The organism is Bradyrhizobium sp. LA6.8, assembly GCF_040547935.1.
Taxonomy (GTDB): domain Bacteria; phylum Pseudomonadota; class Alphaproteobacteria; order Rhizobiales; family Xanthobacteraceae; genus Bradyrhizobium; species Bradyrhizobium barranii.
Genome location: NZ_JBEPQQ010000002.1, coordinates 961,804 through 1,185,737 on the forward strand (window position 1 = coordinate 961,804; position 223,934 = coordinate 1,185,737).

Consider the following 223,934-nt stretch of genomic DNA (forward strand, 5'->3'; position numbering starts at 1 on the left):
ATTCGGGAATGATCTTTTGCGCGGAGGCCGAGATGCCGAAGTCCATCATGCTGCCGAGCAGCAGCACCCAGGTCCAGACATAGACATAGATGCCGTAGTCGGACGTCCCCATCCAGCGCGCGAGCAGAACCTGCGAGAAATAGGCAAGGCCCGCGCTGATCACCCGGATGATGAAGATGGTGCCGGCCAAGCGCCGCGTCAGCGACGCTTCGTTCGACCCGCCCGTCAGCCTCGCGCGCAGCCGCGCGATGAGGCCGGCAGGTCCGGTCGTTGCGGGTTCTGCATCCATCACGGCCAATTCGAGATCCCCAGGGCGTCCCGCATGCAGCGGCGGTTAAGGGAATTAGCAACCATTCGTTAAGATTCGGTTGGGTGGGTGTGTGGCTGCATCATCCCGGCTGTCGTCTCCGCGAATGCGAGGAATCATAAAGTAGCTGCGCTAGCATCACCGTTCTTTGTGTTGGTTTACGGTGTGCTGTCTCCGGCTTCCCTGCCAGCACTTAAAATTGCACTATTATAATAAAGCAATCGGTGCATGAGCGATCTATAAGGCCTGTTCGGAACACTGTCTCCATCGTCTATCGAGCCGGAAATCTGGAATGCCATGGCCGTCTTCGCCAACCTCGAACCGCTACCTCGTGCTTCTGGCCGATGCGCTGGCATCCGCCGTCATCAGCGTCGTCCTGTCGGCACTCGCTTGGGGCTTCGTCGGATCGATGGGGCAGGGCGGTCTTTTCCTGGTGATGTTTGTTCCAGCGCTGCTGGCACTGTTCTTTGGACTTATTCTCATCCCGTTCGTGGTCGGCCCGATCTACGGCCTGGCGAAGGGCCGGTTTGGATTTTTGCTCGGTCCCGTCCTTTTGGTCGCGGTTGTTTACCCGCTTTCGTCGGTGGCGCTGCGGCATAAGGAAGAGGCCATAGCGGCATTGGCCGTCACGACTGCCGAACCCGTTCGCATTGATCACACCCTTCTTGCCATCGACGACGTAAACTTCTGCAAAGAGGGCTGTGTGAAAGTGCTTGCCAACTCGGCTTACACGATCGCCTTGAGAGGCGAGTATTGGCACAGCAACCACCCTGACCGCCGTTGGACTCTCTACAGGCAGGCCACGGGAGCAGCCTGCCTTGCAAAGGAGAATGTCGAGCTAGCGCTCGATTTTCTCCGCCTTGGTTATCCGGGCAAATGTGCGGTTCGTGAATTGATCGATAATTTCGACGAAGGCTTGTGGCTACGCAAAAGAAGTCCGGACCCGCGGTTTCGGCTGCCTCCCGATCTGCCTCCTGATCTCCCAAAGGGCTTCAACGGCACCGTGTACGAGTATTTTGAGCGAATTGCTGGCGAGGACCGCCTCCTGGCGCGTCACATCAAGGGCGGATTTGCGCCCGAAAAATCTGACCCTTTAATCTTGATCGAGAAGCGGCCCAAAGCCATCGATGCGGGGCCAAAGATGGACGAGAAGATATTTTTGGCGAACGCCATCAAGGTCGACGCAGACCAATTATGGAAGCCGGCTGATCCCTTTCCGTTCGACGAAGTCTGGACCGGCGTCGAAAGTTACTTGGGCCGAAAGGAGCGATACGGCCCTGGCACAATCGAAGATGCCGCAGCCCTTCGATGGATGGGAGTTGCTCTACTGGCAAGGCAGCAAGCGCCCCAGCTTCTGAAACAGCGCGTGCTTAGCCTCTTTGCAAGCCGCAACCCGTCTCGGGTCAAGATTGGGCTCGGTTCGATATATGACATTCCATCGAGTGACCGAATATTCGCAGGTGAAGACGATATCATCTTCGATCTCACGTTCATTGCAGTAGGGGAGAGAAGCTCGCTGCTGCAGACCTTGCTGGAATGGCAATTTCCTCCGGGAGGCCCACCCGTTTCGTCCGAGATACGCGAACGAGCGAAAGCGCATCTGAACGACCCCGATCTCAAGCCATGGCAGCGCCAGTTCCTGACGAGGATCGGAAAACCCTAGCGAACCACTCTAGAACTCGGCCAGACCACTCGCTGGCCAAACGTGTTGAGGCTCCAGCTGGTAACTCCGAATCCTCGTATACCACCTCTTTTGGTTATGCACTCGGATCGGCGTTCCGCTTGTCCGGGACCGGAGAGACTCACTCCAAATTCGTATTGAACTCGTACGACTTCTCGGGCGCGACGAGCGTGAACTTCAGCGCCGCCCCGTCGGGCTTGGCGCCCGGCGGCAGTCCGTCGAGCTCGAAGGAAAATCGCTGCACGCCGGGTGGGCTGCGCTCGACCGGCGCCGGAATCGGCAACGCCCAATCGAGCGTTGGCCCTTCCACGAACAAATTGACGCCGCGGCTGTCAGGCACGACCACGTCGACCACCACATTCTTGGGCCCGTCACGTTTGACGTCGCGGATGGTCAGCGGATTGGGATCACCGATCGTGGCAGGCTTCGGCACGGTGTCGAGCGCGGCACGCAGATTGGCGTCCTCGGTCGAGGCGACGTTGTTGAAGCCGAGCTCGACATTGGCCTCGACGGGAACGCAGAGCTTCTCGCACACGGCGTAGTTGATCTCGGCACGCAGCGTCACCGGCTTGTCGGGCGCCTTGGGCACGATGCGCAGAGGCAGCACGATCTGGCCGTGATAGCCGATCGAATGCCCGCCCGCGCCGTCATCGAATTTCAGCGGCGCCGGCCACATCACCGTCACCGCTTCGACATTGTCCGATTTGGAGAAATCGAACCGCGGCGGAACGCCGGAATCGCCGGGAATGCGCCAGTAGGTCTTCCATCCCTGCTGGAGCTGGAAGGCGATACCGCCGAGCAAGACGGCGCCGCTGCGCGATCCCGCCAGCAATCGCACTGCGGAATGGCCGTCGCGCTGCCAGGGCGAAGCGTCGTCGGCGCGGGCTGCGAGCGTCACCGACGACGCAAGCAGGGTTGTTGCGACGCCAAACGCCGCATGCAGGGGAACTCTTGTCAGCATGGCACGTCTTTACAGGGTCGCCCCTGGGCAAACCATTGAATTGCTTGTGATGGATGCACCTGAATCAAGTCTATGCAAGCCTTGATTTGACAGCAGCCCGGCCCGACATCAGGATAGGAATCGAAACCGGAGTGCTTCACCGATGGCTCCCACAGGCAAAAGGACGGGCGAAAGCACCCGCAGCGCGGCCCCCGCGCTTCCCAGTTCGGCCGGCTATCTCGACGGCCAGCTCCTGATCGCGATGCCCGTGATGGGCGATGAGCGCTTCGAGCGCTCGGTGATCTATCTCTGTGCGCATTCCGCCGAGGGCGCGATGGGCATCATCGTCAATCATCCCGCCGGCAGCATCGACTTCCCCGAGCTGTTGCAGCAGCTCGGCATCATCAAGAAGGGCGAGCACATCAAGCTGCCGGAGAACGCCGAAAGCATGAAGGTGCTGCGTGGCGGGCCGGTCGATACCGGCCGCGGCTTCGTGCTGCATTCCAGCGATTTCTACATCGAGAACGCGACGCTCCGGATCGACGACGGCGTCTGCCTCACGGCGACCGTCGACATCCTGCGGGCGATCGCCAACGGCTCCGGCCCGAAGCACGCCATCCTCGCGCTTGGTTATGCCGGCTGGGCGCCGGGCCAGCTCGAGACCGAAATCCAGAGCAATGGCTGGCTGCATTGCGATGCGGATTCGGATTTGATCTTCGGCGACGATGTCGACGAGAAGTACGGACGCGCGCTGCGCAAGATCGGCATCGATCCCGGCATGCTCTCGAACGATGCGGGACACGCGTAGCTGTGTAGCAGCTGCTGCGACGGTTTGCGGTGTCCTGCGCCACCCTCCGCTGTCGTGCCCCGGCTTGACCGGGGCATCCAGTACGCCGCGGCCTATCGATTCCATCACAACCGTCTCGGAGTACTGGATCGCCCGGTCCCGGCTCCGCCAAGGCTACACCGGGCCACGAGGGTGCTCGGCCGGCGAAGCTTCAGCGAAGACGGCAAGCCGGGCGATGACCCACGTCCAGCGGGGTGTGCCGCCTACTCCGCCGCCTGCTGCTGTACCGTCGGCTCTGTCCCCGCCACCGTCGCGCGGCGCATGTCGCGGGGCTGGGACTGGTCGTAGCGGCGGACGCGATGCATGGTCTGGCGGTTGTCCCACATCACGAGATCATGCAGCTTCCATTTGTGGACGTAGACGAACTCGCCTTGCGTCGCATGCTCGTTCAGATCGCGCAGCAGCAGTCGGCCTTCGGGGACGCTCATGCTGACGATCTTGCCGGCATGCGATGAGAGGTACAGCGACTTGCGGCGATGCACCGGATGGGTGCGCACCAGGCGTTGCAGCACCGGCTTGAACATCTGCTTTTCGTCGTCGGTGTACTCGGTGAAGCCGAGCGATCCGCGCGAATACATCAGCGAGTGCTCGCAGACGAGATCCTCGATCTCGGCCTTGGTGTCGTCATCGAGCGCGTCAAAGGCCGCGCGCATGTCGGCGAACTCGGTATTGCCGCCCTTCGGGTTCACCACCCGCGCCGACAGCAGCGAGAATTTTGCGGGGATCGGGCGAAACGAGCTGTCGGAATGCCACAGGCAGTTGCCGAGGTTGAACAGATGCGCGCGACTGTCCTTCGCCAGCGGCTTGCCATCCTTGCCGAGATTGGAGACGTCGTTGAGGCCCGATTGGAGCCGGTAGTCCTTTTCCTTGGTCACAGTGCCGCCGCGCGCGTCCTCGCGCTGGCCGAAATTCAGCGCGAAGGCCATCTGCTGCTCGTCGGTGATGTCCTGGTCGTGGAAGACCAGCACCGCATATTTGTCCATGGCTGCCTCGACCTCGCGCGCCTCGGCCTCGGTGAGAGGCTTTCGCAGATCGAGGCCGGAAACCTCGCCGGCAAAATGTTTCTGAAGCTGCCGGATGGCGATCGTCATGGTGTTTCTCCCGCGAACCGCGAGCGGTTGGTCCCGCTCTGCCGGTGGAAAAGCTACTCCCGCGACCGGAGTTGTCAACGCTCGGCGCGCATATCTCTTAAGCGTCATGGCTCTCACGCGTTGCGCGCCATCAGGCCACCGTCGACAGGGATCACCGCGCCGGTGAGGAAAGACGCAGCCGGCAGGCACAGGCTCAGTGTCATATGCGCGACTTCCTCGGGGTCGCCGTAACGGCCCAGTGCAGTGCGGCGCTTGGCGTAGATGGTCTTGTGCTCTTCGGAGATGCGGTCGGTGATGGCGGTGCGGATCGGGCCCGGGCAGATGCAGTTGACGGTGATGCCCTCGCGGCCGAGCTCGACGGCGAGCGAGCGCGTGAGGCTCGCCACGCCGCCCTTCGCCGCCGAATAGGGGCTGTGCAATGCGGTGGCGCCGAGCGCCTCGGTCGAGGCGATGTTGACGATGCGCGGGCTCTTCGACTTGCGCAGGTGCGGCAGCGCGGCGCGGATGATGCGCGGATGCGCCGTCAGCATCACGGCGATGCCCTTGGCCCAGGCGTCTTCGTAAGCCTCGTCGTCGATCGCGACGCGCACGGAGATGCCGGCATTGTTGACGATGATGTCGAGCCCGCCGAAATGCGCCGCGACATCGCCAACCACGTGCTTGATCTCGCCGCCATCGGCGACATCGAGCTTCCACGCCTTCGCGGATCCGGCGTTCGCTGCAATCTCCTTGGCAACGGACAGTGCGCCCTGCTCGTCAAAGTCGGTGACGGCGACGTTCGCGCCTTCAGCGGCGAACACGCGCGCTGTCGCGCGCCCCATGCCGCTCGCCGCACCCGTGACGAGAACGGTCAGGCCCTTCACCGACCGGCTGAGCTCCTTGAATTCGGACATGCCGTTTCCTCGCGTCTCTTGTTTCTTGTTATGAGATGGACAAGGCTGGCATCGATCCGCAGACAGGTCAAATAAGCAAAACAAAAGGGGAGGCCGCGATGGCGAACGAGCTCGATTTCTCAGGCAAGCAGGTGCTGGTGGTCGGCGGGTCCAGCGGTATCGGCAACGGCATCGCGCAAGCCTTTCGCACCAGGGGCGCGCAAGTTGCAGTCTGCGGCACGCGTGCTCATCCTGCGGAATATTCGGCGCAAGAAGGCTCCGATCTCACGGGTCTTTCCTATGCGCAGCTCGACGTCGGCAACGCCGGCGCGGTGGAAGCGTTCACGCCGTCCTTCGATCGTCTCGATGTGCTCGTGCTCGCGCAGGGCGCGGTGCTCTATCGCCGCGGCGAGTTCGAGATGGCCGGCTTCCGCAAGGTCGTCGAGGTCAATCTGATGAGCCTGATGGCCTGCGCGACGCGGTTTCACTCCATGCTGCGCGATAGCAGGGGCGCGCTGATCATGGTGTCCTCGACCGCAGCCTATCATTCCACCATGGGCAATCCCGCCTACAACGCCTCGAAGACCGGCGCAGTCGGACTGACGCGGACGCTGGGCGAGGCCTGGGCCGAGGATGGCATCCGCGTCAACGGTATCGCGCCCGGCCTCGTCGACACCAAGATGACGAAGGTGACCACCGACAATCCCAAGCGGCTCGAAGGCGCGTTGTCGCGCATTCCGCTGCGGCGATTGGGCACGCCGGCTGACATGGCGGGCGCGGCGCTGTTCCTGGCCTCGCCGCTGTCGTCCTACATCATTGGCCAGACGCTGGTGGTCGATGGCGGGCTCATCCTGTAGCCCGGATGGAGCGACATGTCCGCCGTAGCCCGAAGAGCGTAGGCGGGAGCGTAATCCGCGGACTACACACTTTCGCAGAAGCTTGGAACTGCGCTGCTCCTGATCGGTTACCTCGGCTGACCCCCGAGGAGGAGCAACATGGACAAGGATCGGATCGTCGGATCGGCCAAGGAATTCGCTGGGCGCGCAGAAGGCGCCGTCGGTGATCTCGCTGGCGATGCGCAGACACAGGCGTCAGGCAAGGCGCGGGAAGCCGCCGGCACCGTGCAGAATCTCTACGGCCAGGCCAAGGACGCCGTGCGCGACGCCGGCGAGACTGCGGCCGGCTACGCCAAGGATGCCTACGACAAGCCGGCCGAGACCTTGCGCGACGGTTCGCAGGCGATTGCCAAGAAGGTGCAGGACAATCCGCTCGGTGCGCTGCTGATCGCCGGCGGGATCGGCTTCGCACTCGCGCTCTTGATGTCGCGTCCCGCCCGTCGCCCGCCGCCGCGCTCGCGCTATTACGGCTAGTCGCCACCGCCCGAATTCTTTCGTGCCCCGGACGCAATGCGGCCTAGGCGATGCTTAGCATCGTCCGGCAACGCCGCTTTGCAGAGCCGGGGCCCATTCTTTTGTGAAATTCGTGAGTGGGCTAGGTCCCGGCTCTGCGTCGCATCACCAAGAGGTGCTGCGACGCGTCCGGGACGCGAGACCTTCGCTTACCGGAACATCTCCGCCGATCGCCCGACGTTACCAGGCGGGCGCGGGATCGCGGGATTGGGATTACGCGGCGCCGGCGCGAATTGACGCGGCGGTGGTTGCGGAGAGCCGAAGCCGAAGAAATCGCGGAATGCCGGCGTTGCCTGGGCCGGCTGCTGCGGCTGCAGCTGCACCGGCGGCTTCTTCGGCGCGAGTCTTGGCGGTGCGATCGCAGCGGCAGCGCTTGGCGTACCGGGAGCAGCAGCACCACCATCCGGCGTCGTCGCCGCCATCGGCGTATCGCCCTTGGCCTGCTCGCGGCCGACTTCGCGGCGCGGCCAGGCATAATCATCGGCACGGCCGGCGGGCGCGGCCAGCGGCTCACCCTTCACCATCGTCTTCGCGGCGAGCGCATCGACGGCAGCGGGACGCGAACCCGGTCCGCCCAGCAATTGATCGGCCGAGATCGAGGCCGCAACCAGCGGCACGATCGGTCCCGCCAGCGGCCGCGGCGCGGGCTTGCCGGGCTCGGCGCTGGTGTCGGGGGTCGCAGGCTCGCTCGGCAGCGCAATCGGGCCGGAGCGTCCGGCGAGCAGGCGCGTGATCTCGCGCTCGACATAGTGGGCGAGCTTGCGTGCGCCGGGTTTCGTGAAATAGACGCCGTCATAGCTGCGAAGCTGGCGGATCTGGCCCTCGAAGTCCGGGCCCTTCTGGAGGAAGCGGCCGGCTTCGTCGACAAAGCCGTCCCAGACATCGACATAGGTGATGCCAGCCTTGGCCGCGCCTTCGCGATAGAGCGAATCCAGGAACAGCATGTCCGCCGTGCCCTTGGGGCCGCGGATTGCGGGCAGGCCGACCCAGAGCACCGGCACGCCCTTGGACTTGAGGACGTTGGCCAGCTCCTCGATCTTCTTGCCGTAGAGCTCGACCCAGCGCTCGTCGCGGAAATCGTAGAGGCCGTTCGGGTTGCGCGCGGTCTTCTCCGGTGTTGCGACGGCCGGCGTGTCGGCGTTGTCGGCATCGTCCTGCGGCAGGTCGGCGTCGGCCGGCTTGTCGTCCGGCTTGGCGGCCGTGTCGGGTTTAGCATCGCCCGGCTTGGCCGGTGGCTTGGCGCGCGCGCCCTTGTCGTTCTTCTTGTCCGTCGCCTTGTCGGATTTGTCGGGTGCGGCCTCGCGGATCGAGATGCGGTCGTTGAGGCCGAGCATGACGACGATCACATCAGGCTTCTCGGTCTCGAGAATCCCCTTCGCTGCCGCCGCCCAGTCCGCGGGCTCACCCTTCGGCTGGTACTTGATCAGGCCGGACGTGGTCTTGTGCTTGCGGATCACGCCCATGTCGGGCTGCTCGGTGTAGGCGTCTTCGAGGCCGTAGGCGAGCCAGTCGGCCATGGCGTCGCCGATCACCAGCACGTTCTTGTCGGGCGTGGTGTCGCGCTTGGCTGGTGCCGGCGCGCGCGAAAAATCCTGGCGCGGCGCCTGCTGCTGCTGCGGCTGCTGGAATGGCGCGAAGAAGTCGCCGCCGAACCAGCCGCCGCCTCCACCGTTCCGCGGTGGCGGGGCCTGCCGCTGCGGCGGACCGCCGAAACCGGGGAAGTTGAAGAACTGCGCCGAGGCGGGTCCTGCAACCGACACCAGAATCGCAAGCGCCGTCCCCAGCGCGATCAGCGGGCCGGTCTCGGTCAGCGCCTTGAAGAAGGACTTGAACTGGGGCCTGGGCTTCGACATGCGATCTCGGGCACGCGCAATGGGGATCGGGATAGACTCGATATAATAGCGGAATCAGGCGCCAAACGGGCAGATTCTCTTTGCGGATTCTTCTGCCATACACCGGGGAACAGCCATCCCCGTCAAGGCGATCGGGCAAAATCCCTGTTCAGGGTTACTTTCGGCGCGATTTTACCGCCCGCGGAGGCGATCCAGCGCGTCGGAGGAGGCAAACCCGTCGGCCGGTACCCCGATCGAGGCCTGGAAATTGCGCAGCGCCTCCCGGGTCTGGCCGCCGAACTGGCCGTCCGGGGTGCCCTTGTAGAAGCCGCGCTGGGCCAGCAGCTGCTGAAGTTCCAGCCGCTCGGTGCGGGACAGCTCGCGCTCCTGGCGCGGCCAGGGCTGCACGAAGGGCTGGCCGCCGCGCAGCCGGTCGGCGAAATGGCCGATCGCCAGCGCATAAGCCTCGGCCGGGTTGTACTTCATGATGACGCGGTAATTCTGCAGCATCAGGAAGCCCGGGCCCTGCGCCCCGGCGGGCGCCAGCAGATAGGCTTTCTCGGCCGGATGCGGGAAGGGCTGGTTGGCCGGGCGCTTGAGCCCGAGCTTCTCCCATTGCGCCATCGTCATCGCCTTGGCGCGATCGGCCAGCATGTAGTTGAAGCCTTGGGGCACCACGACCTCGTAGCCCCAGGTCTGGCCGGCCTGCCAGCCGTCCTTCTTCAGATTGTTGGCGGTCGAGGCGATCAGATCGGTGGGATTGTCGACGACGTCGCGCCGTCCGTCGCCATCGCCATCCACGGCAAAGCGCTTGAACGCAGTCGGCATGAACTGGGTCGGGCCGAAGGCGCCGGCCCAGGAGCCGCGCATTTGCTCAGGCCTGAGATCGCCGCGGTTGAGGATCTCCAGCGCGGAGAGAAACTCGTCCTTGAAATAGGCCTGGCGGCGGCCGATGCAGGCGAGCGTCGCGGTCGATTGCAGCACGCTGCGGTCGCCCATCTGCGTCGAGTAATTGGACTCGATGCCCCAGATCGAGGCGATGATGTAGCGGTCGACGCCGGTAGCCTTTTCGGTGGCGTCGAACTGCGCCTTGTATTTGGCGAGGACCTCGCGGCCCTTGGCGAGGCGGTTGTCGTTCACGAGGATGTCGAGATAGTCCCAGATCGACTTGGTGAACTCCGGCTGCGAATCCATCAGATCCATGATGCGCAGGTCGGGCGACAGCCCGGCCGTGAAGCGCTGGAAATTCTCCTGCGTGATGTTGCGCCGTGCGGCATCGGGCCACATCCCCGCCACGCAATTGTTGAAGTTGGAGGCCGCTTCGCGGATCGCGGCGGCCGTCATCAACGGGTGGCCGGAGGCGCCGTCCTCGCCGGTCCATGGCAAGGCGCCGCCGGGGCCGGGCGCCGGCTGAGAGGGCGCTGGATTCGAGCCGGAGAAAATACCGCCGAACAGGTTCGACAAGCCGTTCTGCGCCTGGGCGCGCGCGCTGACAGGCAGCAGCACAGCGGCCGCAAGCATCATTGCGCCGGTCACAAATCCAGCACGTTTTGCCAGCCCTGCCACTGATTGCATCATACCCTACCTGTCTGGCCGAAAATCCGCCTTCAGGAGGCCCGGTACCGGTTGCCAATAGCTTAACAAAGGTGAAATTTTGGTGTCGGCCTTTTTCTCAACTCTGTGAGCGCGAGGCCCCACATCCGCCTTTGTTAGCGGCTGCAAACAAGCTAGCAAGATACCATTGCTCCCTTCACGTCCTCAGGTATTCGATCTGTCCCATGAAAATTCGCAAAGCCGTATTCCCCGTCGCCGGCCTCGGCACCCGCGTCCTGCCCGCCACCAAGGCGATGCCGAAGGAAATGCTGACCATCGTCGACAAGCCGCTGATCCAGTACGTCTATGACGAGGCGAGGGAAGCCGGCATCGAGCACTTCATCTTCGTCACCGGCCGCAACAAAAACGTCATCGAAGATCATTTCGACAAGATGTTCGAGCTCGACGCGACGCTCGCCGCGCGCGGCAAGAAGGCCGAGCAGGACATCCTGGCGCAGAACCAGCCGGAGGCCGGCGCCGTCAGCTTCACCCGCCAGCAGGCGCCGCTCGGTCTCGGCCACGCGGTCTGGTGCGCGCGCGACATCGTCGGCAACGAGCCGTTCGCGGTCGTGCTGCCCGATGAGCTCGTGCTCAACACGACCGGCTGCCTGAAGCAGATGATCGAGACGGCTTCAACGCTCGGCGAAAAATCCAACGTCATCGCGGTCGAGGCGGTGCCCGACCATCTTACCCATCAATACGGCATCTGCGGCGTCGGCAAGCGCACCGGCAAGATGTTCGAGGTCGACGGCATGGTCGAGAAGCCGGCCAAGGGCACCGCGCCCTCCAACCTCTCCATCACCGGCCGCTACATCCTTCAGCCGGAGATCTTCAAGATCCTGGAGACCCAGGAGCGCGGCGCCGGCGGCGAGATCCAGCTCACTGACGCCATGATCGGCCTCGCCAAGTCGCAGAAATTCTACGGCGTCGAGTTCGAGGGCGAGCGCCATGATTGCGGCTCCAAGCCCGGCTTCCTCCGCGCCAACATCGCCTACGGCCTGAAGCGGCCGGAACTGCGCGATGGGCTGATTGCGGAGATGAAGAAGTATCTGGGGCAGTAGCTGCTACACTCTCGGTGTCGTCCCTGCGAACGCAGGGACCCATAACCCCAGGGAGTTGTTTGGCGAAGACTCGTCGTTCGGTACTGCTACCTCCGACGATCGATAGATTCCGCGGTATGGGTCCCCGCGTGCGCGGGGACGACACTGAGGCCTCACGCCACCAGCGACAGCTTCGGAAGGCTCGCGACCACGGACTGGTTGCGGCCGCCGGCTTTCGCCGCATAGAGCGCCTTGTCGGCGGCGGCGACCAGGACCGGCCAGTCCAGGCCGGTGGTAGGAACCAAGCCAGCAATGCCGCAGGAGACCGTCGACGCCGCCTGGTCGTCGGACCAGCCCTGCACCTTGCCGCGGATCGTCTCGGCGACATTGAAGGCCTCGGCGGCCGAGGTGTTCGGCAGCAGCACCGCGAATTCCTCGCCGCCATAGCGCGCGGCGCAGTCGCCGGACCGCCGCACCGAATCGGAAATGCAGATGGCGATGCCGACCAGCACCTGGTCGCCGGCCTGATGGCCGAACGTGTCGTTGTAGGCCTTGAAGTGATCGGCATCGATCATCAGCAGCGCGACCGGCGTCTTCTGGCGCATCGCGCGGCGCCATTCGACGTCGATGACCTGATCGAACTTGCGGCGGTTCTTCAAGCCGGTGAGCGCATCCGTCGTCGCCATCTCCTCGAGCTTGCGCTCGGCTTCGGCACGCCGGCTGATCTCGCGGGCGAGCACCAGCGTCGAGGCCAGCATGAACAGGATGAGCGCCAGGACCACGGCGCCGATGCGGTAGGCTTCCTTCTGCCAGAGCTCGAACACGGCGGCGAGCGGCTTGCCTGCCACCACGAAGAGCGGACCCGGGCCGGTGCTGCGGACATAGAGGCGCGGCGTCGCGTCCACCGGGCCCTGGCCCGCATAGGACCCGCCGGCCTTGAGATTGTCGGCCTTCCAGCTCTGCCGCGTCCCCAGATTCTTGCCGATGACGTCGAGATCGAACGGCCGCCGCATCATGATGGTGCGATCGCGCGTCAGCACGGTGATGGTATCGTCGGGATCGAGGTTCAGGCGCTCGAACAATTCGTGGAAATAGCTGAAACGGATCGAGCCGGTGACGACCCCCAAGAAGCCGCCGTCGGTATCGCTGATGCGCCGGCTCAGCACGATGGAATAGGCGCCTCGGAAAAGCATCGGACGGCTGATGAAGAGGCCGGCGTCGGGATCGTCGCGATGAACCCTGAAGTAGTCCTCCTCGCTCCGGTTCTCCGGCAGGGGATCGAGCGTGGAGGCGTCGATGGTCAGCCTGCCCTCGGCATCGAACACCTGGATGGCGCCGAAGTGCCGCGCCGTGGTGGCGTGATCGAACAGGATCAGGTGACGGATCGGCTTCGAGACCGCGTTGATCTCCGGCAGCAGCATGTTGCTGGCGACCGCCTTCAGGGAGAGATCGTAGATCTCGATGTTGCGGCTGATATCTGCTTCGATGGAGGTGGCCAGGTTGTCCAGCGTCTGGCGAGCGAGGGCCTCCTCGCCGCGGCGCATGTCCAGCATGACGTTGACGCAAATGGCGGAAAAGCCGATCACCGTCACGACGGACGATATGATCAGCAGCTTCGCCGAAATCCGCCACGGCCGGCGGGTCGTGACGTCGCGCCATCCAGACTGCATCGAGTGCTCCCGACACTAGTGGATGCGCCCGAAATCTTGCGTAGTGTTTAAGCCGGGACGGCGCTGCCACAATGAGTTAAGAATTGGTTTCCGCGGGCATCGCTTTTGGGCAGCGGAGCTGGGACGAGAGGACGATTGTGAACGATTACGACGCGCTGCGGGATTACCTGATGCGGCAGAAGCAAACGGAATTCGTGCTGAGTTTCGAGCAGATCGAGGAGATCATCGGCTCGGCCCTGCCGCGGGCGGCGAATCGCGCCTCATGGTGGGACAGCCTCCGCAGCCCCGACATCCAGATGCCCCAGCGCGAAGCCTGCCTCGCCGCGGGGTTCGTCGCGACGCGGATGCCGGACGGCCAGAGCGTGCGGTTCACCAAGAAGAAGCAGCGCAGGTGAGCTGACGCTGCATGATTCTGCGCTGGCTAAGGGGGATTTTTGGCGCAGCCCTGATTGCAACAGGCGTGCTGTTCGCGTTCGCCTTCGAGGCCCGCTACTGGCGCTGGCGCGACTGCTTCAACGAGCTCGGCCGCTGCTACGACCCTGTAACGCAGGATGTTTATCTCGAACAGGCGGGAATGGTCTGGGGCGGTCTTGCCGCGATCTCGCTGGTGGTGGGGTTTTGTTTGGTCGCGGGGCTACGACGCAAGCCAGGGTAGGTCAGCTGGACGCGGTGCGCCGCAAGCGCGAGACGGGGGGCGTTAGCCCAAGTGTAGAACCACGGCCTTCATTGGCGATTATGGGGCCAGCGTTCGTCATGGGCTCGTATCAGGCATCTGGTCGTCTGCCGGTCGCAGACGCGCACGCATGTGTTCTGGCGCCCTCGAACGTCACCGGCCCCGCCGGTGTAGTCGGCACATGTGCCGAGGCAATTTGCGCCTCGATCCTCGCATCGTGCGGCTGTCACTGCTTCGGCCGATGAGGCGAGGAACACTCCGGTGCCGATGAGGGCGATCGCGTAGAAAAGGTGCCGAGTCATCCGTGACTCCTGAGAAAGACGCGTGGTCTGCTCATTCTGAGAACGACAGCTGCGAGCCCAGTGACCTCGATGACGAAGCCGTTCTGGATCGAATGCTGCGTGCCATCTTTCATGGTGGTCGAGCTGGGCCCATTGATCTGGATCAAGCCCGGCATCAGCGCGCCGGTGCGGCACCCCGCTCGCTTTGCGAGCGACCCTGTCCGGGAGGAGAGCGGAAGAAGATAAGCGCTAGCTCGCCGCTTCCAGCCGCACTTCCGTGAGCAGACGCATCGCCGCGTCCGCGTCCATGGGCTCGCCGAAGGCGAAGCCCTGCGCGTATTCGCAGCCCATCTGGTAGAGCTCGACCGCGTCGGAATCGGTCTCGGCGCCTTCCGCGACCACGTCCATGCCGAGGTCATGCGCGAGCGCGATGATCGACTTCAGGATCACCGGACGGGTGCCGCGGTTGGTGGTGCGCACGAAGGACTGGTCGATCTTGATGGTGTCGAACGGGAAGCGCTGGAGATAGGCCAGCGAGGAATGGCCGGTGCCGAAATCGTCGAGCGACAGCCCGGTGCCGAGCTCGCGGATCCGCGTCAGCATCTGGGCTGCGTGCTCCGGGTTCTCCATCACCAGCGATTCCGTCAGTTCCAGCTTCAGCGTGCCGCGCGCCACCGAGGAGCGCGACAGCACGGTGCGGATGTCGTGGATCAGGTCGTGGCGCAAGAGCTGCCGCGAGGAGACGTTGACGGAGGCGAAGATCGGCTCGCGCGAGCGCATCGCGCGTTGCCACACCGAAAGCTGCTTTGCGGTCTGGTCGAGCACGAACATGCCGAGGTCGACGATCAGGCCGGTCTCTTCCGCGATGCTGATGAATTCCGACGGCGCCATGCGTCCGAGCTTCGGATGATCCCAGCGCACCAGCGCCTCGAAGCCGGCGATCGAACGATCCTCCAGCCGCACGATCGGCTGGTACAGGATCGTGAGCTCCTGCCGCTCGATGGCGCGGCGCAGCTCGCTCTCCAGCGTCAGGCGGTCGGTCTTTCGCGCGCGCATAGCAGGCTTGTAGACGTCGATGCGGTCGCCGCCGATGCGCTTGGAATGATACATCGCAAGCTCGGCGTCCTTGATGATCTCGTCCGTCAACTGGGTCTGCGGATCGGACAGCGCGAGCCCGATCGAGGCGGTGAGAAAAATCTCGCGGTCGTTGAAGGCGATCGGGGCGCGGATGGTCTTGCGGATGGTCTCGGCGAAGGCGGTGATGCGGGCAGGGTCCTGCTCCGAGAGCAGGATCAGGCCGAACTGGTCGCCGGCAAGCCGCGCCAGCGTGTCCTGCGGCTTCAGGATGCGGGTGAGGCGGCGGGCCAGCGTCAGCAGGATCGAGTCGCCGACCGCGATGCCGACGGAATCGTTGACCTGCTTGAAGCGGTCGAGGTCGATCACCATCAGCGTCGGCCGCAGCGTCGGCATGGTCTTGGCGAAATGCGCGACCGCGCCGAGCCGGTCCATGAACAGTTTCCGGTTGGGCAGGCCGGTGAGGTTGTCATGCACGGAATCGTGCAGCAGGCGCTCCTCGGCGTTGCGCAGTTCGGTGACGTCGGTGAGCGTGCCGACCACGCGCGAGACCTCGCCGTCGGAGCCGACCACCGGACGCGCCTTCAGCGCGAACCACATGAAATGACCGTCCGGCGTGCGCAGCCGGAAATCCTGCACCAGGCGGCCGCGGCGCTGGTCGAGCACGCTGTCGAGCGCGGCGCGGAACCGGTCCTGGTCGAGCGGATGCAGCACCTCGAGCCACGACGCCGCGGGGCCTTCCAGCGTGCCGCGCTTGAGGCCGAGCAGGGCTTCGGTCTCGGGGCTGGTGAACACCTTGTCGGCGGAGACGTCCCAGTCCCAGATCAGATCGCCGGAACCGGCCAGTGCCAGCGCGCGCCGCTCGATGTCGGAGACGACGCCGGTAGTGGCGCTGCCGCCGGCAAAGGCGTGCTGCATCACCGTAAAGCCGATCAGCATCACGATCAGCACGAGGCCGCCGAGCAGAGCCGGGCCGACGATGTCGTTGGTGACGGAGCCCGCGACCGTCATGCCGGCCGCGACCACCCAGACCACCAGCAGGAACCAGGTCGGGATCAGCAGCACCGCGCGGTCGAAGCCGTGGGTGGAGAGGTAGACGATCAGCGCGAAGCCCGCGAAGGCGATCAGCACCAGCGACATGCGGGCGATGCCGGAAGCCACCGCCGGGTCGAACAAGGCGAGCGCCACCAGCGAACCCAGGAAGGCAAGCCAGAGCACCGTAATGTGCGAATAGCGCACGTGCCATCGACTGAGATTGAGATAGGCGAACAGGAACACCAGCAGCGTCGCCGCCAATATCGCTTCACCCGCCGCGCGCCAGATGCGCTCGGCGTTGTTCGACATATCGAGCACCTTGCCCCAGAAGCCGAAATCGACGCCGATATAGACCAGCACCGCCCAGGCCAGCGCCGCGGCGGCCGGGAACATGATGCTGCCCTTCACCACGAACAGAATGGTGAGCACGAGCGCCAAAAGCCCGGAGATGCCGATCACGATGCCCTGGTAGAGCGTGAAGGAATTGACCTTGTCCTTGTAGGACTCGGGCTCCCACAGATAGAGCTGCGGCAGCTTGTCGGTGCGCAGTTCCGCGACAAAGGTGACGACGGCGCCGGGATCGAGCGTGATGCGGAACACGTCGGCCGTCGCGCTCTCCTGGCGCTCCGGGCGGTCGCCGATCGAGGGCGTGATGGTCGCGATGCGCGACAGCCCGAGGTCGGGCCACAGCAGGCCCGACGAGACGATGCGGTAATGCGGGGCGACGATCAGGCGGTCGAGCTGGTCGTCGGTGTTGTTGGCGAGCGCGAACACCACCCAGTTCTGGCCGCCCTCGCGGGCGCGCACCTCGATGCGGCGGACGATGCCGTCGGTGCCGGGTGCGGTGGAGACCTGGATGCGATCGGCGTCACTGCGCTGATGCTCGAGCACGCCGGTGAGGTCGATCGCGGGCGCGTCGCCGCGGACGCTGACGGCATCCAGCGCGCGCGCCTGGGATGCGGCGACGAGAATCATGAGGCCCAGCGCTATGGGCGCGAGGCACCTGATCAGACGCAAGGTCGGTTCTCCGCGTTCGACGCAAACTCTTCAGTGCAAGATGGTCAGTGCAAGGCGTTTTCCGAACGGAACAAGATGGTTCGGCGCGTCGCGATAGATGCCACGAAAGCGAGGAAAATCAAAGGGTTTCCGCCTTGCCTGATGGGCCGTTGGCCTAGACCTCCAACACAATTTTGCCAATATGTGCCGAGGTCTCCATGCGCCGGTGCGCATCGGATGCCTTTTCCAGCGGGAAACTGCTGTCCATCAGCGGCTTGACGCGGCCTTCGCGCAACAGCGGCATCACTTTCGCCTCGATTGCGGCCACCATGGCCGCCTTGTCCGCATTACTACGGGGGCGCAGGGTCGAGCCGGTATGGGTCAGGCGCTTCACCATCACCTTGGCGATGTTGACGCTGACCTTGGGGCCGTTGAGGGTTGCGATCTGCACGATGCGGCCGTCGACCGCGGCGGCATCATAGTTGCGGTCGACATACTCGCCGGCCACCATGTCGAGGATCAGATTGACGCCGGCCTTGTTGGTCTCTTCCTTGACCACGGCGACGAAATCCTCGGTCTTGTAGTTGATGGCGCGGTCGGCCCCGAGCTTGAGGCAGGCATCGATCTTGTCCTGCGATCCCACGGTGACGAACACTTTCGCGCCGAAGGCTTTCGCAAGCTGGATCGCCATGGTGCCGATACCGGAGGAGCCGCCATGGATCAGCAGCGTCTCGCCGGCCTTCAGGCCGCCGCGCTCGAACACGTTGTGCCAGACCGTCATCAGGGTTTCCGGCAGCGCGCCGGCTTCCTTGATCGACAGCGCCGGCGGCACGCTCATCGCCTGGGCGTCCTGCGCGATGCAGTACTGCGCATAGCCGCCACCGGCGACCAGCGACATCACCTTGTCGCCGATCTTGTGCCGCTTGGCGTTGCTGCCGACCGCCACCACCTCGCCGGCGATCTCGAGCCCCGGCAGGTCGCTGGCGCCGGGCGGCGGCGGATAGGCGCCGGAGCGCTGCGCCACGTCGGGCCGGTTGACGCCCGCGGCCTGCACCTTGACCAGGATCTCGTCGGGACCGGGCTGCGGAACTGCACGTTGTTCCGGCACCAGCACCTCCGGTCCACCGGGCTTGGAGATGGCGACCACGGTCATTTGCGCGGGCAGCTTGTCCATGATGTGTCCTTGGATGAATGAATTCGGCGGATGGCATATCGCCTTTTTCCGCCGAAGTGAAACGACATTAAGGCCCGAACCGCGCCGCCAGCTGGCTTGCTCTTTCGGGAGAGATTTTTTCGACCAGTGGACCGATCGGCGCGATCGCTGTGCCGGCGCCGCCGTCGAGCAGGTCTGCGATTGGGCCACCGGGCCAGCGTGGCGCGGCATCGTCGCCACCGAGGGCGTGCAGCACATTTTCCGACAGGCTGGGTACGATACTCCACGCCAGCACGGCGCAGGTGCGGACCAGATTGAGGCCTGTTCGCGTCACGATCGCCGCGCGAAGCCGATCGGACTTGATGGCTGTCCACGGCGCGGCATGCTGCAGGTAAGCGTTCGCCACATCCCAGATCGCGCGCGTCGCGGCGGCCGCGGCACGAAACTCGAGCGCCTCGTGATGGCGTCGCAGCGTCGCGATACGCTGCTCCAGTTCCCGTGCGAGCAGGTGCTCGGCCTCGTCAGGAGCGCCGCCTTCCGGAATCCGGCCGTCGAAGGCCCGATGGGCGAAGCTGACAATGCGATTGACGAGGTTGCCGAAGATGTCGGCGAGATCCTTGTTCACGTCGGCGACGAACCTGGCAACGTTGAAATCGGTGTCGGCGCTTTCGGGCGCGTTGGCGATCAGCCACCAGCGCCAGAGATCGGCGGGCAGTTCCTCCAGGGCCTGGTCGGTAAAGATGCCCCGATTGCGGCTGGTCGAGAACTTGCCGCCCTCGTAATTGAGCCAGTGGAATCCCTTGATCACGTCCACGCTCTTCCAGGGCTCGTTCGAGCCGATCAGCGTCGCCGGGAAGCTCACGGTGTGGAATGGGATGTTGTCCTTGCCGAGGAACTGGACGTAGCGGACGTCGTCGGCCTGCCACCACCATTTTCGCCAGTCGCGGCCCGGTGCGGCGGCGGCCCATTCCTGGGTGGCGGCGATGTAACCGATCGGCGCGTCGAACCAGACATAGAAGACCTTGTCGGCGAATCCCTGTCGCGGAACCGGGATGCCCCAGGCCAGATCGCGCGTGATACAGCGATCGCGCAGATCGGCTGTCAGCCAGCCTTTCGCGGTCGACACCACGAAGGATGGCCAGCCGGAGCGGCTGTCGATCCACGCGCTCAACGCTCCGACAAGCTGCGACTGGCGCAGGAACAGATGGCGGCTTTCTCGGACCTCCAGCGCCCGGTCGCCCGACAGCGCAGACCGCGGGTCGATCAGTTCGGGCGGATCGAGCAGCGCGCCACACTGGTCACATTGATCACCGCGCGCGGACGGGTCGCCGCAATGCGGGCAGGTGCCGAGCACGTAGCGGTCCGGCAGGAAGCGGCCGTCCGTGGGTGACCAGACCTGCGGCAACTTACGTTCCTCGATCAATCCGGCATCGTCGAGCCTGCGATAGAAGTGCTGCGTCAGAGCGCTGTTCTGTGGCGAGCTGGTTCGCCCGAAATGGTCGAAGGAGAGGCCGAACCGGCGGTAGATGTCGGCCTGGATTGCGTGCTGCGCGTCGCAGAAAGTGCGGACATCCTGTCCGGCGCGAACGGCGCCGAGCTCAGCCGGCGTGCCGTGCTCGTCGGTGGCGCAGATGAAGAGCACGTCGTCGCCGATCTGCCGCCTGAAGCGGGCATGGACATCGGCAGGGAGGAGCGAGCCTATGAGATTGCCGAGATGCTTGACGCCGTTCACGTAGGGAAGGGCGCTGGTGATGAGAATTTTGGTCATGACTGCGGTCTTTCGCGTTTGGTGATGCCGACCGACGAAAAGTCAAAAGCCCTCCCGCATGATCGGAAGGGCTTGGGGTCGGCTCATGCCTCACGCGCGTGGACGCGCGCTTATCCCGTCCGGTCAACCTCCTTGCGGTCGGGCCGGGGCATTCGCGTCAGGTGTTGCGCGCTCGCGAAAGTCACTGCAAATTCTCCTTGTGCAGAAGCGGTACCATTTCGGCTCGGAAAGCGCCAGATCGGCGTCGTTCAGGACAGGACTGCCCGGGAGGACACATGGCCATCGAGGACGACGACAAGCCGCGCAAGAAGGTCAGCCATGAAATCGGACAGGATCTCTCACTCCTGTCGGTAGAGGAACTGACCGAGCGCGTGGCGCTGCTCAACACCGAGATCGCAAGGCTCGAGGAAGCCGCCACCAAGAAGCGCGCCTCGCGCAATGCGGCGGATAGTTTTTTCAAGAAGTAGGGCCCAGCGCTCACCTCTCGTGTCCCGGACGCGGTGCAGCGCGTAGCGCTGCTCGGCAGAGCCGGGACCCATGCTTCGCGCAAAACTATCTCGCGTCGTCATTCCGGGGCGGCGCGCAGCGACGAGCCCGGAATCCATAACCACAGGCAGTTGAAACGGGCAGGCTGAGCCGGGCCACCGCATCCGCCTGTGGCTATGGATTCTCAGATGCGCAATTGCGCATCAAAGCTCGCGACTTCGTCGCGCCCCGGAATGACGAGTGGAGAGTTTGTTCCGCCGCGCACTCGGCCAGTGACCGACATGGCTAACGAACTCTCAAAAAATTAGCTCGTTTACTTCCAATTAAGCTTTCGGGTTTATGACTGGAACTGTCCTCGTTTGGACACCGAGTGGCTCCTGTCCACTCTGTTTGACGCCTCCCTGTTATCAACTTTCAAAGCCGCCGGTCTCCGGCGGCTCTTTTTTTGCCATTTTTGGGTCTCGTTCCGGTTGAATTCCGAGGAAAGACGCGCGGAAACCATATCCGCGCTTGTCGCTGGACTCCGCGTCCCGCCCGCGCAATGATTTGTTCATCATAAGCCGGCGCCAAAGCCGGACAGTCAGACAGTTGCGTAAGGGGCGTTAACCATGGAACGTTTGCAAGCCGAAGGTGCTCTCGTTCAACTCAGCGAGCGGTTCACCAATTCTGCGGCGTTCGGCGTCCTGTTCCGTGAGGGCATGGACCTGGTGGAAGAGACGGCCGCCTATCTCGATGGCGCCGGCCGCACCGAGGCCAAGGCGCTCGATCGCGCCGTCAGCCTCACCTATGCGACCGAGAGCATGCGCCTGACCACCCGCCTGATGCAGCTTGCCTCATGGCTGCTGCTGCACCGCGCGGTGAAGGAAGGCGAGATGACGCTGAGCCAGGCCAATCGCGAGAAGACCAAGGTCAAGCTCAGCGCCGCCGATCCCGGCCCGTCCGATACCGTCGAGAAGCTGCCCTCGCAGCTGCAGGATCTGATCCATCGCTCGATGAGCCTTCAGACCCGCGTGCGCCGCCTCGACACCACCATCCACACCCCGCCGGTCGAATACGTGGCGATCGGCAACCCGCTGGTGCCGCAGCTCAACGCGCTGAAGGCCGCGTTCGAGCGGTAAGCACACAGGTGGCGTAGTCACAGGTCTCGTAGGGTGGGCAAAGGCGCAAAGCGCCGTGCCCACCATTTTGCTTTCTGGATCGTAGAAGGAATGGTGGGCACGCTTCGCTTTGCCCACCCTACTGGTCGCGCCACAAACAAAAACGCCCCCGGTCTGACCGGGGGCGTTTTTCGTGTCCAGCCTTGCGGGCGGGATCAATCCTTTTTGAGAAAGCCCGAAAACTTCTTCTGGAAGCGCGAGACGCGGCCGCCGCGATCCATCAGCTGGGCGTTGCCGCCGGTCCAGGCCGGGTGCGACTTCGGGTCGATGTCGAGGTTCAGCGTGTCGCCTTCCTTGCCCCAGGTGGAGCGGGTCAGGTACTCGGTTCCGTCGGTCATCACGACCTTAATCGTATGATAATTCGGATGAATTTCGGCTTTCATGGCAATTCCTCGGCGCCCGGCGCCTGTCTTGAGTGGCTATCGAATGACGGATTTGGCGGGGTCTATACCCCACAGGCCCCTTTAAAACAAGCCATTGTGGGCAAAGGAGAACCGGGCCGTCCCCTAAGGGACATCCCGGATTTGCCACTCCCCCCGCAGCGGCCTATGTGGAGCTAATATGTCTCCTTGGGTCCGATCTCATGAGCGCTGTGGAACGGCTTGACGACCAGTACCGCGACGAGCGCGCCGGGCCTGAGGCCCCGTCGATCGAAGCCGAGTTGATCGAGACGCCGGCGAAGAGCCGCGCCAAGCTGCGGCCGTTGCTGGCACTCGCGCCCTATGTGGCCCGCTATCGCGGCCGCGCGGCGCTCGCCTTCGTCGCGCTCACGGTCGCGGCGCTGACCACGCTACTGGTGCCCATCGCTGTGAGGCGGATGATCGATTTCGGCCTGACGCCGGAAGGCATCGCGCTGATCAACAGCTACTTCTCGGTGATGATCGCGGTGGTCGCCGTGCTCGCGCTTGCCAGCGCCTCGCGATACTACCTCGTGATGACGATCGGCGAGCGCATCGTCGCCGACCTCCGGCGCGACGTCTTCGCCCATCTGCTCTCGCTCTCGCCGGCCTTCTTCGATTCCGCGCGCAGCGGTGAGCTGGTGTCGCGGCTTACGGCCGACACCACCCAGATCAAGTCCGCGGTCGGCGCCTCCGTCTCGATCGCGCTGCGCAATCTCATGATGTTCTTCGGTGCGGCGGCGATGATGGTGATCACCAGCCCGCGCCTCTCCGGCTTCGTGCTGCTCGCCATTCCCCTGATCGTGCTGCCGCTGGTCGCGTTCGGGCGCTGGGTGCGGCGTCTGTCGCGCAACGCGCAGGACACGCTCGCCGAAGCCTCCGCCTATGCGGGCGAGCTGGTCGGCGCCATCCGCACTGTGCAGGCCTATACCAGCGAAGGGCTCGCCGAGAAGCGTTTTGGCGGCGAGGTCGAGCAGGCCTATGAAGCCGCGCGCACCTCCACGCAGGCCCGCGCCGTGCTCACCGCCATCATCATCTTCATCGTGTTCGCAAGCGTGGTTGCGATCCTCTGGATCGGCTCGCATGACGTCCTGATCGGTACGATCTCGCCGGGTCGGCTCGGCCAGTTCGTGCTCTACGCGGCCTTCGCCGCGGCCGGCCTCGGCCAGCTCAGCGAGGTCTGGGGCGAGGTCTCGGCCGCCTCCGGCGCCGCCGAGCGCCTGTTCGAGATCCTGCATGTGCAGCCCGAGATCACCGCGCCGGCGTCACCGCGCACGCTGCCGGTGCCGGCGCGCGGCGAGGTCGGCTTCGACCAGGTCAGCTTCGCTTATCCGGCGCGGCCTCACGTCAATGTGCTCGATGCCGTGTCGTTCACCGTGCGCCCCGGCGAGAAGGTCGCGATCGTCGGCCCCTCAGGCGCCGGCAAGAGCACCATCTTTCATCTCCTGCTGCGCTTCTACGATCCGCGGGGCGGCGCGATCTCCCTCGACGGCGTGCCGGTCAAATCCGCGGACCCGCGCGATTTCCGCTTGCGCATCGCACTGGTGCCGCAGGAATCCAACGTGTTTGCCGCGAGCGCCCGCGAGAACATCCGCTTCGGCCGGCCCGATGCGACCGATGCCGAGGTCGAGCGCGCCGCCGAGCTCGCGCATGCCGCCGAGTTCATCCGCCGCCTGCCCGAAAGTTTCGAGACCCCGCTCGGCGAGCGCGGCGTCACGCTCTCCGGCGGCCAGCGCCAGCGCATCGCCATCGCGCGCGCCATCCTGCGCGATGCGCCGCTCTTGCTGCTCGATGAAGCCACCTCCGCGCTCGATGCCGAAAGCGAGACGCTGGTCCAGACCGCACTCGAAGAGCTGATGCGCCACCGCACCACGCTAGTGATCGCCCATCGTCTCGCCACCGTGCTGTCCTGCGACCGCATCCTGGTGATGGACCAGGGCAAGATCGTCGAGCAGGGCACGCATGCCGAGCTCGTCGCCAAGAACGGACTCTATGCGAGGCTGGCGAGGCTGCAGTTCGAGGGCGCGTGAGGCGTCCCGCCTGCTGCCTCATTCACGGTGTCATCGCCCGCGAAAGCGGGCGATCCAGTATTCCAGAGACAGCGCGAGGATACGGAGAGGCCGCGGCGTACTGGATGCCCCGGTCAAGCCGGGGCATGACAGCGGAGGGGGGGCGGCAGCAAACCTCGTCACGCCCGCCATGCCATCTTCAGCACCGGCCGTCCCGAGGTCGGGTTCAGATCCTCGCCGGCTTGGGCAAAGCCGTTGCGCTCGTAGAAGCGGATGGCGCGGGCATTGTCCTTGTTGACGAGCAGCGTGACGCCCGACGGTGACAGGCGCTTGGCCTCATCCACCAGCAGCCGCGCCGCATCCGAGCCCCAGTGCGCGGGATCGACCACGAGCTGGTCGAGATAGCCTTCGCCGTCGATGGTGACGAAGCCGGTCAGCACGCCGTCCGCTTCCGCGACCACGATCGAGGCTTTCGGCACCAGATCCTTGCGCCAGCGCTCGCGCCACCAGTCCAGCCGCGCGGCGAAATCGATCTGCGGATAGGCCTGCTGCCAGGTGCGATGCCAGAGGTCGATCGCGGCGGCTTCGTCCTCGGGGCGATAGGGGCGGAGGTGGAGCGCGCTCACTACCGCTCCGTCAGCTTCAGCTCGATGCGGCGGTTGCGCTTGTAGGCCTCTTCCGTGTTGGCGGCGTCGAGCGGCTGGAATTCGCCGAAGCCGGCGGCGACCAGGCGCTGGGCCGGCACGCCGAGCGAGATCAGATATTGCACCACCGAGATCGAGCGCGCGGCGGACAGGTCCCAGTTGGACTTGAAATTCGCGCCGCTGACCGGGCGTATGTCGGTGTGGCCGTCGACGCGCAGCACCCAAGGGATTTCGCTCGGGATCTTCTTGTCGAGATCGATCAGCGCGGTCGCCAATGTGTCGAGCTCGGCGCGGCCCTCGGGCAGCAAGGTCGCCTGGCCGGTGTCGAAGAACACTTCGGACTGGAACACGAAGCGGTCGCCGACGATGCGGATGTCAGGGCGGTTGCCGAGGATGGTGCGCAGGCGGCCGAAGAACTCCGAGCGATAACGCGACAATTCCTGCACCCGCTGCGCCAAGGCAACATTCAGGCGAGACCCGAGATCGGCGATGCGGTTCTGCGATTCCTTGTCGCGCTTCTCGCTGGCGTCGAGCGCCTCTTCCAGCGCCGCCAGTTGCCGCCGCAGCGCGCTGATCTGCTGGTTCAGCACCTCGATCTGCGCCAGCGCCCGCGCCGACACCGCCTTCTCCGAGTCCAGCGCCTTGCCGAGCTCGGTGGTCTTGCCCTGGGCGTCGTTGCCGGCGGCGGCGAGGCCGTCATAGAGCCCCTTGATGCGATCGCGCTCGGTCTCGGCCGAGGCGAGGCCCGCCTTCAATTGCGAGACCTGGTCGTCCAGCGTGAGCTTGCCGAGCTTCTCCAGGGACAGGAGCTCGTTGAGCTGGGCGATCTTGGCGTTGAGCTGCTCCAGCGCCTTGTCCTTGCCGGTGACCTCCTGCGACAGGAAGAACTGCACGACCAGGAACACCGACAGCAGGAACACGATCGACAGCACCAGCGTCGACAGCGCGTCGACGAATCCGGGCCAGTAGTTGAAGCCGGCTTCGCTGCGGCGGCCGCGGGCTAGAGCCATGTCTTACGTCTCCACTTTCGTGTCCCGGACGCGCTGCGGCGTGCAACGCTGCTGCGCAGAGCCGGGACCCATTCCTTCATTCCTCTGGGCCCCGGCTCAGCGATGCACCACTTCGTGCTGCATCGCGTCCGGGGCACGAAACCTTCGTCGTGTCCTCAACCCTTCTCGGGCTGGCGCGCGATGCGCTCCAGCAGGCGGCGGATCTCGCGGTTCTGCTCGCCCTGGCCGTCGGCCCATTCGCGGATCATCTGCTGCTCGGTCCGCATGTGCGAGACCAGCGCCTGGATGGCTTCGGCAAGGCTCGCCATTGCCGCCGTGGTGCCGCGGCTGGCGCTGCCTTCCTCGAGCACGGAGCGTAAGCGCTCGACGGCGGCCTGGAGCTCGCCGCTGGCAACGCCGCCGCCGCCGCCACCGGCTGCGACCGCAACCTCGCCGTGGCCATATTCGCGCACGGTGGTGGCGAGCCAGTCTTCGAGGTCGGTATAGAAGCGGTTCTGGGCCTGGCTCGATTGCAGATCGAGGAAGCCGAGGATCAGCGAGCCGGCGAGGCCGAACAGCGAGCTCGAGAACGAGATGCCCATGCCGCCGAGCGGGGCGGCGAGGCCCTCCTTCAGCGTGTCGAACAGGGCGCCGGAATCGCCTCCGACCTTGAGCCCGTCGATCACCTTGCCGACCGAGCCGACCGTCTCGATCAGGCCCCAGAAGGTGCCGAGCAGGCCGAGGAAGACCAGCAGGCCGGTCATGTAGCGGGAGATGTCCCGGGCCTCGTCCAGGCGGGTCGCGATCGAATCGAGCAGGTGCCGCATGGTGGTCTGGGTGATCGTCATCCGCCCGGTACGCTCGCCGCCGAGGATCATGGCCATCGGCGCCAGTAGTTTCGGGTGCCGGGACGGCGCCAGGCCGGGATCGGCGATGCGGAAATTGTTGACCCAGGAGACTTCGGGGTAGAGCCGGATCACCTGGCGGAAGGCCAGGATGATGCCGATGAACAGCACGCCGCCGATCAGGGCATTGAGGCCGGGATTGGCGAAGAAGGCCAGGATGATCTGCTTGTAGAGCACCACGCCGACCAGGGTGCACAGCACCAGAAAGACCAGCATCCGCACCAGGAAAACGCTGGGTGAGGATAGCTTGGTATATTCGATATCAATGGGGGAGCGGGGCGAGGCGCCTGGCGGCATGGCCGGTATCATCCGTTACGAACTTGCTTGCGGGGCGCACTATGGCACAGCGGCAGCCCAAAAAAAGCGCCGGATGTGCCGATTTCGTGGAGAGCTCTCGGAACCCAAAGCTGAAACCGCGCTTTGATAGAGGCGCAATTTGCAAAACTTCGGCATTCCGCAGGCTTAGGTCGGATTTTTTGCATGGTGACGAATCCTGGGGAGTGGCCGTCATCGCGCTCTTGCTCGCGGTCTGGATGGCGCTCGCCCGGGTGGCGCGGCAGCATCTGCGGCGCCGTCGATCCTGCCTGGACCTCAGAGCCCGCCGGGCGGGTGGCAACGCCCGAACCTGCCCGTTCCTTCCGCCCGCCGCCACAACGAGACCTGATCAACGGAGTGATCGCATGAGCGTCGTTTCCGCGATCTTCGGGACTGCCGAACGCGTGCCGCTGCCGGACGTCGTGATCCGCGCCGCGATCCAGCGCCTGTGCTCGCGCACGGCGACGCGCATGTCCGCGCTGGGCGCGGCCGACGATGCCGCCTTCGCCGGGCGGATGATCCTGCGGCCGATCGCCGGGGACGCGGATGCCGTCAATGCCGGGCATGACGAGGTGCCCGCGGCCTTCTTTGCGGAGGTGCTCGGCCCCAACCGCAACTACTCGTCCTGCTTCTACAAGTCCGACGCGAGCACGCTGCAGGAGGCGGAGGAGGAGGCGCTGCGCCAGACCGTCGAGCACGCCGGTCTCGCCGACGGCCAGGCCATCCTCGAGCTCGGCTGCGGCTGGGGCTCGCTGTCGCTGTGGATGGCGCGGCGGTTCCCGCACGCGAAGGTGACGGCGGTGTCGAACTCGCAGGCCCAGCGCGCCTATGTCGAGGAGCAGGCGCGGCTGCGCGGGCTGTTGAACCTGCGCGTGGTCGCCGCGGACATGAACGTGTTCGCGCCCGATGGGCAATTCGACCGCATCGTCTCGGTCGAGATGTTCGAGCAGATGATGAACTGGCGCAAGCTGATGACGCGCGTGCGGTCCTGGCTCGCGCCTGACGGGCGCTTCTTCATGCACATCGTCACCCATCGTTCCGGCTCTCATCTGTTCGACCGCGCCAATCGCGAGGATTGGATCGCGCAGCATGTCTTCATGGATGGATTGATGCCGAGCCATCACCTCGTCAGGCAATTCGGCGACGTCTTCAGGATCGAGAAGGAATGGTGCTGGAGCGGTACGCATTATCAGCGCACCGCGAACGACTGGCTCGCCAATTTCGATGCGCATCGCGACACGATCGAAGCGTCTCTGCGCAGCGTCCACGGCGAGGAGACCGCTTTGTGGATGCGGCGCTGGCGCTGGTTCTTCCTCGCGACATCAGGGCTGTTCGGCTACGCCGATGGCAGCGAATGGGGTGTCAGCCACTACCGGATGAAGGCGGGTTAGGGCGCGTACACGTCAATTTCGCGCCGAAGATCAGGGAAGGGTATGAGGTTCGCGGCGCCCCTGATAGGCGCGATAGCGGACCTCGCCAGAGGTCCGGGTTGGGTCCAAAAGGCGGGTGAATGTGATGACGCTGCGCGGCGCCAACACATCTGAATGCCTCAGGAAAGCCATTGTGACCCACTGACCCCTGGTCAATGACATAACGTCTTTTCCCTTTCCGGCCCGGGTTTGATCTAGCGCAAAGCGCTGAGATGTTTTCACGCTAATGTAATTTTTTCTCAATGACTTCATTGGAGGCTGCAATGATCATTGAGCGCTTGTCCCGAGAACATCGCAATATCGAGACACTGCTCGCCGTCCTCGAGCGCGAGCTGGAAATTTTCGATCGCGGGGACCGCCCTGACTACGAAGTTATTCGCGCGGTTATCAGCTATTTCGAACTCTATCCCGAGATGTACCATCATCCTCTTGAGGAGCTGGTCTTCGCCAAGCTAAAACGTCGCGATCCCGCTGCGGCTGCAAAGATCGGTAACCTCACACTTGAGCACCAGAAGGGGACCGAGCGTTTGCGCCGCGTCGCTCAAGCGGTCGATTACGTCCTCGCGGATCGTGAAATCCTGCGGCAAAATGTGGACAAGGTCGTTCGCGATTTCATAGAGAGCGAGCGGCGTCACATCATGATGGAAGATCGTGATTTCTTTCCTGCCGCCCTCAAGGCTTTAGAGCCTCAGGATTGGACCGAGATCGCTTCTGCTTCAATCAATCATGAGGACCCGCTGTTTAGCGAGGCTGCCGAAGAAACCTTTGACACGCTACGAGCACGGATCTTGCAGTTAGAGCAGGAGGCTGAAGCCGGCCGACATTAGTCGAGCGAGCGTTGCTCTCGCGGGTGACGTCGGCTTCGGATCACGCGCAGTAACGCTTTGATCGTCTTTATGGGTACACACCCTCGTAACGTTTCGTTGCGATCTTCTGTCGCAGCTCGCGGTGATGGAACCCGACTCACAATCCAGTGAGCCCCGAAAAGCGCCCTGAATTCAACACGATAGGTCATGTGGCATTGAGCCGCCCGCGCAATGCGTTGCGTCGCAGCAAGTACGTTCTATTTTGACGGCATCAGCCGCATGGAATCGCCCAGAACGGGTTCGCGCGGAGCGTGATTTCAGTTTCAACAGCATCGGGGCACTTAACTTCATGTCAGGACTTCGCGCGCGATCGGCATGCGTTGCAATCATGCTCGCGGCCTTTACGCCGCTGCTCGCGGGCTGCGACGAATCCGTCTCTGCGGTGTCCGCTGCCCAGCCCGGCGACCCTGACGTCAGCATCGTCATCGTCAAGCCGCAGCCGCGCGCCGTGGTGCGCGAGCTGCCGGGCCGCATTGCGCCGACGCGCGTCTCCGACGTGCGGCCGCGCATCTCCGGCATCGTGGTCGAGCGCCTGTTCCGCCAGGGCAGCGAAGTGAAGGCCGGCGATGCGCTCTATCGCATCGATCCGCGTCCGTTCGAGGTCGAGGTGATGGCCACCGAGGCGGCCGTCGCCAAGGCCGAGGCCGGGCTGATGCAGGCCAGGCAGCAGGCGCACCGCATCGCCACCCTCACCAAGGATCGCGCCGCCCCGGAAGCCGAGAACGAGAAGGCGATCGCGGCCGAGCGTCAGGCCCATGCCGAGGTCGAAGGGCGCAAGGCGGAACTCGCACGCGCCAAACTCAATCTCGACTACGCCACCGTGCGCGCGCCGATCGACGGCGTCGTCGGTGCGGCGCTGGTCAGCGAGGGTGCGCTCGCTGTGCAGAACGAGACCAACCTCGCCAGCATCCAGCAGCTCGATCCGATCTATGCCGACTTCACCCAGTCGGTGACCGAGCTCAACCAGCTCCGCCGCGCCTTCGAGAGCGGCGACCTCGAGCGCATCGCGGCCGATGCCGCCAAGGTGCGCCTCGTGCTCGACGACAACACCCTTTATTCGCTCGACGGCAAGCTGCTGTTCTCCGACGCCAAGGTCGATGCCCATACCGGCCAGGTGACCTTGCGCGGCGAGTTCCGCAATCCCAAGCGCGAGCTGCTGCCGGGCATGTATGTCCGCGTCCGTATCGACCAGGGTCTCGACAGCGACGCGATCGCGGTGCCACAGCAGGCGATCCAGCGCAATGGCGGCGGCGGCAGCGAGGTGTTCGTCGTCAAGGACGACAACCACATCGCCGTGCAGCCGGTGCGCACGGGGTCGGTGCAGGACGGACTCTGGTTCGTGACCGAGGGCCTGAAGGCCGGCGATAAGGTCGTGGTCGAAGGCTTCCAGAAGTTCGCCGCCGGCGACAAGGTGAAGCCGCAATCCTGGTCGGAAGCGGACGCCACCGCGGACAATCGGCACGCCCAGAAGCTGACGCGGTAACGCGCCATGGCGAGTTTCTTCATCGACAGGCCGATCTTTGCCTGGGTGGTTGCGCTGTTCATCTGCTTGATCGGCGCGATCGCGGTCCCGCTGCTGCCGATCGCGCAATATCCGATCATCGCGCCGCCCTCGATCTCGATCTCGACCAGCTATCCCGGCGCCTCGCCCGAAAACCTCTACAACAGCGTCACCCGGCTGATCGAGGAGGAGCTCAACGGCGCCTCCGGCATCCTCAATTTCGAATCGACCAGCGACTCGCTCGGCCAGGTCGAGATCATCGCCAATTTCCAGCCGGGCACCGATACCAGCGCCGCCTCCGTCGAGGTGCAGAACCGCATCAAGCGCGTGGAAGCGCGGCTGCCTCGCGCGGTGATCCAGCAGGGCATCCTGATCGAGGAAGCCTCGAGCGCCGTGCTCCAGATCATCACGCTGAACTCGACCGACGGCAGCCTCGACGAAGTCGGCCTCGGCGACTTCATGATCCGCAACGTGCTCGGCGAGATCCGCCGCATCCCCGGCGTCGGCCGGGCCACGCTCTATTCGACCGAACGCAGCTTGCGCGTCTGGGTCGATCCGGCAAAGCTGGTCGGCTACGGGCTGACCGCGGACGACGTCAACAAGGCGATCGCCGCGCAGAACGCACAGGTCGCTTCGGGCAGCATCGGCGCCGAGCCGTCGACCTCGAGCCAGCGCACCTCCTCGCTGGTGCTGGTCAAGGGCCAGCTCTCGTCGCCGGACGAATTCGGTTCCATCATCCTGCGCGCCAATGCCGACGGTTCGACCGTGCGGTTGCGCGACGTCGCACGCATCGAGGTCGGCGGCCTCAGCTACCAGTTCAACACGCGCCTGAACGGCAAGCCGACCGCGGGCCTCTCCGTGCTGATGTCGCCGACCGGCAACGCGCTGGCGACCGCGGGCGCGGTCGAGGAGAAGATGAAGGAGCTGTCGCGCTTCTTCCCGGCCAACATCTCCTACGAGATCCCCTACAACATCACGCCCGTGGTCGAGGCCTCGATCAAGAAGGTGCTGACCACGCTGGTCGAAGCCGTAGTGCTGGTGTTCGTGGTGATGTTCCTGTTCCTGCAGAACATCCGCTACACCATCATCCCGACCATCGTGGTGCCCGTGGCGCTCTTGGGCGCGTGCACCACGCTGCTGCTCGCCGGCTATTCCATCAACATGCTCTCGATGTTCGGCATGGTGCTCGCGGTCGGCATCCTCGTCGACGACGCCATCGTCGTGGTCGAGAACGTCGAACGCATCATGTCCGAGGAAGGCCTGCCGCCGAAGGAAGCGACGCGGAAGGCGATGGCGCAGATATCGGGCGCCATCATCGGCATCACGCTGGTGCTGATGGCGGTGTTCGTGCCGATGGCGTTCTTCCCCGGCTCGGTCGGCATCATCTACCGCCAGTTCTCGGTGACCATGGTCGCCGCGATCGGCTTCTCCGCCTTCCTCGCGCTGTCGCTGACGCCGGCGCTGTGCGCGACGATTCTGAAGCCCGTCGCGGCCGGCCACGGCCATGCGAAGCGGGGCGTGTTCGGCTGGTTCAACCGCATGCTCGAAGGCGGCAAGGAGGGCTATTCCCGCACCGTCGGCTTCTCGCTGAAGCGGACCGGCCGCCTGATGCTGGTCTATGTCGCGCTGCTGGTTGGTCTCTCCTGGGCCTTCGTCAGCCTGCCCGGCGGCTTCCTGCCGATCGATGACCAGGGCTTCGTCACCACCGACGTGCAGACGCCGTCGGATTCGTCGTATCCCCGCACCGAGGCCGTCATCGAGAAGGTCGAGAAATATCTCGCCGAGCGGCCGGGTGTGAAGGATGTCACCTTCCTCACCGGCTTCAGCTTCTCCGGTCAGGGCATGAACACCGCGCAGGCCTTCATCACGCTGAAGGACTGGTCGGAGCGCGGGCCGAAGGACTCTGCCGCTGCGATCGTCAACGACATCAACCGCGATCTGTCGTCGTCGATCCGCGATGCAAAGATCTCTGCGCTCCAGCCGCCGCCGATCGACAATCTCGGCAACTCCTCGGGCTTCTCGTTCCGCCTCCAGGACCGCGGCCAGAAAGGCTACCCGGCATTGATGCGCGCCGCCGACCAGCTGATCGCGGAGGCCAATGCCAGCCCGGTGCTGCAGAAGGTCTATATCGAGGGCCTGCCCGAGGCCGGCGTGGTCAATCTCGTGATCGACCGCGAGAAGGCGGGCGCCTTCGGCGTCACCTTCGAGGACATCAACAACACGATCTCGACCAATCTCGGCTCGAACTACATCAACGACTTTCCGAACCGCGGCCGCATGCAGCGCGTCGTGGTGCAGGCGGATGCGCGCGACCGCATGCGGACCGAGGACATCCTCAACTACAACGTCAAGAACAGCCGTGGCCAGCTCGTGCCGTTCTCCTCCTTCGCCACCGTCGAATGGGCGCGCGGCCCGACGCAGATCGCGGGCTTCAATTATTATCCCGCTGTGCGCATCTCCGGCGAGGCGAAACCCGGCTTCACCTCGGGCGACGCGATCGCCGAGATGGAGCGGCTTGCCGGCAAATTGCCGCGCGGCTTCGGCTATGAATGGACCGGACAGTCGCTCCAGGAAAAACTGTCGGGTTCGCAGGCGCCGTTCCTGCTGGCGCTGTCGGTGTTCGTGGTGTTCCTGTGTCTTGCCGCGCTCTACGAGAGCTGGACCATTCCGCTCGCGGTGTTGCTCACGGTGCCGCTCGGCATCGTCGGCGCGGTGGCCGCGGCGATGCTGCGCGGCCTGCCCAACGACGTCTATTTCACCGTCGGCCTGATCACCATCATCGGCCTCGCGGCAAAGGACGCGATCCTGATCATCGAGTTCGCCAAGGACCTGCGCAAGGCAGGCAAGCCACTGGTGGAAGCCACCATCGAAGCCTGCCGCCTGCGCTTCCGCCCGATCCTGATGACCGGCCTTGCCTTCATCTGCGGCGTGCTGCCGATGGCGATCGCGCATGGCGCCGGCGGCGCCAGCCAGCAGGCGCTCGGCAGCATCGTGATGGGCGGCATGATCGCGGTGGTGATTTTGGCGCTGCTGATGGTGCCGGTGTTCTTCGTCTCGGTGCAGCGCGTGCTCGCGGGGGATCGGGAGCCGGCTGCGGCGAAGGACGGCGAGGCGTATGGGCCGCCCGCGCCGGTCAAGCCATAAGGCGAGCTGTCATGCCCCGCGCAGGCGGGGCATCCAGTACGCCGCGGCCCTTCCGTATCCAACAAACGTCTCTGGAATACAGGATCACCCGCTCCAGTGCGCTAGTGCGCACAAGGCGGGTGATGACGGCGGAGTGTGAAGCGTAGGGTTCGCCCTAAGCCTACTTCCGCAAAATCTTCACCAGCTCCCCGTGCACGAACTCGTTGCCGCACACGACGTGGCCGGTCACCAGCGCGTCGCCCGGCGTTGCGATGTCGCTCACCGTGCCGCCTGCCTCGCGCACCATGATCATGCCGGCGGCGATGTCCCAGGATTGCAGGTTGCGCTCCCAGTAGCCGTCGAGGCGGCCGGCGGCGACGAAGGCGAGGTCGAGCGAGGCGGCGCCGAAACGGCGCAGGCCGGCGACGCGGTCCTGGATCGCGGTCATCTCGCGGCGGAATTCCTCGTGGTCGCCGCGGCCGATATGGGGCAGGCCGCAGGCCACCACGCATTCGTTGAGCTGGCGGCGGCCGGCGACGCGCAGGCGCTGGTCGTTGAGGAAGGCGCCCTTGCCGCGCTCGGCGATGTAGAGCTCGTCATTGGCAGGATTGTAGATCACGCCAGCGATGATCGTGCCCTCGCGGGCGAGACCGATCGAGATGGCGAATTGCGGGATGCCGTGCAGGAAGTTGGTGGTGCCGTCGAGCGGATCGACGATCCAGGTGTGGCTCTTGTCGCTGCCTTCGCGGGTGCCGCCTTCCTCGCCGATGAAGCCGTAGCCGGGGCGGGCCTTGGCGAGGTCCTGGTAGAGGATCTCCTCGGCGCGCTTGTCGGCCAGCGAGACGAAATTGGCCGGCCCCTTCAGCGAGACCTGGAGATGCTCGATCTCGCCGAGATCGCGCTTGAGGCTGCGGCCGGCGCGGCGCGCGGCCTTGACCATGACGTTGATAGTGGCGGAATACAGCATGTGCTCTGGTCTTGATCGGGGGAAATGGCGCGAAATCGCGCCTGTTTGAAGGATGGGGTGCCCTGCGAGGGCCTTTGCGTCAAGTCATTTGGTCCCGAGCCATTTTCTGGCGGCGGCCTCGGCCTTGCCCCGGTCCTCGGCCGGCAGGTCGGACAATTGCTTGTCGAGCTCCGGATCGCCCTTGCCGGAGGTTTTCGCCACCAGGTGCCATTTAAAGCCCTCGACCTTGTCCACGGACGTGCCCATGCCGTTGATCAGCACCCAGGCCAGGCGGTTCTGCGCGATCGCGCTGCCCTGGCGGGAGGCCTTGCGGAGCAACGCGACGGCGGCCGGCTGGTTCTTCACCGTGCCGGTGCCGTTGAACATGGCGATGGCATATTCGACCTCGGCATCGACATTGTCCGCCAGTGAAGCCGCCTGGAGCAGCCGCACCGCGCGTTCCGGGTCCTTCGGCACGCCGGTGCCTTCCTTGTAGAAGGTCGCCAGCGCGTATTGCGCCTCGGGCAGGCCGGCGTCGGCGGCCTGACGCAGCAGCTCGGCGGACCGCTTGACGTCCTGCGGCAGGGTCTGGCCGTCGAGGTAAAGCAGCGCGAGGTTATAGGCCGCCTTGGGCTCGCCGAGCTTGGCGGCGGACGCCATCAGCTTCACCGCCTCGCCTTTGTCGACCGAGCCGCCGCGGCCGGAAATTCGCAGCATGGCGAGCGCGAACATCGCCTCGCGGTCGCCGGCATCGGAGGCGCGCTTGTACCATTCCAGCGCCTTGGCGTAGTCGCGGCGGATGCCCATGGCGTTGGAATAGAGCTCGCCGAGCATGGTCATCGCCTTGGGATCGCCCGCTTCTGCGCGGGCAGTGGCAAGATCGAACGCCGTCTTGTACTGGCCGCGCTGATAGGCGCCGAACACCAGATCGACATTGGGATTGTCGGTTGCCGGTGCGGGGATCACGGTTGCGGGCAGCGCCGGCTTGGGCGAGGCGGCCGGCTTGGGCGAGGCCGAAGGTTTTGGCGCCGGCGCGGCCTCCTTCTTCTTGGCGGCCGGAGGCGGCTTGGGCTTCTGTTTCTCAGGCACAGCGCTCGGCGTGGCCACCGGCGGCGTGATCTGGAGCTGCGCGGCCGCGGGCGCCGTCAGCAGCAGCGTGGCCAGGATGGTGATGCGCGGGAGCTTCATGTCGGGCGCTAGCCGTGCTCCTGACCCGCAAGCGCAGCCGCATGGGCCTTCTTGATCTCAGCGTCGACCTCGATCAGCGCGGCCTTGGGACCGCGCGGATCGGACCAGACGAAATCGCCGACCAGCACGAAATCGGCGCCGCTGGCGGCGAAGTCGTGCGCCTCTTCGAGCGAGATGGCAAAGCCGACGCAGGGCGGCTCGAACAGCTCGGCCCACCAATCCAGCCGCTCGGCGATCGCCTGGGACGACGGGCGTTGGCCCTTTGCATCAGGTTCGCCGAACAGCACGTAGTCCGCGCCGATCTCGCCCGCATCCATGGCATGGTGCCGCGTCGTCAGCCCGCCGACGCCGGCGATGCGATCGGGCTTGAGCGATGGCAGCGCCTCTTTCAGCGCCGCGATGCCGGGTAGGTGCGCGCCGTCGGCGCCGCCACGTGCGACCAGTTCGGCATGACCTTCAACGAGCAGCGCGGCGCCCGCCTTCTGGACCGGTGGGGCCAGCGCCTTGATGCGCGTGATCATGGTGCGCTGGTCGGTCTCCTTCAGCCGCAGCAGCACGGCCGCGACGTCGGCGGCAGCGAGCAGGCCCGGCAGCTCGGCGACGAGCGCAGCGGGATCATCGACGGCAGGCGTCGCGAGATAGAGACGCGGCGCCGGGCGCGGCGGAGGCGATTTGTTCGACAAGATCTAGGCTGCTTTCTTTTCCAGGCTGCTTTGCCATTCGCCCTTGGACGCCAGACCATTCATCCGGGCGCGATGGCTGAATGCACTTTGGCCGGCTGCGACATTCTCGGCCTTGCCGGACCAGGCCTTCTGCGGCGCGGCCTGCAGCGCGCGGCCGTAGGAGAAGGTCAGGCCCCAGGGCAGCGGACCGAGCTTGTGCATGGCATTGAGATGCGCAGTCGCCTCTTCGTCCGACTGGCCGCCGGAGAGGAAGGCGATGCCGGGCACGGCCGCGGGCACGCAGGCCTTCAGCAGCCGAATCGTCTTCTCCGCGACTTCCTCGACGGGAGCCTGCTTCGCGCATTTCTTGCCAGAGATCGCCATGTTCGGCTTCAGCACCATGCCTTCGAGCGCGACGCGCTGCACGCGCAATTCCTGGAAGGTCTTGTTGAGCACGCGGGTCGTCACTTCATAGCAGCGGTCGATGTCGTGATCGCCGTCCATCAGCACCTCAGGCTCGACGATCGGCACGATCTGCGCGGCCTGGCACAGCGCTGCGTAGCGGGCCAGCGCATGGGCGTTGACGCCGATCGCGGTCATGGAGGGAATGCTGCTGCCGATATCGATCACCGCGCGCCATTTGGCGAAGCGGGCGCCGCGCTCGTAATATTTCTTCAGGCGCTCGGCGAGCTTGTCGAGCCCGACGGTGACGAGCTCGCCCGGGCACATCGGCAAGGCTTGCGTGCCCTCGTCGACCTTGATGCCGGGGATGGCGCCGCTCTGTTCGATCAGCTTGACCAGGGGCGTGCCGTCCTTCGCATCCTGCCAGATCGTCTCGTCATAGAGGATCACGCCGGAGATGCACTGGCTCATGGCCTCCCTGGAGCGGAACAGCATCTCGCGATAGTCGCGGCGGTTGCCTTCCGTCGATTCCACCCCGATCGCGTCAAAGCGCTTCTTGATGGTGCCGGAGGATTCGTCGGCGGCAAGGATGCCCTTGCCGGGCGCGACCATGGCGGTCGCGATCCTGTTGAGCTCAGTCAGATTCATCGAGAGGTCCTCCCAAAACGATTCTGCCCTTGCCTGTGAAAATAGACCGTTCTCGGGCAATTGCCGAGTTAACGTTCGTCGCAGGGTAAAGGGGGGCCCTCTGTCATTCCGGGATGCGCCGAAAGGCGCAGGCCCGGAATCCATAACCCCAAGCTGTGGTTATGGATTCTCAGATGCGCAATTGCGCATCATAGCCCACGCTTCGCGTGTCCCGGAATGACGGGAGGATGTGGCTGAAGGCCTTACGCCACCTTCGGATCCAGCTCGCCCTTGGCGTAGCGCTTGGCCATCTCGGCGGGGGTCAGGACCTTCTTGAACTTGGAGGCCTGGCCTGCGGTATTGAACTCCTGGAGCCGCTGCTTGCACAGCTTGGTCATCGCTTCCATGGCGGGCTTCAGGTACTTGCGCGGGTCGAACTCTTCCGGGTGCTCCTTGAACACCTTGCGGATCTGGCCGGTCATGGCCATGCGGTTGTCGGTGTCGATGTTGATCTTGCGCACGCCGTTCTTGATGCCGCGCTGGATCTCGGCGACCGGAACGCCCCAGGTCGGCTTCATCTTGCCGCCGAACTCGTTGATGATGTCCTGGAGGTCCTGCGGCACCGACGAGGAGCCGTGCATCACGAGATGCGTGTTCGGCAGCTTGCGGTGGATCTCCTCGATCACCTTCATGGCCAGGATGTCGCCGTCGGGCTTGCGGGTGAATTTGTAGGCGCCATGCGAGGTGCCCATCGCGATCGCGAGCGCGTCCACCTTGGTCTCCTGGACGAACTTCACGGCCTCGTCCGGATTGGTCAGGAGCTGGTCGTGGCTCAGCTTGCCTTCGGCGCCGTGGCCGTCTTCCTTGTCACCCATGCCTGTCTCGAGCGAGCCGAGCACGCCGAGCTCACCCTCGACCGAGATGCCGCCGAGATGGGCCATGTCGGTCACGGTCTTGGTGACACCGACATTGTAGGTCCAGTCGGCCGGGCTCTTGCCGTCGGCCTTGAGCGAGCCGTCCATCATGACGGAGGTGAAGCCGGCCTGGATCGCGGTCATGCAGGTCGCAGCCTCGTTGCCGTGGTCGAGATGCACGCAAACCGGGATGTGCGGATAGATTTCGGTGACCGCGTCCATCATGTGCTTGAGCATGATGTCGTTGGCGTAGGAGCGCGCGCCGCGCGAGGCCTGGATGATGACGGGCGCGTCGACCGTGTTGGCCGCGTCCATGATCGCCAGCGCCTGCTCCATGTTGTTGATGTTGAAGGCCGGTACGCCGTAATCGTTCTCCGCTGCATGGTCGAGCAATTGACGTAACGTGATCCGAGCCATCTGTCTTTTTCTCCGGTTTGGGCCTGCAAGGCCGACTTAAAAGGCCGACTGATTACTTGGTGCGCAGAACTTCGACGCCGGGAAGGGGCTTGCCTTCCATCCATTCAAGAAATGCGCCACCGGCGGTCGAGACATAGGTGAACTGACCGGCCACATGGGCCTGGTTGAGGGCCGCGACCGTGTCGCCGCCGCCCGCGATCGAGATCAGCTTCTTGGCCTTGGTGCGCTCGGCGGCATGCTTGGCGGCCGACACGGTTCCGCGGTCGAACGGCTGCATCTCGAAGGCGCCGAGCGGTCCGTTCCAGACCAGCGTGGCGGCGTCGTCGATGGCGGCGTGGACACGCGCGATCGATTGCGGGCCGACGTCGAGGATCATGCCGTCGGCCGGGATCGCATCGAGCCCGTAGGCATGCGAGGGCGCGTTCGCCGCGAAATGATAGGCGACGGTGGCGTCGACCGGCAGGATGATCGCGCAATTGGCGGCTTCCGCCTTCTCCATGATGCGGATCGCCGTCGCGGCGAGATCCTTCTCGGCTAGCGACTTGCCGATCCCAACGCCCTGGGCGTGCAGGAAGGTGTTGGCCATGCCGCCGCCGATCACGAGCGCGTCTACCTTGGTGACGAGGTTTTCGAGCAGGTCGATCTTGGTCGAGACCTTGGCGCCGCCGATGATCGCGATGACGGGCTTGGTCGGCGAGCCCAGCGCCTTCTCTAGCGCGACGAGCTCGGCCTGCATGGTGCGGCCGGCATAGGCCGGCAGCTTGTGGCCGAGGCCTTCGGTCGTGGCATGGGCGCGGTGCGCGGCCGAGAAGGCATCATTGACCCAGATGTCGCCGAGTTTCGCCAACTCCGCGACGAAGGCGGGATCGTTCTTTTCCTCTTCCTTGTGGAAGCGGGTATTTTCCAGGCACAGGATGTCGCCATCCTTCAGCGCCGCCACGGCCGTGGCCGCGGGCTCGCCGACGCAGTCGTCCGCGAAGGCGACGGGCCTGTTCACGACCTTCGACAGCGCTTCAGCAACCGGCTTGAGCGACTCCTTGAGGTCGCGTCCCTTCGGCCGGCCGAAATGCGCGAGCAGGATGACCTTGCCGCCCTTGTCCGAGATTTCGGTGATGGTCGGCGCAACGCGCTCGAGCCGGGTCGCGTCGCTGACGCGCCCGTTGTCCATGGGCACGTTGAGATCGACGCGCAGCAGCACGCGCTTGCCCTTCACATCGACGTCGTCGAGGGTGCGGAATTTGTCGGTCATCGGACACTCTCTCGTCCCGGGCGCATAGCGGCGCGGAGTGCCGCCGTGCAGAACCGGGACCTACGCTGGAGGGACATGGGTCCCGGATCTGCGACGCAGCGTTTCACGCTGCATCGCGTCCGGGACACGAGAGCGGAGTTAGATCACCTTCGCGAACGCGACGGCGGTGTCCGCCATGCGGTTCGAGAAGCCCCACTCGTTGTCGTACCAGGACATCACACGCACCAGCGTGCCGTTCTGCACCTTGGTCTGGTCCTCGTGGAAGGTCGAGGAGTGCGGATCGTGGTTGAAGTCGATCGAGACGTTCGGCTGATTGGTATAGCCGAGAATGCCCTTGAGCTGCTGCTCGGAGGCCCGCTTCATCGCCGCGTTGATTTCCTTGGCGTCGGTGGCGCGCTTGGCGACGATCTTGAGGTCGATGACCGAGACGTTCGGGGACGGCACGCGGATCGAGACGCCGTCGAGCTTGCCCTTCAGCTCGGGCAGCACGAGGCCGATCGCTTTGGCGGCGCCGGTCGAGGTCGGGATCATCGACATCGCCGCCGCACGGCCGCGATAGAGGTCCTTGTGCATGGTGTCGAGCGTCGGCTGGTCGCCGGTGTAGGCGTGGATCGTGGTCATGAAGCCGGTCTCGATGCCGACCAGGTCGTTCAGCACCTTGGCGACCGGCGCGAGGCAGTTGGTGGTGCAGGAGCCGTTGGAGACGACCAGGTGATCCTTGGTCAGCGTGTCGTGGTTGACGCCGTAGACGATGGTGGCGTCGGCGCCGTCGGCGGGCGCGGAAACGAGAACGCGCTTGGCGCCGGCGGTGAGATGCGCGGACGCCTTGTCCTTCGCGGTGAAGATGCCGGTGCATTCCATCGCGATGTCAACGCCGAGATCCTTCCAGGGCAGCTTCGAGGGATCGCGCTCGGCGGTCACCTTGATCTTGCCGCCGCCGAGGTTGATGGAGTCGCCATCGACGGTCACGGTGCCGGGGAAGCGGCCATGGACGCTGTCGAAGCGAAGGAGGTGCGCGTTGGTCTCGACCGGGCCGAGGTCGTTGATGCCGACGACCTCGATGTCCTTGCGGCCGGACTCGGCAATAGCCCGCAGGATGTTGCGGCCGATGCGGCCAAAACCGTTAATTCCGACGCGGACTGCCATGTTTCATCTCCTTATGACCGTTCAATGACGTGTTCGATAACCCCAATCATCCCGCACAACGCGCTTAGCGCGCCTGCGAGGGTTTTTTAGGGCGGACGCCCGGTTCGGCCGGGCGATGCTTGATCATATGAGAGACTACGTAGTCCTTTTTTTTGGCAAGCTCAACTCTCAGCTAACGCGCTTCAGCACAGCGTTAACCGCAGCCTCGGCGGTAATGCCGAAATGCTTGTAAAGATCCTTCGCCGGCGCGCTCGCGCCGAACGAATGCATGCCGATAAAATCGCCATCCTGGCCGATCACGGCATCCCAGCCCCAGCGCACTGCGGCCTCGATCGCGACCTTCACCGGCGCGTTGCCGATGATCTCGGCACGCTTGGCTTCTGGTTGCGCTAACAAAAGCTCGAGCGAGGGCACCGAGACCACCCGTGACGCGATGCCGCGCTCGGCGAGCTGCTTCTGGGCGGCGACCGCGATCTCGACCTCGGAGCCGGAAGCGAACAGCGTTGCCTTGGCTTCGCCCTGGGCGGCGACCAGCTCGTAGGCGCCGGCCGCGCAGGGAATGTCGTTCGGCGCATTGGTGCGGAGCTGCGGCAGGTTCTGCCGCGTCAGCGCCAGCACGGTCGGGCCGTCGATACGATTGAGCGCAAGCTCCCAGCACTCGGCGACCTCGATGGAGTCGGCGGGGCGGAACACGCGCATGTTCGGAATGGCGCGAAGTGCGGCGAGATGCTCGACCGGCTGGTGGGTCGGGCCGTCTTCGCCGAGGCCGATGGAGTCGTGCGTCATCACGTAGACGACGCCGGCGCCCATCAACGCGGCAAGGCGCATCGCGGGACGCGCATAGTCGGTGAACACCAGGAAGGTCGCGCCGTTCGGCGCGAAGCCGCCGTGCAGGAAGATGCCGTTCATGGCGGCGCACATGCCGTGCTCGCGGATGCCGTAATGGATGAAGCGGCCCTTCGGCGTCTTGGCGGAGAAGGCGGTCGCCGACTTCGCCTTGTTGTTGTTGGAGCCGGTGAGGTCGGCCGAGCCGGCAAGAAATTCCATCGGCATCGCGCCGGCAATGACTTCGATTACCGCTTCCGAGGATTTGCGGGTCGCCGCAGTCATCGGCTTTTCCAGCAGCTCCTTCTTGTACGCGCGCACGGCCTTCGCGAGCGAGGCCGGACGCTCGTGGCGCAGACGGCGCTCGAACTCCGCGCGCTTGCGGCTGCCGAGCTCGCCGAGCCGTCCCTCCCATTCCTGTCGTGCCGCAGCACCACGGCTGCCGGCTGCGCGCCAGGCCTTCAGCACGTCATCCGGCACCGAGAACGGCTCGAGCGAGATGCCGAGATTTTCCTTGGCGGCCTTGAGCTCGTCGGCGCCGAGCGCCTCGCCATGCGCCTTCGCGGTGCCGGCCTTGTGCGGCGCGCCGAAGCCGATGGTGGTGCGGCAGGCGATCAGCGTCGGCTTGTTGGATTTTTGCGCGCGGGTGATCGCTGCGGCGATAGCGGCCTGGTCATGGCCGTCGATCTTTTCGGCGGCCCAGCCCGCGGACTTGAAGCGCTTCACCTGGTCGACGGAATCGGAGATCGAGGTCGGCCCGTCGATCGAGATGCCGTTGTCGTCGTAGAGCACGATCAGCTTGTTGAGCTTCCAGTGCCCGGCCATCGCGATCGCTTCCTGCGACACGCCTTCCATCAGGTCGCCGTCGGAGGCGAGCACATAAGTGTGGTGGTCGACGATCTTCTTGCTGAATTCGGCGGCCAGCATCTTCTCGGCGAGCGCCATGCCGACCGCGGTCGAGATGCCCTGGCCCAGCGGACCGGTGGTGGTCTCGATGCCCTTGGTGTGGAAGTTCTCGGGATGGCCCGGGGTCAAGCCGCCGAGCTGGCGGAACTGCTTGAGCTGATCCAGCGTCATGCCGGCATTGCCGGTCAGATACAGCAGCGAATAGAGCAGCATCGAGCCGTGGCCGGCCGAGAGCACGAAGCGGTCGCGGTCGGGCCAGTCGGTGACTGCGGCGTCGAATTTCAGGAATTGCGTGAACAGCACGGTGGCGACGTCCGCGGCGCCCATCGGCAGGCCGGGATGGCCCGATTTCGCCTTCTCGACAGCGTCCATCGAGAGGCCACGGATCGCGTTGGCCATGCGGTTGTGGTCGACTTGCGTCATGTCTGAAATCCGTCTGAAATGAGGCGCTTGGCAGTGGTGCGGGCCGCGTGGGGGGAGCCTGGCGGCCACGGAAGGTTGGGCTGGGATAGCACCTCGGTTCCGGGAGTCCAAGGCAATCAAACGTCGGTTTGGCCGTAAAAGTTGCTTAGCAGTGCATAGTTTCGCGGCGACGTTGCGCTCCGCTAGCTTGCCACGTAAATTTCTGCTTCTAACCGCTTGCCGAACCGAGTCTTTTGCCGGACGGCAAGCCCCACGGGCAAGGCCACAGGTTCCGCCGCTGACTGCATGAACGATCGCGTTTCAAACAGCTCTGCCATGACGGAGTCCTCGGCCGTCGAGATCGAGATCGCGACCCGCAGACTCATGGCGGCGCTCGACGCGCTCGAAAGCGCGGTGGAGCGGCGGCGCGATGCCGATCGCGACGAGAACGAGCTCGCGGCGCGAATCCAGGCACTGGGCGCGGATCGCTCGCGGCTTGCCGATGAGCTCGACGGCGCGCTGGTGAAGGCGCGCAAGCTTGAGCGCACCAATCGCGAAATCTCCGATCGGCTGGATTCCGCCATCGTCACGATACGCTCGGTGCTCGATACCGGAGAGGACGGATGAGCCACATCAACGTCACCATCAACGGCCGGCAATACCGCATGGCCTGCGAGGAGGGCCAGGAGGTGCGGCTGCTCAAGCTCGCCGAAAGCCTGGAGACGCGGATTCAGTCGCTGCGCGGAAAATTCGGCGAGATCGGTGATGCCAGGCTCACCGTGATGGCGGCGCTGACCGTCTGCGACGAGTTGGTCGACGTTGGCAACCGCGTCCGCACCATGGAGCAGGAGCTGACTGAGCTCCGGGATTTCCGCAACGCCGCCGTCGAGCGCGCCCGGATGACCCAGACCGCCGTGGTGAATGCGCTCAACGCCGCCGCCGAGCGCATCGAGAAGTCGACCCAGGTCCTGAACCGGACGGTGGGCAACGGGATCGCGATCGGCTGATTTTGGGCGGACCGCCCGTTGGGCTGGCGGTTCGTCAGTATCGTTGTTACATTGCGCGGGCGAGGCTGCGACGTGCGTCAGGAGCCATATATCCCCGGGGCCTTATCGATCCTTTAGGGAACTGTCCCTGGCCGGGCCCGTGGGCTCGGACATATGGTGCCCACCTACTTTCGTAGGGAACTCCGGGATCGAGTGCTTCAACGGCGTTCGCGGCTTCGCACTTTTTTGCTTGGTTTGTGCTTGTCGAAACGACTGCGGCCAGCTCGGTAGATGTCATGCTCCGGCTTGCCCGGCGCATTCAGTACGCCGCGGCCTTTGTGTGAATCACCACCGCCTCTGAAATACTGGATCACCCGCCCCAGTGCGCAAGGGCGCACAAGGTGGGTGATGACGTGGGGGACCAAAGCGCATGTCCAATTCGAAAGCCGAACTCCGTGCCAAAGCCCTCGCGGCGCGCGATGCGCTGAGCGAGAAGAAGCGCATCGCCGCCGCCGCAAAGCTCGCCAAGCGCGGGCTGCCGTTCCCGCTGCTGCCCGGCAGCATCGTCTCCGGCTATTCCCCGATCCGCAGCGAGATCGATCCGCTGCCGCTGATGAAGGCACTCGCCGAGGCGGGCGCAAGGCTCGCGCTGCCCTGCGTCACCGCCCGCGGCCAGTCGCTGATCTTCCGCATCTTCCATCCGAACGACCGCCTGATGCTCGGCCCGCTCGGCATTCCCGAGCCGTCGCCGGCCGCGGCCGAAGTCATCCCCGACATCATGCTGACGCCGCTCGCGGCCTTCGACCGTCTCGGCCATCGCATCGGCTATGGCGCGGGGCACTACGACCACACCTTCGCGCATCTGCGCAAGACCAAGCAGATCGTCGGCATCGGGCTTGCTTTTGCAGCCCAGGAGATCAAGGCGGTTCCGGCACTATCGCACGACGTCGCGCTGGATTATGTGCTAACGGAATCGGACGTGTTCGATTTCCGGAGTTCTGAAGTTGCGCATTCTCTTCGTGGGTGATGTCGTCGGCCGTAGCGGCCGCAACGCCATCGCCGAATATCTGCCCGGCATGGTCAAGGACTGGTCGCTCGATTTCGTCGTCGTCAACGGTGAGAATTCCGCCGGCGGCTTCGGCATCACGGAAGCGATCTATCAGGAGTTTCTCGATGCCGGGGCCGACGCGGTGACGCTCGGCAATCACTCCTGGGACCAGCGTGAAGCCCTGGTGTTCATCGAGCGCGCCGAACGCCTGGTGCGGCCGACGAACTACCCGCGCGGCACGCCCGGCCGCGGCGCCGCGCTGGTGGAGACCAAGAACGGCAAGCATGCGCTCGTCGTCAATGCGCTCGGCCGCGTCTTCATGACCCCGTTCGACGATCCCTTTGCCGCGCTCGAGCGCGAGCTTGGTGCCTGCCCGCTCGGCGTTGCCGCCGACGCCATCGTCGTTGACTTCCATTGCGAGGCGACCAGCGAGAAGCAGGGCATCGGCTTCTTCTGTGACGGCCGCGCCAGCCTCGTCGTCGGCACCCACACCCATGTGCCGACCGCCGACCACCAGATCCTGTCGGGCGGCACGGCCTACATGACCGACGCCGGCATGACCGGCGATTACGATTCCATCATCGGCATGCAGAAGGAAGAACCGCTGCGGCGCTTCACGTCGGGGATTCCATCCGGCCGGTTCGAGCCGGCGGCTGGTGTTGCAACGCTCAGCGGCGTTGCGGTCGAGACGGATGATGCCACGGGCCTTGCGCTAAAGATTGCGCCGGTGCGCGTCGGCGGCCGGCTGGAGCCGGCGACGCCGAAATTCTGGTTGAGCTGAAGTACGCCGCCACACCCTCGGTGTCGTCCCCGCCTAGTGCGCAATTGCGCACGGGGCGCAGGGACCCATAACCCCAGGGAGTAGTTGTGGTGCTAGACTGGCCACTCCGAGTCTTCGCAAAACTGCTTCCTGTGGGTATGGGTCCCGGATCTGCGCTTCGCTTGTCCGGGACGACAGTTGAAATTGACGCGCGCAACTGCGCATCAATCGCCTCACGCTGCCGCGCGAACCGCCTGCCAGAGCTCAAGCACGTCCGCACGCGCGATGCCGCGTGTGATGAACACGATGCGCGATCGGCGATCGCTGTCGGGCCAGCCACCAAGTGCCACCGGCGGATGGAAGACGTGATGCACGCCATGGATCACGATCGGCGTCGGTTCGTCACGGAGATTGAGGATCCCCTTCACCCGCAGCAGATCCTGGCCGCGCGCGTTGCGTAAATGCGCAAGCCAGTGCGTCACGGCCATCCAGTCGAGCGGCTCGTCGAACGCCAGCATGAAGCTCGCGATCGACGCATCGTGATCATGATGGCCATGATCATGGTGCGCGTGATGATCGTGATGCGCATGGCCGGCGTGCGCATCTGGTTCCGCGAAGGCCCGCTCGTTGAGCCAGCGCTCGACGTCTATCCTTTTCAGCTCGGGATCGATCAGGCCGGCGCCGAATAGCTGCGCGGGATCGATCTCGCCGTGACTGACGCTTTCGATTCTGGCGCCGGGATTGAGCCGCCGCAGACGCAGCTCAAGCGCCGCGATGTCCTCGACCAGGTCACTCTTGGTGATCAACAGCCGGTCGGCCAACGCCACCTGTTTCACCGCCTCATACTGCCGGTCTAGCTGATGCGGCGCGTTGACCGCATCGACCGTGGTCACGACCGTGTCGAGCCGCAGGAAGTGCGAGACGAGCGGATTGTTGAGCAGAAGCTGCACGATCGGCGCGGGGTCGGCGAGCCCGGTGGTCTCGACCAGGATACGGCGGAACGGCGGAATCTCGCCGCGGTCCCGCTTCACCAGAAGGTCTCGCAGCGTCTGCTCCAGGTCGCTGCGGATGGTGCAGCAGATGCATCCGCTCGCAAGCACGGCGACTTCGCCGTCGACGCGTTCGACCAGGAGATGGTCGAGGCTGACTTCGCCGTACTCGTTGATGATGACGGCGCTGTCTTTCATGTCGTCGTGGCGCAGCAGGCGATTGAGCAGCGTGGTCTTGCCGCTGCCGAGAAAGCCGGTGATCAGCGAGACCGGAAGTCGCTGCGCGGATTTATCGCTTTCGAACAGGCCCATGGGAAGCTCTCGCGTCGGCCGTCTTATTTTTGTCGCTGGACAACAGCGTAGCGGAGGAGGAGGCTAGCGGAAACAATTTTAGAGTCAGACATTGTTCTGACCACAACCTGGGAGGGTGGAATGTCTAACGAGATCAATAACGTAGATCAAGACGGCGGCGGCTCCACGACGGATCGCCGGACCCTGCTCCGCACCGCGGGCATCGCCGGCGTTGCTGGAGCCGCGCTCGCCGGCTCGATGCACGGCAAGTTCGCGCTTGCACCGATCAGTGAGGCCCAGGCGCAGACTGCAACCTCCATGCCCAAGGGCACCGACAAGCCCTGGTGGCCATCGAAATGGGGTAAGGATGACGAGTCCGGCGCATCCAACCACATCACCCCGGCGAAGGTCCTCGACGCGGCGAAATGGATCAAGGACGGCAAGATCTACAAGATCGGCCGCGTCTACGAAGCCGCCATGCCGCTGTTTGGTGCGCGTATATTCGCACTGCGCATTCCCGGCAGCCCGACCGGCGGCCCGTTCGGTGACAATAAGATGGTCTATCACGACGAATTCCTGGCCACCGAGATCGGCCAGACCGGTACGCAGTTCGACGGCCTCGGCCATATTGGAGTGCAGCTCGGCAAGGACGGCGACAAGAGCGAGATGCGATTCTACAATGGCTTCACAGCTGCAGAAATTAGCGACGCATACGGGCTCAAGAAGCTTGGCATCGAGAAGCTTAAGCCGATCTTCACCCGCGCGCATCTGCTCGACATGGTCGCGCTCAAGGGCGGCATGATGGATGCGGGGCAGGAGATCACCTCGGCTGACATCAAGGCGGCGCTGGCGAAGCAGAACATCCCCGAGAGCGACATCAAGCCTGGCGACGCGATCATGTTCCACACCGGCTGGGGCTCGCTGTGGATGAAGAACAATGATCGCTTCAACAGCGGCGAGCCGGGCATCGGCCTCGATGCTGCGAAGTGGGTGGTCGAAAAGGATCTTGCGCTGACCGGCGCCGACACCTGGGCGGTCGAGGTGGTACCCAATCCCGACAAGTCGCTCGCTTTCGTGGTCCACGCCGAGCTGCAGACCAAGCACGGCATCCACAACCACGAGAATCTGATCTTCGACGATCTGATCGCCGAGAAGAAGTATCAGTTCGTCTATTCCTTCACCCCGGCGCCCATCAAGGGCGCGACGGGAAGCAACGGATGTCCGATCGCGATTACGTGAGGGGGAAGATCGGCGCGGGCGGGTGAAGCGTCCGCGCCGATGTTATGGTTGAGCTGAAAGCGGCGCCACATCCTCGGTGTCGCCCCCGCCTAGTGCGCAATTGCGCACGGGGGCGGGGACCCATAACCCCAGGGAGTAGTGTGGGGCACAGCTCCCACACCGAATCTTCGCCAAATCCCGCCCTGTGGGTATGGGTCCCGGATCTGCGCTTCGCTTGTCCGGGACGACGGCGGAGATTGGCGCGCGATCACGCGTCAATCTCGTCGTACACTACTCCGCCGTCTGCTCCCGCAGCTCCGCAACATCCTTCGCCGTCAGCTTCGAGCCCTTGGTGCCGAACCGTGCCGTGACGTAATTCGCCACCGCCGCGATCTCGTCGTCGCTATACGCATCGCCGAACGCCGGCATCGAGAGCGCGCCGTCCGGCGTATGCCGCTTGGTGCCTGACAGCACGATCTGCGCGACGTTGGTGGCGGCGGGGTCGTTGACGGCCCAGCTACCGATCAGCGTCGCCATCGGCGAGACCGGGCTTTCGCCGCTCCAGCCGTGGCAGCTGGCGCAGGCGCTGGCGAACACCATCTTGCCGCGTGCGTCGGCCGTGACGCCGTCCTTGTGCGAGGCGGGCGCGGCCGGCGCCGTGGTGGCAGGCAGGTCGGGCGAGGCCACCGGCGGCACGCTGCGCAGATAGGCGACGACCGCGCGGATGTCTTCGGGAGCGAACTGGCTGAAGCTGCGATCGACCGCTTCGCCCATCGGACCCGAGGCCGAGCCGTGGCCCGGCGCGTGGCCGAGCGAGAGATACGAGATCAGATCCTCGTCGCGCCAATTGCCGAGGCCGGTGGCCTTGTCGGAGGAGATGTTGAAAGCGCGCCAGCCGGCCGTGATCGCGCCGCCGAACTTCTTGCGGTTGTCGAGCGCAAAGCCGAGATTGCGCGGCGTGTGGCACTCGCCGCAATGCGCCAGCGCTTCGGCGAGATACGCACCTCTGTTCCACTCCGGGCTCTTCGAGGTATCCGGCGTAAAGCGCGTGTCCGGATTGAACACGGCCGACCAGAAGATCATCGCCCAGCGCTGGTTGAACGGGAACGACAGCGTGTTGTCGGGCGCTTTCGCGCGCACGGCCGGCAGGCTGAACAGATACGCCTTCACCGCCAGCACGTCCTCGTCCGTCATGTAGGTGTAGGACGTGTAGGGCATGGCCGGATAGAGCCGCGCGCCGTCATGACGCGTGCCGCGCTGGACCGCGTTGAGGAAATCCTGGTCGCTGTAATTGCCGATGCCGGTGTCCTTGTCCGGCGTGATGTTGGTCGAATAGAGCGTGCCGAACGGCAGCTTGAAGCCGAGCCCGCCGGAATATTCCTTCTCGCCGGCCTTGGTGTGGCAGACCATGCAGTCGGCCGCCTTGGCGAGATACTCGCCGCGCTCGACCACACTCGCTTTCTCCAGCTTGGCCGGTACGCCGGTCGGCTTGCCCGCGCGATAATCCGCCAGCGCCACTTTGGTGCCGTCGGCGAAGTCGAGCGGGCCGGGCCCGCGGATGATCCAGACGCCGAGCGCCGCCACCACGATGGCGATCACGACCAGGCTTGTGAGGATACGCATCTTGCCACTCATGCCTTCTTCCCCGCAGCCAGAAGTTTCCGGTCGATCGGCAGGCGCCGCAGCGCCACGCCGGTTGCGGCGTAAATCGCGTTGCGCAGCGCCGGTGGTCCGGCATTGACGCCGGCTTCGCCGATGCCGCCGGGCGCTTCGCCGCTCTTGACCACGATGACCTCGATCTTCGGCGTCTCGTTGATGCGCATCATGCGGTAGTCGTGGAAGTTCGACTGCTGTACGCGGCCCTTGTCGATGGTGATCTCGCCATAGAGCGCGGCGGTGAGGCCGAAGATCAGCCCGCCCTCGATCTGCGCCTTGATCGTATCGGGGTTGACCGCAATGCCGGTGTCGACCACCGAGGTGATGCGGCGCAGCGTGATCTCGCCGATGTCGTCGATCTCGGCTTCCACAACAGTTGCGAGGAAGCTCGCAAACGATGGCTGCAGGCAGACGCCACGGCCAACCCGGGCCGGCAGCGGTTGGCCCCAGCCGGATTTCTCCGCGGCAAGGTTGAGCACCGCGAGCGCACGCGGAGTCTTGGTCAGCATCGACCTTCGGAATTCGACCGGATCCTTGCCGGCCTTGCGCGCGAGCTCGTCCAGCGCGCATTCGAACGCGAACACGTTGTTGTTCGGGCCGACACCGCGCCAGAAGCCGGTCGGCACAGCCGGTGGCTCGGCACGGACATATTCGACGTGGAAGTTGGGAAAGTCGTAGGGCGTCTCCACGGCGGCGTCGACCGCGTCGATATCGACGCCCTTCTGGAACGCTGGCGGCAGCCAGCGGGCAATCACCGCAGAACCTGCGATCTTGTACTTCCAGGCCGCCACCTTGCCGTCGACCAGGGTCGCATTGACCTGGTCGCGATAGACCGGGCGGTAGACGTCGTGCTGGATGTCCTCCTCGCGGGTCCATATCACCTTGACGGGATAGTCGACCTGCTTGGCGATCTTGACCGCCGCAACCACCATGTCGGGTTCGAGCTTGCGGCCGAAACCGCCGCCGAGCAGGTGCTGGTTGACGATCACCTTCTCGACGGGAAGGCCGGCGGCCTTCGCCGCCTCCGACTGCACGCGCGTCATGATTTGTGTGCCGGTCCAGATCTCGCAGGCATCCGGCCTGACGTGAACGGTGGCGTTGATCGGCTCCATCGAGGCATGCGCGAGGAACGGCAGTTCGAAGCTCGCCTCGAACTTGTCTCCGCTGGCAAGCCCCTTGGCGATGTCGCCGACGGATTTCGCGATCGCGCCATCCTTCTCGCTGGCCTTGCGTAAATCGTCCCAGATGTCCTTGGTGGAGATCTTGGCGTTCGGTCCTTCGTTCCACTCGATCTTGAGCGCTTCGAGACCCTTCTTGGCCGCCCACATGTGATCGCCGATCACGGCGACGGCGTCGTCGAGCACGACGACCTTGCGCACGCCGGCGACTTTCATCGCTGCGCTGTCATCGACCTTGCCGACCTTGCCGCCGAACACCGGGCAATTGGCGATCGCGGCAATCTTCATGTTGGGCAGGATCGCGTCGATGCCATAGACGACCTTGCCGTTGACCTTGTCCGGTGTATCCAGCCGCTTCAGCGGTTGGCCTATGAGGACGAAGTCCTTGGGGTCCTTGACCGGGACATCCTTCGGCGGTGTCTGGCTCTGTGCCGCCAGCGCCAGCGCGCCATAGCCGAGCTTGCGGCCGCTCGCCGCATGCGCGACCTCGCCTTTCGACGTCGTGCAGCTCGCAGGCTCGACCTGCCATTGCGCTGCGGCGGCCTGCACCAGCATCGCCCGCGCGCTGGCACCCGCTTCGCGTAGCGGCTTCCACCAGGCGCGGATCGAGGTCGAACCACCCGTCGCCTGCAGTCCGAAGGCGGGATTGGCGTAGAACTTGTCGTTTGGCGGCGCGTGCAACACCCCGACCTTTGCCCAATCGGCGTCGAGCTCTTCGGCCAGAACCATCGAGATCGAGGTGTAGATGCCCTGACCCATCTCCACCTGCGGCATGATCAGCGTGGTCTGGCCGGTCTCGTCGATACGGATGAAGGCGTTGGGCGCGAACTTGCCGTCGGTCGTATCCTTCGGCTGCTCCGGCTCGTTGACGGCGGCGCGCAGCGGCAGATGGAAGGCGAGCAGGACGCCGGTGGCGAGACCGCCGGTCAGCAGCGCGCGGCGGGAGACGTTGTTGTGTGCATTCATGGCGGACCTCACGACTGCCGGCCGGAGGCCGCTTGCTTGATGGCCTCGCGGATGCGGACATAGGTGCCGCAGCGGCAGATGTTGCCAGCCATCGCGGCGTCGATGTCGGAATCATCCGGATGAGAGGTGGTTGCCAGTAGAGCGGCGGCCGCCATGATCTGGCCGGACTGGCAATAGCCGCACTGGACCACCTCGAGATCGAGCCAGGCTTTCTGCACCTTCGCGCCTGCGGGCGTATTGCCGACATGTTCGATGGTGGTGATGGCGCGGTTCGCAACCGCGCTGACCGGCAGGACGCAGGAGCGCACGGCCTTGCCGTCGACATGCACCGTGCAGGCACCGCATTGCGCGATGCCGCAGCCGAACTTGGTGCCGGTCATGCCGAGGATATCGCGCAGCACCCACAGCAGCGGCATTTCCGGCGGCGCGTCGAACGATTTGGTTTCGCCGTTGATGGTGAGAGTTGTTGCCATAAGCATCCCCTTGCTCGCTTGATCGCTTGCGGCGATCTAGTCGGCGAATTCGTGCGCGACAATAATCATACTGATGCGAAACGATGAAGCGCCAGAATTTCCGGCGATGCATATTTGCGCTGCCGACGCGTCAGGCCATGACGTTCACGAATTTGTGCGGCGATCGGTGCAGCGGAATTGGGCTAATTGATATGATAATCGTCATGTTTTGACGCATTTTCGTCGCACGCATCGTTGATCGCCGCAGATGATCGTGCGAATGCGGAAATTCATGCGATGACGAAATTCGTGCGATTGGGAAAGTCGGACGACGGCGCGCGCAGGGCACGTGATCAATCGCAACGGCTCATTGTTGTGCCCTCTCCCCTTGTGGGAGAGGGCAGCGACGCCAGTAGACGCAGACTCACTCGGGTGAGGGGTCTGTCTCCGCGCATGATCCTCTCATTCCGAAGCAGCTTTGCCCGCCGATAGAGACCCCTCATCCGGCGCTTCGCGCCACCTTCTCCCACAAGGGGAGAAGGGAAGGGGAGAGTGGAAATTTCGGAATAATAGTATTATGCCCCTGTTTTGCCCGACGAGTCAAACTGCGTCCTGGCCCGCTTGCGTAAGCCATTGATTCCCCATGCCCCGGCTACTGTGCATGGGGTTGTTTTCCAGATTTTTGATTCAGGGTCGTGGGCGCGGCCGTCGCGGCGGTCGTCAGCTCTGCCGAAAACCCATCCGGAAGGCGCCCCAGTGCTTGCCGCGGATCACGATCGGCGAGGACAGGTCCTTCATCAGCACGAACTGTCCGCCGCCCATGTCGCGGCGATAGGTCTGGAGCAGGAACGGTTTTGTGTTGGCCGCGACCTTCTTCACCGCGCGGTCGCTGAACAGGCGGCGGTTGCGGCAATTGGCGTTGTTCCAGACGGGATCCTTGCCCTGCGGGAGGCGGTAGTTCGGGTTGTGGGTCGGCAGATAGCCGCCCTTGGCCCAGGCGACGCAGAACACGATGCGGGGATCTGACTTCTGGATCGGGTCCTGGATGGCGGGCAGCACGCGGTCGGTGAAGTCGACGTAGCTGGTCTTGTATTGCTTGGGATCGGTGCCGGGGATTTCCCGGTAGTTCTCGTCCATGAGCTGGTCGAGCGTGATCTCGCTGCGGTCGATTGCGGCCTCGAACTCGTCCGAGATCCGCTTTGCGGTCTCGACGACGACGCGGATCAGCGGCGCATCCGATGTCTCCACGCCGCTGTCGGCGATCATTGCGATCAGCGCTTCGGAGGTGTCGAGCAGTTTTGTCACGCGCTGATCGGCGTTCTTGAGATCGCGCGAGGACAGGTCGACGCCCTTGGCGAGCTCGTTGAGTTCGCTGATGACCGTGTCGCAATGGCCGAGATTGGAGGTCGCGGCGCGCGTGACGCTGTCGATCTCCGCTTCCACCGAGGCAAAACCCTGCTGGACCCGCGAGATGATGCCGGAGATCTGCTGGGCGCCTTCGCCGGCAGTCTTGGCGCGTTGCGAGGCGTCGCTGCTCTCGCCGATCAGGCCTTCGATCTGGCCGTCGAGATCGCGCACGGTGTCGGAGATCTGATGCGTGGCCGCACGGGTAGCCTCCGCGAGATTCTTGACCTCGCTTGCCACCACCGCAAAACCGCGGCCGGCATTGCCGGCGCGGGCCGCTTCGATGGTGGCGTTGAGCGCGAGCAAATTGGTCTGCTTGGCGATCGCCTCGATCGAGCCGGACACTTTTGCCACCTGCGCCAGCGCCGAGCCGACGGCGCTCAAGCGCGCCTCGATCCGCTCCACGGCCGCGACGAGCTCGGAGATGTGGCTGACCGCGGTGTCGACCGCGCCGCGCGACTGCGCGATCTCGCCGACCGCCGCCGATGCGGTCGATTGCACCGCTTGTGAGGCGTTGGCGATATCGTGATTGGCCGAGACCATCGTCTCGGCCGTCTCCTGGAGATGATGGAACCGTTCGGACTGGTTCGCGACGCGGTTTGCGACTTCCTGGACGTTGCCGGCGATGTCGGCGAGCTCGACGCCGAGGCCGCCGATGCGGTCGGCGAGCTGGTCGATCAGACGTTCGGCAAGTGTCCGGTTGGAGCCGGTGTCCAGGACTGCCAGTTGTGCGACGGACATGTTTTGAGAGTCCTCCAGTCAGAGCCGTTCGCCGGCCCTCCGCGGCATTCCCATTCCAATTCCAGCCTTAAAGGATGATTCGCGGCCGGCGTCTTGCCTGAGCGTGCACTACAGTTTGTAAGCCGTGCGGAATCCGCCCCAGTGCCGGCCCTGGACGCGGATCGGAACGTCGATCTCGCGCATCATCACGGTGTTGCCGTTGCCCATGTCGCGGGCATAGCTCTGGACCAGGTACGAGCGCAGGTTGCGGGCGGCGGCGAGCCCTGCCGGATCGTTGAAGATCCGCCGGTTGCGGCTGTTGGCGGTGTTCCAGGCGACGTCGCCCGGCCGCTGCGGATGCGAATAAATCTTGTTGTGCACCGGCAGGAAGCCGTTGCGGTCGACCATGGCGCAGAACGCCATGCGCGGTTCCTTGGCGAGAAAGGCTTCCTGGAACGGCGGCAGCGCGCGGTCGGCCCAGTCCAGATATTTCGTGCGGTATTGCTGCGGATTGGTGCCGGCGATCTCCGCATAATCGGTGTCGAAGAGGTCGTCGATCCTGACCTCGCCGCGTGCAACCGCCTGCTCGAAAATCCGGGTCAGCGCCGTGCCGGCTTCCATGGCGCGGGTGACGAACTCGGTGTTCTCCTCGTGGATCGACCAGAGCCTGTCTTCGATCTTCTCGCTGAGATCGGCGTTGGGGCTGACGAATTGCGCGCGGGCACCGGTCTTGGACTGCTCGATCACGCGCAGGCGGCAGGCGCCGACGCCTTCGAGGGTGCCGTCGACGACGGCCTGCGTGGCAAGCTTCGCCGCCTCCGCGCCGCCGATCAGCACGCCGTCCATCGCGATCTCGTAGACCTGCAACACGCCCCGCGCGGTTTCGAATCTGAGATGGCAGGGCAGCCGTTCGGTCTTGCGGCGGTCGTCGTGCTCGCTCTGGCGCAGCAGCACCGCACAGCGCGATTTCAGCTTCCGTGCGAAGGTGGTGACGGCCTTGCCGGCGCTGGCGACGTTCTCGCCGTGGGTCTCGGCGGCCTTGGTTGCGGCATCGATCTCGGCCGCGCTCTCACCGACCGAGATGATGAACTGCGACGCGCTTGCCGCGTTGCCGGAGACCTCGCTGGTGGTGGCATTCTGCTCGGCGACCGCGCCGTTGACGGTGTCGAACACCGGGCGGATCGCCTCGATCGCCTGCGCGATGCGGTGCACGGCGTCGGCCGAGCCGGCGGCGTCGCGCTGGAGCGCGTCGATCTTCCTGGTGATCTCCTCCGTCGCGCCCTGGGTCTGCACCGCGAGCGCCTTCACTTCGGTGGCGACGACCGCAAAGCCCTTGCCGGCCGCACCCGCACGCGCGGCCTCGATGGTCGAGTTGAGCGCGAGCAGCGTCGTCTGCCGCGCGATCTGCGCGATCAGATTGACGACATTGCCGATGGCGGCGGAGGATTCACGCAGGCGGTCGACATTGGCGCGGGCTTCCTGCGCCGCGGCGCTGGCTTCGTCGGCGAGCTTGCCGGCCTCACGCACCTGTGCGCCGATGCCTTGCGCGGACTGGGTGAACTTGTCGGCGGCATGGGCAAAGGTGGAGGCGGTCGATTGCGCTGCATTGGTGCGGCCGGTGAGGGCGTCGGTGCGCTCGCGAATATCCGCGAGCGTTGCCGCGGTCGCCTCCGCGCCGCCGGCGACCGAGTTGGCGGCCCGTTCGAGCTGGCGGATCATGGCGCCGAGCTCGAGTTCCAGCAGTTCCAGGATTTCCCTGGCGGAATCGCCCTCGGCCGACAGGGCGGGCGCCGCGGGATCGACTGGCGACGGCGCGGCCTGTGGGGGTGCCACGGGCGCGGACAAGTCGGGCAGACGCTTCCGAAATAATGCGAACGCCATCAGGTCACTCTTGTCGGGGAACGGGCGGTTGCTATTTTCGCAGGCCGGAATGAAATCAGGGTTAACGGTGCCTGACTCCTAGGCACGGGACACTACGGTATTACCTTAAAGTCGTAGAGCCTCTTTCATTCCGGTGGGTTGGCGGCCTATAAGGCCGCGCTTCCCACGCTCACCTTTGGCGCACGATTCCTGACGAGACACGCATGGCCGGACATTCCCAATTCAAGAACATCATGCACCGCAAGGGGCGGCAGGATGCCCAGAAGTCGAAGCTGTTCGGCAAGCTGGCGCGGGAAATCACCGTCGCGGCCAAGCTGGGCACCCCCGACCCCAACATGAACCCGCGCCTGCGTGCCGCCATCATCGCGGCGCGCCAGGAGAACATGCCGAAGGACAATATCGAGCGCGCCGTCAAGAAGGCGCTCGGCAATGAGGGCGAGAACTATGACGAGATCCGCTACGAGGGTTACGGCCCCGGCGGCGTCGCCGTCATCGTCGAGGCGCTGACCGACAACCGCAACCGCGCCGCCTCCGACATCCGCTCCTTCTTCACCAAGTCGGGTGGCAATCTCGGCGAAACCGGCTCGGTCTCCTTCATGTTCGACCGCACCGGCATCATCGAATACGACCGCAGCGTCGCCTCCGACGACGCGGTGCTGGATGCCGCGATCGAGGCCGGCGCCGACGACGTGGTATCGAGCGAAGGCGGACACGAGATCTACGCCTCGACCGAAGGCTATCGCGACGTCGCCAAGGCGCTGGAAGCCAAGTTCGGCGAGCCGCGCAAGGCCGCCCTGATCTGGAAGCCGCAGAATACGGTCGCGGTCGACGACGAGACCGGCGAGAAGCTTTTGAAGCTGATGGACCTGCTCAACGAGCACGACGACGTCCAGCACGTCTACGCCAATTTCGAGGTGTCGGACGCGCTGATGGCGAAGATTGGCGGCTGAGGTCGCCACCAGCCCCAGATTCCGCTGTCGTCGCCCGGCTTGACCGGGCGACCCAGTATTCCAGAGACGTCTGAGGGAAACGGAGAAGCCGCGGCGTACTGGATACCCCGCTTTCGCGGGGTATGACCGCGTGTCTTGTGGTCGTCATCGCGGGCACCCAATCGCGACACCCCACTTCCCCTGTTACTTCCGTTCTGTTTCTGTTTCCCCCACCGCAGCCAGCCGCTATCACTGGCCCATGACTGCGCTCCCGATTCGCGGCCCCGTTCGCATCATCGGCATCGACCCCGGCCTGCGCCGCACCGGCTGGGGCGTGATCGAGGCCGAGGGCAATCGTTTGATCTACGTCGCCTGCGGCTCGGTGGAACCGCCGGACGATTTGCCGCTGGCGAGCCGGCTGCTCGCGATCCATGAGGGACTTGCCGCCGTCCTGTCCGGTCACAAACCGATGGAAGCCGCGGTCGAGCAGACCTTTGTGAACAAGGACGGCGTCGCGACGCTGAAGCTCGGCCATGCCCGCGGCGTCGCCATGCTGGCGCCCGCGATGTTCGGCATTACTGTCGCCGAATACGCGCCGAACCAGGTCAAGAAGACGGTGGTCGGCGCCGGCCACGCCGACAAGCACCAGATCGCGATGATGCTGAAGATTCTGCTGCCGAAAGCCGAGCCGCCGTCAGCGGACGCCGCCGACGCGCTCGCCATCGCCATTACCCACGCCCATCATCGCCAAAGCACGGCGCTCAGGCTGAAGGTGGTGGGGATATGATCGGCAAGCTCAAGGGCCTGATCGATTCCTACGGCGAGGATTATGTGCTCCTCGATGTCGGCGGCGTCGGCTATCAGGTGCATTGCTCGGCCCGCACGCTGCAGCATCTGCCTTCGCCCGGCGAGGCCGCCGTGCTTTCGATCGAGACTTATGTTCGCGAGGATCAAATAAAGCTGTTCGGTTTCCGCACCGATCAGGAGCGCGAATGGTTTCGCCTGCTCCAGACCGTGCAGGGCGTCGGTGCAAAAGTCGCGCTCGCCGTGCTCGGCACGCTCGCGCCTTCCGACCTCGCCAACGCGATTGCGCTGCGCGATAAGGCCGCGGTAGCACGCACGCCGGGCGTCGGCCCCAAGGTTGCCGAGCGCATCGTTACCGAGCTGAAGGACAAGGCGCCTGCTTTCGCCAATGTCGATCCCGCCGTCGTGCATCTCGCCGGCGCCGTCGACGACCAGCGCGCGCCGCGCCCGGTGGCAGATGCGATCTCTGCGCTGGTCAATCTCGGCTACGGCCAGCCGCAGGCGGCTGCCGCTATTGCATCCGCATCGCGCAGCGCGGGCGAGAGCGCCGAGACCGCGCAACTCATCCGGCTCGGCTTGAAGGAGCTGTCGAAGTGAGCGCGGCCCACTCCAATCCCGTCGCCGCCCTGTTTCGTCGCCTTTCGCGCGTGGCCGGTATCGTCGTGATTTTCTCCATTGTCGGGCCGCTGACGACCGCCGCGTTGGTTGCTGTGACGGTAACTGCGCTCGGCGCCGCGGTGCTGCAGATGTTTCTCGTGTTCCTCGAACTGGAAGCACTGCGTGCCCTGGTTTCGATCGCGGTCGTGCTGTTGGCCATCGTCACGATTCTCGCCTCGTTCCTTCCTGCAGTCGTCGCCGGCCTGATATTTGCGCTGGCGGCGGTCTACGCCGATCTCAACATGATCTGGATGGCGTGGCTCGCCGCGGCCGTGGGCGCGGCCGGCTTCGTCATGGTTGGCATGTTCGTCGTGCCCTCCGAAACCTCGGCGGTGATCGTGCCGAGTGTCCGTTCCGCGCCCGAGGCGCTGAAGCTTTCGGCGATGCTCGCCGTCGTCGCCGTCATTCCGGCCAGCCTGTGCTGGTGGCTCGCGAAACCGCTGCATCGTGTTATCCTGCCCGCATGACCACTCCCCCACGCATCGTCACGCCCGAGCGCCGCTCCGATGACGTCGGCGACACCGCGCTGCGTCCGCAATCGCTGTCCGACTTCGTCGGCCAGCAGCAGGCGCGCAAGAACCTCTCGATCTTTATCGAGGCGGCGCGCAAGCGTGGCGAGGCGCTCGATCACGTGCTGTTCGTAGGCCCCCCCGGCCTCGGCAAGACCACGCTGGCGCAGATCGTCGCCAAGGAGCTCGGCGTCGGCTTTCGCGCCACCTCGGGGCCCGTGATCGCCAAGGCCGGCGATCTCGCCGCGCTCCTCACCAATCTCGAAGAGCGCGACGTGCTCTTCATCGACGAGATCCATCGCCTGAGCCCGGCGGTGGAAGAGGTGCTCTATCCCGCGATGGAGGACTTTCAGCTCGACCTGATCATCGGCGAGGGCCCGGCGGCACGCTCGGTGAAGATCGAGCTGTCGAAATTCACGCTCGTCGGCGCTACCACGCGCGCCGGCCTCCTCACCAATCCCTTGCGCGACCGCTTCGGCATCCCGGTCCGGCTCAATTTTTACACCATCGAAGAGCTCGAAAGCATCGTCACCCGCGGCGCGCGCGTGCTCAATGTCGGCATGAGCGCCGACGGTGCCAACGAGATCGCGCGTCGCGCTCGCGGCACGCCGCGCATCGCCGGCCGCCTGTTGCGGCGCGTGCGCGATTTCGCCTCCGCCGCCGATGCCGCCTCGATCGACCGCAAGATCGCCGATCATGCGCTGAGCGCGCTCGAGGTCGACGCCGCCGGCCTCGACGCCATGGACCGCCGCTACCTCACGACCATCGCGCAGAACTATGGCGGCGGCCCGGTCGGCGTCGAGACGATGGCCGCCGCCCTGTCCGAGCCGCGCGATGCGATCGAGGACATCATCGAGCCTTATCTCATTCAGTGCGGCTATCTCCAGCGCACCCCGCGCGGCCGCCTGCTCACCTCGCACGCCTTCCGCCATCTCGGCATCGCCGAGCCCTCGCGCGATGCCGCGGCACAGTTCGGCCTGTTCGGCTCGGACGAGAGCGACGACTGATCTCGCGCAAATGGCGGGTGCAGCTACCGTCATGAACTTCCGGTAACCTTTGTGCAGACAGTCTGCACGAGGATGCGGGCCGTCTGCACGAGCGGACCCCAATTCCGCTCCAATCGGACCGCATCACAAAGCTGCATCTCCATCGGGCTTCCATGATCACGCGTCGTCATCTCATCCGTTCCATCGGCGGCCTGTCCGCGCTCGGCGTCTCGACCGCGGCCTATGGCGTCGGCATCGAGCCGCTGCGGCTCCGCGTCACCCGCTATCACCCGACCCCGCGGCAATGGCCGGCGGATTTTCCGCTCAAGATCGCCATCGTCACCGACATTCATGCCTGCGATCCCTGGATGTCGCTGGAGCGGATCGAGGGCATCGTCGATCGCACCAATGCGCTCAACGCCGATGTCATCGTGTTGCTCGGCGACTATGTCGCGGGTGTTCACCAGGTCACGCGCATCATTCCGTCGAGCGAATGGGCCAAGGTGCTCGCGGGCCTCAAGGCACCGCTCGGCGTCCATGCCGTCATGGGCAATCACGACTATTGGGTGGACAGGGCCGTGCAGCAGGCCGGGCACGGGCCGACAGCCGCCCATCGCGCGCTGGAGGCGGCCGGTATTCCCGTCTACGAGAACGACGTCGTGCGTCTCACCAAGGACGGACGCTCCTTCTGGCTCGCGGGCCTCGGCGATCAGCTCGCCTACTATCCCGCGAAGCGCTATGGCCGCGTGCACCGGCTTGGCGCCGACGATCTCGCGGGTACGCTGGCGAAGGTCACCGACGATGCGCCGGTCATCTTGCTCGCGCACGAGCCCAATATCGCGCCGCTCGTACCCGCGCGCGTCGCGCTGCAACTGTCCGGCCATACCCATGGCGGCCAGGTCCGCCTGTTCGGCTGGTCGCCGGCTGTTTCGCCTCAGCACGGCGTGCGGCTCGCCTATGGTCACTTCCGGCTGAAATGCGACGTCATCGTCTCCGGCGGCCTCGGTTGCAGCATCATGCCGGTCCGCGTCGGTGTGCCGCCGGAAATCGTCGAGGTGACGCTGGGAAGGACGCCGGCCGTGGCATAACCTGCGCTTGCGCGGCCGGCTGTTTTTGCGCAAAACGGACCGGTTGCAAAAAGCGAAGAGGCTCGCGACGTGACAGCCCATCTCGACGGCGAGATCCGCGACGGCCGCCATCACATGCAGGTCCGCGTCTACTACGAGGATACGGACTTCTCCGGCATCGTCTATCACGCCAATTATCTCCGATACATGGAGCGCGGGCGCACCAACCATCTGCGGCTGATGGGCGCCGAGCAGCAGGCGCTGTTCGACCAGGTCGAAACAGAGGGCGCGGGCTTTGCCTTCGTGGTGCGCTCGATGCATCTGGACTTTCTGAAGCCCGCGCGGATGGACGACGTGCTCGACGTCGTGACGTGGCCGGTTGCGGTGAAGGGCGCCTCCATCATGCTGGCGCAGGAGGTGCGGCGGGCCGAGGACGTGCTGGTGAAAGCCGAGGTCCGCGTCGCCTTCATCAGCGGCGGACGCGCCCAGCCGATTCCGAAATCGATCCGTATCCTGATGAAGGCCGATCTGATTTCCTGATCGCCCGATAAGTGATCGGCCGATAGGTGATGGCCTATCGACTCCAGCAATTGCAGCGATAGATTGCGGCTCGAACCAACCGATGAGGCCACCATGTCGCGCCCGCCACTTCCACCCTTCACCCGTGAGACCGCCGCGCAAAAGGCGCGCATGGCCGAGGACGCGTGGAATTCGCGCGATCCGGTGAAAGTCTCGCTCGCCTATACCGAGGACAGCCGCTGGCGCAATCGCTCGGAGGTGTTCCAGGGCCGGGAGGCCATCGTCGCGTTCCTCACCCGCAAATGGGAGAAGGAGCGGGAGTATCGCCTGATCAAGGACCTATGGGCCTTCGACGGCAATCATATCGCGGTGCGCTTCCAGTACGAATGGCATGACGCCAGCGGCCAGTGGTATCGCTCCTACGGCAACGAGCAGTGGGAGTTCGACGAGCACGGGCTGATGCGGCGCCGCGAGGCGTCGATCAACGATATCGCGATTGCCGAGAAGGACCGCCGGTTTCACTGGCCGGCGCCGGGCCCGCGGCCGGCGGATGTGCCGGGGCTGGGGACGGATCCGTTCTGAGGTTTGCGGAGATAGTGCAGCGAGCTCGCTGCACCCTCTCCCCTTGTGGGAGAGGGTGGCTCGCTGCGTAGCGGCGAGACGGGTGAGGGGTCTCCCTCCGCGAGTCCAACTCTTATTGAATGCGTGGAGAGAGACCCCTCATCCGGCGCTTCGCGCCACCTTCTCCCACAAGGGGAGAAGGGAAGAGCCCGCGCGGTGAGCGCCGCGGACTACGGAGCCGCGCGTCTCGCCAAAAACCGCGTGATTGCCCCACCCAGCTTCGCGTTGTCCATCGGCTCCGCCAGTGACGCTATTGCCGTTGTCACGACATCCTCCGGCGCCTTGCCGTCGCGGAGCTCGCAGCACACTTGCGCAAACTCCACGTCGAATTCCGGATGCGGCTGCACGGTCAGCGTGGTGCCGTTGGCGTAGAGCAGGCCCGCATGCGGGGTGAATTCGGACGAGAGGATCGTCAGCGCATCGCTGGGAGGCTCGACCACCTGGTCCTGATGCGAGGCGGCGATCGCAACCGCTTTGCCGTCGACGACGCCGTTCTCCGGCAGCACCTGATAGACGTGGCGGCCGATGCCCCAGCCCTTCTCCGACTTCTGCACGGTGCCGCCGAGCGCCTGCGCGATCAGCTGATGGCCGAAGCAGACGCCGACCATCGGCGTCTTGTTGGCGTAAGCCGTGCGCACGAAATCTTCCAGCGGCGCGATCCAGTCGAGCCCGTCATAGACGCCGGCGGCAGCGCCGGTGATCAGCACGGCCTCGAGCTTGCTCGGGTCGGGCAGCGCATCGCCATTGGGAATGCTGACGACGTCCACCGTGGCGGTCGGGTCCTCGGCGCGGACCATGCGCTCGAACATGTCGGGAAACGAGCCGTGCTGCTCGCGGTACTTTTGCGGGACCTGTCCGGTCTCGATGATGGTGATGCGTGCCATGTGCCCCCCGGGTGAAAAGGTTGCGAAGCTCAGTCGCTTTCTGCCCCATGTTGCTGGTGTGGCGCTGTGCGTGCCAGCTGTGCGCTCTCTTTCCGGACCTCATTGAGAAACGCCTTGGCCAGGCGCGGCAGCGGCTCGGCTTCCGACCATAGCATATAGGCGACGGCGTGCGTCGTGGGCGTGAACGGCCGCACCACGAGGCCGCTGCCGCCGTTCTGTCGCGGCGAGAACGGATCGACCACGGCGGCGCCGACGCCGGCGGCGGCGAGCACGCAGGCCGTGTTGCAGTAGCGCACCTCGACGGTCGGCTGGAACGGCGCGCCGGTGCGGGCAAAGCTGTCGCGCACGGCCTCGCCGAGGCGCGTGCCGCGCTCGAGCCCGATGAAGGGCATGCCGGAGAGATCGGCGGCCGAGATCACCGGCTTGTCGGCGAGAGGATGCCGCGGCGGCAGGACGCAGACCATCTCGCCGGTATGCACCACCTCATGCGCGATGCCGGGATGATGCGTCAGCCCCAGCGCGAAGCCGAGCTCGGCGACGCGGCTGAGCACCCCCTCGATGATGCCCTCATAGCGCCGCACGTCGAAGAACACGCGCGTCTCCGGGCGGCGGCGAAGGAAGCTTGAGAGCGCCGACGGGATGATGCTGTAGGCCAGCGGCGGCGTCGCGACGAGCGCCAGATGGCCGGAGCGGTTCTCGCGCAGATCGCGGACGCGGTTCTCGAGCTTGGCGTGCAGCGCGAAGATGGCTTCGCTCTCCTTGTAGAGCGCCATCGCCTCCGCGGTCGGAAACAGCCGGTTGTTGACGCGCTCGAACAGCGCAAAGCCCGCCTGCGCCTCCATCGTCTTCAGCGCGTTGCTGACCGCGGGCTGCGACAGCGCCAGTTCGTCCGCCGCCGCCACCGTGGTGCGATGGCGGATGACGGCACGCAGGATCTCGAGCTGACGCAGGTTCATATCACTGCCGATTATACTCTGGGCCAAAACATCATAGCAGAACGAATTGATTTTGCAGCCCCGCTTCCGCGTAATGGTCGCGGATTTGCACGTCGCATCAAAGGGTTCATTCGCCCATTGAGGCAGCACTGCGCACATATTGGAGGCAATCTTGGTTCGTGTCCTTCGCGCCGCCGCAGCTCAAATGGGGCCGACGCAAAAAGCCGATACGCGCGAGCATACGCTGGCGCGAATGCTCGACATGCTGGAGGAGGCCGCCGGCCGCGGCGCCAGCCTCGTGGTGTTCCCCGAGCTTGCCTTCACCACCTTCTTCCCGCGCTGGCTGCTCGAAGGCGACGCGCTCGACCACTATTTCGAGCGCGGCATGCCGAACCCGGCCGTGGCAAAACTGTTCGACCGTGCGCGCGCGCTGCGCGTCGGCTTCTATGTCGGCTATGCCGAGCTGACGCCGGACGGCCGCCGCTACAATTGCGCGATCCTGGTCGATCGCGACGGCGAGATCCTCGGCCGCTATCGCAAGGTGCATCTGCCGGGCTCGGTGGAGCCGCGCGAAGGCGCGCGCTACCAGCAGCTCGAGAAGCGCTATTTCGAATATGGCGACCTCGGCTTCCCCGCTTTCCGCGCCGGCTCGGCCTGGGCCCATGCGATCATGGGCATGATGATCTGCAACGATCGCCGGTGGCCGGAATCCTGGCGCGTGCTCGGCCTGCAAGGCGTCGAGCTGGTCTGCATCGGTTACAATTCGGCGGCCTATGACCCCAATGGCGGCGTCACTGAAGACGCGTCCTTGCGCACCTTCCACTCGACGCTGGTGACGCAGGCCAACGCCTACATGAACGCGACCTGGGCGATCTCGGTGGCGAAGGCGGGTGAGGAGGACGGCTCTGGGCTGATCGGCGGCTCCTGCATCGTCGATCCCAACGGCCGCATCGTCGCGCAAGCCCAGACTTTGGCCGACGAGGTGATCGTCGCCGATATCGATCTCGATCTCTGCCGCCAGGGCAAGGACAAGATGTTCAATTTCGCCGCCCACCGGCGGCCGGAGCAATACAGGGTGATCACCGAACGCGCCGGCGTCATCGAGCCGGCTGTTCTCGACGCGGACTGACTGGCACGGCGCTGGCAAAGGACTCGAAGCAAAGCGTTGGCAAAGGAGCTGACATGATACGCCTCTCGCTCTCTCTCGGTCTCGCAGTACTGGCTACCGTAACGTCGGCGCAAGCGGCGGAGCTTCCGGCGGAGATCAAGCAGGCGGGCACGTTGAAGCTCACGGTCAACTCCACCTACGCGCCGATGGAGTACCGCGATCCCGCCACCAACGAGCTCGTCGGGCTCGACATCGATCTGGCCAACGAACTTGCGAAGCGGCTTGGCGTAAAGATCGTCTGGAGCGAGACGCCGTTCGCCGAGTTGATCCCGTCGCTCCAGACCAGGCGCGCGGACTTCGTCATCTCCGGCATCTCCGACCGCGCCTCGCGGCGCGAGACCGCCGATTTCGTCGACTACCTCGCGACGGGCCCGCAGTTCTTCGTGATGGCGGACAATGCGGCCAAGGACGCGACGGATCTCTGCGGCAAGAAGGTCGGCACCACCCGCAGCACCAGCTTCCCGGTCGAGATCGAGAAGTGGAGCAAGCAGAACTGCGAGCCGGCCGGCAAGCCGGCCATTCAGTACGTCCCCGGCGAGAACTCGATCGACGTCCGCAACCAGCTCAAGCAGGGCCGCGTCGACGCCGCCGTGCAGGGCAGCGAGACGCTGCCTTACGCGCAGATGCAGGAGCCCGGCAAATATCGCGTCGTCGGCGAGCCCTTCGCCAAAGGCTACCAGGGCATCATGTTCCGCAAGGACGATGCGGCTTTGCGCGAGGTGGTGACGGAGAAGCTCACGGCGATGATCGCCGACGGCGCCTACAAGGCCGTTCTCGACAAATGGGGCCTAGGGGCCAACGCGGTGGCCCAGCCCATGCTGAATGCGGCGCCGCAATGAAGCCGGTTCCGTCACTCGCGGAGGGTTTCCCTGATCTGTCGGGGATGCAGATCGCGCGCGAGCCGCACTGGTTTCGCTGGTTCAGCGCGGCCCTGATCGTGCTGGTGCTGGCGGCGATTGTGCGCGCGTTTGCGAACGGTCAGATCGAATGGTCCTATGTCAGCCGCTTCCTGACCGCAAAAGTCATTCTCGAAGGCATCGTCAACACGATGGTGATGGCGGTGCTGGCGATGGCGCTCGGCATTGTCCTCGGCGTCGTCGTCGCGGTCATGCGGCTGTCGCCCAATCCGGTGCTGAAGACGGTCGCGGCGGGCTACACCTGGCTGTTCCGTGGCACGCCGCTGATCCTGCAACTGCTGTTGTGGTTCAACCTCGCGCTGGTGTTTCCGACCATCGGCATTCCCGGCCTGTGGTCTGCGCGCGCGGTCGACGTCATGACGCCGTTCCTCGCCGCGCTACTCGGGCTCGGCATCAACCAGGGCGCCTATACGTCCGAAGTGATGCGCGCCGGCATGCTGTCGGTCGACATCGGGCAATACGAGGCGGCGCAGGCGATCGGCATGGGGCGGCTGCGCGCGCTGCGCCGGATCGTCCTGCCGCAGGCGATGCGGGTGGTGATCCCGCCGCTCGGCAACGAGTTCATCGGCATGGTGAAGGCGACCTCGCTCGCGAGCGTCATCCAGTATCCGGAACTGCTGCACAACGCCGAGAACATCTACTACGCCAATTCGCGCGTCATCGAGCTGCTGATCGTTGCTGGGCTCTGGTACCTGCTCGTGGTCTCGATCCTGACGCCGCTCCAGATGCTGCTCGAACGCCGTTTTGCCCGCGGCACATTGCGGCTGGCGCGATGACAAAACCCCTCGTCGCGATCCGCTCCGTCAGCAAGAGCTTTGGCGAGTTCCAGGCTCTCAGAAGCGTCTCGCTCGACGTCTGGCCCGGCGAGGTGATGTGTTTGATCGGCGCCTCCGGCTCCGGCAAGACCACGCTGCTCCGTTGCATCAACCAGCTTGCCGCGATCGATGCCGGCGGCATCTGGCTCGACGGCGAGTTGCTTGGCGTGCGCGAGCAAGGCGGCAAGCTCTACCGTCTCAGCGAGCGGGAGATCGGGCGGCAGCGGCTGAAGACCGGCATGGTGTTCCAGCGCTTCAACCTGTTTCCGCACAAGACCGCGCTGGAGAATATCACCGAAGGTCCACTTCAGGTGCAGGGGCGCAAGTCCGACGAGGTGCGCGCGGAGGCGCTCGAACTGCTCCGGCGCGTCGGATTGTCCGCCAAGGCGGACTGGTATCCCGCGCAGCTCTCCGGCGGCCAGCAGCAGCGCGTGGCGATTGCGCGTGCGCTCGCCATGAAGCCGATGCTGATGCTGTTCGACGAGCCGACTAGCGCGCTCGATCCGGAACTCGTCGGCGAGGTTCTCGCGGTCATGAAGGAGCTGGCGAAGAGCGGCATGACCATGATGGTGGTGACGCACGAGCTCGGCTTCGCGCGCGAGGTCGCCGACCGCGTCGTCTACATGGATCAGGGTGCGATCGTCGAGCAGGGGCGCGCCTCGGACGTATTGGGCGCTCCGCGCGAGGAGCGCACCAAGGCATTTCTTTCGGCTGTGATCTGAAATGGGGGCGTGTTGATGAAGAGACTTTTGATTGCGGCGGCGTTCTTGAGTGCAATGAGCGCATCGGCAATGTCCATCGAGTTGCCGGCGGAGATCGCCAAGCGCGGCAGCCTCAAGGTGGCGCTGGTGCCGAACTATCCGCCGATGGAATTCCGCGATCCCGCCACCAACGCGCTATCCGGCTTCGACATCGATCTCGGCGAAGCCATCGGCCGCAAGCTCGGCGTCAAGATCGAATGGCAGGAGACGAGCTTTGCCGAGTTCATGCCGTCGATCTCGACCGGGCGCGTGGACGCCATCCTGTCCGGCTTCACGGACTACGCGAGCCGTCACGACATCGCGTCCTTCGTTGATTATCTCAGGAGCGGCCCGCAGTTCTTCGTGCAGCAGTCGCGCAAGGCGGAGTTCAAGGACGCGGCATCGCTCTGCGGCAAGAAGGTGGGCGCCAGCCGCCGCACCATGTTCCCGGCGCAGATCGCGGCGTGGAGCGAGAAGAATTGCGGCAGCAATCCGATCCAGTTCATCGGCACCGACGGCTCGGCCGACGCGCGCACCCAGCTCAGGCAGGGCCGCATCGATGCCGCCGCCCAGGGCAACGAGACGCTGCCCTACATCATGGACCTCGAGCCCGGCGCCTATGCGTCTGTGGGCGAGCCCATCGCGCAGCAATTTACCGGCATTGCCCTGCCGGTCAAGGAAAAGGCACTTCAGCAGGCCATTCTCGAAGCAGTCGATGCGCTGATCGCCGACGGCACCTACAAGACCCTGCTTGCCAAGTGGAAACTGAACGACAACGGATTAGAGAAGGCGACCATCAATGCTGGACAGTAAGGCACTCAAGAGCATCCCGCTCGTTCCGGCCAACACCGCAGATCCCGCGCCGGAATATCCCTGGCCGAAGCCGTACACTTCGGCGATGTTCCTGTCCTTCGACGTCGACGCGGAGAGCGCGTGGACCAGCAAGGACGCGGTGCACGCGCAGCGGCTCATCACCATGAGCTATGGCGGCTATGAGGCGCGCGTCGGCACGCCAAAACTGCTGGAGCTGCTCGACCAGCTCGATCTCAAGGCGACCTTCTTCGTCACGGGATGGTCTGTCGACGCGCATCCGGCGATGGCCGAGTCGATTCTCAAGGCCGGCCACGAGATCGGCCATCACGGCTATCACCATCTGCTGCCCGATCCCGGTGATCCCTGGATCGAGGAGGAGCTGGAGCGCGGTTTCGAGGCGCTGAAGCGCCGGCTCGGCGTCAGGCCGACCGGCTACCGCGCGCCCTATGGCGAGTTCACCGAGGAGCTGCGCGCAGCACTCGTACGTCACGGCATCGTCTACACGTCCTCGTTCCGCGACGACGTGCGGCCCTATCGCCATCGTCTGGCCGACGGCAAGCCCGGCACGATCGAGCTGCCGGTGACCGCCAGCTATGACGACTGGATGCACGGCCTCTCTGCCCGCTTCAGCCCGCGCTCGATCTTCCCCAAGGAGCATGTGCTCTCGATCTGGAAGGACGAGCTCGACGAAACCAGGGACTGGGGCGCCATGGTCACGACAGTGCTGCATCCCCAGTGCAGCGGCCGTCCGATGCGGCTGCGCCTGCTGCGCGAGTTCCTGACCTACGCAAAGTCGTGCCCTGACGTCTGGATCACGACCGGCGAGAAGATCGCGGAAAACTTCCTGCGCCACGAAGCCGGCAACCGCTGAGCAGCACCATGACCCGTCGCCGCATCCTCGTCATCAACCCCAACTCCTCGGCGTCGGTGACGGCGGCGATCGACGAGGCGGTCGCGCCGCTGCGCATTGCCGGCGGGCCTGACATCGAGGTGGTTGGCCTCGCCGAGGGACCGCCAGGCATCAGCTCGCAGCGCGATGCCGATAGCGTGGTCATGCCGCTGGTCAACCGCGTCACGCGCGATGATGCGGATGCCTTCGTGCTGGCCTGCTTCAGCGATCCCGGCCTGCATGCGGTGCGCGAGGCGGCAGGCACGCGCCCGGTGATGGGGATCGCCGAATGCGGCATCTTCCGCGCGCTGATGCTGGGCGAACGGTTCGGCATCATCGCGCTGTCGCCATCGAGCATCCGCCGCCAGCAACGCATGGCGCGGGTGATGGGCGTCGATAGCCGTTACGCCGGAAGCTGGTCGGTCGGCGCGAGTGCCGCGGAAACGGCAGGCGCCGATGTCCGCGGCCGCTTGATCGAAGCCGGCCGCGCGCTGGTCACCCAATGCCGCGCCGACGTCGTGGTGATGGGGTGCGCCGGCATGGCCTCGCACCGCGCGGCGATCGCGGATGCGATCGGTGTGCCCGTGATCGAGCCGGCGCAGCAGGCGGTAGCCGCTGCAATCGGCGCGGTGTTGTTGAACACGTAAGATCCTTCAGGAGCCTTTTGTCATGCCGATCTCCCGCCGCTCGCTCCTCAAGGCTGCCGCAGCAATGCCGGCGTTGTCGCTGCCGGGCATCGTCCGCGCCGAAGCGCAGAGCACCTTGCGCTTCATTCCCGTCATCGACCTCGCCTTCGTCGACCCCATCTATTCGACCGCGCAGGTGTCGCGAAACCACGGCTTCATGGTCTACGACACGCTCTATGGCATGAGCTCCTCGCTGCAGGTCTCGCCGCAGATGCTGTCGGGCCACGCCATCTCCGCTGACTTGCTGCAATGGGACCTCAGCTTGCGCGACGGCCTGTTCTGGCACGATGGCGAACGTGTGCTGGCGCGCGACTGCGTCGCCAGCATCCGCCGCTGGGCGGCGCGCGATGGCTTTGGCGGCGAGCTGCTGGAGGCGACCGCCGAGCTCTCGGCTGCCGACGACCGCACCATCCGCTTCCGCCTCAAGCGCCCGTTCCCGCTGCTGCCGCAGGCGCTCGGCAAGGCCGCGATCAATCCCTGCTTCATGTTGCCGGAGCGGCTTGCGAGCCAGGACCCGTTCAAGCCGCTGACCGAGGTGATCGGCAGTGGCCCGTTCCGCTATCTCGCCGACGAGCGCGTGCAGGGCGCGCGCAACGCCTATGCCAAATTCGAGCGCTACCAGCCGCGCACCGACGGCAAACCGGATTGGACCGCGGGTCCGAAGATCGTGCATTACGACCGCGTGGTCTGGACCACCACGCCCGATGCCGGCACCGGCGTCGCCGCGCTCCAGACCGGCGAGCAGGACTGGCAGGAGACCACGCCGCACGATCTGCTGCCGATCATCAAGGCCGCCGGCGATATCGAGACGCGCATCCTTGACCCCAGAGGCTACGCCTGCATGCTGCGCCTCAATCATCTTCAGCCGCCGTTCGACAATCCTGCCGTGCGCCGCGCGCTGCTGGGTGCGATCGACCAATCCGCGTTCATGACGGCAGTGGCCGGTACCGATCCGGCCTTCCAGGTGTCGCCGATCGGCTATTTCGCGCCCGATACCCCGATGGCGAGCGACGTCGGCCTCGACGTGTTCCGCGGCCCGCGCGACTACGCCAAGGTGAAGGCCGAGCTGAAGGCCGCCGGCTACAATGGCGAGAAGATCGTGGTGCTGGTCCCGACCAATTCGCTGGCGCAGAAGCCGCTCGGCGAGATCGCGGTGGACTCACTGCGCAAGGCCGGCATGAACGTCGAATATGCCGGGCTCGATTTCGCCGTCGTCCTGCAGCGCCAGCTCAAGAAGGACCCGATCGGGCAGGGCGGCTGGAGCGCCGCGGTCGGCAACTGGCAGGGCATCGACTGGCTCAATCCAGCCGGCAACACCAACATCCGCGGCGAGGGCAAGGTCGCCGGCTGGTATGCGAGCGAGAAGATGGGGCCCTTGCGCAGCCAGTGGCTGGCCGCCTCCGAGCTTGCCGAGCAGCAGCGCATCTGCCGCGAAATCCAGACGGTCGCGTTCGACGAAATCCCCTATATTCCGATCGGCCTGTACAAGCAGCCGACCGCCTATCGCAAAGCCATCACCGGCATTCTCGACGGCACCGCCGTCTTCTGGAACGTACGCCCCGCATGAGCACCACAGCAATCTTCGGCAGCTATGTGCTGTCACGCAAGGACGGCGCGCAGGACGTGTTGCGCGACCATTGGGTCCTGGTCGAAGGCAAGAAGATCGCGGCAATCACCCGCGACAAGCCAAGCGCGGATCAGGTCTACGACCGGCCCGGCCGCTTCGTCTTGCCGGGCCTGCTCAATTTGCACAATCACTGCTTCTCCGAGGCTGTGGCGCGCAGCCATACCGAGGACGGCAACGGCCGCAAGAATAACCAGAGCATCGTCTATACGGTGCTCTTGCCGCTGACCAAGCGCGGTGCCGATATCCTGTCGACGGAAGAGCGCCTCGCGGTCGCGCGGCTCGGCATCCTCCAGCTCCTCAAGGGCGGTGCCACCACGGTGATGGAGCCGTTCCGCAATTCGATCCCGGAGATGTTCGATGCGGCCGAAGAGATGGGCATCCGCTTCTACGGCGCGCCCTATCTGTTCTCGACGTCAGATGCCAAGGCAGGCCCCGATGGCGTGGTCCGCTATTCCGGCGACGACGGCACCGCCGACATGGCAACGTGGGACGCGCTCTATCAGCGCTGGAACAATCGCGGCGACGGGCGCATCAGTCTTGCGATGAGCCCGCACGCCACGGACACCTGTGGCCCCGATCTGCTGAAAGCCTGCGCCACGCGGGCGCGCGAGCTTGGCGTGCCCATCACGACGCACATGGCGCAGAGCCGCGCCGAGGTCGAGACCATCGGCAAGCGCTATGGCGGCCGCACGCCGGCGCAATATCTGGACTGGCTCGGCCTGCTGGCGCCAGACCTGATGGCCGCGCACTGCATGTTCAGCACCGACGACGATCTCAAGCTGATGGCCGCCCGCGGCATGACCGTGCTCAATTGCCCGCGCGTGTTCGCGCGCGCCGGCGTCACTGCGGCGTTCAGCCGCTTCGCCGAGCACGGCGTGCGCACCGTGGTCGGCACCGACGGCTACAACATGGATCTGCTCGGCGAGCTCAACGCGGCCTCGCTGATCTCCAAGGTCACGTCACAGCGCGCCGATGTCGCCAATTCGCCGGAACTGATCGAGGCCAACACGGCAGTCGCCGCCGACGTCATCAAGCGGCCCGATCTCGGCCGGATCGAGCCGGGCGCGACGGCCGATCTCACCGTCGTCGATCTCACCCATCCGCATCTTCAGCCGCTGTTCGATCCGCGCCGCGCGCTGATCGCGCTCGCCAACCGCGCCAATATCGATCAGGTCATGGTCGACGGCCGCATGCTGGTCGATGAGGGTGGCTATCTCGGCGCTGACGAAGCGGCGATCACGGCGGCGGGCAGTGCGGCGATCGGCAAGATCTGGGACCTGCCGGAGGCCCAGGCCGCGTTCAACGGCTGAGGGTTGCGTCGTCCTCGAATTCCACCAGCGCCTTGCGCATGGTCTCGACCAGATCGAGCGCCACGGGCGAGGGGCTGCGCTGCGCCGGAAAGACCGCGGAGAATTCGAAGTCGATGCGCGGCAGGAAGCGGCGCACGACGATGCCGCGGGTGGAGAATTCCTGCGCGGTGAAGGGATCGCAGATCGCGACGCCTAATCCCGACGACACCATGCCGCACATGATCTCCGACAGCGTGGTCTCGACCCTGAGCACGCGGCGGACATCGTGGCGATGGAAGACCTGGTCGACGAGGTGCCGGCTCGACGATCCCGCCGACAGCGAGATGAACGTCTCGCCCTCGAAATCGCGCGGCTCCAGCACGTCCTTCTGCGCGAGGCGGTGACCGGTCGGCAGCACTGCGACGCGCGCCAACGCGGGCAGCCGCTGGCTCGGCAGGCCGGAATGGGCGATCGGCACCTCGGCAAAGCCGATGTCGCATTGATTGTTGAGCACCCAATCGACCACGATCGGCGAGATCACGCCGAAGAAGGCGAGGTTCAGGTTGGGCCGTTCTTTCAGGAAATGTCCGGCGAGCCGCGGCAGATAGCCGTTCGACAGCGCCGGCAACGCAGCGATGCGCAGCGAGCCGGTGCGGCGGCCGCGGATTTCCTCGGCGGCCGCCGTGATGCGTTCGAGCCCGACGAAGGAGCGCTCCACTTCGGTATAGAGCGCCATCGCCGAGGCGGTCGGCACGAGGCCAGTGCCGCGCCGCTCGAACAGTTCCATCTTGAGGAGCGCCTGGAGGTCGCGCAGCAACCGGCTGACCGCCGGCTGCGTCACGGTCATCAGCGCTGCCGCCTCAGTCACGCTGCCGGTCAGCATCGTCGCGCGGAAGGCCTCCACCTGCCGCGAATTGATCCGCGCCATCCCCAATCCCATCCATAACATTTAGGCATGCAGAGGGTGCCATTATTCATTGGACGATGGAAGCCAGGGTTTGCGATCTTTTTCATCAGGACTGGAGACAGCCCGCTTTTTCGGCAGATTGGAGGGGTTCGAACCTCCAGATTGCGCCAAAACCTAGCGAACAGGGGCCGGAGCCCTGTCCGGAGAGGGTTGGCGCGGAAGGAAATGCGGAAGGCGCCTCAGTCAGAGATTTGTCGGCACGTCACCTCATCCCGGTATTGGAGATCGGTCCATATGAAGACTCTCAGCCTTCTGACCGCGGTCAGCATCGCAGCGCTCATCGCCGTCCCGTCGGCCGCCTCGGCCCAGCAGAAAACGCTCTATGTCGCCGGTTACGGCGGCTCGTTCGAGAAGACCATCCGCGATGAGGTGATCCCCGCCTTCGAGAAGGAGAACGGCGTCAAGGTCGAATACGTCGCCGGCAACTCCACCGACACGCTGGCCAAGCTCCAGGCGCAGAAGGGCAACCAGCAGATCGACGTCGCCATCGTCGACGACGGCCCGATGTACCAGGCGATCCAGCTCGGCTTCTGCGGCAAGCTCGAAGGCTTGCCGGCCGCCGATCTCTATGACACCGCCCGCTTCAAGGACGATCGCGCTGTTGCGATCGGCATCGTAGCGACCGGCCTGATGTACAACACCAAGGTGTTCGCCGAGAAAGGCTGGGCGCCGCCGACCTCCTGGAACGATCTCAAGGACACGAAATACGCAAAACAGCTCGTGATCCCGCCGATCAACAACACCTACGGCCTCGAAGCGCTGGTGATGCTGTCGAAGATGAACGGCGGCAGCGAGACCAACGTCGATTCCGGCTTCAAGATCTTCAAGGAGCAGATCAATCCGAACGTGCTTGCCTATGAGCCGTCGCCGGGCAAGATGACCGAGCTGTTCCAGTCCGGCCAGGCCGTGATCGCGGTGTGGGGCACGGGCCGCGTGCAGAGCTTCGCCAACACCGGCTTCCCCGTCGACTTCGTCTATCCGAAGGAAGGCGCGGCGACGCTGCTGACGACGGCGTGTCCGATCACCAAGCCGAATGCCTCGCCGCTCGCCTCCAACTTCGTCAAGATGCTGCTCGATCCAAAAATCCAGCTCGTGATGCTGAAGGACTACGGATACGGCCCGGTGCTGAAATCACTGGTGGTACCGCCGGAGCTCGGCAAGATGGCGCCGATCGGCGAGCGCGCGGCAAAGCTCTATAATCCGGACTGGACTGTGATCAACGAGAAGCGCGAGGAGTGGACCAAGCGCTGGAATCGCGAGGTCGAGCGTTGATCTGATCGTTCGTAGCGGAGACAGCGCATGGCCTATCTCGAGCTCGATCGGGTCGCGAAACAGTTCGGCGCGCAGACTGTGGTCGATGACTTCAGCCTGTCGGTGGGGAAGGGGGAGTTCATCTCCTTCCTCGGCCCGTCCGGCTGCGGCAAAACCACGACCCTGCAGATGATCGCGGGCTTCCTCGATCCCACACGCGGCGCGATCCGCTTGGAGGGCAAGGACCTGACCGCGATCCATCCCGCGAAGCGCGGGCTCGGCATTGTGTTCCAGAGTTACGCGCTGTTTCCGCACATGACGGCGGCGGAGAACGTCGCGTTCGGCCTCGAGATGCGCAACGTGCCGCGCGCCGAAAGAGCCGAGCGCGTCCGCGCCGCGCTCGCGATGGTCGGGCTTGCCGGCTACGAGGACCGCCATCCGCGCCGCATGTCCGGCGGTCAGCAGCAGCGCGTGGCCCTGGCGCGCGCGCTGGTGATCAAGCCGAGCGTGCTGCTGCTCGATGAGCCGCTATCGAATCTCGACGCCAAACTGCGCGAGGAGATGCAGATCGAGCTGCGCCAGATCCAGCGCACCATCGGCACCACGACGATCCTGGTCACCCACGACCAGAACGAGGCGATGTCGCTGTCCGACCGCATCGTGGTGATGAGCCAGGGCCGCATCGAGCAGATCGGCTCGCCGCAGGAGACCTATGAGAAGCCGGCTTCGGCCTTCGTCTCGCAGTTCCTCGGCAAGACCAACGATTTTGCGGCGACGATTGATCGGACCGCGACGCCGGTACGGCTGGTGGCTGGCTCCTGGAACGCGCCGGCGCCGGCCGGGCTCAGCGGCCCCGTCACTGTCAGCATTCGCCCTGAACGGATCGGCTTTGGCGATACGGGGCTCAGCGCAAAGATCGTCACGCGTATCTTCCAGGGCAATCACTGGCTGTTCCAGTGCGACAGCGAATGCGGGCCCGCGATCGTGATCCGCCAGAATGACGGGACGGCGCCGCCGGCTGAAGGCGAGGCGGTTCGCCTCGTCTGGCGGCCCGAGGACATGAGCGTGCGCGCGAGGGCAGGCGCATGAGCACGGCCGCCGAGGAGCGCAGCGCGCGTGCGCCGTGGGCGCTGACCGCGCCCGCCTTGATGCTGTTCGTGGGCGTGCTGCTGATTCCGCTGGCGATGACGGTGATGCTGTCGTTCCACGACTGGGGCCAGTACAAGGGCATCGAGCCCGTCTTCATCCTGAAGAACTGGCACGAGATCGCAACCGATCCCTATTACGCCGAGATGTTCTGGCGGACGTTTCGCATCGCGATCCTGACCACGCTGCTCACCGCCGTGCTTGGTGCGCCGGAAGCCTATATCCTCAACCGCATGAGTGGCCGCTGGAAGAGTCTTTTCCTGCTGGTCATTCTCGGGCCGCTGCTGATCTCCGTGGTGGCTCGCACGCTCGGCTGGGCGCTGCTGTTCGGCGGCAACAACGGCCTCGTCAACAAGCTCCTGATGTCGGCAGGCGTGATCCGCTCGCCCATTCCCTTCATGTTCACCGAGACAGGGATGGTGGTTGCGCTCGCCCATGTGATGATGCCGTTCATGGTGCTGTCGGTGTGGGCCGCGCTCCAGCGGCTCAATCCGCAGATCGAGAACGCCGCGATGTCGCTCGGTGCGGGGCCGGTGACCATCATTCGCCGCATCATCATGCCGCAGATCATGCCGGGCGTGCTGTCGGGCGCGATCATCGTGTTTTCGCTCTCCGCCAGTGCCTTCGCGACGCCCGCGATCATCGGCGGCCGCCGCCTCAAGGTCGCGGCGACGCTGGCCTACGACGAATTCCTCAACACGCTGAACTGGCCGCTCGGTGCAGCGGTCGCAACGCTGCTGCTGGTCGCGCTGGTGCTGATCGTCGTCGGCAGCAACGCGCTGATCGAGCGCCGCTACGCGGAGGTGTTCCGATGAGCCGGAACGGCCCGCTCGCGCTGATCTTCCACACCATCTTCGTTATCGTCATGGTCGCGCCGATCCTGGTGGTCTGCCTCGTTGCTTTCACGCCGGAAGGCTTTCTGTCGCTGCCGACCAACGGTTTTTCGCTGCGCTGGTTCAGGGCGATCGCCAACTATCCCGAGTTCATCCATGCCTTCTGGGTCAGCCTGGGGCTCGGCGCGCTCTCATCCTTCGTGGCGCTGCTGTTCGCGGTGCCGGCAGCGCTCGCGATCGCGCGTTATCGCTTCCGCGGCCGCGATGCGCTCGCGGCGCTGTTCCTGTCGCCGCTGATGATCCCGCATGTCGTGCTCGGCATCGCCTTCCTGCGCTTCTTCACCTCGGCCGGCCTCGGCGGCAGCTTTGCCGCGCTGATCATTGCGCATGTCATCATCGTGTTTCCGTTCGCGCTGCGGCTGACGCTGGCGGCGGCGACCGGCATGGACCTCTCGGTCGAGATGGCGGCAGTCTCGCTCGGCGCCAACGGCTGGACCCTGTTTCGCCGCGTGACGCTGCCGCTGATCCTGCCCGGCGTCATCAGCGGTTGGGCGCTCGCTTTCATCCAGTCCTTCGACGATCTCACCATGACCGTCTTCCTCGCGGCACCCGGCACCGAGACGTTGCCGGTGCGCATGTTCCTTTATATCCAGGACAACATCGATCCGCTGGTGACGTCGGTCTCGGCTTGCGTGATCGCTGTTACCATGACCGCCCTCATTCTGCTCGACCGCTTCTACGGGCTCGACCGCGTGCTCGCCGGCAAGGGCGACACGGGACGATAGGAGAACCCATGTCCAGGGACTATGACGTCGCCGTCGTCGGCGGCGGATTGCTCGGCTCCGCCATTGCCTGGGGCCTCGGCCGGCTCGGCAAGAAGGTGGCCGTGCTCGACGAGGGCGATATCACCAAGCGTGCCTCGCGGGCCAACTTTGCGCTCGTGTGGGTGCAGAGCAAAGGCCTGGGCATGCCGGCCTATACGGTGTGGACTGTGCAGGCGTCACAAGCGTGGGGCCGGCTTGCCTCCGAGCTGAAGCAGCAGACCGGTCTCGACGTCTCTCTTCAGCAGAACGGCGGCTTCCATCTCACGCTCGGCGAGGACGAATTCGGCCAGCGCACTGAGCTGGTCAAGCGCATGCACAACCAGACCGGTGCGGCCGACTACAGGATGGAGATGCTCTCCGCCTCCGAGGTGAAGAAGGCGCTGCCGCTGATTGGTCCCGAAGTTTCCGGCGGCAGCTTTTGTCCGCTCGACGGCCACGTCAATTCGCTGCGCACGTTCCGTGCCTTCCACACCGGCTTCAGGGCCTTCGGCATCGACTATTTTCCGGAGCGCCCGGTCTCGGCGATCAGCAAGAGCGGTGGCGAATTCCGCCTGACGACGCCGAAGGGCGAACTGCGCGCCGCCAAGATCGTGCTCGCGGCCGGCAATGCCAACCAGACGCTGGCACCGATGGTCGGCCTCCACGCGCCGATGGGCCCGACCCGCGGCCAGATCGTGGTGACCGAGCGCACCATGCCGTTCCTGCCGCATCCGTTGACCACGATCCGCCAGACCGACGAGGGTACGGTGATGATCGGCGACAGCAAGGAGGACGAACTCGACGATCGCGCGCTGAAGCATTCGGTCAGCGCCGTGATGGCCGATCGCGCGCAAAGGATGTTCCCGCATCTGTCGCGGCTCAACGTGGTCAGGAGCTGGGCCGGCATCCGCGTCATGCCGCAGGACGGCTTTCCGATCTACGACCAGTCGGAGACGCATCCCGGCGCCTTCGTGGCCTGTTGCCATTCCGGCGTGACGCTCGCCTCCAACCACGCTTTCGAGATCGCGCGCATGGTCGCAGCTGGCGCACTCGAGCCGGAGCTGGTCGGCGCGTTCTCGGCCAGCCGTTTCGGCGCCGCCGGTGCTGCGAACAACAGCGGCTATTAGAGATATCTAAAGGAGCCAAGAGGCATCCCATGTTTAGACGATCCGAACAGGACAAGCGACCGCAGGTCCAGATCTTCGTGGATGGCATAGCCATCGCGGCGCGCCAGGGCGACACCGTCTCCGCCGCGCTGCTGGCCTCCGGCTGTGATGCACGCCGTTCCACCGCAGTGAGCGGCGCGCCGCGTCTGCCCTATTGCATGATGGGGGTGTGCTTCGACTGCCTCGTCACCATCGACGGCGTCGGTAACCGCCAGGGGTGCCTCGTGCCCGTCGCCGAGGGCATGCAGATCGAGATTCAGAAGGGCAAGCGGGAGATCGGAAAATGACTGTAGCTCCCAAGCGCGAAGCCTATGACGTCGTGGTGATCGGCGCCGGGCCCGCCGGCCTCGCGGCCGCTGCGACGTCCGCCGAAGCCGGGCTGTCGACGCTGCTGCTCGACGAGAACATCGGCCCCGGCGGCCAGGTGTTTCGTGCCATCTCGTCGACGCCGGTGACAGAGCGCAGTCAGCTCGGCGCCGACTATTGGGTCGGTGCCGAACTCGTTCAGTCGCTCCGCGCGAGCCGCGCCGAGATTATCCATCGCGCCACCGTCTGGAGTCTCGACCGCAACCTCGAGATCGCCGTATCGATCGGCGGTGCGTCCTCTTTCCTCAAGGCGCAGCGCGTGATCCTCGCGACCGGCGCGCTGGAGCGGCCGTTTCCGATTCCCGGCTGGACCTTGCCGGGCGTGATGACCGCGGGCGCGGCGCAGACGATGCTGAAATCATCGGCCCTGGTGCCTGACGGACGCACGGTGATGGCGGGGCAGGGGCCTCTGCTCTGGCTGCTCGCCGCGCAGATTTTGCGCCTCGGCGGCCGCATCGATCGCATCCTCGACACCACCGAGCGCGGCAACTACTTCGCCGCGTTGCCGCACGCCTTCGCCTTCCTGACCTCGCCCTATTTCACCAAGGGCCTGTCGATGATGCGCGAAGTGAAGGCCAAGGTGCAGGTCGTCTCCGGCGTCACCGAGCTCTCAGCATCCGGTGATGGCCAGCTTGCGAACGTGAGCTATGTCGCCGGCGGCAAGCGCGAGACCATCCCCGCGGATCTGTTGCTGTTGCATCAGGGCGTCGTGCCCAACGTCAATCTGGCGATGGCCGCCGGTATCGAGCATCGCTGGGATGATCTGCAATTGTGCTGGTCGCCGGTGTTAGACGCGAGCGGCAATTCGTCGGTCGCGGGCATCGCGATCGCTGGTGACGGCGCCGGCATCGGTGGTGCCAATGCGGCTGTGGTCCGTGGCCGCATCGCGGCGCGCGCGGCGGTGGAGGCATTGGCGCCTGCGGTTGTGACAAAACTTGCGCCGATGGCGACGCTCCGCGCCGATCTCGCCAAGGCCGAGCGCGGCCGCGTCTTCCTCGACACGCTGTTCCGCCCCGCGCCGCAGTTCCGCATTCCCTCGGGCGACACCATCGTCTGCCGCTGCGAGGAAGTCACCGCCAAGGACATTCTCGATGCCGTCGCTATCGGCGCGACCGGCCCGAACCAGCTCAAGGCCTATCGCCGCACCGGCATGGGCCCGTGCCAGGGCCGGCTCTGCGGCCTCACCGTGACCGAGCTGATGGCGCAGGCGCGGGGCAAGACGGCACAGGAGATCGGCTATTACCGGCTGCGCGCGCCGGTCAAGCCGATCACGCTCGCCGAGCTCGCCTCCGTCCCGAAGAGCGAGGCCGACGTCAAGGCGGTGGTGCGCGGATGACCCAAAACGTGGATGCGATCGTCGTCGGCGGCGGCATCCACGGATGCTCGACCGCGCTGCATCTGTGCCTCGCCGGCATGAAGCCGGTGCTGATCGAGAAAGACTACGCCGGCCGCCATGCATCCGGCGTCAATGCCGGCGGCGTCCGCCAGCTCGCGCGGCACGTGCCCGAAATCCCGCTCTCGATCCGCTCGATGGGGATCTGGGAGAAGATCACCGATCTCCTCGACGACGATTGCAGCTTTGAGAGTTACGGTCAGGTTCTCGTCGCGGAGAACGAGGAGGAGCTCGCAGTCTGCCGCGCGCGTGTCGCTGAGCTGAACGCGCTCGGCTTCACCCATGAAGAGCTGATCGACGCGACTGAATTGCGGCGGCTGGTGCCGGCCGTGGCTGAAACTTGCCCGGGCGGGGTCGTCTCGCGCCGCGATGGGGCCGCCAATCCGGCGCAGACGACGACGGCGTTCCGGCGCAAGGCGGAGCAGCTCGGCGCGACCGTGCGCGAGGGCGTGGCGGCCAGCAACATCCGTCAGAGCGGCGGCCTCTGGCACGTCGATGTCGGCACCGAGACTTATGCCGCGCCGGTGCTCGTCAATGCCGCCGGCGCCTGGGCCGGGAACATCGCCGCCGCGCTCGGCGAGCCCGTTCCGGTCGAGACCGTGGCGCCGATGCTGATGATCACCTCGCGCGTGCCGCACTTCATCGACCCCGTCGTGATCCTGCGCGGGCGCAAACTGTCCTTCAAGCAATTCTCCAACGGCACCGTGCTGATTGGCGGCGGCCATCTGGCGACGCCCTATCAGGATCGCAACGAGACCGTGCTGGACTGGAAGAGCCTCGCGATCAGCGCGCGCACCGTGTTCGAGCTGTTCCCGGTGATGCGCAGCGCCACGATCGTCCGCGCCTGGGCCGGCATCGAGGCGAAGATGAAGGACGATATCCCTGTGTTCGGACCGAGCAGCCGCCACAAGGGCCTCTATCACCAGTTCGGCTTCTCGCTGCACGGTTTTCAGCTCGGCCCCGGCGCCGGCGCCGTGATGGCCGAGCTGATCGTCAATGGCGGCACCCAGACCCGAATCGGCGATCTCGGCATCGACCGTTTCCATCCTTCCACGCTCTAAGAAGAGGACATCATGAGCATCACCCGCAGCATCCGCACGCCCATCATGCACCGCGCCGTCGAAGCCAACGGCTTCGTCTTCATCGGCGGTACCATCGCCGACGACACCTCGGTCTCGATGGGCGATCAGACCCGCAACATCCTCGGCAAGATCGCCGGCTATCTGAAGGAAGCCGGTACCGACAAGTCGCGCGTCGTCAGCACCTCGATCTTCGTCACGGATCTTTCCAAGAAGAAGGAGATGGACGCGGTCTGGACCGAGTTCTTCGGCGATAACCTGCCGACGCGCGCCACCGTCGGCGTCGCCGATCTCGGCGGCGGTGCGCTGATCGAGGTGGTGGTCACTGCGCTCAAGGGCTGATTGCGCTCTTCTCACGGGCCCGTGAAGAGAGCCGTCGATCCGAACATGACGAAGATGTAATGGTCTGGATCAGCTGCGGCGCTTTGACGCGCCGCAGTTTCCGTTTATCAGTAGGGGACTCGGCTGGAATGCCCAATGTCCTCGCAGAATAATAACAACAAGCTCGCGATCAAATTTCGCTGCCCCGGAGAACTCGAAGGCCTGCTGCCGCAGCCTCTGCCGGCGAATCTCGGCGTTCCCGACTGGCTCAAGGCGATGCCGACCACGGCCTTCAGTGCCCTCAATCAGCAGGATGACGAGACGGTCAAGCGCTGCCCGCCGTTCATCGACGCGATGACATGCGGTTTCCTGATCCCGCTAATCTGCGATATCAGGGTCGAGGATGGCGAGATCAGCTGGGACAACGACATCCCGCCCGGCGGTGAGATTGATTTTCCGCGCTCGCCGATCAGCTTTCACGATCAGGGCCAGCTCACCGGCTCGCCGCTGTTCGAGGCCGATCGCTTCGTCATCAAGTTTCACAATCTCTGGACCATCGAGGCGCCGGAAGGCTATTCGCTGTTCTTCACCCATCCGGTCAATCGCTTCGACCTGCCGTTCATCACGCTGAGCGGCCTCGTCGATTGCGATCGCTACCGCGACAGCTGGATCCACTTTCCGGCGCATTGGCACAATACGGGCTTTCGCGGCGTGCTGCCCAAGGGCACACCGATCGCGCAATGCATTCCGGTCAAACGTGAGGATTGGACGCGGCAGACCTCGGCCTTCACCGAGGATGAAGCGCAGAAGGTCCACGCCCTGCGCGCCGCGCTGAAGCGCGAGCCGGGTCTGTACCGGCGGAAATTCAGGGCGTAGCCCGCTCGGGCCTGGCTCCCAGGAATTTCGCCGCGGCGCTCGGGCGGAAGAAGAAGCGGCCGTGCGACGAGGCGGCGAGTGTGAGGGCGGCGCGGCTGAGCATCTGCGGCCGTCCGCCATACACGGACCGCAGCGCCGCCTCGCCGCCATCGCGTTCGCCCATCTCCATCAGGCAGATCGCGAGATTGGCGCGGGAGAGAGCGTCGTCCGGGCGAAGTCCGAGCGCGTGACGGTAGGTGTCGGCGGCCTCCGCATAGGCGCCGTCGAGAAGCTCGGCCCAGGCAAGTTCGGTCAGGATATCGGTGCGTCCCGGCCCGATCGCGCGCGCCGCGGTCAGCACGGTACGCGCTTTGGCGCGACTGTTATTCCGGACATGCATGCGGCCAAGGTCGAGTTGCAGATCGACGCTGGTCGGGGCGAGCGCGAGGGCTTGCTCGATCATCCCGACCGCCTCGCCAACCTCGCCGGCGTTCGCAAGCTGGCCCGCCAGCTCCTGGAACGCGGGCAGATAGGGCGGACGGCGCGCTGCGGTTCGCCGCAGTTGCGCCAGTCCATCGCTTCTGCGCCGCGCGGCACACAGCACATGGCCGAGCAGCGTCTCGATTTCGGGATCGCTATTGCGCTTCGCGGCTTTCTCCAGCGGCGCAATCGCCTCCTCCGCACGCTCCTGGCCGAGCAGGGCATGGGCGAGGATCAGCACGGCATTCCGGTCGGTGCGATTTGATTTCAGGGCTTCGGTCGCAAGCTGCCTTGCAATGTCGAACTGCTTTGCACGTAGCGCCAGAAAGGCTTGCTGAAGCAGTTGGGCGAGGGGGCTATTCGGCTTGCCGCTCAAGAGATGGCCTCTTGGTTGAGACACGTTGTTTTTTGCCCCTTACCGCATGCCCCATGCAGCGTCCATCAACAGCTTCGTGATGCTTTGCTGATTGGCCCGGACGCGTCGCACGGAATGCGCCTTGATCTCGGCGCCCGGCGGGATTATCAGCGAGACATCAATCAGGAGTTTCGCATCCATGGATTTCACCCCGACCGCAACGCCCATCCGCCTTGCTCACGGGGAATTCCATGCCTGCATCGATCATTCTGTCGAACCTCTCGCTGTCCACGCCTGACGGCCGTCCTCTCCTTTCCGACCTCAACCTGACATTTGGTGCCGAACGGGCTGGTCTCGTCGGCCGCAACGGCGTCGGCAAGACAACGCTGCTTGCTGCGATCACCGGAGAGCACATTCCCCAAGCGGGACGCGTTCTCGTGAGCGGAACCGTGGGAATGCTCCGCCAGGACGTCCAGCTTCCTGCGGGCGCCGCGGTGATCGATCTGTTCGGCGCGCGCGCAGCGCTGGAGCTGCTTCGCCGTGCGGAGCGGGGCGATGCATTCGCCGACGAAGTCACCGACGCCGACTGGACGCTTGAAGCGCGGCTTGCGTCCGCGCTCGCGCGTGTCGGGTTCGATCCTGATACCGATACGGAGCTGGATCGTTTGTCGGGCGGGCAGATCACGCGGATCCGTCTGGCCGCGCTGGTCTTCGCCGAGCCGGACTTCCTGCTGCTCGATGAGCCCACCAACAATCTCGATCGGGATGGACGTAAGTCAGTGGTCGACCTGCTCGCAGGCTGGCGGGGCGGGGCGATCGTCGTCAGTCACGACCGCGACCTGCTCGAGACCATGGATGCCATCGTCGAGATGACATCGCTCGGGGCAAGACGGTACGGCGGCAATTGGAGCAGTTACCGCGAGCAGAAGGCCATCGAGCTCGCTGCCGTCAGGCACGACCTTGCGCATGCCGAGAAGCATCTCGCCGAGATCGACGGCAACGCGCAAGAGGCAGCGGAACGCAAGGCGCGCAAGGACAGCGGCGGCAGGAAGAAGCGCGCCAAGGGCGACATGCCGCGCATTCTCGCCGGTGCACGCAAGGACCGCAGCGAGGACAGCGGCGGAAAGACCGCGCAGATCGCCGAGCGGCGGCGCGCGGAGGCGATCGAGGCCGTCGACACGGCTCGCCGGCGCGTCGAGATTCGCCAGCCGCTGTCGGTCAAGCTGCCCCCGACCGGCCTGCCGGCGGGCAGGGAGGTGATTTGGCTCGATCGCGTCAACGCCGGCTATCAGCCGGAGCAGCCGGTCCTGCGCGATCTCTCACTCACGCTCGTCGGCCCGGAGCGCGTCGGGGTCGTCGGGCCGAATGGTTCCGGCAAGACAACGTTGCTCAAGCTCGTCACAGGCGAGTTGCGCCCGTTCGCGGGCACCGTGCGGGTCAGGCCGGACTTCGCGCTGTTCGACCAGAAGGTCAGCCTGCTCGATCCCGCGATCTCCATCCTGGACAATTTCGGGCGTCTCAATCCGAAAGCGAGCGCGAACGAGTGCCATGCTACCCTGGCCCGGTTCGCGTTTCGCGCCGATGCCGCCGCGCAGATCGTGGGGAGCCTGAGTGGCGGACAGCTGTTTCGTGCGGGCCTCGCCTGCGTTCTAGGCGGGTCGACGCCGCCGTCCCTGCTCATCCTGGACGAGCCGACCAATCACCTCGACATCGACTCGATCGAAGCCGTCGAGGCAGGCTTGAGGGCCTATGACGGCGCGCTGCTCGTGGTCAGTCACGACGAGGCGTTCCTGCAGGCGATCGAGATCGCGCGCAGGGTCGAGCTGGTCGCCAACGCGACTCTCTGAGGCTCTACCGGCTGCGTGGCGCGGCCTACGAGGCCGCGCTGCCGCCCGGTTCCAGCGCCTCGCCCATCTCCAGCGGATGAGCCATGGTCTCGTGCAGCGCGTCGCGATCGAGCTCGCCTTCGGAGATGCTGATGACGACGCAGGCGATACCGTTGCCGATCAGGTTGGTGAGCGCGCGGCATTCGCTCATGAACTTGTCGATCCCGACCAGGATCGCGATCGACTGGATCGGGATGTCGGGAACGATCGAGAGCGTCGCGGCAAGCGTGATGAACCCGGCGCCGGTCACGCCCGAGGCGCCCTTCGAGGTGATCATGGCGATGCCGAGAATGCCGAGCTCCTGCCAGATCGTCAGATGGGTGTTGGTCGCCTGCGCCAGGAACAGCGTCGCCAGCGTCATGTAGATGTTGGTGCCGTCGAGGTTGAAGCTGTAGCCGGTCGGAATAACGAGGCCGACCACCGAGCGTGAGGCGCCGAGATGCTCCATCTTCTGGATCATCTGCGGCAGCACCGTTTCCGACGAGGAGGTGCCGAGCACGATCAAGAGTTCGTCCTTGATGTAGGCGATGAAGCGCAGGATCGAGAAGCCGGAGAGCCGCGCGATCGAGCCCAGCACGATCAACACGAACAGGATGCTGGTGAGATAGAACGTGCCGATCAGGGCCGCGAGGTTGAGCAGCGAGCCGAGGCCGTAGGCGCCGACGGTGAAGGCCATCGCGCCGAACGCGCCGATCGGCGCCACGCGCACGATGATGCGGATGATGCCGAAGAACATTTTCGCGGCCTTGTCGATCGCCTCCGCGATCGGCTCGCCGGCCTTGCCGAGGAAGGCGATGGCGAAGCCCGACAGAATCGAGATCAGCAGCACCTGAAGCAGGTCGCCGCGCGCGATCGCGCCTACATAGCTGTCGGGAATGATCGCCATCAGATGGGCGACGATGCCTTCCTCCTTGGCCTTGGTGACGTAGGTCGCGACCGACTTCGGATCGATCGTGGCGGGATCGATGTTGAAGCCGTGCCCGGGCTGGAGAATCTCGCCGACCAGCAGGCCGATGGCGAGCGCGACGGTCGAGACCGTCTCGAAATAGATCAGCGACTTCAGCCCGACCCGGCCGACGCGCTTGAGGTCGCCCATCGAGGAAATGCCGTGCACCACGGTGCAGAAGATGACAGGCGCGATCATCATCTTGATCAGCGCGATGAAGCCGTCGCCGAGCGGCTTCAGCTCCTTGCCGAGATCGGGATAGAAGTAGCCGATGAGCACCCCGAGCGCGATCGCGATCAGAACCTGGATGTAGAGGATCTTGTACCAGGGCTGATGCCGGCGATGGACGGCTGGCTGGATCGCGACTTGTGTCATAGTGTGTGCCCCGGAACGCATTGATTTTTGATTCTGCAAGATCTGGATTTTGCAAGCTTTGAATCTTGCATGACTCGCATCATGTGATGGTCGCCGCAGAAGCGACAATCACATTTTTGTCGGATCGCACGAAGATCGGTCGCTGCACCGCAACGGGGGGAATATGACAACCACGATGGGCTCGGACGAGCAGCCGCAAAGCTATTTTCCGCGCTGGAAATTCAAGGCCTCGGGCGTGATCATGCCGGAGGAGCGGCTGTCATGGGGCCAGACCGTCGTCTCCGGTCTCCAGCATTGCGTCGCCATGTCGGGCTCGACGATCATCGCGCCGCTGCTGATGGGGTTCGATCCCAATGTTGCGGTCCTGTTCTCCGGCATCGGCACGCTGATCTTCTTCGTCATCGTCGCCGGGCGCGTGCCGAGCTATCTCGGCTCGAGCTTCGCGTTCATCGCCGTCGTCATCGCCGCCACCGGCTATGCCGGGCAGGGGCCGAATCCAAATCTCTCCGTCGCGCTCGGCGGCATCGTTGGCGCCGGCGTGCTCTACGGCGTGATCGCGCTGATCGTGATGTGGTCGGGCGTTGGCTGGGTCGAGCGCCTGATGCCGCCGGCCGTCACCGGCGCCGTGGTCGCCGCGATCGGCCTCAATCTCGCGCCCGTGGCGGTCAAGGCGGTGAGTGCCAACGCGTTCGACACCTGGATCGGGCTTGCGACCGTGCTGATCATCGGCGTGGTGGCCGTTGCCGCTCCAGGCCTGTGGCGCCGCCTACCGATCATCCTCGGTGCGATCGGCGGATATCTGCTGTACCTGCTGTTCGCGAACGGCCTCGGCTTCGGCAAGCCGATCGACTTCGCGCAACTCGCGGCCGCGCCGTGGTTGGGTATGCCAAGCTTCACCACGCCGACCTTCCAGGCCGATGCAATCTTTCTGATCGCGCCCGTTGCGGTCATCCTCGTCGCCGAGAACCTCGGTCACATCAAGGCCGTCGGCGCCATGACGGGCCGGAGCCTCGATGGCTATCTCGGCCGCGCGCTGTTCGCCGACAGCCTCGCGACCATCGTGGCGGCCTGCGGCGGCGGCACCGGCGTCACCACCTATGCCGAGAACATCGGCGTCATGGCTGCGACGAAGGTCTATTCAACCTTGCTGTTTGCATTCGCGGCCACGGTCTCGATCCTGCTCGGCTTCTCGCCGAAATTCGGCGCACTGATCCTGTCGATCCCGGGTCCCGTCATCGGCGGCCTCTCGATCGTGCTGTTCGGATTGATCGCCGCGATGGCGGGCCGGATCTGGGTTGAGAACAAGGTCGACTTCGCAAATCCGGCGAACCTGATCACCGTCGCCGTGGCGCTGACCGCGGGCGCCGGTGACCTCACGCTCAAATTCGGCGCGTTCACGATCGGCGGGATCGGCACCGCGACCTTCGGCGCCATCATTCTCTACCAGATCCTGACCTCGCCGCTCGCGCGCCGCGCCGAGTGAATCCCTGCGATGCGCAAGCGGGATGGAACAAAACGCCGGTTCCGTCCATGATGAAGCATCCTCGGAGACAGCTCATGCCGCAGACCGATCGCTCGACCCCGTTTTCCTCCCGCCTCGTCGGCCAATACGCGCTGGTGACCGGTGCCTCGCAAGGCATCGGCCGCGCCGTCGCCATCCGGCTCGCGCAGGAGGGCGCGACCGTCGCCATCAACTATGTCGATCACCCCGAGAGAGCCGAGGAGACGCTCGCGCTTGCAAGGACAGGATCGGCTGACCGCGGCCACGGCAAGCTCGATCATGTCGTCGTCAGGGCCGATGTCAGCAATGAGCAGGAGGTCGCCGCGATGTTCGAGACAGCGCTTTCGCGCTGGAAGAGGCTCGACTGTCTCGTCAACAATGCCGGCTTCCAGCGGGAGTCGCCGAGCGAGGCGCTCGACATCGACACCTACCGCCGCATCATCGACGTCAATCTCAACGGCGCCGTGCTCTGCGCGCAGAAGGCGCTCGCCCATTTCGTCGCGCGCGGCGGAGGCGGCAGCATCATCAACTGCTCCAGCGTCCACCAGATCATTCCGAAGCCCGGCTATCTCGCTTATTCGATCAGCAAGGGCGGCATCGCCAATCTGACGCGCACGCTGGCGCTGGAATTCGCCGGCCGCGGCATTCGCGTCAATGCGGTTGGCCCGGGCGCGATCGACACGCCGATCAACGCGGCCTGGACCGGTGATCCCGCCAAGCGCGGCGTCGTCACCAGCCACATTCCGCTGGGACGGGTCGGCACCCCGGAAGAGATCGCCGCTGTGTTCGCCTTCCTCGCCTCGGATGACGCCAGTTACATTACGGGCCAGACCATTTACGCCTGCGGAGGCCTGACGCTGTTCCCCGAGTTTCGCGAGAACTGGGCGAGCTAGAAACGTGGATTCACGACCGAAGCCACGAACTCATCACCCCGTGCCGACCGCTTCAAAAATCTCCCGCGAGCAGGTCGTAGGAGCCCCGGCTGCCGCGGACATACTTTTTGGCCGCAGCGGCACATATCAAGTCGCGGTTGGAGTCGAACGCGATCAGAAATCCCGATTCGCTGGAATGGGTACCCGGTTGAATCCGCTTCAATGCGTCTTCGTCGATGAAGAACGAGGCCTCGATGGCGCTGTCGTGTCCCCAGAACCGCACGGCATGCCGCGTCCGGTCATACGAGCGGCTGTGATTTGGAAAGTCGATCATGGTCAGGCCGATCAGGTTGCAGGTGCCGCGCGCCAGCCTTTCGCCGTTTGAGTCGGGGCTCGCCGGGTGGCCGACGCTCGGCCCGCGTACGTCAGGAACACGGACGTTCCGTCCAGACGAAGACGCGCCGGTTGCGCCTCTCTCAAATGAAGATTTGGCAACAGGGCAGCAATCCGATTCAATGCCGATCGCGACAAATAGTTTCTTGATAAGCCTCGCTATTCGGCGAAGGGATCACTACGTACACTTTATCACCGCGCGCCCCTCGGCTGTCATCGGTGACTGAGAGCATTGCGCTCCCGCCGGAACCAACAGGCGGTCAGTATGTCGGATTCCCCTAGATTCAGCCTTCGCGAGTGGCTCGTACCTCCGGTCTTGCTGCCGGTTTTCTTCGTGGTGTTGATCGCCGCATCGATGCTCATACAATGGTAGCCGGTCTCGGCGTGCCTTCGCCATCGACTCAAGCAAGCAGTTCGTCAGAATCGATCCCGGTCTCTTTGGCTTGCGAGTTGAACTCCAGGGCGATCAACGCCCTCGATCGAGCCCGCAAGCTGCCGTCGGGAGACAAGCGCACGGTGGCAATGCGCCGGGCAGCGATCCTCGGAAATGCCGCTGAAATCCTCGCGTATTTCTCGGCGGCGAAGGACCGCTGCTGAAGGAGCCCGCATGTTCAAATTTCTTCACTACCGAGCAAAAGCGGCCGCGTATGGCGAACTGGCGAGGAATTCGCCCGGCAAAGCCGATACGCGCAAATTCGAACAACTGCAGGACAGCCACACATCGCGCGCGGACAACGAGCAGATGCTCGCGGACCAATATGTGGATGCAGTCAACGCCGGGGAAACGGAGCGACTGCGTGGCGCGGCCCTCGCGGCGGAGGAAGAGCGCGTTTTGCGCTGTCTCGGTGCGGCCGTCATCATGCAATGGAATTCATTGCCGACGACGCTCCAGCGGGAGATCTTCGATACCGCCGGATCGGTTGGGACATTGCTGGATACGGCGGCGCTCCGCGGGCAGATTGCCCGGTTTCTTCACAAGCATAGGCACGACGCCGATCCCGCCAAGATCTGACATGTTCAGGGGCTGAGCGAGAGGCGCGGTTCGCGAAGCATATGGACGCAAACAACAGGAGGATCCCGATGGCACTGACAAAATTCCGTATCGATGAAGAGCCGCATGCCATGGACGGTCTGCGGCTTCTTGCCCAGGAAGGCACGAGAGAAGTCGAAGCGTTCGTCAGTCGCAAGGTGATGGACGGTTGGGCTGAATCGGTCGAGCACAGTGGCGGACGTCAGAGTTTGTTCCGGAAGCAATACAACGCGCTTGGGAAACGGAACTTTGCCGCGCTTGAGCGCATCGTGAGCGCCAAATACCAGCGGGGCACCGCGTTCAACCGTCAGCATCCGTTTGTCGAGGTGTTGTTCTCGGACATTGCGGAAAGCGGGGAGACCTTGAATCTCAGCGAACTGGTGCGCGAGCCGTTGCCGCCGGCATTTCACCGGCGCGCCTGATCCGATTGGAACGCCGCCCGGTAGCGGTCACTGGTTTGCCAATGTGCCCCGTCACAACTGCTCGGGCTGACGCAGGCCAAAAGCTGATCGCCGGCTCCGAGCTGCCGGCGCGGGAGTGATCTGGCAAAACGACATGGCGCAGACTACATCTGCGCCATGGCAAACCCTCCGCAGGCAAACCGTTCGCTCGAAGATTTTGTCGGCCGGCACGAACGTCTGTTCGTGCTGACCGGCGCCGGCTGCAGCACCAATTCGGGCATTCCTGATTACCGCGACAGCCATGGCAATTGGAAGCGGACCCAGCCGGTCAATTTCCAGGCCTTCATGTCGGAAGAGCCTACGCGCCAGCGCTATTGGGCGCGCAGCCTGATCGGCTGGCGGCGGTTCGGCCAGGCGAGGCCGAACGATGCGCATCATGCGCTTGCCCGGCTCGAGGCGAGCGGGCGCTGCGAGATGCTGCTGACCCAGAACGTCGACCGGCTGCATCAGTCCGCCGGCCACCGGCAGGTGATCGACCTGCATGGCCGGCTCGATCTGGTCCGCTGCATGGGCTGCGGGGCGAAGACCCCGCGCAACGAATTCCAGGACAGGCTCGGCCGTGCCAATGCGGAATGGCTGACGCTCGACGCCGCCGATGCGCCTGATGGTGACGCCGATCTCGAGCATGCGGATTTCTCGTCGTTCAAGGTGCCCGCCTGCGAAGCCTGCGGCGGCATCCTCAAGCCCGACGTCGTGTTCTTCGGCGAGAACGTCCCGCGCGATGTGGTCGCCACCGCGCAGGATCATCTGGCGCAGGCCGACGCCATGCTGATCGTCGGCTCCTCGCTGATGGTCTATTCCGGATTCCGCTTCGTGCAGGCTGCCGCGAACCGGCAGATCCCGATCGCCGCGGTCAATCTCGGACGCACCCGCGCCGATGATCTCCTCGCGCTCAAGGTCGAGGAGCGCTGCGAGGCGGCGCTTGCATTCCTGCTCTGAGCGCGTGGGCCGCACCCTTCTACCGCATAGGTGCCACGCAAAACGGCTCGGACGCTTCACCCCGGGCGTTGTCGCTGGTATGAAAATTGCTGCGGTTTTCGCGCAGTTTGTCGATCAGTACGGAGAATTTGGAATGCTTGAGGGAGCCGAGGTGCGGCTTGCCGTTGATATCGGTGGCACGTTCACCGACATCGTGCTGGACGTGGGGCAGGATCGCAAGACGCGCAAGGTGCTGACGACGCCGCAGCGGCCCGAGGAGGCGGTGCTGGATGGCATGCGTCTCATTCTCACTGACGCGCGCGCGCATATGAGCGACATCGACGTCTTCATTCACGGCACGACGCTCGCGACCAATGCGATCATCGAGCGCCGCGGCGCCAAGACCGCGCTGATTGCAACCGACGGCTTTCGCGACGTGCTCGATATCGGCACCGAGAGCCGCTATGACCAGTATGATCTCGGCATCGACAAGCCGAGGCCGCTGGCGCCGCGATCTCTCCGCTTCACCGTGCCGGAGCGGATCGACGCACACGGCGCCGTTCGCCTCCCGCTGGACGAGGCGGCAGTGCGTGCACTCGCGCCAAAATTGCGCGCGCTGAACGTCGAGAGCGTCGCGATCGCCTTCCTGCACTCCTACGCCAATCCCGAGCACGAGCGCCGCACGGCCGCGATCCTCAGCGAGGAGATGCCGGGCATCTCCGTGACCGTGTCCTCCGCGGTGTGTCCGGAGATCCGCGAATACGAGCGCACCTCCACTGCGGTCGCCAACGCCTATGTGCAACCCCTGATCGACGGCTATCTCGCCCGCATGGCGGATGCCTTGCAGGTCGAGCAGTTCCGCGGCGCGATCTATCTCGTCACCTCCGGCGGCGGCGTCACCTCGATCGAGACGGCGCGGCGCTTTCCGGTGCGCCTCGTCGAGTCCGGTCCCGCCGGCGGCGCGATCTTCGCGGCGCAGATCGCAGCGCGGCTCGGCGAGAGCAAGGTGCTGTCCTTCGACATGGGCGGCACGACCGCAAAAATCTGCCTGATCGAAAAATACCAGCCCGAGACCTCGCGCGTGTTCGAGGTCGATCGCGCGGCGCGCTTCCTGAAGGGCTCCGGCCTGCCGGTGCGCATCCCCGTGATCGAGATGGTCGAGATCGGCGCCGGCGGCGGCTCGATCGCGCATGTCGATGCGATGAAGCGTGTCACTGTCGGCCCCGAGAGCGCCTCGTCGGAGCCGGGACCTGCCTGCTACGGCCGCGGCGGCCAACGTCCGGCCGTGACGGATGCGGACGTAGCCCTCGGTATGATCGATCCTGACGCCTTTGCGGGTGGCACGATCAAGCTCAGCCCGGAGCTTTCAAAGGAGGCGCTGTTGCGCGCCGTCGGTGAGCCGCTGGGGCTGTCGGCGGAAACCGCGGCCTATGCCGTGCACGAGGTCGTCTGCGAGAACATGGCGAGCGCGGCGCGCGTGCATGCGGTCGAGCGCGGCGAGATCGTCGGCCAGCACACGCTGATCGCCTTCGGTGGTGCCGCGCCGCTGCATGCGGCGCGCGTCGCCGAGAAGATCGGCGTCTCGCGGGTCATCGTGCCCTCGAATGCCGGCGTCGGCTCGGCCGTCGGCTTCCTGGCTGCTCCCATTGCCTACGAGCTGGTGCGCAGCCGCCATGTCCGCCTCGATGATTTCGACACCGAGGGGGTCTCGGACCTGCTCCAGGAGATGGTGACTGAAGCGCGCGCGCTGGTGGAGCCGGGCGCGGCCGGTGCGCCGGTGCGCGAACGTCGCGCGGCCTTCATGCGCTATGTCGGCCAGGGCCACGAGATCTCGGTCGAGCTGCCGAACCGGCGGCTGACATCGGCCGATCTCTCCGGCCTGCGCCAGAAGTTCGAGGCCGACTATTCGGCGATGTTCGAGCGGCCGATCCCGGGCGCTGCGATCGAGGTCCTGAGCTGGTCGGTGCTCGCGACCACCGATGCGCACAATCCTTCTGTCGTCGCTTCCGTCGCGCGCAAGCCCGCCGGCAAGGCCTCGGGCAGCCGCAAATTCTTCGACGGACGCGCGGGGGAAGTGATCGAGATCCCGCTCTATCGCCGCGAGGACATGGCACCGGGCGCGACCATTGCCGGTCCCGCCGTGATCGCCGAGGACGAGACGTCCACGTTCGTCTCCAACAGTTTTGACGCCCATATCGACGGTGCCGGCAGCATCGTCATGGAACGAAAGGCGGCCTGATCATGACCAAGGCAAATGGCGCGAGCCTGATCGACCTTCAGATCATGTGGCATCGGCTGATCGCCGTGGTCGAGGAGCAGGCGCAGGTGCTGCTCCGCACCGCCTTCAGCCCGATCGTGCGCGAATGCGGCGACCTCTCCGCCGGCGTGTTCGACCTCAGGGGACGGATGCTGGCGCAGGCCGTGACCGGCACGCCCGGCCACGTCAACTCGATGGCGGAATCGGTCAAGCACTTCATTGCGCATTTCCCGATCGAGACGATGAAGGAAGGCGACGCCTACATCACCAACGATCCCTGGATGGGCACAGGTCACCTCAACGACTTCGTCGTCACCACGCCCTGCTTCAAGGACGGCAAGCCGGTCGCGCTGTTTTCCTGCACCAGCCACCTCATGGACATCGGCGGCATCGGCTTCGGCCCTGACGCCACCGACGTGTTCATGGAGGGGCTCTACATCCCCATGCTGAAGCTGATCGACCAGGGCGTCGTCAACGAGACGCTGATGGCGATGATCCGCACCAACACGCGGCTGCCGATCGACACCGAGGGCGACACCTATTCGCTCGCCGGCTGCAACGATGTCGGCTGCGAACGGCTGGTCGAGATGATGACCGAGTTCGAGATCGACACGCTCGACGAGCTCGGCGACTATATCTGCGACCGCTCGCGCGAGGCCGTGCTTGCCGAGATCGCAAAACTGCCGAAGGGAAGCTGGCACAACACCATGGTCGTCGATGGCTATGATGCGCCGGTGACGCTCGCCGCGACGCTGACGATCTCGGACGAGGGCATCCATGTCGATTTCGACGGCACCTCGGCCGCTTCGAAGTTCGGCATCAACGTGCCCCTGTCCTACACCACGGCCTACACCGTGTTCGGCCTCGGCTGCGTCGTCGCCTCGCAGATCCCGAACAATGCCGGCTCGCTCTCGCCGCTGACGGTGTCTGCTCCCGCGGGCGCGATCCTGAATGCGCCGAAGCCGGCGCCCGTGGCGTCGCGTCATATCGTCGGACAGATGCTGCCGGACGTGGTGTTCGGCTGCCTGCGCCAGATCATTCCCGAGCGCGTCCCCGCGGAAGGCACCTCGTGCCTGTGGAATCTCAACGTCCGCGGACAGACCCGCTCAGGTGCCGGCGGCAATTACGGATTCTCGATGGCGGTAACTTCGAATGGCGGTACCGGCGCGCGCTTTGCGAAGGACGGGCTGTCGGCCACCGCCTATCCCAGCGGCGTGCGCGGCACGCCGGTCGAGATCGCGGAGACGCAAACGCCGCTGATCTTCTGGCGCAAGGAGCTGCGCCCGGATTCCGGCGGGGCAGGGCGCACCCGCGGCGGCCTCGGCCAGATCATCGAGGTCGGCAGCGGCATCGATGCGCCCTTCGACATCCTCGCGGCGTTCGACCGCATCGATCATCCGCCGCGCGGTCGCGACGGCGGCAAGAACGGCGAGGCCGGCTATGTCGGATTGAAGTCCGGCCAGAAGATGCGTGGCAAGGGCTTTCAGACCATTCCACCGGATGACCGGCTGCTGGTGATGACCCCGGGCGGCGCCGGTATCGGCGACCCCAAGGAGCGCGATCGTGCAGCGATCAAGGATGACGTTGAGAGCGGTCTCGTGTCGGCTGACAACGCTGTTGCCGTTTATGGGTAGCTAACGCTCCGGCAACGACTGCGGCGATTACCCGCCGCAGTCGTTCGGCGCCGGCTTCCCGGTAAAGCGGTCGGTCATCCAGTTCACAGCGGCCATCGTGCTCGCCTGCGCGGCGCGGCCGTGTCCGATGTTGGGAAGGGTGACCATTTTCACGGGGCTGCCCGCCTTGCACAGCCGGCCCATATAGGCGCGCGTCACCGCGGGCCGGATGATCTGGTCGACAGTCCCTTGAGCGAGGAACACTGGCATGCCGGCGGGCAACGTGGCGGCGCTGTTCTTCTCCAGCAGCGAGCGCCAGGGCTCGCGCTTGGTCGGATCCGGCACGGTCAGAAAGTATTTCTGGAGCGGCCGCTCGGTCCGCTGCCGGATGAAGATATCGAAGGGACCTTCGATGCATTCGCGCGCCAGCCGGTCGATCGCCGGAAGTGCGCGCGGATCGACGACACCGTCGAGCGCGGCGTCGTAGACGCGATGCCATGACCACAGCGTCATCGCTGTGATGTTCTTGCCGCCGACTGAGTTGATGTCGTCGCTCATCAGCGTGGCGAGATCCGTCGCGGGCGCCGCAGCGGCAACGCCGAGCAGATGGAGATCGGGCGCATAGGTCGGCGCCAGCTGCCCGGCAAACAGCACAGCCTGTCCGCCCTGCGAGTGTCCCCACAAGGCAAAATTCTTGGCCCCGCCGGCGCCCGGCAGATCGCGCGCGACGCGCACGATGTCGAGCACGGCGCGGCCCTCGCTCTCGCCGACGAGATAAGGATGCGGACCCGGCGTGCCGAGCCCGGGATAGTCGGTCGCCGCGACGATGTAGCCACGCGCCACCATCGAGCGCAGTCCCTGGATCTGCTGGAACAGGAAGATCGCGAGCGACGGCGCGCAGCGCCGCACAATGCCTGACGTTGGATGCGCCCAGGCCACGATCGGGCGGCCGCCGGGCGGCGGTGGGCCCTGCGGCACGATGACGACGCCGGAGACGAGAATGGGTTCACCCTTCAATCCGGTCGATCGGTAGAGCACGCGGTAGCTCGAGGCGCCGAGCGGCGCGCCATCCATCGGCTCCTGTCGCGCCAGGCTGCCGGGCGGTCCGTCCGCGAGCGATGCCGGCGCGTCGTAAAATGCCGATTGCGCGTGGGCAGTCACGATGCCGGCGGCGAACATGACGAGTGCGGCCATCAGAGCGCGGGCGGCGACAAGCATTTGCGGTCCGCTCCAGCGCACGATCACATCCCGTACAGGATTTTCAGCTCGCCGCTCGCGCGCAGCGCGAGTGTGATCCCGTCGGCAAGCAGCAAGGCCTTGTCGAACTTCACCGAGGAGAGCTTGCCTTCCATACGGAAGCCGTCCTTGAGCGGACGCGTCAGCCGCTGGTTCGCCGCCATCAGCAGGTTCTGGTAGGAGACGCCATAGTCAATGTTCACGGCCTGCTTCAATTGCGCGACGATCGACTGCAAGCCGGGGTTTGCCCCTCCGTCCTGCGCGGCGAGATCGAGATCGGCAAGCGCGACGCTCTTACTGGTATCGTCCACCTTCAGTGCGCCGGAGAGATAGCTCCATTGCCCCGCATTGGGATCGCTGTCAGAGGTCTTCGCAAGACGAAGGCCGATCACAAGCTTGCCCGACGACGGATAGACCTGCACCTCGCGCAAATTCGTGTCCTGCGCCGGCAGCGCGGCGATCGTCTGGCTGATCTTGTCCTTGATCGCGTCATAGCCGAGCCGGACCGGAAGGATGACGTCGAACGTTCCCGGCGCGGTCACGTCGTTGCCAAGCGGCGGCAGCGATGTCGGGGTGACGCTCGCACCCTGCTGCCCAATCGACGTCACGGCGCTGCCGGAGAGTTCGAGCGAGCCGGACAACACCTTGTCGTTGGCCCGCACGCCGGCAAATGCGGCAGCTTGCGGCGTCACTTGCAGCCAGACCGGCGGCTCGTCGGCGAGCTTCATCGGTTCGAACGCATGCGTCCAGGCAGCGGCCGCCTTGTCCCGCAGATTGAGTTTCCTTGCCGCGGCCAGCGCACGTGATCGCACGCGCGCGAGCTGCGTACGGATGCGCGGCTCGACGTAGGGCGCAAGATCGAACTCGCGGCCGAGCACGTGCAAATAAGGTGCTTCGCTCCAGTGGAAGGAGTCGCTGAAATTCAGGTCGAGCGACCAGTCCTTGCGCAGCACGGGCCGTGCCTCGGCCTCGATCGTCGCGCGCGCTTCGGTCTGGCCGCGGATGCGCGCGGTGAAGCGGTTGGCGCCCTGGCCTTCGGCCGCGCCGTAGATCGAGACTGCACCATAGACGTGGTCGCCGCGGCCATAGAGCGAGACGCCGCTGGTGCGATTGACGAAGCCAAACACGTCGCAATTGGCGTTGACACGGAACATCAGTACGCGGCGGTGCACGCAGTTGACGCGCTCGTCGATGGTGGCAAGCCGCTTGGGGATATCCTGCTCGATCGCCTTGGCGAGCGCCGGCAGACCGAACTCGATGGTTGCGGACACCCGCGAGGTCGTGGCGAGCGGCGCCGGCGGATCGGGAGCGAGCGGCGGCTTGTCGGCGGCGTGCGAGGCTTGCGCGAGCGCGGTGAGGGCGAGCGCAACAAGCCCGGCACGTTTCGCCGAACGAACAATTCGCAAGGAAACGGGCATTCTTCTTATTCCAGCTTGGCCCTGCTTCGCGCCCAGGCCGCCGGCAGCGGTGCCGTTCGGTCTTCAGAGCAAAATCGCGGAAGGAGAGGGCGGTCAGTGGATCAACTATTGCTTGTATTCAATGGTCGCGTATCGCGGCACTTGTATGGCGCGGCGTCGCGCTTTGAGCAAGGCTTTGTATATCGCTCCGTTATGATGGCCGTTCTTGAATTGCTCAAAAGAGATTGACGCCGCCCCCGTCCAAATGATCACGCGATGAAGCTTCTCCGTGGGCGCTGCGATTTTTGAGTCCGAGATCTGCGGCCAAGACGAAACGGTCAGCGCAGCTGACGTTTCAAATTCGTGCTGTGCGTTAAATTCGCGCCGCTCGCGCATTCCATCTTTGCGCCCTCCCTCATCCGGCGTACTCTGTGAGAGCGAGCAGGAGTGCAACAGCAACCAGTCCAGGAAACGTAGCTCCTTTTGGCGATGTCCGCCGAGGGAGATCGAGAGCTGTTGGCAGCTCATATGCGATGGAGAAGAACCGACACTTGGCGAGCTGCAAAAATCCCTCGCAGCGTCTGCGAGACGCGAGTTCAACAAAACACAAAAGCGGGAGGAACGGATGAAGAAGCGTTGGTGTAATTCTGGTCTACCTCTTGTTGTCGGCGCGACACTTGCGGCGTCGGCGGCGTTGGCCCAATCCGTGGATACTGCCCGGATCGAGAACGCCGGTCAGAACGATTGGCTCACCTATCATGGTTCATACAAATCCCATCACTACAGCCCGCTCGCGCAGATCAATGCGAGCAACATCGGCAATCTGGGCGTAGCCTGGACGCACATTCCCGGACGATCGACGCGCGGCCTGCAGTCAATGCCGCTCGTGGCCGACGGCGTGCTCTATTATTCGGGTTCGTACAGCCGGGTCTTTGCGCTGAACGGCGCGACCGGCGAGGTCATCTGGTCGTTCTTTCCGGAACTCGATGAGGCGCTCATCAGCCGACAGACCCACTCGCCCTACAACCGCGGTGTAGCCCTTGGTGAAGGCAAGGTCTTCGTCGGTACGATGGATGGTCGTCTGTTCGGGCTCGATGCGAAGTCGGGAAAGGTTCTCTGGGAAACCAGGCTGATCGACTCGCAGAAGCTCACGGTCGGCTTCACCGGCGCGCCGCTTTACGCGAAGGGAAGCGTCATCATCGGCTCGCAGGGGGGTGAATGGCCGGGCCGTGGCCCGATCTTCGCTGTCGATGCCACCACCGGCAAGAAAAAGTGGGAGTTTCTGACGGTCGCGGGCACCGACGAGGCCATGAAGACCTGGGGCAACGATTCCTGGCGCACGGGCGGTGGCGGCGGCTGGATGCCGGGCACCTACGACTCCGAGACCAACTCCGTCCTGTGGGGCACCGCGAACCCGGCGCCGCTCTACGATTGGTCGGGCGCTGATTACAAGACGCAAGGTGCGCGTCCCGGCGACAATCTCTATACGAGTTCGGTCATCGCTCTCGATATCGATACCGGAAAGCTGAAATCCTACCATCAGGAACTGCCTCACGACGCCTGGGACTTCGACAGCGCCGTCGGCGAGTTCGTGATGCTTGAGCGCGATGGCCAGAAATACGTGGTTCATCCGAACAAGGGCGGCTTCGTCTTCGTCTACGACCGTAATCTTGGCGTGAAGAACGTCTGGCGGCTGGTTGAGAACATCAACTTCGTCAAGGATATCGATCCCAAGACGGGCGCGCTGATCGGCCGTCGCGATTTCCCTGTCGGGAAAGTCACTGAAGTACCGCTGTGTCCCTTCATTGGCGGCGGCATCAGCTGGAATGCCGGCTCGTACAACCCGAAGACCGGTCTTTATTACAAGATCGGCCAGGAATGGTGCATGACGCTGGATATTCAGAAGACGACGCCGGTCACCGCGCCCCAGGTCCAGCTCAACATCGGCGCCGACTTCAAGATGGTGCCGCCTCCGAGCGGCGAGATCTACGGACATCTCGACGCGCGCGACCCGATAACGGGCGCGAAGAAATGGGAGGTTCGCTTTCCCGAGCCGCCGCTTGGGAGCGTTTTGTCGACCGGGGGTAATCTTGTGTTCGTACCCGACTCCCGTGGCATCCTTCACGCCTACGATGCCGAAACCGGGGCCGAGTTGTGGAAGCACAACAACGGCACCGGCCACCAGGGCGGTATCGTCAGCTACTCCGTCGGCGGCAAGCAATATATCGCCGTGGCGGCCGGCTTCGGCGGCATGCTGGCGGACGAATATGCGCCAAACTTCGGCGGCGTCTACAAGAGCATGCCGCGTGACGACGGCGCCCTCGTCGTCTTCAGCTTGAAATAGTCTGTCTCAAACGATCTGCCGAGGAGCGGGTGGCAAACCCGCTCCTCGGTCGATTGCAGCGGCCGGGCGTGATTCAGGAATGGAGCGGACGTGTTGAAACTGCATTTGAAGTCGCTTCCGGCGGTGCTGGGCGCTTCGTTGCTGTGCGTTGTGGTGGCTCGAGCTCAATCTGCCACGCCGGCGCCGGACAACGGGTCACTGGACGTCGAGCAGTTGTTCGCAGGCACCTGCGGCTTTTGCCACTCCGACGGCGGCCGGGCTGCTGGCAGGGGACCGCAACTGATGAATTCGCAACGAGACGACGAATTTCTGCACAACCGTATCAAGATCGGCAAGCAAGGTGCGATGCCGGCATTCGGCGAGAGCTTCAGTGACGCGCAGATCGACCAGATCGTCAAATATATCCGCGCCCTGAAGCCGCGCGAGGGCTGACCCGCCGGGACCTGATCCATCCAGATGAGACGCGGCATGAAGGCAATTGTCCTGATTATCGTCGGTGCCGCCATCGGGCTGTCCGGACCGGCGCAGGCGCGAACCCTGGAAGCGATCCGCGCGAGTGGGGCGCTCGGACTATGCGCGCATCCCAACTCGCTTCCTTTTGCGCGCAAGGGCGGCGATCCACCCGGCTTTCAGGTCGAGTTGGGACAGGTGCTGGCACGCGAGCTCGGTGTCTCGCTGCGGCTCGACTGGATCATCACGCAGTATCAAATGCGCAGCGCCAATTGTGACGTTCTCCTGGATGTCATCGCCGATCGCGAAGCGCAAGGCGAGACCCGCTTGAGGATCTCGAAACCGTACTATCGCACGGGCGTCGCGCTCGCGGTGCCGTCATCCAGCGCGCTCACATCGTTCAAGAGCCTCGGCGAGCATACCAAGGTGGGGGTGCAGGTCGGCTCTGTCGCCGCCATGATCATCGGTCAACGGCACGTGCCCATATCGATCTTCGGCTTCGAGACCGACAGCCTCGACGCCGTATCAAACAAGGAGATCGATGCGGCTGCGGTCACGCCCACCGCGGCGGCCTATTTCAATCTGACGCATCCCGACAAGGCACTCCGGATCCTGGATCGCGACGAGGGCGTGGCCGACCTCAACTGGAATGTCGCCGTCGGCATGGTCCGCCCGGATGATGCGTTGCGCGAGGCGATCGACGGAGCGCTGGAACGGCTGCGCAACGACGGCACGATCGATCGGATCTACGGTCGCTATGGGATCGTGCTGCAAGCGCCGAGGTAGCCGATTGCCGAAAGAACGACGCCGTCCCGGTTTGGCCAGGACGACGTCGCTTTGCGAAGATATCGCTTTGGCCTTAAGCCGCCGCCTTCTTCCGCGCCTGTTCGGCCTTGTACAGCTCGAACTCTTCGGCGATCGCCTTCGCGACCGACGGCCGCTGGCGCAGGCGGTCGTGATACGCCTTCACGTTCGGCCATTTGGCGAGCTCGATCGGCGGGGTCGCCATGGTCCAGTTGATGACCGTGACGAGATAGGCATCCGCCACGCTGAAATGGTCGAGCAGGAAGTCGCGCCCCTTCAGGTAGTTGTCGAGATAGTCGAGCCGCGACAGGTTCTTCTCCAGTGCATAGGCCTTGGTTTCCTGCGGCGCCTTGCGGTCGAGCAGGGGAATGAACAGGCCCTTGTGCAGCTCGGTGCCGATGAAACAGAGCCATTGATGCAGCCGGGTGCGATCGATGCCCTGGGCCGCACCGAGGCCGGACTGCGGGAACCGATCCGCGACATATTGCAGGATCGCGGCGTTCTCGGTCAGCACCACGCCCTCGTCGGTGCGCAGCGTCGGCACCAGCCCGATCGGGTTGACCGTGCGGAAGTCGGTGCCGTCGTTCAGCACTTTCTTGGTCGGCGGATCGACTTCGAGATAATTCGCTTCGGCGCCGGCTTCATACAGCGCGACGCGGGTCGCCATCGAACAGGCGAGCGGCGAGAAATAAAGATCCATCTTGGGCCTCCTTGGGCAATTCCTCTTTGGGTGTCGCTCAACCTGGCCAGATTGATTTTTGTACCATCTTGTATAATATGGCGACGGTCAAGGATTAATTTGCGAAATGGTACAAAAATCGAAGCCGCCAGCTGCCGCCAATGAACCGAAGCGGCGTGGCCGTCCGCGCGCCTACGAGCCCGACGTCGCGCTCGGCAAGGCGCTCGACCTGTTCCGCCGGCAGGGTTTTGCGGCGACGTCACTGGACGATCTCAGCGAAGCGACCGGCATGAACCGGCCGAGCCTCTACGGCGCCTTCGGCGACAAGCGCGAGCTCTACATCAAGAGTTACCAGCGCTACCGCGAGGACGCCCGCGCCTCGATGGTCGAGATCTTTCGCCAGGAGATGCCGGTGCGCCAGCGGCTCGAGCGCATCTTCGCGTCCGCGCTGAACATCTATCTCTCCGGCGAGACCGGTCCGCGCGGCTGCTTCACGGTGGTGACCGCGGCATCCGAAGCCGTCGGCGATCCCGAGATCCGTGCCATGGTGCTGGATGGACTGACCGAGCTCGACAAGGCCTTTGCCAGTTGCTTCCGCCGCGCCAAGGAGAAGGGCGAGTTGCCCGCGAGCGCCGACCCGGCCGTGCTGGCGCAGCTTGCCTCCGCAACCGTGCATTCGATCGCCATCCGCTCTCGCGCCCGCGTGTCGCGCAAGGAGTTGGAAGCGATCGTGAAAGGCGCGATCGATGTGATGGTGGGGGCCAAAAGTTAGGCCGTCGTCCTTGGGCGCGCGTAGCGCGAGCCCGGGACCCATAGCCACAGAGAGAAGTTTGGCGAAGACTGGTCGTTCGGTACTGCGACCATCCGCAACGATAAATCACGCGGTATGGGTCCCCGCGTACGCGGGGACGACAGCGAAGGTGGGGCGCGTGCGGGCCTCTCTCAGCCTGCCGAAGCGTCTAATATCCCCGTGCCCGGTCCACCACGTTCTCCAGCGCACCGCCGGCCTCGAACTTTGCGATTTGCTCGGCGACATAGGCCGAGATTGCATCGGCGTCGGTGTCGGCCGCGTTGTGCGGGGTCAGCAGCACCTTGGGGTGGGTCCAGAACCGGCTGTCCGCAGGCTGCGGCTCCTGCACGAAAACGTCGAGAGAGGCCGCGCCAAGCGTGCCGTCGTCGAGGCAGGCCAGGATATCGGCCTCGTTCTGCAAGCCGCCGCGACCCGCATTGATCAGCACGGGCGCGCCGAGCGGGCTCTCGCGGTTGAGCTTGGTGAAGACGTCGCGGTTGAGGATGCCGTGCGTATCAGGCGTCAGCGGCAACAGTGAGACCAGGATGTCGGTCTTGCGCAGGAACGCGTCGATCTGCGCGGCGCCATGGAAGCATTCGACGCCCTCAATCGTGCGCGGGCTGCGGCTCCAGCCGGCAACGCGGAAGCCGAGCCGGCGCAGCACGTCGGCGGCATCGGCACCCAGCGTGCCAAGCCCCATCACGCCGACGGTGACGGCGCTCGCCGGCCACTGATATCGCGGCTCCCAGCGTTTTGCGCGCTGCGAGTCCCGCAAGTACAGCTCCTGGCGGTGGTGCATCAGCACGTGCAGCACGACATATTCGGTCATGCGATTGGTGAGATCAGGCACGGCGACGCGCACCAGCGGCACGTCGGGCAGGCTCCTGTCGGCCATCAGCGCGTCGACGCCGGCGCCCAGATTGAAGATCGCACGCAGGTTCGGAAAAGAGCCGAGATCGCCCGGCACCGGCTTCCACACCGCGGCATAGTGCACCTCGGCCGGATCGAGATCGGAATCCGGCAGCAGCACCACGCGGCGGCCGCCGCAGACCGCGTCGAACCGGGCCTTCCAGCGCTCCGGCAGCCAATTCTGCTGCGTGCTGTTGATCAGGACGGCCAGTGTGCCCATGCTCATTCGAAGTGCCTCGTCGGTTCCGTTTTGAAAACCCTCCTTGGCACGATCCGACGGATTTTTCTCGCAAATTTTTTCCGCAGCCCTGTCGGGGCGGGGCATATTGGATCGTCTTAAAAACAAGCGTTCAGGAAGGTGCTGCCCATGCTTTATGCGATCCTCTGCTATCACGACGAGGACTTCGTCGGCTCCTGGAGCAAGGACCAGGACGAGGCCGTGATGAAGAAGCTCGCCGTGGTGCAGGACAAGCTCACACAGCAGGGCCGGCTCGGTCCGGTGGCGCGGCTGCTGCCGACCACGGCGGCGGCGACGCTGCGCAAGGAAGACCCGCCGCTGGTGCTCGACGGCCCCTATGCGGAGACCAAGGAGCAATTGCTCGGCTTCTACATCGTGGATTGCAAAAATCTCGACGAAGCCCTCGACGTTGCGCGCGACCTCGGTGCGGCCAATCCCGGAGGCGCCTATGAGGTGCGTCCCGTCGGCGTATTCCGGCCCGGAGGAATTTCGACGTGAGCGAGGCCGATACCGCCTGGATCGAGACCGCGCTGACCTCAGCGCGTCCCCAGGCGGTCGGCGCGCTGCTGCGCTATTTCCGCGATCTCGACACCGCCGAAGAGGCCTTCCAGAACGCCTGCCTGCGCGCGCTCAAGACCTGGCCGCAGAACGGTCCGCCGCGCGATCCCGCGGCCTGGCTGATCATGGTCGGCCGCAACGTCGCCATCGACGAGGTCCGCCGCGCCCGCAAGCAGCAGCCGCTGCCGGAGGATGACCAGGCCATCTCCGATCTCGACGACGCCGAGGGCGCGCTCGCCGAGCGGCTCGACGGTTCGCACTACCGCGACGACATCCTGCGGCTGATGTTCATCTGCTGCCATCCGCAGCTGCCGGCGACCCAGCAGATCGCGCTGGCGCTGCGCATTGTCTCCGGCCTCACCGTGAAGCAGATCGCGCGCGCCTTCCTGGTCTCGGAAGCGGCGATGGAGCAGCGCATCACCCGTGCCAAGGCGAAGGTCGCCGAGGCCGGGGCGCCGTTCGAAACGCCCGGCGCGGTCGAACGCTCCGAGCGGCTCGCCGGCGTTGCCGCAATGATCTACCTGATCTTCAACGAAGGCTATTCGGCCAGCGGCGACACTGTGGAGATCCGAAAGCCGCTGTGCGAGGAAGCGATCCGGCTGGCGCGGTTGCTGCTGCGGCTGTTCCAGAGCGAGCCGGAGATCATGGGGCTCACGGCGCTGCTGCTGTTGCAGCATGCGCGCAGCGCCGCGCGCTTTGCCGCGGACGGCGCGGTGATCCTGCTCGACGACCAGGATCGTACGCTGTGGAACGGCAACATGATCGCGGAAGGCCTCGCGCTGATCGACAAGGCGATGCGCCATCGCCGCAGCGGCCCCTATCAGGTCCAGGCCGCGATCGCCGCGCTGCATGCGCGCGCGTCGACGCCCGAGGAAACCGACTGGACGCAGATCGATCTGCTCTACGGCGCGCTCGAACTGATGCAGCCTTCGCCGGTGGTGACGCTCAACCGCGCGGTTGCGGTCTCCAAGGTGCGCGGGCCGCAAGCGGCGCTCGAGCTGATCGAGCCGCTGGCGCCGAAACTCGCCAACTACTTTCATTTCCACGGCGTGCGTGGTGCCTTCCTGATGCAGCTCGGCCGTAACGACGAAGCCCGCATCGCCTTCGACCACGCCATCGCACTCGCCAATACTTCGGCGGAAGCCGCCCATATCCGCATGCATATTGATCGCCTGATCCGGGACAGCCGGCCGAACGGCGCCAATGGCGGCGCCAGGCAGGGCGCAAAGGCAAAGTGACGGCCAAAAATTTCGTCCCGCCAATTGTCGGCTCCCGCCGTTCCCCTTCGTCTTAATTCCATATCCAGGGAGCCACTCATGCTGAAAGCCATTGCCATCATCGCCGTCGTCCTCGCCGTCGGCATAGCCGCGGTCCTCGTCTTCGCATTGACAAAACCCGATACGTTCCGCGTCGAGCGCTCGCTCGCCGTGAAGGCGCCGGCCGATGCGATTTATCCGCACGTTGCCGATTTTCATTTCTGGATGAGCTGGTCGCCCTATGAGGATCGCGACCCCGGCATGAAGCGGACCTTCGGCAGAACCGCGTCAGGCAAGGGCGCGACCTATGCCTGGGACGGCAACAATAATGTCGGCGCCGGGCATATGGAAATCCTCGAGGCGAGCACGCCGTCGAAGCTTCGCATCAAGCTCGACTTCGAGCGCCCGTTCGAAGGCCACAACACCGCCGAGTTCACCTTTGTGCCGCAAGGCGATGCCACATTGGTCACATGGGCGATGTACGGTCCGGCGCCGTTCATGTCCAAGGTGATGCAGGTGTTCATCAACATGGACAACATGATCGGCAAGGACTTCGAGGCCGGCCTCGCCAGCCTGAAGAAGCTCACCGAGAAGTAGCAAGGCTTGCTGCCCCAAGGAGCAGCCAAGGAGCTGCCAAGGAATCGCCAAGAAAACGAAGAGGAGAGAAACGATGATCAATGCCTATCTGTTCTATCAGGACACCTGCGAAGCGGCGTTCAACTTCTACGCCAAGGTTTTGGGCGGCAAGATCGACGCCATGATGCGCTCATCGGAAGCGCCGCCGGACATGCCCGCCGCGCCCGGCCGCGAGAAGATGATCATGCATGCGCGGATGTCGCTGCCCGACGGCAGCGTGCTGATGGCCTCCGACGCGCCACCCGAGCATTTTCAGAAAGCCCAGGGCTTTTCGGTCTCGCTCACGGTCACGGACCCCGCGGATGGCGAACGCAAGTTCAACGCGCTCGCCGACGGCGGCACCGTCACCATGCCCTTCAGCAAGACGTTCTGGGCCAAGGGCTTTGGCATGTGCGTCGACAAGTTCGGCATTCCCTGGATGGTGAACTGCCCGGCCGAGGGCATGTGACGGACGCGTTGGCCTGACACGCCAAGCCGCGATCCCACTCCCGTTGTTACGGGAGTGGGTCACTCATGCCGTCGTCATGTCACACGGCTGATCGCCGCGTGCTCGCTCACCGGAGCGATCCGGTCGCGTCATCGCTTGGCGGCGGCGGTTCAACGCAGCGAGGGCAGATCACGAGTTTCGTGCCAAGCTGCCTGTCGTTCTCCGCCTCGATTTCGTCATGGACCACCCACCACGCCTCGGAGAACGGGCGCAAGGTGCCGAGCACTCTTTCCCGCTCCTGATTGGGATTGTCCTGCGCAGGCGCCGGGTTCGCGGCGCGCCGCTTTGTGACAGAGGAGCGGTGAGGGGCCTGGTTCGGATCCCGGCCGAGGCCGTCCCATGCGATCGGTCGGCGCTCCTGCGCCGGCGCCGCCGCGCATCCGAGGAGCGCTGCGCAAAAAGTGAGCAAGACGAAGCCGTGACGCAGCATGCCGGACCCTTGGTGCGGTACGCGACACGCAAACTCCGCATGCGGAGCCTTGCATCGCGCCGGTTAAATGGAACCTAAGGGAAACGACGTGGCCGCCATGGCCCAATATGGAATCGTGCTCTCGCATCACATTGCGAGAGCAGTGAGGCCGCTTCGTGAAATCATGCGGATCGCATCGCACAACAACTGGCGAAATATTAGGCTGTAAACTCCACGACAGAATCGCTAATAATTTCTTCATAAATTCTACAAACTGGGGTGGGCGTAACTTGGGAAGGGAGCGACCGATGGCAGCGGCGCTACAAATCAATTTTGCACTTTGGGGTATGCTCATCTGCGCGACCTTGGAATTGGCGCAGACCATCCAGAGGCTCTACTAGGCCCGACGAAATGCGTGACCGGCGCAATTTCGCCGTCGCGCTTGCCTGCTAGCTCACCAGCAACGCGATGAGCGTGAAGCTGACGCTCGCGATCACGATCATCGAGAGGACGTAGTTGCGCGGCCGCGCCGTTCGCGCACGCGGCGGTCTCCGCCGCTGGCGTGGTTCGCTCGTCTGCCATGCGAGCTCCGACGGCGCGAGCGCAGCCTCTGCGCCCGAGCCGATATATTTCACATAGAGCTCGAGCAGCCGCAGCTCGGACGGCAGGTCCATCAGACCCTCGCGGTGGCGCCGCGACAGCAATTCGAATTCGACGGTTTCCTGGGAGCTCAACTGGCCAAGGACAATGCGTCCCTGGTCCGACAGGCGGTAGTGAAAATCGATGGGCTGCACGGCCTGCGACCGGTTTGAAAATGTGTAATCTTGAAAAAGCGGAACCATCCTAGTCTGTGACCACTGCTGAGATTATGACGGCCCTGCAGCCATCGTGACCCAAGCGGCCTCAATCTGGACGGGACCATCATAGACGGTCGGGAAAGGCCGCAAACCGCGTAAATTGGGCAGGCATTGCCAAGCGGTTGTGCGGATTTCGTGTCCGGATCGTCGGGATTTTGCAAAACTGCCTAATCGCCGGACAGCGGCGGATGCAACCGGTCACATCGCTGGCGGCCGCCTGTTGCTCAGCGGCAGCGCGGATAGATCGCCGCGAGGTCGCGGCCCTTCAGCAAAAGCAATCTGGACGAGAGGCCACCGTGCCGGCTGATCCAGTCGCGCACCGGGCCGGGATAGGCCTGCAGCACCGCGTCGGAGGCTTCGGGCTCGGCATAAAAGCGCCCGCGCCGGTCGACCGAACGCGCCGCGTGGAAGCCGAGTATCGCGCGTTTGGTGACGCAGATGCGCTCGCCCGGCACGATGCTGAGCACCAGCGTGCAGGCGGACAGGCACGGACCGTCGATCACCACGCGCTCGCCGCTCTCGCGCACCTGCTCGAACAGGTCGAGGAAGGGCCCGACCTGTCCGCCCGGCGACTGGATGATGCGGATTTCGGCCATGGCGGGGGTGGTGGTAAAGAGCGCAGATGCGAGCATCCAGGCACCCACAAGGAACATGCGTCGCATGGAGCACTCCACTAACTCGATCCCGTAGGGTGGGCAAAGCGTAGCGTGCCCACCAATGGCATCTCAAATCTGGAGGGAAGGTGGGCGCGGCGCTTGCGCGCCTTTGCCCACCCTACGACGTTCACCCGTTCCGCCGTTCGCCGCGCAGCGTCGGCAGGCCGATGCCAGCCGCATCGAAGCCGCCATCGACGGCCAAAATTTGGCCGGTGATGTAGCTCGATCGTTCCGAGCACAGGAAATAGATCGCTTCGGCGAGTTCCTCCTCCAGGCCGTAGCGGTTGAGCGGAATGGCGTCGTGATAGTCGGCGCGGATCTCCCTGCTGTGCACCTGCTTCGCCATCGCGGTGTCGACCGGCCCCGGCGCGACCGCGTTGACGCGGATGTTGAGCGAGGCGAGCTCGACCGCGAGCTGCTTGGTCAGGTGCGCTAGGCCCGCCTTGCTGGTGCCATAGGCCGAACGCAGCGTCGAGGCGCGCACCGCCGAGATCGAGGTGACGTTGACGATGGCGCCGCCGCCTTGCTCGCGCATCAGCGGCGCGGCCGCCTTGGTGCACAGGAACGGGCCGGTGAGATTGACCGCCATGATCCTGTTCCAGTCGGCGTCGCTGGTCTCCAGCACTGGCGCGAACACGGCGACGCCGGCGTTGTTGACGAGCGCATCGAGCCGACCGAAGCGGCTCATGACCGCGGCCATTGCAGCTCCCACGGCGGCTGCGTCGGACACGTCGCAGGTGATCGCCAGCGTGTTATCGGGATTCTTCAGGGCCGCCGCTGCGGCTGCCTGCAGCTCCCCCTCGATATCGAGCAGCGCGACGCGCCACCCTTCGGCCAGGAATTTTTTGGCCGTCGCCAGCCCGATGCCTCGCGCGGCTCCGGTGACGAGGGCGACGTTTTGTGGGGCCTGCGGCATTTGCTAATCTGTCCTGTGTTCGAAAGGGCGCGCACGAGCGCCGGCTCCTTTTACTTCGCTTTCGTCCCGGCAAGAAGGGCTCCAGGCCATGCTCATCGATCCCAGCACGATCCCGCTCGAGGACTGGCGGCCAGGTGTGAAGACCCGCATGGTCACATCCGCGCGCAACGGCGCGACCGCGCTCTGCATCTTCGAGCAATGGGTCGATCCCGGCGCCGGCGCGCCGACGCACAGCCACACGGTCGAGGAGGTGCTGACCGTGCGGGCGGGCGAGGCGGAGATGTGGATCGAAGCCCGGCGTATCACGGTGACGGCCGGACAGGTGCTGCTGGTTCCCGCCGGCCGCAAGCACGGTTTCCGCAATTCGGGAGCGACCATGCTGCATGTGCATGCGGTGTTGGCCTCGCCGGTCTTCGAGATGCTGCCGGACGGGGCGAGTGAAGCGACGCTGGGAGCGGTAAGGTAAGGGCGTCGGTCTCTCTCTCCGTCACCCCTGAGGTGGCCGCTTCTTCAGCGGCCCTCGAAGGATGACGGGGATAGTGATAAGGCGAGAGCTTACGCCAGCTCCGCCGATGCGCGCTGCATGTTCGACGACATGTCGGAGGTCACGATGCTCTGCTCCTCGACCGCGGCTGCGGTGGAGGCGATGAACTCGTTGACGCCGGCGATCGCGGCCTTGATCGCGGTGAGCGAGCTCGCAACGTCGCCCGAGATGGTGTTCAGCGCGTCGATTTCGGAGGTAATCGTGTCGGTTGCCTGCTTGGCCTGGCTGGCGAGGTTCTTCACCTCGGAGGCGACCACGGCAAAGCCGCGGCCCGCTTCGCCTGCTCGCGCCGATTCGATCGTGGCGTTGAGCGCAAGCAGGTTGATCTGACTGGTGATGCCCGAAATCATCTCGACGATGCCGCTCATGGCCTGCGCCGCCGCAGTCAATTTCTGAGCCTGGCCGTCCGCGGACTCGACCCTGGTGGTCGCGACCTTGGAGGTCTCGCGCGATTTCGCCATGGTCTCGGAGATCTCGCGGATCGAGGCGCTCATCTGCTCGCTGCCGGCCGCGACCGCCTCGATCAGCCCGCGCGCATTGTCGGCCTTCTTGCGGCCGATCGCCTGCGCAGTGATGTCGGTGGCGTATTTCACCACCTTGTAGGGTTTTCCGTTGAGATCCAGAATCGGATTGTAGGACGCTTGGATCCAGATCTCGCGGCCGCCCTTGGCGATCCGCCTGTATTCGGCGGCCTGGTATTCGCCGCGGTTGAGCGTCTCCCAGAACTGGCGGTAGGCCGCCGAATTCCTCTCGTTCGGCTCGACGAACATGGAATGGTGCCGGCCCTTGATCTCGGCCAGCGAATAGCCCACCGCCTTGAGAAAATTCTCGTTGGCGGTGCGGATCGTGCCGTCCATGTTGAACTCGATCACCGGCTGCGACTTCCGGATCGCGGCGAGCTGGCCGTCATTGTCGGCGGCCTTCATCTTCTGCGCGGTGATGTCGGTTGCGAACTTCACCACCTTGAACGGCTTGCCGGTCTCGTCGAGGATCGGGTTGTAGGTCGCGAGAATCCAGATCTCCTTAGCCCCCTTGCCGAGCCGCTTGTACTCGGCCGCCTCGAACTCGCCGCGGTTCAGCCTGGCCCAGAACGCGGCATAGGCCGAGCTCGCGCGGTCCTCGGGCGTCACGAACATGCTGTGATGCTTGCCCCTGATCTCGTCGAGCGAATAGCCCATCGCGCCCAGGAAGTTCTCATTGGCGGTGACGATGGTGCCGTCCATGTTGAACTCGATCACGGCCTGCGCGCGGTTGATCGCGGCGATCTTGCCGGAGTCTTCCATAGTCTTGATCTTGTACGCCGTGATGTCGGTGGCGAACTTGATGAAGCTGACCACCTTGCCGTTCTTGTCCAGCAACGGGGCGTAGGAGGCATGAACCCAGACTTCCTTGCCGTTCTTGCCGAAGCGCTTGTATTGCGTGGTCTGGAATTCGCCGCGGTTCAGGCTGGCCCAGAAGTCGCGGTAGCGGGCGCTCTCGCGTTCGGCCGGGCTGACGAAGATGCTGTGATGCTTTCCCTTGATCTCGGCGAGCGAATAGCCGCTCATTTTCAGAAGGTTCTCGTTGGCATCGAGGATGGTGCCGTCAAGATCGAATTCGATGACGGCCTGCGAGCGATCGAGGGCGTCGACTTCCGCGAGCGCGTGCTGGATCCTGGCCCTGCTGTTGAAATTGAACACTTGAAGGTCCCCAGAATGGTTCAACTGCGCGTCGGCCGAGCTGCAATTGGCCTTCCCGAAAAAGTTGCATGCACGCGTTGATCAACTGTAAACCCTTGCAGCAAGCTGCGCGGTCTCCGTAGTTCCGCGTGCGCCGGCCATGTTGTTCTGCTTTCGAAGATTCTCGTCCTATATGCACGGCGGTGGACATAGTCGGTCCGTAATCGTACGGACGCGCCTCGCGATATTTTCGCATCGTCTCTGTTGAAATTCGGCAGCAATGTCGGGGCACGCGTTCGTGCATCGTCTTCAAGAGGATCTTCTCTGCGGAGACCATCAATGCCTGACGACCGCGAGCGCCTGATTCGAGACCTCTTCGCAGCCTATCTCGGCAACGACCGGCAACGGGTCGCCGACGCACTGGCCGACGATTTCCGCTTCACCAGTCCGTTCGACGACGACCTCGACAAGGCGGCCTATTTCGAGCGCTGCTGGAAGGACACCGGCTGGATCGCGCGACACGACATCGAGCGGATTTTCGTCCGGGGCGACGAGGCCTTCGTCACCTATCTCTGTCTGGCGAAAGATGGCAGGAGCTTTCGCAACACGGAGTTCTTCACCTTTGCCGGTGGCAAGGTCCGCCGCATCGACGTCTATTTCGGCGCGGCCCGGACGGATGGGCGTTTCCTGCCACAGCCGCGCTAGCGGCCGGCGCAATGACCTCCGGAATAATTTTCATCACCTTGTCGGTTCCGTAAAGGTTGGTTCGTCTTAGAGGTAAGGGTGGGCGGCCCGGACCGCCGCTCCCGTCCTTCCGGGGGTGGCGCCGCGCCGCGCAAACCCGAAACGACAAAGCAAGCAAGGACTGCTCATGCGATTCATGATGCTGATGATTCCGCTCGGCTACGAGACCGCGCCGCCGGACGTGCAACTCGATCCCGAACGCGTCGCCGCGATGATGCGCTACAACGAGGCGCTGAAGGATGCCGGCGTGCTGATCACGCTCGACGGTCTGCACCCGCCGTCGATGGGCGCGCGCGTCTCGTTCGCGACCGGCGAGCCCATCGTGACCGACGGCCCCTTCGCCGAAGCCAAGGAAGTTCTGGGCGGCTACTGGATGATCGAGGTTGCCTCGCGCGAGGAGGCGATCGCCTGGGCGAAGAAGTGCCCGGCTTCCGCCAATGAAGTCATCGAGATCCGGCAGGTGCAGGAGATGGCCGACTTTCCGCCGGAGGTGCAGGCAGCCGCCGCCGGTTTCGACGATCTGAAGACGTAGCCGAGACGGCCGCGGATCAACTCGCGGCTCGTCAATCCATCATCCATCAACAAAGGAGAGAACCAATGAGCACCGATACCTATCTCGCCGTTTTCCTCGGCAGCAAGACCAGCCCGCAATGGGCCGCCTGGAACGCGATGTCCGAGACCGAGCGGAAGGCGAAGGAGCAGGAGGGCATGGCGGCCTGGAAAGGCTGGGTCGAGAAGCATCAAGGCGCGATCCAGGCCATGGGCGGCCCTCTCGGCAAGACCAAGAAGGTCGACGGCAAGGGCGTCGCCGACATCGCCAACGAGATGGGCGCCTTCACCGTGGTCCGCGCCGCGTCCCATGAGGCCGCAGCCAAGATGTTCGAGAACCACCCGCACTTCGCGATCTTCCCCGGCGAACGCGTCGAGATCATGCCGGTGCTGCCGATTCCCGGCGGCTAGGCCGTGTCATTCCGGGGGCGCGCACACGCGAGCCCGGAAATCTCGAGATTCCGGGTTCGGCTCGTCGAGCAGCCCCGGGTCGAGCCGCCCCCGGAATGACGAGTTGGCCGGTTAATCAAATCCGGCCTGCGCTAGTGACTTCACGCCCGGCTCATGTAAAAGCTGTTCACATGAGCTGGCGTAAGGACCAGGGCCGCACCGAGCGCGGCTATCACCACGGCAATCTGAAGGAAGCCCTGTTGCAGGCTGCCCTCGGGCTGATCGCCGAGAAGGGCGCTGCCGGCTTCACCTTTGCCGATGCCGCGCGCATGGCCGGCGTCAGCGCGGCGGCGCCTTACCGGCATTTCCGCGACCGCGAGGAGTTGCTGTCCTCGATCGCGCAGCGCGGCTTCGAGCAGTTCGAGCAGCGCCTGACCGCGGCCTGGGACGACGGGCGCCCGGATACGGTCTCGGCGTTCGAACGCGTCGGCAAGGCCTATCTCGCCTTCGCCCGCGAGGAGCCTGCCTTCTACAACGCGATGTTCGAATCAGGCGTGCCGGTCGATTCAAATCCGGCCCTGCAGGCCGCCAGTGAACGCGCCTTCAACATCATTCGCGCAGCCGCCGAGCGGCTTGCGGCGCTGGCGCCGCCCGGCACGCCGCGGCCACCGGCCATGATGATGGCGCTGCACATCTGGTCGATGGCCCACGGCGTGGCCTCGCTGTTCTCGCGTGGCGACGCCGCGCGGCGAAAACTGCCGATGTCGCCGGATGACCTGCTCGAAGCCGAAGTGCTGATCTATCTCCGCGGCCTCGGCTTCCCGACTGACCGCCGTCCGCCGGCACGAAGCGCCGAGCCGCCGCCAGTGCCACCGGAGGCATCCTCCGGTTCTGGCCTGCCGCCCGGCGGCCCCTGGGGCAAGCCGAAATAAAATTGCGCAAATAATTCGGCGACCCTGTCAGGCGGCCGGCTTGACAAAATCGCGGGATGGTCTAGCTATGTAAATGTTATTTACATTCACAACGGCGCTGGTGCCGTGATGGAGATGGAAATGGCCTACACCGCTGATGTCAATCGATGGCGCGGTTCCTCTGACGAACGCTATGAGCGCCCCCACATGCTCGATACGCCCTGGCATCCCGGCTGGATCGCCGTGACCATCCTCGGCTTCATCATCTGGTGGCCGATCGGACTCGCCCTTCTCTTTTTCACACTCGGGAGCAGAAAAATGGGTTGCTGGAGCCACCAGGATCGCTGGCAGAACAAGATGGAGCGGATGCAGTACAAGATGGACCGCATGCGCGGCCGCATGGAGCGCCGTGGTTTCGGCTTCGGCTTCGGCCCGCCCTCGAGCGGCAACCGTGCCTTCGACGAATACCGCACCGAGACGCTGCAGCGGCTTGAGGAAGAGCAGGTCGAGTTCAGGAACTTCCTCGACCGTCTGCGTCACGCCAAAGACAAGGAAGAGTTCGACCAGTTCATGGCGCAGCACAAGACGCGCCCGACCCCGCCGCCGACCGACCAGCCGCAAGGCTGATCCAAAAAGGCTGATCCGGGATCTGCCTCTCAAAGCCTTCAGGCGCATGCCCCCAAAGTCCTGATGGCCCCGAGCCGCCCGCCTGCGCAACCCGCAGGCGGGCGGTTTGGTTTTTGGGGGACCAGAACCAACTGCCGGCGAACCGACACCAAGACTTGCGCGTGCCACCTCAATCCGCCGCGCTGCTGGACGACGCGCATCATGGACCTCTACACCCGCCTGCTGCTTGCCGTGACCGCCCTGGCGGTGCTGGGCTACATCGGCTTGGTCTATGGCAGCTGCGCGTCTGATCCCGATTGCCATTTTCGCCTCTGCGCCGGTGGGCGTGCGTTCTGCGGCGTTGATCACGTACATGTGCAGGACCGGTAGAACCCGATCCGCGCCGGGCCCGACCAAGCCCTGACGGCGCACCTCCCGCGCGCTGACGGGCCCGACCATGACCAACGCCGAACGCAAAGAGATCAGCCAGCGCATCGCGCTCCTCGAGCGCGCCTCGGCGCTGTTCGACTGGTTCGGAAACACCGTGCCGGTGGCGATCGCGTTCCTCAATGGATGGCCGACGGAAGTCCAGCTCTATCCGCAGTGGCAGCTCGGCGAATCCTGGCGGTTCTTTCTCAGCCTTTATCTCTATTGGTTCGCCTCGTTCGCACTCAGCCGCGCGGTCTCGTTTGCAAAGGGGAGCATCGCCCCATGATCCTGCTCCGCGATGTCGCGCTCTTCGTCCTGCCGGTGCTCATCGCGGCGGGCGGCTGGCTCTACGCGCTCAGCCTGCGCAAGCGGGCCCGGCCCGGTCTTGAGGGCGAAAGCAAGCGCGTCCCGGCGGCGTGACTGGCGCCCCGACCCGGACCGCCTATATTCGCCTTCACAAGAGTGGGCGGACCGGAGGCGACAATGGCGGAAGCTGCGATCACGGCGAGCGGCGGCCTCTGGCAACAGGTCCGCAGCGAGGCGCAGCGCGCGGCTGATGCCGACCCCGTGTTCGGCAAGGCCCTTGCGCGTGCCATTCTCGCTCATGATGATTTTGCCGCCGCCTTGGCCGATTTGATCGGGCAGCGGCTCGGCAGCGGCACCACCGGGCGCACGCGCTTCACGTCCTATTCCCGCGACGCCTTTCAAGGCGAGCCAGACCTGATCGAAACCGCCAGCCGGGATCTGCAGGCGATCGCATTGCGCGATCCCGCCATCACCGACCTGCTGCCGCCGCTGCTGCATTACAAGGGCTACGTCGCGCTGCAAGCCTGGCGCGTCTCGAACTGGCTCTGGCGTCGTGACCATCGCGACGCGGCGCTGCTGTTTCAGAACGAGGCGTCGAACCTCTTGCAGGTCAGCATTCATCCGGCCGCATCCATTGGATCGTCCGTCTATCTCGACCACGCCACCGGCATCGTGATTGGTGCGAATGTGGTGATCGGCGACGAGGTCACCATCCTCCAGAACGTCAGCATCGGCCGTCGCGGTGAATTGCCGACGCGCTCGCCGCGCATCGGCCGCGGTGTCTACATCGGCGGCGGCGCGACCATTCTCGGTGACATCTATATCGGCGATTTCGCAAAGATCGGCGCCGGCACTGTTGTGACCGGTGACGTGCCCGCCGGCTGCACCGCGATCGGCAATCCCGCGCGATTGACCAATTGCCCCGAGCCCGCCTCGGCGGCTTGAGCCATCAATCGATCCCTAGGAGACATGCAAATGAAGACGGCAATCGTGATCGGCGTTGGACCGGACCGCGGGCTCGGGGCCCGGCTGTGCAAGCGTCTTGCGGCCGATGGGCTCAAGGTGATCGTCGCGGGCCGGACGCTGTCTGCCTTGCAGGCCGTTGTAGACGACATCACGAAGGCGGGCGGCGCAGCCGTGCCCTTCGTTGCCGATGCGACCAGGGAGGGGGACATCGTCGCGCTGTTCGATGCCGCCGGCGACAACCTCGACCTCGCCATCTACAACGCCGGCAACAACACGCCCGGCAAGATTATCGAGATGGACGCCGACTATTTCGAGAATGCCTGGCGCGCGGTCTGCTTCGGCGGCTTCCTGTTCGGCCGCGAGGCGGTGCGGCGGATGGTGCCGAAGAAGACCGGCACGCTGCTGTTCACCGGCGCCAGTGCCTCGCTGCGCGGACGCTCCGGCTACGGCGCCTTCAACTCGTCCAAGGCCGGCCTGCGCACGCTGGCGCAGGCGATGGCCAAGGAATACGCGAGCGACGGCATCCATGTCGGCCATGTCGTGGTCGACGGCGCGATCGCCGGCGACAAGATATTTTCGAGGTTCCCGGATGCGGCCGGCCGCGAGGACAGCCTGATCGACATCGATGGCATCGTCGATGCCTTCGCCTTCCTCTATCGCCAGCCCGAGCGCGCCTGGTCGTTCGAGCTCGATGTGCGGACCTCGAAGGAGAAATGGTGAGGGGCGCGACTCCCGAGCAGAGCCCCCGTAGGGTGGGCAAAGCGACTTGTCCGCCGTAGCTCGAAGAGCGAAGGCGGAAGCGTGCCCACCTCGACCGCTTCTACAGAAGCGGTGGGCACGGCGCTTCGCGCCTTTGCCCACCCTACGCGTTGTCTCAATACCCTGCCGCCAGCCCACTGTTCCGGCGTGGATCGTTCGCACCGTAGTAACGATTATTGCCGACTTGCTCGCCGTTCAGCGACGGCGCGCCGACGATGATGACCGCCAAATGGTTCGCCGGCTGCGGCGGTCCGAATTTGTGGCCCATGCCTTCCAGGATCTTGCGCGTGTCCGGTGACAGTGCATAGTCCTCGACATTGGTCATATCAGGCAGCCATTGCTGGTGGATGCGTGGCATGTCGACGGCCTCCTGCGCGTTCATGCCGTAGTCGATCGCATTGATCATGGTCTGCAACACGGCCGTGATGATGCGGCTGCCGCCGGGCGTGCCCACCACCATGACCGTCTTGCCGTCCTTGGTGACGATGGTCGGGCTCATCGAGGACAGTGGACGCTTGCCGGGAGCAATCGCGTTGGCCTCGCCCTGTACCAGGCCATACAGGTTCGGCACGCCGACCTTGGCCGTGAAGTCGTCCATTTCGTCGTTCAGCAGCACGCCGGTCTTGGCCGCCGTCACCTTGGCGCCGAACCAATCGTTGAGCGTGTACGTCACCGATACCGCGTTGCCGTCCTTGTCCGCGATTGAATAGTGCGTGGTGTTGCTGCCCTCGTGCGGCGCGACGCCCGGCTTGATGTCCTTGGAGATTGCGGCCTTGTTCGGATCGATCACGGCGCGGATCTTGGTCGCGTAATTCTTGTCGAGGAGGCGGTCGAGCGGATTCTTCACGAAATCCGGATCGCCGAGATAGCTGTTGCGGTCCACGTAGGCATGCCGCATGGCCTCGATCTGCACGTGCACGGCCTGCGCGGAATGGTAGCCCAGCTCCTTCAGAGGGTAGCCCTCCAGGATATTCAGGATCTCGCAGATGACGACGCCGCCCGAGCTCGGTGGTGGCGCGGAAATCACGTGATAGCCGCGATAGTCGCATTCGACAGGTGCGAGCTCGCGCGTCTTGTAGCCGTCGAGGTCGTCCTGCGTCAGCAGGCCCTTGCCGGCCTGGCTCGATGCCACGATGGCGCTGCCGACCCAGCCCTTGTAGAAGCCGTCGGTGCCCTTGCTGCTGATCTCGCGCAGGGTTTTCGCCAGTTCGGATTGCAGCAGTCGATCGCCCACGCCGAACGGCTGGCCGTTGTTGAGGAAGATCGCGCTCGATGCTGGATCGTCCTTGAAATCGTCGGTTGCCGAGCGCAGCAGGTCGATGTCCCCCTGGTCGAGTACAAATCCCTGTTCGGCGAACTGGATCGCGGGAGCGAGCAGGTCGGCGCGCTTCATGGTGCCGTATTTTTCGCGCGCATATTCCATGCCCGAGACGGAGCCTGGCACACCCACAGCCAGATGCCCCTTGGTCGAGATGCCCTTGATGACGTTGCCATCCTTGTCGAGATACATATTGGCCGTCGCCGCCTTGGGCGCGGTCTCGCGGAAATCGAGGAAGGTCTTGCGGCCGTCGGCGAGCTGGATCGTCATGAAGCCGCCACCACCGAGATTGCCGGCGGCCGGATAGACGACGGCCAAGGCATAGCCGACGGCCACAGCGGCATCGACGGCATTGCCGCCGCGCTTCAGCACATCGACGCCCACCTGGGTCGCCAGATGCTGCGCGGACACCACCATGCCGTTTTGCGCGGCGACCGGTGCGACCGACGCCGCGCGCGCGGCGCCGAACGTGACGAGGCTGACCGATATGATCGCGGCGGCCATCCACCGCACATTGGTTTGTGGTTTCGGCACTGGACGCTCCTCAGGCTGGGCCGGTGATGCCGGCACGTTGTTGTCCGCGAGCGCAGCCTATCAGCTCGTGCCCGCCGTGAGATGCGAGATGGAGCATGTGGTCGTGGTGTAGCTGTGGCGCACGCTAAGCTCCCTGCGATTTCGGGCTGGGCAGGGGAGGAGGTTCCAGAAGGGGCGTCCGTTGTGCCCGGTGTCATAGCGCCACGAGTCCGACTGCGCTCCCTCCCCCTTGGGGGGAGGGGGGGCAGAGGGGTAACCCAGGAAAAGTGCTCGTTGCGTGCGTCCGATTTCATCACGGTGGGAGCCCCCGTGTGGTACCCCTCTCCCTAGCCCTCCCCGCAAGGGGGGAGGGAACCGACCTCGCCAGTGGACCCGGCTCCGATCCGTCGCCGCCATGTCCCGCGGCAAAGCGGCCAACCGCCTGCGCTGCCTACCTTTCCGGCAGCCAAATTCGGCCGTGGTAACCGCACGTTAACCATCGGCGGGCTCTGGTAATTGCGGACAGTCGTGCCCGGAGCCGTGCTCAAGGCCCATAGTTTTGACATCTTGGCAGGGAATGCAGACGGCCGGCTTTGGACGAGCCCCTGCACCCCAGAAAGACAAGGCTTTGAGCGGGCTTGCCGGCCGCGCCGGTGCTAGCGCGGCTGTTGGGGAACCGGCAGCCATTTGCTGGCCGGAGAGGTCAGGGAAATGATCGCCTTGAGAGGATACTGCTTATGAATCCGGCCGACGTGGCTCAGTCAGCCCTTCCGGTTGCCGCTTCCGCGGACGTGTCGCTGATTGCGCTGTTCTGGCAGGCTCACTGGATCGTGAAAGCGGTGATGCTGGGGCTTCTCGCCTGCTCGGTCTGGGTCTGGGCCATCGCGATCGACAAGATCTTTCTTTACGCGCGCACCCGCCGCTCGATGGACCGGTTCGAGCAGGCCTTCTGGTCCGGCGAGTCGATCGAGGAGCTTTATCGCACGCTCTCGGCCAAGCCGACGCATTCCATGGCGGCCTGCTTCGTCGCCGCCATGCGCGAGTGGAAGCGCTCGTTCGAGAGCCACGCCCGCTCGGTCGCGGGCCTTCAGATGCGCATCGACAAGGTGATGAACGTCTCGATCGCGCGCGAGGTCGAGCGGCTGGAACGCCGGCTGCTGGTGCTCGCTACCGTCGGCTCCGCCGGCCCCTTTGTCGGCCTGTTCGGCACGGTCTGGGGCATCATGTCGAGCTTCCAGTCGATCGCGGCATCGAAAAATACCTCCCTGGCGGTGGTCGCGCCGGGCATCGCGGAAGCGCTGTTTGCGACCGCCGTCGGCCTTATCGCCGCCATTCCTGCCACTATTTTCTACAATAAGTTCACTTCCGAGGTGAACCGGCAGGCCCAGCGGCTGGAAGGTTTCGCCGATGAATTTTCCGCCATTCTGTCGCGTCAGATCGACGAGCGGGGCTGACGGACGGCATGTATAGTGTGAGGGGCAATTTGGGCACTCGATCATGGCGATGAACGTAGCTAGTTCGTCCGGAGGCGGCGGGCGCCGTGGCCGGCGCAAGCCCGTCGTGGCCGAGATCAACGTCACGCCGATGGTGGACGTGATGCTGGTGCTGCTCATCATCTTCATGGTGTCGGCGCCGATGTTGACGGTCGGCGTGCCGCTCGACCTGCCTCAGACCCAGGCCAAGAGCCTCGAAAACAACGACCAGAAGCCAATCCAGATGTCGGTCGACATCAAGGGCAAGGTCTTCATCAACGACGCCGAGATCGCGATCAACGAGTTGATCCCGAAGCTGAAGGCGATCACGGACGCGCGCGGCGGGCTCGAGGAGCGCATCTATCTGCGCGCGGACAAGAAGGCGGATTACGGAACGGTGGCCAAGGTCATGGGCCTGTTGTCCGGCGCGGGCTTCAAGAAGCTGGCGCTCGTGACCGAGGCGGATCAGGGGTAAACCGGTGAAGGTGAACGTCGACAAGACACTCGTTGCGTCGATTGCCCTCCACGTCCTCGTGCTTGGATGGGGACTGGTCACCTTTAGCAGCAAGGCCTTTGTCGCGGAAGAGTCGCTTCCGATCGACATCATCTCCACCGATCAGCTTGCGCAGATGATGTCGGGGCAGAAGACCGGCAAGAAGGAAGAGCCGAAGCCCAAGGTCGAGAAGATCGCCGAGGCCAAGCCCGAGGAAGATGCGGTCGGCAAGGTCACCGAGAAGAAAGAGCTGATCAAGACCAACTCGACGCCCGAGCCGCCGCCGAAACCCGTCGAGAAGCCGGTCGAGAAGAAGCCCGAGCCGCCCAAGCCCGTTGCCGAGGCCAAACCCAAAGAAGAGCCGAAGCCGCAGGAAAAGAAGCCTGATCCGGCCAAGGAAGATCCGATCGCCGAGCTCCAGAAGAAGCTGGAGACCAAGAAGCCGCCGCCGAAGCCCGTCGAGCAGAAGGTCGCGGCGGTGCAGCCGCAACAGCAACCGAAGCCCAAGGAGCGCAGCTTCGATCCCGCGCAGATCCAGCGCGACCTCGACAAGCGCGCGGCGACCCGGCACGAGCTCTCCGGCGCGGCGCTGAATGCGTCGGCTGCGCTGGGATCGACGACCGGGACTGCTGCCAACAACGTTGCGACGTGGGGAGGCGCGTTCACGAATGCGGTCCGGCGCTGCTTCACGCCCACCTATAACGGGCAAGACGCCGAGCAATACGAGGCTGACATCGATATCCCGATGAAAATCGACGGCTCGCTTGCGTCCGAGCCGGTTATCGTCGCGGTTCGCGGCCCGTCTCGGTCGATTGCTCAGGCGGTGGCGGAGAGCGCCAAGCGCGCCATCGTGCAGTGTCAGGTCTATTCGTTCCTGCCGAAGCAGCAGTATGACACTTGGAAGACCATTCCGATGCGCTTCGGCCTGAAAGATATGTTGTGACATCCGAACAAAAGAATTTTGCGATGAATGACGTCCTATCGATGAACCGCCGCCGCTTCATGACGCTGACAGGATCGGCGCTCGCGACGCTCGGGGGCGGACACGCCCTGGCCCAGGGCCAAAAGCGGCTCGAACTCAATCCAACGGAGTTTCGGCCGATCCCGATCGCGATCTCCAACTTCGTGCCGGGCTCGCCCGCCGACGGCGACGTCAGCAACGGCGTCACCCAGGTCATCACCAACAATCTGAAGCGGTCGGGCCTGTTCGCACCGATCGACCAGGCCGCCTTCATCGAGCGCATCAGCAACATCGACGTCGCGCCGCAATTCCAGAACTGGAAGACCATCAACGCGCAGGCCCTTGTCACCGGCCGCATGACGCGGGGGCAGGACGGAAGGCTCAAGGCGGAATTCCGCCTGTGGGACGTCATCACGGGCCAGCAGCTTGCGGGCCAGCAATATTTCACCTCGCCGGAATATTGGCGCCGTATCGCCCACATCATCTCCGACCAGATCTATGAGCAGATGACCGGCGAAAAGGGCTATTTCGACAGCCGCGTGGTGTTCGTGGACGAGACCGGTCCAAAGGAGCGTCGCGTCAAGCGGCTCGCGATGATGGACCAGGACGGCGCCAATGTGCGCTATCTGACCCGCGGCTCCGACCTCGTGCTGACGCCGCGCTTCTCGCCGAACTCGCAAGAGATCACCTACATGGAGTTCGGCCAGGGCGATCCGAAGGTCTATCTCTTCAACATCGAGACCGGCCAGCGCGAGATCGTCGGCAATTTCCCCGGCATGACCTTCGCGCCGCGCTTCTCGCCGGACGGCCAGCGCGTCATCATGAGCTTGCAGCAGGGCGGCAATTCGAACCTGTTTGTGATGGATCTGCGCTCGCGCTCGACCACGCGCCTCACCGACACGCCGGCGATCGACACCTCTCCGTCCTACTCACCGGACGGCACCCGCATCTGCTTCGAGTCCGATCGCGGCGGCAGGTCGCAGATCTATGTGATGGCCGCGGGCGGCGGACAGGCGCAGCGCATCTCCTTCTCCAAGGACGACACCAACGCCACCTATTCGACGCCGGTGTGGTCGCCGCGTGGCGATTACATCGCCTTCACCAGGCAGGGCGGCGGGCAGTTCTCGATCGGCGTCATGAAGCCGGACGGCTCCGGCGAGCGTCTGCTCACCTCGGGCTATCACAACGAAGGGCCGACCTTCTCGCCGAACGGCCGCGTGCTGATGTTCTTCCGCGATCCCGGCGGCAGCGGCGGGCCGTCGCTGTTCTCCGTCGACATCTCCGGCCGCAACGAGCTCAAGGTGCCGACGCCGGGCTTCGCCTCCGACCCGGCATGGTCGCCGCTGCTGTCCTCGACACCCGGCTAGAGCGTTTGTGAGCGAAGCGGATACAGGTTCGCGTGAAACATCGGGGCTAAGACATTGCGCGTTCAGACGCGCGATGTTTTCGAAAAAACATGCCGATTTTTTCGGGGTTTGGTGCAGGACGCAAGCTTTCCTTCACCTTGTGCCCGGCAACGCTTGCCTAGTTGCTTGATATTTCAGCGGAAACATGTTCGCTATTGCCGAAAAACAACTCGACTTTAACGATGTTCCCTCAGAAAGGCTTCATCAGGTCTGGGTAAAAGTACGCGCCAAACAGGACGCGTAACAAGCCGATGCAGCTGGCCGACCAGAAGCAGAGCGATCGAGACGAGCTGGAGCCGATACTCTACGCCGCTCTCATCAACTCTATGGTGCAGAATTTCTGGGCGATTTTCCTGGGCTCGGCCTCCGCGGCCGTGGCCGCGGTCATGACTGCGCTGAAGACAGGCGATGTCTGGCTGTGGCCGCTCGCATTTCTGCTGATCGCGATCGGCACCGCGCGCGCGTTCCAGATGCGCGGATACGAAAACCGCACGCACCCACTGTCGTTCGAGGAAGCCAAGCACCTGGAGCCGCGCTACTGGCTCGGCGCGCTCAGCTATGCGGCGGTGCTCGGCCTGTGGTCCTTCGTCGTCATCTACAACAATGACGATCCGATTGCCGACATGCTCTGTGTCGCCATCGGCATCGGCTACACCGCGGGCGGCGCCGCCCGCAATTACGGCCAGCCCCGGGTGATCCAGTGGCACGTCGCGCTCGCCTGCGCACCGATGTCGCTCGCGCTGCTGCTGCATGGCGGCTTCTACCACATCGGGCTCGCCGTCCTGCTCGTGTTCTTCTTCGTCGGGCTGAAGAACATCAATCTCAGCCTGCATGCGATCTTCGTCAAGGCGCTGACCTCGAGCTTTCGTGAGTCCGCGCTGGCAAGCCAGTTCGACACCGCGCTCAACAACATGCCGCATGGCCTGTGCATGTTTCGCGCCGACGGCCGCCTTGCGGTGATGAACCATCGCTTCGGCGAGCTGATGGCGTTGCCCGAAGATCTGGTCAAGCGTGGCGCCACCGCTGCCGACATCGTATCGGCCTGTATCGCCGCCGGCTCCATCTCGGCGGAGAGCGGCAAGCAGATCCTGGCCGAGATCGAGCATGCGCGGATCTGCGAGATCGTCACCACCGACCCGGATTCCTCGCGCGGCCGCGCGCTCGCCTGGACGTTCCAGCCGATGACTGGCGGCGGCACGGTGCTGCTGCTGGAAGACATCACCGAGCGTACCAACGCGGAAGCCCGGATCACCCATCTCGCCCGCTATGACGAGCTCACGGCGCTGCCCAACCGGGTCTCGTTCCGCGACGAGATCGAACGGTTGCTGGCGATCTCGCACGACGCCGAGCGCCTCTCGGCGCTGCTGTTCGTCGACCTCGACCAGTTCAAGCAGGTCAACGACACGCTCGGCCATCCCTGCGGCGACCAGCTCCTGTGCGCGGTCGCCAACCGCCTGCGCGAGATGCTGCGTCCTGAGGATTTCGTCGCCCGCTTCGGCGGCGACGAGTTCGTCGTGTTCCAGCAGAACATCAGCTCGGCCGAGGATGCCGCGAGCCTCGCCCGCCGCATCGTCGAACGCCTGAGCGAGCGTTACCGCATCGACAATCATTTGGTCGAGATCGGCGCCAGCGTCGGCATCGCGCTGACCTCGCCGGACGGCGACGTCAGGGCCGACACGCTGCTCAAGAACGCCGACATGGCGCTCTATCGCGCCAAGGCCGACGGCCGCGGCACCTTCTGCTTCTTCCGCGACGAGATGGCGGCCACCGTCGAGGCCCGCCGCATCCTCGAGCTCGACCTGCGCAAGGCGCTGGCCAACGAGGAGTTCGAGCTGTTCTACCAGCCGCTGGTCAATCTGAAGTCCGGCAAGATCACGACCTGCGAGGCGCTGCTGCGCTGGAATCATCCGGTACGCGGCACGGTCTCGCCGGTCGACATCATCCCGGTCGCCGAGGACATGGGGCTGATCGTCGATCTCGGCCGCTGGATCCTGCGCCGCGCCTGCATGGAATGCATGAAGTGGCCCGACGGCGTCAGCGTCGCAGTGAACTTCTCGCCGCAGCAATTCCACCAGCGCGACGTGCTCAGCGAAATCCGCTACGCGCTCGAGGTCTCGGGGCTGCCGGCCCACCGGCTGGAGATCGAGATCACGGAGTCCTCGCTGCTTCGTAACACCCAGCTCACCCACGACACGCTGTCGCAACTGCATGCGCTCGGCGTGCGCATCTCGCTCGACGATTTCGGCACCGGCTATTCCAGCCTCAGCTATCTGCACAATTTCCCGATGCAGAAGGTGAAGATCGACCGCTCCTTCCTCGAGGGCATCGACACCGACCGGCCGCTGACGCTGCTGCGTGGCGTGGCGCGGCTGTCGGCCGACCTCGGCATGGCGGTGGTGGTCGAGGGCATCGAGACCAACGAGCAGCTCGAGCTGATCAGCGCCGACGGCACCGTCTCCGAGGCGCAAGGCTATCTGTTCAGCCGTCCGGTGCCCGCCGTGCGGATGCGACAGCTCCTCAACGCCTCGCATGGGCGGCGCGGCGAGGGCCTGCTCCAGGTTGTCAGCTCACGCTCCTTCGCCTGAGTCCACATCCAGAAATTGCACGTCGTTTCAGGCAGTTGCTGAACCGACCGTAGTGCTACGGGGGTTAACCCTATCGCGTCGATTGCTTTGCATCGTCGTTAAGGAGGTGTTAATAAATCGTCACGCGCGCGCAAGTTGTTCAGCGGCAAATGGCCCAGGTTCGCGTGGTGGTGTTGTTGGTGGTGGGTAAGGAGTTCGAATGCAGTCCTCAGCCAGATCTGTCATTTCGGCTGTTGGACGGGGAGCGGAGCTTCTGACCGACGTCGACTATCATCTCGCGGCGACGGACCCGGAGAAGGAGCAAATCTACAACCTCCGCTACCGCGCCTATCTGCGCGAGGGTGCCGTCAGGGAATCCGCGGAAGCCCGCGTCACCGACCGCTACGACGAGCTGCCGAACGCGTGGACCTTCGGCGTCTATCTCCGTGGCCAGCTCTGCAGCTCCGTGCGCATCAGCGTGCTGACTTCGGAATGGCGCGAGTCCACCTCGGCCGACGTCTTCCCCGACATCCTGCTGCCGCGGCTCGATCGCGGCGAGGTCATGATCGACCCGACCCGCTTTGTCGCCGATCCCGACCAGGTGAAGCGGGTTCCGGAATTGCCCTATCTGACGACCCGGCTCGCCTACATGGCGTGCGAGCACTTCAATGCCGATCTCGGCCTCGCCATCGTGCGTCCCGAGCATCAGGCCTTCTACCGGCGGGTGTTCCTGCACGAGACGATCGCCGAGCCCCGCCTGGTGCTGGGTCTCACCAAGCCGTTCGGCCTGATGGCGGCGGATTTCCCGACCTTCCGGAAGAAGGTGTTCGAGCGCTATCCGATCATGCGCTCCACCGCCTTCGAGCGGCGGATGCTGTTTGGGCGCGGCGGGCAGCGCGAGATCCCGCAGCGGTCGTCACTGGTGCCGGAAGCCGCTCACGTCTGATTGCCTGCCGTCACCGCCTCGAGCCGCCGCGCGCCTTTCGGCCGGGGCTCCGTTCATCCCCATCATCGTCCGAGCCCAAAATTCCAGCAAAAGCCTGCACTTTTGCCGGTTGCTGCAGGTTGCTTCACCCTCGCGCCACATTTAGAACCCATTAACCATGACGGTTGCTTTTCGCGGTTTGGGGGCATTTGACCGGCTGAAGCAAGGTTCCATCAAGGTTGACGGAACGTTCGCTTAACCAACCCCCTGTAGACCGGACAGCAGTGGACGAACGTGAGCGTGGAGGCTCCGGAATGAAATACCCTATGCGTATCCTCCAGGGATTGAAGCTGGCTGCGGTGGTTGCGATCGCGCTGTCGATGGGCGCATGCGCGAACAAGAACGCAGCGACGGATGCGATGGCCAATGCTGCGACGCCTGGCAGCCAGCAGGATTTCGTCGTTAACGTGGGCGACCGCGTGTTCTTCGAGAGCGACCAGACCGATCTGACGCCGCAGGCGATCGTGACCCTGGAGAAGCAGGCGCAGTGGCTCCAGAACTATCGGCAGTACAGCTTCACCGTCGAGGGTCATGCCGACGAGCGCGGCACCCGCGAATACAACATCGCGCTCGGCGCCCGACGCGCCCAGTCGGTGCGTTCGTTCCTCGCCTCGCGCGGCATCGATCCGAACCGCATGCGCACGATCTCCTACGGCAAGGAGCGGCCGGTCGCGGTCTGTAACGATATTTCCTGCTGGTCGCAGAACCGTCGCGCCGTCACCGTGCTGAACGCGAGCTCCTGACGATCAGTCAGGCGCCGTTCATCTTCAGGAACCGATTATGCCGGCGCCCTCTCGGGCGCCGGTTTTGTTTCAGCCATCTGTGACCGAAACCCCGTGGTGCCAGTCACATTTTTGGCGTACTGCCTTTCAATGTGTGGCGCGTCGCAGGTTCCGTCGCAGATTTCGTTTTCGTCGTCAGGGCAAGATGTCATCCAGATCCAAGGTCTTTACCGGCACCGTGGCGATCGCCGCGCTGTTCACTTTGTGCTCGCCCGCACTGGCGCAGTCGGACGATGACCCCGAGATGCGGATCGAGCGGCTGGAGAACCAGCTGCGCCAGCTCACCGGCCAGAACGAGGAGCTGCAATACCGCAACCGCCAGCTCGAGGAGCGGCTGCGGGCGCTCGAGGGTGGCGCGCAGGCCGCGCCCGGACAGGCGCCGGTCCAGCCCTCTGTCGCAGCCGTACCGCCTGCGCAGTCCGCGCCGGCCTACCGCCAGCAGCAACAGGCTCAGCCGAATTACGAGCAGCCGCAGATCGCTGCTCCCGCGCCGATCGTTCAGGAGCAGCCGGCGCCCGGTGCGCCCGGCGTGCGCCGCCGCGGTGACTCCTTCGATCCGAACCAGAACCCGAATGCGCCCGGCGCGCCGCGCGCGCTTGGTGGCGGGCAGCAGCCGATGGCGGCAGGCGCCCCTGGCGGCGGGCGCGCTGCCGGCGAGCCGCTCGATCTCGCCAACACCAGCCCGCGCTACCAGCAAGGCGTGCCGCCGGCAGCCCAGCCCGGCTACCCGCCGGCACAATCGGGTTATCCCGCGCCATCGGGCGGCACCGGCCTGACGACCCTGCCGCCCTCGGCTACGCCGCGCGACGAGTTCGACCTCGGCATCGGCTACATGCAGCGCAAGGACTATGCGCTCGCCGAGCAGACCATGAAGAATTTTGCGCAGAAACATCCGAGCGATCCGCTGCTCGGCGACGCGCAATACTGGCTCGGCGAAAGCTATTTCCAGCGCCAGCAATATCGCGACTCCGCGGAAGCCTTCCTCGCCGTCACCACCAAATACGACAAATCCGCCAAGGCGCCGGATGCCCTGCTGCGGCTCGGCCAGTCGCTGGCCGCGCTGAAGGAGAAAGAGGCCGCCTGCGCCGCCTTCGGCGAGGTCGGCCGCAAATATCCGCGCGCCTCCGCCGGCGTCAAATCCGCCGTCGATCGCGAGCAGAAGCGGGTGAAGTGCTGACGCGCGGCATTTGTGCCCTGACAATGCGGATGGCGCTGCGCTAAATTGTCTGGTGATTGCCTGGGCAGCGTCATGTCAGACGACGACAACTCACCGATCTCTGCGCGCGCGGCGAAGCAGCTCTTCGCCGAGCTCAGAAGCGCGCCGGCGCTGGTGCTCGCGGTCTCCGGCGGACCTGACTCGGTCGCGCTGATGTGGCTCGCCGCACGCTGGAAGCGCGGCCTGGCACGCGGCCCGCAACTGACCGTCGTCACCGTCGATCACGGCCTGCGCCCGGAGGCGGCGCGCGAGGCACGCGAGGTCAAGCGGCTGGCGGCTGAACTCGGGCTGGCGCACCGGACCCTGCGCTGGCGCGGCGCGAAGCCGAACACGGGACTGCCTGCCGCCGCACGCGAAGCCCGCTACCGCCTGCTTGCGCAGGCCGCGCGCAACGCCGGCGCGAGCCATGTGCTGACCGCCCACACCCGCGACGACCAGGCCGAGACCCTGTTGATGCGCCTTGTCCGCGGCAGCGGGCTTGCCGGGCTGTCGGCGATGGCGCGCCTCACGGAGCGCGACGGCGTCGTGCTGGCGCGCCCGCTGCTCGATGTCCCGAAGTCGCAGCTGATCGCGACCTTGAGGCGGGCGAAGATCGGCTTTGCCGACGATCCCACCAATCGCGACACCGCCTTCACCCGGCCGCGGCTGCGCGCGCTGCTGCCGCAGCTCGCGGCCGAGGGCGGCGACAGCAGGAGCCTGGCGCGGCTCGCAGGCAGGCTGGCGCGCGCCAATGCGGCGGTCGATGTGCTGGTCGATGGCGCCGAACGCTTCCTTCAGCTTCGGGCGCGCGGCGATGCGCCGCAGGCGGGCGTTCGCAGCTTCGAGGCCTCGGCATTCGCCAATCTGCCGGAGGAGGTCCGGCTGCGGCTCCTGCTGCGGGCCGTCAATGCCCTCGGTCATGAGGGGCCGGCGGAACTCGGCAAGGTCGAGACCCTCCTAGCGGCGCTCGACCAGGCCATAGCTGCAAGTTTGGCTGCAAGCCCCCGCGCAGCCGCAAATGGCCGGCCGTTCCTGAAGCAGACCCTTGCGGGAGCCTTGATCAGCCTTGCCGGGGGGCGTATCCACATCGCACCGGCGCCCGCCCGGCGGTCCAAGGGACGGATGAGGGCGGATCAGGGCGGATCATGACACCGGCCGTTTCGGCCGCGTGCCGTCAGGACACCTTAACCAGGCAGGAAAAACCCCGGGCAGATCGCCATTATTTCAGCGGGAATCGCTCTAAGATGGGATAAATAGTCCCATCTCGTTCCCTTGGCAGCGACCGGGGCGGCACCTAAATTGTATCCGTCTAACCAAGAGGATTCCTTGGGGATTTCCTCGCACTGACAAAGTAACTGCTACCGCCCAAGGATCAGGCCGCGATCCGCGCGACCATGAAGGAAGATCGATGAACGCCAATCTGCGCAATTTCGCCCTCTGGGTCATCATTGTCTTGCTGCTGTTGGCGTTGTTCACGCTCTTCCAGAATCCGGGTCAGCGCGCCTCCTCGCAGGACATCGCCTTCTCCCAGCTCTTGAGCGAAGTTGACCGCGGCAATGTGCGCGATGTTGTGATCCAGGGGCCGGATATCCACGGCACCTTCACCAATGGCTCAAGCTTCCAGACCTATGCGCCGAACGATCCGACGCTGGTGAAGCGCCTCTATGACAGCAAGGTCCAGATCACCGCGAAGCCGCCCGGCGACAACGTGCCGTGGTTCGTCTCGCTGCTGGTCTCCTGGCTGCCCTTCATCGCGCTGATCGGCGTGTGGATCTTCCTGTCGCGGCAGATGCAGGGCGGCGCCGGCAAGGCGATGGGCTTCGGCAAGTCGCGCGCCAAGATGCTGACGGAGGCCCATGGCCGCGTCACCTTCGAGGACGTCGCCGGCGTGGACGAAGCCAAGCAGGACCTGCAGGAGATCGTCGAATTCCTGCGCGACCCCGGCAAATTCCAGCGCCTCGGCGGCCGTATTCCGCGCGGCGTGCTGCTGGTCGGCCCTCCCGGCACCGGTAAGACCCTGATCGCGCGTGCGGTCGCGGGCGAAGCCAACGTGCCGTTCTTCACCATCTCGGGTTCCGACTTCGTCGAAATGTTCGTCGGCGTCGGTGCTTCCCGCGTCCGCGACATGTTCGAGCAGGCCAAGAAGAATGCGCCCTGCATCATCTTCATCGACGAAATCGACGCCGTCGGTCGTCACCGTGGCGCCGGTCTCGGCGGCGGCAATGATGAGCGCGAGCAGACGCTGAACCAGTTGCTGGTCGAGATGGACGGCTTCGAGGCCAACGAGGGCGTGATCCTGATCGCCGCGACCAACCGTCCCGACGTGCTCGATCCCGCGCTGCTGCGTCCGGGCCGCTTCGACCGTCAGGTCGTGGTGCCCAATCCCGACGTCGTCGGCCGCGAGCAGATCCTCAAGGTTCACGTCCGCAAGGTGCCGCTGGCGCCGGATATCAACCTGAAGACCATCGCGCGCGGCACCCCGGGCTTCTCCGGCGCCGACCTGATGAACCTCGTCAACGAAGCTGCCCTGACCGCCGCCCGCCGCAACAAGCGGATGGTGACGCAGGCCGAGTTCGAAGAGGCCAAGGACAAGGTGATGATGGGCGCCGAGCGCAAGTCGCTCGTCATGACCGAGGAAGAGAAGCTGCTGACGGCCTATCACGAGGGCGGCCACGCCATCGTCGGCCTCAACGTCGTCGCGACCGATCCGATCCACAAGGCGACCATCATTCCGCGCGGACGTGCGCTGGGCATGGTGATGCAGCTGCCCGAGCGCGACAAGCTGTCGATGTCGCTGGAGCAGATGACCTCGCGCCTTGCCATCATGATGGGTGGCCGCGTCGCCGAGGAGCTGATCTTCGGCCGTGAGAAGGTGACCTCGGGTGCATCCTCCGACATCGAGCAGGCGACGCGTCTGGCCCGCATGATGGTGACGCGCTGGGGCCTCTCGGAGGCGCTCGGCACCGTCTCCTATGGCGAGAACCAGGACGAGGTGTTCCTGGGCATGTCGGTGTCGCGCACCCAGAATGCGTCGGAAGCCACGGTCCAGAAGATCGACACCGAGATCCGGCGCTTCGTCGAAGAGGGCTACAACGAAGCGACCCGCATTCTCACCGAGAAGCGCGCCGATCTTGAAGCGCTCGCCAAGGGCCTGCTCGAGTTCGAGACCCTCTCCGGCGACGAGATCATCGACCTGCTCAAGGGCAAGAAGCCGAACCGCGAGTCCGTGCTCGAGCCGGCTACGCCGCGCGCCTCCGCCGTGCCCCCGGCCGGCAAGTCGCGTCCGCGCCCCGATCCGGATCCCGGCCTGGAGCCCCAGCCGCAGGCGTAATCGAGAAGCGTCAGATCGAATTGAAAAACGCGGCGGAAACGCCGCGTTTTTTGTTGGCTATTGGGACCTTGCGGGTGGAGACAAGTGTTGCCTCGTCATTGCGAGCGTAGCGAAGCAATCCAGAGTCTTTCCGCGGCGACAGTCTGGATTGCTTCGCTACGCTCGCAATGACGATGTTGATGCAGCTGCGTTCGCAATGACTTGGCGCCGCTCCCGTATGGGCAAAGGCGCTCTTGCGCCGTGCCCACCATCCCTCGGCAGTCACGGCAGAAGTGGTGGACACGCTTCCGCCTTCGCTCTTCGAACTGCGGCGGGACAAGTGCGCTTTGCCACCCTACGATCTTCTCACTTCGCTGCTGCTCCCGGCCTCTCACCGCCACGCTCCAGAAAATGCAGCAGGTCGTCACTGAACTGCTCGGGATCCTGCAGGAACGAGAAGTGACTGACCTCCGGCTGGATCAGCAGGCCGGCGCCCGGAATGTTTGCCGCCATGAACTCGGTGTTCTCGCGCTTGATCGCCTCGTCGTGGTCGCCGTCCACGATCCAGGTCGGGACCTTGATCGTCGCGAGATCCGACGCCGTCCATTTCGGCTGGCTCTCCCACATTTTGGTAATCTCGGCGACGAAGCTCTTGTACTCGGTCGGGGTCGGCGAGAGGCGCTTGTACTCCTCGCCGGCTCTCGCGATGTAGGCGTTGAAGACGTCGCTCGACGCGATGTCCGCAACGCCTGACGGATCCGAATTCGCGGCGAAGGCGAACAGCCTGCTCACGCGCTCCGGATGCTTCATCGCTATGTCGAGGCCGATGATCGCGCCGTCGCTCCAGCCGACGATCGCAGCTTTCCCGATCTTCAGGTGATCGAGCAGGGCGACCACGTCCGAGGCCATCAGATCGTAGCCATAGGGCTCCTGATTGCGGCTGCTGCGCCCATGCCCGCGGCTGTCCATGACGATGACCTGATAGTGCCGTTGCAGCGCGCGGACCTGGCGGCCCCAATAGTTGGCGTTGGCGAGGCCGCCATGCAGCAACAGGACGGGCTCGCCGCGGCCGAAAATTGCGTACCAGACCTTGATGCCGTTGACGGGCGCGAAGCCGCTCTGCGCCGCCCTGGGCAGTGTCGGCGTCGGCGGCAGGTTCAGCCATTGCGGTGCCGCATGTGCCGCGCTGATCGCGACCGTGACGACAAGCGCGGCGAGAAGATTGCGAAACATCATGATACGCCCTCCTGTTCGACCGGATATTAGCGCACGGCAAGTTGTGGGCGTCACGTCGCAACACGGTCCACCACCGAGACGTGAAGCCTCGTGATCTCCGTTGCCGGGCAGACGACATCGATGCCACAACGCAACGTCCGGGCTCAAATGGGGCGCGCGCTCGGTCTGACTTGTGTCATCGCAACGCCTGCGATCGCAAGCAGCCCGCCGGCGATCAACTTCGGGGTCATGCGCTCGCCAAGGAACAGCACGCTCGACGTCAAGGCGAACACCGGAAGCAGCAGGCCGAAGGGCGCGACCCGGCCCATCGAGCAGCGGGCGATCAGCCAGAACCAAAGGCCAAACCCGACAATTCCGCCAATGAAAATCGTGTAGGCGAGCGCCAGCCAGCCGCGTCCATCCGCTGTGACGAGGCTCGCCAGTTGTCCGTATTCGAGCAGCAGCGACATCAACATGACCTGCGGCACCGTGAACAGCGACGACCACCCCATCAGCATCAGGGGATCGAATGGGCCGTAGCGCTTCGTCAGGACGTTGGACACCGCGAACGCGAAGGCGGCCCCGACCACGAGCAGCAGCGGAAGCGCGTTTGCCGAGAGGGCTGGACCCGCCGCCAGCACGGCCACGCCGGCAAAGGCAAGCAGCACGCCGGCGGACGTGATGAGAGACGGCCGCTCGCCAAGCAGCGGCCAGGCCAGCAGGACGGTGAAGGGCGTCGCGAGCTGATACGCGACGGCCGACAGGCTTCCCGAGCCGAGCCCGAGGCCGACATAGAACAGGCCGAAGTTCAGGCCACCAAGGAAGATCGAAATCGCGACGACAGGGCCGAACTGCTCGCGCGTCGGCCGTTTGACGAACGGAACGAGCAGCAGTGCGATCGCGAGGAAGCGCAGCGCGAGGAAGAACAGCGGTGGAAACTCCGCAACGCCCACCTTGATGGCCACGAACTGATAACCCCAGAGCAGGGGAACGGCTACCGCGCAGACGATCTGGATGGCAGACATGGCATCTTCCTTTCAAGACCGATCGGTCCATATATTAGCGCGCCAAAGTGCGGAGGCGTCCGGGGTCGGTCGACCTGATTGGGTTGCTACCTGACGAACCGATCGAACAGAGCGTCAGCGGTGGCTTGCGATGTGGCCCGCGCCGGCGCCGTCTTGCCGACCACGCGCAGGCCCTCGACGAAACAGACCAGAATTTTGGCGGCACTCGCGGGATCGACACCGTGAGCCAGCTTGCCCGCCACCTTCGCACGGGACAGGGCATTGGCCAGGCGGGCCTCCATGGCCCTGAAGAAGCCCGCGACGCGACGACCAATCTCGGCATCCTGGCCGGCCAGCTCCATGGCCGTGGCCACCAGCAGGCAGCCGCGCCGGCCGTTGGCACCGCTGGTGCGGTCGACATAGCCGGCAAGATAGGCCCGCAGGGCGTCGAGCGGCTCCCTGCGGGGGGCGAGCTCGACATCCATCCGCGTCACGGCATCCGCAATGTAGCGATCGAGCGCGCGCAGGAAGAGCGAGTGCTTGTCGCCGAACGCGGCATAAAGGCTGCCACGCGAGAGTTTTGTAGCGCGAAGCAGGTCCGGCAGCGCCGTGGCGTGATAGCCGCGCGACCAGAACACCCCCATCGCGCGTTCGACCGCGGCATCCACGTCGAAGCTTCGGGGACGGCCACGGGGCGACTGCACTGGGGTTCGGCGGCTCATGATCGATATATAGACCGATCGGTCCTTAAGTCGCAAGTGCCCGCTTCGGGGCGAAAGCCGGCGTCAGCCTCGAACGCCGAAATGGCTACTGAGGGCCAGTTGCAGACATCCGACAGCCATGTGACCATGGCGGCCGTTGTTGCAGCCCACGATCAAGAAATTCCAGAAAGAGATGGTTCACTGAGACAAAGGCTCCGCGAGATCGACGAGTCATCGAGGCCCGACGGAGGGCATGTATTTGAGAAATTCAAGCAACGCTGCGCGTCCTGGCGAAGGTGCAATCCAGATCGGCGGTCGATCACTGGCTTACCTTCAGGTCGGCGACCCGAACGGTCCGCTCGTACTTCACAATCATGGCGGACCATCGAGCCGGCTGGAAGCCAAGGTTTTTGCGTCTCACGCGCTCAAACTTGGTTTGAGATTTGTGTGCGTGGACCGTCCAGGCCAAGGCAAATCAGATCCTCAACACGGTCGCACCTTCGCAGGCTGGGCCGCAGACCTGGGAGCGATTGCCAACGCCTTTGAGACCGATCGCTTTGCGGTCACAGGCTGGTCTGAGGGTGGTCCTTGGGCGCTCGCGGCAGCGGCGTACCTCGATCCCGCGAGGCTGATACACGTGACCAGCATCGCTCCCGGATCCTACGGCGCATTCGGTACGAATTGGGCGGCGAAGGATCTGTCCTCGACCGACGCCATGGGCGGGTTCCTTGCACTGCATTTCCGGCCGGGTTTCCAGCTAATGTATGACCTGATCGATCTCGCTGCGACGCGGTTTCCGGAGCAGTACAAGAAGGCATTGCTGAAGGCGAGCTGCCCCGCTGACCTCGCGGCGCTTGCTGATGACGATGTGTTGAGTGCCATCGTGGAGTCTGGACGCGAGTGCTTCCGGCAAGGCGTTGACGGTCTCGTGACCGATGCGCAGATGCTCTACCAACAGTGGCCATTCGACGTCACGGCGATCCATAGGCCGGTTCATCTGTGGCAAGGCAGCGCCGATACGTTTGTGCCTTACGCAGTAAACAAACCGCTGGGTGAGCGGATGCCTGGAGCGGTATGGCACGAAGTCGCTGATGGCGGGCACTTTATCGCGAGTTCACACGCCGCCGAAATATTGGCGATCGTTGCCAACGATGTGGCAGCGACGGCGTGATTTCTATCTCCCATCGTCCCGATGGGAATGTCCGCTACGGGTCAAAATGCGAAGAACTCAGAGTGAGCAAAGTCAGTGCGCTCTACCCCACCAAGCGGACCTCAATGAAAGGCGTCGCCACTTCGCTGATGGGCCAGGAACGAACTGGTGTTGGCGCGGGACACAAAGAGAGCCCTCCTCGCGTAACGGGGAAGGGGCAAGTCTTGCGCTCAAGCCTTGTGTTTGATCTTCACTGTGTTGATGGTGCCAGTGAAGGCGTTTTCCCAAGGATCGTAGTCATCGCACACTGGGGAGTAGGCATCCATGCCGATGTCGGCGGTCTCACCGGCCAGCGACCACACCGCACCCTGCGTCTTATTGATGCGGCCTTCGCCGACTTTCCTGCCGTTGATCGACAGCACGCCGGTGCCGCCCTTGTGCAGGCCGCCGCCGTCATAGGTGAAATCATAGACCAGCGTGACCTTGCCTTCCGGTAGAGCCTCCTTGCCTTCGATGAAGTATTTCTCCCGCGCCAGCCAGTTGTAGGCGAGCTTGGGTCTTCCGTCCTTGACGTAAAGACTCCAGCCGCCGAACAGGCCACCCTGCGAGACCACGACGCCGTTGGCGCCGCCTTTGGGAATGACCAGGTCGGCGGTGACGACATAGGAACGGCTGAGCGTGTCGATGAAGACATTTTCAGCCATGCCGGTCATCCCGGCGTAGTAGGTCACCTCGGTACGGCCGGCCATAATGTCAGGCCGCCCGGCATTGGTCGCATTCAGCCGTGCGAAGGAGCGGTCATCCATCGGATAAACGCCGAACTTGATCGCCTCCTGATGGAATAGATCCTGCAGTTCTTTCAGCTTCGCGGGATTTTGCGCGGCGAGGTCGGTGGCCTGTCCGAAGTCCACGGCCACATTGTAAAGCTCCCATTTGTCCTTGGCGTAGTCATCGACGCGGGGGCTGCTCTCCCATGGCGCGCGGTGCATCACGCAGGCCATCCAGCCGTCCTTGTAGATGCTGCGATTGCCGCTGCACTCGTTGTACTGGACGGTGTGGCGATCCTTTGCCGCCGCATCGTCGAACGAGTAGATCATGCTGGTGCCGGCCATCGGAATCTGCTCGACGCCGTTGACTATCTTTGGCTCGGGGATGCCGACGGCTTCAAGGATGGTGGGGCCAACGTCGATCAGGTGGGTATATTGCCTGCGGATTTCCCCTTTCGATTTGATGCCGCCCGGCCAGCGAATGACCATCCCCTGATTCTGGCCGCCGCCCTGACAGGCATTGATGCACCAGGTTGCCGGCGTGGAGCCGGCCATTGCCCAGGCCACCGAATAGTTGGGGTAGGAGTTCGGTCCGCCATACTCGTCCATTCGGGTCCTGAGATACGGGATGTCTTCGGGTGCGTCGTTGAGGTTGGACCATTCGTTGAAGGTTCCGTTTAGACCACCGATCGCGGTGCCGCCATTGTCGCCGGCGATATAGATCACGATGGTGTTGTCGAGTTCGCCGAGATCCCCGATCGCATCGATCAAACGCCCGATCTCGCGGTCGGTATGCTCGGCATAGCCTGCATAGACTTCCATTTGCCGCGACAGCACCTTCTTCGCGTCGTCCGAAAGGGCGTCCCATTTAGGAATTTCAGGAGGGTTTTCAGCAATCTTGGTGCCCGGAGGCATCAGGCCCATCTTTATCTGACGCGCAAGAATTTCCCCGCGTAGCTTGTCCCACCCCTGATCAAATTTCCCCTTGTAGACATCGAGCCATTCTTTCGGCGGCGTGTGAGGCGGATGCGCGCCGCCCGTGGCGTAATACATAAAGAACGGACGATCTGGGGTCAGCGAGCGCGTACCACGTATCCAGCCTATCGCCTTGTCCGTGATATCGACGTTGAAATGATAGTTTGGGTCGCGCGGCACGCCGAGTTCGGTAGTGCCATCCACGAGGTAGGGCCGGAACAAGTTCTTCTCGCCGCCGATGAAGCCATAGAATTTTTCAAAGCCCTGTCGCGCTGGCCAGCGGTCGAACGGGCCGCTCATGCTGGTTTCCCACGGCGGCGTCTCGTGGCTTTTGCCGAACATCGACGTGCAATAGCCCCACTGTCGAAGAATTTCAGCGATAGGCGCAACGCTCTTTGGCCGCATGCCGGTGTCGCCGGGATATGAGGTCGCACCATCAACTACAGCGGCTTGGCTATTTTGATGTTGATTGCGTCCGGTCAATAGCGCGGTGCGGCTCGGCGAACACAGACTGTTGACGTGAAAGTTCGTGTACGTCAGCCCCTCTTTGGCGAGACGATCCATGGTCGGGAAGTTGATCGGTCCGCCGAAGGTCGATGGGTCCGCATAGGAAGTCTGGTCTTGAAGAATGACCAGGATGTTGGGGGCGCCCTTCGGCGGCCGGATCGAGACTGGCTTCGGCTGCGGCACCTTGCGCCAATCCGGCTCGGTGATGACAGGACGCGGCGGCTGCGGAAACGGCAGGATCTCGCCAAGCTTCGGTCCCGTCGATGCGGGTGCTGCTGCAGGTGCCGGTGCAGCCTGTTGCACTTGAGCGGTCGCTGGCGCCGTCGCCGCCAAAGCCGTCATCGCAGCGAGCGACGAACCACCCAACAAAAGGTCGCGTCGTTGCATGCCGTCATTGCCGCGCCTCTTTTTTTCGGATGCGTTTGAGGAGGATTCGTTCGGGGGACCGTCTTCTGGATGATCGCTCATAAGCGTCCTCTCTTGTTCGACGATTGAACCAAACTTCCTGGATGTACCTCACGTTGATCTAGATCAATGGAAGACCGCTATGGGTCAAAATGCGAAGAACGCAGAGTGAGCAAAGTCAGTCCGCTCTACGCGACCAAGCGGACCTCAATGAAAGGTGTCGCCACTTCGCTGATGGGCCAGGAGCTGATTTTCGGATGATGACCTTTGGTGTTTGCTCATCCGGGAAAGGCTGCCTTGGAAATTGGTGCGACTCGCCTGAACGACGTGCGGGTTAGCCGGACAAGAACAGAAATTGATGCTTGAAAAGGGTTATAATCCCGCCGCGTTGAGCCGTGCCTGATTTACTTCATCCGCAGAGGACGAAGCCATGACCCAGCTGTATTTTGAAGATGCCGAAATTGGTATGACTAGCAAGGCTGGTCCTTATCTGGTCTCGAAGGAAGAGATCGTCCAGTTCGCCAAGCAATATGATCCAGCGCCCCGTCACCTCGATGAGGAGGCAGCAGCACGTTCAATTTTTGGAGGACTAACCGCATCGAGCGCCCATACGTTTTCGATCTTCATCTCGCTCACGCCGAAGCTCCAGCCTCGGCTCCATGTCCTCGCCGGAATGGGTTGGGATGAGTTAAGGCTGCCGAACCCGGTACGCCCAGGAGATGAACTCGATCTTGAAATGATTGTTCTGGAGAAGCGGGAGTCTAAGTCGAAACCTGATCGAGGCATCGTGCGCAACCAAATCCGAGTGCGCAATCAACAAAACGAAATCGTCTTGCAGTGTATAGCCAATATTCTCGTTGCGAGACGAGCGGGTCCATAGCAAGGAGCCATCGTCCGTCTTGGCGGCGCTTGCCAACGCAAAATGTTCACGTCCGCTATGGGTCAAAATGCGAAGAACGCAGAGTGAGCAAAGTCAGTCCGCTCTACCCCACCAAGCGGACCCCAATGAAAGGTGTCGCCACTTCGCTGATGGGCCAGAAACGGACTCATGCAATGCAGCAAACAGCATCGTCTCACTCGATCACCTTGTCAGCGCGCGCCAATAGAGCCTCCGGAACCATCACACCCATCGCCTTAGCGGTCTTGAGGTTGATCACCAGCTCGAATTTCGTCGGCTGTTCGACCGGCAGATCGGCAGGCATCGTGCCGCGCAAAAGGCTCGCCGCAAATCGGGCAGTAAGGTCTGCCAAGTGATCGGAGGATGGGCCGTAGCCGATAAAGCCACCTTGCTCGGCCCGCACTCCCCACTGATACATGGTTGGAAGGCGCAGTGCTGCAACTCGTTCCATAATCAGCGGACCATTGCCGTCGAGCATCCCGGAACCAAGAACATTTAGCGCCGTGGCCCCCGATGCCTGTGCCCTATCGATAGTCGCGACAATCTCCTCGGCTCTGGTGACGCGATAGATTGAAAGCTCGACGTTTTTTGCGCGCGCCGCCTCTTGCAGAGCGCGCGTCTTCGCCTCAGTTGTTAACAAGCTGGTATCGGCGAGAGCCGCCATGCGGCGAATTCCAGGCACGGCTTCGATCAGGATTTCCTGTCGCTTGCCGTCAAGGTCAGCGCCGAAAATGCTGATCCCCGTGATATTGCCATCGGGCCGGGCGAACGATTTTACCAAGCCCTCCGCGACCAAATCGCCTGTGATCCCAACGATGGGAATGCTCTTGGTCGCCTGCTGTACGGCGTCAGCTGCCGCGCCTGAAGCAGCATAGATGACATCGGGTTGGGCTATGACCAGCTCCGCCGCATGTTGCGAAAGCAGATCGATATGAGGTGCAAAGGCGCGGTAATCAATCGTGAGGTTTTGGCCTTCAATGAAACCAGCGCGCCGTAGGTTGTCGAAAAAACGTACGTTAAAGTCAATGTCGCGAGGATGCGGAGACAAGCAACCCAGGCGATAGGTCCGTCCCGCTTTCTGGGCCAGCGCTGCGAGCGGCAACGCCACCACCGCGCCGCCGACAAGCGTGATGAAACCGCGCCGTCTCATTGGAACCCCCAATGGAAAACGCCTCGTCCATGTCGAAGTCTAGCACTTCAAGACGGGACGCCGATGAGAACAATCGGCCCGGTCGCTGCGTCCAAATGTCCGAGATGGGTCAGAAGCGGCGGTAGACGCCAAGCTGCTTAGGCGTCTGGTTGACCTCTGACAGCCGACATGACACGTGTTCGGGCGAGTTTCGGCTAAGGGCCACAAGCTGACATCGCTGATGCCATACTCAATCACTTCATCTGCGATGCCCAGCGTGGGCGGTATCGTTACCCCCAGCGCCTTCGCGGTCTTGCGGAAATCAGCGCGCGAATTTGTAGTAAGCGAACGCCGCCGAAGTGACCGTAAGCAATGCCGAAGCAATCCAGATCGGCGCCAGCACAAAGATGGCTATCGCGCCCTGCCCACAGGCCCCGCATGCAACCCAGAACAATATTGGAAAAAAACATAACAGGATGACTACGGCAAATCCTGTACTGAGCCAAACTCCTCTCGACCCCCATCGCGCACCCAAAAACCATGGCATGGCGGGAAAGCCGAAGGACAGAATAACCAGGAGGGTCATCAGATCGTCGAACGTGATTGGCTCTTGGTCGTTAACACGAGGCAGATGGTTCAAGCCCATACGAAAACCGCGCGAGCCCTTGTCATCGCTGCTACGCTGACTCCGGGCGCATAAGTCGAATAACAGCAACTGACATTGCCGCTTGACGACCGCCTTGGGGCAAACGGCGAAATGGCCGGAATGCGTGCCTAGGTCCGCTTCACATCTTTAAGCGAACGTCGGATCTGAGAGGACGCGCCTGAAGCTAGGTCCTCACTTCGACGGCACCGCCGCGCCGTCCGCATTGTCCCGCACATGAATGACGGCGATGTCATCCGTATAGATCCGCTTCCAGCCCTTGAGCTGGTCGAGGATTTGCGGGCCCGGCGCATCGGCGACCAATAGCGTCGCGTCGATCTTGTACTGGTCGAGCAGGCGCGGCAGCAGCTCGGGCTTCTTGCCTTCCGTCGCCTTGAAGAAGTCCATGACGAACTTTTCGCCATAGAGCTCGGCGCGGCCGTCGACGTAAACAGGGACGTCGCGCGAGATCAGATAGCCGCCGAACTGATAGGCGTTGAAGATGCGCTGCACCCCGAGTTTTTCGAGCAGGTCGACCGCCGCTACCGGCGTCTGCGCCATCGTGAACGTGAAGCGATGGTGTCCCATGTAAAGCGAGGTCGAGGTCCAGCTCGCGGCCACGATCATGAGCGCGCCGAGCGCGGTGACATAGCGGGCCGGCCAGCGGTCGGCGCCGGCTGTGTCCGCTGGCGGGCGCGCGAACATCTCGCCGAGCGGCTTTGCCAGCACCAGCGGCACCAGGAAGGCGAAGGCCTCGATATTCCTGACATGGGTCAGCGCGCTCCAGGTCAGGAACAGGATCAGGAAGATCCGCGGCGCCGACAGCACGAGGCCGCGATAATAGCCGAGTGCGATCAGGCCGAGCAGTGCGCCTTCGAATCCGGTGAAGGTGGCAAAGTTCGCTGGCATCCATTCGAAGATCAGTGACAGCAATTCGCCGAGGCTGAGGATGTTGGTCGCACCCATCAGCGTCCGCCAGCCGTAAGGCGTGCAGCAGGCAGCGATCAGCGCGCCGACGCCGAACAGCACCCAGCGCATGAACAGCTTCAGCCGCGCTCCCTTCTCGGCATGCTCGACCGCTTCGAGCGAGATCGGACCGATCAGCGTGAGGCCCAGCACGAAGCCGCCATGCAAATTCGCCCAGAGCGCCATCAGGGGCAGCCAGGTCCAGGACGGCGCGCTTCTGCGGTCGGCAGCCGCCATCAGCAGGCCGACCCACGCCACCATGACGGGCAGCGCCAGAATATGCGGACGCGCCAGCACGTGATGCAGTGCCAGCAGCAACGCCAGCATCGCGAACAGCACCGAGCGCGGCGCCTCGATCTGCGCGTCGAGCAGATAGACGAAGACCGCAGCGGTGAGCGCCATCCCGGTCGCGGTGAGGATGACCGGACCTGCCCAGCCCCATTGCGCGTAGGAGAAGGCGAACAGCACCTGCGATAGCCACGACGTCGAGATCCAGGATTCCCCTGGGCGCGTGAAGGAATAGAAGTCGGTGTAGGGCAGGGCGCCGTGATCGAGGATCCATTGCCCGATCTTGATCTGCCAGAACGAGTCGGAGTCCTGAAGCAGCGTGTCGCCGACGAAGAGGAAGAACAGATAGGTGCCGGCACCGACGCAGAGCGGCAGCAGTGCTCGCGCGCGGCTCTGCATCGCAATGCTGTTGGCAAAGGAAAGGGACATGCCGCCTCGTTCTTGTCGGGTTGGCCGAGCGGGCGGCATTGGACCATGCGCGGTCATAACTTCGGGTAAATCGCGCCCCCGCGGCATTGCCGCGGATAGCTACGATTTAACGGATTGTTTTCAATTCTCCTTTACCATCGTCGAATACGTGCAATCCGCTTCGTGTTTCCGCAGTCGAATTAACTGCGGCGCAATTCTTTGCCTCTAGGTTCGGTTCCATGGTCGGGCGGCGCTGGGAAGCCGAAAAGACCAGACCATTTGTAAGCCTCGTGTACTCTTTGGGAGCAGTCTATGAAGAACCTCGTTTCGCGTTTCGTGAAGGATGAATCCGGCGCCACCGCCATTGAATACGGCCTGATCGCTGCCGGCATCGCGCTCGCGATCATCACCGTCGTCAACAACCTCGGCAGCTCGCTGAACACCAAGTTCGGCTCGATCTCGTCCAGCCTCAAGTAAGACCGGACGATCTGAGAGTTTCGAGAGCCCCGTCCCGGACGGGGCTCTTTTCTTTTGCGGGGTGGAGTGAGCCGGAGGCTGCTCGGCCTGCATGGTTCGCCCGGCGATGCAGAGCATCGTCCGGAGATGCCCGCTTTGGCGGGCTCCTCACCAAGAGGGTCTGATATCTTGCCGCGAAACGCGACCTCATCCTGAGGGCACGCCGTAGGCGGGCGTCTCGAAGGATGGGCCCGCAGGCAAGCTTCCCGGCACGTTCTTCTTCAAAGCCCTCCAGCCGGCGTCACCAGGCTTGGCGCTCCCGTCCGTCCGGCGTGACGTTCTACGCATTTGCATCTTGTCATTCACTTTGAATAGTTGTTCAGTCCTTGCGGGACGATTTGCATCTATTGCAGGGACGACGCGTTCGGCCGCGCGGGGCGTGCGGCTGGCGTGTGGGACAGGAAGCGCGCCATGGTTTATCGGCGAACGCATCAAGTGGTGAAGCGCCTTGCGGCCAGGCGCAGTGCGATCCTTGCTGCAGCGCGGGAAGCTGCGGCGGAAGGTGGGATGGCGGCGGTGCAGATCGCGCCGGTTGCTGTCCGGGCCAGTGTCGCGGCCGGAACGGTCTACCGTTACTTCCCGTCCAAGTCCGAGCTGATCTCCGAATTGATTGCCGAGGTGTCGCGCGACGAGCTCGCGGCGATCCGCCGGGCGGCCGATGCCGCGCCCGGCCCATCCTCGGCGCTGGCGGCGGCCGTCACCACTGTGGCGGTCCATACGCTGTCGCAGCGCAGGCTGGCCTGGGGCATCCTGGCCGAGCCGGTCGACGTCGATGTCAGCGCGTCCCGCCTGGCCAGCCGCCGCGAGATCGCCGGCGAGATCGCCGCGCGGATCGACGCCGCCGTGCGTGCCGGCCATTTGCCGGCGCAGGATACCGCGCTCGCCGCCACCGCGCTGTTAGGGGCGCTGCATGAGGCCCTGGTCGGGCCGCTCGCGCCCGACAATCTCGACGATCCCGCCAGGATGCGCGATGCGGTGCAGACCGTGACGCTGCTGGCCCTGCGCGCCGTCGGCGTGATGGACGCCCGTGCCCGCGGTCTGGTGGTGCAGCAGACGCTGCTGCCGACCGCGAAAGCGCTGGTCGGGGCCTGAAGAGCAGGGCGCGGCCGGGGCCGAGACCTGATTCCGCTCAGGTCATTGCCCGAGCGCGCTTTTCCACAAAACCCGAGCACCTTCGCCGGCAACGCCGGCTACTGTGCATGGGGTTGTTTTCGTCTTTTTTTGTTTGCCGGACTCCGGCGGACTAGATATCCGCGCCGCCCTCGGGGCCGACCGAGGCGATGCGCACCATGTTGGTGGTGCCGGGAATGCCGAGCGGCACGCCGGCGACGATGATCACGCGCTGGCCGGCGCGGACAAAACCGTCGCGGAAGGCGATCTGGCCGGCGCGGCTCACCATGTCGTCCTGGTCGCGCGCGTCTTCCGCCACCACGCAATGCACGCCCCAGACCACCGCCAGCCGGCGTCCAGCCGCGATGTTGGGCGTGATCGCCACGATCGGCGGCTTCGGCCGCTCGCGCGCGACGCGCACCGCGGTCGAGCCCGAGCTGGTCCAGCAGATCAGGGCCGGCAGATCGAGCGTCTCGGCGATCTGGCGGGCGGCGTCCGCGATGGCGTCGCCGGCGGTGGATTCCGGCGCGGGGCGCTGCGCGGTGAGCACGGAACGATAAATCGGGTCGCGCTCGACCTCTTCGCCGATGCGGTTCATGGTCGAGACCGCCTCGACCGGGAATTTGCCGGCCGCCGATTCCGCCGACAGCATGATGGCGTCGGCGCCTTCATAGACGGCGGTGGCGACGTCCGAGACCTCGGCGCGGGTCGGCACCGGCGACTGGATCATCGATTCCAGCATCTGGGTCGCGATCACCACCGGCTTGCCGGCGCGGCGCGCCATGCGCGTCATCTGCTTCTGGAGGCTCGGCACGCGCTCCAGCGGCAGCTCGACGCCGAGATCGCCGCGCGCCACCATCAGCGCGTCGGAGGCCTCGATGATGTCGGCGAGGCGGTCGATCGCCTGCGGCTTCTCGATCTTGGCCATCACCGCGGCGCGGCCGCGGATCATCTTCTTGGCCTCGATCACGTCGTCGGCGCGCTGCACGAAGGACAGCGCGATCCAGTCGACGCCGGTCACCAGCGCGGCCTCGAGGTCGGCACGGTCCTTCGGCGTCATCGCCGAGACCGGCAAATCGGTGTCGGGCAGGCTGACGCCCTTGCGGTCGGACATCCGGCCGCCGACCACGACACGCGTCACCGCGTGCTCCTTCGAGGTCTCCTCCGCGATCAGGCGCACCTTGCCGTCGTCGAGCAGCAGCGAATGGCCGGGCCTGAGTGCTGCCAGGATCTCCGGATGCGGGAGATTGACGCGCGTGGCATCGCCCGGCGTCTTGTCGGAATCGAGCGTGAAGATCTGGCCGTTCTGGAGCTGGACCGCGCCTTCCGCGAAGGCGCCGAGCCTGAGCTTCGGGCCCTGGAGATCGACCAGGATGCCGATCGGCCGGCCATAACTGCTCTCGACGTTGCGGATCGTCGCGACCAGCTCCCGCATCTTGTCATGCGGGGTGTGGCTCATGTTGATGCGGAACAGATCGGCGCCGGCCTCGAACAGGCGGCGGATCATCGCGAGGTCCGAAGAGGCAGGTCCCAGGGTCGCGAGAATCTTGATACGGCGAAGACGCCTCATGGCTTATTTCCAGACGGTGGCGAGGGGGCTGGCGGAAGGCCAGGCGCGGCGGGGGGCGTACCACCGGGCGGACTATTGGGCAAACCCGGAACGCCACCACCCGGGCCGACAGGGCCCGGCAGGCCGGGCACGCGCTGCTGCTGTGACGGCTGCTCGTTGGCGTCGGTGAGCTGAACCGTCCAGGCCCGCTGCTCGCCGGTATCGACCTCGAAATAGCCGGTCCGGTCGTAGCCGCGCGCGAGGCAATCCTCGGTGCCGCGGATGGTGAATTCCTTGTCGCGCGAGCACATGAAGGCCTGGCCCGACCATTCGCCGCCGCGGTCGTAGTCGATCGCGTAGATGTAATAATAGCGGGCGACCAGCGTTCCCCGCAGCAGGGTCTCGCAGGACCGGGACGAGATGTTCCACCAGCCCTCGGTGGTCCAGCCCTCGGCGTCCTTGTAGCCGAGCGCAATGCCGACCCGGCTCGAGGTGTTGTTGCAAAGCCGGAAGTCGGCGGAAGCCGGGCTGGCCCAGAGGCACAGCAGGCCAACCACCAGCACCGGGACCAACCGGGCGAGCAGGCGAAGGGGGGCGCGGGGAGATTCGGCGATCATTGTCGCGGAACGTATACCAGATGATTGACGATTTGGCGTAGGGCCGGGGGAACCGGCCTTCGGGTTGGCTCCAGCGCCGTTTGCGCCGCGATGTGGCAAAATCTGTGACAAGGGCCCACCTGATCCCGTAAGGGTGACCCCCATCGGGGGCAGAACCAATTCAGGCCGAAGGGATCCAGCCATGGCAATCGACGACAAAACCAGAACGGAGCTCGAGGCGGCCGCTTTCCGGCGCCTGGTCGATCATCTGAAGACGCGGACCGACGTCCAGAACATCGATCTGATGAATCTGGCCGGCTTCTGCCGCAACTGCCTGTCCAACTGGCTCAAGGACGCCGCCGACGCGCAGGGCGTGAGCTTAAGCAAGGACGAGAGCCGCGAGGCCGTCTACGGCATGCCCTACGAGACCTGGAAGTCGAAATACCAGGGCACGGCCACGCCCGAGCAGGTCGAGGCGATGAAGAAGGTTCACCCCGGGCACTGAACGGCCTCGCCGGCAGTCTGGCGGTGAGTCGCACCACACAACTTCTTTCTTGGCCTCGCCGCAGGAAGGTGTGGGCGCGCTGTGGACGAGCGCGATGCTTGCTTGAACGCAGTCGGCGCCAACCCTAAGGGTTCTGGCAGCACGCGCGGTGAGGATGCCGGCGTCACCTCGTTTTGCCAGTTCCATTTGGAGTACCAAGATGGCCACCACCGCCGCCGTCCGCGACGACGAGCCCGCGACGAAATTTGCCAAGGACCAGCTCAAATCCATCATCGAGCGCATCGAGCGGCTGGAGGAAGAGAAGAAGGCGATCTCCGACGACATCCGCGACGTCTATGCCGAGAGCAAGGGCAATGGCTACGACGTCAAGGCGCTGCGCACCATCGTGCGCATGCGCAAGCAGGATCCGAACGAGCGCGCCGAGGCCGAGACGATCCTCGAGACCTACATGCAGGCGCTGGGAATGCTCTGAGGCGTTGCGCCTCTAGCACTGCTGCCGTAGCCCGGATGGAGCGCAGCGAAATCCGGGTTCTCGCAGTATGGAAGTAGTCTCCGGATTACGCTTTCGCTCCATCCGGGCTACAAGCGTGGCGTGTTGCACCCTCGTTTGTGAACGGAGACCGCTGTGACTGCGCCACCGCTGCCGCGCGAGGTGAACCGTGCCTTCGGCGCTCTTCCGGCGCCGATCGGCAAGCGGTTGCTTCAGGTCCGCGAGCTGATCTTCGCGACCGCTGCGGCACATCACGATGTCGGCAAGCTCACCGAAACGCTGAAATGGGGCGAGCCGGCTTACCTGACCGATGAGACCGGCAGCGGCAGCACGATCCGGCTCGGCCGCCTCAAGGACTCCGAGCACGCCGCTATTTTGTTCAACTGCAAGACGACGCTGGTCGATACGTTCCGCGAGCGCTTTCCCGATGAGTTCGAATATCGGCAGACCAGGGCTTTGCTGTTGCCCCTATCCGGCGCGCTGCCGAAGCAGGAGCTCACCGTCTGCCTCTCGCTGGCGTTGACATATCATCTGGATCGGCGGGTCAGGAAAGCGAGATAGAAGCTGCAGGCTTCGACACTGTAGTCTTGGAAGTGGCGAGGACGCCATTGCGCCGGTCCGGCACGCAGCCTCGATCCGCAAGATTGTCGGTCTCGGTCTCAATTGCCGGGTCCGCGTTTGGCGTCTCGTCGGGCCTGCGCCCGCTTGTTGGCCTGCGAGACTCTTCCGATTTTTTCCGGTGGGAGTTTCTTGAGCCGGCGACGGTTTGGGATGGACCGCATGCCGTCATGCGAAGTTGGGGTCGTCTGCGGGCGAGAAAACTGACGCGCCCGACGGAGTGCTAACGCCCGTCGCGCCGCTTCCCCGAGCTCCCGTCGTGCTTCAAACTTTCGGATGCGCCTCAGCTCGTTCTTGACGCGCTTGATGGCGGCAGCAAAAACCGATTGGCGCCGGTTTGCATGCTCTGCCGTGCCGGAGAAACTCTTGCCGCGCGGGTCGGCTGTTCCCTTTGTTTCGCGGCGTCGATGCCGCGACAATGTACGCTCCCTGTCGCGCAGATCCCGAAGTCGGGCGCGAAGGCTCTCAAGTCCATCGCGCTGCATCTCTCCGACCACCGGATGGTGCGTACTCAATATGACTTCGCGCTCGTCGTGGTTCAGAAGGCTAAGCTCAGACTTGCATGGAACTGACATCGCATGCTCCTACTTCGCTGTGGCGACTTCCCTTGAGATGCGGCGCCGCTGCGGAAACGCGGAACACCAAGGCAAACGCAATCGCGTCCTCGGACTTTGTCATCGCGTCCGTTCTGGGCGCATTGCCACAATGCGCGTTTGGAATGCGTAGCGATACCGGGTGGATTACCCGTTGGAAGTGGGGGAATCTCCCTTAGTGCAGATGCGCACCAGGCCGGGACGACACTTCAGCGTGTGGCGCTGTCGTGCCCCAGGATTGCGCTGCGCTTCATCCCGGCTTGCGGGACTACCGAACGGCGTGAGGGGAAAGATCTCAGCGCAGCGCGGCGGTGCGCACCACGAACGACGTCGTCTCGAGCTTCGCGGTCGCGCTGCCCGTAAAACTGTCGCAGGACAGGCCCTGCATCGGATCGTCGGCAAAGCCCATCGCGACCACGGCCTGCGGTTTGACGAAATAGCCGCGCAGGGCAACGGTATCGAGCTCGCCCATCAGCGTCACCGACATCGCGCGGCTGGCGCTCGGCGACAGCATCACGATCTTGAGCCAGATGCTCTCGCCCCTGGCGGCGGAGAGGCGGGTCGCGGTTGCGATCCTGCCGTCGATGCTCTTGCCGACCACCGTGTTGATCTCGGTCGCGGGCGCAAGGCCGCGCGTCGCGGCAACGGGGCGGCCTCCACGCGGGATCGGCGCGGAGGCGGCGACGACGTTGGCGCGGTCGACCGGGGAGGCGGACGCCGGCGCATAGGCCAGCGCCTGATAGGCCGCGCTGGAGACGCTCGCGGTCGCTTGCGGCTCGGTGGCGGCGGCGAGCGCCTGGCGGGCCTTCAGCGCCGCCACTTGAGCTGGCGTCGCCTGCTGCGGGGTCGCAGGGGTATCCCAGAAGCCGCGGGCATTGATGATGTCGGCCGGGGTCTCGGGCTTGCCGGCCGCAGGCTTGTCAGCCACGGGCGCGGGCTTCGGCTTGGGCGGTGCAACGAGCTGCACATCGGCCGAAGCGAGCTGGATCGCAGCGGCGATCTGCGGCTTGGCGCGCGGTGTCGGCACCGGATCGGCCGGCTTGACCGCGGCGGCAACCACGGTCGGCGCAACAGGCTTGGCGGCCGGGGCGGGCGTGCCCTCGTCATCCTCGTCACTGCTCGTGGCGGCCGGAGCCGACTTGCTCTTGAACAGGGCGGCAAAGAAACTCGGCTTGCTGCCGGAATCGTCGCCAGTGCCGCGGCGCTCGATGTCGGCCTTGGCCAGCTCATAGCCCTTCAGCGGCGTGCCGTCGGTCGGAACGTGGACCGTGCGGCCATCCGGGAACACGCGGGCGAGCTGGTCATGCGTCATGCGCGGCCAGTGCCGGATGCTGCCGGTATCCAGATGGACGAAGGGCGAGCCAGAGGTCGGATAGAAGCCGACGCCGCCGCGCTGCAGGCGCAGGCCGGCGAAGCGGATCTGCTCGAGCGGCACGCCCGGAATGTGGAAGTCCATCGCATGCCCGAGCATGTGCTGACTGAAGCGCGCCACGCCCGAGGAGCGGCGGCGGAGCATCGCGTTGGTGGCGGGGGAACGGTAGGAGGAGATGATCTGGATCGGCTGCTTGCCGTCGACGTCGCGGTAGACTTCCCAGAGGATGTCGAAGAGGCGACGGTCCATGACCGTCTCGTCCTGGGTCCGCCAGTCGCGCAGGAAGTGGTTGAGCTGCTTCAGCGCGGCCTCGTCGAAGCGGCCATCGCGCTTGAAGGTGACGGTGAGGTCTTCGCCGGAATGGGTGTGGTGGAACGAGAGCGTCTTGGTCTCGTTCAGCGCGGCGGCGTCATGGACCGAGCCCGCGGCAGCAAGCAGCAGTGCGGAAGCGAGGCCAATCCGGGATCCGGCCTTCACTCCCGCATGGGACAACGACAGCACTGCGAATTTGCGTGCGAAACCTGTCAGCACGAATGAGCCCACCCAGTCGACGAGCGTTCAAAATGGACTCTCCCGGCAACCCCGTTAGCGCGCGAAAGAGGATGAACGCTTTCTTAAAGCGAGAAGGTTAATTCGAGGTTGACCTTCTCGACCCCAAACCAAGTCAGAATACGAACCTAAGCGGTTCAGTGTGGCAAAAAAACGCCCGCTGCCGGAGTTCGGGTGGAGAATGGTTAACGTTAAGCGACCCCATCCAGGGGGATGAGGTCGCTGATCTTACTAGAGAATTTCCGACAAAGACCGATCGGGGAGGCCTCAGCGGGTAAACACCCGCTGCTGCTGCGGCCGGCGGCCGACCGGAGCCGGCGGCGGGGTCGGCGCCCCGAACAGCCGCTCGAAGAAGTTCGGACCCGACGAGCCGAAGCCGCCGCCATTGTTGGCAATCGCCACGCCCGAGGGCAGCGTCGTCGCCGGGCGTGAATAGCTCGGCTGGGAGTGAGCAACGACGTTCTCGAGGTCCTTGCCGCGGCCGTTCTTCAGGATGTTGATCATGGTCGCGTCACGGCCATAGACGTCCTTGCGGATTTGCAGCTTGCCGCCATCGTCTACGAACGCGGTCTGGTAGGTGATGTTGACCGGGATCGGCGTCGGGAATTTCAGGTCGATCTCGCTCTTGCCGTACATGCTGCGCACGCGCTCCGGCGTGTACTTCTCGTTCGGCATGGCGATGTTGAGCAGAACGGAGGCGTACTGATCCGGGTTCTGCACGCGCATGCAGCCATGGCTGAAGGCCCGATCTTCCCTGGCGAACAGGTTCTTGTCCGGCGTGTCGTGCTGATAGACTAGGAACTTGTTCGGGAAATTGAAGCGGATTCGGCCGAGCGCGTTGGCTTCGCCGGGCGGCTGCGAGATGTGCACGGAGCCGTCACGGTTCTGCTCGAGCTTGAGGCCCATGCGCTGGAGCACGGTCGGGTCCTGCTGAAGCGCCGGCAGATATTCGTTGTAGACGATCGACGGCGGCACGTTCCAGGTCGGATTGACCGTGATGTACTTCATCGTCTCGGTGAGCAGCGGGGTCGCATGCGTGCCCGGCTTGCCGGTGACAACGCGGGTGGTCCAGACCTGCTGGCCGCGCTGCATCACCTTCAGCGTGTAGTCGGGAATGTTGAGGATGACATAGGCATCGCCCAGCGAGGGGACGCCGAGGTCGCGCGGCAGCCAGCGCCAGCGCTCCATGTTCACCAGCACCGTGTCGATCTGCTTGTCGCGCTTCGGGGTGTTGATCGCCTTGACGGTCTTGTCGTCGAGGATGCCGGTTACCTTCATCTCGACGCCGCTCTGGAATTTGCGCACGGCTTCGGCGACGGCGGCGTCATAGCGGGTGTCGCCGGCGTTCTCGGCGAGGCCGAGCTTGGCGCGGAGCTGCGGCACGCGCGGATCTTCAACAACGATTTCAGCCTGCTTCTTGCCGGCCGGGGTGTATTTCAGCGCCGGACCGTCGGCGATCTCGATCACCGGGCCGCTGCCCAGGCCGCGCAGCTCGGCGAGCTTTGCCTTCAGCTCCTTGTAGAGCTTCTGCGGCGGGTTGTAGCTGTCGAGCGCTGCGGAGGCGTCGGCTGCGGTCGTGACCTTGGCGAGCACCTCGCTCGGATCGACCGGATGCTCCGGATAGAGGATGTCGCCGCTGACCTGCGACCAGTGCATGCGGCCGCTCTGGGCCTGGCGCGCGTAGTCGAACATGCTGGCGGTGAGCTTCAGCTCGACATCGGCGAGCGCATCGGGCGTCGTGGCGGCAGCGAAATCCGGCACCGGGTAGTCGGCGGGATTGAGGCCATCGGAGGCCGCATCCTTCAGCCGCGCGATCACGCCCTTGGCCGCAGCGGTCAGGCCGCCGGCCTGGGTCCAGACCGGCGCGAAGTCGCGTGCACCGTAAAACTTCTCGATCGCGGCGCGCTCGTTCTTGCGGTCGAAATGGCGCGAGGTCTTGGCGCCGATGATGTCCTTGAGCTTGTCGGCGACCGGCTGGTCGGCGGCGGGAACGTTGCTCGCGGCCTTCACCGGCTCGGCGGCCGGAGCCGCAGCGGGGGCCGCAGGCGCGGCCGGCGTTGCCGTCGCGGTGTCGGCCTTTGCCGGTTCGGATTTGGCGGGCTCGGACTTAGCGGCCTCGGTCTTGGCAGGCTCGGACTTGGCGGGCTCGATCTTGGCGGTTTCGCTCTTCGGCGCCTCAGGTGCAGGCGTGGTGGCGACGTCGGTAGGCTTGGTCTCGACCTTGTCGGGGGCCGGTGCGGCTTCGGCCTTCACCGGTTCCTTGGTCGGCTCCTTTGCGGAGTCCTGAACCGTCGCGGTGGTGTCGAGCTTGATGTCGGATGCGGTCGGGGGCGGGACGTTGGCGGGCTCGGGGCGCGGGATCGCGGCTTCGATCGCGAGTTCGGCGGCGCTGCTGCGCACCTGATCCTGCGCCAGGGCCGAGCTGGCCGATACCGTGAGGAAGGTCGCCGCGACCGTCATCAAGACGCGGTCAAAGCCCGCACGGTGGTTCAAACAGTCACGCATTGTGTCGCACCCCTCGGGTGAACTGTCCCTCGTGGAACAGCTTCATTATCGCCTAATGAGCTTCGGGCTAAACTGCGCCGGCCGCTCGAAAGTTGCACGCCTGCACGCAACGATTCATACGCGGACGAACGAATCCTACGCAGACGATATACAGGCCCCGTTTGGGCGGCCAGCGCTACCCGGGACAACTCACGACAAACTGACTTCAAGAAAGCCCGTTTGCAACGGATTGTGCGGCTTTGGCAGACGCTTTTCCATGTGTCTGTCACTTCCAAGTCACGGTTCACGTCGCAGCCGGATTTTGCCGTAATGCGAAGGGCTTGCGGCGTCATCGCAACGCCAAGCGAACCTCCGTTCGCATGAGGCTCAGGGCGTCTCCTCACCGCTTTTGCCGCCATGTCCGGGAACCCCGGCTTCGTCGAGCTTGCGGTAGAGGGTGGACCGGCCGATCTTGAGGCGGCGGGCGACCTCGGACATCTGCCCCCGATAATGCGAGATCGCGAAACGGATGATCTCGTTCTCCATGTCGTCCAGCGGGCGGACGTCGCCGGTGGGGGTCAGCATGGAAAGGGTCCCCGCCAGCGGCAGCGGCGCGATCGGTATTTCACCACCCGACACCACCGAGGGCGCCGCGATCGGCTCGAGCATCAGCGGCGCGGTCGGGATGTCGGTCTCGAGGTGCGGCTGCGAGGTGAGCAGGGGGAAGTCGGCAAGGTCGAGCTGGTCGCCCTCGCTCATCACCACCGCGCGGTAGACCGCGTTTTCGAGCTGGCGGATGTTGCCGGGCCAGTCGAGCTGGGCGAGGTGCGCCACGGCCTCGCCGCTGATGCCGGTGATGAGGCGGTTCTCCTCGGCGGCAAAGCGCGCCAGGAAATGCCGGAGCAGATACGGGATGTCCTCACGCCGCGCCCGCAGCGAGGGGATCGTCAGCGGCAGCACGTGGAGGCGATAGAACAGGTCTTCGCGGAAATGACCCTGCTTGACCCGCTCCAGCAGCCTGCGGTTGGTCGCGGAGATGATCCGGACGTCGACCTTCAACGGCTTGCGCCCGCCGACCGCTTCGACCGCGCCTTCCTGAAGTGCGCGTAGCAGCTTGACCTGCGCGGTGAGCGGCAGCTCGCTGACCTCGTCCAGGAACAGCGTGCCGCCATGGGCCTCGACGAACTTGCCGGTGTGCCGTTCGGTGGCGCCGGTGAAGGCGCCCTTCTCGTGGCCGAACAGGATCGACTCGACCAGATTGTCGGGAATCGCACCGCAATTGACCGCGACGAACGGCTTCGCCTTGCGCTCGCCGCTGCCATGGATGGCGCGTGCGAACATCTCCTTGCCGACGCCGGACTCGCCCTCGATCAGCACGGGGATCGACGAGCCCGCGGCCTTCTGCGCGGCGCGCATCACGGCCGCCATTGCCTCGGCGCGGGTGATGATGTCGGAGAAAGTCAGCCGGCCCTCGCGGCTGTGACGGATGCGCTGCAACTCGCCCTTGAGCGCGGAGGCATTGAGTGCGTTGCGCAGAGAGACCTGGAGCCGCTCCAAGCCAACCGGCTTGACGACGAAATCGGCCGCGCCCGCGCGCATCGCCGAGATCACGTTGTCGATGCCGCCATGGGCGGTCTGCACGATGACGGGCACGCCGAGGCCGGCCTCGCGGATTTTCGCCAGCACGCCCATGCCGTCGAGGCCGGGCATCACGAGATCGAGGATGACGGCGTCGATCGCCGGTGCATCGGGGGCGGTGAGGGCGGCGATCGCGGCGTCGCCGGAGTCCACGACGACCGTCTCATAGCCGCATTTCTGCACCATGTTCTCGACCAGCCGGCGGGCTACAGCGTCGTCGTCGGCGATCAAAATACAGGCAGCCATGGTGTTCCCCGCACGCTACTACTATCTGTCTCGAATCGGGTCACTCTGGCCGAAGCCGATTAACGCACTCTTAAACCTTGATGCCCCCGCCCGCCGTCGCGCTTGTTGAACACAGGTTTCCCACACAATGAATTCGCGCTCCAAATCTGCTCTCAAGAAGTCTGCCTCCAGCAAGCCCGCTCTCCGCAAGCCAAGCACCAGGAAATCCGCCGCCAAGGCAAAGTCCTCCAAATCTTCGCCCGCAAAGCCTGCGGGCAAGACCGGCAGGCTTCCGGAATGGAACCTCGCCGACCTCTATTCCGGGATCGATGCGCCGGAAGTGGCGCGCGATCTCGAAAGGATGGACGCCGATTGCGTCGCGTTCGAGACCGACTACAAGGGCAAGCTCGCCACAGGGACAGCAAACGAAGATGGCGGAAAATGGCTCGCCGAGGCGGTGCGACGCTATGAGGCGATCGACGATCTCGCCGGGCGTCTCGGCTCCTATGCCGGTCTCGTCCATGCCGGCGACAGCGTTGATCCCAAGATTTCAAAGTTTTACGGCGATGTCTCGGAGCGGCTGACGGCGGCGTCCACGCATCTCTTGTTCTTCGCGCTCGAGCTCAACCGCGTCGATGACGATATTTTGAACCGCGCGATGCAGGCCGCCGAGCTCGCGCATTACCGTCCCTGGATCGAGGATCTGCGCAAGGAGAAGCCGTACCAGCTCGACGACAAGCTCGAGCAGCTCTTCCTCGAGAAGTCGCAGACCGGCTATTCCGCCTTCAACCGGCTGTTCGATCAGACCATCTCGGGCCTGCGCTTCAAGGTCGGTGCAAAAGAACTCGCGATCGAGCCGACGCTCAATTTCCTGCAGGACCGTGATGGCACAAAGCGCAAGGCTGCGGCCGAAGCGCTGGCGAAAACCTTCAAGGCCAATGAGCGCACCTTTGCGCTGATCACCAACACGCTCGCCAAGGACAAGGACATCTCCGACAATTGGCGCGGGTTCAAGGACGTCGCGGATTCTCGGCATCTGAGCAATCGCGTCGAGCGCGAGGTGGTGGACGCGCTGGTAGCATCCGTGCGCGCCGCCTATCCAAAGCTGTCGCATCGCTATTATGCGTTGAAGGCGAAGTGGTTCGGCAAGAAGCGGCTGGCTTACTGGGACCGCAACGCGCCGCTGCCCTTCGCTGCGACCGACGTCATCGGCTGGCCCGACGCGCGCAACATGGTGCTGACGGCCTATCGCGGCTTCTCGCCAAAAATGGCCGATATCGCCGAGCGCTTCTTCACCGATCGCTGGATCGACGCGCCGGTTCGTCCGGGTAAGGCGCCGGGCGCGTTCTCGCATCCGACCACGCCGTCGGCGCATCCTTACGTGCTGATGAACTACCAGGGCAAGCCGCGCGACGTGATGACGCTCGCGCATGAGCTCGGCCATGGCGTGCACCAGGTGCTGGCGGCGAAGAACGGCGCGCTGATGGCGCCGACGCCGCTGACGCTGGCCGAGACCGCGAGCGTGTTCGGCGAGATGCTCACCTTCAAGCGGCTGCTGGCCCAGACTAAGAATGCGAAACAGCGCCAGGCGCTGCTCGCCGGCAAGGTCGAGGACATGATCAACACCGTGGTGCGGCAGATCGCGTTCTATTCGTTCGAGCGCGCGGTCCATACCGAGCGCAAGAATGGCGAGCTCACCGCGACGCGGCTCGGCGAGATCTGGTTGTCGGTGCAGGGCGAGAGCCTGGGGCCCGCGATCGAGATCAAGGCGGGCTACGAGAACTACTGGATGTACATCCCGCATTTCATCCACTCGCCGTTCTACGTCTACGCCTATGCCTTCGGCGACTGCCTCGTGAACTCGCTCTACGCCGTCTACGAGAATGCGGCCGAGGGCTTTGCCGAGCGCTACCTCGACATGCTCGCCGCCGGCGGCACCAAGCATTATTCCGAGCTGCTGCGGCCGTTCGGGCTCGATGCCAAGGATCCCAAATTCTGGGACGGCGGTCTCTCGGTCATTGCCGGGATGATCGACGAGCTTGAGGCGATGGGCTGAGGCGAAGCGCGAGTTCCTTCCCGGCGCACGGAATGCGGGTGTCGCAAGTTTTTGCGGCCCCAGTTCCATCCGTGGGCGCGGGCGATCTTCGCGGCGGGGGCTGGCAATTTGCTACGTGGGATTGAACGTTCGCGCGGCCCGCAAGACTAACTCAACAGATACTCGAAAGATAATTTTCTACTATTGATTGTGGATTGATCGGTTTCTCCCTGGGGAGGCACCCATGCTCCATCAAGGGCCCGCCACGCCGGTTCCGATGGCGAGAAATGCTGCCGCCGTCGATCAGGAAACGCCCTGGTGCGAGAAGCACCATCAGATCGTCTGCGATGAGATCGAGGCGATCAACACCCGACGCGAACCGGAACGGCGCCTCGATGCCGACGGCCTGCAACCCTGCCAGTTGCTCGACGTCGTCGGGCTTGCGTTGTCCGGCGGCGGCATTCGCTCGTCGGCCGTTTGCCTCGGCGTGCTCCAGGCACTGAACCACCACAATCTGATCGGCCGGATCGACTATCTCTCCACGGTGTCGGGCGGCGGCTATATCGGCACCTCTCTCAGCGCCACCATGACAACCGCACGGCGCTTTGTGTTCGGCGAAAGACCCGCCGGCGGAACCGTCACGTCCGCCGAGATCAGCGATACGCCGTCGGTCGGACACCTGCGCAACTATTCCAACTATCTGATCCCTGCCGGTGCCCGCGATCTCCTGACCGGAGTTGCGATCGTCGTGCGGGGACTGGTCGCCAATATCGGGTTGACGTTGCCCATCGTGCTGCTGCTTGCCGCCATCACCATCTGGTCAACGCCGCTGCGGAGCTGCCTGACGGATGCGAACATCTTCGGCATCAGTCTCAACAACAGGTCGTTGTGCGAGCTGCATGATTTCAGCGACATCGATCGTTACGGTTTCAGCACATTCGGCCTGGTCGTCGCGCTCGCGATGTTCGCTTGCAGCGGGCTCGCCTATTTCACCTCCCGCTCCGTCCGCGGCAGCGGTCCCAGCGTCGTGTTCGCCTATATTGGCGGGATCGCGCTGTTGCTGGGCGTCGCGTGCGACTTCGCGCGGTTTCTCAAGGTCCAGCATTTTGCGCTGAGCCTGTCGATCGCAATCATCGGGGGCGTCCTGTTTTTCGGATGGGCGCTCAAGCAGTCGCTCGCGAGCCCCGGCAAGCGGCAGGAGTTCCGTTCGCACTGGCCGAGCATGGGCGCGACCTTCCTGGTGCTGCTGGCGGTGATCGCCTTCTTCGAGTTTCAGCCCTTCATGCTGGAGCAGATGTTCGATGTCGCCGAGAGCAGCGCAATCGGTGGACCGGCTGCTGCGGTTGCGATCACCTGGATCAAGTCGCTCGCGGCGGTGGCTGCGCCAATCGGCGTCTTCGTCACAGCGTTCAGGCAGCAATTCGTGGAATTGCTGAAGGGCAACAGCGCATCCTCGCAATGGGGTTCGCTTGTGCTCGCGGTCGTGGCCAAGGTCGCGCTATGGATCGCGGGCCTTGCGCTTCCGCTCGTCATCTGGGTCGCATACCTCTATCTATCCTATTGGGGCATCGCCAACGATCTGTTCGAGAGGTGCCCGTCCGTTATGGGCGCAACCTCCCAGCGAGAGTGCCTGGTCAATGCCAAATCGAACGCGCCGTCCGGCAGCCTCGCGGGCAGGATTCAGTTCGATGCCAGCAAGGGGACCTTGTCGGCGGAAATCACGCCGAAAGCCGCACCGCAGGTCGTGGCAGATGCCGAGCAGTTGACGCCGACCTGGCACACGCCCGCCTGGCTCCTGTTCCTGGCTCAGAAAGCGGGGCAGGTGGTTCAGGTGCGTTTTCCGAGTCTGTTCCAGGGTAACGCTTCGGAGCTCGCCTACTCCTACAGCCTGCACATGGTGATCCTCTACACGTTCGCCGGCGTCCTGCTGTTCGTTATCTCGTTCTGCCTGACGCCGAATGCGAACTCGTTGCACCGGCTCTATCGCGATCGCCTGAGCAAGGCCTTCCTGTTCGATCCGACGCGTTCGGCCGACGGGCGCGTCGCGCCCGCCGAAGCCAGTCTCGACCAGGGGCGCGATTTCAAGGCGCTCGATCGCATGAAGCTGACGGATCTCTACGCCGCTCCGGCCGCGACGGCCCGGATTCCAGGGCCGCCGGCTACGCCGAAGCTGCACGCGCCCTATCAGCTCATCAATACGGCGCTGAATATTCAAGGCTCCGACTTTGCCAACCGGCGCGGACGCAACGCGGACTTCTTCGTGTTCTCCGCCCTGAACGTCGGCAGCGAGGCGACGGGCTATGCGCCCACCGCTCTGGTGCAGGACGACGAGCAAAGTCTCGATCTCGCCACCGCAATGGCGATTTCCGGAGCCGCGGCCTCCTCGAACATGGGGTCGAGCTCGATCAAGGCGCTGACGCCCACGCTTGCGCTCCTCAACGTCCGGCTCGGCTATTGGCTGAAGAACCCGCGTTACGTCGATGAGCGTGTCCGGCCGCAGCGCCGCTCCACGCCGATCTATTTCTGGTCGGAGATCTCGGGGCGCCTGTACGAGAACAGCGACAGCGTCTATCTGACGGACGGCGGTCATATCGAAAATCTCGGCGTCTACGAGCTGTTGCGCCGCCGCTGCAAGGTGATCATCGCGGTCGATGCGGAAGCCGATGCGCCGATGAATTTCGGTTCCCTGATGACGTTGCAGCGTTACGCCCGCATCGATCTCGGCGTCCGTATCGACCTGCCATGGACACCGATTCGCGAGCGCACGCGTGCGCTGATGGCGCGCAATGCCGACAAGGCAGGTGATCCCGGCGCGGCCGACGAGCGCGACGACATTGCGCGAGATCATGTCCACGTCGCGATCGGCACCATCGACTATGGAGGCGACGAGCAGGGCTATCTCGTTTACGTCAAATCGTCGCTCAATGGCGACGAGAACGACTATATCCGGGACTACGCGCGGCGAAACGACCGCTTCCCGCACGAGACCACGGGTGACCAGTTCTTCTCGGAGGAGCAGTTCGAGGTCTACCGCGCGCTGGGCTTCCACATGGCGCACGGTTTCCTGTCCGGTGACAATCCGGTCGCGGTCGGGTCCGGCGTCGATCCGCATATGGCCCGATTCACTGAAGCGGGCGAGCCGGCGATCGACGCGGTCCGCGAGGCGCTCGGTCTTCCGGTACCCCGGCGGCAAACCGCGAGCGTCACCGCCACGATGATCGATCAGGGCTGAGCAGCGCGACAGCCGGATTCCCGGCAATCGGAATTCCAAATCACCTGATTTGCCCGAAAACCGGCCATCGGTGCCGTTGCCCTGCCCGAAGGTTTGCGGTATCCCAGCCCAAGAATTCGACTTTCGACTGGGGACAATACATGGCTGACCATAGCGAAGTGGCGTACACCACCGCCGACGGCAACGACTACGTTGCCCACGAGCAGACCTATGAGGGCTTCATCAAGCTGGTGAAGTACGGCACGGCCTCGGTCGCGCTCATCGTGATCCTGATGGCGATCTTCCTGACCTGACGTATCGGCAGCTGCATAAGCCAGCAGCAGCTGCCGCCTATAAAACTTGCATCCAAGCCGGTCCCAAAACCGGTATCGAACGCTGCGGGAGTAACGCTTAAGTTTGCGCGCGCGCTGTCCCGCGTCGCCGGAGGGCCTATGAAGATCGCCGTTGCCAAGGAAATCGATCCGTCGGAGCCGCGTGTTGCCGCTTCGCCTGATACGGTGAAGAAGTTCAAGGCGTTGGGCGCCGAGATCGCCGTCGAGCCGGGCGCCGGCCTCAAATCGGGTCTGCCGGATTCCGAATTCACCGCCGTGGGCGCCACCGTCAGCGCCGATGCGCTGAAGGACGCCGACATCATCATCAAGGTGAAGCGTCCCGAAGCCTCCGAGCTCGCACAGTACAAGCGCGGTGCGCTCGTCATCGCCATCATGGACCCCTACGGCAACGAGGCCGCGCTGAAGACGATCGCCGATTCCGGCGTCTCCGCCTTCGCGATGGAACTGATGCCGCGCATCACCCGTGCGCAGGTGATGGACGTGCTGTCGTCGCAGGCGAACCTTGCCGGCTACCGCGCCGTGATCGAGGGGGCCGAGGCCTTCGGCCGTGCCTTCCCGATGATGATGACCGCAGCCGGCACCGTGCCCGCCGCAAAGGTGTTCGTGATGGGCGTCGGCGTTGCCGGCCTCCAGGCGATCGCGACCGCGCGCCGTCTCGGCGCCATCGTCACCGCGACCGACGTGCGGCCCGCAACGAAAGAGCAGGTGGAATCGCTCGGCGCAAAATTCCTCGCCGTCGAGGACGAGGAGTTCAAGAACGCGCAGACCGCCGGCGGCTACGCCAAGGAAATGTCCAAGGAATACCAGGCCAAGCAGGCCGCGCTCACCGCCGAGCACATCAAGAAGCAGGACATCGTGATCACGACCGCGCTGATTCCGGGCCGGCCTGCGCCGAAGCTCGTCTCGGCCGACATGGTCAAGTCGATGAAGCCGGGGTCGGTGCTGGTCGATCTCGCCGTCGAGCGCGGCGGCAATGTCGAGGGCGCCAGGCCCGGCGAGGTCGTCGACCTCGATGGCATCAAGATCGTCGGCTACACCAACGTCGCCGGCCGCGTCGCGGCCTCGGCCTCCAGCCTCTACGCGCGCAATTTGTTCAATTTCATCGAGACCATGGTCGACAAGGGCAGCAAGGCTCTTGCCGTCAATTGGGACGACGAACTCGTGAAGGCGACGGCGCTCACCAAGGACGGCGCCGTGATTCACCCGAACTTCCAGCCGAAAGCTTAGGAGAGCCGCCATGGAGCATGTTGCACAGGTCGTCGACCCCTTCGTCTTCCGGCTGTCGATTTTCGTCCTCGCCGTCTTCGTCGGTTATTTCGTGGTGTGGTCGGTGACGCCGGCGCTGCACACGCCGCTGATGAGCGTGACCAACGCAATCTCCTCGGTGATCGTGGTCGGCGCGCTCCTCGCCGGCGGCGTCGCCAATGTCTCGAGCGGCTCGGGCTGGGCACGCGCCTTCGGCTTCGTCGCTCTGATCTTCGCCTGCATCAACATCTTCGGCGGCTTCCTTGTCACCCAGCGGATGCTGGCGATGTACAAGAAGAAGTCGAAGTAAGCGGCCACCTCGGGCTGAAGGGATCAATGGGGACCTGAGATGAGCGCCAACCTCTCTGCATTTTTGTATCTCGTGGCGGGAGTGCTGTTCATCCTGTCGCTGCGCGGGCTGTCGAGCCCGGCTTCGTCGCGCCAGGGCAATCTGTTCGGCATGATCGGCATGGCGATCGCGGTCGCCACCACGCTCGCCAACCATCCGCCGGCAGACGGCCTCGCCTGGGTGCTCGTCATCGTCGGTATCGCGATCGGCGGCGGCATCGGCGCGGTGATCGCCCGCCGCGTGCCGATGACCTCGATGCCGGAACTGGTCGCCGCCTTCCACTCGCTGGTCGGCATGGCCGCGGTGCTGGTCGCCGCCGGCGCGTTCTACGCGCCGGAAGCCTTCGACATCGGCACGCCCGGCAACATCCATCCGCAGAGCCTGGTCGAGATGTCGCTCGGCGTCGCCATCGGCGCGCTGACCTTCACCGGCTCGGTGATCGCGTTCCTGAAGCTGTCCGCGCGCATGAGCGGCGCGCCGATCATCCTGCCGTTCCGCCACGTCATCAACATCGCGCTCGCGATCGCGCTCGTCGTCTTCATCGTCGGGTTGGTGATGTCGGGCAGCGCGCTCGACTTCTGGCTGATCGTCATCATCGCGCTGGCGCTCGGCGTGCTTATGATCATCCCGATCGGCGGCGCCGACATGCCGGTCGTGATCTCGATGCTGAACTCCTATTCCGGCTGGGCTGCGGCCGGCATCGGCTTCACGCTGGGCAATTCCGCGCTGATCATCACCGGCGCGCTGGTCGGCTCGTCGGGTGCGATCCTGTCCTACATCATGTGCCACGCGATGAACCGGTCCTTCATCTCGGTCATCCTCGGTGGCTTTGGCGGCGAGACCGCCGCGGCCGGCGCTGGCGGCGGCGAGCAGAAGCCCGCCAAGCTCGGTTCGGCCGACGACGCCGCCTTCATCATGAAGAACGCGCAGAAGGTCATCATCGTGCCCGGCTACGGCATGGCGGTGGCGCAGGCCCAGCACGCGCTGCGCGAAATGGGCGACATCCTGAAGAAGGAAGGCGTCGAGGTGAAGTACGCCATTCATCCGGTCGCGGGCCGCATGCCCGGCCACATGAACGTGCTGCTGGCCGAAGCCAACGTCCCCTACGACGAGGTGTTCGAGCTTGAGGACATCAACTCCGAATTCGCGCAGGCCGACATCGCCTTCGTGATCGGTGCCAACGATGTCACCAACCCGGCGGCCGAAGAGGACAAGACCTCGCCGATCTACGGCATGCCCGTCCTCCAGGTCTGGAAGGCCGGCACCGTGATGTTCATCAAGCGCTCGCTCGCCTCGGGCTATGCCGGCATCGACAATCCGCTGTTCTATCGCGACAACACCATGATGCTGCTCGGCGACGCCAAGAAGGTCACCGAGAACATCGTCAAGGCGATGTAGGGCGGGAAGGCGAGCGGACCGTGGCCCTGAATAAGGAGTGGCACCGGTCCCATCGCATGCCACCGAAGGCGACGCGCGAACAGCGTGTCGCATGGCACGTTGCCCATGCGGCGGCGTGCGGCTGCCGCGAGATTCCCTTGAGCATCCGGCCGGACGTCCTCAAACTGCTCAAGAGCCGCCGCAAGTCCTGAACCCCGGAATGGCGGGCCGCGATGACATTCCTGAAATGGACCGCCACCATCCTTGCGGCCGGCTACCTCGCCGGTCTCGTCCTGCTGTTTGCCAAACAGCGCGCCATGCTGTTTCCGATACCGACGGCCGAGCGCACGGCGCCCGCTGCCGCGGGGCTTCCAGACGCCGAAGAGCATGTCCTGACGACGTCTGACGGCGAGAAGGTCATCGTCTGGCACGTGCCGCCAAAGCCTGGCCGTGCCGTGGTGTTGTTCTTCCACGGCAACGGCGATTCTCTGGCCGGCCTTGCCGGGCACTTCAAGGCGATCACGGCTGACGGCACCGGTCTCGTCGCGCTGTCCTATCGCGGCTATTCGGGCTCCAGCGGCGCACCGGGCGAAGATGGCCTGCTGCGCGATGGCGCGGCTGCGTATGCGTTCGCGACGGCGCGCTATGACGCCCGTCGCCTCGTCGCCTGGGGCTTCTCGCTCGGGACCGGCGTTGCAGTCGCCATCGCCTCCGAACATCCGGTTGGGAAGCTGATCCTCGAGGCGCCCTATACGTCGATCGCCGACGTCGCCGCCGCGCATTTCTGGTTCGCTCCGGTTCGCCTCCTGATCCGCGACCCCTTCCACTCGGATGAGCGCATCGCACGCGTCACGGCTCCGCTCCTGATCATGCATGGCGCGCGGGACCAGACCATCCCGATCGCATTCGGCGAGAAATTGTTTGCGCTGGCCCGCGAGCCGAAGCAGTTCGTCCGCATTCCCGGCGGCGGGCACGACGATCTCGGCAGCTTTGGCGCCATCGAGATCGCACGAAACTTCATCAATGGGTCCTGAGGGCTGACGGATGCGATCTTCTCGCGCATAATCGGTCTCCCATTTGAAGGAATCGCCCGCATGAGCGCACACGGACCGATGCCGCGGTCGTCCTGGATCTTCCCCGCTCTGGCGGTGCTGCTGTTCCTGATCGTGACCGCGACCGGCTACAGCTTTACGCTAACGGCGGGCGGAGCCCTGTTCGCGATCGTGCTCCTGGTGATCCTGTTCGGCACCGTGTTCGCGGCCGTTCATCATTCCGAGGTGATCGCGGAGCGCATCGGCGAGCCCTACGGCACGCTGCTGCTGACGCTGGCGGTGACCATCATCGAGGTCGCACTGATCACCACGATCATGCTGGGCGACAAGCCGGCTCCGGAGCTCGCCCGCGATACCGTGTTCGCCGTCGTGATGATCGTCTGCAACGGCCTCGTCGGCCTCTGCGTCTTCATCGGCGGCATGCGCTATCGCGAGCAGGGCTTTCAGGTCTCGGGCGCCAACGTCTATCTCAGCGTGCTGATTGCGATGGCAACCATCACCCTGATCATGCCCAACTACACGCTGACGACGCCGGGCCCGATCTATTCGACGCTCCAGCTCGGCTTCGTCGATCTCGCAACGATCGTGCTCTACGGCGTGTTCCTCTACACCCAGACCGTCCTGCACAAGGACTACTTCGTCCACGAGAGGGCGGACGGCGAGGGCGGGGAGGCGCATTTGTCGGGCAGAATGCTGGTGCTCAGCATCGTGCTGTTGCTGATCTCGCTGCTGGCGGTCGTCCTCCTCGCCAAGAAGTTCTCGCTGGTGGTGGACGCGGTCGCCGTTCAGATCGGCGCCCCGCCGGCGTTCGCGGGCCTCCTCGTCGCCCTCCTGATCCTGATGCCGGAGGGTGTCTCGGCGATTGCGGCGGCGCGCAAGAACGACCTCCAGAAGAGCATCAACCTGGCGCTCGGGTCCTCGCTCGCAACCATCGGCCTGACCATTCCGGCGGTCGGGATCGCCACCTACCTGCTCGACCAGCCGCTCGTGCTGGGCCTGAACCCGGCGAACACCGCACTCCTGTTCCTGACATTCTTGTTGAGCATGCTGACCTTCGGCACCGGCAGGACCAATGTCCTGTTCGGGCTGGTCCATATGGTGGTATTTGCCGTCTACGTGTTCATGGTTTTCGTGCCATAGAAGGAAATTCCCGATGCTTGCCGCCAAATCCGAGGTTCAGGTCGACAACGAGCAGGTCCGGGTGACCGAGTGGCGGCTCGCCCCCGGCAGCGCGACCGGGCATCACACCCACGGCATGGACTATGTCATTGTTCCCGTCGTCGCCGGCGAGATGACCATCGTGGCGCCCGGCGGCGAGCGTTCCAAGGCGCAGCTCGCGGCCGGAAAATCTTACTTTCGCAAGGCCGGAGTCCAACACGACGTACTTAACGAAACCTCAACCGAGATCGTGTTCCTTGAGATCGAGCTGAAGCCGTAAGGCGGGCGAACCCTTTGCCATCGATCCGTCGCAGTTGATCCCTTACAATGCCCCAAAGTTCCCGCATCTGATCGCGCGGGGAGTGGCCGAGAAATGCTGAAATACCTCGCTAAAATCTCGATGGATATTCTCCCCTCGGTGCTCGCGACGATCATCGGGGCGTACATCGTTAACCACTACATCAACGCCAAGCCGGCGGCCGATGCCCCCGCGGCCGTGGTAGCGCCTGCCGATGCCGGCAAGAGCGGCAAGCCCTCCGATGTGGCCAACCTCCCGGCGCCCGGCGTCAAGGCCAAAGGCGTCTCCGAGAAGAGCGTGACCGACAAGGCGGCGGCCGAGAAGCCGGCCGACAAATCCGGCGAACACCCGGCCGAGACCAAGGCCGCGGACGTTGCTCCCGCCGAGGCCGGCCCGCGCGGCCGCAACCCGGCGCGTGAGAAGGCGGCCGCCAAGTCCGCTCCGGCTGTCACGGCTCCCGCCACCACCCCGGTGGTCGAGGCCAATTCGTCCCCGGCTGCGACCCCCGACGCCAACGATCTCGCGCGCGCCGCCATCGAGCGCCTGCGCAAGTCGCCTGAGGGCAAGGCCGCCGAGGCCAGATCTTCCGAAACCAAGCCTTCGGAAACCCGGCCGGCTGAAACCAAGTCGGCCGAGAGGTCGCCGGAGCCTGCGGTTCGGGAAGCCTCCCGTACCCCGGAAGCCCCGCGTGTCATTCCTGCGGAGCCGTCCGCGCTCCGTCCGCTGCCGCCGCCGATCACGGTGTCGACGCCTTCGTCCGAAGCCTATGGCAATGGCAGCGCGTCGCCGGTCAATCCGCCCTACACCGCCTCGATCGGCAACGACGATCCGAACCGGATGACGCCGCCGGCCGACATTCCGGTGCCGGTGATCGCCCCGCCACTCGACCTCCGTGCCGATGCCGGCGCGACCATGCCGCGGCCTAAGAAGACCAATGTCGCCGACGAGATGCTGTCGGGCATGAAGTCGATGTTCCACTCCGTCCTGCCGAAGAGCGCCACCCCCGATTAAGGCGGTGGCCGAGAGCGTTTTCGAGCGACGTGGACACCGCTTCGCGTGAAGAAAACGCGTCAAAACAAGAAGCTCTAGCCGCGCTGTCAGCCGCCGACGCGGGCGAGGCCGCTGCGGGCGGTATCGTCGCGTGGACGTAGCACGACCGCCTTGTTGTAGGACGTGGCCGCCTTGGCCTTGTCACCCAGCCGCTCATAGGCCTGTCCCCGCGCGGTCCACACCTGCGCGTTGTGCGGATCGACCTCGGAGGCCTCATCGAGATCGGCCGCCGCTTCCTTGACCTTGCCGATGGCGAGATAGCTGATGGCGCGGCCGAGCAACGGCTCGACCTTTTGCGGATTGAGCCCGTTGGCGGCGCTGAAATCGGCGATGGCGAAATTATGCTCGTTGTTGCCCTGATAGATCAGGGCGCGACCATAAAGTGCCTGTGCGTTGTAGGGATCGAGTGCGACGGCCCGGTTGAACTCGTCCAGCGCGCCAGCCGTCTCCCCCGCCTTTGCCAGGGTCTGGCCTTTTGCGGTGTGAGCCTGGGCCTCGCTGACATTGCCGGCGCTGACCGCGCTGTCGGCGGCCGTCGCAGCCGCCTTGGGCGCCTCCTGCGGCTTCTCCTTCTCGGGCATCATGGAGCCGAGGTCGAAGGAGCAGCCGCACAGCACGATCCCCATCAAGCCGAGCGCGAACGGCTGTCGCCAGATCTGGCGTAGCCGCGCCAAGCGGCGTTCGGGGAAAGGGGAGGCCATCTACGGTTCGCTCGCGCTGGTGCCGCATCGGTAGTGCCCCCGTCCCAGAGAAGGCACCGCTCACAAAACAATAACGCGGGCCAAGGGCCCGCGTCATCGAAAACTGAAGTCTTGGAAAACTGAAGTCTTGCAAGTCAGGCGGAATCAGCGCGGTCCGCGCGGACCTGCACCTGCACCCGGGCCGCTGCGGCCGCCACGATCACCGCCGGGACCGGCGCCGAACACCGGCTTCGGCTTCATCGGCAGCAGGCCTTCGCGCTGCAGCTTCTTGCGAGCCAGCTTGCGCGCGCGGCGCACGGCCTCGGCCTTTTCACGGGCCTTCTTCTCGGAGGGCTTCTCGTAATGACCGCGGAGCTTCATCTCGCGGAAAATTCCCTCGCGCTGCATCTTCTTCTTCAGCGCCTTGAGGGCTTGATCGACATTGTTATCGCGAACGAGAACCTGCACGCGGCATCCTCTTCAGTGGATCGGATTTGAATTCTGGTAAGTCAAAGGGGATGGCGAAACGCACAAGCCCTTAACCTTGAGGGCGCGGATGTATCAGACAAAACCCGCGATGTCCACCTGCCAAGCAGGTTTTCGGGCCAAGTTCAGCCATTAAATAAGGCGAAAATACCTCCGTGCGGCCCCGATTTGGGTGATTCGGCGCCAAGGGTGGGGCAGTTCCCGGAGCTTTGCTCCGGAAATTCCTGGAATTAGGGGAGACGTCACATGGATATGAAGAAATACGCTGCCGAGGCGATCGGCACATTCTGGCTCACATTCGCAGGCTGCGGCAGCGCGGTGATCGCCGCCGGCTTTCCGCAGGTCGGAATCGGCCTGGTCGGCGTGTCCCTTGCGTTCGGCTTAAGCGTCGTCACCATGGCCTATGCGATCGGGCACATCTCGGGCTGCCACCTCAACCCGGCCGTCACCGTCGGGCTTGCCGCCGGAGGACGCTTCCCGGCGGGACAGATCCTGCCTTACGTGATCGCACAGGTCTGCGGCGCGATCGTTGCCGCCCAGCTGCTTTACATAATCGCCAGCGGTGCTCCCGGATTCGACGTCAGCAAGGGTTTTGCGTCGAACGGCTACGACGCGCATTCGCCCGGCCAGTACAGCCTGATCGCCTGCTTCGTCACCGAGGTGGTGATGACCATGATGTTCCTGTTCGTCATCATGGGCGCCACCCATGGCCGCGCGCCCGCGGGCTTCGCCCCGCTCGCGATCGGGCTCGCGCTGGTGATGATCCATCTCGTCAGCATCCCCGTCACCAACACGTCGGTGAACCCGGCGCGCAGCACCGGGCCCGCACTGTTCGTCGGCGGCTGGGCGCTGTCGCAGCTCTGGCTGTTCTGGGTCGCACCGCTGATCGGCGGCGCGCTGGGCGGGGTGCTCTATCGCTGGCTCAGCGAGGAGCCCTCTGGCGTCGTCGCGGGCGTGAAGACGGCCTGATCGAAAGGCGGGATCGCGGCATGCGCCGCGGTCCCGCTACTTGCCCTTCGTCGGCCTGACTTCGGTGACGTGGCCCATCTTGCGGCCTGGGCGCGGCGCGCCCTTGCCGTAGATATGCACGGTCGCGCCCGGCACGCTCAGCCACTTCTCGTAATCGTTGATCTCGTCGCCGATCAGATTGGTCATTGTGACGATTTCGCCGTGGCGCACGGCCTTGCCGAGCGGCCAGCCGGCAATGGCGCGGATGTGCTGCTCGAACTGCGAGACTGAGGCGCCGTCGAGCGTCCAGTGTCCGGAATTGTGCACGCGCGGGGCGATCTCGTTGACCAGCACCTTCGGCCCGGTGCCGTTGGCGAGCACGAACATCTCGACCGCGAGCACGCCGACATAATCGAGCGCGCCGGCGATCTTGCCGGCGATGCTGCGCGCTTCTTCCGCGAGCGCATCCGGAATCTGTGCGGGCGCGCGGGATATCTTCAGAATGTGGTCGCGGTGCTCGTTCTCGGTGACGTCGAAGCACTCGACCTGGCCGGTCGCCGAGCGCGCCGCAATCACGGAGATCTCGCGCTCGTACGGGATAAAGGCTTCCAGGATCGCCGATTTGGTGGCGAGGCTGGTCCACACCTTGGCGATGTCGTCGCCCTCGCGGATGATGGCCTGGCCCTTGCCGTCATAGCCGAAGCGGCGGGTCTTCAGCACGGCCGGAAGGCCGATCCGGGCGATCGCCTCGCGCAGCGAGGAGACCGAGGTGACGTCGGCATAGGCTGCGGTGCCGATGCCGAGCCGCGTCACGAAATCCTTCTCGGCGAGCCGGTCCTGGGTGGTCTCGAGGATCTTGCGGTTGGGCAGCACCGGGCGACGCGCGTCCAGCACCATCGCGGCGGCAGACGGCACGTTCTCGAATTCGTAGGTGATGACGTCGACGTCGTTGGCGAACAGCTCGAGCGCTTCGACGTCGGCATATTCGGCGCAGGTCGCGTTCAGCACGACGTCGAAGGCGGGCGAGTCCGGATCGGGCGAGAATACCTGGCAGCGCAGGCCGAGCCGCGCCGCAGCCATGGCCAGCATCCGCCCCAATTGTCCGCCGCCGAGGATTCCGATGGTGTCGCCGGGCTTCAGCTTCACCTGCTTTGCGTCAGTCACGCCTTGTCCTCCGGGCGCTCCGCAACCGCCTCGGTCTGTGCCTTGCGCCAGGCGGCGAGACGGTCGGCCAGGGCCGGGTCGGACAATGCGAGCACTGAAGCCGCAAGCAGCGCCGCGTTGATCGCGCCGGCCTTGCCGATGGCGAGGGTGCCGACCGGGATGCCCGCGGGCATCTGCACGATCGAATAGAGCGAATCGATGCCCTTGAGCGTCCTGGATTCGACGGGAACGCCGAACACGGGCAGTTCCGTCAGCGCCGCCGCCATGCCGGGCAGATGCGCAGCGCCACCCGCGCCGGCGATGATGACCTTGTAGCCTGCCGCCTTGGCACCCTTGGCGAATGCAAACAGCCGGTCGGGGGTGCGGTGTGCCGAAACGATGCGGGTATCGGCGGCAACGCCGAGCGCTGCGAGCGTGTCGGCGGCATGCCGCATCGTCTCCCAGTCCGACTGGCTTCCCATGATGATGGCGATCGGCGCGGTCATGACGTCAATTGTGCTCGGAAAACAGAAAGATAGGCCAGATTAACGGTTCCGGCCGGTGGCTCGCAAGGCGGTGGCAAGGAGAAGGGAATGCACTATCCTGTCTTGGTGAATCCCCGCAAGCCTTCATTGAGCAGGATGCCCATGAAGAAACCAAAAAGGGCGAGCGCTGCGAAGGCCAAAAAGGGCCGGAAAGCCAGCGCCAGCCGGTCCAAAGCTGCCCCCAGGCGGCTGGCGAAGCGCTCAGCCAAGCCGGCGCGGCGCGGAGCGTCGGCCGCCGACGACACCAGGGCGACCATCCGCGGCTTGCGGAGCAAGCTCAAGGAGGCGGCGCGGCGGGTCGCGGAACTGGAAGCTGCGGCCGACACCGATTTCCTGCTCGAGATTCCGAACCGGCGCGGCTTCGAGCGCGAGCTCGCGCGCGCCATCGCCTACATGAAGCGCTACCGCGCCAGCGGCGCGCTGATCGTCCTCGACGTCGATCGCCTGAAGCCGATCAATGATTCCTTCGGCCATGCCGCCGGAGACGAGGTGCTCAAGGCGATTGCGGCCACCCTGACGCGGCAGGTCCGCGCCTCGGACGTGGTCGGCCGGCTTGGCGGCGACGAGTTCGCGCTGCTGCTCTGGAATCTCAGCGAGACCGACGCCAAGGCGAAGGCCGCGACTTTCGAGCAGGCGATCGACGAATTGTCGTTTGCCTTTCGCGGTCAGCGCGTGACCGCGGGCGCCTCCGCAGGTGTCGCGCTGCTGGGGGCGCAGTCCGATGCAGGCCGCGCGCTGGAGGAGGCTGATGCCGCCATGTATGTGCGCAAGGCGCACCGGCGGCACGAGCCGCTGATCAGGCTGGTCAGCAACTAGGGCACGATCCTCGCGACAAATGCGGACCGCGTTGCGCGGAGATCATGCTCAAGCAACAACCCTTACAGCGTGGCCAGATCTTCCGGCACGTTGCCGAATTTGCGCAGCAGCGTGGCGTCGCCGAATTCGCCGGTCATGGGATCGCCGCTGCGGCTGAACGCAACCGCGCCGATATGGCCGGCACCGTGCGCCATGATCTCGGCGCGCCGCAACGCGGCCGCCGAGCTCTGGCATTCCTCCGCGGCGCCCGCGACAGGCGATCCGTCGGCATCGATCAGGAAGGGCATTGCAACGTAGTAGGTCACATCCGACATGGCGTTGCTCCGATGTTGAACTCAGGCGGCGCTGCTGTTGCTCCGCACCTTGCTGCGTGCGGTCTCGGGAATGCAGCCGGCTGAAATCGCCGCCTGTAATTCTTCCAGCTCTGCTTCCAGATATTCGTTGGCCATGATCAGCGCCTTGATGGTGCTGCGCAGATTGCCGTCGCACATCGCGATCGCCTGGTCGCAGGCCTGTTCATAATGGCTGTTGTCGAGAAGGGCGGTTGCCGACATCTGCGTTGTCCTCGGGGGTTTCCTGGGCGTTTCCTGGGGCGGTGGGATGCCCAAATGTTCCTATTTTGTTCTTTTCGAGTCAAGCGGATTCGGATGCGGCGAGCTGCCACGAAAAGGGCCTCGCGGTTCAGGCGATGATGTCCGGCGTGATCTGGTCTTCGATGAACGCGATACGGTCGCGCAACAACAGCTTGCGCTTCTTCAACCGTTGTAACCGCAACAGGTCGGGGGCAGGCGATTGATGCATCGCATCGATCGCGGCGTCGAGATCTCGGTGTTCTTGCTGCAACCGGGTGAGCTCGGCTTCGAGCTCACGCTCGTCTTCATTGGTCATGTTCGCGGTGGCCGAAAACCCGATGGGCGTGAGATTCAAGGCTGTGGATGCCCTGTGGAAATTATCGTCCTTGCGCGCCGTGATCGCAAGCGATCTCGGGCCGCCGCTCACCGAACTCTCGCAAGATATTTCGACGATTCGTTGCGGCGTTGCGCAAGCACATTGATATCATGGATTTTTCCAGCGTGGTTCCTTACTCACGATTCGTTACATATGAATTTTCAAAAATGACGCTGCGACGACGGATACATATCGACAGAACGAATCGGTGATGTACACTTGTTTGTCCGGATCGAATCCAAGGTTTCCCCCTACCGAGGAGGTTTCGAATGACAATTCAGGCACATCTGGTTGAATTGGAACGGAAGCACAAAACGCTCGAAAACGAATTGCACGAAGCTCTCGTGCACCTTTCAACAGACGACCTGCAAATTGTTGAGTTGAAGCGACGGAAGTTGATGGTCAAGGACCAGATCGAGCGTTTGAAGCACACCGGCGACACGCTCCACTAGTAACCCCTGTAACAGTGTAGAGTTGAACTTACCCTTTCATGCAGGGGTGAGAGCTATTGCGCTCATCCCTGCATGAAGGTGCGCAGCGTGCAAAGTTATTTGCACGGCACTTGGAGCCTTTCCGCTCCGATGGAAAATCCCCTAGATGCCTGCGAGCTCGGCGACGTGATCCGCGATCGCGAGCGATGACGTCAGTCCCGGCGATTCGATGCCGAACAGGTTGATCAGGCCTTCGACGCCGTGATCGCGCGGGCCCTGCATCAGAAAATCCTGCGTGGCCACCGCCGGCGGCACGATCTTCGGGCGAATGCCTGAATAGCTCGGCATCAGCGCGCCGTCGGGCAGCGTCGGCCAGTATCTCCGGATCGCCGGATAGAAGCGCTCGGCGCGTGATGGATCGACCTCGTAATTGATCGTCTCGATCCACTCGACGTCGGGGCCGAAGCGTGCCTGCCCGGCCATGTCCAGTGTCAGATGCACGCCGAGCCCGCCTGGCTCGGGCACCGGATAGATCAGGTGCGAGAACGGTGCCCTGGCGTTGCAGCTGAAATAGTTTCCCTTGGCGAGATAGGCGGGTGGAATCCGGTCGATCGGCATGCCGTCGATGTGGCGTGCGACCGTTGTCGCCGAGAGCCCGGCGGCGTTGACGAGCAGGCCGCATTGCAGCGTCATCGGCGCTTCGCCGCCGGCCTCGATCTCGATCGCATCGCCGGCTGCCTTGGCGCGGATCAGCGGGGTGTGAAACGCGAAGGCCGCGCCGGCTGCCTCGGCCTCGCCGCGCAGCGAGAGCATGTAGGCGTGGCTGTCGATGATGCCGGTCGATGGCGAGAGCAGCGCGGCATCGCAGGCGAGCGCCGGCTCCAGCGCGCGCGCGGCCTCGCCGGTGAGCAGCTGCATGTCGAGCACGCCATTGGCCTCGGCATGCGCCTTGATCGATTGCAGCTTCTCGGTCTCCTTGGCGCTGGTCGCGACGATCAGCTTGCCGCAATTCTTGTGCGGGATGCCGCGCTCGCCGCAGTAGCGGTACAGCTCATGCTTGCCGCTGACGCACATGCGCGCCATCCAGCTGCCGGCGCGGTAATAGATCCCGGCATGGATCACCTCGCTGTTGCGCGAGGAGGTGATGGTGCCGATGGCCTCGGCTTCCTCGAGCACGATCACCTCGCGCCCGGCCTGGGCAAGCTTTCGAGCCACCGCGAGCCCGACCACGCCGGCTCCGATGACGACGCAGTCGACCCTATCCATGGTTGTGCAGTGTATCCATTGAAAGCAACGGTGGCATCAGGCCTGAGAACCACGGCACCGGGCCGTTTTCCATTAAGGAAGCATTTATCATGTCAGGGCAATTGCCGTATTTGGCGTCACATTTTTCTGTTGCGCGTACAGGCGTTTACCCGATCCAAACCCGTGAAGCCAGACAATCCGACGTTGAAAGCGCGGGTGGCTGATGGCTGAGAAGAACTGGCACGTGGGCAGCACGCTTCCGATTGCTGTGCAGGCCGTCGTGTGCCTGGGCAGCGCGGTCGCGCCTGCGCGCGCCTTTGCGCTCTCGGACAGCTTCGCGCCGCCAGGCAAGCTCGATCCCAATTTGGTCTGGGAAGCGCTGATCGGCGGCATCGTCGTCTGTGCGTTCCTGGCCGCCATCGCGCTGTGGATCCATTCCTCGCTGCGCCGCACCAAGCGCTTGCAGCTGCGGCGCAACGCCTTCGTCTCCTCCGCCATGAACAATCTCAACCAGGGCGTGGTGATGACGGATGCGCAACGACGCATCATGTTCTGCAACGACCGCTATCTCGAGATCTACGGCCTGGCGCGCTCGGATCTGTGGACCGGGATGACCGGCTACGACATCCTCGAACTCAGGCGCAAGCGCGACGTCCTCGGCGGTGTCTCCGACGATGAGTTCTACGAGAAGGCGGCGAGCCCCAACGGCCTGATCACCGAACTGCCTGATGGCCGCGCCATCCTGGTGAAATATTTCGTGTTGCCGAACGGCGGCTCGGTCGCGACGCATCTGGACGTCAGCGATCAGCGCAAGCTGTCACGGCAGCTCGCCTCCACCAAGCAATTCCTGGAAACCGTGCTGGACCACGTGCCGGCCTGCGTCGCTGCGAAGAACATCGAGGACGGTCGCTACATCTTCGCCAACAGCGCCTATGAACGGTTCTGGGGGTTCTCGCGCGACCACGCCGTCGGCAAGAATGCGCGGGAGCTGTTCGCGCCCATCTCGACGGCCAGCATCGAGGCGGCCGACAAGGCGGCACTGAATTCGCCGGACGGCCAGTTCCGCAATGAATTCGAGGTCGACCGCGCCGGTGAACGGCGCATGGTTGCCTCGATCCGGATCGTGGTCCGCGACGAGAGCAACAAGCCCGAATTCCTGATGCTCGTGTTCGAGGATATCACCGACCGCCGCTCGCTGTCGCAGGAGCTGGAGAGCACGAAGAAGTTCCTGGAGCTTGTGGTCGACAACATTCCGGTGGCGCTCATCGTGGAGCAGGTCAAGGACGGCCGCTACCTGCTCGCCAATCGCAGCGCGGAGACGATCCTCAACCGCCGGCGCGAGGAGGCCACGGGCCTGACCGCCTCCGACATCTTCAATCCCAAGGAAGCCAAGCTGATCATCGCGCGCGACGAGGCCGCGATCAAGAAGCGCGGGATGATCACCGAGGAGCACCCGATCTCCACCAAGGACGGCCTGCGGCTGTTCCTGACCCGCCGCGCCACGGTGCTGAGCGATGCCGGCGAGCCGCAATATCTGATCAAGACCCACGAAGATGTCACCGATCGCCGGCAGACCGAGTCGCGCATGGCGCACATGGCTTATCACGACGGCCTGACCGATCTGCCGAACCGCGCCGCCTTCCTCCAGGCGCTGACCCAGATGATCGAGGCCTGCGAAGGCACCAGCGAGGAGTTCGCCGTGCTCTGCCTCGACCTCGACGGCCTCAAGGAGGTCAACGACGTCTTCGGTCATGCGCTCGGCGACAAGCTGTTGATCGAGGTGGCCCAGCGGCTTCAGGATTCCGCGCGCGGCGGCGTGGTGGCGCGCCTGTCCGGCGACGAGTTCGGCCTCATCATCGACGGCAAGCAGCCGGAGGCGGGCCTTGCGCTGGCGCAGCAGCTCGGCGAGGCCGTTGCCCAGGAATTTCAGATCGACGGCCGGGCGGTCCGCGCCGGCGTCACCACCGGCATGTCGATCTTCCCGCATAATGGTGCCGACGGCGCATCGCTGCTGGCCAATGCCGGCGCGGCGCTGTTCCGCGCCAAGCAGAAGTCGCGCGGCACGATCGGCCTTTACCAGCCGGAGATGGACCAGCAGATCCGCGACCGCCGCGTGCTGCACCAGGACCTGTCGAAAGCGATCAAGAACGGCGAATTGTCGCTCGCGTTCCAGCCGCAGGGCATCGCGCGCCACAGCGTCGCCGAGAGCGAGATTATCGGCTTCGAAGCGCTGGCGCGCTGGCAGCATCCGGTGCGCGGCCAGGTCTCGCCGGCCGAGTTCATCCCGATCGCGGAGGAGAGCGGCCTGATCGTCGAGATGGGCGAGTGGATCCTGCGCGAGGCCTGCCGCGAGGCGGCGTCCTGGCCGAAGCCGCTCCAGGTCGCGGTCAATTTGTCGCCGGTGCAGTTCATGCACGGCGACGTGGTCGGGCTGGTCCATTCAATCCTGATCGAGACGGGCCTGGCACCCGGCCGGCTCGAGCTGGAAATCACCGAGGGCGTGCTCATCGAGGACTTTGATCGGGGTCTTGCACTGCTGCGCCGGCTGAAGGCGCTCGGCGTGCGCATCTCCATGGATGATTTCGGCAGCGGTTACTCTTCGCTGAGCTATCTCCAGGCGTTCCCGTTCGACAAGATCAAGATCGACCGCGCCTTCATCATGAATCTCGGCCGCAACCCGCAATCGGCGGCTATCGTCCGCGCCGTGATCGATCTCGGCCACGGCCTCGAAATGTCGATCATCGCCGAGGGCGTCGAGACCCTCGATCAGCTCGTCTTTCTTGCCAAGGAGGGCTGCGACGGCGTGCAGGGCTACCTGCTCGGCAAGCCGCTGCCGATCGGCAAATATGCCGGCCTCGTCGGCCGCGCCGAGACCATGGAGCTTGCGCTCAAGACCGGCTAGAGCGTTATCGAGCCAAGCGGATACCGGTTCGCGCAAAGAAAATGCGTCAAAACAAGAATCCAAAGCCTCGTTCCGATTTCATCGGAATGGAAATGGCTCTAGTGATGGCGGGAGCTAGCTCCCATTCGACGGCTTCATGGCGGATTACGACCTTGCGATCATCGGCGGCGGCCTGAACGGTGTCAGCCTCGCCCGCGATGCGGCCGGCCGCGGCCTGCGGGTCATTCTGCTGGAACAGGGCGATCTCGGCGGCGCGGCGTCATCCGCGACGCCACGGCTGATCCATGGCGATCTGTCGGTGCTGGAACGCCGCGGTTTTTGGCGGGTGCGCCGGGCGTTGGCCGAGCGCCGGACCTGGCTTGCCATCGCGCCGCATCTGGTCCGGCCGATGCGTTTCGTGATCCCGGCCCATTCCGAGGAGCGTCCACCCTGGCTGCTGCGCGCCGGCTTGTACCTCTATGACAGCCTCACCGGTCGGAGCGGCCTGCCTGCCGCGACAACCCTCGACATCACGCATCATCCGGTCGGCAACGCGCTGAAGCGCCCGTTCGGAACGGCTTTCGAATATTCGGACTGCGTCGTCGATGATTCCCGCCTGGTGGTGCTGACGGCGCTGGACGCCGCCGAACGCGGCGCTGCGATCCGGACCGGGGCGCGCTGTGTCCGCGCCGATCGAACCGACACATGGCGCCTCGCGGTGGTCGATCGTGGCCATCGCCGTGTGGTCACGGCCCGGGCGCTGGCCAATGCCACCGGCGGCTGGACGTCGATCGTCGCAGAGACCGTGCTGCGCCAGCCGCAGCCTGCCATGGTGGCCATGCAGATGAGCCAGATCATCGTGCCGCAGCTGTTCGAGTCCGATAACGTCTACGTCTTCCAAAACAGCGATGGGCGGCTGATCTTCGCGAGCCCCCTCGAGCGCGATTTCACGCTGATCGGCACGGTCACTCGTGATTTCACCGGTGATCCCGCGATCGTGGCGATGCCTGGGGCTGACGTCAGCTATCTCTGCGAGGCCGCCAGCCGCTATTTCCGCGAGCGCGTCGCGCCCACCGACGTGGTGCGCGCGGTCTCCGGCGTCAACCTGACGCTGGCGTCCATGCGGCGGCGCGACGGGACGACGCTGTTCCACGCGCGCCGGCGCAAGGCGCCGCTGATCACGATGTTCGGCGGCGACGTCACCACCTCGCGCCTGCGCGCCGAGCGGGCGGTGACGAGGCTGACGCCGTTCTATCCGATGTCGCCGCCCCGGACCGCCGGCGCCGCGTTGCCCGGCGGAGATTTTGCCTGGGACCGTTTCGACACCGAAGTGGACCTCGCCCGCGACCGCTGGCGCTTTCTGTCGGAGCCGCAGGCCCAGCGTCTGGTCGCGGCCTATGGCTCGCGCTTGCCGGCCGTGCTCGGCGAGGCGAAGACCCGCGACGAACTCGGACCCGCCTTCGGCCCCGAACTGACCGGTGCCGAAGTGCGCTATCTGATGAACCACGAATGGGCGCGTTTTCCAGAGGATATTCTGTGGCGGCGCTCGAAGCTGGGTCTGACGATGCCCGCGGCGGACCGTGACGCGCTGGCCGCGTTCATGGCGAATGTGATGTGAACGACGCGCCCCGAACCGGTTGAGCTGGGGACGATCGACCGCTAGCGTGCGGCGGAATCGGGGTTGGCAGGGACCATGACGGACGAGTTGCCTAGAACAGACGCCGCGGCCAATGCGGCCGGCGGAGATGCGCTTCCTGCGGCGGGGCAGCCGTTGCTGCGCGTCGAGGGCGTCGCCAAGACGTTCGGGACGTTCCGGGCCGTGGACGGCGTGTCGCTCGACATCAAGGCCGGCGAGTTCTTTGCGCTGCTCGGGCCCAGTGGCTGCGGCAAGACCACGCTGCTGCGCATGCTCGCCGGGTTCGAGGCGCCGGACGAGGGGCGCATCCTGCTCGGCGGCCGGGACATCGCGCAGGCGCTGCCGCATGAACGCCCGATCAACATGATGTTCCAGAACTACGCGCTGTTTCCGCATCTCTCCGTGCGCGACAACATCGCCTTCGGCCTGAAGCGGGCCGGCATGGCGCGTGCCGACATCGCCACGCGCGTGGCGGAAATGATTGCGCTGGTGAAGCTCGAGGGGCTGGAGAAGCGCAGGCCCGACCAGCTCTCCGGCGGTCAGCGTCAGCGCGTGGCGCTGGCGCGTGCATTGGCGCGCCGGCCGCAGCTTCTGCTGCTCGATGAGCCGCTCGCGGCGCTCGACAAGAAGCTGCGCGAGAGTACGCAGGGCGAGCTGATGGAGTTGCAGCGCCGGCTCGGCATGACCTTCATCATCGTCACCCACGATCAGGAGGAAGCCATGACCATGGCGAGCCGGATCGGCGTAATGAAGGCCGGGAAGCTCGCCCAGGTCGCGAGCCCCCGTGAACTCTACGAAGCGCCGCGCTCGCGCTGGATCGCGGAGTTCGTCGGCGACATCAATCTGTTCGACGGCGAGTCCAAATTGCGCGACGGTCATCGTCTGATCATCGGCACGCGCGATGCGGGTGCGCTGGTGGTGGCCGAGCCGCGCGAAGGCGTCGGCGCGGGAAAATTGTCGGTCGCGATCCGCCCCGAGAAGGTCAAGCTGTCGCGCCGCGGGCCGGTGAGCGAGGCCGGTCGTGAGACGGCGATCAACAGCCTGGACGGCGTGGTCGCCGACATCTGCTATCTCGGCGGCACCACCACCTTCAAGGTGAAGCTCGATGCCGGCGGAATCTTGCAGGCGTCGGTCCCCAACAGCGCGCGCCTCGACGTCGACGCCTACAGCCTGAACCAGCATGTCGTCGCCTGGTTCACGCCCGACGACTGCGTGGTGCTGCAATCATGAGCTCGCGCCGCATCTTCGCAAGGCCGGCGCGCTTTGCCGCGATCGCGCCCTATGTCTGGATGCTGCTGTTCTTCCTGGTGCCGTTCGGCTTCGTGCTCAAGATCAGCCTGTCGCAGACGGCGATCGCACAGCCGCCCTACGAGCCGGTGTTCGACCTGATGGCGGGATGGGAGGCGCTCAAGACGGCATTTGCCGCGCTGTCGATCGACAATTTCAAGCTGCTCGCCTCAGACGACATCTACGTATTCGCCTATGTGCGCAGCCTCACCGTCGCCGTCACCGCGACCGCGCTGTTGCTCGTGATCGGCTATCCCATCGCCTACGGCATGGCGCGGTTGCCGAAGCGCTGGCAGGCGGTGGCGATGGTGCTGGTGATCGTCCCGTTCTGGACCTCGTTCCTGATCCGCATCTATGCCTGGATCAACATCCTTCAGCATGACGGCCTGCTGAACCAGATCCTGCTCGCGCTGCATCTGGTCAGCCAGCCGGTGGTGTGGCTCTCGACCGACACCGCGATGTATATCGGCATCGTCTATTCCTATCTGCCGTTCATGATCCTGCCGCTCTACGCCACGCTCGCGAAAATGGAGCCGGTGCTGGAGGAGGCGGCCTCTGATCTCGGCGCGCCGCCCTGGCAGGTGTTCTGGCTCGTCACCTTTCCGCTGTCGCTGCCCGGCGTCGGCGCCGGCGTGCTGCTGTGCTTCATCCCCATCGTGGGCGAGTTCGTGATCCCGGACCTTCTGGCCGGCTCCAATTCGCTGATGATCGGCCAGACCCTGTGGCTCGAATTCTTCACCAACAAGGACTGGCCGGTGGCGTCCGCAGCGGCGATCGTGCTGCTGGTGGTGCTGCTGGTGCCGCTGCTGCTGTACGAGCGGCTGCAGAAGCGGCAGCTGGAACAGGGGCGCTGAAGCGATGCGCAAGGTCTCCCGCCTGTCCCGCTTCAACATCGCCTCGCTCGCATTGGGTCTGGCGTTCCTCTATCTGCCGATCCTCATCCTCGTCATCTACTCCTTCAATGCCTCGCGGCTGGTGACGGTGTGGGGCGGCTGGTCGCTGCGCTGGTACCACGAGTTCTTCAATGACCGCGCCATGATCGAGGCGGCCTGGATGAGCCTGCGGGTCGCGGTCTCCTCAGCGACCATCGCCACGCTGCTCGGCACGCTCGCAGCCGTTGCGCTGTCGCGCGGCGAGCGCTTTCGCGGGCGCACGCTGTTCTCGGGCATGCTCTACGCGCCGCTGGTGATGCCGGAGGTGATCACCGGATTGTCGCTACTGCTGCTGTTCGTCGCGCTCAACGCCGAGCGCGGCTTCTGGACGGTGACGATCGCCCACACCACGCTGACGATGTGCTTCGTCGCGGTGGTCGTGCAGTCCCGCCTCGGCTCGCTCGACCGTTCGCTGGAGGAGGCGGCGATGGACCTCGGCTGCAACCCGGTTCGCGCCTTCGTCGCCGTGACGCTGCCGCTGATCGCGCCCGCGATCGTGGCGGGCTGGATGCTGGCCTTCACGCTGTCGCTCGACGATCTCGTGATCGCGAGTTTCACCACCGGCCCCGGCTCGGCGACGCTGCCGATCCGGATCTATTCCGAGGTGCGGCTTGGCGTGAAGCCCGAGATCAACGCGATCTGCACGCTGGTGATCGCCCTGATCGCGGTGGTCATCGTCATCGCCTCGCTTGCCTCGAAACTGTCGAGCTCGCAGGGCGAGAGCGCGGCGCCGCTGTAGGCTCGGAGCAATCATGACATTCGCCTACCAGATCCTGATCCATACGCCGGTCTGGGTCTGGATGCTGCTCGCTTTTCTGGTGTGGCAGGGCGTTCAGGCGATGCAGCCGCGCACGACGCCGATCTGGCGCGCGCTGATCGTGCCGGTCGTGTTCATCGTCTGGGGGATTTCGCGGCTCGGCTTCGGCCACCAAGACAGCGTTTGGCCGCTGGTCGCATGGATCGCGGCCGCGCTGGCGCTGCTGCCGCTCGGTGTGCTGACGCCGCGCCCGTTCGACGTCGATCACGCGACCGGGCGGATCATCCGTCCGGGCAGTCCATTTGGTCTGGTCCGCAACCTGATTGTCTTCGCCTCGCAATATGCGGTCGGCGTGATCTCGGCGATCGATGCGGGCGACCGCGCGCTGGCGATCGTCGCCGGCCGCGCCATCTCGGGCGCGACCGCCGGCTACTTCATCGGCTCGACGATCGCCCTGCTGGTCGCGTATCGACGCAAGAGCGCGGAGAGATGATCAGCGTGACCGGGTTGCGCGTTTCGCGGCCTTGGTGCCTGTAGAACGCGACCGCGTCGCGGAGGCCGCGATGGGCCCCGCGTATCGCGCGCGCACCGCGCCCTGCATCGCGGCACCGAGCTGCCGCAGCGCGAGGCTGTCGAGCGGAAACTCGAGCAGGATGTGAATCAGGCTCAGCGCCAGCAGGAAGGTGAAGCCGAAAGCGTAGTCGTAGAAGTACAGCGCGGTGGAGGCGGCGCTTGCGGCGGCCATCGCCGCCAGCCGCGCCTTGGGCACCTCAGTCCAGCGGATGACGTCGGCTTTGATGAACCAGTTGAGGTAGTGGTAGGTGTAGACGAAAGCGAGCAGGCTCGTCAGCCGGGTGTCGAGGACGAGGCCGGGGACTCCGAACAGCCGGCCCAGCGCCGGACCGACATTGCCGAAATAGTCCTGCCCGACTCGGGCAAAGCTCGAGATCCGGATTTCGGCCGTTGGCGGCAGCAACAGGATCATGGCGACCGCAAGCAGATAGACGACCACCAGCGCAGCCTGCACGCGGCTGCCCGACCGGTGCGCGCCGAGCACCATGAAGATCAGCGTGAACAGCGAGACGTGGATCAGGGTCGGAATCAGGATGCCGATGACCGCGAGCGACGATCCGCTCGAATACATGATGGCGGACAGGGTGATCGCCACCATGAACAGCAGCATGCTCTCGATCGCGGAGGTGGTGGCTGCCAGCATGGCGCAGACGACCAGCGCGCCCCACATCGCAAGGCCGAACCACGAGGCGTTGTCGATCAGCACCGAGACCACGGCGACGATCGCGAGGATCGCCGCGATCCCGCGATGGGGCAGATAATAGCTGCGATCGTGCAGCCACGAGATCTCGGTGAAGTAGTGCGCCGGGCCGAGCACGACATAGGCCAGCAGCAGCAGCTCGAACGGCACCAGATAGGACGCCGCGAACGCCAGCAGCATCAGGCCGAGATGGATCGCGTCGTTGCCGCGCATGGTGACGTGCCCCGTGACAGGGCTGCGAGGTTAGAGCAGGCGTGGACAACCCGCAATTGTCCACGTCGTCGCTCGAACGCCCTGCTTGCGGCGACGCGATGCGTCCCGGAGCGCTTTCGAGCGAAGCGGATACCGGTTCGCGTAATGAAAACGCGTCAACGCAAGAATCGAGGGCCCCGTTCCGATTCCATCGGAACGAGGCTCTCGATTGTCAGGACTTCACCGCGCCTGCCGTGAGCCCGCCCACCATGTAGCGGCGGAAGGCGTAATAGACCGCGGCCGGCGGCAGCGCGTAAATGAAGCCGGTGGTCATCAACAGCTCCCAGGGCGAATCGTCGGCAGCGAGGAAGTTGCCAAGCGCGACGGGGAGGGTGATCTCGCGGTCGTTGGACAGAAGCAGGAACGCGTAGAGATATTCGTTCCAGGCGAGCAGCACCGCATAGGTGCCGATCGCGACCAGCGAGGGCATCATCAGCGGCAGGTAGACCAGGCGGAAGATCTGGAGCGTCGTGGCGCCGTCCATCACCGCGGCTTCGTCCAGCTCGACCGGCAGCTTGTCGGAGGCCTGCTTGAGCACCCAGATCGCGTAGGGGCTGGCGATCGTCACCATGGCCAGGATCAGCGACCAGTGATTGTTGAGCAGGCCGTAATTGCCCATGGTGCGGTACATCGGCACGGCGAGGAACGCCGCGGGGATGAAATAGGTGAAGAGCGCGAGGTTCAACACGGTGCGGCCGCCCGGCACCTTCAATCGCGAGATCGCGAACGCCGCGGCGGTGGCGATGAACAGCGTCAGCACGCCGACGGAGACTGCGATCACCGTCGAGTTCCAGAACTGGATGTAGAAGTCGCGCAGGAAGTAGTGCTGCTGCTTGAACACGATCTCGAAGTTGTGGAGCGTCGGATGATCCGGCCACAGCTTGCCCGAGAACGCGTCCTCCTTCGGGGAGATCGCGAACAGGAACATGTGGTAGATCGGAATCATCGTCCACAGGAAGACGGGAATACCGATCAGCAGCAGCCGCGCTTCGATCGCGACGTCGCGCCAGGAAAATTCGCTTACGCCGGGAAGCTTCATCGCGACAACCGTTTCATCATAAAGTACACGAGCGGCAGGACGAACGGCATCGCGCAGACGATGGAGGCCATCGCGAGCGAGAGCTGGTCGAGCCGGAGATAGCGGATACCGAGCGTCGCCAGCACGTGCGTGAGGTCAGCCGGGCCACCGCCGGTGAGCAGATAGACGCTGTTGAAATCGCCGAGCGTCCAGATCATCGAGAGCAGCGTGCAGGTGATGTAGAGCGTCTGCATCGACGGCCAGGTGATGTAGCGGAATTTCTGCCACCAGCTCGCACCATCGACCTCGGCGGCCTCGAACAGATCGTGCGCGATCGCAAGGCGTCCGGTGATCAGGATCAGCGTCCAGAACGGCAGTGATTTCCAGATGTGCACGCCGATCGCCATGCTCAGCGCCACGGCGGGGTCGTTCAGCCAGTTCGGGCCGTCATCGCCGGTGAGGGAGAAGATGAGGTGGTTGACCACGCCCCATTCGGGATTGAACATGAAGCGCACCGACAGGATGGTCGGGATCGACGGCACCGCCCAGGGCAGGATGAAGATCACCGAGAGCCATTTGATCCAGGTGCGCTGCTGCGCGAAGAAGCCGGACAGGAACAACGCGATCAGCATCTTGATGTTGATGCCGATGACCAGGAAGATCAGCGTGTTGACCGCGGCGCGCGCGAAGATCGGATCGTGAAACAGCGCGACATAATTCGACGGGGCCCGCGCCAGCCACAGCCCGTAGCAGACGGGATAGACGACGAAGGCGAGGAAAACGAGCAGATAGGGCGCGAGCAGCACGATGCCCCAGACCTGCGCCGGGGTCAGCCGCGACGACAAGGGCGGAGCGGGCATCGACTGATCGCCAGAGAGCGTAATCGCCATTCTTCAGGACTCTTTGAAAGGACTTCCGGCCGCACGAGGCGGCCGGTATTAGCGTTTCGCCTCTCCCCGCGCCAGCGGGGAGAGGAAGAAAGAGGATTTAGCCTGCAACCTGCTTGATGCGGGCGATCAGCTCGTCGACGGCCTTGTCGACCGGGACCTTTTCGCTGACGACCCGGTTCATCGCCTTGGCCCAGACGTTCTCGTTGTTGAGGATCGTGAACTTCCAGTTCTTGGTGAAGTCGAACGCGGCGGTGCCGCCGGTGAACTGGGCGTAGACCGCCTTGCGGTGCTTGTCGGCCTGCCAGAACGGGCTGGCCTGGCTTTCCTTCGTCACCGGGAACCAGCGGCCGAGCGCGCCCTCGATATAGGGGCGAACATTCTCTTCCTGGAGCAGGAAGCTGATGAACTGCTTGGCCTCGGCCTTGTTCTTGGCCGCGGTGAACACCAGCCCGGTCTTGACGTCGGAGCGGTAGCGGATGGTCGAACCGTCGGGCGCCTTCGGGAAGGACGCCGTGACGATGTCCTGCTCATAGGCCTTCTTGCCGGCGTCGCGCTGCTCCTGCGTGAGCGCCTGGTTCTGCGAGTCCTCGAACCACTTCGCCGCGATCGAGATCGTGAAGTTGTGGGTCATCACGATGGTCTTGTTGTGGAAGGCGACGTTGTTGTCGGGGTCCTTCCAGGTTGTGGAAGAGGGCGGCGTGCAGCCCTTGATATAGGTGTCGGTGTAATCCTTCAGCGCGCTGATCAGATTCTCGCGCACCTTGGGATCGTCGACCAGGAGCTTGCCGTCGTCGTCGACCAGCTTGACGTGGTAGGCGTCCATGAAGGTGTAGAACGACTGGAAGGCGTCGGTGGATTCAACGCCCATCGGCTGGCCGACGCCGTAGATGCGCTGGCCGGTGGCTTTACGGATACCCGGCTGCACCTTGTCGCACCAGAACGTCCAGTAGCCCGCCCAGTCGGTCGGGATGTCGGCGAGCTTGAAGCCGGCCTTCTCCAGCATGTCGTTCCAGATCTCGACATGCATGCTCTGCTGCTTCAGCGGGAAGCCGTAATAGGCCTTCTTCTTGGTGACGTCGTTATAGAGGATCGACGCATCCAGCGTGTTCTGCACGAACCGGCCCTTGATCGGCTCCATGACGTCCGTGAGGTCCTCGAGCTTGCCCTCATAGGCCCACTTGCCCTGCGCCTGCACGTCGTAGGAATCGGAATAGGCGACATCGGGCACGGTGCCGGCATCGAGCGCGGCGACCGTCTTCGGAATCATGTCCTGGATCGCGTACTGCGACAATTCGACCTTGATGCCGGTCTTGGCTTCGAACTTCTTGATCGTCTCGATCAGCGCGTCGTCTTCGGACCGATAGAAGCCCTTGCCCCACCAGACCGTGATCGTCTTCTGCTGCGCAAAGGCGGGTGCAGTGGCCGCAAAAAGCCCAACCGCAGCGACCGCCAATGAAACTGCGCCAATAACCTTGGATCTCACGTTTTTCTCCCTCAAACGGCCGGTGTTTTTAACCGGTCGTATAAAACACTAGCGCATGGCCGTCAGCCGATCTAGCGGCATCTTGTCAGACATAGGTCGTGGGGTGTCGGGCCAGCGGAGATGCTTAATCCGCGCATCGATCCAATCGCCGCATCAATTCGGCCGGATCAATTCGCATGAGGGGCTCAGGGCCTCAGAGCTGACACGCAAATACGCCGAACTGTCTCTTCAGCGGGTCCGACGGCTGGCATTGAAGGCCTTCGATCGGCTGTCCCCTGCGATCGATTGGACACCAGGCTTCACCGGTTCTGGCCCAATTGATGCCGCGATCGAAGAACGTGGGCGCGTCATATCTTGCCTCGATTGCCAGCGTCCCCTCCACGTCGGCAAAGCCCCAGCGCTCACCCGATTGCGCCGGGACCAGGCCGTCCTGGAGCCGAATGCCGATCCGCCCATCCCGTGGCTTGATCAACCATGAACCGTGGGCATCGAGGATGCCGCGTCTGCCACCCTCGAATGCCATGGCCATATCAGGGCGGATGTGGCAGATGCGTTCAAAACGCTGCGTGGTGATCCACGCACCAGTCGAGGCATCGATGATGCCGTTCCTGTCACCCGCTCGCGCCAGAACCGAACCGTTCGGCAATCCGGGCGAGATCGCGTCGAAAATGGGCTCGACGGCCCAGGTGGCATCAGCTCGCAATAATCCGAACTTGTCACCAAGACCGGCGACGGCAAGAGAGTTGTAGAAGGGGCCGGCACGATCAAACCGCTGCGACGTCATCGGCGTGAGATCGGCTGACGCATAGGCAAATTTATCGCCGATCTTGAGGATATAAGGTCCGTCGCAGGTCACGGGCCTTGATAGCTCACCTTCCTGCGGTTCGATCGGCCTACCATCCTCGTCGAGAATCCGCGGCTTCTTGTCGATCTCACCGACAATACGCCCGTTGGCGCATCGTCCGAATGCAAGGTCGAACGAGGGCGGGACAACGACCTTGGCGTCTTCATCGAGAAGGCCGTGCTTCTTCTCGTTCTGAATGTCCCAGGACCCTTTCGTGGTCTCCTTCAAAAATATGTTCTCGTACTGGGGCTGGACGACCCATTCGCCGGAACGATTTATCAGGCCCGATCTCCCCTTCAGGCGGGCAGGCGTAAATCTGGCGTCGCGTGAAAATTGATGGACGCTCTCAAATTTTGGCTCGATCTTGAAGCGTCCCGAGCGATCGATGAAACCCCAGCGGTCATTGATCTTTGCGGAGGCCATCCCGTCGACGAACGAACCAAGATGCTGGAATTTTGGTTCGAGCTCCCAGCTCCCGTCGGGACGTATCGCGCCCCATCCGGATTCGACCCTTGCCAGCATGAGCGCTGAACTGTCGGTGTCATACGGCAGGATCGCGTCGAGAGAGGGCGGAACAAGCCAGGCGCCGGAGCGGTCCACGAGACCCCATTTGCCTGCCGCCGCGATCGTCCTGCTGTCTGCGATCGCGCCGAACAGTTCAAAAATCCCGTGGATGAATTGCTCCGTGCCCGCAATGCCTTCCGATGTGGTCCGTCTCTCGGTGGCAAAGAAGACCCTCTCGGTGAAGGGAACGACGTAGCCGAACTTGGGCTCAAGCGCCGTCTTACCGTCCAAGTCGATCAGGCCGGACCGTCCGCCGACGTCGATCTGCGCAAATCCGCGAGAGAAGCGATCTGCGATCGGATATTGCGGCTTTGCGATCACGCGACCGCTTGTGTCGACATAGCCGTAGCGGCCGTTCGATCGCACCAGCGCGCGGCCTTCATGGAAGGTATCGACCCAATCATATTCGGGCGGCACCGCAAGCGTACCGTCGCGGTTCACCGCGCCGCACAGGCCGTGAGGGAATCCGCACGAGGGCAGTGGAAACGAAGGGGGTGAGCCGAAGCCATTCGTGCCTTGGTTCGCACGAGCCACAGCGGCGTCGAAAATGACTTTCCCGGCGGGCAGGAGTGGAGCGGGGGGCCGATCACCGGCGTTCGGCTGCGAAACGTTCTGCGCGTTCACCATGGTCGTGAAGGCGAGAGCCGCGACGATCGCGGCCACCCGGCATCTTCCAAAACTTCCCATTGGGCGATGTCTCATCCTGCCTCAACCTCAGGTATGAAATCATCGTGGCGAAATACGGACGCTTCTCATGCTTTGGTGGAGACGTCCCGCGTAGCCGATCCGCTCCGGGCTAATTCGACTTCGCGTTTTCCTTGGCGTTCTCGGCCGTCGGCGAATCTGGCGGCGCAGGGTGCTTCTCGCCGGTGATGCGCCGCTTCAGAAGGTCCAGGAAGGGGGACGCCGCAGGCGACTGGCGGATCAGGCTTTCGGGGTCGGGGAAGATCAGCGGATCGTCCCAGGGACCCTGCACCATGAAGGGCAACTGAAAGCCGGACGTCGTGTTGAGGCTCGCCACGCCCTTCATGTCGTATTCGCGCGTCGGCACCGAGGCAGTGCCCGTCAGCGTGATCTTCGCAGCCGGCCCCTCGATGCGGATGTCCTCGGCGGTGGCGATCCCATCGGAGAATTTCACCGCGACGGTGAGGGTGTCATAAGGGGTCGAGCCGTTGCGGAAATTGCCGCCACCCGACAGCGGCCGCCGCTCCAGCCGCTTCAGGAGCTGCTCGGCGTTGAAGCCCGAGATCGCACCGTCGTGCCCGGTCACGGTGGCAGTGCCGTCGAGCGACTGCACGAGGCCGAACGGGCTGGAGCCGGAGGCCAGCAGCGAGACGTTGATGTTGCCGCGACCGGACAGCTTGTTGAGGCCGAACAATTCGGAGGCGCAGGCCTGGAGATCGACATCGGTGAACTGGAATTGCGCCTTGACGTCGGCGACGGTGTCGGAGCGCGCGATCCCGAACGAGCCCTTGGCGATGCCGCCATAGACCTGGGCTTCGCCGACCGATAGCGCCAGCGTGCCGTTGCGCAGATTGGCGCCGATCGCGGTGCGGCCGAGTTTCGACGTCCCGACTGTCAGCCTTGCTGCCGACAGGCGCATGTCGAGGTCGGTGGTCGAAAGCCCGTTGAGATCGAACAGCTGCCTGTTCCAGTCGCGGGCGCCGCTGGCGAGCAGGCGGAAGGTCGAGATATAAGGTGTGAAGTCGAGCGCGTCGGCGGCAAGCGTCGCTTGCAGCGTCTGCCGGCCGTTATTGGCGTAGGTCATCACGCCCTCGGCGGTGTTGCCGTCGAGCTCGACATTGACGTTGGTGAGCGCGATCGAGGCGCCGACGACATTGGCGCGCGCCTTCAGCGCGAAGCGGCCGAAGCCGCCGCTACCGGGCTGCGGCTGACCGGTCCAGCGCAGCGCGTTGCGCAAGGACGGGCTGTCGATGGTGAGCGTGCCTTCCATCATCGGGCTGGTGCGGTTGGCGACGCTGCCGTCGAAGGCGAGCTTGAGCGGGGCGCTGGCGATCCGCGCCTTCAGCCCGGAGCGGTCGCCGGAGAGGGCGGCGACGAAATCGGCGAAGCTGATCGAGCCGTCGACGCGCTCGCCGCGCCAGTCGAATTGTCCGGTCGCGGCGAAGGACCGCGAGATCGAGGGCCAGGCCAGCGACAGGTCGATGTCCTCGAACTTCTCGGCGGCGTGGGTGGTGGCGTCCTCGTAATTGAGCACACCGTCCTGGATCCTGATCTCGGAGAACGACACCTGGTTCTCGGCGCCCGGCTTCATGGTGCGCGCAATGGTCTGGATGAAGGGCGTCCAGTTGCTTTCGCCATCCTGCTTCAGGCTGACATGGATGCGCGGCCGCAGCAGGGTCAGGTCGGCGATCTCGAACCGCTGCAGCAGCAGCGGCAGCAGCCGGAGATTGGCGGTGAGCACGTCGACATGGAGCGCGGGATCGCTGGTGCCGCCGCCCTTCAGGCCGACGTCATGGAACGAAATGTAGCTCGCCGGCAGCAGCGAAATGTCGATGCTGCCTGCCACGCTGAGCTCGAGCCCGGTGACGTCGCGGATCTGCGTTTCCACCGCCTTGCGCAGTGCGTCGCGGTTGATGAGCCAGGAGGTCGCGATCAGGGCGATCAGCGCGAGGCCGAGCAGCGCCGCGATCGGCGTCCCGAGGCGCTTCATTCCTTGGGCCATGGTCAATGGCATGTCCTGATCGGGTTGGTCGCTGGAGCCAGAAGAGCGGACCGGGAAACCTGCGTGCCCACGCCCAACCCCCGCAACTTGATGGGTTTTCTTGTCGCTTTCAAGGCCGCGGACGGGTCTGCCCACGGCGTGGGCAGCTTCTATCACCGGAGGGCGGAACGGAGAACCCCGTATCATTGACGGCTTTGGAGGATTTCGCCTAATAATCGCCGCCAATGAGGCGCGACGCCTGCCAGCCGAAGGTTCACCCGAAGGTTATTTGCATGAACAAGGTCTATCCCGACGCCAAGTCGGCTCTCGAAGGCGTTCTGAAAGACAACATGATGATCATGTCGGGCGGCTTCGGCCTCTGCGGCATCGCCGAGGAGCTGTCGGACGCGATCCGCGAATCCGGCGTCAAGGGCCTGACGGTCGTCTCCAACAATGCCGGCGTCGACGGCATCGGCCTCAGCCGCCTGCTCGAAACCCGCCAGATCAAGAAGATGATCTCGTCCTATGTCGGCGAGAACAAGCTGTTCGCCCAGCAATTCCTGGCCGGCGAGCTGGAACTCGAATTCAATCCGCAGGGCACGCTGGCCGAGCGCATCCGCGCCGGCGGCGCCGGTATCCCGGCCTTCTACACCAAGACCGGCGTCGGCACGCTGATCGCCGAAGGCAAGGAAGTGAAGGAGTTCGACGGCGAGAAGTACCTGATGGAGCGCGGCCTGTTCGCCGACCTCGCCATCGTGCACGCCTGGAAGGGCGACACCGCCGGCAACCTCATCTACCGCAAGACCGCGCGCAACTTTAATCCGATGATGGCGACTGCCGCCAAGATCACGGTGGCCGAGGTCGAGCATCTGGTTCCGGCCGGTGAACTCAATCCCGACCACATCCACACGCCCGGCATCTTCGTGAAGCGCATCGTCGAGGTCGGTACGGCCAAGAAGCGCATCGAATTCCGCAACACCCGCCCGCGCACGGCAGCTTGAGATCAGGAGACTAAGATGGCCTGGACCCGTGAACAGATGGCTGCGCGCGCCGCCAAGGAACTGCGCGACGGCTACTACGTCAATCTCGGCATCGGCATCCCGACGCTGGTCTCGAACTTCATCCCCGACGGCGTCGATGTCAGCCTCCAGAGCGAGAACGGCATGCTCGGCATGGGCCCGTTCCCCTATGAGGACGAGGTGGATGCCGACCTCATCAATGCCGGCAAGCAGACCGTGAGCGAGCTGCCGTCGACCTCGTATTTTTCGAGCGCGGATTCCTTCGGGATGATTCGCGGCGGCCACATGGACCTGTCGATCCTCGGCGCCATGCAGGTGGCCCAGAACGGCGATCTCGCCAACTGGATGATCCCCGGCAAGATGGTCAAGGGCATGGGCGGCGCGATGGATCTCGTCGCCGGCGTCAAGCGCGTCGTCGTCGTGATGGAGCATTCGGCCAAAGACGGCTCGAAGCTGCTGAAGACGTGCAACCTGCCGCTGACCGGCGAGCGGGTGGTCGACATGGTCGTCACCGATCTCGCCGTCTTCACCATCGACAAGCATGGCGATGGCGGCATGGCCCTGATCGAGCTCGCCGACGGCGTCTCGCTTGACGAGGTCAAGGCCAAGACCGAGGCCGAATTCCGCGTCGCGCTGAAGAATACGTAAGACAGCGGTCGCGAACGATCGTGACATGGCCGGGCTTCGTCCCGGCCATTTTCGTTTGAGCTTGTAGGGTGGGCAAAGGCGCGAAGCGCCGTGCCCACGTTACTATCCGTGCTCAGTGCAATAGTTGGTGGGCACGCTACGCTTTGCCCACCCTACGGCGGCCATGCGAGTGGCGCACCTATCTCCACATCGTCATTGCGAGCGTAGCGAAGCAATCCAGAATCTCTCCCCGGCGACAGTCTGGATTGCTTCGCTGCGCTCGCAATGACGGTGTGCCGCTACGACCTCGCCGCCCACACCTTGCCCCACCGCGCCGACACGCTTGCGACCCATGACGGCTCCTCGCGCACCAGGCGGAAGCCGAGATTGGCGGGCGGCACGCCCTGTGCGCAGCCGCCGGCGCGAGCGTCGCGGATGAAGTCGGTGACGTAGGCGCGGTGCGCACCCTCGGCGACGCGCACGCCGCAATTCACGGTGGGGCGGCCGGCCTTGCCGGCTGCGTCGATCCGCGAGCGCACGAAGCAGGTCGAGGTCCATTCCCAGACATTGCCGGCGAGATCTTCGATACCGTGCTCGTTGGTGCCGAACTTGCCGAACGGATAGGCCGTCGTGTCGGAGAGGTCGCGCTCGGATTCACGCTCGTAACGGCTGAGCCAGCGCTTTGAAGGATCGTCTGCGTCCACAGGCGCGCCGTCGTCCCTGAACCGGGAGCCGGCCGCAAAGGCCCATTCCGCGTCGCTCGGCAGGCGATAGGTGTGGCCGGTCTTGTGCGACAGCCAGCCCGCATAGGCCTGCGCATCGTGCCAGCTCACCTGGACCGCGGGACGATCGAACGCAATCGCGACGCCGCGATCGAGCGCGCGGCACGCGCCATCCTGCACGCAAAGCTGATAGTCGGATGACGAGACCTGGTGCCGCATGATGTGCAGCGGCCGGTTGAAGCGCATCGCGCGCAGCGGCACTTCGGCCTGCAGCCCCGCGCGGGTGAAATCGCCGGCCTCGCGATAGGAGAGACTGCCTGGCGCGACCCTGACGATGGCAGGCTCCGTCGCCGTGCCATGGACCGCCATGTCCGAGACCAGCGGCGCCATCGCGATCGGCCCTGCGAGTCCGGCGGCACAGGCGAGCAGCAGTTTCAGCTTGAATGCGATCAGCATGGTCGTCCCCCGAAAGGAAGAGGGGGCCGGTGATCACCGGCCCCCTGTCGCGTCTAGTTGGTGTTGGGAGCCGGTATCTCCGCGGGCGCCTTCACCTGGGTCATCAGATCGTCGTTCCACTTGCCTTCGACCTTGAAGTGCGCGGTGGCGCCGAGGTCGGCGGCCTCGATCAGATTATGCGTGACATAGGCGTAGATGCCGGGCTGCAGGAACTTGTACAGCGCCGCGCCCGCCGAGCCGCCGCGGATGAACCAGGTCTCGAGCCCGGTCTCCGGCGCGTTGGAGAATTTTCCGGTCTCCCAGACATAGTCGCCATGGCCGCCGATCAGGTGCGGACGGCTGTCGCGATTGGCCTGCGAATGCACGATCAGCACGTTCTCGCCGACCTTGGCCGTCAGCGCGTTCTTGCCGGTGAGCGCACCGACCTTGCCGTTGAACACCACGTGGGAGGGGATCAGCTTCTTCATCACCTCTTCGGTCTCGGTGAAGGCTTCGCCCGGCGAATCATAGGACTTGAAGTTGCCCTTCTCGTCGCGCGGCACATACATGTCCTGCTCGCCGACATAGTAGACCTTGTCGTATTTCAGCGCGTGGCCCTTGCCGTCGTTCAGTCCGTCGCGCGGCAGCACCATCACCGCGCCGTTCATGCCGGAGACGACATGCCAGGGGATCATCGGGCCGCCCGGGGCGCAGTGATAGACGAACACGCCGGTCCGCGTTGCCTTCCAGCGCAGCACGACCTGCTCGCCGGGATTGACCAGCGTGAGCTCTGCGCCGCCGAGCGCGCCGGTCGCGGAGTGGAAGTCGATGTTGTGCGGCATGGTGTTGGTCGCGGGGTTGACCAGCGTCACCTCGACATAGTCGCCTTCATGCACGACCATCAGCGGGCCCGGCATCGAGCCGTTGAAGGTCATGGCTTGGAACGTGGTGCCCTTGTCGTCGATGACGACCTTCTTCTCCTCGATGTTGAGCTTGAACTCGACGATCTTGGGCCCCTGCGTCGTGGCCTGCTCGTGCGCGTGCACGAAGGGCGGGGCGACCAGCTCGACCTTCTGCCGCGGCAGCTTGAGGTCGCCGGCGGCGAACGTGGGTGTCGCGAGCATCAGGGCGGTCGCGGCGGCGCTGATCAATGCGGCTCTGCGGGTGAACATCGGAAGCATCCTTCATCTGAAAGGGTTTTGATGACGGATGCAGTCTGCGCCTGTTACGGCAAGAGTGTTTGCGCTGCGACAAGCTTTTGCCGAATTCGCCTCCGGTAAAATCCTTAGGAGGTTTGCCGAAGCGCGTATCGGCCGTGCGAAGCGCACGACGTCGCGCGGCGTCAGTTGCGCCAGCGGCAAATCGTTCGCATGTTCAACGACGCTCGACTGTGAATGTTTGGTTGTCGATTAGAGAAGCTGGATCGCAATCCAGACCGTGCCCCAGACCGCGAGCGACAGCGCGGCAAAGATGGCGGCGGTGATCGCCAGCACCCGCACGAGATAACCTGCGCCGACGGCGGGTGCCGCGGGGACGGGACGAAAATCGTCGAAGCGCGGGATATGACCCCGAACGCCGGTGAGCCAGAGAACGAGATCGAGCGCTAGCGCCGCCATGGCCTATCTCCAGTGAGTCATGATTGAACGTCATCATGGCTCCGAACCGGCGCTCGGACTTTGAGCGAGCGCAAGGTGGTCCGCCCGAAAACGGGTCATCCAATGCCATCCGGGATTTGCCGCGCCACCGCGCGGCATCGATTTACGAATGGGTAAGATATGAGGACCGATCTCGCAGCGAGCTACGGTGAAGAACGTCTGCCGCGCTATACGAGCTATCCGACCGCACCGCATTTCTCGCCGGCGGTCGGCCCGGATACTTATGCAGAATGGCTCGCCGGGCTCCCGGCAGGCGCCAGCGCGTCACTTTATCTGCACGTGCCGTTCTGCCGCGAGATGTGCTGGTATTGCGGCTGCCATACCCAGATCGTCCGCCGGGACGGGCTGATCGCCGCCTATCAGCGGACGCTGCGCAGCGAGATCGCGCAGGTGTCTGAGACCATCGGTCGACGCATCAAGGTCGAGCACATCCATTTCGGTGGCGGCACGCCGACCATCATGGCGCCGGAGGCCTTTGCCGAGTTGATGGCGGCGATGCGCCATTCGTTCTTCGTGCTGCCCTCGGCCGAGATCGCGGTCGAGATCGATCCGCGCACGCTGACATCAGAGATGGTGGAGGCCATGCGGCTCTCCGGCGTCAACCGCGCGAGCCTGGGCGTGCAGAGCTTCGATCCGGTCGTGCAGCGCGCGATCAATCGAGTGCAGAGCTATGAGCAGACGGCCTCCGTCGTCGATAGGCTGCATCGCGCCGGCATCAACGGGATCAACTTCGACCTCATCTACGGGCTGCCGCACCAGACCGTCGCGTCCTGTCTGGACACCGTTCGGCGCAGCCTCGAGCTCGGGCCCGATCGTTTCTCGGTGTTCGGATATGCGCACGTGCCTGATTTCAAGAAGCACCAGCGCATGATCAACGAGGCCGCGCTGCCCGACGGCCTCGCGCGTCATGACCAGGCCTGCGCGATCGCCAATGCGCTGAAGGAGGCCGGCTACGTCCAGATCGGGCTCGACCATTTCGCGCGCCCCGACGACGCCATGGTCGTAGCCTTCGAGGAACGGACGCTGCGGCGCAATTTCCAGGGCTACACCACCGACAAGGGCGAAGTCCTGCTCGGTTTCGGCGCGAGCGCGATCGGGCATCTGCCGCAGGGCTATGTGCAGAACCAGGTGCAGATCGGCGCCTACGCCCAGAGCGTTGCCGCCGGCCGCCTCGCCACCGCGAAGGGCTACGGGCTCACCGACGACGACCGGCTCCGCGCCGACATCATCGAACGCATCATGTGCGAGTTCAGCGCCGATCTCGGCGACATCTGTGCGCGCCATGGCGCGGAACCCGAAGTGATGCTGCAATCGGCCGCGCGCCTGAAGCCGTTGATCTCGGATGGCATCGTCAGGCTCGACGGCGACCGTCTCGCGGTCGCAAGCGACTCGCGCTTCCTGGTCCGCAGCGTCGCCGCGGCGTTCGACGCGCATCTGGATCCGGGGAAGCAGTTGCACAGCAGGGCGGTGTAGTTCACGTCTCCCGTAAGAACGGGGAGACGAAGAAGCAACCACCAGCTTGCGCTTCAACAAAGAAGCTCGGAGCCCCTCCGCTATCGTCACTTCGGAACGGAGTTGTCCATGCCTTTCCGATCCGACGATCTGGTCGATGACATCATGCGTACGGCGCCGCACACGATCCGCGTGTTCCTCGCCTTCAGGATGGCTTGCGTCGGCTGTCCGATCGCGACCTTCCATACCGTGGAGGACGCCTGCCGCGAGCATGGCATCGATCGCGACAAATTCCTCGCTGCGCTGTGCGAATGCGTGCCGGCGTGAGGCGGGTTGGAGTTCGCGCGGGTCGCGTGCGGATTCCCGGGTGAGGGCGGGCTTGCGCCGTAAGCGGAAGCGCCCCTCACCCCTATCTTACGCAGAATTGCCGTCCGCCGTACGCTCCGCCAGCACGACGATCTTGTGCGGATCGCGCAGGATGATGCGCTGGCGGCCGCTCTCGATCAGGCCTTGGCTCTCCCAGCCGCTCAGGATGCGGCTGACGGTATGCAGCGTGGTCCCCGTCATCTGCGCGATGTCCTGGCGGCTGATCGGGAAGTCGATCTCGATGCCGTGGTCGAGCTTCTTGCCGGACTGTTTTGCGAGCCGCAGCAGCGCATGCGCGACGCGCTGCTCGACCTGCTGGGTCGACATTTCGAGGATGCGGGTGTGGCTCTCCTGCAGCCGCGCGCCGACGGTCTGCAGCGTGTTGGCGGCGATTGCCGGAAACCGCTCGATCAGCCGCGGCCAGGCCGAATTCGGCCAGATCAGCACCACGCTGTCGTCGACCGCCATCGCAGTTGCCGGATAGTGCGCGGCTCCGATCGCCATCGCGAGCCCGAAGGTCTCGCCGGGGGCGACGTAGCGCACCACGATCTGCTCGCCGGTCGGGGTGGTCTTGGCCGCGCGGACGTGGCCGTGCAGCAGCAGGAAGAAGGATTGCGCGTCGGCGCCCTGTTCGAAAATGGCGGTGTTCCTGGGGTACCGCGCCGAGCGGGCCTCGCGCAGGATTTCCTCGAGGTCCTCCGGCTTGACGCCGGAAAACAGCGGCAAATGCGCAACCAGCGATGTGTCGACCTTGGCCATTCTGCCTCCTTGGCGCTCGGAGTGTGATGGCACCTGTATTCGTCAGGCAGTTTGCGATAGCGCAAAACGGGCCGGCCGGACGGCAGTATTTTTCCAAATGACGATCCACGTGACCGTCCGAATTCACAGGAGTTGCCCCCATGGCTGGCGCCCGATCCCGTAACTTTGAGGGCTGGCCGCTGTTTGCGAACAGCTTTCGGCCGTTTTTCCTGCTCGCCGCGATCCAGGCGGGGCTGTCGATCCTGGCCTGGCTGCCGATGTTCTATGGCGAACTCTCCGTCAGTTCCGCCTTCGCGCCGCGCGACTGGCACGTCCACGAAATGCTCTATGGCTTCCTGCCGGCGGTGATCACGGGATTCCTGTTCACGGCGATCCCGAACTGGACCGGGCGGCTGCCGATCCAGGGGACGTCGCTGGGCGCGCTGCTGGTGGTGTGGCTGGCCGGACGTTTTGCAGTGACCCTGTCCGCCGATATCGGTTGGGCGTTCGCGCTCGTCGTCGATGCCGCCTTCCTGGCATTGGTCGTTGCCGCGGCCGCGCGCGAAATCATCGCGGGCGGCAATTGGCGCAATCTGCCGGTGGTAGTGCTCGTGCTGGTGCTGCTCGCCGGTAACGTCGCCTTCCATCTCGAAGCGCACTTCGAGGGCGCGGCCGATGTCAGCATCCGCGTCGGCATCGGCGTGGTCGTGCTGCTGATCTCGCTGATCGGCGGCCGCATCATCCCGAGCTTCACCCGCAACTGGCTGGTCAAGTTCAATCCCGGCCGCCTGCCGGTGCCGTTCGGGCGTTTCGACGGCGCGGTGATCGGATTGAGCGCGCTCGCGCTGATCGCATGGATCGTGGCGCCGCTGAACACGGTCACCGGCGCGGTGATGGCGCTGGTCGGCGGGCTGCACCTGGTCCGGCTAGCACGCTGGGCCGGCGATCGCACCACGCGCGAGCGGCTGCTGCTGATCCTGCATGTCGGTTATGTCTTCGTGCCGCTGGGCTTCCTGCTGCATGCCCTGGCTGTCTTCGGCGCGCTGCCGCCGAGCGCGGGCATTCACGCCTGGATGGCTGGCGCGGCCGGAACCATGACGCTTGCGGTGATGACGCGCGCGAGCCTCGGGCATACCGGACAGGCGTTGACGGCCTCGCCCGCGACGCAGGGGATTTACGCTGCGATCATCGTCGCGGCGCTGGCGCGGGTCGCTGCCGTGGTGTTGCCTGCGCATGGCGATGTCCTGCTGCACATCGCCGCCTGCGGCTGGGTCGTCGCGTTCCTCGGCTTTGCGATTGCGTTCGGGCCGCTGCTCGCCGGCAGCCCCCGGCGCGCCCTTGCCATCATGGGCGTGCCCGCTCCGGCACGCTGAGCCTAGGCCGCGGACGCCGAGGGAACGCCGGCGCGCTTGGCCAGCGGCCGCACGCCCTTGCGCCATGCGGTGATGGTGCAGCCGAAGCGGCCACGGAACCAGCGCGCCATCGCGCTCTGCGCGGAGAAGCCGAGCTGGGTGGCGATATCGGCCAGCGGCCGGCCGGGGTCGTCGATCAGCTGGGTCACGAGATCGGCGCGCTGCGCGTCGAGGATCGCCGAGAAGCTGGTGCCCGATGCGGCGAGGTGCCGATGGATGGTGCGGCGGGTGCAGGCGAGATGCTCGGCCACGCGCTCGACCGTGCAGTCGCCGCTTGCGAGCAGGATGCGCACCACCTCGTCGACCTTCTCCTCCCAGCTTGCCGGCCGCGTCTCGATCGCCTCGATCCGCTTGCGCAGATAGCTCGCGATCAGCGGATGCGCGCTCGGAATTCGCCGCTCCATGTCATGCGCCGACAACAGGATCGCATCGTCATCGGCATTGAAGGTGACGCGGCAACCGAAGAAGTCGCGGTAGCGCTTGCGGTCGTGTGGCGGCGGATAATGCAGATGCACCTCGAGCGGCCGCCAGTCGCTGCTGAACAGCGACTGGATGATGCGGTGGACGCTGCCGAGCGCCATGTCGATCGACTGGCGCGGCGCGGTCGGCTGCCGGCCGCGCAGATGCAGTGTGACCGTCACGGTCTGCTTGTCGCGCGTGACCTCAAGCTTCATGCCGTCGTGATGAACGTGGATGAAGCGCGAGAACGCTTCGATCGCCTCACTGACGGTCGCCTGTTCACGCACGATCAGGCCGACCGCGCCGAAATTGGTCAGCCCGCCGCGCTCGGCGAGCCGCAAGCCGAAATCTTCGGCACCCGACGCCTCTGCCGACAGTTCGAGCAGCCGGCGCAGGCTGGTCACGGCAATGGGGGTATCGGGCTTGTCGAGCACGGCCAGCGGCAGCCTGACCTTGCGCATCATCTGTTTGGGGTCGAGTCCGACCGACCGGGCGACATCCGGGTAGTAGCTCAAGCCTGCGCTGCGCATGAGGTCGGTCATGCGACCCGTTCCTGTCAGCCATTCCCGCAGATGTCCCGAAATGTAAAGTTTCTGTCCCGATCCGTCAAATCCGGGAACAGGATGGAACATACATAAGGGAAACCGAAGCACGGGCGTGAATGCCGTGCGTATGACGACGCGGCGCGACGAAGCCCCGCTGCCGTCTCGGGCCATTTGACCAAGACATTGCTGGATCGGGATGATGCCGGGAAACATGCTTTCCAAGGGTGAGGTATTCGTCATTGAAACTGACGCGGCCTCCCGCGAACAACTTTCAATGGCGCTTCAACAGAGTGCCTATGACGTGATCTGCTTTGCCGACGGCGCGTCGCTGCTCTCGGAAGCAAAGGCCCGGATGCCGGCCTGCGTGCTGCTGGAGATGCCGCCGGATCGTTCCGCCCTCGACGTGCTCAAGCGCCTGCGCGAGGAGAACTGCATGGCGCCGGTTCTGGTGACCTCGGCGAACGGCAGCATCGCCATGGCGGTCGACGCGATCAAGAGCGGCGCGGCCGACTTCATCGAGAAGCCGTTCCGCACCCGCGACATCGTCGACCGGATCGATGCTGCCATCGACGAGTTCGCGCAGCCGGGTTCAAATCGGCAACGCTGGCTGCCCGGCTGCGAGCCCCTGACCGGGCGCGAAGTCGATGTGCTCGAGCACCTTGCTGCCGGCCTGACCAACAAGGAGATCGCCCGGCGCATACATCTGAGTGCGCGGACGGTCGAAGGCTACCGCGCAGGCATCCTGAAGAAGGCCGGCGCCCGCAACGTGACCGATCTGCTCCGCCGCATCTTCGGCCAGGGTTCGCCCACCCCGGTTTAAGGACCTGAGTTTAACGGCTTCGCCGCGAGTCGACGACACGTTCCGCGGCCTTGGTGCGGCCGCGGCGGCGCCCCACGGAAACCCCAATCGAACCAGTTCCTTCCCTGCCGCGTCCAACCATGTTGGCGAGGCATTTGATCGCACGCGTCCGGCTGGCGGCGCGGCGATACGGCAGGAGGGACTTTATGCGCATCACCGCAAGATGTTTGGCAACGACGAGCCTGGTTCTGGTGACCATGGCGACGGCGTCGCCATCATGGGCCGCCGATGTGGACGCCACATCGGCCATTGACACCGTCACCGTCTATCCGGATGGCGCCACCGTCACCCGTATCATCGCGCTGGACCTCGCCTCCGGCGACAGCACGCTGGTCGCCAAGGACTTTCCGCTCTCGCTCGATCCGTCCTCCCTGCGTGTCGAGGGCGAGGCGGGCGCAAAACTCACCATCGGTACCATCGACGCGCGGCCGCCGCGCGCGGCACAACCCGCGAATCTGCCCGAGCTCGATAAGCGCATCGAAGCGTTGAAGGACCAGCGCGCCGATCTGCAAGGTGACATCGACGCGGCCAACGCCCGGCGCAAATTCGCGCAGCACTTTGCGGAGGCCTCTCCGGCTGGCCTTGGCGAGAAGGGCGAGGCTCGGCCGATCACCGAATGGCGCGCAGCCTTTACCGCGGTCGCCGAGGAGATCGCGACCGCTGACACCGCGATCCGCGACGCCACGCGAAAGCAGCGCGAGATCGATCGGCAGCTCGCGCAACTTGAAGCGGAGCGTTCGGCCAAGCCGCCGAGCAAGCTTGAGGTTCGCATCGATGTCGCCTCCGCCGCCGCGACCAAGGCGACGTTGCGGGTGACTTATGCAGTCCGCAATGCGCGTTGGCTGCCGCTGTATGACGCCCGGCTCGACACCGGTGCCAAGGACCGCAAGCCGCAGCTCGAGCTGGTTCGCCGCGCCGAGGTGACACAGTCGACCGGCGAAGACTGGTCGAATGTCAGCCTCGGTGTTTCCACCGTTCGGGTCAGCCGCGGCGGCAGCGCGCCGGAGCTGAATTCGCTGGTTGTGAGGTATCCGCAACTGCCGAAGCCGCTGGCAATGGGCACGGCGTCGGACATGGCGGTGCCCGCGCAGCCGATGACGCGGCAGGCGCAATCTCCGGCGATGGCGAAAGCGGCGGAGCCCGAGCTGCGTGAGCGCGCGGACGAGCAGCAGGCCAACGCCGAGATCGGCGATTTCCAGGCCGTGTATCAGATCAGCGGCCGCGTCAGCCTCGGTGCCAATGAGGGCGCCAAGAGCCTGCTCATCTCCTCCATGACCGTGACGCCCGACCTCGCCATCCGCGCCGCCCCGGTCGCGGATCCCACCGCTTACCTCGAGGCGTCATTCAAGCTTGCCGAGGATACCAATCTGCTGCCCGGTAAGGTCGCTATCTTCCGCGACGGCACGTTCGTCGGTCGCAGCAAATTTTCGACCGCCGCGCGGAACGACGCGATCCGGCTCGGCTTCGGCGCCGACGACAAGATCAAGATCGAGCGCACCGTCATCAGGCAGAACGAAGGCACGGCCGGCGTGATCTCGTCCTCCAAGACCGACACGCGTTCGTTCCGCACCGTCGTCCGCAACGGGCACGACTTCCCGATCCGCATCGCGATCGAGGATCAGCTTCCGGTCAGCGAGAACGAGGATATTGGCGTCGAGATGCTGTCCTCGACCACGCCGCCCACGACCACCAATCTGCGCGACAAGCGTGGCGTGCTGGAATGGGCGTTCGACGCAAAACCCGGCGAGATCAAGGAGATCAAGTTCGCCTGGCGCGTCCGCTGGCCCAAGGACAAGGGCATGGTGATCGTGCCGGCGGGGTAATGCGCCCGATCTGAACCGAGGCGCAGCGCCGTCCTTCTTACCTCGCCCCGCTTGCGGGAGAGGTCGGATTGCATCGAAGATGCAATCCGGGTGAGGGGTAGAGGTCTCTCGACGATCTCGCGTGTGGAGAGAGGCCCCTCACCCCAACCCTCTCAGCGCGAGCGAGCTCGTCGCGGCCCCGCAAGCGGGGCGAGGGAGCGCAGCTTCACCGCGGCGGCAGTTCGGCTCGCGCCGCCGCGCGCATCGATTGCGGCAGCACGTAGGGCACGCCGTCGTCGGCCTGATGAACGACGGCGTCGATTTCGAAGATGTCGCGAATGGTCTCGCGCGTGACGATTTCCGCGCGCGGGCCGTCGGCAGCGAGCCTGCCGCCGTTCAGGACGATCAGCCGGTCGGCGAAGCGGATCGCGAGATTGAGATCGTGCAGGATCGCGATCACGGCTGTGCCGCCTGCGGCGCGGCGGCGCGCGGCTTCGACGAGGTCGATCTGGTGGCGCAGATCGAGGCTCGATGTCGGCTCGTCCAGCAGCAGGAGCCCCGGCCCATGCTCGGCCTCGCCGCAGGCGAGCTGCACCAGCACGCGGGCGAAATGGGTGCGCTGCTGCTCGCCGCCCGATAGCGTCGGCAATTGCCGTTCGCGGAAATGTGCGAGGCCAACCTCGTCCAGCGCGGCGTCGACGAGCGACACGGCATCGCGCAGGATGCGGTCGCCCGCGCCCATCAGCACGATCTCCTCGACCGTGAAGGGGAAGGTGACGTTGATGTGCTGGGACAGCATCGCACGGCGCGCGGCGAGCTCGCGCGGCGTATAGCTGCTGATGTCGCGCTGCTTCAGCCGGACCTCGCCCTCGCTCGGGCGGAGATCGCCGGAGAGCAGCCGCAGCAGCGTCGACTTGCCGGCGCCGTTCGGGCCGATGATCGCGACCATCTCGCCGGCTTCAACCGATAGGCCGACGCCATCGAGCAGCGTGGCGCGGCCGGCGCGCTTGCTGAGAGACCGCGCCTCGATCACGGCGCTCATAGCGAGGCAAGCCCGCGCTGGCGCAGCAGGATGCCGAGGAAGACAGGCGCGCCGACCGCCGCGGTCAAGATGCCGATCGGCATCTCCGCGGGCGCCACGATGGTGCGCGCCAGCGTGTCGGCGCCGACCATCAGGATCGCGCCGAGCAGCACCGAGGCCGGCAGCAGCAGGCGATGCGCAGGTCCAATAACGAGACGGAGCAGATGCGGCACGACGATGCCGACGAAGCCGATGACGCCACTGATCGACACCGCGACCCCTGTCATGGCGGAGACCATGACGATCGAGATCCGCTTGAGGCGCTCGACGTCGACGCCGCCGTGAAACGCGTCGGCCTCTCCGAGCACCAGCAGGTCGAGGCCGCGGGCAATATACGCGCAGGCGCCGAGCCCGATGATGAGGATCGGCGCGAGCACGGCGGCCTTGGTCCAGGTCGCTCCGCTCATCGAGCCCAGCAGCCAGAATGTAATGTCGCGAAGCTGGCGGTCGTCGGCGATGAACACCAGCAGCCCGATGCCGGCATTGGTGATGGCGGTGATGGCGACGCCGGCGAGCAGGAAGATCGCTATCGAGGTCCGCCCGGCGCGGCTGGAGATGCCGTAAAGGATCGCGGTCGTGGCCAGCGAGCCCGCGAAGGCCGCGAGCGGCAACAGCTCGGTCTGAAGGAAGCGCAGCGTCTCGCCGAAGCGCGAGTCGGTGAAGACGATCGCGCTTGCGGCCGCCAGCGCGCCGCCGCTGGAGACGCCGACCAGCGCGGGATCGGCGAGCGGGTTGCGAAACAGTCCTTGCATGATGGCGCCGGCTGCGGCGAGCAGGCCGCCGACCATCGCGGTCGCCGCGATCCGGGGAATCCGGATCGACCACAACACGAGCTGGTCGCGCGACGTCATGGCGTCGGCGGTGGTGTTGCCTGCAAGACCGAGTGCGGCGGGCAGCCGGGAGAGGGGAATGCCGGCTGCGCCAACGGTCAGCGCGACGATGGCGGTGGCCGCGAGGATCACCAGGAGCAGGGGAATGGCAATCGACGTAAATCGCCGTCCTGCGCCCGCGCGCCGCGGGGTCCGCGAGTCCGTCCCGATCGCCACGCTCATTGCCGGCAGTTCGCCGCCGACAGAGCCGACGTGAAGGCGCCGCCCTCGGCCAATGCCGGATAGAGCTTGACCGAGAGATCACGGGCCGCCGCGGCCGTGCGCGGGCCGAAGCCGAGTAGATAGAGCCCGTCCATCGTGATGAAGCTCTTGTTGGCCGCGACCGGCGTCAAGGCGAAGCCGGGATGGGCATAGACCGCGTCGGCCTGCAGTGAATCCTTGCCGCGCTCGATCGACAGCACGACGTCGGGTTTTGCCGCGACGATCGCCTCGTCGCCGATGTTCTTGTAGCCGTCGTAATCCTCGACCGCGTTGGTGGCGCCTGCAAGCTGGATGATCTCGTCGGCGGCGGTCTTGTGACCGGCGACCATCGCCCGTCCGTTCAGGAGCGACATCACGAACATCACGCGGACCGGCTTCGTGACCTTGGCACGCAGTGCGCGCAGCTGCGCAAGATCGGCGCTGACCGCGGTCGCCAGGCACTCGGCGCGCGCATCGACGCCCATGGCATGGCCGACCAGCTTGATCTTCTCGATCAGGCCTTCCTCCGAGAAGGTCTCGGGCACCAGCACCAGCGGCACCTTCGCCGTCTCCAGGAGGTCCATGGTCTCGCGCGGGCCCGATCCCTGGATCGCCAGGATCAGGGTCGGGTTGAGGCCCAGCACGCCCTCGGCCGAAATCTGGCGCATGTAGCCGACATTGGGTTTGTCGTGCAGCGCCGCTGCCGGATACAGGCTCGTGGTGTCGACGCCGACCAGGCGGCTCTCCAGCCCGAGTGCATAGAGGATCTCGGTGATGGCGCCGCCGATCGAGACCGTGCGGGCGAAGTCGGCAACGGCGACATCGCGATTGCGCGCATCATGCACCGTGATACCGGCGGCGTGCGCGGTCGAGGCGAGCGCGATGGTGCCGGTGAGCAGGAGGTTTGCGAGGGTGCGACAAAATGTCATTGCAGGTTACTTCGTCAGGATCAGCTTGTTCTGCGAGGTCAGGCGAAGGCGATAGGCGTCCTCGCCATGCGCGATGATGATCTCGCGCTCCGCCGCAAACAGCTCGCGGCTGTCGATCCGGCTCCCTCGCATAATGAGAGTTCTCGTTGTTGCAGAAGGACTTTGTGCATGCCCCGCCGCATCGCCGTTGCTGTCTCCTGATCTTGCCGACATGATGAGTGTGATGCGCTTTCAAAATCTTGCTGTGCTGTTTGTTTGTATAAGCGGCACCAAGCGCATTCCAACGGCGGCAATTTACAATCGATATAAACTGCGGCCTCGTGACATTGACCGTCAGAGTGCGGCCACGTAACCAAATGTAACAATGCGGGCCGGGGGGCCTGCACCAGAGAATAGCCAGCCAGTCGCTCGCCGCGCGAGCGCACGCCAGCCAAACAAGACACATGATAATTGGGTTGGGTGTATGGCTGACGGGGCTAGGTATTCGCGTGCGCTGATTTTAGGCGCGTCGGTGATTTCAATTTCGGCGATGATGCCGGAGAGCGGTTTCGCGCAGACGGCTGACCAGGCCGCGCAGGCCAAGCCGGTGAAACCCAAACAGGCAAAACGCAAGCCGCCCAAGCCACAGGCCGATCAGCAGCAGGCCAATTCCAGCGTGTGGGATGCGCGCGCGCAGGCGATCGTCGGCGTCCAGGCGCTCGACACCATCACGGCAGCGGCGTCCAAGACCGAAGAGCGCGCGGTCGATGCGCTCGCACCGGTCAGCGTCGTGACGTCGTCGCAGATCCAAAGTCGCCAGGCCAGCACGGTCGGCGATCTCATCTATAATGTGCCGGGCGTATGGGTTCAGAACCGCGGTGACGAGCCGTCGACCTCGATCAATATCCGCGGCCTGCAGGATTTCGGCCGGGTCGCCGTCGTCGTCGACGGCGCGCGGCAGAACTATCAGCGCACGGGCCATTTCGCCAACGGCTCGTTCTTTCTCAACCCCGAGCTGATCAGCGGCATCGACATCGTTCGTGGTCCGACCGCCAACATCTACGGCTCCGGTGCGATCGGCGGCGTGGCGTCGTTCCGCACCAAGGATATCGAGGACGTCGTGCGTGCCGGCGAGCGCTGGGGCGTCGACGTCAAGACCATCCTTGGCAGCAATTACGGACGCGCGCTCGGTTCGGCCTTCGGCGGTGTTCACGTCAATCCGAATGTGGACGTGTTCGCGGGCGGCACCTATTCGACGCAGGAGAGCTACAAAGACGGCACTGGCTTCGAGGTCGCCAATACCGGCAACCGGCTCACCAGCGGTATCGCCAAGCTGACGGTGCGCCCGGCCGACGGGCACGAGATCAAGCTCGGCACCATCTTCCAGGAGGACATCTACAGCGTGGGTCAGCCGCCACGCCGTGCCGGCGATCCCAACTCGACCAATGCGAACGGCGCCAACAACCTGAGCGGCACGTCGATCTACAGGTCCGACGTCAAGAACTACACCACGACGCTCGGCTGGAAATATTCGCAGCCGGATGACCAGTGGTTCGACTGGGATGCGAAGGTCTACTGGAATCGCACCGAGAACGACCAGGTCAAGACCGCGCATACCAGCACGACGCCGTCGGTCTTCTGCGGCGGCGTGCCCGGCAATGCCGTGTCCGGCTGTATCGGCAGCAACCGCGGATATCTGCTCGATACGGTCGGCGTCGACGTGTACAACACCACGCGCTTCGATACCGGCAGCTGGCGTCACGCGGTGACCTACGGACTGGACGCGTTCCAGGACAAGGTGTCGACGCAGGACAGGACCGGCACTTCGGAAGTGACGACACCCGGCGGTCAGCGTACGGTCTCCGGCGGTTTCGTGCAGTGGAAGGCCAATTACACCTCCATGCTCGAGGTGATCGGCGCGCTTCGTTACGACAATTATCAGCTCTCCTCGGCATCCTCGTCGTCGGGCGGCGACCGTTTGTCGCCGAAGATCACCGTAGGGCTCGTTCCCACGGCGGTCGTGACGCCCTATGTCAGCTACGCCGAAGGTTATCGCGCGCCGTCGATCACGGAAACGCTGGTCAGCGGTCCGCATTCGGGCGCGACGGTCAACGACTCATTCTTCCGCTGTCCGTCGGGCACGCCGGGTCCGGGCGCGGATTCGACCTTCTGCTTCGTCCCGAATCCCAATCTGCGGCCCGAGGTCGGCAAGAACAAGGAGATCGGCTTCAACATCAAGAAGAACGATCTGTTCACGGCGGGCGATACGCTGCGCGGCAAGATCAACGTGTTCCGCAACGACATCTCCGACTTCATCGATCAGGTCGCCTATGGAAATCCGCTGGTGGTCCCCACCGGCCCGCCGCCGGCGCCCTCCATCACCGTGCTTCCGTTCCTGCAATATCAGAACGTCGCGTCCGCCCGCATCCAGGGTGTCGAGGCCGAGGCGATGTACGACGCGAACACCTGGTACTTCGGCCTCTCCGGCTCTTACCAGAATGGCAAAAACCTCCAGACGGGATTTGGCCTGTACAGCGTTCCGCCGCAGAAGGTCACGACGACCGCCGGCGTGCGGTTGCTGGACCGGACCCTGATCCTCTCGGTGATGTGGACGTCGGTGATCGCGAACACCGACATCCCGCCGACCTATACGCCGGCGACGTCGTACGATCTCGTCAACCTCTACGCCCAGTATCAGCCGCGGCCCGATCTCACGCTCAACTTCTCGGTCGAAAATCTTCTCAACCAGTACTACCGGCCCTACGCCATTCCGGTCGGCAGCACGGGCGATACGCAAAACGACGTGAAATGGGCGAGCGCCGGCCCCGGGCTCGTGGTCAAGGGAGGCCTGAAGTACCACTTCGGCGGCATCTAAGGAGTACGCCGACGACAGCAAACGGGACGCCGTATTGACCGCCAGAGCCACGCTGATGTCCCAGCGTGGCTTCGGCACGTTCTGAAACATCCGCTCGGCATTCGCCGATCAACAAGACTGACAGGAGAAAAATCTTATGTTCATCGCCATGAATCGTTTCCAGGTGAAGCTCGGCTCGGAAGCTGCTTTCGAGACCGTCTGGCGCACCCGCGAATCCTATCTCGGCAGCATGGCCGGCTTCGTTGAATTCCATCTGCTGAAGGGGCCGCTGCTCGAGGACCACACGCTGTATTCCTCGCACACGGTCTGGGTCGACAAGGCGGCGTTCGAGGCCTGGACGCGGTCGGACGAATTCCGCCGCGCTCACGCGCGCGCCGACAACAAGACCGGCGAAAGCCTCTATCTCGGCCATCCCAAGTTCGAAGGGTTCGAGGTCATCATGACCGAGCGCAAGACGAACGCGGCCGCCTAGATCGCGGCGGATCACGAAAGGGAGCCGGACATGCTGAGCACCGATCTCGCCGATCTCAAGGCGTATATGGCTGACAATCCCGGTGCGGTGATCGAGGACGTTGCGCGCGAGCGCAAGGTCACCCCGCGCGCGGTGATCGAGGCGCTGCCGTCGTCGATGGTGCGCGTTGGTGGCGGCGAGCATTTCGCCGCCGCCATGCAGGACATCGCCGCGTGGGGCGAGGTCACGCTCATCGTGCACACGGATGACGCGATCTTCGAGTTCACGGGCGCGGTCCCGGCGGGCGAGGTCGGCCGCGGCTATTTCAACCTGATGCAGCCGAAGGGATTGCACGGCCATCTCCGCCACGAGCGCTGCGCGGCCTTGGCCTTCGTCGAGCGTCCCTTCATGGGCAAGACCTCGGCCTTCGTCGCCTTCGTCAATGCCGACGGCGGCATCATGTTCAAGGTCTTCGTCGGCCGCGACGAGACCCGGGCGCTGCGGGCGGACCAGCTCGTGCGATTCCGGCAGCTGGCGGACCGCGTCGCGGCATAATTTCCTTCTGTCTGTCGGGAGATCAGGATGCAGAGCAATTTTTGGCTTCGGCATGTGATCCTAACAATTGGGCTGGTGCTCGCGCCGGCCCCGGCCTTCGCGATCGACGAAGCGCTGTTGCCGCGCAATCTGTCGCCCTGGGGCATGTTCCTCGGTGCCGACATCATCGTGAAGGTGGTGATGGTCGGGCTCGCCGTCGCTTCGCTGGTGACGTGGACGGTGTGGCTCGCCAAGACCATCGAGCTGCGCCGCAAGAGCGCGCTCGCCGTGCAGCGGACGCGCGCGCTCGAGGGCAGGATGAAACTGGCGGAGGCGGCGGAGCGGACCGGCGACGCGCATGATGCGGTCGCCCAGCTCATCCAGTCCTGCGCCAAGGAGGCGGAGCTCTCCGGCGGCATTGTCGATGACGGCCTCCAGGAGCGCGTGGCGTTGCGGCTGGAACGGGTCGAGGCCGCGATGTCCAGGCAGATCGCGCGCGGCACCGGCGTGCTCGCGACCATCGGCGCCACCGCGCCGTTCGTCGGGCTGTTCGGCACGGTCTGGGGCATCATGAATTCCTTCATAGGCATCTCCGAGAGCCACACCACGAGCCTTGCGGTGGTCGCGCCCGGCATCGCCGAGGCGCTGCTTGCGACCGCGCTCGGACTCGTCGCGGCGATTCCGGCGGTCGTGATCTACAACCATCTCGTCCGCGGCATCGCCAATTACCGCGCGCTGCTTGGAGACGCCTCGGCGCAGCTCATGCTGCTGGTCAGCCGGCAGCGCGACCACAGAGAGTTCCGCCTGGCGCGGGCGGCGGAGTAGGCCATGGCTGCGAAGCTCGGCGCACGCGGGGGATCGCCGCTGAGGCGCGGCGACCCCGGCGATCTCGACGTCACCCATGAGATCAACGTCACGCCGTTCATCGACGTGATGCTGGTGCTGCTGATCATCTTCATGGTGGCGGCCCCGCTTGCCACCGTCGACATCGGCGTCGAGTTGCCGGCCACCGCGGCCGAGCCGGCGCCGCGGCCGGACAAGCCCACCTTCGTGACGGTGAAACCGGATCTCACCGTCGCCGTCGGCGAGGAGACAATGGCACGCGAAGGCCTCGTCACGGCGCTCGATGCCGCCACCAAGGGCCGCAAGGACGAGCGCATCTATCTGCGCGCCGACAAGGCTGTCTCTTATGGCGACCTGATGGAGGTGATGAACACCTTGCGCAATGGCGGCTATCTCAAGGTCGCCCTGGTCGGCCTCGACGGACGCAGCTGATGTCGGCGAGCGCTTTTGCCCTGCATGAACCGCTCGGCGAGCGCGAAACGGCGCGTTGGGGCGTTTCGGCCGCGGTGATCGTGGCGTTGCATGTCATCGCTGCGGTGATCGCGATGAATTGGGTGCGGTCGCAACCGGAGCAGGGCGTCACCCTGCCTGCGGTCATGATCGATATGGCGCCGATCACGTCGGCGCCTCAGGCGACGCCGGATGACGTGGTGCCGGGGCCGGTGATGAAGGAGGCCGATGCCTCACCGCCGGAGCCGATGCAGCGGCAGGCGGTCGAGGAGACCATCGCGCCGACACCGCCGCAGGAGAAGCCCGACGTGGTGGCGCCGCCAGAGCAGAAGCTCGAGCCGACACCGGCCAAGCCGGAACCCGCGAAAATCGTGCCGCAGGAAAAGCCGGCGCCCGAAAAGCCGAAAGTAGTTCGTCCGGAGGCAAAGAAGCCGTCGGAGGCGCGCCCCGCGCCTCGCACCAGCGCGCCGCCGCGCGCCGAGCGGGAGGCGCCTGCAGCGTCCGCCATGAGCGCGGGCGCGATCGCATCACTGGTTGCGACCTACAATCAGCGCGTCCGTGCGCATCTGATGCGCCTTCACTCCTATCCGTCCGGCGGCAACGGTCAGCGCGGGGTGGTCCGGGTGAGTTTCACGATCGGCCGTAACGGCCAGGTCACGTCCAGCCGCATCGCTTCGTCCGGCGTTGCCGCGTTCGATGCCAAGGCCACGTCGATGATCCACCAGGCCTCGCCGTTCCCGCCGATCCCGGCGGAGATCAAGAACAGCTCGATGAGCTTTACCGTTCCGGTGGACTTTATCGTGCGGTGAGGTTGCTCTCTCACTCCCTCGCCCCGTTCTTGCGGGGAGAGGGTGGGGTGAGGGCGGTCTCCGCGCACTCGTCGCGAGTGTGGGAATGGAGTTCTATCCTCGTCATTGCGAGCGCAGCGAAGCAATCCAGACTGCCTCTGCGGAGAGACTCTGGATTGCTTCGCTGCGTTCGCAATGACGGAGGGTGAGGCGCCACTGTCGGTTCCTTCCCTCTCCCCGTGAGAACGGGGAGAGGGAAGAGAGTTCGGCTTACTTCGCCTTCAGGAAATCCGCGACCTCGAGCAGCATGAACTCGTCGTCGTCGGCCTTGTTGGGATCGCGGCTGGACGAGAACGGCAGGTTGTTGTCGTTGCCGACGATGATGTGGGTGTCGTCGACGCGATCGACGTTCTCGATGGTGAAGAACGGGAAGGTGTAGACGCCGTCATTGAGCGGCTTGCGGGCCTTCTTGTCGGGGTCCTGGATCTTCATCAGGTCGATATAGCCGATCTTGCGCACGGGCTTGCCGACATTGGCGTCGGTCAGCTCGATCTTGTAGACGCGCTTGAACTTGGCGATGTCAGGGAAGCAGTTCTCGCCGCGGGTGCCTTGCGGGCAGGCTTTGTCGGCCGTGCCTTCGCCGTTGTCGCGCTCGATGATGAGGCCGGAGGCCTGATCGATCATGTTGAAGTCGCCGATGGCGTTGCCGTTCTGCTCGAACACATACTGCCAGTAGCGGCCAGTGAATTTTTCGGCGGCGACGTCGAATTCGAGGATGCGGGAGGCTTCCTTGCCGTCGACCTTCTCCCAGTCCTTCTTGTCGGCGTCCCACAGCGGCCCCTCGAGCAGGCCGTAGAGGAACTTGCCGTCCTTGGACGACGCAAAGCCCTCATAGCCCTTGGAGCGACGGAGGTTGACGTTGGTGTAGGTCGCGCCGGGTGCGCCGGGTGTCGCCACGGCCCAGTTGTCCGGCGAGCGCACCGGCTTGCCGTCGGCAACCGTCTCGAACACGCCGAGGATCTTGCCTGATTTGTCGGCCTTCAGGATATAGGGGCCGAACTCGTCGCCGATCCAGAAGGTGTCGCCGATGATCTGGAAACCCTCGGTGTCGAAGTCGGAGCCGGTGAGGTAGCGCTTCTGGGTGTCCTCATGCACGATGCGGAACGGCACCTTCTTGTCGGGATCGTGCAGGAAGATGGTTTCCTGGCGCTCGATCTTGCCGCTCGCCCAATCCATCTTGTAGCGGTTCAGGTACAGCATCGAATCCGGCGAGTTGGCGCGCGCGCCCATGCCGTTGTCAGTGATGACCCAGTAGCTGCCGTCGGGCATGTGCTTGATGCCGGAATGGCCCTGCAGCGGCTGGCCCTTGAACGGCAGCGACACGCCGGTCGCACGCTCATAGGACTTGCCCATCACAGTGCCGAGCGCGTCGACGCGCTTGCCGGTGGTGTATTTGCCCGAGGTCTTGAGATCGGCAGGCGCGTCGGCCGGCGCGTCGATGAAGGTCGCGGCCGGCATCACCACGTGGCCGGCGAGCTTCGCCGGGAATTCGCCCTCGTTCTGTGCAAGCGCGGTGCTCGCGGTGAGAATGATCGTTGCGACGGAGGCAAGAAAAGTCGCGCGCATGTGCGTCTCCTGTTAGCGGACGACGCCTTATGCGGATCGCATGTTGCAGTTTTGTGAAAGCGGGCCAAACGCCGCAGCAGCCGGCTACTCCCTTACCTCGGCCGCCGCACCGCTGCGTGTCACACGCCTTCGTAGACCAGCCTGGTGAAAAAGCCGGGGTCGATGACGAACTGGCCAAATTTCGCATCGAACGCGGCCGTCGGCTTGGCGGCAACCGTCTCGTCTCGCGTCTTTCCCTGCTTCTTGAGGTTGCCGACATTGTCCCGGATCGCGACCAGCATGTCGCGGAATTCCTGGAGCTCCGCCTTGTTGCTGACGGGCTTGCCATGACCGGGAATGATGATGGTGTCGCTTTTGGCCGCGGCGAGATTGGCGTCGGACGCCGCAATCATGCCGTCGATGCTGCCGCCGGTCGAATAGTCGATGAATGGATAGATGCCGTTCCAGAACGTATCGCCGACATGCAGAACGTTTGCTTCGGTGAACAAGACAGAAATGTCGCTGTCGGTATGCGCGGGCCCGTAATATTTCAGGGCGATCGATGCGCCGTTGAGCTTGAGCTGATGCTCTTTGGTAAAAATCTGTGCCGGGACGGCGCTGGCCGGTAGGGCGAGGAAATTGTAGTCCCAATCCTCGACCCGCTGAACGACGGAAAGGTGCTTGCGGGTATTTTCGTGCGCGAGAATCTTGGCGCCTGCCGCATGCAGCCATTCGTTACCGTCAGCGTGGTCGAAGTGCCAGTGCGTATTGATCAGATGCGCGATTGGTTCGTTGCCGAGTTCGGTCAGCGCTTTGCTGAGCTGAGGGCGTGAGACGCCGATGCCGGCATCGACCAGAAGCTTGCCGTCAGGTCCCGTGAGGACGGCGATGTTGCCGCCGGATCCTTCGAGCACGCTGATATTGTTGCGCAGCTTGTAGGTCGTGATGGGAGACGTTGCCGCGCTGTCCTTGATCAGACTGACGAGGCCGCGGGCTTCTGCGTAGGCCTGTCGAGGGCTAAGCCATCCCGCCGTGGCGGCGAACGTAGCGCCGACGCAGCACAGGCAAAAGCCGCGTCGAGACATTGAATGGAGCTTTGGCGATCCCATGCGATGCTCGCTTTCTGGAGCGAGTATCGACTGCGCTCACGGTCGCCCCGCCGCTGGCGCGGCAGGATGCGGGCAAGAGGGAAAGCAGTCTACCACGATTGCACGATCGCGACGGTTGCGCGCCGTAGCCCGTTACTCCTTGACCGCGCCGGTCAGCGAGGAGACGTAATAATCCACGAACAGCGAATAGAAGATCGCAACCGGCAGCGAGCCGAGCAGCGATCCGGCCATCAGCGCGCCCCACTGATAGACGTCGCCGGTGACGAGCTCGGTCAGGATCGCGACCGGCACGGTCTTGTTGGCGCCGCTCTGGATGAAGGCGAGCGCGTAGATGAACTCGTTCCACGACAGCGTGAAGGAGAAGATGCCGGCCGAGATCAGGCCGGGCACGGCGAGCGGCAGCGTGATCCGCCGCAGGATCTGGAGCCTCGTGGCGCCGTCGACCAGCGCGCATTCCTCGAGCTCGTAGGGGATCGACTTGAAATAGCCGATCAGCAGCCAGGTGCAGAACGGCACCAGAAAGGTCGGATAGACCAGGATCAGCGCCAGCGGGCTGTCGAACAGGCCGAACTGCACCACGACGGTGGCGAGCGGGATGAACAGGATCGACGGCGGCACGAGGTAAGCGAGATAGATGCCGAGGCCCACATAAGGACTGCCGCGGAAGCGCAGCCGCTCGATGGCATAGGCGGCGAGCGTGCTCGCGATCAGCGACAGCGTGGTCGACCCGATCGCAACGATCATCGTTGTCCACAGCCAGCGCGGATAAGCGGTGTCGAACAGTAGGTGCTTGACGTGCGCCAGCGTCGGCGAAGTGATCCAGAACGGGTTGTGATCCTTAAAATTCATCAGCTCTGCGTTCGGCTTGAACGACGTGATCGCCATCCAGTAGAACGGAAACAGCAGGATCAGCACGAAGCAGCCGAGTGGCAGGTAGATCATCATCAGCCGCCGCAGCCCGGAATCCCAAGCCATGGTGTCGGGCGGTGTGTTGGCGACGGCGGCCGGCTGCGCGACAGTATCAGTCATTGGCCTCTCCCTGCTGCCATTTGCGGCGCGCCAGGCCGAAATATGAGAACAGCGTCGCGAACACCAGGAACGGGATCATCGACACCGCGATCGCGGCGCCTTCGCCGAGCTCGCCGCCGGCGATGCCGCGCTGGAACGCCAGCGTCGCCAGCAAATGGGTCGAGTTCACCGGGCCGCCGCGGGTGATGGCGTAGACGAGCTGGAAGTCCGTGAAGGTGAAGATGATCGAGAAGGTCATGACGATCGCGAGGATCGGCATCATCATCGGGAAGGTGATGTAGCGGAAGCGCTGCCAGGCGCTGGCGCCGTCGAGCATCGCGGCCTCGTAGAGCGAGGGCGAAATGGTCTGCAGGCCCGCGAGCAGCGAGATCGCGACGAAGGGAATGCCGCGCCAGATATTCGCCGCGATTAGCGAGAAGCGCGCTGGCCAGGGCGCGCCGAGGAAGTCGATGTTGGTGGTGCGCCAATGCAGCACGTCGACCAGCAAATAGGAGATGATCGAGAATTGCGGATCGTAGATCCACCAGAACGCGAGCGCCGAGAGCACCGTAGGCACGATCCAGGGCAGCAGCACGATGGCGCGGAGCAGGCTCTTGAACGGAAAATGGTTGTTGAGCAGCAGCGCGAGCCAGAAGCCGAGCGCGAACTTTCCGAAGGTCGCGACCGCCGTATAGAACACGCTGTAGAACACCGCGCCCCACCAGAGGGGATCGGTGAGCAGATACTGGAAATTCTCAAGGCCCACGAAGACGCCACGTCGGCCGATCGTGGTGTCGGTGAAGGCGAGCCAGATGCCGAGACCGAGCGGATAGGTCAGAAACACCGCGAGGAGCCCGATCGCGGGCGCCAGGCACATCACGATCAGGAACGGCTTGTAGTCGAACAACCGCACCAGCCAGGATTGCTGCCGGTGCGCCAGTACGGGGGAGGAGAGGGTGGTCACGGACATCGGGTCGTTGTCCTGTTCTAGGCTGTTACCACACCGCCATTGCGAGCGAAGCGACTTGTCCGCCGTAGCTTTGGCGAAGGCAGAAGCAATCCAGTCTGTCTCCGCAGTTGCAGTCTGGATTGCTTCGTCGCGTCGCTCCTCGCAATGACGGCCGCGTTGTCGTCGGCCGCTACCTCTGTCTGCGGAAGTACCGCTTGCAGCGCTGTTCCGCTTCCGCAGCCGCGGCTTCGGGCGTCGCCGCACCGGTCGCGACCGAGGCGAACATCTGCACCGTCACATAGTCCGCGCGAACAGCTCCGGTGGCGGTCGAAATCGGACCTTTGTAGCCGGCGTAATACGTGCTGTTCATGGTGTCCCTGAAGATCGCGACCTTGGGATCGCCCTTCCACACCGCCGCATCGGCGTAGGCCGCAAGCGGTTGCGACCAGTAACCGCTGTTGGCGTTGAGCCACGGCTCGTACTGGTCCTTCTCCAGCATGAACTGCAGGAAGGCCTTCGCCGCGTTCGGATACTGGCTGTGCTTGAACACCATGGCGTTCAGCGTCAGTCCCGACATCGGCGAGATCGGTGCAAGGCCCTTCGGCAGCAGCTGATGTTCGGAATCCTCGGCGATCGCCGCGGTCGCCGGATCGTTCTTCAGCGAAAAATACAGCGAGACGCCGTTCGCCGTCAGCCCGATTTCCTGCGAGGAATAGGCGCGATTGTTGCTGACGTCGTTCCAGGACGGCGTACCGGCGATGAAGGTCGGGTAGAGCTCCTTCACGAAATTCAGCGCCGCGATGGTCTCCTTGCTGTTGATGGTGACATTGCCTTCCTCATCCAGCAGCGAGGCATTGTGCGACCACATCATCCAGTCCGCAAAGCCGTTGCCGTCGCCGACGGCATTGCCCAGCGCAAAGCCAGCGGGCTTGCCGGCCTTCTGCAGCTTCTTGCAGAGGTCCAGGAGCCCGGCATGATCGTCCGGCGCCTTGTCGAACCCGACGGATTTGAGGATGGACTTGCGATAGATCAGGGGACCGGCGGTGGCCCCGAACGGGAGCCCGATCCAGGTATCGCTCTTGGCCTTTTTGCCGTAGGCCTTCGCAAGGTTCTGCCAGCCGCCATACTTCTTGCCGAGATAGTCGGCGACGTCGGTCAGCTCGATCAGCTTGTCGACATAGATGTGCGGCGCGTCGGAGAAGCCGATGATGATGTCGGGGCCGGCGCCGGAATTCGAGGTCACCGCGGTCTGCTGGTTGATGTCCTCCCAGCCGACGAAGTCGACCTTGACCTCGACCCCTGTCTCCTTGGTGAATTTGGCCGCGTTGGCACGGAACACGTCTTCGTCGGCCTGGACGAAGCGCACCGGCCGCAGCATGCGCAAGGACGCACCTTTCTCGATCGGCAGTTTCGGTGCGGGGACGTCCGCGGCCTTGATCGTGGATTGGGCGTGCGCTGCAACACCGGTTGCCGCGAGCGCCGTAGCGGACAGGCCCAGAGCCAAGGCATCACGACGGGTGATGTCGTTCCTCATCAGTTCCTCCCTATGATGTCTCCCTTCCCGGCGTTGATCGCCGGTGAAGGGCCGTTCCGATTCCCGGCGCGTTTTGCGGCCGGCCGCCTAGCTGTTCGGGCCGCGGTCCATGCTGACGGGCTGCCAGCGGCGGAGCGCGGTGTCTTGCAGCACCGACGGATTGACGCAGCTTACCGGCCACATGCCCTGAAGCACCAGTGACAATTCGTAGCCCACGCGGCGCTTGCGCGCCTCGTCGAACCGTGCCGAGGCCGAGGCGACATGGGCGGTCAGCGTCACGTTCTCCATGCTGAGGATGGGATTGTTGTGCGAGGGCGGCTCCTTCTCCAGCACGTCGAGGGCGGCGTGCGCGATCCAGCCCTCCTGGAGCGCCTTGATCAGGCTTTCCTCGTCCACGGTGGCGCCGCGGCCGGTATTGATGAAGACCGATCCTTTCTTCATCTGCCGGAAGTGCTTCTCGGTGAGCATGTGATGCACCTCGGGCCTCGCCGGGGCGTGCATCGAGACGAAATCCGACTGCGACAGCACCTCGTTCAGCGTCGCCGGGATCACGCCATGGTCGTACATCAGCGTTTCCTGGATGAAGGGATCGTAGGCCATCATGCGCAGGCCGAACGGGGCGGCGCGCTTCGCAACTGCACGCGCGACGCGGCCGAACGAGACGAAGCCGAGCGTCTGGCCCATCAGCCGCGGGATCTTCAACAGCGCTGGCCGGCCCTCGGCCCAGCGCCCATCGCGCACCATCCTGTCCTGCTCGACCAGGCGGCGGAAGCCGGCGAGCAGCAGCATCATGGCGTGGTCGGCGACCTCCTCGATGAAGGTGTCGGGGATGTTGGTGACGGGAATGCCGCGGGCGGTCGCGGCCTTCACGTCGACGCTGTCGACGCCGACAGAGCCGAGCGTGATCACCTTGCAGCTCTCCAGCGCGTCGATGATGGTCTTGGAGATCGGGATGCCCTTGGCATAGATGGCATCGGCGTTTTTCGCGGCGGCGATGAATTCGGCCTCATTGGCCGGCGCCTCGATGATCTCGGCATCGATCGGATCGAGCGCCTCGCGCTCGAAGGAATAGTCGCTGCCTGCGACCGTGAAGCTCGCGCCCTTCGGCGTCACCACCCTGTATTTCGGCATTTCCTGCTCCCGATTTGGTCTGTCGGTTCTTGTTGTGACCTGCACCTTGTGGGCGGGCCTTTGCGTCTTTTACGCGAAATCGGAGCGGTCGCGTACAATCGTCGGTTGCCGCTGCGGCGATTTATTCGACTGTTTCGGCCTTCCGTCCGGGCTTCTACGGAGCCGCCCGTAACAGGTTGATAAGAGGTCACACACTAAAAGTTGAATCAAATTTATCGATTCCCTTGCGCGCCCGTATCCCATTATTGCCGGAGCTGTCCCGTGAAGTTGAGCAATCTGAAGATCGCCCCCAAGCTCGGTATCCTTGTCGGCGTCACCCTGTTCGGCCTTTGCGTCTCCGGTGTTCTCGCCGGCTATCTGATGAAGCGCGAGATGGTGAATGCGCGCATCGACCAGGCCAAATCGATCGTCGACCTCGGTCGCAACTACGCCGCGGCGCTGAAGAAACGCGTCGATGCCGGCGAGCTGACCAAGGATGCGGCGCTGGCCGACCTTCGCCGTTACGGCAACGCGATGACCTACGACAACGGCTCGGGCTATTTGTTCGGCACGTCCTATGACGGCATCACCCAGCTCGCGCCCGATCCGAAGCAGATCGGCACCAACCGCATGGATGTCGTGACCAACGGCCGCAAGCTCTCCGTCGAGCTGATGGACGGCGTCAAGGCCAACGGCTCGATCCTGCTCTATTATGATTACGTGAAGCCCGGCCAGGAAACGCCGATCAGCAAGATCGGTTACGCCGTCGCGGTGCCCGGTTTCGACATGTATCTCGGCACCGGCGCCTATCTCAGCGACATCGACGCCAAGATGGGCCCGGTCTACTGGCTGCTAGGTCTTGCCATGCTCGGCATCGTCATCGTCGCCGGCGGCGTTGCCTGGCTGATCAGCCGCGGCATCAGCCGTCCGCTGGAGCTGCTCGGCGCCCGCATGAAGGATCTCGCCGACGGCAAGCTCGAGGGTGAGATTCCCGGGGTTGGTCGCGGCGACGAGGTCGGCGCGATGGCCTCGACCGTCCAGATCTTCAAGGACAACGCGGTCCGCATCCGCGGCCTCGAGAAGACCGAAGCCGATGCCAAGGAGCGTGCCGCGGCGGAACGTCGCAGCGCGATGGAGGGCATCGCCAGCGATTTCGAACGCAGCGTCAACGGCATCGTCCGCTCGGTCTCCTCGGCCGCCGCCGGCATGCAGAGCACGGCGCAGTCGATGACCGCGACGGCCAGCGACGCCTCGTCGCGTGCGGCGACGGTCGGCGCCGCCTCGCAAAAAGCCTCCGGCAATGTCGGCACGGTTGCCGCGGCCGCCGAAGAATTGTCGAGCTCGGTTGCGGAGATCTCCCGCCAGGTCACGCGTTCGACCGAAGTCGCGAGCCGGGCCGTCAGCGATGCCGAGCGCACCAACGCCACCGTACAGGTGCTCTCGACCGGCGCC

Annotated in this window: 214 protein-coding genes and 1 other RNA gene (2 of these 215 only partly in view); 125 read left to right on the top strand and 90 right to left on the bottom strand. The window is 64.6% G+C overall.

Features of this window, described 5'->3' with window-relative positions:
* A protein-coding gene (locus ABIA90_RS11615) for a flippase (protein WP_502916655.1) crosses the window boundary here: on the bottom strand, positions 1–298 show its 5' end (the start). It extends 1,070 nt beyond the left edge of the window; only the first 298 of its 1,368 coding nucleotides appear in the window; its start codon is at positions 296–298; the stop codon falls past the left edge of the window.
* Positions 299–599: 301 nt separating this feature from the next.
* On the opposite strand from ABIA90_RS11615, the gene ABIA90_RS11620 reads away from it, so the two are divergent.
* Positions 600–1,970 carry a hypothetical protein gene (locus ABIA90_RS11620; protein ID WP_354119988.1) on the top strand — a complete coding sequence of 457 codons (1,371 nt, stop codon included), beginning with the start codon at positions 600–602 and terminating at the stop codon, positions 1,968–1,970.
* 139 nt (positions 1,971–2,109) lie between these two features.
* Here ABIA90_RS11620 and ABIA90_RS11625 read toward each other — a convergent pair whose 3' ends face one another.
* Positions 2,110–2,949 (bottom strand): protein-disulfide reductase DsbD domain-containing protein, encoded by an 840-nt coding sequence (locus tag ABIA90_RS11625; RefSeq protein WP_208088814.1) that lies wholly within the window; start codon positions 2,947–2,949, stop codon positions 2,110–2,112.
* 142 nt (positions 2,950–3,091) lie between these two features.
* Between ABIA90_RS11625 and ABIA90_RS11630 the strand changes: the two genes are divergently transcribed.
* Entirely contained in the window at positions 3,092–3,736 is a 645-nt protein-coding gene (locus ABIA90_RS11630; RefSeq protein ID WP_063981003.1) for a YqgE/AlgH family protein, read from the top strand.
* A 242-nt stretch (positions 3,737–3,978) separates the two neighbouring features.
* Here ABIA90_RS11630 and ABIA90_RS11635 read toward each other — a convergent pair whose 3' ends face one another.
* Positions 3,979–4,866: a TauD/TfdA dioxygenase family protein gene (locus ABIA90_RS11635; RefSeq protein WP_354119989.1), complete on the bottom strand. Its 888-nt coding sequence runs from the start codon at positions 4,864–4,866 to the stop codon at positions 3,979–3,981.
* A 113-nt stretch (positions 4,867–4,979) separates the two neighbouring features.
* Positions 4,980–5,759, bottom strand: coding sequence for an SDR family NAD(P)-dependent oxidoreductase (locus ABIA90_RS11640; RefSeq protein ID WP_354119990.1), 780 nt, complete (start codon positions 5,757–5,759; stop codon positions 4,980–4,982).
* A 98-nt stretch (positions 5,760–5,857) separates the two neighbouring features.
* On the opposite strand from ABIA90_RS11640, the gene ABIA90_RS11645 reads away from it, so the two are divergent.
* Complete coding sequence (locus ABIA90_RS11645) at positions 5,858–6,595, top strand: SDR family NAD(P)-dependent oxidoreductase (RefSeq protein ID WP_354119991.1); 738 nt, start codon at positions 5,858–5,860, stop codon at positions 6,593–6,595.
* 138 nt (positions 6,596–6,733) lie between these two features.
* Positions 6,734–7,108, top strand: coding sequence for a CsbD family protein (locus ABIA90_RS11650; protein WP_354119992.1), 375 nt, complete (start codon positions 6,734–6,736; stop codon positions 7,106–7,108).
* Between the two features lie 188 nt (positions 7,109–7,296).
* Here ABIA90_RS11650 and ABIA90_RS11655 read toward each other — a convergent pair whose 3' ends face one another.
* Together ABIA90_RS11655 and ABIA90_RS11660 are read right to left on the bottom strand one after the other, a co-directional pair.
* Positions 7,297–9,000, bottom strand: coding sequence for an SGNH/GDSL hydrolase family protein (locus tag ABIA90_RS11655; RefSeq protein WP_354119993.1), 1,704 nt, complete (start codon positions 8,998–9,000; stop codon positions 7,297–7,299).
* Positions 9,001–9,171: 171 nt separating this feature from the next.
* Positions 9,172–10,503 carry a lytic murein transglycosylase gene (locus tag ABIA90_RS11660; protein WP_354119994.1) on the bottom strand — a complete coding sequence of 444 codons (1,332 nt, stop codon included), beginning with the start codon at positions 10,501–10,503 and terminating at the stop codon, positions 9,172–9,174.
* A 254-nt stretch (positions 10,504–10,757) separates the two neighbouring features.
* On the opposite strand from ABIA90_RS11660, the gene galU reads away from it, so the two are divergent.
* On the top strand, positions 10,758–11,633 hold the full coding sequence (galU, locus tag ABIA90_RS11665; protein WP_014498169.1) for a UTP--glucose-1-phosphate uridylyltransferase GalU: 876 nt from the start codon (positions 10,758–10,760) through the stop codon (positions 11,631–11,633).
* A 152-nt stretch (positions 11,634–11,785) separates the two neighbouring features.
* Here galU and ABIA90_RS11670 read toward each other — a convergent pair whose 3' ends face one another.
* A complete protein-coding gene (locus ABIA90_RS11670) occupies positions 11,786–13,282 on the bottom strand; it encodes a sensor domain-containing diguanylate cyclase (protein WP_354119995.1) in 1,497 nt (498 codons plus the stop codon).
* 137 nt (positions 13,283–13,419) lie between these two features.
* Here ABIA90_RS11670 and ABIA90_RS11675 point away from each other — a divergent pair, with 137 nt between their 5' ends.
* Positions 13,420–13,677: a DUF7662 domain-containing protein gene (locus tag ABIA90_RS11675; RefSeq protein WP_028148420.1), complete on the top strand. Its 258-nt coding sequence runs from the start codon at positions 13,420–13,422 to the stop codon at positions 13,675–13,677.
* An 11-nt stretch (positions 13,678–13,688) separates the two neighbouring features.
* Positions 13,689–13,937 carry a hypothetical protein gene (locus tag ABIA90_RS11680; protein ID WP_354119996.1) on the top strand — a complete coding sequence of 83 codons (249 nt, stop codon included), beginning with the start codon at positions 13,689–13,691 and terminating at the stop codon, positions 13,935–13,937.
* A gap of 548 nt (positions 13,938–14,485) precedes the next feature.
* On the opposite strand, the gene ABIA90_RS11685 is transcribed toward ABIA90_RS11680, so the two are convergent.
* From ABIA90_RS11685 to metG, 3 genes are all read right to left on the bottom strand, one after another.
* Positions 14,486–17,362, bottom strand: a complete 2,877-nt coding sequence (locus ABIA90_RS11685; protein WP_071916666.1) for an EAL domain-containing protein — start codon at positions 17,360–17,362, stop codon at positions 14,486–14,488.
* A 154-nt stretch (positions 17,363–17,516) separates the two neighbouring features.
* Positions 17,517–18,515, bottom strand: a complete 999-nt coding sequence (locus ABIA90_RS11690) for an NAD(P)H-quinone oxidoreductase (protein ID WP_028148422.1) — start codon at positions 18,513–18,515, stop codon at positions 17,517–17,519.
* A 67-nt stretch (positions 18,516–18,582) separates the two neighbouring features.
* On the bottom strand, positions 18,583–20,262 hold the full coding sequence (gene metG / locus ABIA90_RS11695) for a methionine--tRNA ligase (RefSeq protein ID WP_354119997.1): 1,680 nt from the start codon (positions 20,260–20,262) through the stop codon (positions 18,583–18,585).
* Between the two features lie 275 nt (positions 20,263–20,537).
* Here metG and ABIA90_RS11700 point away from each other — a divergent pair, with 275 nt between their 5' ends.
* Entirely contained in the window at positions 20,538–20,729 is a 192-nt protein-coding gene (locus tag ABIA90_RS11700) for a DUF1192 domain-containing protein (RefSeq protein WP_085401848.1), read from the top strand.
* Positions 20,730–21,155: 426 nt separating this feature from the next.
* On the opposite strand, the gene ABIA90_RS11705 is transcribed toward ABIA90_RS11700, so the two are convergent.
* Complete coding sequence (locus ABIA90_RS11705) at positions 21,156–21,305, bottom strand: hypothetical protein (RefSeq protein ID WP_354119998.1); 150 nt, start codon at positions 21,303–21,305, stop codon at positions 21,156–21,158.
* Positions 21,306–21,356: 51 nt separating this feature from the next.
* Between ABIA90_RS11705 and rcdA the strand changes: the two genes are divergently transcribed.
* Entirely contained in the window at positions 21,357–21,866 is a 510-nt protein-coding gene (gene rcdA, locus ABIA90_RS11710; RefSeq protein ID WP_028148425.1) for a protease adaptor protein RcdA, read from the top strand.
* A gap of 194 nt (positions 21,867–22,060) precedes the next feature.
* Here the strand turns inward: rcdA and rpmE are convergent, their stop codons facing one another.
* Entirely contained in the window at positions 22,061–22,288 is a 228-nt protein-coding gene (rpmE, locus tag ABIA90_RS11715; protein WP_007599895.1) for a 50S ribosomal protein L31, read from the bottom strand.
* A gap of 200 nt (positions 22,289–22,488) precedes the next feature.
* On the opposite strand from rpmE, the gene ABIA90_RS11720 reads away from it, so the two are divergent.
* Entirely contained in the window at positions 22,489–24,333 is a 1,845-nt protein-coding gene (locus tag ABIA90_RS11720; protein WP_354119999.1) for an ABC transporter ATP-binding protein/permease, read from the top strand.
* A 158-nt stretch (positions 24,334–24,491) separates the two neighbouring features.
* On the opposite strand, the gene ABIA90_RS11725 is transcribed toward ABIA90_RS11720, so the two are convergent.
* From ABIA90_RS11725 to ABIA90_RS11735, 3 genes are all read right to left on the bottom strand, one after another.
* Positions 24,492–24,938: a GNAT family N-acetyltransferase gene (locus tag ABIA90_RS11725; protein WP_354120000.1), complete on the bottom strand. Its 447-nt coding sequence runs from the start codon at positions 24,936–24,938 to the stop codon at positions 24,492–24,494.
* Positions 24,938–25,966: a peptidoglycan -binding protein gene (locus tag ABIA90_RS11730; protein ID WP_354120001.1), complete on the bottom strand. Its 1,029-nt coding sequence runs from the start codon at positions 25,964–25,966 to the stop codon at positions 24,938–24,940. Before ABIA90_RS11730 ends, ABIA90_RS11725 begins: the two co-directional genes overlap by 1 nt.
* Before the next feature lie 155 nt (positions 25,967–26,121).
* Positions 26,122–27,147 carry a flagellar motor protein MotA gene (locus tag ABIA90_RS11735; protein ID WP_354120002.1) on the bottom strand — a complete coding sequence of 342 codons (1,026 nt, stop codon included), beginning with the start codon at positions 27,145–27,147 and terminating at the stop codon, positions 26,122–26,124.
* A gap of 383 nt (positions 27,148–27,530) precedes the next feature.
* Between ABIA90_RS11735 and ABIA90_RS11740 the strand changes: the two genes are divergently transcribed.
* From ABIA90_RS11740 to ABIA90_RS11755, 4 genes are all read left to right on the top strand, one after another.
* The gene (locus ABIA90_RS11740) at positions 27,531–28,556 is read left to right on the top strand and encodes an SAM-dependent methyltransferase (RefSeq protein ID WP_354120003.1); all 1,026 of its coding nucleotides are present in this window, start codon (positions 27,531–27,533) and stop codon (positions 28,554–28,556) included.
* Between the two features lie 302 nt (positions 28,557–28,858).
* Complete coding sequence (locus ABIA90_RS11745) at positions 28,859–29,422, top strand: hemerythrin domain-containing protein (RefSeq protein ID WP_063981018.1); 564 nt, start codon at positions 28,859–28,861, stop codon at positions 29,420–29,422.
* 328 nt (positions 29,423–29,750) lie between these two features.
* Positions 29,751–30,944, top strand: coding sequence for an efflux RND transporter periplasmic adaptor subunit (locus ABIA90_RS11750; protein ID WP_354120004.1), 1,194 nt, complete (start codon positions 29,751–29,753; stop codon positions 30,942–30,944).
* 6 nt (positions 30,945–30,950) lie between these two features.
* A complete protein-coding gene (locus ABIA90_RS11755) occupies positions 30,951–34,106 on the top strand; it encodes a multidrug efflux RND transporter permease subunit (RefSeq protein ID WP_354120005.1) in 3,156 nt (1,051 codons plus the stop codon).
* Between the two features lie 160 nt (positions 34,107–34,266).
* On the opposite strand, the gene ABIA90_RS11760 is transcribed toward ABIA90_RS11755, so the two are convergent.
* The 9 genes from ABIA90_RS11760 to ABIA90_RS11800 all read right to left on the bottom strand — a co-directional run bounded on the left by ABIA90_RS11760 (position 34,267) and on the right by ABIA90_RS11800 (position 44,155).
* Positions 34,267–35,052, bottom strand: coding sequence for an inositol monophosphatase family protein (locus ABIA90_RS11760; RefSeq protein ID WP_166345114.1), 786 nt, complete (start codon positions 35,050–35,052; stop codon positions 34,267–34,269).
* An 84-nt stretch (positions 35,053–35,136) separates the two neighbouring features.
* Positions 35,137–36,219, bottom strand: a complete 1,083-nt coding sequence (locus tag ABIA90_RS11765; RefSeq protein WP_354120006.1) for a tetratricopeptide repeat protein — start codon at positions 36,217–36,219, stop codon at positions 35,137–35,139.
* A gap of 8 nt (positions 36,220–36,227) precedes the next feature.
* Positions 36,228–36,902 carry a thiamine phosphate synthase gene (locus tag ABIA90_RS11770; protein WP_354120007.1) on the bottom strand — a complete coding sequence of 225 codons (675 nt, stop codon included), beginning with the start codon at positions 36,900–36,902 and terminating at the stop codon, positions 36,228–36,230.
* A gap of 3 nt (positions 36,903–36,905) precedes the next feature.
* Positions 36,906–37,931 (bottom strand): class I fructose-bisphosphate aldolase, encoded by a 1,026-nt coding sequence (locus ABIA90_RS11775; RefSeq protein ID WP_354120008.1) that lies wholly within the window; start codon positions 37,929–37,931, stop codon positions 36,906–36,908.
* 242 nt (positions 37,932–38,173) lie between these two features.
* Positions 38,174–39,241 (bottom strand): class II fructose-bisphosphate aldolase, encoded by a 1,068-nt coding sequence (fba, locus tag ABIA90_RS11780; protein ID WP_071916654.1) that lies wholly within the window; start codon positions 39,239–39,241, stop codon positions 38,174–38,176.
* 52 nt (positions 39,242–39,293) lie between these two features.
* Entirely contained in the window at positions 39,294–40,490 is a 1,197-nt protein-coding gene (locus tag ABIA90_RS11785; RefSeq protein ID WP_354120009.1) for a phosphoglycerate kinase, read from the bottom strand.
* Between the two features lie 138 nt (positions 40,491–40,628).
* Positions 40,629–41,636, bottom strand: coding sequence for a type I glyceraldehyde-3-phosphate dehydrogenase (gene gap / locus ABIA90_RS11790; RefSeq protein WP_354120010.1), 1,008 nt, complete (start codon positions 41,634–41,636; stop codon positions 40,629–40,631).
* Between the two features lie 168 nt (positions 41,637–41,804).
* Positions 41,805–43,790, bottom strand: coding sequence for a transketolase (tkt, locus tag ABIA90_RS11795; protein ID WP_354120011.1), 1,986 nt, complete (start codon positions 43,788–43,790; stop codon positions 41,805–41,807).
* Between the two features lie 182 nt (positions 43,791–43,972).
* Positions 43,973–44,155: a hypothetical protein gene (locus ABIA90_RS11800; RefSeq protein ID WP_354120244.1), complete on the bottom strand. Its 183-nt coding sequence runs from the start codon at positions 44,153–44,155 to the stop codon at positions 43,973–43,975.
* On the opposite strand from ABIA90_RS11800, the gene ABIA90_RS11805 reads away from it, so the two are divergent.
* From ABIA90_RS11805 to ABIA90_RS11825, 5 genes are all read left to right on the top strand, one after another.
* Positions 44,076–44,396 carry a DUF4164 domain-containing protein gene (locus ABIA90_RS11805; RefSeq protein ID WP_020608063.1) on the top strand — a complete coding sequence of 107 codons (321 nt, stop codon included), beginning with the start codon at positions 44,076–44,078 and terminating at the stop codon, positions 44,394–44,396. The genes ABIA90_RS11800 and ABIA90_RS11805 overlap by 80 nt on opposite strands.
* The gene (locus tag ABIA90_RS11810) at positions 44,393–44,776 is read left to right on the top strand and encodes a cell division protein ZapA (protein WP_028150902.1); all 384 of its coding nucleotides are present in this window, start codon (positions 44,393–44,395) and stop codon (positions 44,774–44,776) included. Before ABIA90_RS11805 ends, ABIA90_RS11810 begins: the two co-directional genes overlap by 4 nt.
* Before the next feature lie 59 nt (positions 44,777–44,835).
* Positions 44,836–44,996: non-coding RNA, 6S RNA (gene ssrS, locus ABIA90_RS11815), on the top strand.
* Positions 44,997–45,185: 189 nt separating this feature from the next.
* Positions 45,186–45,782 (top strand): 5-formyltetrahydrofolate cyclo-ligase, encoded by a 597-nt coding sequence (locus ABIA90_RS11820; protein WP_028150901.1) that lies wholly within the window; start codon positions 45,186–45,188, stop codon positions 45,780–45,782.
* Entirely contained in the window at positions 45,760–46,584 is an 825-nt protein-coding gene (locus ABIA90_RS11825) for a TIGR00282 family metallophosphoesterase (RefSeq protein ID WP_028150900.1), read from the top strand. Before ABIA90_RS11820 ends, ABIA90_RS11825 begins: the two co-directional genes overlap by 23 nt.
* Positions 46,585–46,796: 212 nt before the next feature.
* On the opposite strand, the gene ABIA90_RS11830 is transcribed toward ABIA90_RS11825, so the two are convergent.
* On the bottom strand, positions 46,797–47,864 hold the full coding sequence (locus ABIA90_RS11830) for a CobW family GTP-binding protein (protein WP_354120012.1): 1,068 nt from the start codon (positions 47,862–47,864) through the stop codon (positions 46,797–46,799).
* 120 nt (positions 47,865–47,984) lie between these two features.
* Here ABIA90_RS11830 and ABIA90_RS11835 point away from each other — a divergent pair, with 120 nt between their 5' ends.
* Positions 47,985–49,082: a cyclase family protein gene (locus ABIA90_RS11835; RefSeq protein WP_063981030.1), complete on the top strand. Its 1,098-nt coding sequence runs from the start codon at positions 47,985–47,987 to the stop codon at positions 49,080–49,082.
* A 270-nt stretch (positions 49,083–49,352) separates the two neighbouring features.
* Here the strand turns inward: ABIA90_RS11835 and ABIA90_RS11840 are convergent, their stop codons facing one another.
* The 5 genes from ABIA90_RS11840 to ABIA90_RS11860 all read right to left on the bottom strand — a co-directional run bounded on the left by ABIA90_RS11840 (position 49,353) and on the right by ABIA90_RS11860 (position 57,318).
* The gene (locus tag ABIA90_RS11840) at positions 49,353–50,696 is read right to left on the bottom strand and encodes a c-type cytochrome (RefSeq protein ID WP_354120013.1); all 1,344 of its coding nucleotides are present in this window, start codon (positions 50,694–50,696) and stop codon (positions 49,353–49,355) included.
* Positions 50,693–52,861: a xanthine dehydrogenase family protein molybdopterin-binding subunit gene (locus tag ABIA90_RS11845; RefSeq protein WP_354120014.1), complete on the bottom strand. Its 2,169-nt coding sequence runs from the start codon at positions 52,859–52,861 to the stop codon at positions 50,693–50,695. Before ABIA90_RS11845 ends, ABIA90_RS11840 begins: the two co-directional genes overlap by 4 nt.
* Before the next feature lie 8 nt (positions 52,862–52,869).
* Positions 52,870–53,334 (bottom strand): (2Fe-2S)-binding protein, encoded by a 465-nt coding sequence (locus tag ABIA90_RS11850; RefSeq protein WP_201266187.1) that lies wholly within the window; start codon positions 53,332–53,334, stop codon positions 52,870–52,872.
* A 699-nt stretch (positions 53,335–54,033) separates the two neighbouring features.
* Positions 54,034–55,458 (bottom strand): methyl-accepting chemotaxis protein, encoded by a 1,425-nt coding sequence (locus ABIA90_RS11855; protein ID WP_354120015.1) that lies wholly within the window; start codon positions 55,456–55,458, stop codon positions 54,034–54,036.
* Between the two features lie 108 nt (positions 55,459–55,566).
* On the bottom strand, positions 55,567–57,318 hold the full coding sequence (locus ABIA90_RS11860; protein ID WP_354120016.1) for a methyl-accepting chemotaxis protein: 1,752 nt from the start codon (positions 57,316–57,318) through the stop codon (positions 55,567–55,569).
* A 203-nt stretch (positions 57,319–57,521) separates the two neighbouring features.
* Here ABIA90_RS11860 and ABIA90_RS11865 point away from each other — a divergent pair, with 203 nt between their 5' ends.
* The 8 genes from ABIA90_RS11865 to ABIA90_RS11900 all read left to right on the top strand — a co-directional run bounded on the left by ABIA90_RS11865 (position 57,522) and on the right by ABIA90_RS11900 (position 63,371).
* Complete coding sequence (locus ABIA90_RS11865) at positions 57,522–58,268, top strand: YebC/PmpR family DNA-binding transcriptional regulator (protein ID WP_354120017.1); 747 nt, start codon at positions 57,522–57,524, stop codon at positions 58,266–58,268.
* 238 nt (positions 58,269–58,506) lie between these two features.
* Positions 58,507–59,034: a crossover junction endodeoxyribonuclease RuvC gene (gene ruvC, locus ABIA90_RS11870; RefSeq protein WP_354120018.1), complete on the top strand. Its 528-nt coding sequence runs from the start codon at positions 58,507–58,509 to the stop codon at positions 59,032–59,034.
* The gene (gene ruvA / locus ABIA90_RS11875) at positions 59,031–59,648 is read left to right on the top strand and encodes a Holliday junction branch migration protein RuvA (protein ID WP_063981036.1); all 618 of its coding nucleotides are present in this window, start codon (positions 59,031–59,033) and stop codon (positions 59,646–59,648) included. The genes ruvC and ruvA overlap by 4 nt, the downstream gene beginning before the upstream one ends.
* Positions 59,645–60,175 carry a hypothetical protein gene (locus tag ABIA90_RS11880; RefSeq protein WP_247302308.1) on the top strand — a complete coding sequence of 177 codons (531 nt, stop codon included), beginning with the start codon at positions 59,645–59,647 and terminating at the stop codon, positions 60,173–60,175. Before ruvA ends, ABIA90_RS11880 begins: the two co-directional genes overlap by 4 nt.
* On the top strand, positions 60,172–61,224 hold the full coding sequence (gene ruvB / locus ABIA90_RS11885) for a Holliday junction branch migration DNA helicase RuvB (protein WP_063981038.1): 1,053 nt from the start codon (positions 60,172–60,174) through the stop codon (positions 61,222–61,224). The genes ABIA90_RS11880 and ruvB overlap by 4 nt, the downstream gene beginning before the upstream one ends.
* Positions 61,225–61,376: 152 nt before the next feature.
* Positions 61,377–62,291: a metallophosphoesterase gene (locus ABIA90_RS11890; protein WP_304492798.1), complete on the top strand. Its 915-nt coding sequence runs from the start codon at positions 61,377–61,379 to the stop codon at positions 62,289–62,291.
* A gap of 69 nt (positions 62,292–62,360) precedes the next feature.
* Entirely contained in the window at positions 62,361–62,810 is a 450-nt protein-coding gene (ybgC, locus tag ABIA90_RS11895; protein WP_135214720.1) for a tol-pal system-associated acyl-CoA thioesterase, read from the top strand.
* Positions 62,811–62,903: 93 nt separating this feature from the next.
* The gene (locus ABIA90_RS11900) at positions 62,904–63,371 is read left to right on the top strand and encodes a nuclear transport factor 2 family protein (RefSeq protein ID WP_063981040.1); all 468 of its coding nucleotides are present in this window, start codon (positions 62,904–62,906) and stop codon (positions 63,369–63,371) included.
* 209 nt (positions 63,372–63,580) lie between these two features.
* Here the strand turns inward: ABIA90_RS11900 and ABIA90_RS11905 are convergent, their stop codons facing one another.
* Both ABIA90_RS11905 and ABIA90_RS11910 read right to left on the bottom strand, forming a co-directional pair.
* Positions 63,581–64,294, bottom strand: a complete 714-nt coding sequence (locus tag ABIA90_RS11905) for a type 1 glutamine amidotransferase (RefSeq protein ID WP_354120019.1) — start codon at positions 64,292–64,294, stop codon at positions 63,581–63,583.
* A gap of 29 nt (positions 64,295–64,323) precedes the next feature.
* Positions 64,324–65,250, bottom strand: a complete 927-nt coding sequence (locus ABIA90_RS11910) for a LysR family transcriptional regulator (RefSeq protein WP_354120020.1) — start codon at positions 65,248–65,250, stop codon at positions 64,324–64,326.
* 151 nt (positions 65,251–65,401) lie between these two features.
* On the opposite strand from ABIA90_RS11910, the gene ABIA90_RS11915 reads away from it, so the two are divergent.
* From ABIA90_RS11915 to ABIA90_RS11955, 9 genes are read left to right on the top strand one after another with little or no spacing between them, the layout of a single operon-like run.
* Positions 65,402–66,358 carry an N-carbamoyl-D-amino-acid hydrolase gene (locus ABIA90_RS11915; protein ID WP_166344532.1) on the top strand — a complete coding sequence of 319 codons (957 nt, stop codon included), beginning with the start codon at positions 65,402–65,404 and terminating at the stop codon, positions 66,356–66,358.
* Between the two features lie 53 nt (positions 66,359–66,411).
* On the top strand, positions 66,412–67,236 hold the full coding sequence (locus ABIA90_RS11920; RefSeq protein WP_354120021.1) for an ABC transporter substrate-binding protein: 825 nt from the start codon (positions 66,412–66,414) through the stop codon (positions 67,234–67,236).
* The gene (locus ABIA90_RS11925) at positions 67,233–68,090 is read left to right on the top strand and encodes an amino acid ABC transporter permease (RefSeq protein ID WP_354120022.1); all 858 of its coding nucleotides are present in this window, start codon (positions 67,233–67,235) and stop codon (positions 68,088–68,090) included. The genes ABIA90_RS11920 and ABIA90_RS11925 overlap by 4 nt, the downstream gene beginning before the upstream one ends.
* Entirely contained in the window at positions 68,087–68,851 is a 765-nt protein-coding gene (locus ABIA90_RS11930) for an amino acid ABC transporter ATP-binding protein (protein WP_354120023.1), read from the top strand. The genes ABIA90_RS11925 and ABIA90_RS11930 overlap by 4 nt, the downstream gene beginning before the upstream one ends.
* Positions 68,852–68,866: 15 nt before the next feature.
* A complete protein-coding gene (locus tag ABIA90_RS11935; protein WP_354120024.1) occupies positions 68,867–69,682 on the top strand; it encodes an ABC transporter substrate-binding protein in 816 nt (271 codons plus the stop codon).
* Positions 69,669–70,553 (top strand): polysaccharide deacetylase family protein, encoded by an 885-nt coding sequence (locus tag ABIA90_RS11940; protein WP_028151441.1) that lies wholly within the window; start codon positions 69,669–69,671, stop codon positions 70,551–70,553. The genes ABIA90_RS11935 and ABIA90_RS11940 overlap by 14 nt, the downstream gene beginning before the upstream one ends.
* Before the next feature lie 8 nt (positions 70,554–70,561).
* The gene (locus ABIA90_RS11945) at positions 70,562–71,218 is read left to right on the top strand and encodes an aspartate/glutamate racemase family protein (RefSeq protein WP_354120025.1); all 657 of its coding nucleotides are present in this window, start codon (positions 70,562–70,564) and stop codon (positions 71,216–71,218) included.
* A 22-nt stretch (positions 71,219–71,240) separates the two neighbouring features.
* Positions 71,241–72,824, top strand: coding sequence for an ABC transporter substrate-binding protein (locus ABIA90_RS11950; RefSeq protein ID WP_354120026.1), 1,584 nt, complete (start codon positions 71,241–71,243; stop codon positions 72,822–72,824).
* Positions 72,821–74,194 carry an amidohydrolase family protein gene (locus ABIA90_RS11955; RefSeq protein ID WP_354120027.1) on the top strand — a complete coding sequence of 458 codons (1,374 nt, stop codon included), beginning with the start codon at positions 72,821–72,823 and terminating at the stop codon, positions 74,192–74,194. The genes ABIA90_RS11950 and ABIA90_RS11955 overlap by 4 nt, the downstream gene beginning before the upstream one ends.
* On the opposite strand, the gene ABIA90_RS11960 is transcribed toward ABIA90_RS11955, so the two are convergent.
* Positions 74,184–75,101, bottom strand: a complete 918-nt coding sequence (locus ABIA90_RS11960; RefSeq protein WP_354120028.1) for a LysR substrate-binding domain-containing protein — start codon at positions 75,099–75,101, stop codon at positions 74,184–74,186. The genes ABIA90_RS11955 and ABIA90_RS11960 overlap by 11 nt on opposite strands.
* 273 nt (positions 75,102–75,374) lie before the next feature.
* Between ABIA90_RS11960 and ABIA90_RS11965 the strand changes: the two genes are divergently transcribed.
* From ABIA90_RS11965 to ABIA90_RS12010, 10 genes are all read left to right on the top strand, one after another.
* A complete protein-coding gene (locus ABIA90_RS11965) occupies positions 75,375–76,412 on the top strand; it encodes an ABC transporter substrate-binding protein (RefSeq protein WP_208084601.1) in 1,038 nt (345 codons plus the stop codon).
* Positions 76,413–76,439: 27 nt separating this feature from the next.
* A complete protein-coding gene (locus ABIA90_RS11970) occupies positions 76,440–77,480 on the top strand; it encodes an ABC transporter ATP-binding protein (RefSeq protein WP_354120029.1) in 1,041 nt (346 codons plus the stop codon).
* Complete coding sequence (locus ABIA90_RS11975) at positions 77,477–78,352, top strand: ABC transporter permease (protein WP_166344512.1); 876 nt, start codon at positions 77,477–77,479, stop codon at positions 78,350–78,352. The genes ABIA90_RS11970 and ABIA90_RS11975 overlap by 4 nt, the downstream gene beginning before the upstream one ends.
* Positions 78,349–79,155 (top strand): ABC transporter permease, encoded by an 807-nt coding sequence (locus ABIA90_RS11980; protein WP_085401809.1) that lies wholly within the window; start codon positions 78,349–78,351, stop codon positions 79,153–79,155. Before ABIA90_RS11975 ends, ABIA90_RS11980 begins: the two co-directional genes overlap by 4 nt.
* A gap of 8 nt (positions 79,156–79,163) precedes the next feature.
* Entirely contained in the window at positions 79,164–80,300 is a 1,137-nt protein-coding gene (locus tag ABIA90_RS11985) for an NAD(P)/FAD-dependent oxidoreductase (protein ID WP_354120030.1), read from the top strand.
* 29 nt (positions 80,301–80,329) lie between these two features.
* Positions 80,330–80,626, top strand: coding sequence for a (2Fe-2S)-binding protein (locus ABIA90_RS11990; protein WP_354120031.1), 297 nt, complete (start codon positions 80,330–80,332; stop codon positions 80,624–80,626).
* The gene (locus ABIA90_RS11995; protein WP_354120032.1) at positions 80,623–82,041 is read left to right on the top strand and encodes an FAD/NAD(P)-dependent oxidoreductase; all 1,419 of its coding nucleotides are present in this window, start codon (positions 80,623–80,625) and stop codon (positions 82,039–82,041) included. Before ABIA90_RS11990 ends, ABIA90_RS11995 begins: the two co-directional genes overlap by 4 nt.
* Entirely contained in the window at positions 82,038–83,159 is a 1,122-nt protein-coding gene (locus tag ABIA90_RS12000) for an NAD(P)/FAD-dependent oxidoreductase (RefSeq protein WP_354120033.1), read from the top strand. The genes ABIA90_RS11995 and ABIA90_RS12000 overlap by 4 nt, the downstream gene beginning before the upstream one ends.
* A gap of 12 nt (positions 83,160–83,171) precedes the next feature.
* Entirely contained in the window at positions 83,172–83,519 is a 348-nt protein-coding gene (locus ABIA90_RS12005; protein ID WP_028151454.1) for a RidA family protein, read from the top strand.
* A gap of 135 nt (positions 83,520–83,654) precedes the next feature.
* Positions 83,655–84,374: a hypothetical protein gene (locus ABIA90_RS12010; protein ID WP_354120034.1), complete on the top strand. Its 720-nt coding sequence runs from the start codon at positions 83,655–83,657 to the stop codon at positions 84,372–84,374.
* On the opposite strand, the gene ABIA90_RS12015 is transcribed toward ABIA90_RS12010, so the two are convergent.
* Together ABIA90_RS12015 and ABIA90_RS12020 are read right to left on the bottom strand one after the other, a co-directional pair.
* Entirely contained in the window at positions 84,364–85,209 is an 846-nt protein-coding gene (locus ABIA90_RS12015) for a tetratricopeptide repeat protein (RefSeq protein ID WP_354120035.1), read from the bottom strand. The two genes, ABIA90_RS12010 and ABIA90_RS12015, sit on opposite strands and share 11 nt — an antisense overlap.
* Positions 85,210–85,248: 39 nt before the next feature.
* The gene (locus ABIA90_RS12020; RefSeq protein ID WP_155257924.1) at positions 85,249–85,416 is read right to left on the bottom strand and encodes a hypothetical protein; all 168 of its coding nucleotides are present in this window, start codon (positions 85,414–85,416) and stop codon (positions 85,249–85,251) included.
* Between the two features lie 23 nt (positions 85,417–85,439).
* Between ABIA90_RS12020 and ABIA90_RS12025 the strand changes: the two genes are divergently transcribed.
* On the top strand, positions 85,440–87,035 hold the full coding sequence (locus ABIA90_RS12025) for an ABC-F family ATP-binding cassette domain-containing protein (RefSeq protein WP_354120036.1): 1,596 nt from the start codon (positions 85,440–85,442) through the stop codon (positions 87,033–87,035).
* A 25-nt stretch (positions 87,036–87,060) separates the two neighbouring features.
* On the opposite strand, the gene ABIA90_RS12030 is transcribed toward ABIA90_RS12025, so the two are convergent.
* The gene (locus tag ABIA90_RS12030; RefSeq protein WP_354120037.1) at positions 87,061–88,395 is read right to left on the bottom strand and encodes a dicarboxylate/amino acid:cation symporter; all 1,335 of its coding nucleotides are present in this window, start codon (positions 88,393–88,395) and stop codon (positions 87,061–87,063) included.
* Positions 88,396–88,558: 163 nt separating this feature from the next.
* Here ABIA90_RS12030 and ABIA90_RS12035 point away from each other — a divergent pair, with 163 nt between their 5' ends.
* Positions 88,559–89,878, top strand: coding sequence for a solute carrier family 23 protein (locus ABIA90_RS12035; protein ID WP_354120038.1), 1,320 nt, complete (start codon positions 88,559–88,561; stop codon positions 89,876–89,878).
* Positions 89,879–89,952: 74 nt separating this feature from the next.
* Positions 89,953–90,789, top strand: coding sequence for an SDR family oxidoreductase (locus ABIA90_RS12040; protein WP_354120039.1), 837 nt, complete (start codon positions 89,953–89,955; stop codon positions 90,787–90,789).
* 52 nt (positions 90,790–90,841) lie between these two features.
* On the opposite strand, the gene ABIA90_RS12045 is transcribed toward ABIA90_RS12040, so the two are convergent.
* Positions 90,842–91,102: a DUF1488 family protein gene (locus tag ABIA90_RS12045; RefSeq protein ID WP_085401819.1), complete on the bottom strand. Its 261-nt coding sequence runs from the start codon at positions 91,100–91,102 to the stop codon at positions 90,842–90,844.
* A gap of 356 nt (positions 91,103–91,458) precedes the next feature.
* Here ABIA90_RS12045 and ABIA90_RS12050 point away from each other — a divergent pair, with 356 nt between their 5' ends.
* The 6 genes from ABIA90_RS12050 (at position 91,459) to ABIA90_RS12075 (ending at position 97,461) form a co-directional block, all read left to right on the top strand.
* Entirely contained in the window at positions 91,459–91,758 is a 300-nt protein-coding gene (locus tag ABIA90_RS12050) for a hypothetical protein (RefSeq protein WP_223153857.1), read from the top strand.
* Positions 91,759–91,768: 10 nt separating this feature from the next.
* Positions 91,769–92,173, top strand: coding sequence for a hypothetical protein (locus ABIA90_RS12055; RefSeq protein WP_071909721.1), 405 nt, complete (start codon positions 91,769–91,771; stop codon positions 92,171–92,173).
* A 68-nt stretch (positions 92,174–92,241) separates the two neighbouring features.
* Positions 92,242–92,613 carry a signal transduction histidine kinase gene (locus ABIA90_RS12060; RefSeq protein WP_223153858.1) on the top strand — a complete coding sequence of 124 codons (372 nt, stop codon included), beginning with the start codon at positions 92,242–92,244 and terminating at the stop codon, positions 92,611–92,613.
* Between the two features lie 156 nt (positions 92,614–92,769).
* On the top strand, positions 92,770–93,591 hold the full coding sequence (locus ABIA90_RS12065; RefSeq protein WP_354120040.1) for an NAD-dependent protein deacetylase: 822 nt from the start codon (positions 92,770–92,772) through the stop codon (positions 93,589–93,591).
* 133 nt (positions 93,592–93,724) lie between these two features.
* Positions 93,725–95,809 carry a hydantoinase/oxoprolinase family protein gene (locus ABIA90_RS12070; RefSeq protein WP_354120041.1) on the top strand — a complete coding sequence of 695 codons (2,085 nt, stop codon included), beginning with the start codon at positions 93,725–93,727 and terminating at the stop codon, positions 95,807–95,809.
* 2 nt (positions 95,810–95,811) lie between these two features.
* Complete coding sequence (locus ABIA90_RS12075) at positions 95,812–97,461, top strand: hydantoinase B/oxoprolinase family protein (RefSeq protein WP_354120042.1); 1,650 nt, start codon at positions 95,812–95,814, stop codon at positions 97,459–97,461.
* Positions 97,462–97,488: 27 nt separating this feature from the next.
* On the opposite strand, the gene ABIA90_RS12080 is transcribed toward ABIA90_RS12075, so the two are convergent.
* Together ABIA90_RS12080 and ABIA90_RS12085 are read right to left on the bottom strand one after the other, a co-directional pair.
* The gene (locus tag ABIA90_RS12080; RefSeq protein ID WP_354120043.1) at positions 97,489–98,658 is read right to left on the bottom strand and encodes an alpha/beta fold hydrolase; all 1,170 of its coding nucleotides are present in this window, start codon (positions 98,656–98,658) and stop codon (positions 97,489–97,491) included.
* 23 nt (positions 98,659–98,681) lie between these two features.
* Positions 98,682–100,094, bottom strand: coding sequence for a DUF4403 family protein (locus ABIA90_RS12085; RefSeq protein WP_354120044.1), 1,413 nt, complete (start codon positions 100,092–100,094; stop codon positions 98,682–98,684).
* A gap of 604 nt (positions 100,095–100,698) precedes the next feature.
* On the opposite strand from ABIA90_RS12085, the gene ABIA90_RS12090 reads away from it, so the two are divergent.
* The 3 genes from ABIA90_RS12090 to ABIA90_RS12100 all read left to right on the top strand — a co-directional run bounded on the left by ABIA90_RS12090 (position 100,699) and on the right by ABIA90_RS12100 (position 103,653).
* Entirely contained in the window at positions 100,699–102,417 is a 1,719-nt protein-coding gene (locus ABIA90_RS12090; RefSeq protein WP_063981075.1) for a pyrroloquinoline quinone-dependent dehydrogenase, read from the top strand.
* 90 nt (positions 102,418–102,507) lie between these two features.
* Positions 102,508–102,849 (top strand): c-type cytochrome, encoded by a 342-nt coding sequence (locus tag ABIA90_RS12095; RefSeq protein WP_135214749.1) that lies wholly within the window; start codon positions 102,508–102,510, stop codon positions 102,847–102,849.
* A gap of 36 nt (positions 102,850–102,885) precedes the next feature.
* Positions 102,886–103,653, top strand: coding sequence for a substrate-binding periplasmic protein (locus ABIA90_RS12100; protein WP_354120045.1), 768 nt, complete (start codon positions 102,886–102,888; stop codon positions 103,651–103,653).
* 73 nt (positions 103,654–103,726) lie between these two features.
* Here ABIA90_RS12100 and ABIA90_RS12105 read toward each other — a convergent pair whose 3' ends face one another.
* A complete protein-coding gene (locus tag ABIA90_RS12105) occupies positions 103,727–104,371 on the bottom strand; it encodes a glutathione binding-like protein (RefSeq protein ID WP_354120046.1) in 645 nt (214 codons plus the stop codon).
* A 106-nt stretch (positions 104,372–104,477) separates the two neighbouring features.
* Between ABIA90_RS12105 and ABIA90_RS12110 the strand changes: the two genes are divergently transcribed.
* Positions 104,478–105,122: a TetR/AcrR family transcriptional regulator gene (locus ABIA90_RS12110; protein ID WP_028151469.1), complete on the top strand. Its 645-nt coding sequence runs from the start codon at positions 104,478–104,480 to the stop codon at positions 105,120–105,122.
* A 187-nt stretch (positions 105,123–105,309) separates the two neighbouring features.
* Here ABIA90_RS12110 and ABIA90_RS12115 read toward each other — a convergent pair whose 3' ends face one another.
* A complete protein-coding gene (locus tag ABIA90_RS12115; RefSeq protein ID WP_354120047.1) occupies positions 105,310–106,275 on the bottom strand; it encodes a 2-hydroxyacid dehydrogenase in 966 nt (321 codons plus the stop codon).
* A gap of 141 nt (positions 106,276–106,416) precedes the next feature.
* On the opposite strand from ABIA90_RS12115, the gene ABIA90_RS12120 reads away from it, so the two are divergent.
* From ABIA90_RS12120 to ABIA90_RS12135, 4 genes are all read left to right on the top strand, one after another.
* Positions 106,417–106,785, top strand: coding sequence for a YciI family protein (locus ABIA90_RS12120; protein ID WP_063981079.1), 369 nt, complete (start codon positions 106,417–106,419; stop codon positions 106,783–106,785).
* Positions 106,782–108,083, top strand: coding sequence for an RNA polymerase sigma factor (locus tag ABIA90_RS12125; RefSeq protein ID WP_354120048.1), 1,302 nt, complete (start codon positions 106,782–106,784; stop codon positions 108,081–108,083). The genes ABIA90_RS12120 and ABIA90_RS12125 overlap by 4 nt, the downstream gene beginning before the upstream one ends.
* A 78-nt stretch (positions 108,084–108,161) precedes the next feature.
* On the top strand, positions 108,162–108,698 hold the full coding sequence (locus ABIA90_RS12130) for an SRPBCC family protein (protein ID WP_063981081.1): 537 nt from the start codon (positions 108,162–108,164) through the stop codon (positions 108,696–108,698).
* 73 nt (positions 108,699–108,771) lie between these two features.
* Positions 108,772–109,185, top strand: coding sequence for a VOC family protein (locus ABIA90_RS12135; RefSeq protein ID WP_028161093.1), 414 nt, complete (start codon positions 108,772–108,774; stop codon positions 109,183–109,185).
* Positions 109,186–109,291: 106 nt separating this feature from the next.
* Here the strand turns inward: ABIA90_RS12135 and ABIA90_RS12140 are convergent, their stop codons facing one another.
* From ABIA90_RS12140 to ABIA90_RS12155, 4 genes are all read right to left on the bottom strand, one after another.
* The gene (locus ABIA90_RS12140; RefSeq protein ID WP_354120049.1) at positions 109,292–109,654 is read right to left on the bottom strand and encodes a hypothetical protein; all 363 of its coding nucleotides are present in this window, start codon (positions 109,652–109,654) and stop codon (positions 109,292–109,294) included.
* A gap of 428 nt (positions 109,655–110,082) precedes the next feature.
* A complete protein-coding gene (locus ABIA90_RS12145) occupies positions 110,083–110,427 on the bottom strand; it encodes a hypothetical protein (protein ID WP_354120050.1) in 345 nt (114 codons plus the stop codon).
* Positions 110,428–110,714: 287 nt separating this feature from the next.
* Positions 110,715–111,143, bottom strand: coding sequence for a hypothetical protein (locus tag ABIA90_RS12150; RefSeq protein WP_502916659.1), 429 nt, complete (start codon positions 111,141–111,143; stop codon positions 110,715–110,717).
* Between the two features lie 130 nt (positions 111,144–111,273).
* On the bottom strand, positions 111,274–112,062 hold the full coding sequence (locus ABIA90_RS12155) for an SDR family NAD(P)-dependent oxidoreductase (protein WP_166079991.1): 789 nt from the start codon (positions 112,060–112,062) through the stop codon (positions 111,274–111,276).
* 88 nt (positions 112,063–112,150) lie between these two features.
* On the opposite strand from ABIA90_RS12155, the gene ABIA90_RS12160 reads away from it, so the two are divergent.
* Positions 112,151–112,528: a cupin domain-containing protein gene (locus tag ABIA90_RS12160; RefSeq protein ID WP_354120052.1), complete on the top strand. Its 378-nt coding sequence runs from the start codon at positions 112,151–112,153 to the stop codon at positions 112,526–112,528.
* Positions 112,529–112,617: 89 nt separating this feature from the next.
* On the opposite strand, the gene ABIA90_RS12165 is transcribed toward ABIA90_RS12160, so the two are convergent.
* Positions 112,618–114,285 (bottom strand): methyl-accepting chemotaxis protein, encoded by a 1,668-nt coding sequence (locus ABIA90_RS12165; protein WP_354120053.1) that lies wholly within the window; start codon positions 114,283–114,285, stop codon positions 112,618–112,620.
* Between the two features lie 318 nt (positions 114,286–114,603).
* Between ABIA90_RS12165 and ABIA90_RS12170 the strand changes: the two genes are divergently transcribed.
* The 10 genes from ABIA90_RS12170 (at position 114,604) to ABIA90_RS12215 (ending at position 119,885) form a co-directional block, all read left to right on the top strand.
* The gene (locus tag ABIA90_RS12170; protein WP_354120054.1) at positions 114,604–114,969 is read left to right on the top strand and encodes a nuclear transport factor 2 family protein; all 366 of its coding nucleotides are present in this window, start codon (positions 114,604–114,606) and stop codon (positions 114,967–114,969) included.
* A gap of 166 nt (positions 114,970–115,135) precedes the next feature.
* Positions 115,136–115,540 carry a YciI family protein gene (locus ABIA90_RS12175; RefSeq protein ID WP_028152208.1) on the top strand — a complete coding sequence of 135 codons (405 nt, stop codon included), beginning with the start codon at positions 115,136–115,138 and terminating at the stop codon, positions 115,538–115,540.
* Between the two features lie 65 nt (positions 115,541–115,605).
* Positions 115,606–115,968: a YciI family protein gene (locus ABIA90_RS12180; protein ID WP_028152209.1), complete on the top strand. Its 363-nt coding sequence runs from the start codon at positions 115,606–115,608 to the stop codon at positions 115,966–115,968.
* 170 nt (positions 115,969–116,138) lie between these two features.
* Entirely contained in the window at positions 116,139–116,879 is a 741-nt protein-coding gene (locus ABIA90_RS12185; protein WP_071909737.1) for a TetR/AcrR family transcriptional regulator, read from the top strand.
* A 120-nt stretch (positions 116,880–116,999) separates the two neighbouring features.
* On the top strand, positions 117,000–117,485 hold the full coding sequence (locus ABIA90_RS12190) for a DUF2852 domain-containing protein (RefSeq protein ID WP_028152211.1): 486 nt from the start codon (positions 117,000–117,002) through the stop codon (positions 117,483–117,485).
* A 201-nt stretch (positions 117,486–117,686) separates the two neighbouring features.
* The gene (locus ABIA90_RS12195; protein ID WP_144030761.1) at positions 117,687–117,854 is read left to right on the top strand and encodes a hypothetical protein; all 168 of its coding nucleotides are present in this window, start codon (positions 117,687–117,689) and stop codon (positions 117,852–117,854) included.
* Positions 117,855–117,921: 67 nt separating this feature from the next.
* Entirely contained in the window at positions 117,922–118,179 is a 258-nt protein-coding gene (locus tag ABIA90_RS12200; RefSeq protein ID WP_354120055.1) for a hypothetical protein, read from the top strand.
* A complete protein-coding gene (locus ABIA90_RS12205; protein ID WP_187387923.1) occupies positions 118,176–118,313 on the top strand; it encodes a hypothetical protein in 138 nt (45 codons plus the stop codon). Before ABIA90_RS12200 ends, ABIA90_RS12205 begins: the two co-directional genes overlap by 4 nt.
* A 63-nt stretch (positions 118,314–118,376) precedes the next feature.
* The gene (locus ABIA90_RS12210; RefSeq protein ID WP_354120056.1) at positions 118,377–119,144 is read left to right on the top strand and encodes a serine acetyltransferase domain-containing protein; all 768 of its coding nucleotides are present in this window, start codon (positions 118,377–118,379) and stop codon (positions 119,142–119,144) included.
* Between the two features lie 30 nt (positions 119,145–119,174).
* Positions 119,175–119,885 (top strand): SDR family NAD(P)-dependent oxidoreductase, encoded by a 711-nt coding sequence (locus tag ABIA90_RS12215; protein ID WP_354120057.1) that lies wholly within the window; start codon positions 119,175–119,177, stop codon positions 119,883–119,885.
* A gap of 154 nt (positions 119,886–120,039) precedes the next feature.
* Here ABIA90_RS12215 and ggt read toward each other — a convergent pair whose 3' ends face one another.
* A complete protein-coding gene (ggt, locus tag ABIA90_RS12220) occupies positions 120,040–121,746 on the bottom strand; it encodes a gamma-glutamyltransferase (protein WP_354120234.1) in 1,707 nt (568 codons plus the stop codon).
* A gap of 746 nt (positions 121,747–122,492) precedes the next feature.
* Here ggt and tolQ point away from each other — a divergent pair.
* The 10 genes from tolQ (at position 122,493) to ftsH (ending at position 134,944) form a co-directional block, all read left to right on the top strand.
* On the top strand, positions 122,493–123,209 hold the full coding sequence (tolQ, locus tag ABIA90_RS12225) for a protein TolQ (RefSeq protein WP_014492404.1): 717 nt from the start codon (positions 122,493–122,495) through the stop codon (positions 123,207–123,209).
* Between the two features lie 43 nt (positions 123,210–123,252).
* Positions 123,253–123,702, top strand: coding sequence for a protein TolR (gene tolR, locus ABIA90_RS12230; RefSeq protein WP_028152217.1), 450 nt, complete (start codon positions 123,253–123,255; stop codon positions 123,700–123,702).
* A gap of 4 nt (positions 123,703–123,706) precedes the next feature.
* Positions 123,707–124,663: a cell envelope integrity protein TolA gene (tolA, locus tag ABIA90_RS12235; protein ID WP_166080000.1), complete on the top strand. Its 957-nt coding sequence runs from the start codon at positions 123,707–123,709 to the stop codon at positions 124,661–124,663.
* A 41-nt stretch (positions 124,664–124,704) separates the two neighbouring features.
* Entirely contained in the window at positions 124,705–126,048 is a 1,344-nt protein-coding gene (gene tolB / locus ABIA90_RS12240) for a Tol-Pal system beta propeller repeat protein TolB (protein ID WP_049807612.1), read from the top strand.
* A gap of 290 nt (positions 126,049–126,338) precedes the next feature.
* Complete coding sequence (locus ABIA90_RS12245; RefSeq protein WP_028152220.1) at positions 126,339–128,672, top strand: putative bifunctional diguanylate cyclase/phosphodiesterase; 2,334 nt, start codon at positions 126,339–126,341, stop codon at positions 128,670–128,672.
* A 199-nt stretch (positions 128,673–128,871) separates the two neighbouring features.
* On the top strand, positions 128,872–129,597 hold the full coding sequence (locus tag ABIA90_RS12250) for an N-acyl amino acid synthase FeeM domain-containing protein (RefSeq protein ID WP_354120058.1): 726 nt from the start codon (positions 128,872–128,874) through the stop codon (positions 129,595–129,597).
* 293 nt (positions 129,598–129,890) lie between these two features.
* Positions 129,891–130,379: a peptidoglycan-associated lipoprotein Pal gene (gene pal / locus ABIA90_RS12255; protein WP_247437811.1), complete on the top strand. Its 489-nt coding sequence runs from the start codon at positions 129,891–129,893 to the stop codon at positions 130,377–130,379.
* Positions 130,380–130,563: 184 nt separating this feature from the next.
* A complete protein-coding gene (gene ybgF, locus ABIA90_RS12260; protein WP_354120059.1) occupies positions 130,564–131,595 on the top strand; it encodes a tol-pal system protein YbgF in 1,032 nt (343 codons plus the stop codon).
* A 72-nt stretch (positions 131,596–131,667) separates the two neighbouring features.
* Positions 131,668–132,762: a tRNA lysidine(34) synthetase TilS gene (tilS, locus tag ABIA90_RS12265; protein ID WP_354120060.1), complete on the top strand. Its 1,095-nt coding sequence runs from the start codon at positions 131,668–131,670 to the stop codon at positions 132,760–132,762.
* A gap of 259 nt (positions 132,763–133,021) precedes the next feature.
* Positions 133,022–134,944, top strand: coding sequence for an ATP-dependent zinc metalloprotease FtsH (gene ftsH, locus ABIA90_RS12270; protein WP_063981098.1), 1,923 nt, complete (start codon positions 133,022–133,024; stop codon positions 134,942–134,944).
* 10 nt (positions 134,945–134,954) lie between these two features.
* Here the strand turns inward: ftsH and ABIA90_RS12275 are convergent, their stop codons facing one another.
* The 4 genes from ABIA90_RS12275 to ABIA90_RS12290 all read right to left on the bottom strand — a co-directional run bounded on the left by ABIA90_RS12275 (position 134,955) and on the right by ABIA90_RS12290 (position 137,864).
* Entirely contained in the window at positions 134,955–135,227 is a 273-nt protein-coding gene (locus ABIA90_RS12275) for a hypothetical protein (RefSeq protein ID WP_354120061.1), read from the bottom strand.
* 62 nt (positions 135,228–135,289) lie between these two features.
* The gene (locus tag ABIA90_RS12280) at positions 135,290–136,159 is read right to left on the bottom strand and encodes an alpha/beta fold hydrolase (protein ID WP_354120062.1); all 870 of its coding nucleotides are present in this window, start codon (positions 136,157–136,159) and stop codon (positions 135,290–135,292) included.
* A 143-nt stretch (positions 136,160–136,302) separates the two neighbouring features.
* Positions 136,303–137,163 (bottom strand): DMT family transporter, encoded by an 861-nt coding sequence (locus tag ABIA90_RS12285; protein WP_354120063.1) that lies wholly within the window; start codon positions 137,161–137,163, stop codon positions 136,303–136,305.
* Positions 137,164–137,249: 86 nt separating this feature from the next.
* Positions 137,250–137,864: a TetR/AcrR family transcriptional regulator gene (locus ABIA90_RS12290; RefSeq protein WP_354120064.1), complete on the bottom strand. Its 615-nt coding sequence runs from the start codon at positions 137,862–137,864 to the stop codon at positions 137,250–137,252.
* Between the two features lie 232 nt (positions 137,865–138,096).
* Between ABIA90_RS12290 and ABIA90_RS12295 the strand changes: the two genes are divergently transcribed.
* The gene (locus ABIA90_RS12295; RefSeq protein WP_354120065.1) at positions 138,097–139,014 is read left to right on the top strand and encodes an alpha/beta fold hydrolase; all 918 of its coding nucleotides are present in this window, start codon (positions 138,097–138,099) and stop codon (positions 139,012–139,014) included.
* Between the two features lie 209 nt (positions 139,015–139,223).
* Here ABIA90_RS12295 and ABIA90_RS12300 read toward each other — a convergent pair whose 3' ends face one another.
* Positions 139,224–141,710, bottom strand: coding sequence for an arylsulfatase (locus tag ABIA90_RS12300; protein WP_354120066.1), 2,487 nt, complete (start codon positions 141,708–141,710; stop codon positions 139,224–139,226).
* A 367-nt stretch (positions 141,711–142,077) separates the two neighbouring features.
* On the opposite strand from ABIA90_RS12300, the gene ABIA90_RS12305 reads away from it, so the two are divergent.
* On the top strand, positions 142,078–142,527 hold the full coding sequence (locus tag ABIA90_RS12305; RefSeq protein WP_063981102.1) for a MaoC/PaaZ C-terminal domain-containing protein: 450 nt from the start codon (positions 142,078–142,080) through the stop codon (positions 142,525–142,527).
* A gap of 193 nt (positions 142,528–142,720) precedes the next feature.
* Here the strand turns inward: ABIA90_RS12305 and ABIA90_RS12310 are convergent, their stop codons facing one another.
* The 3 genes from ABIA90_RS12310 to ABIA90_RS12320 form a co-directional block, all read right to left on the bottom strand.
* On the bottom strand, positions 142,721–143,695 hold the full coding sequence (locus ABIA90_RS12310) for an ABC transporter substrate-binding protein (RefSeq protein WP_354120067.1): 975 nt from the start codon (positions 143,693–143,695) through the stop codon (positions 142,721–142,723).
* Positions 143,696–143,996: 301 nt separating this feature from the next.
* The gene (locus ABIA90_RS12315) at positions 143,997–144,260 is read right to left on the bottom strand and encodes a hypothetical protein (protein ID WP_354120068.1); all 264 of its coding nucleotides are present in this window, start codon (positions 144,258–144,260) and stop codon (positions 143,997–143,999) included.
* Positions 144,261–144,512: 252 nt separating this feature from the next.
* Entirely contained in the window at positions 144,513–146,000 is a 1,488-nt protein-coding gene (locus ABIA90_RS12320; RefSeq protein WP_354120069.1) for a hypothetical protein, read from the bottom strand.
* A gap of 291 nt (positions 146,001–146,291) precedes the next feature.
* Here ABIA90_RS12320 and ABIA90_RS12325 point away from each other — a divergent pair, with 291 nt between their 5' ends.
* Together ABIA90_RS12325 and ABIA90_RS12330 are read left to right on the top strand one after the other, a co-directional pair.
* A complete protein-coding gene (locus tag ABIA90_RS12325) occupies positions 146,292–146,456 on the top strand; it encodes a Flp family type IVb pilin (RefSeq protein WP_014492421.1) in 165 nt (54 codons plus the stop codon).
* Positions 146,457–146,906: 450 nt separating this feature from the next.
* Positions 146,907–147,587 (top strand): TetR/AcrR family transcriptional regulator, encoded by a 681-nt coding sequence (locus tag ABIA90_RS12330; protein ID WP_071909750.1) that lies wholly within the window; start codon positions 146,907–146,909, stop codon positions 147,585–147,587.
* Positions 147,588–147,738: 151 nt separating this feature from the next.
* Here ABIA90_RS12330 and pyk read toward each other — a convergent pair whose 3' ends face one another.
* Positions 147,739–149,175 (bottom strand): pyruvate kinase, encoded by a 1,437-nt coding sequence (gene pyk / locus ABIA90_RS12335; RefSeq protein WP_063981106.1) that lies wholly within the window; start codon positions 149,173–149,175, stop codon positions 147,739–147,741.
* Positions 149,172–149,771 carry a DUF1036 domain-containing protein gene (locus ABIA90_RS12340; RefSeq protein WP_014492424.1) on the bottom strand — a complete coding sequence of 200 codons (600 nt, stop codon included), beginning with the start codon at positions 149,769–149,771 and terminating at the stop codon, positions 149,172–149,174. Before ABIA90_RS12340 ends, pyk begins: the two co-directional genes overlap by 4 nt.
* 181 nt (positions 149,772–149,952) lie before the next feature.
* On the opposite strand from ABIA90_RS12340, the gene ABIA90_RS12345 reads away from it, so the two are divergent.
* The 3 genes from ABIA90_RS12345 to ABIA90_RS12355 all read left to right on the top strand — a co-directional run bounded on the left by ABIA90_RS12345 (position 149,953) and on the right by ABIA90_RS12355 (position 151,306).
* Positions 149,953–150,255: a DUF1244 domain-containing protein gene (locus ABIA90_RS12345; protein ID WP_028154102.1), complete on the top strand. Its 303-nt coding sequence runs from the start codon at positions 149,953–149,955 to the stop codon at positions 150,253–150,255.
* Positions 150,256–150,454: 199 nt separating this feature from the next.
* Positions 150,455–150,727 carry a DUF2312 domain-containing protein gene (locus tag ABIA90_RS12350; protein ID WP_094976882.1) on the top strand — a complete coding sequence of 91 codons (273 nt, stop codon included), beginning with the start codon at positions 150,455–150,457 and terminating at the stop codon, positions 150,725–150,727.
* A 153-nt stretch (positions 150,728–150,880) separates the two neighbouring features.
* Positions 150,881–151,306 carry a DUF1801 domain-containing protein gene (locus ABIA90_RS12355; protein WP_354120070.1) on the top strand — a complete coding sequence of 142 codons (426 nt, stop codon included), beginning with the start codon at positions 150,881–150,883 and terminating at the stop codon, positions 151,304–151,306.
* A 945-nt stretch (positions 151,307–152,251) separates the two neighbouring features.
* Here the strand turns inward: ABIA90_RS12355 and ABIA90_RS12360 are convergent.
* From ABIA90_RS12360 to ABIA90_RS12370, 3 genes are all read right to left on the bottom strand, one after another.
* Positions 152,252–153,859 (bottom strand): peptidoglycan L,D-endopeptidase MepK, encoded by a 1,608-nt coding sequence (locus ABIA90_RS12360; RefSeq protein WP_354120071.1) that lies wholly within the window; start codon positions 153,857–153,859, stop codon positions 152,252–152,254.
* 285 nt (positions 153,860–154,144) lie between these two features.
* Entirely contained in the window at positions 154,145–156,382 is a 2,238-nt protein-coding gene (locus ABIA90_RS12365; protein ID WP_354120072.1) for a L,D-transpeptidase scaffold domain-containing protein, read from the bottom strand.
* A gap of 366 nt (positions 156,383–156,748) precedes the next feature.
* Positions 156,749–158,245: a sigma-54-dependent transcriptional regulator gene (locus ABIA90_RS12370; protein WP_166080015.1), complete on the bottom strand. Its 1,497-nt coding sequence runs from the start codon at positions 158,243–158,245 to the stop codon at positions 156,749–156,751.
* Between the two features lie 127 nt (positions 158,246–158,372).
* On the opposite strand from ABIA90_RS12370, the gene ABIA90_RS12375 reads away from it, so the two are divergent.
* The 10 genes from ABIA90_RS12375 to ABIA90_RS12420 all read left to right on the top strand — a co-directional run bounded on the left by ABIA90_RS12375 (position 158,373) and on the right by ABIA90_RS12420 (position 170,313).
* On the top strand, positions 158,373–160,280 hold the full coding sequence (locus ABIA90_RS12375; RefSeq protein ID WP_354120073.1) for a M3 family oligoendopeptidase: 1,908 nt from the start codon (positions 158,373–158,375) through the stop codon (positions 160,278–160,280).
* A 223-nt stretch (positions 160,281–160,503) separates the two neighbouring features.
* Positions 160,504–163,491: a cell division protein gene (locus tag ABIA90_RS12380; protein ID WP_354120074.1), complete on the top strand. Its 2,988-nt coding sequence runs from the start codon at positions 160,504–160,506 to the stop codon at positions 163,489–163,491.
* A 140-nt stretch (positions 163,492–163,631) separates the two neighbouring features.
* A complete protein-coding gene (locus ABIA90_RS12385) occupies positions 163,632–163,784 on the top strand; it encodes an aa3-type cytochrome c oxidase subunit IV (protein ID WP_008136857.1) in 153 nt (50 codons plus the stop codon).
* 138 nt (positions 163,785–163,922) lie between these two features.
* Complete coding sequence (locus tag ABIA90_RS12390) at positions 163,923–165,050, top strand: Re/Si-specific NAD(P)(+) transhydrogenase subunit alpha (protein ID WP_354120075.1); 1,128 nt, start codon at positions 163,923–163,925, stop codon at positions 165,048–165,050.
* Positions 165,051–165,060: 10 nt separating this feature from the next.
* Complete coding sequence (locus ABIA90_RS12395; RefSeq protein WP_063981116.1) at positions 165,061–165,378, top strand: proton-translocating transhydrogenase family protein; 318 nt, start codon at positions 165,061–165,063, stop codon at positions 165,376–165,378.
* Between the two features lie 39 nt (positions 165,379–165,417).
* Positions 165,418–166,815 carry an NAD(P)(+) transhydrogenase (Re/Si-specific) subunit beta gene (locus ABIA90_RS12400; RefSeq protein WP_063981117.1) on the top strand — a complete coding sequence of 466 codons (1,398 nt, stop codon included), beginning with the start codon at positions 165,418–165,420 and terminating at the stop codon, positions 166,813–166,815.
* A 212-nt stretch (positions 166,816–167,027) separates the two neighbouring features.
* Positions 167,028–167,828, top strand: coding sequence for an alpha/beta hydrolase (locus ABIA90_RS12405; RefSeq protein WP_354120076.1), 801 nt, complete (start codon positions 167,028–167,030; stop codon positions 167,826–167,828).
* 60 nt (positions 167,829–167,888) lie between these two features.
* Entirely contained in the window at positions 167,889–168,986 is a 1,098-nt protein-coding gene (locus tag ABIA90_RS12410) for a calcium:cation antiporter (RefSeq protein WP_063981119.1), read from the top strand.
* A gap of 13 nt (positions 168,987–168,999) precedes the next feature.
* A complete protein-coding gene (locus ABIA90_RS12415; RefSeq protein ID WP_014492439.1) occupies positions 169,000–169,284 on the top strand; it encodes a cupin domain-containing protein in 285 nt (94 codons plus the stop codon).
* A 93-nt stretch (positions 169,285–169,377) separates the two neighbouring features.
* Positions 169,378–170,313 (top strand): hypothetical protein, encoded by a 936-nt coding sequence (locus ABIA90_RS12420; RefSeq protein WP_354120077.1) that lies wholly within the window; start codon positions 169,378–169,380, stop codon positions 170,311–170,313.
* 86 nt (positions 170,314–170,399) lie between these two features.
* Here the strand turns inward: ABIA90_RS12420 and ABIA90_RS12425 are convergent, their stop codons facing one another.
* Positions 170,400–171,053, bottom strand: a complete 654-nt coding sequence (locus tag ABIA90_RS12425) for a tetratricopeptide repeat protein (protein WP_354120078.1) — start codon at positions 171,051–171,053, stop codon at positions 170,400–170,402.
* 144 nt (positions 171,054–171,197) lie between these two features.
* On the bottom strand, positions 171,198–171,500 hold the full coding sequence (rpsU, locus tag ABIA90_RS12430; RefSeq protein WP_071909764.1) for a 30S ribosomal protein S21: 303 nt from the start codon (positions 171,498–171,500) through the stop codon (positions 171,198–171,200).
* Positions 171,501–171,764: 264 nt separating this feature from the next.
* On the opposite strand from rpsU, the gene aqpZ reads away from it, so the two are divergent.
* A complete protein-coding gene (aqpZ, locus tag ABIA90_RS12435; protein ID WP_063981124.1) occupies positions 171,765–172,487 on the top strand; it encodes an aquaporin Z in 723 nt (240 codons plus the stop codon).
* 36 nt (positions 172,488–172,523) lie between these two features.
* On the opposite strand, the gene ABIA90_RS12440 is transcribed toward aqpZ, so the two are convergent.
* The 3 genes from ABIA90_RS12440 to ABIA90_RS12450 all read right to left on the bottom strand — a co-directional run bounded on the left by ABIA90_RS12440 (position 172,524) and on the right by ABIA90_RS12450 (position 174,411).
* Positions 172,524–173,630, bottom strand: coding sequence for a 5-(carboxyamino)imidazole ribonucleotide synthase (locus tag ABIA90_RS12440; RefSeq protein WP_014492444.1), 1,107 nt, complete (start codon positions 173,628–173,630; stop codon positions 172,524–172,526).
* Positions 173,627–174,115 (bottom strand): 5-(carboxyamino)imidazole ribonucleotide mutase, encoded by a 489-nt coding sequence (gene purE / locus ABIA90_RS12445; RefSeq protein WP_354120079.1) that lies wholly within the window; start codon positions 174,113–174,115, stop codon positions 173,627–173,629. Before purE ends, ABIA90_RS12440 begins: the two co-directional genes overlap by 4 nt.
* A 92-nt stretch (positions 174,116–174,207) precedes the next feature.
* A complete protein-coding gene (locus ABIA90_RS12450) occupies positions 174,208–174,411 on the bottom strand; it encodes a hypothetical protein (RefSeq protein ID WP_354120245.1) in 204 nt (67 codons plus the stop codon).
* Here ABIA90_RS12450 and ABIA90_RS12455 point away from each other — a divergent pair.
* Positions 174,344–174,970 (top strand): GGDEF domain-containing protein, encoded by a 627-nt coding sequence (locus tag ABIA90_RS12455; RefSeq protein WP_354120235.1) that lies wholly within the window; start codon positions 174,344–174,346, stop codon positions 174,968–174,970. The genes ABIA90_RS12450 and ABIA90_RS12455 overlap by 68 nt on opposite strands.
* 62 nt (positions 174,971–175,032) lie before the next feature.
* On the opposite strand, the gene ABIA90_RS12460 is transcribed toward ABIA90_RS12455, so the two are convergent.
* The 3 genes from ABIA90_RS12460 to ABIA90_RS12470 all read right to left on the bottom strand — a co-directional run bounded on the left by ABIA90_RS12460 (position 175,033) and on the right by ABIA90_RS12470 (position 175,858).
* The gene (locus ABIA90_RS12460) at positions 175,033–175,284 is read right to left on the bottom strand and encodes a hypothetical protein (RefSeq protein WP_028151671.1); all 252 of its coding nucleotides are present in this window, start codon (positions 175,282–175,284) and stop codon (positions 175,033–175,035) included.
* A 21-nt stretch (positions 175,285–175,305) separates the two neighbouring features.
* The gene (locus tag ABIA90_RS12465; RefSeq protein WP_014492449.1) at positions 175,306–175,524 is read right to left on the bottom strand and encodes a hypothetical protein; all 219 of its coding nucleotides are present in this window, start codon (positions 175,522–175,524) and stop codon (positions 175,306–175,308) included.
* Positions 175,525–175,651: 127 nt separating this feature from the next.
* Positions 175,652–175,858 (bottom strand): YdcH family protein, encoded by a 207-nt coding sequence (locus ABIA90_RS12470; protein WP_063986093.1) that lies wholly within the window; start codon positions 175,856–175,858, stop codon positions 175,652–175,654.
* Positions 175,859–176,187: 329 nt separating this feature from the next.
* Here ABIA90_RS12470 and ABIA90_RS12475 point away from each other — a divergent pair, with 329 nt between their 5' ends.
* On the top strand, positions 176,188–176,370 hold the full coding sequence (locus ABIA90_RS12475; protein WP_008131172.1) for a YdcH family protein: 183 nt from the start codon (positions 176,188–176,190) through the stop codon (positions 176,368–176,370).
* Positions 176,371–176,511: 141 nt separating this feature from the next.
* Here the strand turns inward: ABIA90_RS12475 and ABIA90_RS12480 are convergent, their stop codons facing one another.
* Positions 176,512–177,615, bottom strand: coding sequence for an NAD(P)/FAD-dependent oxidoreductase (locus ABIA90_RS12480; protein ID WP_354120080.1), 1,104 nt, complete (start codon positions 177,613–177,615; stop codon positions 176,512–176,514).
* Between the two features lie 202 nt (positions 177,616–177,817).
* On the opposite strand from ABIA90_RS12480, the gene ABIA90_RS12485 reads away from it, so the two are divergent.
* From ABIA90_RS12485 to ABIA90_RS12510, 6 genes are all read left to right on the top strand, one after another.
* On the top strand, positions 177,818–180,496 hold the full coding sequence (locus tag ABIA90_RS12485) for a sensor domain-containing protein (RefSeq protein WP_354120081.1): 2,679 nt from the start codon (positions 177,818–177,820) through the stop codon (positions 180,494–180,496).
* Positions 180,497–180,632: 136 nt separating this feature from the next.
* Positions 180,633–182,093 carry a glycerol-3-phosphate dehydrogenase gene (locus ABIA90_RS12490; RefSeq protein ID WP_354120082.1) on the top strand — a complete coding sequence of 487 codons (1,461 nt, stop codon included), beginning with the start codon at positions 180,633–180,635 and terminating at the stop codon, positions 182,091–182,093.
* A gap of 75 nt (positions 182,094–182,168) precedes the next feature.
* Positions 182,169–183,341, top strand: coding sequence for an ABC transporter ATP-binding protein (locus ABIA90_RS12495; RefSeq protein WP_354120083.1), 1,173 nt, complete (start codon positions 182,169–182,171; stop codon positions 183,339–183,341).
* On the top strand, positions 183,338–184,252 hold the full coding sequence (locus ABIA90_RS12500; RefSeq protein ID WP_354120084.1) for an ABC transporter permease: 915 nt from the start codon (positions 183,338–183,340) through the stop codon (positions 184,250–184,252). The genes ABIA90_RS12495 and ABIA90_RS12500 overlap by 4 nt, the downstream gene beginning before the upstream one ends.
* A gap of 4 nt (positions 184,253–184,256) precedes the next feature.
* Positions 184,257–185,069 carry an ABC transporter permease gene (locus ABIA90_RS12505; protein ID WP_028151664.1) on the top strand — a complete coding sequence of 271 codons (813 nt, stop codon included), beginning with the start codon at positions 184,257–184,259 and terminating at the stop codon, positions 185,067–185,069.
* A 13-nt stretch (positions 185,070–185,082) separates the two neighbouring features.
* A complete protein-coding gene (locus ABIA90_RS12510) occupies positions 185,083–185,580 on the top strand; it encodes a DUF6622 family protein (RefSeq protein WP_354120085.1) in 498 nt (165 codons plus the stop codon).
* Here the strand turns inward: ABIA90_RS12510 and ABIA90_RS12515 are convergent, their stop codons facing one another.
* The 6 genes from ABIA90_RS12515 to ABIA90_RS12540 all read right to left on the bottom strand — a co-directional run bounded on the left by ABIA90_RS12515 (position 185,581) and on the right by ABIA90_RS12540 (position 194,097).
* Positions 185,581–186,573, bottom strand: coding sequence for a hypothetical protein (locus ABIA90_RS12515; protein ID WP_354120086.1), 993 nt, complete (start codon positions 186,571–186,573; stop codon positions 185,581–185,583).
* A gap of 211 nt (positions 186,574–186,784) precedes the next feature.
* On the bottom strand, positions 186,785–187,651 hold the full coding sequence (locus tag ABIA90_RS12520) for a carbohydrate ABC transporter permease (RefSeq protein ID WP_028151662.1): 867 nt from the start codon (positions 187,649–187,651) through the stop codon (positions 186,785–186,787).
* The gene (locus ABIA90_RS12525; RefSeq protein WP_028151661.1) at positions 187,648–188,520 is read right to left on the bottom strand and encodes a carbohydrate ABC transporter permease; all 873 of its coding nucleotides are present in this window, start codon (positions 188,518–188,520) and stop codon (positions 187,648–187,650) included. Before ABIA90_RS12525 ends, ABIA90_RS12520 begins: the two co-directional genes overlap by 4 nt.
* 97 nt (positions 188,521–188,617) lie before the next feature.
* On the bottom strand, positions 188,618–190,003 hold the full coding sequence (locus ABIA90_RS12530) for an ABC transporter substrate-binding protein (RefSeq protein ID WP_063981139.1): 1,386 nt from the start codon (positions 190,001–190,003) through the stop codon (positions 188,618–188,620).
* A 193-nt stretch (positions 190,004–190,196) separates the two neighbouring features.
* Positions 190,197–191,852, bottom strand: a complete 1,656-nt coding sequence (locus tag ABIA90_RS12535) for a WG repeat-containing protein (RefSeq protein ID WP_354120087.1) — start codon at positions 191,850–191,852, stop codon at positions 190,197–190,199.
* Positions 191,853–192,207: 355 nt separating this feature from the next.
* Positions 192,208–194,097, bottom strand: coding sequence for an AsmA family protein (locus ABIA90_RS12540; protein ID WP_166353372.1), 1,890 nt, complete (start codon positions 194,095–194,097; stop codon positions 192,208–192,210).
* Positions 194,098–194,369: 272 nt separating this feature from the next.
* Here ABIA90_RS12540 and ABIA90_RS12545 point away from each other — a divergent pair, with 272 nt between their 5' ends.
* Together ABIA90_RS12545 and ABIA90_RS12550 are read left to right on the top strand one after the other, a co-directional pair.
* On the top strand, positions 194,370–195,077 hold the full coding sequence (locus tag ABIA90_RS12545) for a CoA transferase subunit A (RefSeq protein WP_028151658.1): 708 nt from the start codon (positions 194,370–194,372) through the stop codon (positions 195,075–195,077).
* 15 nt (positions 195,078–195,092) lie between these two features.
* Positions 195,093–195,743 carry a 3-oxoacid CoA-transferase subunit B gene (locus ABIA90_RS12550; protein WP_354120088.1) on the top strand — a complete coding sequence of 217 codons (651 nt, stop codon included), beginning with the start codon at positions 195,093–195,095 and terminating at the stop codon, positions 195,741–195,743.
* A 278-nt stretch (positions 195,744–196,021) separates the two neighbouring features.
* Here the strand turns inward: ABIA90_RS12550 and ABIA90_RS12555 are convergent, their stop codons facing one another.
* The 3 genes from ABIA90_RS12555 to ABIA90_RS12565 all read right to left on the bottom strand — a co-directional run bounded on the left by ABIA90_RS12555 (position 196,022) and on the right by ABIA90_RS12565 (position 198,495).
* Positions 196,022–196,900: a formylglycine-generating enzyme family protein gene (locus tag ABIA90_RS12555; RefSeq protein ID WP_354120089.1), complete on the bottom strand. Its 879-nt coding sequence runs from the start codon at positions 196,898–196,900 to the stop codon at positions 196,022–196,024.
* 53 nt (positions 196,901–196,953) lie between these two features.
* The gene (gene nirK, locus ABIA90_RS12560) at positions 196,954–198,051 is read right to left on the bottom strand and encodes a copper-containing nitrite reductase (RefSeq protein WP_063986094.1); all 1,098 of its coding nucleotides are present in this window, start codon (positions 198,049–198,051) and stop codon (positions 196,954–196,956) included.
* A 237-nt stretch (positions 198,052–198,288) separates the two neighbouring features.
* Positions 198,289–198,495 (bottom strand): hypothetical protein, encoded by a 207-nt coding sequence (locus ABIA90_RS12565; protein WP_354120090.1) that lies wholly within the window; start codon positions 198,493–198,495, stop codon positions 198,289–198,291.
* A 159-nt stretch (positions 198,496–198,654) separates the two neighbouring features.
* Between ABIA90_RS12565 and hemN the strand changes: the two genes are divergently transcribed.
* Both hemN and ABIA90_RS12575 read left to right on the top strand, forming a co-directional pair.
* Positions 198,655–200,007, top strand: coding sequence for an oxygen-independent coproporphyrinogen III oxidase (hemN, locus tag ABIA90_RS12570; RefSeq protein ID WP_354120091.1), 1,353 nt, complete (start codon positions 198,655–198,657; stop codon positions 200,005–200,007).
* A gap of 108 nt (positions 200,008–200,115) precedes the next feature.
* Positions 200,116–200,313 carry a DUF1858 domain-containing protein gene (locus ABIA90_RS12575; RefSeq protein WP_074119546.1) on the top strand — a complete coding sequence of 66 codons (198 nt, stop codon included), beginning with the start codon at positions 200,116–200,118 and terminating at the stop codon, positions 200,311–200,313.
* A gap of 87 nt (positions 200,314–200,400) precedes the next feature.
* Here ABIA90_RS12575 and ABIA90_RS12580 read toward each other — a convergent pair whose 3' ends face one another.
* Positions 200,401–201,111 carry a Crp/Fnr family transcriptional regulator gene (locus ABIA90_RS12580; RefSeq protein WP_354120092.1) on the bottom strand — a complete coding sequence of 237 codons (711 nt, stop codon included), beginning with the start codon at positions 201,109–201,111 and terminating at the stop codon, positions 200,401–200,403.
* Between the two features lie 140 nt (positions 201,112–201,251).
* Between ABIA90_RS12580 and ABIA90_RS12585 the strand changes: the two genes are divergently transcribed.
* A complete protein-coding gene (locus tag ABIA90_RS12585; protein ID WP_354120093.1) occupies positions 201,252–202,463 on the top strand; it encodes an NnrS family protein in 1,212 nt (403 codons plus the stop codon).
* Between the two features lie 2 nt (positions 202,464–202,465).
* Here the strand turns inward: ABIA90_RS12585 and ABIA90_RS12590 are convergent, their stop codons facing one another.
* Positions 202,466–203,503, bottom strand: a complete 1,038-nt coding sequence (locus ABIA90_RS12590; RefSeq protein ID WP_354120236.1) for an AraC family transcriptional regulator — start codon at positions 203,501–203,503, stop codon at positions 202,466–202,468.
* A 202-nt stretch (positions 203,504–203,705) separates the two neighbouring features.
* Between ABIA90_RS12590 and ABIA90_RS12595 the strand changes: the two genes are divergently transcribed.
* Positions 203,706–204,326: a response regulator transcription factor gene (locus tag ABIA90_RS12595; protein WP_063986095.1), complete on the top strand. Its 621-nt coding sequence runs from the start codon at positions 203,706–203,708 to the stop codon at positions 204,324–204,326.
* A gap of 185 nt (positions 204,327–204,511) precedes the next feature.
* On the top strand, positions 204,512–206,188 hold the full coding sequence (locus ABIA90_RS12600) for a mucoidy inhibitor MuiA family protein (RefSeq protein WP_354120094.1): 1,677 nt from the start codon (positions 204,512–204,514) through the stop codon (positions 206,186–206,188).
* 205 nt (positions 206,189–206,393) lie between these two features.
* Here ABIA90_RS12600 and ABIA90_RS12605 read toward each other — a convergent pair whose 3' ends face one another.
* From ABIA90_RS12605 to ABIA90_RS12620, 4 genes are read right to left on the bottom strand one after another with little or no spacing between them, the layout of a single operon-like run.
* Complete coding sequence (locus ABIA90_RS12605) at positions 206,394–207,209, bottom strand: heme ABC transporter ATP-binding protein (RefSeq protein WP_354120095.1); 816 nt, start codon at positions 207,207–207,209, stop codon at positions 206,394–206,396.
* Complete coding sequence (locus ABIA90_RS12610) at positions 207,206–208,300, bottom strand: FecCD family ABC transporter permease (RefSeq protein WP_354120096.1); 1,095 nt, start codon at positions 208,298–208,300, stop codon at positions 207,206–207,208. The genes ABIA90_RS12605 and ABIA90_RS12610 overlap by 4 nt, the downstream gene beginning before the upstream one ends.
* A complete protein-coding gene (locus ABIA90_RS12615) occupies positions 208,297–209,247 on the bottom strand; it encodes a heme/hemin ABC transporter substrate-binding protein (protein ID WP_354120097.1) in 951 nt (316 codons plus the stop codon). The genes ABIA90_RS12610 and ABIA90_RS12615 overlap by 4 nt, the downstream gene beginning before the upstream one ends.
* 6 nt (positions 209,248–209,253) lie before the next feature.
* Positions 209,254–209,460 carry a hemin uptake protein HemP gene (locus ABIA90_RS12620; protein ID WP_028161015.1) on the bottom strand — a complete coding sequence of 69 codons (207 nt, stop codon included), beginning with the start codon at positions 209,458–209,460 and terminating at the stop codon, positions 209,254–209,256.
* Positions 209,461–209,710: 250 nt separating this feature from the next.
* On the opposite strand from ABIA90_RS12620, the gene ABIA90_RS12625 reads away from it, so the two are divergent.
* The 6 genes from ABIA90_RS12625 to ABIA90_RS12650 all read left to right on the top strand — a co-directional run bounded on the left by ABIA90_RS12625 (position 209,711) and on the right by ABIA90_RS12650 (position 215,188).
* Positions 209,711–212,101, top strand: coding sequence for a TonB-dependent hemoglobin/transferrin/lactoferrin family receptor (locus ABIA90_RS12625; RefSeq protein ID WP_354120098.1), 2,391 nt, complete (start codon positions 209,711–209,713; stop codon positions 212,099–212,101).
* Between the two features lie 136 nt (positions 212,102–212,237).
* Complete coding sequence (gene hmuQ / locus ABIA90_RS12630; protein ID WP_028151060.1) at positions 212,238–212,573, top strand: heme-degrading protein HmuQ; 336 nt, start codon at positions 212,238–212,240, stop codon at positions 212,571–212,573.
* Positions 212,574–212,603: 30 nt separating this feature from the next.
* Complete coding sequence (gene hutX / locus ABIA90_RS12635) at positions 212,604–213,107, top strand: heme utilization cystosolic carrier protein HutX (RefSeq protein WP_166080224.1); 504 nt, start codon at positions 212,604–212,606, stop codon at positions 213,105–213,107.
* A gap of 27 nt (positions 213,108–213,134) precedes the next feature.
* Positions 213,135–213,911: a tonB-system energizer ExbB gene (gene exbB, locus ABIA90_RS12640; protein ID WP_354120099.1), complete on the top strand. Its 777-nt coding sequence runs from the start codon at positions 213,135–213,137 to the stop codon at positions 213,909–213,911.
* A gap of 3 nt (positions 213,912–213,914) precedes the next feature.
* Positions 213,915–214,361, top strand: a complete 447-nt coding sequence (gene exbD / locus ABIA90_RS12645) for a TonB system transport protein ExbD (protein WP_063981157.1) — start codon at positions 213,915–213,917, stop codon at positions 214,359–214,361.
* Positions 214,361–215,188 carry a TonB family protein gene (locus ABIA90_RS12650; protein ID WP_354120100.1) on the top strand — a complete coding sequence of 276 codons (828 nt, stop codon included), beginning with the start codon at positions 214,361–214,363 and terminating at the stop codon, positions 215,186–215,188. The genes exbD and ABIA90_RS12650 overlap by 1 nt, the downstream gene beginning before the upstream one ends.
* A 249-nt stretch (positions 215,189–215,437) precedes the next feature.
* On the opposite strand, the gene ABIA90_RS12655 is transcribed toward ABIA90_RS12650, so the two are convergent.
* The 6 genes from ABIA90_RS12655 to ABIA90_RS12680 all read right to left on the bottom strand — a co-directional run bounded on the left by ABIA90_RS12655 (position 215,438) and on the right by ABIA90_RS12680 (position 222,503).
* The gene (locus ABIA90_RS12655) at positions 215,438–216,793 is read right to left on the bottom strand and encodes an esterase-like activity of phytase family protein (protein WP_354120101.1); all 1,356 of its coding nucleotides are present in this window, start codon (positions 216,791–216,793) and stop codon (positions 215,438–215,440) included.
* Between the two features lie 119 nt (positions 216,794–216,912).
* Complete coding sequence (locus ABIA90_RS12660; protein WP_354120102.1) at positions 216,913–217,881, bottom strand: MBL fold metallo-hydrolase; 969 nt, start codon at positions 217,879–217,881, stop codon at positions 216,913–216,915.
* Positions 217,882–218,013: 132 nt separating this feature from the next.
* The gene (locus ABIA90_RS12665; RefSeq protein ID WP_247302461.1) at positions 218,014–218,910 is read right to left on the bottom strand and encodes a carbohydrate ABC transporter permease; all 897 of its coding nucleotides are present in this window, start codon (positions 218,908–218,910) and stop codon (positions 218,014–218,016) included.
* Positions 218,903–219,859 carry a carbohydrate ABC transporter permease gene (locus tag ABIA90_RS12670; RefSeq protein ID WP_071909793.1) on the bottom strand — a complete coding sequence of 319 codons (957 nt, stop codon included), beginning with the start codon at positions 219,857–219,859 and terminating at the stop codon, positions 218,903–218,905. Before ABIA90_RS12670 ends, ABIA90_RS12665 begins: the two co-directional genes overlap by 8 nt.
* A 169-nt stretch (positions 219,860–220,028) precedes the next feature.
* On the bottom strand, positions 220,029–221,372 hold the full coding sequence (locus ABIA90_RS12675) for an ABC transporter substrate-binding protein (RefSeq protein WP_354120103.1): 1,344 nt from the start codon (positions 221,370–221,372) through the stop codon (positions 220,029–220,031).
* A gap of 87 nt (positions 221,373–221,459) precedes the next feature.
* Complete coding sequence (locus ABIA90_RS12680; RefSeq protein ID WP_354120104.1) at positions 221,460–222,503, bottom strand: C-terminal binding protein; 1,044 nt, start codon at positions 222,501–222,503, stop codon at positions 221,460–221,462.
* Positions 222,504–222,764: 261 nt separating this feature from the next.
* Here ABIA90_RS12680 and ABIA90_RS12685 point away from each other — a divergent pair, with 261 nt between their 5' ends.
* Positions 222,765–223,934 carry the 5' portion of a methyl-accepting chemotaxis protein gene (locus tag ABIA90_RS12685; protein ID WP_354120105.1) on the top strand. The gene runs 516 nt beyond the window's last position, so the window shows 1,170 of its 1,686 coding nt (coding positions 1–1,170); its start codon is at positions 222,765–222,767; its stop codon lies off the right edge, out of view.

Excerpts from the sequence above, each read along its gene's own strand:
- ABIA90_RS12615 (WP_354120097.1), bottom strand. The coding sequence starts at position 209,247 with ATGACATTTTGTCGCACCCTCGCAAACCTCCTGCTCACCGGCACCATC.
- ABIA90_RS11705 (WP_354119998.1), bottom strand. The coding sequence starts at position 21,305 with ATGATGAACAAATCATTGCGCGGGCGGGACGCGGAGTCCAGCGACAAG.
- ABIA90_RS12520 (WP_028151662.1), bottom strand. The coding sequence starts at position 187,651 with ATGAAGCTTCCCGGCGTAAGCGAATTTTCCTGGCGCGACGTCGCGATC.
- ABIA90_RS12080 (WP_354120043.1), bottom strand. The coding sequence starts at position 98,658 with ATGCTTGTCGCCGCCCGCGCTCTGATGGCCGCACTCGTCATGTTCGCC.
- ggt (WP_354120234.1), bottom strand. The coding sequence starts at position 121,746 with ATGGCCGCCGCGATCATATCGGTCAGCCTCGTCACGTTCGGCGCCGCG.
- ABIA90_RS11860 (WP_354120016.1), bottom strand. The coding sequence starts at position 57,318 with ATGGCGTTCGCATTATTTCGGAAGCGTCTGCCCGACTTGTCCGCGCCC.
- ABIA90_RS12045 (WP_085401819.1), bottom strand. The coding sequence starts at position 91,102 with ATGATCGACTTTCCAAATCACAGCCGCTCGTATGACCGGACGCGGCAT.
- ABIA90_RS12085 (WP_354120044.1), bottom strand. The coding sequence starts at position 100,094 with ATGCCCGTTTCCTTGCGAATTGTTCGTTCGGCGAAACGTGCCGGGCTT.
- ABIA90_RS12420 (WP_354120077.1), top strand. The coding sequence starts at position 169,378 with ATGCTGAAATACCTCGCTAAAATCTCGATGGATATTCTCCCCTCGGTG.
- ABIA90_RS12105 (WP_354120046.1), bottom strand. The coding sequence starts at position 104,371 with ATGGATCTTTATTTCTCGCCGCTCGCCTGTTCGATGGCGACCCGCGTC.
- ABIA90_RS12400 (WP_063981117.1), top strand. The coding sequence starts at position 165,418 with ATGAGCGCCAACCTCTCTGCATTTTTGTATCTCGTGGCGGGAGTGCTG.
- ABIA90_RS12250 (WP_354120058.1), top strand. The coding sequence starts at position 128,872 with ATGCAGTCCTCAGCCAGATCTGTCATTTCGGCTGTTGGACGGGGAGCG.
- ABIA90_RS11955 (WP_354120027.1), top strand. The coding sequence starts at position 72,821 with ATGAGCACCACAGCAATCTTCGGCAGCTATGTGCTGTCACGCAAGGAC.
- ABIA90_RS12345 (WP_028154102.1), top strand. The coding sequence starts at position 149,953 with ATGGCAATCGACGACAAAACCAGAACGGAGCTCGAGGCGGCCGCTTTC.
- ABIA90_RS12185 (WP_071909737.1), top strand. The coding sequence starts at position 116,139 with ATGAGCTGGCGTAAGGACCAGGGCCGCACCGAGCGCGGCTATCACCAC.
- ABIA90_RS11740 (WP_354120003.1), top strand. The coding sequence starts at position 27,531 with ATGAGCGTCGTTTCCGCGATCTTCGGGACTGCCGAACGCGTGCCGCTG.
- ABIA90_RS12555 (WP_354120089.1), bottom strand. The coding sequence starts at position 196,900 with ATGCTGATCGCATTCAAGCTGAAACTGCTGCTCGCCTGTGCCGCCGGA.
- ABIA90_RS12380 (WP_354120074.1), top strand. The coding sequence starts at position 160,504 with ATGCTCCATCAAGGGCCCGCCACGCCGGTTCCGATGGCGAGAAATGCT.
- ABIA90_RS12625 (WP_354120098.1), top strand. The coding sequence starts at position 209,711 with ATGGCTGACGGGGCTAGGTATTCGCGTGCGCTGATTTTAGGCGCGTCG.
- ABIA90_RS11785 (WP_354120009.1), bottom strand. The coding sequence starts at position 40,490 with ATGACCGACAAATTCCGCACCCTCGACGACGTCGATGTGAAGGGCAAG.
- ABIA90_RS11830 (WP_354120012.1), bottom strand. The coding sequence starts at position 47,864 with ATGGGCCTGTTCGAAAGCGATAAATCCGCGCAGCGACTTCCGGTCTCG.
- ABIA90_RS11900 (WP_063981040.1), top strand. The coding sequence starts at position 62,904 with ATGTCGCGCCCGCCACTTCCACCCTTCACCCGTGAGACCGCCGCGCAA.
- ABIA90_RS12170 (WP_354120054.1), top strand. The coding sequence starts at position 114,604 with ATGCCTGACGACCGCGAGCGCCTGATTCGAGACCTCTTCGCAGCCTAT.
- ABIA90_RS12025 (WP_354120036.1), top strand. The coding sequence starts at position 85,440 with ATGCCTGCATCGATCATTCTGTCGAACCTCTCGCTGTCCACGCCTGAC.
- ABIA90_RS11670 (WP_354119995.1), bottom strand. The coding sequence starts at position 13,282 with ATGCAGTCTGGATGGCGCGACGTCACGACCCGCCGGCCGTGGCGGATT.
- ABIA90_RS11965 (WP_208084601.1), top strand. The coding sequence starts at position 75,375 with ATGAAGACTCTCAGCCTTCTGACCGCGGTCAGCATCGCAGCGCTCATC.
- tolR (WP_028152217.1), top strand. The coding sequence starts at position 123,253 with ATGGCGATGAACGTAGCTAGTTCGTCCGGAGGCGGCGGGCGCCGTGGC.
- ABIA90_RS11680 (WP_354119996.1), top strand. The coding sequence starts at position 13,689 with ATGATTCTGCGCTGGCTAAGGGGGATTTTTGGCGCAGCCCTGATTGCA.
- ABIA90_RS12215 (WP_354120057.1), top strand. The coding sequence starts at position 119,175 with ATGAAGACGGCAATCGTGATCGGCGTTGGACCGGACCGCGGGCTCGGG.
- ABIA90_RS12205 (WP_187387923.1), top strand. The coding sequence starts at position 118,176 with ATGATCCTGCTCCGCGATGTCGCGCTCTTCGTCCTGCCGGTGCTCATC.
- ABIA90_RS12100 (WP_354120045.1), top strand. The coding sequence starts at position 102,886 with ATGAAGGCAATTGTCCTGATTATCGTCGGTGCCGCCATCGGGCTGTCC.
- ABIA90_RS12575 (WP_074119546.1), top strand. The coding sequence starts at position 200,116 with ATGCCTTTCCGATCCGACGATCTGGTCGATGACATCATGCGTACGGCG.
- ABIA90_RS12580 (WP_354120092.1), bottom strand. The coding sequence starts at position 201,111 with ATGGCCAAGGTCGACACATCGCTGGTTGCGCATTTGCCGCTGTTTTCC.
- ABIA90_RS12490 (WP_354120082.1), top strand. The coding sequence starts at position 180,633 with ATGGCGGATTACGACCTTGCGATCATCGGCGGCGGCCTGAACGGTGTC.
- ABIA90_RS11775 (WP_354120008.1), bottom strand. The coding sequence starts at position 37,931 with ATGAATCTGACTGAGCTCAACAGGATCGCGACCGCCATGGTCGCGCCC.
- ABIA90_RS12475 (WP_008131172.1), top strand. The coding sequence starts at position 176,188 with ATGACAATTCAGGCACATCTGGTTGAATTGGAACGGAAGCACAAAACG.
- ABIA90_RS12295 (WP_354120065.1), top strand. The coding sequence starts at position 138,097 with ATGTATTTGAGAAATTCAAGCAACGCTGCGCGTCCTGGCGAAGGTGCA.
- ABIA90_RS12195 (WP_144030761.1), top strand. The coding sequence starts at position 117,687 with ATGGACCTCTACACCCGCCTGCTGCTTGCCGTGACCGCCCTGGCGGTG.
- ABIA90_RS12385 (WP_008136857.1), top strand. The coding sequence starts at position 163,632 with ATGGCTGACCATAGCGAAGTGGCGTACACCACCGCCGACGGCAACGAC.
- ABIA90_RS12280 (WP_354120062.1), bottom strand. The coding sequence starts at position 136,159 with ATGATGTTTCGCAATCTTCTCGCCGCGCTTGTCGTCACGGTCGCGATC.
- pal (WP_247437811.1), top strand. The coding sequence starts at position 129,891 with ATGAAATACCCTATGCGTATCCTCCAGGGATTGAAGCTGGCTGCGGTG.
- ABIA90_RS12075 (WP_354120042.1), top strand. The coding sequence starts at position 95,812 with ATGACCAAGGCAAATGGCGCGAGCCTGATCGACCTTCAGATCATGTGG.
- ABIA90_RS11945 (WP_354120025.1), top strand. The coding sequence starts at position 70,562 with ATGACCCGTCGCCGCATCCTCGTCATCAACCCCAACTCCTCGGCGTCG.
- ABIA90_RS12120 (WP_063981079.1), top strand. The coding sequence starts at position 106,417 with ATGCTTTATGCGATCCTCTGCTATCACGACGAGGACTTCGTCGGCTCC.
- ABIA90_RS12665 (WP_247302461.1), bottom strand. The coding sequence starts at position 218,910 with ATGACTGATACTGTCGCGCAGCCGGCCGCCGTCGCCAACACACCGCCC.
- exbB (WP_354120099.1), top strand. The coding sequence starts at position 213,135 with ATGCAGAGCAATTTTTGGCTTCGGCATGTGATCCTAACAATTGGGCTG.
- galU (WP_014498169.1), top strand. The coding sequence starts at position 10,758 with ATGAAAATTCGCAAAGCCGTATTCCCCGTCGCCGGCCTCGGCACCCGC.
- ABIA90_RS11650 (WP_354119992.1), top strand. The coding sequence starts at position 6,734 with ATGGACAAGGATCGGATCGTCGGATCGGCCAAGGAATTCGCTGGGCGC.
- ABIA90_RS11920 (WP_354120021.1), top strand. The coding sequence starts at position 66,412 with ATGATACGCCTCTCGCTCTCTCTCGGTCTCGCAGTACTGGCTACCGTA.
- ABIA90_RS12675 (WP_354120103.1), bottom strand. The coding sequence starts at position 221,372 with ATGAGGAACGACATCACCCGTCGTGATGCCTTGGCTCTGGGCCTGTCC.
- exbD (WP_063981157.1), top strand. The coding sequence starts at position 213,915 with ATGGCTGCGAAGCTCGGCGCACGCGGGGGATCGCCGCTGAGGCGCGGC.
- ABIA90_RS11800 (WP_354120244.1), bottom strand. The coding sequence starts at position 44,155 with ATGAGTCTGCGGGTCGCGATCTCGATCTCGACGGCCGAGGACTCCGTC.
- ABIA90_RS11655 (WP_354119993.1), bottom strand. The coding sequence starts at position 9,000 with ATGTCGAAGCCCAGGCCCCAGTTCAAGTCCTTCTTCAAGGCGCTGACC.
- ABIA90_RS12395 (WP_063981116.1), top strand. The coding sequence starts at position 165,061 with ATGGAGCATGTTGCACAGGTCGTCGACCCCTTCGTCTTCCGGCTGTCG.
- ABIA90_RS12610 (WP_354120096.1), bottom strand. The coding sequence starts at position 208,300 with ATGAGCGTGGCGATCGGGACGGACTCGCGGACCCCGCGGCGCGCGGGC.
- ABIA90_RS11645 (WP_354119991.1), top strand. The coding sequence starts at position 5,858 with ATGGCGAACGAGCTCGATTTCTCAGGCAAGCAGGTGCTGGTGGTCGGC.
- ABIA90_RS12655 (WP_354120101.1), bottom strand. The coding sequence starts at position 216,793 with ATGCGCGCGACTTTTCTTGCCTCCGTCGCAACGATCATTCTCACCGCG.
- pyk (WP_063981106.1), bottom strand. The coding sequence starts at position 149,175 with ATGAGGCGTCTTCGCCGTATCAAGATTCTCGCGACCCTGGGACCTGCC.
- ABIA90_RS11990 (WP_354120031.1), top strand. The coding sequence starts at position 80,330 with ATGTTTAGACGATCCGAACAGGACAAGCGACCGCAGGTCCAGATCTTC.
- ABIA90_RS12155 (WP_166079991.1), bottom strand. The coding sequence starts at position 112,062 with ATGCCGCAGGCCCCACAAAACGTCGCCCTCGTCACCGGAGCCGCGCGA.
- ABIA90_RS12405 (WP_354120076.1), top strand. The coding sequence starts at position 167,028 with ATGACATTCCTGAAATGGACCGCCACCATCCTTGCGGCCGGCTACCTC.
- ABIA90_RS11805 (WP_020608063.1), top strand. The coding sequence starts at position 44,076 with ATGAACGATCGCGTTTCAAACAGCTCTGCCATGACGGAGTCCTCGGCC.
- ABIA90_RS11720 (WP_354119999.1), top strand. The coding sequence starts at position 22,489 with ATGAGCGCTGTGGAACGGCTTGACGACCAGTACCGCGACGAGCGCGCC.
- ABIA90_RS12030 (WP_354120037.1), bottom strand. The coding sequence starts at position 88,395 with ATGACACAAGTCGCGATCCAGCCAGCCGTCCATCGCCGGCATCAGCCC.
- ruvC (WP_354120018.1), top strand. The coding sequence starts at position 58,507 with ATGACTGCGCTCCCGATTCGCGGCCCCGTTCGCATCATCGGCATCGAC.
- hutX (WP_166080224.1), top strand. The coding sequence starts at position 212,604 with ATGCTGAGCACCGATCTCGCCGATCTCAAGGCGTATATGGCTGACAAT.
- ABIA90_RS12315 (WP_354120068.1), bottom strand. The coding sequence starts at position 144,260 with ATGACCCTCCTGGTTATTCTGTCCTTCGGCTTTCCCGCCATGCCATGG.
- ABIA90_RS11995 (WP_354120032.1), top strand. The coding sequence starts at position 80,623 with ATGACTGTAGCTCCCAAGCGCGAAGCCTATGACGTCGTGGTGATCGGC.
- ABIA90_RS11760 (WP_166345114.1), bottom strand. The coding sequence starts at position 35,052 with ATGCTGTATTCCGCCACTATCAACGTCATGGTCAAGGCCGCGCGCCGC.
- ABIA90_RS12150 (WP_502916659.1), bottom strand. The coding sequence starts at position 111,143 with ATGTTCCTTGTGGGTGCCTGGATGCTCGCATCTGCGCTCTTTACCACC.
- aqpZ (WP_063981124.1), top strand. The coding sequence starts at position 171,765 with ATGGATATGAAGAAATACGCTGCCGAGGCGATCGGCACATTCTGGCTC.
- ABIA90_RS11980 (WP_085401809.1), top strand. The coding sequence starts at position 78,349 with ATGAGCCGGAACGGCCCGCTCGCGCTGATCTTCCACACCATCTTCGTT.
- ABIA90_RS12320 (WP_354120069.1), bottom strand. The coding sequence starts at position 146,000 with ATGTCCCTTTCCTTTGCCAACAGCATTGCGATGCAGAGCCGCGCGCGA.
- ABIA90_RS12540 (WP_166353372.1), bottom strand. The coding sequence starts at position 194,097 with ATGGCCCAAGGAATGAAGCGCCTCGGGACGCCGATCGCGGCGCTGCTC.
- ABIA90_RS12005 (WP_028151454.1), top strand. The coding sequence starts at position 83,172 with ATGAGCATCACCCGCAGCATCCGCACGCCCATCATGCACCGCGCCGTC.
- ABIA90_RS11845 (WP_354120014.1), bottom strand. The coding sequence starts at position 52,861 with ATGAATGCACACAACAACGTCTCCCGCCGCGCGCTGCTGACCGGCGGT.
- rcdA (WP_028148425.1), top strand. The coding sequence starts at position 21,357 with ATGGAACGTTTGCAAGCCGAAGGTGCTCTCGTTCAACTCAGCGAGCGG.
- nirK (WP_063986094.1), bottom strand. The coding sequence starts at position 198,051 with ATGTTCACCCGCAGAGCCGCATTGATCAGCGCCGCCGCGACCGCCCTG.
- ABIA90_RS12330 (WP_071909750.1), top strand. The coding sequence starts at position 146,907 with ATGGTTTATCGGCGAACGCATCAAGTGGTGAAGCGCCTTGCGGCCAGG.
- ABIA90_RS12590 (WP_354120236.1), bottom strand. The coding sequence starts at position 203,503 with ATGACCGACCTCATGCGCAGCGCAGGCTTGAGCTACTACCCGGATGTC.
- ABIA90_RS12450 (WP_354120245.1), bottom strand. The coding sequence starts at position 174,411 with ATGGTCGCCCTGGTGTCGTCGGCGGCCGACGCTCCGCGCCGCGCCGGC.
- ABIA90_RS12375 (WP_354120073.1), top strand. The coding sequence starts at position 158,373 with ATGAATTCGCGCTCCAAATCTGCTCTCAAGAAGTCTGCCTCCAGCAAG.
- purE (WP_354120079.1), bottom strand. The coding sequence starts at position 174,115 with ATGACCGCGCCGATCGCCATCATCATGGGAAGCCAGTCGGACTGGGAG.
- ABIA90_RS11730 (WP_354120001.1), bottom strand. The coding sequence starts at position 25,966 with ATGGCTCTAGCCCGCGGCCGCCGCAGCGAAGCCGGCTTCAACTACTGG.
- ABIA90_RS12140 (WP_354120049.1), bottom strand. The coding sequence starts at position 109,654 with ATGCTGCGTCACGGCTTCGTCTTGCTCACTTTTTGCGCAGCGCTCCTC.
- ABIA90_RS12070 (WP_354120041.1), top strand. The coding sequence starts at position 93,725 with ATGCTTGAGGGAGCCGAGGTGCGGCTTGCCGTTGATATCGGTGGCACG.
- ABIA90_RS11950 (WP_354120026.1), top strand. The coding sequence starts at position 71,241 with ATGCCGATCTCCCGCCGCTCGCTCCTCAAGGCTGCCGCAGCAATGCCG.
- tolB (WP_049807612.1), top strand. The coding sequence starts at position 124,705 with ATGAACCGCCGCCGCTTCATGACGCTGACAGGATCGGCGCTCGCGACG.
- ABIA90_RS12515 (WP_354120086.1), bottom strand. The coding sequence starts at position 186,573 with ATGCGCGGCAACGACGCGATCCATCTCGGCCTGATGCTGCTGGCGTTC.
- ABIA90_RS11865 (WP_354120017.1), top strand. The coding sequence starts at position 57,522 with ATGGCCGGACATTCCCAATTCAAGAACATCATGCACCGCAAGGGGCGG.
- ABIA90_RS12210 (WP_354120056.1), top strand. The coding sequence starts at position 118,377 with ATGGCGGAAGCTGCGATCACGGCGAGCGGCGGCCTCTGGCAACAGGTC.
- gap (WP_354120010.1), bottom strand. The coding sequence starts at position 41,636 with ATGGCAGTCCGCGTCGGAATTAACGGTTTTGGCCGCATCGGCCGCAAC.
- ABIA90_RS12020 (WP_155257924.1), bottom strand. The coding sequence starts at position 85,416 with ATGGGCGTTGCGGTCGGGGTGAAATCCATGGATGCGAAACTCCTGATT.
- ABIA90_RS12680 (WP_354120104.1), bottom strand. The coding sequence starts at position 222,503 with ATGCCGAAATACAGGGTGGTGACGCCGAAGGGCGCGAGCTTCACGGTC.
- ABIA90_RS11985 (WP_354120030.1), top strand. The coding sequence starts at position 79,164 with ATGTCCAGGGACTATGACGTCGCCGTCGTCGGCGGCGGATTGCTCGGC.
- ABIA90_RS12065 (WP_354120040.1), top strand. The coding sequence starts at position 92,770 with ATGGCAAACCCTCCGCAGGCAAACCGTTCGCTCGAAGATTTTGTCGGC.
- ABIA90_RS11970 (WP_354120029.1), top strand. The coding sequence starts at position 76,440 with ATGGCCTATCTCGAGCTCGATCGGGTCGCGAAACAGTTCGGCGCGCAG.
- ABIA90_RS11930 (WP_354120023.1), top strand. The coding sequence starts at position 68,087 with ATGACAAAACCCCTCGTCGCGATCCGCTCCGTCAGCAAGAGCTTTGGC.
- ABIA90_RS12425 (WP_354120078.1), bottom strand. The coding sequence starts at position 171,053 with ATGGCCTCCCCTTTCCCCGAACGCCGCTTGGCGCGGCTACGCCAGATC.
- ABIA90_RS12365 (WP_354120072.1), bottom strand. The coding sequence starts at position 156,382 with ATGCGTGACTGTTTGAACCACCGTGCGGGCTTTGACCGCGTCTTGATG.
- ABIA90_RS12510 (WP_354120085.1), top strand. The coding sequence starts at position 185,083 with ATGACATTCGCCTACCAGATCCTGATCCATACGCCGGTCTGGGTCTGG.
- ABIA90_RS12310 (WP_354120067.1), bottom strand. The coding sequence starts at position 143,695 with ATGAGACGGCGCGGTTTCATCACGCTTGTCGGCGGCGCGGTGGTGGCG.
- ABIA90_RS11630 (WP_063981003.1), top strand. The coding sequence starts at position 3,092 with ATGGCTCCCACAGGCAAAAGGACGGGCGAAAGCACCCGCAGCGCGGCC.
- ABIA90_RS11620 (WP_354119988.1), top strand. The coding sequence starts at position 600 with ATGCCATGGCCGTCTTCGCCAACCTCGAACCGCTACCTCGTGCTTCTG.
- ABIA90_RS11735 (WP_354120002.1), bottom strand. The coding sequence starts at position 27,147 with ATGCCGCCAGGCGCCTCGCCCCGCTCCCCCATTGATATCGAATATACC.
- hmuQ (WP_028151060.1), top strand. The coding sequence starts at position 212,238 with ATGTTCATCGCCATGAATCGTTTCCAGGTGAAGCTCGGCTCGGAAGCT.
- ABIA90_RS12390 (WP_354120075.1), top strand. The coding sequence starts at position 163,923 with ATGAAGATCGCCGTTGCCAAGGAAATCGATCCGTCGGAGCCGCGTGTT.
- ABIA90_RS11820 (WP_028150901.1), top strand. The coding sequence starts at position 45,186 with ATGTCCAATTCGAAAGCCGAACTCCGTGCCAAAGCCCTCGCGGCGCGC.
- ABIA90_RS11890 (WP_304492798.1), top strand. The coding sequence starts at position 61,377 with ATGATCACGCGTCGTCATCTCATCCGTTCCATCGGCGGCCTGTCCGCG.
- ABIA90_RS11635 (WP_354119989.1), bottom strand. The coding sequence starts at position 4,866 with ATGACGATCGCCATCCGGCAGCTTCAGAAACATTTTGCCGGCGAGGTT.
- ABIA90_RS12480 (WP_354120080.1), bottom strand. The coding sequence starts at position 177,615 with ATGGATAGGGTCGACTGCGTCGTCATCGGAGCCGGCGTGGTCGGGCTC.
- ABIA90_RS11975 (WP_166344512.1), top strand. The coding sequence starts at position 77,477 with ATGAGCACGGCCGCCGAGGAGCGCAGCGCGCGTGCGCCGTGGGCGCTG.
- ABIA90_RS12370 (WP_166080015.1), bottom strand. The coding sequence starts at position 158,245 with ATGGCTGCCTGTATTTTGATCGCCGACGACGACGCTGTAGCCCGCCGG.
- ABIA90_RS12550 (WP_354120088.1), top strand. The coding sequence starts at position 195,093 with ATGGCCTGGACCCGTGAACAGATGGCTGCGCGCGCCGCCAAGGAACTG.
- ybgF (WP_354120059.1), top strand. The coding sequence starts at position 130,564 with ATGTCATCCAGATCCAAGGTCTTTACCGGCACCGTGGCGATCGCCGCG.
- ABIA90_RS12415 (WP_014492439.1), top strand. The coding sequence starts at position 169,000 with ATGCTTGCCGCCAAATCCGAGGTTCAGGTCGACAACGAGCAGGTCCGG.
- tilS (WP_354120060.1), top strand. The coding sequence starts at position 131,668 with ATGTCAGACGACGACAACTCACCGATCTCTGCGCGCGCGGCGAAGCAG.
- ABIA90_RS12350 (WP_094976882.1), top strand. The coding sequence starts at position 150,455 with ATGGCCACCACCGCCGCCGTCCGCGACGACGAGCCCGCGACGAAATTT.
- ABIA90_RS12565 (WP_354120090.1), bottom strand. The coding sequence starts at position 198,495 with ATGGCGGCGCTAGCGCTCGATCTCGTTCTCTGGCTCACCGGCGTTCGG.
- ABIA90_RS12340 (WP_014492424.1), bottom strand. The coding sequence starts at position 149,771 with ATGATCGCCGAATCTCCCCGCGCCCCCCTTCGCCTGCTCGCCCGGTTG.
- ABIA90_RS12485 (WP_354120081.1), top strand. The coding sequence starts at position 177,818 with ATGGCTGAGAAGAACTGGCACGTGGGCAGCACGCTTCCGATTGCTGTG.
- ABIA90_RS12500 (WP_354120084.1), top strand. The coding sequence starts at position 183,338 with ATGAGCTCGCGCCGCATCTTCGCAAGGCCGGCGCGCTTTGCCGCGATC.
- ABIA90_RS11940 (WP_028151441.1), top strand. The coding sequence starts at position 69,669 with ATGCTGGACAGTAAGGCACTCAAGAGCATCCCGCTCGTTCCGGCCAAC.
- ABIA90_RS12670 (WP_071909793.1), bottom strand. The coding sequence starts at position 219,859 with ATGTCCGTGACCACCCTCTCCTCCCCCGTACTGGCGCACCGGCAGCAA.
- ABIA90_RS12595 (WP_063986095.1), top strand. The coding sequence starts at position 203,706 with ATGCCGGGAAACATGCTTTCCAAGGGTGAGGTATTCGTCATTGAAACT.
- ABIA90_RS11750 (WP_354120004.1), top strand. The coding sequence starts at position 29,751 with ATGTCAGGACTTCGCGCGCGATCGGCATGCGTTGCAATCATGCTCGCG.
- ABIA90_RS12410 (WP_063981119.1), top strand. The coding sequence starts at position 167,889 with ATGAGCGCACACGGACCGATGCCGCGGTCGTCCTGGATCTTCCCCGCT.
- ABIA90_RS12060 (WP_223153858.1), top strand. The coding sequence starts at position 92,242 with ATGGCACTGACAAAATTCCGTATCGATGAAGAGCCGCATGCCATGGAC.
- rpmE (WP_007599895.1), bottom strand. The coding sequence starts at position 22,288 with ATGAAAGCCGAAATTCATCCGAATTATCATACGATTAAGGTCGTGATG.
- ABIA90_RS12040 (WP_354120039.1), top strand. The coding sequence starts at position 89,953 with ATGCCGCAGACCGATCGCTCGACCCCGTTTTCCTCCCGCCTCGTCGGC.
- tkt (WP_354120011.1), bottom strand. The coding sequence starts at position 43,790 with ATGACGCAAGTCGACCACAACCGCATGGCCAACGCGATCCGTGGCCTC.
- ABIA90_RS11690 (WP_028148422.1), bottom strand. The coding sequence starts at position 18,515 with ATGGACAAGCTGCCCGCGCAAATGACCGTGGTCGCCATCTCCAAGCCC.
- ABIA90_RS12620 (WP_028161015.1), bottom strand. The coding sequence starts at position 209,460 with ATGTCGGCAAGATCAGGAGACAGCAACGGCGATGCGGCGGGGCATGCA.
- ABIA90_RS12460 (WP_028151671.1), bottom strand. The coding sequence starts at position 175,284 with ATGTCGGATGTGACCTACTACGTTGCAATGCCCTTCCTGATCGATGCC.
- ABIA90_RS11905 (WP_354120019.1), bottom strand. The coding sequence starts at position 64,294 with ATGGCACGCATCACCATCATCGAGACCGGACAGGTCCCGCAAAAGTAC.
- ABIA90_RS12285 (WP_354120063.1), bottom strand. The coding sequence starts at position 137,163 with ATGTCTGCCATCCAGATCGTCTGCGCGGTAGCCGTTCCCCTGCTCTGG.
- ABIA90_RS12465 (WP_014492449.1), bottom strand. The coding sequence starts at position 175,524 with ATGTCGGCAACCGCCCTTCTCGACAACAGCCATTATGAACAGGCCTGC.
- ABIA90_RS12175 (WP_028152208.1), top strand. The coding sequence starts at position 115,136 with ATGCGATTCATGATGCTGATGATTCCGCTCGGCTACGAGACCGCGCCG.
- ABIA90_RS12055 (WP_071909721.1), top strand. The coding sequence starts at position 91,769 with ATGTTCAAATTTCTTCACTACCGAGCAAAAGCGGCCGCGTATGGCGAA.
- ABIA90_RS11835 (WP_063981030.1), top strand. The coding sequence starts at position 47,985 with ATGTCTAACGAGATCAATAACGTAGATCAAGACGGCGGCGGCTCCACG.
- ABIA90_RS11625 (WP_208088814.1), bottom strand. The coding sequence starts at position 2,949 with ATGCTGACAAGAGTTCCCCTGCATGCGGCGTTTGGCGTCGCAACAACC.
- ABIA90_RS12115 (WP_354120047.1), bottom strand. The coding sequence starts at position 106,275 with ATGAGCATGGGCACACTGGCCGTCCTGATCAACAGCACGCAGCAGAAT.
- ABIA90_RS12090 (WP_063981075.1), top strand. The coding sequence starts at position 100,699 with ATGAAGAAGCGTTGGTGTAATTCTGGTCTACCTCTTGTTGTCGGCGCG.
- ruvA (WP_063981036.1), top strand. The coding sequence starts at position 59,031 with ATGATCGGCAAGCTCAAGGGCCTGATCGATTCCTACGGCGAGGATTAT.
- ABIA90_RS11640 (WP_354119990.1), bottom strand. The coding sequence starts at position 5,759 with ATGTCCGAATTCAAGGAGCTCAGCCGGTCGGTGAAGGGCCTGACCGTT.
- ABIA90_RS12325 (WP_014492421.1), top strand. The coding sequence starts at position 146,292 with ATGAAGAACCTCGTTTCGCGTTTCGTGAAGGATGAATCCGGCGCCACC.
- ABIA90_RS12305 (WP_063981102.1), top strand. The coding sequence starts at position 142,078 with ATGACCCAGCTGTATTTTGAAGATGCCGAAATTGGTATGACTAGCAAG.
- ABIA90_RS12525 (WP_028151661.1), bottom strand. The coding sequence starts at position 188,520 with ATGGCGATTACGCTCTCTGGCGATCAGTCGATGCCCGCTCCGCCCTTG.
- ruvB (WP_063981038.1), top strand. The coding sequence starts at position 60,172 with ATGACCACTCCCCCACGCATCGTCACGCCCGAGCGCCGCTCCGATGAC.
- ABIA90_RS11810 (WP_028150902.1), top strand. The coding sequence starts at position 44,393 with ATGAGCCACATCAACGTCACCATCAACGGCCGGCAATACCGCATGGCC.
- ABIA90_RS12545 (WP_028151658.1), top strand. The coding sequence starts at position 194,370 with ATGAACAAGGTCTATCCCGACGCCAAGTCGGCTCTCGAAGGCGTTCTG.
- ABIA90_RS12600 (WP_354120094.1), top strand. The coding sequence starts at position 204,512 with ATGCGCATCACCGCAAGATGTTTGGCAACGACGAGCCTGGTTCTGGTG.
- ABIA90_RS12000 (WP_354120033.1), top strand. The coding sequence starts at position 82,038 with ATGACCCAAAACGTGGATGCGATCGTCGTCGGCGGCGGCATCCACGGA.
- ABIA90_RS12110 (WP_028151469.1), top strand. The coding sequence starts at position 104,478 with ATGGTACAAAAATCGAAGCCGCCAGCTGCCGCCAATGAACCGAAGCGG.
- ABIA90_RS12650 (WP_354120100.1), top strand. The coding sequence starts at position 214,361 with ATGTCGGCGAGCGCTTTTGCCCTGCATGAACCGCTCGGCGAGCGCGAA.
- ABIA90_RS12290 (WP_354120064.1), bottom strand. The coding sequence starts at position 137,864 with ATGAGCCGCCGAACCCCAGTGCAGTCGCCCCGTGGCCGTCCCCGAAGC.
- ABIA90_RS12605 (WP_354120095.1), bottom strand. The coding sequence starts at position 207,209 with ATGAGCGCCGTGATCGAGGCGCGGTCTCTCAGCAAGCGCGCCGGCCGC.
- ABIA90_RS12200 (WP_354120055.1), top strand. The coding sequence starts at position 117,922 with ATGACCAACGCCGAACGCAAAGAGATCAGCCAGCGCATCGCGCTCCTC.
- ABIA90_RS12190 (WP_028152211.1), top strand. The coding sequence starts at position 117,000 with ATGGCCTACACCGCTGATGTCAATCGATGGCGCGGTTCCTCTGACGAA.
- ABIA90_RS12130 (WP_063981081.1), top strand. The coding sequence starts at position 108,162 with ATGCTGAAAGCCATTGCCATCATCGCCGTCGTCCTCGCCGTCGGCATA.
- ABIA90_RS12505 (WP_028151664.1), top strand. The coding sequence starts at position 184,257 with ATGCGCAAGGTCTCCCGCCTGTCCCGCTTCAACATCGCCTCGCTCGCA.
- hemN (WP_354120091.1), top strand. The coding sequence starts at position 198,655 with ATGAGGACCGATCTCGCAGCGAGCTACGGTGAAGAACGTCTGCCGCGC.
- ABIA90_RS12585 (WP_354120093.1), top strand. The coding sequence starts at position 201,252 with ATGGCTGGCGCCCGATCCCGTAACTTTGAGGGCTGGCCGCTGTTTGCG.
- ABIA90_RS11700 (WP_085401848.1), top strand. The coding sequence starts at position 20,538 with ATGGCCATCGAGGACGACGACAAGCCGCGCAAGAAGGTCAGCCATGAA.
- metG (WP_354119997.1), bottom strand. The coding sequence starts at position 20,262 with ATGACCAAAATTCTCATCACCAGCGCCCTTCCCTACGTGAACGGCGTC.
- ABIA90_RS12300 (WP_354120066.1), bottom strand. The coding sequence starts at position 141,710 with ATGAGCGATCATCCAGAAGACGGTCCCCCGAACGAATCCTCCTCAAAC.
- ABIA90_RS11745 (WP_063981018.1), top strand. The coding sequence starts at position 28,859 with ATGATCATTGAGCGCTTGTCCCGAGAACATCGCAATATCGAGACACTG.
- ABIA90_RS11960 (WP_354120028.1), bottom strand. The coding sequence starts at position 75,101 with ATGGCGCGGATCAATTCGCGGCAGGTGGAGGCCTTCCGCGCGACGATG.
- fba (WP_071916654.1), bottom strand. The coding sequence starts at position 39,241 with ATGGCTCGGATCACGTTACGTCAATTGCTCGACCATGCAGCGGAGAAC.
- ABIA90_RS11910 (WP_354120020.1), bottom strand. The coding sequence starts at position 65,250 with ATGAACCTGCGTCAGCTCGAGATCCTGCGTGCCGTCATCCGCCATCGC.
- ABIA90_RS11765 (WP_354120006.1), bottom strand. The coding sequence starts at position 36,219 with ATGAAGCTCCCGCGCATCACCATCCTGGCCACGCTGCTGCTGACGGCG.
- ABIA90_RS11855 (WP_354120015.1), bottom strand. The coding sequence starts at position 55,458 with ATGTCCGTCGCACAACTGGCAGTCCTGGACACCGGCTCCAACCGGACA.
- ftsH (WP_063981098.1), top strand. The coding sequence starts at position 133,022 with ATGAACGCCAATCTGCGCAATTTCGCCCTCTGGGTCATCATTGTCTTG.
- ABIA90_RS12160 (WP_354120052.1), top strand. The coding sequence starts at position 112,151 with ATGCTCATCGATCCCAGCACGATCCCGCTCGAGGACTGGCGGCCAGGT.
- ABIA90_RS12495 (WP_354120083.1), top strand. The coding sequence starts at position 182,169 with ATGACGGACGAGTTGCCTAGAACAGACGCCGCGGCCAATGCGGCCGGC.
- ABIA90_RS11850 (WP_201266187.1), bottom strand. The coding sequence starts at position 53,334 with ATGGCAACAACTCTCACCATCAACGGCGAAACCAAATCGTTCGACGCG.
- ABIA90_RS12135 (WP_028161093.1), top strand. The coding sequence starts at position 108,772 with ATGATCAATGCCTATCTGTTCTATCAGGACACCTGCGAAGCGGCGTTC.
- ABIA90_RS11660 (WP_354119994.1), bottom strand. The coding sequence starts at position 10,503 with ATGATGCTTGCGGCCGCTGTGCTGCTGCCTGTCAGCGCGCGCGCCCAG.
- ABIA90_RS11935 (WP_354120024.1), top strand. The coding sequence starts at position 68,867 with ATGAAGAGACTTTTGATTGCGGCGGCGTTCTTGAGTGCAATGAGCGCA.
- ABIA90_RS11925 (WP_354120022.1), top strand. The coding sequence starts at position 67,233 with ATGAAGCCGGTTCCGTCACTCGCGGAGGGTTTCCCTGATCTGTCGGGG.
- ABIA90_RS12010 (WP_354120034.1), top strand. The coding sequence starts at position 83,655 with ATGTCCTCGCAGAATAATAACAACAAGCTCGCGATCAAATTTCGCTGC.
- ABIA90_RS12245 (WP_028152220.1), top strand. The coding sequence starts at position 126,339 with ATGCAGCTGGCCGACCAGAAGCAGAGCGATCGAGACGAGCTGGAGCCG.
- ABIA90_RS12035 (WP_354120038.1), top strand. The coding sequence starts at position 88,559 with ATGACAACCACGATGGGCTCGGACGAGCAGCCGCAAAGCTATTTTCCG.
- ABIA90_RS11840 (WP_354120013.1), bottom strand. The coding sequence starts at position 50,696 with ATGAGTGGCAAGATGCGTATCCTCACAAGCCTGGTCGTGATCGCCATC.
- ABIA90_RS12180 (WP_028152209.1), top strand. The coding sequence starts at position 115,606 with ATGAGCACCGATACCTATCTCGCCGTTTTCCTCGGCAGCAAGACCAGC.
- ABIA90_RS11755 (WP_354120005.1), top strand. The coding sequence starts at position 30,951 with ATGGCGAGTTTCTTCATCGACAGGCCGATCTTTGCCTGGGTGGTTGCG.
- ABIA90_RS12660 (WP_354120102.1), bottom strand. The coding sequence starts at position 217,881 with ATGGGATCGCCAAAGCTCCATTCAATGTCTCGACGCGGCTTTTGCCTG.
- tolQ (WP_014492404.1), top strand. The coding sequence starts at position 122,493 with ATGAATCCGGCCGACGTGGCTCAGTCAGCCCTTCCGGTTGCCGCTTCC.
- ABIA90_RS12470 (WP_063986093.1), bottom strand. The coding sequence starts at position 175,858 with ATGACCAATGAAGACGAGCGTGAGCTCGAAGCCGAGCTCACCCGGTTG.